The organism is Limnobacter sp. (genome assembly GCF_043511195.1).
GTDB lineage: Bacteria > Pseudomonadota > Gammaproteobacteria > Burkholderiales > Burkholderiaceae_B > Limnobacter.
Map to the genome: position 1 here is coordinate 2119328 of NZ_CP121330.1, position 230686 is coordinate 2350013.

The 230686-nt window shown below is 51.1% G+C and carries 218 protein-coding genes, 2 tRNA genes and 2 pseudogenes (2 of these 222 cut by a window edge); 121 read left to right on the forward strand and 101 right to left on the reverse strand.

The window, feature by feature from the left end:
* From P0D43_RS10090 to P0D43_RS10100, 3 genes are all read left to right on the forward strand, one after another.
* Nucleotides 1–1261, forward strand: partial view of a DUF4331 domain-containing protein gene (locus P0D43_RS10090; protein ID WP_394672342.1) — the 3' portion only. 332 nt of this gene lie to the left of the window's left edge; only the last 1261 of its 1593 coding nucleotides appear in the window; the start codon falls outside the window, past its left edge; it ends in the stop codon at nt 1259–1261.
* Between the two features lie 22 nt (nt 1262–1283).
* On the forward strand, nt 1284–1526 hold the full coding sequence (locus P0D43_RS10095; RefSeq protein WP_341237160.1) for a hypothetical protein: 243 nt from the start codon (nt 1284–1286) through the stop codon (nt 1524–1526).
* Between the two features lie 95 nt (nt 1527–1621).
* Nucleotides 1622–3703, forward strand: a complete 2082-nt coding sequence (locus tag P0D43_RS10100; RefSeq protein WP_394672343.1) for a TonB-dependent receptor — start codon at nt 1622–1624, stop codon at nt 3701–3703.
* A 21-nt stretch (nt 3704–3724) separates the two neighbouring features.
* Here P0D43_RS10100 and P0D43_RS10105 read toward each other — a convergent pair whose 3' ends face one another.
* A complete protein-coding gene (locus tag P0D43_RS10105) occupies nt 3725–4420 on the reverse strand; it encodes a hypothetical protein (protein WP_394672344.1) in 696 nt (231 codons plus the stop codon).
* Between the two features lie 57 nt (nt 4421–4477).
* Between P0D43_RS10105 and P0D43_RS10110 the strand changes: the two genes are divergently transcribed.
* Nucleotides 4478–5512, forward strand: a complete 1035-nt coding sequence (locus P0D43_RS10110) for a hypothetical protein (RefSeq protein WP_159570004.1) — start codon at nt 4478–4480, stop codon at nt 5510–5512.
* 48 nt (nt 5513–5560) lie between these two features.
* On the opposite strand, the gene P0D43_RS10115 is transcribed toward P0D43_RS10110, so the two are convergent.
* The 5 genes from P0D43_RS10115 to P0D43_RS10135 all read right to left on the reverse strand — a co-directional run bounded on the left by P0D43_RS10115 (nt 5561) and on the right by P0D43_RS10135 (nt 10242).
* Nucleotides 5561–6448 carry a DUF6279 family lipoprotein gene (locus P0D43_RS10115; RefSeq protein ID WP_394672345.1) on the reverse strand — a complete coding sequence of 296 codons (888 nt, stop codon included), beginning with the start codon at nt 6446–6448 and terminating at the stop codon, nt 5561–5563.
* 64 nt (nt 6449–6512) lie between these two features.
* Nucleotides 6513–7082 (reverse strand): AAA family ATPase, encoded by a 570-nt coding sequence (locus tag P0D43_RS10120; protein WP_159570010.1) that lies wholly within the window; start codon nt 7080–7082, stop codon nt 6513–6515.
* A complete protein-coding gene (locus P0D43_RS10125; protein ID WP_394672346.1) occupies nt 7079–7489 on the reverse strand; it encodes a hypothetical protein in 411 nt (136 codons plus the stop codon). Before P0D43_RS10125 ends, P0D43_RS10120 begins: the two co-directional genes overlap by 4 nt.
* 85 nt (nt 7490–7574) lie before the next feature.
* Nucleotides 7575–8588 (reverse strand): alpha/beta hydrolase, encoded by a 1014-nt coding sequence (locus P0D43_RS10130; RefSeq protein ID WP_341237154.1) that lies wholly within the window; start codon nt 8586–8588, stop codon nt 7575–7577.
* Between the two features lie 151 nt (nt 8589–8739).
* Nucleotides 8740–10242, reverse strand: coding sequence for an alkaline phosphatase PhoX (locus P0D43_RS10135; RefSeq protein WP_341237153.1), 1503 nt, complete (start codon nt 10240–10242; stop codon nt 8740–8742).
* A gap of 208 nt (nt 10243–10450) precedes the next feature.
* Between P0D43_RS10135 and P0D43_RS10140 the strand changes: the two genes are divergently transcribed.
* Nucleotides 10451–12448, forward strand: coding sequence for an alkaline phosphatase D family protein (locus P0D43_RS10140; protein ID WP_394672347.1), 1998 nt, complete (start codon nt 10451–10453; stop codon nt 12446–12448).
* Here the strand turns inward: P0D43_RS10140 and P0D43_RS10145 are convergent.
* Together P0D43_RS10145 and P0D43_RS10150 are read right to left on the reverse strand one after the other, a co-directional pair.
* A complete protein-coding gene (locus P0D43_RS10145) occupies nt 12445–14169 on the reverse strand; it encodes a protein kinase (RefSeq protein WP_394672348.1) in 1725 nt (574 codons plus the stop codon). The genes P0D43_RS10140 and P0D43_RS10145 overlap by 4 nt on opposite strands.
* Nucleotides 14170–14174: 5 nt before the next feature.
* A complete protein-coding gene (locus P0D43_RS10150; RefSeq protein ID WP_394672349.1) occupies nt 14175–15644 on the reverse strand; it encodes a NarK family nitrate/nitrite MFS transporter in 1470 nt (489 codons plus the stop codon).
* A 315-nt stretch (nt 15645–15959) separates the two neighbouring features.
* Here P0D43_RS10150 and P0D43_RS10155 point away from each other — a divergent pair, with 315 nt between their 5' ends.
* Nucleotides 15960–16622, forward strand: a complete 663-nt coding sequence (locus P0D43_RS10155; RefSeq protein WP_341237149.1) for a hypothetical protein — start codon at nt 15960–15962, stop codon at nt 16620–16622.
* A gap of 11 nt (nt 16623–16633) precedes the next feature.
* Here the strand turns inward: P0D43_RS10155 and P0D43_RS10160 are convergent, their stop codons facing one another.
* The 3 genes from P0D43_RS10160 to P0D43_RS10170 all read right to left on the reverse strand — a co-directional run bounded on the left by P0D43_RS10160 (nt 16634) and on the right by P0D43_RS10170 (nt 18262).
* A complete protein-coding gene (locus tag P0D43_RS10160; RefSeq protein WP_159570024.1) occupies nt 16634–16879 on the reverse strand; it encodes a hypothetical protein in 246 nt (81 codons plus the stop codon).
* A gap of 20 nt (nt 16880–16899) precedes the next feature.
* Nucleotides 16900–17160, reverse strand: a complete 261-nt coding sequence (locus P0D43_RS10165; protein ID WP_394672350.1) for a hypothetical protein — start codon at nt 17158–17160, stop codon at nt 16900–16902.
* 94 nt (nt 17161–17254) lie between these two features.
* Nucleotides 17255–18262 (reverse strand): hypothetical protein, encoded by a 1008-nt coding sequence (locus P0D43_RS10170; protein WP_394672351.1) that lies wholly within the window; start codon nt 18260–18262, stop codon nt 17255–17257.
* A gap of 92 nt (nt 18263–18354) precedes the next feature.
* On the opposite strand from P0D43_RS10170, the gene P0D43_RS10175 reads away from it, so the two are divergent.
* Complete coding sequence (locus P0D43_RS10175; RefSeq protein WP_394672352.1) at nt 18355–19404, forward strand: META domain-containing protein; 1050 nt, start codon at nt 18355–18357, stop codon at nt 19402–19404.
* 23 nt (nt 19405–19427) lie between these two features.
* Here P0D43_RS10175 and P0D43_RS10180 read toward each other — a convergent pair whose 3' ends face one another.
* Nucleotides 19428–20651 carry a saccharopine dehydrogenase family protein gene (locus P0D43_RS10180; RefSeq protein WP_394672353.1) on the reverse strand — a complete coding sequence of 408 codons (1224 nt, stop codon included), beginning with the start codon at nt 20649–20651 and terminating at the stop codon, nt 19428–19430.
* 192 nt (nt 20652–20843) lie between these two features.
* On the opposite strand from P0D43_RS10180, the gene P0D43_RS10185 reads away from it, so the two are divergent.
* Nucleotides 20844–21557, forward strand: coding sequence for a hypothetical protein (locus P0D43_RS10185; RefSeq protein WP_159570033.1), 714 nt, complete (start codon nt 20844–20846; stop codon nt 21555–21557).
* Nucleotides 21558–21562: 5 nt separating this feature from the next.
* Nucleotides 21563–24451, forward strand: a complete 2889-nt coding sequence (locus P0D43_RS10190) for an EAL domain-containing protein (RefSeq protein WP_394672354.1) — start codon at nt 21563–21565, stop codon at nt 24449–24451.
* Here P0D43_RS10190 and P0D43_RS10195 read toward each other — a convergent pair.
* The 4 genes from P0D43_RS10195 to metE all read right to left on the reverse strand — a co-directional run bounded on the left by P0D43_RS10195 (nt 24421) and on the right by metE (nt 30723).
* Nucleotides 24421–25320, reverse strand: coding sequence for a mechanosensitive ion channel domain-containing protein (locus P0D43_RS10195; RefSeq protein ID WP_394672355.1), 900 nt, complete (start codon nt 25318–25320; stop codon nt 24421–24423). The genes P0D43_RS10190 and P0D43_RS10195 overlap by 31 nt on opposite strands.
* A gap of 1 nt (nt 25321) precedes the next feature.
* Nucleotides 25322–27082, reverse strand: coding sequence for a monovalent cation:proton antiporter-2 (CPA2) family protein (locus tag P0D43_RS10200; RefSeq protein ID WP_394672356.1), 1761 nt, complete (start codon nt 27080–27082; stop codon nt 25322–25324).
* A gap of 17 nt (nt 27083–27099) precedes the next feature.
* Nucleotides 27100–28293 (reverse strand): acetyl-CoA C-acetyltransferase, encoded by a 1194-nt coding sequence (locus tag P0D43_RS10205; protein WP_394672357.1) that lies wholly within the window; start codon nt 28291–28293, stop codon nt 27100–27102.
* A gap of 81 nt (nt 28294–28374) precedes the next feature.
* Nucleotides 28375–30723: a 5-methyltetrahydropteroyltriglutamate--homocysteine S-methyltransferase gene (gene metE, locus P0D43_RS10210; RefSeq protein WP_394672358.1), complete on the reverse strand. Its 2349-nt coding sequence runs from the start codon at nt 30721–30723 to the stop codon at nt 28375–28377.
* A 96-nt stretch (nt 30724–30819) separates the two neighbouring features.
* Here metE and P0D43_RS10215 point away from each other — a divergent pair, with 96 nt between their 5' ends.
* Complete coding sequence (locus P0D43_RS10215) at nt 30820–31746, forward strand: LysR family transcriptional regulator (RefSeq protein ID WP_394672359.1); 927 nt, start codon at nt 30820–30822, stop codon at nt 31744–31746.
* Between the two features lie 518 nt (nt 31747–32264).
* On the opposite strand, the gene P0D43_RS10220 is transcribed toward P0D43_RS10215, so the two are convergent.
* From P0D43_RS10220 to P0D43_RS10230, 3 genes are all read right to left on the reverse strand, one after another.
* A complete protein-coding gene (locus P0D43_RS10220) occupies nt 32265–32585 on the reverse strand; it encodes a hypothetical protein (protein ID WP_394672360.1) in 321 nt (106 codons plus the stop codon).
* A gap of 25 nt (nt 32586–32610) precedes the next feature.
* Nucleotides 32611–33345, reverse strand: coding sequence for a hypothetical protein (locus P0D43_RS10225; protein ID WP_394672361.1), 735 nt, complete (start codon nt 33343–33345; stop codon nt 32611–32613).
* A gap of 282 nt (nt 33346–33627) precedes the next feature.
* The gene (locus tag P0D43_RS10230; RefSeq protein ID WP_394672362.1) at nt 33628–34596 is read right to left on the reverse strand and encodes a sodium-dependent bicarbonate transport family permease; all 969 of its coding nucleotides are present in this window, start codon (nt 34594–34596) and stop codon (nt 33628–33630) included.
* 101 nt (nt 34597–34697) lie between these two features.
* On the opposite strand from P0D43_RS10230, the gene P0D43_RS10235 reads away from it, so the two are divergent.
* The 4 genes from P0D43_RS10235 (at nt 34698) to P0D43_RS10250 (ending at nt 38781) form a co-directional block, all read left to right on the forward strand.
* On the forward strand, nt 34698–35594 hold the full coding sequence (locus P0D43_RS10235) for a LysR family transcriptional regulator (protein ID WP_159570049.1): 897 nt from the start codon (nt 34698–34700) through the stop codon (nt 35592–35594).
* Nucleotides 35595–35700: 106 nt separating this feature from the next.
* Nucleotides 35701–36471 (forward strand): 3-hydroxyacyl-CoA dehydrogenase, encoded by a 771-nt coding sequence (locus tag P0D43_RS10240; protein WP_394672363.1) that lies wholly within the window; start codon nt 35701–35703, stop codon nt 36469–36471.
* 27 nt (nt 36472–36498) lie between these two features.
* Entirely contained in the window at nt 36499–37686 is a 1188-nt protein-coding gene (locus P0D43_RS10245) for an acyl-CoA dehydrogenase family protein (RefSeq protein WP_341236426.1), read from the forward strand.
* A 462-nt stretch (nt 37687–38148) separates the two neighbouring features.
* Nucleotides 38149–38781 (forward strand): hypothetical protein, encoded by a 633-nt coding sequence (locus P0D43_RS10250; RefSeq protein WP_159570053.1) that lies wholly within the window; start codon nt 38149–38151, stop codon nt 38779–38781.
* Here the strand turns inward: P0D43_RS10250 and P0D43_RS10255 are convergent.
* A complete protein-coding gene (locus P0D43_RS10255; RefSeq protein ID WP_394672364.1) occupies nt 38718–40391 on the reverse strand; it encodes an aminotransferase class III-fold pyridoxal phosphate-dependent enzyme in 1674 nt (557 codons plus the stop codon). The genes P0D43_RS10250 and P0D43_RS10255 overlap by 64 nt on opposite strands.
* Nucleotides 40392–40453: 62 nt before the next feature.
* On the opposite strand from P0D43_RS10255, the gene asd reads away from it, so the two are divergent.
* From asd to P0D43_RS10295, 8 genes are all read left to right on the forward strand, one after another.
* Nucleotides 40454–41326: an archaetidylserine decarboxylase gene (asd, locus tag P0D43_RS10260; RefSeq protein ID WP_341236424.1), complete on the forward strand. Its 873-nt coding sequence runs from the start codon at nt 40454–40456 to the stop codon at nt 41324–41326.
* A gap of 20 nt (nt 41327–41346) precedes the next feature.
* Nucleotides 41347–42090 carry a hypothetical protein gene (locus P0D43_RS10265; RefSeq protein ID WP_341236423.1) on the forward strand — a complete coding sequence of 248 codons (744 nt, stop codon included), beginning with the start codon at nt 41347–41349 and terminating at the stop codon, nt 42088–42090.
* A 51-nt stretch (nt 42091–42141) separates the two neighbouring features.
* The gene (locus P0D43_RS10270; protein ID WP_394672365.1) at nt 42142–42591 is read left to right on the forward strand and encodes a hotdog fold thioesterase; all 450 of its coding nucleotides are present in this window, start codon (nt 42142–42144) and stop codon (nt 42589–42591) included.
* 3 nt (nt 42592–42594) lie between these two features.
* Nucleotides 42595–42975: a DUF2237 family protein gene (locus P0D43_RS10275; protein ID WP_394672366.1), complete on the forward strand. Its 381-nt coding sequence runs from the start codon at nt 42595–42597 to the stop codon at nt 42973–42975.
* Nucleotides 42976–42983: 8 nt separating this feature from the next.
* Nucleotides 42984–43856, forward strand: a complete 873-nt coding sequence (locus P0D43_RS10280; RefSeq protein ID WP_394672367.1) for a class I SAM-dependent methyltransferase — start codon at nt 42984–42986, stop codon at nt 43854–43856.
* Between the two features lie 38 nt (nt 43857–43894).
* Complete coding sequence (locus tag P0D43_RS10285; RefSeq protein ID WP_394672368.1) at nt 43895–45220, forward strand: DUF1329 domain-containing protein; 1326 nt, start codon at nt 43895–43897, stop codon at nt 45218–45220.
* A gap of 110 nt (nt 45221–45330) precedes the next feature.
* Nucleotides 45331–46746 carry an AarF/ABC1/UbiB kinase family protein gene (locus P0D43_RS10290; protein WP_341236418.1) on the forward strand — a complete coding sequence of 472 codons (1416 nt, stop codon included), beginning with the start codon at nt 45331–45333 and terminating at the stop codon, nt 46744–46746.
* Nucleotides 46747–46972: 226 nt separating this feature from the next.
* Complete coding sequence (locus P0D43_RS10295; protein ID WP_159570068.1) at nt 46973–47386, forward strand: hypothetical protein; 414 nt, start codon at nt 46973–46975, stop codon at nt 47384–47386.
* A gap of 42 nt (nt 47387–47428) precedes the next feature.
* Here P0D43_RS10295 and P0D43_RS10300 read toward each other — a convergent pair whose 3' ends face one another.
* Nucleotides 47429–48493: an MBL fold metallo-hydrolase gene (locus P0D43_RS10300; RefSeq protein ID WP_341236417.1), complete on the reverse strand. Its 1065-nt coding sequence runs from the start codon at nt 48491–48493 to the stop codon at nt 47429–47431.
* Between the two features lie 17 nt (nt 48494–48510).
* Nucleotides 48511–48780: a hypothetical protein gene (locus P0D43_RS10305; RefSeq protein WP_341236416.1), complete on the reverse strand. Its 270-nt coding sequence runs from the start codon at nt 48778–48780 to the stop codon at nt 48511–48513.
* A 179-nt stretch (nt 48781–48959) separates the two neighbouring features.
* On the opposite strand from P0D43_RS10305, the gene P0D43_RS10310 reads away from it, so the two are divergent.
* Together P0D43_RS10310 and P0D43_RS10315 are read left to right on the forward strand one after the other, a co-directional pair.
* Complete coding sequence (locus P0D43_RS10310) at nt 48960–49664, forward strand: dienelactone hydrolase family protein (RefSeq protein ID WP_341236415.1); 705 nt, start codon at nt 48960–48962, stop codon at nt 49662–49664.
* 23 nt (nt 49665–49687) lie between these two features.
* Nucleotides 49688–51595, forward strand: coding sequence for an ATP-binding protein (locus tag P0D43_RS10315; protein ID WP_394672369.1), 1908 nt, complete (start codon nt 49688–49690; stop codon nt 51593–51595).
* Between the two features lie 17 nt (nt 51596–51612).
* Here P0D43_RS10315 and P0D43_RS10320 read toward each other — a convergent pair whose 3' ends face one another.
* On the reverse strand, nt 51613–51912 hold the full coding sequence (locus tag P0D43_RS10320) for a hypothetical protein (protein ID WP_159570077.1): 300 nt from the start codon (nt 51910–51912) through the stop codon (nt 51613–51615).
* Between the two features lie 82 nt (nt 51913–51994).
* On the opposite strand from P0D43_RS10320, the gene P0D43_RS10325 reads away from it, so the two are divergent.
* Together P0D43_RS10325 and P0D43_RS10330 are read left to right on the forward strand one after the other, a co-directional pair.
* A complete protein-coding gene (locus tag P0D43_RS10325) occupies nt 51995–52456 on the forward strand; it encodes a hypothetical protein (RefSeq protein WP_159570078.1) in 462 nt (153 codons plus the stop codon).
* On the forward strand, nt 52446–52838 hold the full coding sequence (locus P0D43_RS10330) for a carboxymuconolactone decarboxylase family protein (RefSeq protein ID WP_159570080.1): 393 nt from the start codon (nt 52446–52448) through the stop codon (nt 52836–52838). Before P0D43_RS10325 ends, P0D43_RS10330 begins: the two co-directional genes overlap by 11 nt.
* Before the next feature lie 77 nt (nt 52839–52915).
* Here the strand turns inward: P0D43_RS10330 and P0D43_RS10335 are convergent, their stop codons facing one another.
* On the reverse strand, nt 52916–53692 hold the full coding sequence (locus tag P0D43_RS10335; protein ID WP_394672370.1) for a ferredoxin--NADP reductase: 777 nt from the start codon (nt 53690–53692) through the stop codon (nt 52916–52918).
* A 204-nt stretch (nt 53693–53896) separates the two neighbouring features.
* Here P0D43_RS10335 and P0D43_RS10340 point away from each other — a divergent pair, with 204 nt between their 5' ends.
* Nucleotides 53897–54841, forward strand: coding sequence for an alpha/beta fold hydrolase (locus P0D43_RS10340; protein ID WP_341236411.1), 945 nt, complete (start codon nt 53897–53899; stop codon nt 54839–54841).
* 66 nt (nt 54842–54907) lie between these two features.
* Here P0D43_RS10340 and P0D43_RS10345 read toward each other — a convergent pair whose 3' ends face one another.
* Nucleotides 54908–56149 carry a DUF445 domain-containing protein gene (locus tag P0D43_RS10345; protein WP_341236410.1) on the reverse strand — a complete coding sequence of 414 codons (1242 nt, stop codon included), beginning with the start codon at nt 56147–56149 and terminating at the stop codon, nt 54908–54910.
* 186 nt (nt 56150–56335) lie between these two features.
* On the opposite strand from P0D43_RS10345, the gene P0D43_RS10350 reads away from it, so the two are divergent.
* The 4 genes from P0D43_RS10350 to P0D43_RS10365 all read left to right on the forward strand — a co-directional run bounded on the left by P0D43_RS10350 (nt 56336) and on the right by P0D43_RS10365 (nt 59817).
* Nucleotides 56336–57598: a hypothetical protein gene (locus P0D43_RS10350; protein WP_341236409.1), complete on the forward strand. Its 1263-nt coding sequence runs from the start codon at nt 56336–56338 to the stop codon at nt 57596–57598.
* Between the two features lie 88 nt (nt 57599–57686).
* Entirely contained in the window at nt 57687–58013 is a 327-nt protein-coding gene (locus P0D43_RS10355) for a hypothetical protein (RefSeq protein WP_394672371.1), read from the forward strand.
* Nucleotides 58014–58043: 30 nt separating this feature from the next.
* Nucleotides 58044–58721, forward strand: a complete 678-nt coding sequence (locus P0D43_RS10360; RefSeq protein ID WP_394672372.1) for a hypothetical protein — start codon at nt 58044–58046, stop codon at nt 58719–58721.
* A gap of 85 nt (nt 58722–58806) precedes the next feature.
* Entirely contained in the window at nt 58807–59817 is a 1011-nt protein-coding gene (locus P0D43_RS10365; RefSeq protein WP_341236407.1) for a DUF2804 domain-containing protein, read from the forward strand.
* A 4-nt stretch (nt 59818–59821) separates the two neighbouring features.
* Here the strand turns inward: P0D43_RS10365 and P0D43_RS10370 are convergent, their stop codons facing one another.
* Nucleotides 59822–59986, reverse strand: a complete 165-nt coding sequence (locus P0D43_RS10370; RefSeq protein ID WP_040513190.1) for a rubredoxin — start codon at nt 59984–59986, stop codon at nt 59822–59824.
* Nucleotides 59987–60236: 250 nt separating this feature from the next.
* Here P0D43_RS10370 and apbC point away from each other — a divergent pair, with 250 nt between their 5' ends.
* The 4 genes from apbC to dcd all read left to right on the forward strand — a co-directional run bounded on the left by apbC (nt 60237) and on the right by dcd (nt 63550).
* Nucleotides 60237–61328 (forward strand): iron-sulfur cluster carrier protein ApbC, encoded by a 1092-nt coding sequence (gene apbC, locus P0D43_RS10375; protein WP_159570094.1) that lies wholly within the window; start codon nt 60237–60239, stop codon nt 61326–61328.
* Nucleotides 61329–61360: 32 nt separating this feature from the next.
* Nucleotides 61361–62365 (forward strand): alpha/beta fold hydrolase, encoded by a 1005-nt coding sequence (locus P0D43_RS10380; RefSeq protein WP_341236406.1) that lies wholly within the window; start codon nt 61361–61363, stop codon nt 62363–62365.
* Nucleotides 62366–62494: 129 nt separating this feature from the next.
* On the forward strand, nt 62495–62926 hold the full coding sequence (locus P0D43_RS10385) for a hypothetical protein (RefSeq protein WP_159570097.1): 432 nt from the start codon (nt 62495–62497) through the stop codon (nt 62924–62926).
* Between the two features lie 57 nt (nt 62927–62983).
* A complete protein-coding gene (gene dcd, locus P0D43_RS10390; protein ID WP_159570099.1) occupies nt 62984–63550 on the forward strand; it encodes a dCTP deaminase in 567 nt (188 codons plus the stop codon).
* On the opposite strand, the gene P0D43_RS10395 is transcribed toward dcd, so the two are convergent.
* Nucleotides 63520–64707 carry a hypothetical protein gene (locus P0D43_RS10395; RefSeq protein ID WP_394672373.1) on the reverse strand — a complete coding sequence of 396 codons (1188 nt, stop codon included), beginning with the start codon at nt 64705–64707 and terminating at the stop codon, nt 63520–63522. The genes dcd and P0D43_RS10395 overlap by 31 nt on opposite strands.
* A 116-nt stretch (nt 64708–64823) precedes the next feature.
* Here P0D43_RS10395 and P0D43_RS10400 point away from each other — a divergent pair, with 116 nt between their 5' ends.
* Nucleotides 64824–67079, forward strand: coding sequence for an Orn/Lys/Arg decarboxylase N-terminal domain-containing protein (locus P0D43_RS10400; RefSeq protein WP_394672374.1), 2256 nt, complete (start codon nt 64824–64826; stop codon nt 67077–67079).
* A 29-nt stretch (nt 67080–67108) separates the two neighbouring features.
* Here the strand turns inward: P0D43_RS10400 and P0D43_RS10405 are convergent, their stop codons facing one another.
* Both P0D43_RS10405 and argA read right to left on the reverse strand, forming a co-directional pair.
* Nucleotides 67109–68308 carry a PLP-dependent transferase gene (locus tag P0D43_RS10405; protein WP_341236404.1) on the reverse strand — a complete coding sequence of 400 codons (1200 nt, stop codon included), beginning with the start codon at nt 68306–68308 and terminating at the stop codon, nt 67109–67111.
* A 22-nt stretch (nt 68309–68330) separates the two neighbouring features.
* Complete coding sequence (argA, locus tag P0D43_RS10410; RefSeq protein WP_159570107.1) at nt 68331–69671, reverse strand: amino-acid N-acetyltransferase; 1341 nt, start codon at nt 69669–69671, stop codon at nt 68331–68333.
* A 151-nt stretch (nt 69672–69822) separates the two neighbouring features.
* Here argA and hrpA point away from each other — a divergent pair, with 151 nt between their 5' ends.
* The 3 genes from hrpA to P0D43_RS10425 are packed head-to-tail and all read left to right on the forward strand — an operon-like array spanning nt 69823 to nt 75281.
* Complete coding sequence (gene hrpA / locus P0D43_RS10415) at nt 69823–73692, forward strand: ATP-dependent RNA helicase HrpA (protein WP_394672375.1); 3870 nt, start codon at nt 69823–69825, stop codon at nt 73690–73692.
* Nucleotides 73693–73719: 27 nt separating this feature from the next.
* Nucleotides 73720–74484 carry an EI24 domain-containing protein gene (locus tag P0D43_RS10420; RefSeq protein ID WP_341236402.1) on the forward strand — a complete coding sequence of 255 codons (765 nt, stop codon included), beginning with the start codon at nt 73720–73722 and terminating at the stop codon, nt 74482–74484.
* A gap of 14 nt (nt 74485–74498) precedes the next feature.
* Nucleotides 74499–75281 carry a molybdopterin-binding protein gene (locus P0D43_RS10425; protein ID WP_159570113.1) on the forward strand — a complete coding sequence of 261 codons (783 nt, stop codon included), beginning with the start codon at nt 74499–74501 and terminating at the stop codon, nt 75279–75281.
* A gap of 88 nt (nt 75282–75369) precedes the next feature.
* On the opposite strand, the gene P0D43_RS10430 is transcribed toward P0D43_RS10425, so the two are convergent.
* A complete protein-coding gene (locus P0D43_RS10430) occupies nt 75370–75924 on the reverse strand; it encodes a phasin family protein (RefSeq protein ID WP_341236435.1) in 555 nt (184 codons plus the stop codon).
* A gap of 150 nt (nt 75925–76074) precedes the next feature.
* On the opposite strand from P0D43_RS10430, the gene P0D43_RS10435 reads away from it, so the two are divergent.
* Nucleotides 76075–77034, forward strand: coding sequence for a histone deacetylase (locus P0D43_RS10435; RefSeq protein ID WP_341236401.1), 960 nt, complete (start codon nt 76075–76077; stop codon nt 77032–77034).
* A gap of 135 nt (nt 77035–77169) precedes the next feature.
* A complete protein-coding gene (locus P0D43_RS10440) occupies nt 77170–78051 on the forward strand; it encodes a serine hydrolase (RefSeq protein WP_394672376.1) in 882 nt (293 codons plus the stop codon).
* 1 nt (nt 78052) lies between these two features.
* Here the strand turns inward: P0D43_RS10440 and P0D43_RS10445 are convergent, their stop codons facing one another.
* Entirely contained in the window at nt 78053–78853 is an 801-nt protein-coding gene (locus P0D43_RS10445) for an IclR family transcriptional regulator (protein WP_159570117.1), read from the reverse strand.
* 138 nt (nt 78854–78991) lie between these two features.
* On the opposite strand from P0D43_RS10445, the gene P0D43_RS10450 reads away from it, so the two are divergent.
* On the forward strand, nt 78992–79732 hold the full coding sequence (locus P0D43_RS10450) for a (Fe-S)-binding protein (RefSeq protein ID WP_159570119.1): 741 nt from the start codon (nt 78992–78994) through the stop codon (nt 79730–79732).
* Between the two features lie 17 nt (nt 79733–79749).
* Nucleotides 79750–81159 (forward strand): LutB/LldF family L-lactate oxidation iron-sulfur protein, encoded by a 1410-nt coding sequence (locus P0D43_RS10455; protein WP_394672377.1) that lies wholly within the window; start codon nt 79750–79752, stop codon nt 81157–81159.
* Nucleotides 81160–81162: 3 nt separating this feature from the next.
* On the opposite strand, the gene P0D43_RS10460 is transcribed toward P0D43_RS10455, so the two are convergent.
* The 4 genes from P0D43_RS10460 to P0D43_RS10475 form a co-directional block, all read right to left on the reverse strand.
* On the reverse strand, nt 81163–82212 hold the full coding sequence (locus P0D43_RS10460) for a quinone-dependent dihydroorotate dehydrogenase (protein WP_341236398.1): 1050 nt from the start codon (nt 82210–82212) through the stop codon (nt 81163–81165).
* Between the two features lie 63 nt (nt 82213–82275).
* Nucleotides 82276–83013 (reverse strand): arginyltransferase, encoded by a 738-nt coding sequence (locus tag P0D43_RS10465; protein ID WP_159570123.1) that lies wholly within the window; start codon nt 83011–83013, stop codon nt 82276–82278.
* Nucleotides 83000–83728: a leucyl/phenylalanyl-tRNA--protein transferase gene (gene aat, locus P0D43_RS10470; RefSeq protein ID WP_394672378.1), complete on the reverse strand. Its 729-nt coding sequence runs from the start codon at nt 83726–83728 to the stop codon at nt 83000–83002. Before aat ends, P0D43_RS10465 begins: the two co-directional genes overlap by 14 nt.
* On the reverse strand, nt 83725–84291 hold the full coding sequence (locus P0D43_RS10475; RefSeq protein WP_159570127.1) for an NUDIX hydrolase: 567 nt from the start codon (nt 84289–84291) through the stop codon (nt 83725–83727). The genes aat and P0D43_RS10475 overlap by 4 nt, the downstream gene beginning before the upstream one ends.
* A gap of 190 nt (nt 84292–84481) precedes the next feature.
* Here P0D43_RS10475 and P0D43_RS10480 point away from each other — a divergent pair.
* The 6 genes from P0D43_RS10480 (at nt 84482) to P0D43_RS10505 (ending at nt 90691) form a co-directional block, all read left to right on the forward strand.
* Nucleotides 84482–84557: transfer RNA gene (locus P0D43_RS10480), tRNA-Ala, on the forward strand.
* A gap of 16 nt (nt 84558–84573) precedes the next feature.
* Nucleotides 84574–84649: transfer RNA gene (locus tag P0D43_RS10485), tRNA-Glu, on the forward strand.
* Nucleotides 84650–84717: 68 nt separating this feature from the next.
* Nucleotides 84718–84927, forward strand: coding sequence for a hypothetical protein (locus P0D43_RS10490; protein ID WP_394672379.1), 210 nt, complete (start codon nt 84718–84720; stop codon nt 84925–84927).
* A 144-nt stretch (nt 84928–85071) separates the two neighbouring features.
* Nucleotides 85072–86151: an efflux RND transporter periplasmic adaptor subunit gene (locus tag P0D43_RS10495; RefSeq protein ID WP_341236395.1), complete on the forward strand. Its 1080-nt coding sequence runs from the start codon at nt 85072–85074 to the stop codon at nt 86149–86151.
* Complete coding sequence (locus P0D43_RS10500; protein WP_394672380.1) at nt 86148–89276, forward strand: efflux RND transporter permease subunit; 3129 nt, start codon at nt 86148–86150, stop codon at nt 89274–89276. Before P0D43_RS10495 ends, P0D43_RS10500 begins: the two co-directional genes overlap by 4 nt.
* On the forward strand, nt 89273–90691 hold the full coding sequence (locus P0D43_RS10505) for an efflux transporter outer membrane subunit (RefSeq protein WP_394672381.1): 1419 nt from the start codon (nt 89273–89275) through the stop codon (nt 90689–90691). The genes P0D43_RS10500 and P0D43_RS10505 overlap by 4 nt, the downstream gene beginning before the upstream one ends.
* On the opposite strand, the gene P0D43_RS10510 is transcribed toward P0D43_RS10505, so the two are convergent.
* The gene (locus tag P0D43_RS10510; RefSeq protein ID WP_394672382.1) at nt 90692–92182 is read right to left on the reverse strand and encodes an OmpP1/FadL family transporter; all 1491 of its coding nucleotides are present in this window, start codon (nt 92180–92182) and stop codon (nt 90692–90694) included.
* A gap of 277 nt (nt 92183–92459) precedes the next feature.
* On the opposite strand from P0D43_RS10510, the gene P0D43_RS10515 reads away from it, so the two are divergent.
* Nucleotides 92460–92999 (forward strand): hypothetical protein, encoded by a 540-nt coding sequence (locus P0D43_RS10515; RefSeq protein WP_394672383.1) that lies wholly within the window; start codon nt 92460–92462, stop codon nt 92997–92999.
* Between the two features lie 4 nt (nt 93000–93003).
* Here the strand turns inward: P0D43_RS10515 and P0D43_RS10520 are convergent, their stop codons facing one another.
* The gene (locus tag P0D43_RS10520; protein WP_159571755.1) at nt 93004–93807 is read right to left on the reverse strand and encodes a crotonase/enoyl-CoA hydratase family protein; all 804 of its coding nucleotides are present in this window, start codon (nt 93805–93807) and stop codon (nt 93004–93006) included.
* Between the two features lie 115 nt (nt 93808–93922).
* On the opposite strand from P0D43_RS10520, the gene P0D43_RS10525 reads away from it, so the two are divergent.
* Entirely contained in the window at nt 93923–95137 is a 1215-nt protein-coding gene (locus tag P0D43_RS10525) for a PcfJ domain-containing protein (RefSeq protein ID WP_394672384.1), read from the forward strand.
* Between the two features lie 17 nt (nt 95138–95154).
* Here the strand turns inward: P0D43_RS10525 and P0D43_RS10530 are convergent, their stop codons facing one another.
* The 4 genes from P0D43_RS10530 to yjgA all read right to left on the reverse strand — a co-directional run bounded on the left by P0D43_RS10530 (nt 95155) and on the right by yjgA (nt 97326).
* Complete coding sequence (locus tag P0D43_RS10530; protein WP_159570141.1) at nt 95155–95409, reverse strand: DUF3717 domain-containing protein; 255 nt, start codon at nt 95407–95409, stop codon at nt 95155–95157.
* A 71-nt stretch (nt 95410–95480) separates the two neighbouring features.
* Complete coding sequence (locus P0D43_RS10535) at nt 95481–96152, reverse strand: alpha/beta hydrolase (protein ID WP_371717245.1); 672 nt, start codon at nt 96150–96152, stop codon at nt 95481–95483.
* A gap of 26 nt (nt 96153–96178) precedes the next feature.
* Nucleotides 96179–96775 (reverse strand): molybdopterin adenylyltransferase, encoded by a 597-nt coding sequence (mog, locus tag P0D43_RS10540; RefSeq protein WP_394672385.1) that lies wholly within the window; start codon nt 96773–96775, stop codon nt 96179–96181.
* The gene (gene yjgA / locus P0D43_RS10545; protein ID WP_159570145.1) at nt 96772–97326 is read right to left on the reverse strand and encodes a ribosome biogenesis factor YjgA; all 555 of its coding nucleotides are present in this window, start codon (nt 97324–97326) and stop codon (nt 96772–96774) included. The genes mog and yjgA overlap by 4 nt, the downstream gene beginning before the upstream one ends.
* A 27-nt stretch (nt 97327–97353) precedes the next feature.
* Between yjgA and pmbA the strand changes: the two genes are divergently transcribed.
* The 4 genes from pmbA (at nt 97354) to P0D43_RS10565 (ending at nt 101854) form a co-directional block, all read left to right on the forward strand.
* Nucleotides 97354–98706, forward strand: coding sequence for a metalloprotease PmbA (gene pmbA, locus P0D43_RS10550; RefSeq protein ID WP_394672386.1), 1353 nt, complete (start codon nt 97354–97356; stop codon nt 98704–98706).
* A gap of 19 nt (nt 98707–98725) precedes the next feature.
* Nucleotides 98726–99814 (forward strand): TRAP transporter substrate-binding protein, encoded by a 1089-nt coding sequence (locus P0D43_RS10555; RefSeq protein ID WP_394672387.1) that lies wholly within the window; start codon nt 98726–98728, stop codon nt 99812–99814.
* Between the two features lie 215 nt (nt 99815–100029).
* A complete protein-coding gene (locus P0D43_RS10560; RefSeq protein WP_341236387.1) occupies nt 100030–100698 on the forward strand; it encodes a response regulator transcription factor in 669 nt (222 codons plus the stop codon).
* 10 nt (nt 100699–100708) lie between these two features.
* Nucleotides 100709–101854 carry a sensor histidine kinase gene (locus P0D43_RS10565; RefSeq protein ID WP_394672388.1) on the forward strand — a complete coding sequence of 382 codons (1146 nt, stop codon included), beginning with the start codon at nt 100709–100711 and terminating at the stop codon, nt 101852–101854.
* Nucleotides 101855–101876: 22 nt separating this feature from the next.
* On the opposite strand, the gene P0D43_RS10570 is transcribed toward P0D43_RS10565, so the two are convergent.
* The 3 genes from P0D43_RS10570 to argH are packed head-to-tail and all read right to left on the reverse strand — an operon-like array spanning nt 101877 to nt 105261.
* Nucleotides 101877–103325, reverse strand: coding sequence for a TRAP transporter large permease subunit (locus P0D43_RS10570; protein WP_159570157.1), 1449 nt, complete (start codon nt 103323–103325; stop codon nt 101877–101879).
* Nucleotides 103316–103834, reverse strand: coding sequence for a TRAP transporter small permease subunit (locus P0D43_RS10575; protein WP_159570160.1), 519 nt, complete (start codon nt 103832–103834; stop codon nt 103316–103318). The genes P0D43_RS10570 and P0D43_RS10575 overlap by 10 nt, the downstream gene beginning before the upstream one ends.
* A 2-nt stretch (nt 103835–103836) precedes the next feature.
* Nucleotides 103837–105261, reverse strand: a complete 1425-nt coding sequence (gene argH, locus P0D43_RS10580; protein ID WP_341236384.1) for an argininosuccinate lyase — start codon at nt 105259–105261, stop codon at nt 103837–103839.
* Nucleotides 105262–105410: 149 nt separating this feature from the next.
* On the opposite strand from argH, the gene hemC reads away from it, so the two are divergent.
* The 4 genes from hemC to ppa are packed head-to-tail and all read left to right on the forward strand — an operon-like array spanning nt 105411 to nt 110097.
* Nucleotides 105411–106343 carry a hydroxymethylbilane synthase gene (gene hemC / locus P0D43_RS10585; protein WP_159570166.1) on the forward strand — a complete coding sequence of 311 codons (933 nt, stop codon included), beginning with the start codon at nt 105411–105413 and terminating at the stop codon, nt 106341–106343.
* A gap of 9 nt (nt 106344–106352) precedes the next feature.
* A complete protein-coding gene (locus tag P0D43_RS10590) occupies nt 106353–108332 on the forward strand; it encodes a uroporphyrinogen-III C-methyltransferase (protein WP_394672389.1) in 1980 nt (659 codons plus the stop codon).
* Nucleotides 108329–109519 carry a heme biosynthesis HemY N-terminal domain-containing protein gene (locus P0D43_RS10595; RefSeq protein WP_394672390.1) on the forward strand — a complete coding sequence of 397 codons (1191 nt, stop codon included), beginning with the start codon at nt 108329–108331 and terminating at the stop codon, nt 109517–109519. The genes P0D43_RS10590 and P0D43_RS10595 overlap by 4 nt, the downstream gene beginning before the upstream one ends.
* A gap of 50 nt (nt 109520–109569) precedes the next feature.
* A complete protein-coding gene (ppa, locus tag P0D43_RS10600; protein WP_159570175.1) occupies nt 109570–110097 on the forward strand; it encodes an inorganic diphosphatase in 528 nt (175 codons plus the stop codon).
* A 47-nt stretch (nt 110098–110144) separates the two neighbouring features.
* Here ppa and P0D43_RS10605 read toward each other — a convergent pair whose 3' ends face one another.
* A complete protein-coding gene (locus P0D43_RS10605) occupies nt 110145–111362 on the reverse strand; it encodes a GNAT family N-acetyltransferase (protein WP_394672391.1) in 1218 nt (405 codons plus the stop codon).
* Nucleotides 111363–111391: 29 nt separating this feature from the next.
* Between P0D43_RS10605 and P0D43_RS10610 the strand changes: the two genes are divergently transcribed.
* The 3 genes from P0D43_RS10610 to fumC all read left to right on the forward strand — a co-directional run bounded on the left by P0D43_RS10610 (nt 111392) and on the right by fumC (nt 114933).
* A complete protein-coding gene (locus P0D43_RS10610) occupies nt 111392–113047 on the forward strand; it encodes an NAD+ synthase (protein ID WP_341236380.1) in 1656 nt (551 codons plus the stop codon).
* Nucleotides 113044–113382 (forward strand): P-II family nitrogen regulator, encoded by a 339-nt coding sequence (locus tag P0D43_RS10615; protein WP_008252857.1) that lies wholly within the window; start codon nt 113044–113046, stop codon nt 113380–113382. Before P0D43_RS10610 ends, P0D43_RS10615 begins: the two co-directional genes overlap by 4 nt.
* 105 nt (nt 113383–113487) lie before the next feature.
* Nucleotides 113488–114933, forward strand: a complete 1446-nt coding sequence (gene fumC, locus P0D43_RS10620) for a class II fumarate hydratase (protein ID WP_394672392.1) — start codon at nt 113488–113490, stop codon at nt 114931–114933.
* 38 nt (nt 114934–114971) lie between these two features.
* Here fumC and P0D43_RS10625 read toward each other — a convergent pair whose 3' ends face one another.
* From P0D43_RS10625 to trxB, 3 genes are read right to left on the reverse strand one after another with little or no spacing between them, the layout of a single operon-like run.
* Complete coding sequence (locus tag P0D43_RS10625; RefSeq protein WP_394672393.1) at nt 114972–115892, reverse strand: alpha/beta fold hydrolase; 921 nt, start codon at nt 115890–115892, stop codon at nt 114972–114974.
* Nucleotides 115893–115916: 24 nt separating this feature from the next.
* Nucleotides 115917–116558: a Smr/MutS family protein gene (locus P0D43_RS10630; RefSeq protein WP_159570187.1), complete on the reverse strand. Its 642-nt coding sequence runs from the start codon at nt 116556–116558 to the stop codon at nt 115917–115919.
* A 25-nt stretch (nt 116559–116583) separates the two neighbouring features.
* Nucleotides 116584–117549, reverse strand: coding sequence for a thioredoxin-disulfide reductase (trxB, locus tag P0D43_RS10635; RefSeq protein ID WP_394672394.1), 966 nt, complete (start codon nt 117547–117549; stop codon nt 116584–116586).
* Nucleotides 117550–117657: 108 nt separating this feature from the next.
* On the opposite strand from trxB, the gene P0D43_RS10640 reads away from it, so the two are divergent.
* From P0D43_RS10640 to serS, 4 genes are all read left to right on the forward strand, one after another.
* Nucleotides 117658–119970 (forward strand): DNA translocase FtsK, encoded by a 2313-nt coding sequence (locus tag P0D43_RS10640; protein WP_394672395.1) that lies wholly within the window; start codon nt 117658–117660, stop codon nt 119968–119970.
* Between the two features lie 76 nt (nt 119971–120046).
* Nucleotides 120047–120682, forward strand: a complete 636-nt coding sequence (lolA, locus tag P0D43_RS10645; protein ID WP_159570196.1) for an outer membrane lipoprotein chaperone LolA — start codon at nt 120047–120049, stop codon at nt 120680–120682.
* Entirely contained in the window at nt 120679–122043 is a 1365-nt protein-coding gene (locus P0D43_RS10650) for a replication-associated recombination protein A (protein WP_341236376.1), read from the forward strand. The genes lolA and P0D43_RS10650 overlap by 4 nt, the downstream gene beginning before the upstream one ends.
* Before the next feature lie 83 nt (nt 122044–122126).
* A complete protein-coding gene (serS, locus tag P0D43_RS10655) occupies nt 122127–123416 on the forward strand; it encodes a serine--tRNA ligase (protein ID WP_341236375.1) in 1290 nt (429 codons plus the stop codon).
* Between the two features lie 9 nt (nt 123417–123425).
* Here serS and P0D43_RS10660 read toward each other — a convergent pair whose 3' ends face one another.
* From P0D43_RS10660 to P0D43_RS10670, 3 genes are all read right to left on the reverse strand, one after another.
* Nucleotides 123426–124742, reverse strand: coding sequence for a hypothetical protein (locus P0D43_RS10660; protein WP_394672396.1), 1317 nt, complete (start codon nt 124740–124742; stop codon nt 123426–123428).
* 84 nt (nt 124743–124826) lie between these two features.
* A complete protein-coding gene (locus P0D43_RS10665) occupies nt 124827–125396 on the reverse strand; it encodes a hypothetical protein (RefSeq protein ID WP_159570208.1) in 570 nt (189 codons plus the stop codon).
* A 198-nt stretch (nt 125397–125594) separates the two neighbouring features.
* Complete coding sequence (locus P0D43_RS10670) at nt 125595–125987, reverse strand: GIY-YIG nuclease family protein (RefSeq protein ID WP_341236373.1); 393 nt, start codon at nt 125985–125987, stop codon at nt 125595–125597.
* 318 nt (nt 125988–126305) lie between these two features.
* Here P0D43_RS10670 and P0D43_RS10675 point away from each other — a divergent pair, with 318 nt between their 5' ends.
* Nucleotides 126306–126941, forward strand: a complete 636-nt coding sequence (locus P0D43_RS10675) for an NYN domain-containing protein (protein WP_394672397.1) — start codon at nt 126306–126308, stop codon at nt 126939–126941.
* Between the two features lie 53 nt (nt 126942–126994).
* On the opposite strand, the gene P0D43_RS10680 is transcribed toward P0D43_RS10675, so the two are convergent.
* Entirely contained in the window at nt 126995–128674 is a 1680-nt protein-coding gene (locus tag P0D43_RS10680) for a long-chain fatty acid--CoA ligase (protein WP_341236372.1), read from the reverse strand.
* 76 nt (nt 128675–128750) lie between these two features.
* Nucleotides 128751–129395 carry a glutathione binding-like protein gene (locus tag P0D43_RS10685; RefSeq protein WP_159570220.1) on the reverse strand — a complete coding sequence of 215 codons (645 nt, stop codon included), beginning with the start codon at nt 129393–129395 and terminating at the stop codon, nt 128751–128753.
* A gap of 272 nt (nt 129396–129667) precedes the next feature.
* On the opposite strand from P0D43_RS10685, the gene P0D43_RS10690 reads away from it, so the two are divergent.
* Nucleotides 129668–131116 (forward strand): hypothetical protein, encoded by a 1449-nt coding sequence (locus tag P0D43_RS10690; RefSeq protein WP_341236371.1) that lies wholly within the window; start codon nt 129668–129670, stop codon nt 131114–131116.
* Between the two features lie 15 nt (nt 131117–131131).
* Here the strand turns inward: P0D43_RS10690 and P0D43_RS10695 are convergent, their stop codons facing one another.
* Genes P0D43_RS10695 through queF form a run of 6 tightly spaced genes read right to left on the reverse strand, consistent with a single transcriptional unit; the run spans nt 131132 to nt 136827 of the window.
* Nucleotides 131132–133057 (reverse strand): ABC-F family ATP-binding cassette domain-containing protein, encoded by a 1926-nt coding sequence (locus tag P0D43_RS10695; protein WP_394672398.1) that lies wholly within the window; start codon nt 133055–133057, stop codon nt 131132–131134.
* Nucleotides 133058–133066: 9 nt separating this feature from the next.
* Nucleotides 133067–133981 carry a 50S ribosomal protein L3 N(5)-glutamine methyltransferase gene (prmB, locus tag P0D43_RS10700; protein ID WP_341236369.1) on the reverse strand — a complete coding sequence of 305 codons (915 nt, stop codon included), beginning with the start codon at nt 133979–133981 and terminating at the stop codon, nt 133067–133069.
* Nucleotides 133978–134322, reverse strand: a complete 345-nt coding sequence (locus tag P0D43_RS10705) for a Spx/MgsR family RNA polymerase-binding regulatory protein (protein ID WP_341236368.1) — start codon at nt 134320–134322, stop codon at nt 133978–133980. The genes prmB and P0D43_RS10705 overlap by 4 nt, the downstream gene beginning before the upstream one ends.
* A gap of 15 nt (nt 134323–134337) precedes the next feature.
* Nucleotides 134338–135168 (reverse strand): 2,3,4,5-tetrahydropyridine-2,6-dicarboxylate N-succinyltransferase, encoded by an 831-nt coding sequence (gene dapD, locus P0D43_RS10710; protein WP_159570232.1) that lies wholly within the window; start codon nt 135166–135168, stop codon nt 134338–134340.
* A gap of 14 nt (nt 135169–135182) precedes the next feature.
* The gene (dapC, locus tag P0D43_RS10715) at nt 135183–136379 is read right to left on the reverse strand and encodes a succinyldiaminopimelate transaminase (protein WP_159570234.1); all 1197 of its coding nucleotides are present in this window, start codon (nt 136377–136379) and stop codon (nt 135183–135185) included.
* Between the two features lie 28 nt (nt 136380–136407).
* Nucleotides 136408–136827, reverse strand: a complete 420-nt coding sequence (queF, locus tag P0D43_RS10720) for a preQ(1) synthase (protein WP_040513619.1) — start codon at nt 136825–136827, stop codon at nt 136408–136410.
* A gap of 184 nt (nt 136828–137011) precedes the next feature.
* Here queF and smc point away from each other — a divergent pair, with 184 nt between their 5' ends.
* From smc to P0D43_RS10745, 5 genes are read left to right on the forward strand one after another with little or no spacing between them, the layout of a single operon-like run.
* Nucleotides 137012–140536, forward strand: a complete 3525-nt coding sequence (smc, locus tag P0D43_RS10725) for a chromosome segregation protein SMC (protein ID WP_394672399.1) — start codon at nt 137012–137014, stop codon at nt 140534–140536.
* Nucleotides 140533–141615 carry a hypothetical protein gene (locus tag P0D43_RS10730; RefSeq protein ID WP_394672400.1) on the forward strand — a complete coding sequence of 361 codons (1083 nt, stop codon included), beginning with the start codon at nt 140533–140535 and terminating at the stop codon, nt 141613–141615. The genes smc and P0D43_RS10730 overlap by 4 nt, the downstream gene beginning before the upstream one ends.
* Nucleotides 141612–143675: an NAD-dependent DNA ligase LigA gene (gene ligA / locus P0D43_RS10735; RefSeq protein WP_394672401.1), complete on the forward strand. Its 2064-nt coding sequence runs from the start codon at nt 141612–141614 to the stop codon at nt 143673–143675. Before P0D43_RS10730 ends, ligA begins: the two co-directional genes overlap by 4 nt.
* A gap of 58 nt (nt 143676–143733) precedes the next feature.
* Nucleotides 143734–144609, forward strand: coding sequence for a UTP--glucose-1-phosphate uridylyltransferase GalU (galU, locus tag P0D43_RS10740; protein ID WP_159570242.1), 876 nt, complete (start codon nt 143734–143736; stop codon nt 144607–144609).
* 3 nt (nt 144610–144612) lie between these two features.
* The gene (locus P0D43_RS10745) at nt 144613–145359 is read left to right on the forward strand and encodes an S-methyl-5'-thioinosine phosphorylase (RefSeq protein WP_159570244.1); all 747 of its coding nucleotides are present in this window, start codon (nt 144613–144615) and stop codon (nt 145357–145359) included.
* A gap of 32 nt (nt 145360–145391) precedes the next feature.
* Here the strand turns inward: P0D43_RS10745 and P0D43_RS10750 are convergent, their stop codons facing one another.
* Together P0D43_RS10750 and map are read right to left on the reverse strand one after the other, a co-directional pair.
* Nucleotides 145392–147953, reverse strand: coding sequence for a [protein-PII] uridylyltransferase (locus tag P0D43_RS10750; protein WP_159571763.1), 2562 nt, complete (start codon nt 147951–147953; stop codon nt 145392–145394).
* Between the two features lie 49 nt (nt 147954–148002).
* A pseudogene (gene map, locus P0D43_RS10755) lies at nt 148003–148824 on the reverse strand (type I methionyl aminopeptidase); the annotation flags it as partial.
* 195 nt (nt 148825–149019) lie between these two features.
* On the opposite strand from map, the gene rpsB reads away from it, so the two are divergent.
* From rpsB to P0D43_RS10840, 17 genes are all read left to right on the forward strand, one after another.
* A complete protein-coding gene (rpsB, locus tag P0D43_RS10760) occupies nt 149020–149775 on the forward strand; it encodes a 30S ribosomal protein S2 (RefSeq protein WP_159570246.1) in 756 nt (251 codons plus the stop codon).
* Between the two features lie 80 nt (nt 149776–149855).
* Nucleotides 149856–150746 carry a translation elongation factor Ts gene (tsf, locus tag P0D43_RS10765; RefSeq protein ID WP_159570247.1) on the forward strand — a complete coding sequence of 297 codons (891 nt, stop codon included), beginning with the start codon at nt 149856–149858 and terminating at the stop codon, nt 150744–150746.
* Between the two features lie 115 nt (nt 150747–150861).
* Entirely contained in the window at nt 150862–151572 is a 711-nt protein-coding gene (pyrH, locus tag P0D43_RS10770; RefSeq protein WP_008252555.1) for a UMP kinase, read from the forward strand.
* A gap of 41 nt (nt 151573–151613) precedes the next feature.
* Complete coding sequence (gene frr / locus P0D43_RS10775) at nt 151614–152174, forward strand: ribosome recycling factor (protein ID WP_394672402.1); 561 nt, start codon at nt 151614–151616, stop codon at nt 152172–152174.
* Between the two features lie 8 nt (nt 152175–152182).
* Nucleotides 152183–152971 (forward strand): isoprenyl transferase, encoded by a 789-nt coding sequence (locus tag P0D43_RS10780; RefSeq protein ID WP_159570249.1) that lies wholly within the window; start codon nt 152183–152185, stop codon nt 152969–152971.
* A 24-nt stretch (nt 152972–152995) separates the two neighbouring features.
* The gene (locus P0D43_RS10785; protein WP_394672403.1) at nt 152996–153838 is read left to right on the forward strand and encodes a phosphatidate cytidylyltransferase; all 843 of its coding nucleotides are present in this window, start codon (nt 152996–152998) and stop codon (nt 153836–153838) included.
* Between the two features lie 8 nt (nt 153839–153846).
* Nucleotides 153847–155046 carry a 1-deoxy-D-xylulose-5-phosphate reductoisomerase gene (gene dxr, locus P0D43_RS10790; RefSeq protein WP_394672404.1) on the forward strand — a complete coding sequence of 400 codons (1200 nt, stop codon included), beginning with the start codon at nt 153847–153849 and terminating at the stop codon, nt 155044–155046.
* A gap of 13 nt (nt 155047–155059) precedes the next feature.
* Complete coding sequence (gene rseP, locus P0D43_RS10795) at nt 155060–156403, forward strand: RIP metalloprotease RseP (RefSeq protein WP_159570253.1); 1344 nt, start codon at nt 155060–155062, stop codon at nt 156401–156403.
* A 51-nt stretch (nt 156404–156454) separates the two neighbouring features.
* On the forward strand, nt 156455–158761 hold the full coding sequence (bamA, locus tag P0D43_RS10800) for an outer membrane protein assembly factor BamA (protein ID WP_394672405.1): 2307 nt from the start codon (nt 156455–156457) through the stop codon (nt 158759–158761).
* A gap of 35 nt (nt 158762–158796) precedes the next feature.
* Nucleotides 158797–159303: an OmpH family outer membrane protein gene (locus P0D43_RS10805; RefSeq protein WP_341236432.1), complete on the forward strand. Its 507-nt coding sequence runs from the start codon at nt 158797–158799 to the stop codon at nt 159301–159303.
* Between the two features lie 9 nt (nt 159304–159312).
* On the forward strand, nt 159313–160392 hold the full coding sequence (gene lpxD, locus P0D43_RS10810; protein WP_394672406.1) for a UDP-3-O-(3-hydroxymyristoyl)glucosamine N-acyltransferase: 1080 nt from the start codon (nt 159313–159315) through the stop codon (nt 160390–160392).
* A gap of 31 nt (nt 160393–160423) precedes the next feature.
* Complete coding sequence (fabZ, locus tag P0D43_RS10815; RefSeq protein ID WP_236550863.1) at nt 160424–160873, forward strand: 3-hydroxyacyl-ACP dehydratase FabZ; 450 nt, start codon at nt 160424–160426, stop codon at nt 160871–160873.
* A gap of 13 nt (nt 160874–160886) precedes the next feature.
* Nucleotides 160887–161675: an acyl-ACP--UDP-N-acetylglucosamine O-acyltransferase gene (lpxA, locus tag P0D43_RS10820; RefSeq protein ID WP_159570261.1), complete on the forward strand. Its 789-nt coding sequence runs from the start codon at nt 160887–160889 to the stop codon at nt 161673–161675.
* 3 nt (nt 161676–161678) lie between these two features.
* Complete coding sequence (gene lpxB, locus P0D43_RS10825; RefSeq protein ID WP_394672407.1) at nt 161679–162851, forward strand: lipid-A-disaccharide synthase; 1173 nt, start codon at nt 161679–161681, stop codon at nt 162849–162851.
* The gene (locus P0D43_RS10830; protein WP_394672408.1) at nt 162844–163500 is read left to right on the forward strand and encodes a ribonuclease HII; all 657 of its coding nucleotides are present in this window, start codon (nt 162844–162846) and stop codon (nt 163498–163500) included. Before lpxB ends, P0D43_RS10830 begins: the two co-directional genes overlap by 8 nt.
* An 8-nt stretch (nt 163501–163508) precedes the next feature.
* Nucleotides 163509–164330, forward strand: a complete 822-nt coding sequence (locus P0D43_RS10835; RefSeq protein ID WP_394672409.1) for a TrmH family RNA methyltransferase — start codon at nt 163509–163511, stop codon at nt 164328–164330.
* A 47-nt stretch (nt 164331–164377) separates the two neighbouring features.
* The gene (locus P0D43_RS10840; protein WP_394672410.1) at nt 164378–166051 is read left to right on the forward strand and encodes a deoxyribodipyrimidine photo-lyase/cryptochrome family protein; all 1674 of its coding nucleotides are present in this window, start codon (nt 164378–164380) and stop codon (nt 166049–166051) included.
* A gap of 6 nt (nt 166052–166057) precedes the next feature.
* Here the strand turns inward: P0D43_RS10840 and P0D43_RS10845 are convergent, their stop codons facing one another.
* Entirely contained in the window at nt 166058–166894 is an 837-nt protein-coding gene (locus tag P0D43_RS10845; protein WP_394672411.1) for a pyruvate, water dikinase regulatory protein, read from the reverse strand.
* A gap of 136 nt (nt 166895–167030) precedes the next feature.
* On the opposite strand from P0D43_RS10845, the gene ppsA reads away from it, so the two are divergent.
* Genes ppsA through P0D43_RS10860 form a run of 3 tightly spaced genes read left to right on the forward strand, consistent with a single transcriptional unit; the run spans nt 167031 to nt 170830 of the window.
* Entirely contained in the window at nt 167031–169439 is a 2409-nt protein-coding gene (gene ppsA / locus P0D43_RS10850; RefSeq protein WP_341236358.1) for a phosphoenolpyruvate synthase, read from the forward strand.
* A 15-nt stretch (nt 169440–169454) separates the two neighbouring features.
* Nucleotides 169455–169877, forward strand: coding sequence for an NfeD family protein (locus P0D43_RS10855; protein WP_159570277.1), 423 nt, complete (start codon nt 169455–169457; stop codon nt 169875–169877).
* 47 nt (nt 169878–169924) lie between these two features.
* A complete protein-coding gene (locus P0D43_RS10860; RefSeq protein ID WP_138517843.1) occupies nt 169925–170830 on the forward strand; it encodes an SPFH domain-containing protein in 906 nt (301 codons plus the stop codon).
* A gap of 17 nt (nt 170831–170847) precedes the next feature.
* On the opposite strand, the gene smpB is transcribed toward P0D43_RS10860, so the two are convergent.
* Nucleotides 170848–171297, reverse strand: a complete 450-nt coding sequence (gene smpB, locus P0D43_RS10865; RefSeq protein ID WP_159570280.1) for an SsrA-binding protein SmpB — start codon at nt 171295–171297, stop codon at nt 170848–170850.
* Nucleotides 171298–171398: 101 nt separating this feature from the next.
* Here smpB and P0D43_RS10870 point away from each other — a divergent pair, with 101 nt between their 5' ends.
* From P0D43_RS10870 to P0D43_RS10930, 13 genes are all read left to right on the forward strand, one after another.
* Nucleotides 171399–171842, forward strand: a complete 444-nt coding sequence (locus P0D43_RS10870) for a type II toxin-antitoxin system RatA family toxin (RefSeq protein ID WP_159570283.1) — start codon at nt 171399–171401, stop codon at nt 171840–171842.
* Nucleotides 171842–172198 (forward strand): RnfH family protein, encoded by a 357-nt coding sequence (locus P0D43_RS10875; protein WP_341236357.1) that lies wholly within the window; start codon nt 171842–171844, stop codon nt 172196–172198. Before P0D43_RS10870 ends, P0D43_RS10875 begins: the two co-directional genes overlap by 1 nt.
* Nucleotides 172199–172287: 89 nt before the next feature.
* Complete coding sequence (gene guaB / locus P0D43_RS10880) at nt 172288–173748, forward strand: IMP dehydrogenase (RefSeq protein ID WP_159570289.1); 1461 nt, start codon at nt 172288–172290, stop codon at nt 173746–173748.
* A 25-nt stretch (nt 173749–173773) separates the two neighbouring features.
* Nucleotides 173774–174766: a GAF domain-containing protein gene (locus P0D43_RS10885; RefSeq protein ID WP_394672412.1), complete on the forward strand. Its 993-nt coding sequence runs from the start codon at nt 173774–173776 to the stop codon at nt 174764–174766.
* 56 nt (nt 174767–174822) lie between these two features.
* Complete coding sequence (gene guaA / locus P0D43_RS10890; RefSeq protein WP_394672413.1) at nt 174823–176445, forward strand: glutamine-hydrolyzing GMP synthase; 1623 nt, start codon at nt 174823–174825, stop codon at nt 176443–176445.
* A 194-nt stretch (nt 176446–176639) separates the two neighbouring features.
* The gene (locus P0D43_RS10895) at nt 176640–177410 is read left to right on the forward strand and encodes an ABC transporter ATP-binding protein (RefSeq protein ID WP_394672414.1); all 771 of its coding nucleotides are present in this window, start codon (nt 176640–176642) and stop codon (nt 177408–177410) included.
* Nucleotides 177410–178117 (forward strand): ABC transporter ATP-binding protein, encoded by a 708-nt coding sequence (locus P0D43_RS10900; RefSeq protein ID WP_159570300.1) that lies wholly within the window; start codon nt 177410–177412, stop codon nt 178115–178117. Before P0D43_RS10895 ends, P0D43_RS10900 begins: the two co-directional genes overlap by 1 nt.
* 47 nt (nt 178118–178164) lie before the next feature.
* Nucleotides 178165–179370, forward strand: coding sequence for an ABC transporter substrate-binding protein (locus P0D43_RS10905; RefSeq protein ID WP_159570303.1), 1206 nt, complete (start codon nt 178165–178167; stop codon nt 179368–179370).
* Nucleotides 179371–179432: 62 nt separating this feature from the next.
* Entirely contained in the window at nt 179433–180317 is an 885-nt protein-coding gene (locus P0D43_RS10910; RefSeq protein WP_394672415.1) for a branched-chain amino acid ABC transporter permease, read from the forward strand.
* Nucleotides 180318–180330: 13 nt separating this feature from the next.
* Nucleotides 180331–181314 (forward strand): branched-chain amino acid ABC transporter permease, encoded by a 984-nt coding sequence (locus P0D43_RS10915; RefSeq protein ID WP_394672416.1) that lies wholly within the window; start codon nt 180331–180333, stop codon nt 181312–181314.
* Nucleotides 181315–181437: 123 nt separating this feature from the next.
* On the forward strand, nt 181438–182175 hold the full coding sequence (locus tag P0D43_RS10920) for a nucleoside deaminase (RefSeq protein WP_394672417.1): 738 nt from the start codon (nt 181438–181440) through the stop codon (nt 182173–182175).
* 25 nt (nt 182176–182200) lie between these two features.
* Entirely contained in the window at nt 182201–183160 is a 960-nt protein-coding gene (locus P0D43_RS10925) for an LD-carboxypeptidase (RefSeq protein ID WP_394672418.1), read from the forward strand.
* Between the two features lie 90 nt (nt 183161–183250).
* The gene (locus P0D43_RS10930; protein WP_394672419.1) at nt 183251–184849 is read left to right on the forward strand and encodes an ABC-F family ATPase; all 1599 of its coding nucleotides are present in this window, start codon (nt 183251–183253) and stop codon (nt 184847–184849) included.
* 14 nt (nt 184850–184863) lie between these two features.
* On the opposite strand, the gene purT is transcribed toward P0D43_RS10930, so the two are convergent.
* Both purT and P0D43_RS10940 read right to left on the reverse strand, forming a co-directional pair.
* Nucleotides 184864–186093, reverse strand: coding sequence for a formate-dependent phosphoribosylglycinamide formyltransferase (gene purT, locus P0D43_RS10935; RefSeq protein WP_394673721.1), 1230 nt, complete (start codon nt 186091–186093; stop codon nt 184864–184866).
* Between the two features lie 40 nt (nt 186094–186133).
* Entirely contained in the window at nt 186134–187213 is a 1080-nt protein-coding gene (locus P0D43_RS10940; RefSeq protein WP_394672420.1) for an AI-2E family transporter, read from the reverse strand.
* Nucleotides 187214–187324: 111 nt separating this feature from the next.
* Between P0D43_RS10940 and P0D43_RS10945 the strand changes: the two genes are divergently transcribed.
* Nucleotides 187325–188035 (forward strand): SIMPL domain-containing protein, encoded by a 711-nt coding sequence (locus P0D43_RS10945; protein WP_394672421.1) that lies wholly within the window; start codon nt 187325–187327, stop codon nt 188033–188035.
* On the opposite strand, the gene P0D43_RS10950 is transcribed toward P0D43_RS10945, so the two are convergent.
* Nucleotides 188007–188405: a DUF3135 domain-containing protein gene (locus tag P0D43_RS10950; RefSeq protein WP_159570327.1), complete on the reverse strand. Its 399-nt coding sequence runs from the start codon at nt 188403–188405 to the stop codon at nt 188007–188009. The two genes, P0D43_RS10945 and P0D43_RS10950, sit on opposite strands and share 29 nt — an antisense overlap.
* Nucleotides 188402–188638, reverse strand: coding sequence for a hypothetical protein (locus P0D43_RS10955; protein ID WP_159570330.1), 237 nt, complete (start codon nt 188636–188638; stop codon nt 188402–188404). Before P0D43_RS10955 ends, P0D43_RS10950 begins: the two co-directional genes overlap by 4 nt.
* Before the next feature lie 84 nt (nt 188639–188722).
* On the opposite strand from P0D43_RS10955, the gene P0D43_RS10960 reads away from it, so the two are divergent.
* A complete protein-coding gene (locus P0D43_RS10960; RefSeq protein ID WP_159570333.1) occupies nt 188723–189784 on the forward strand; it encodes a tetratricopeptide repeat protein in 1062 nt (353 codons plus the stop codon).
* Here P0D43_RS10960 and P0D43_RS10965 read toward each other — a convergent pair.
* The gene (locus P0D43_RS10965) at nt 189781–189999 is read right to left on the reverse strand and encodes a hypothetical protein (protein WP_159570336.1); all 219 of its coding nucleotides are present in this window, start codon (nt 189997–189999) and stop codon (nt 189781–189783) included. The two genes, P0D43_RS10960 and P0D43_RS10965, sit on opposite strands and share 4 nt — an antisense overlap.
* A gap of 126 nt (nt 190000–190125) precedes the next feature.
* Nucleotides 190126–192072: a S8 family peptidase gene (locus P0D43_RS10970; protein ID WP_394672422.1), complete on the reverse strand. Its 1947-nt coding sequence runs from the start codon at nt 192070–192072 to the stop codon at nt 190126–190128.
* Nucleotides 192073–192342: 270 nt separating this feature from the next.
* Between P0D43_RS10970 and P0D43_RS10975 the strand changes: the two genes are divergently transcribed.
* Complete coding sequence (locus tag P0D43_RS10975; RefSeq protein ID WP_256366116.1) at nt 192343–192477, forward strand: hypothetical protein; 135 nt, start codon at nt 192343–192345, stop codon at nt 192475–192477.
* Between the two features lie 103 nt (nt 192478–192580).
* Nucleotides 192581–194206: a methyl-accepting chemotaxis protein gene (locus P0D43_RS10980; RefSeq protein ID WP_394672423.1), complete on the forward strand. Its 1626-nt coding sequence runs from the start codon at nt 192581–192583 to the stop codon at nt 194204–194206.
* Nucleotides 194207–194236: 30 nt separating this feature from the next.
* On the opposite strand, the gene P0D43_RS10985 is transcribed toward P0D43_RS10980, so the two are convergent.
* Genes P0D43_RS10985 through mltG form a run of 6 tightly spaced genes read right to left on the reverse strand, consistent with a single transcriptional unit; the run spans nt 194237 to nt 198734 of the window.
* Nucleotides 194237–194911 (reverse strand): ankyrin repeat domain-containing protein, encoded by a 675-nt coding sequence (locus P0D43_RS10985; RefSeq protein ID WP_394672424.1) that lies wholly within the window; start codon nt 194909–194911, stop codon nt 194237–194239.
* Nucleotides 194908–195693, reverse strand: a complete 786-nt coding sequence (locus P0D43_RS10990; RefSeq protein ID WP_159570345.1) for a TatD family hydrolase — start codon at nt 195691–195693, stop codon at nt 194908–194910. Before P0D43_RS10990 ends, P0D43_RS10985 begins: the two co-directional genes overlap by 4 nt.
* Nucleotides 195693–196076, reverse strand: coding sequence for a PilZ domain-containing protein (locus P0D43_RS10995; RefSeq protein ID WP_394672425.1), 384 nt, complete (start codon nt 196074–196076; stop codon nt 195693–195695). Before P0D43_RS10995 ends, P0D43_RS10990 begins: the two co-directional genes overlap by 1 nt.
* Nucleotides 196077–196112: 36 nt before the next feature.
* Nucleotides 196113–197111 carry a hypothetical protein gene (locus tag P0D43_RS11000; protein WP_159570348.1) on the reverse strand — a complete coding sequence of 333 codons (999 nt, stop codon included), beginning with the start codon at nt 197109–197111 and terminating at the stop codon, nt 196113–196115.
* Nucleotides 197108–197809 (reverse strand): dTMP kinase, encoded by a 702-nt coding sequence (gene tmk / locus P0D43_RS11005; protein WP_394672426.1) that lies wholly within the window; start codon nt 197807–197809, stop codon nt 197108–197110. Before tmk ends, P0D43_RS11000 begins: the two co-directional genes overlap by 4 nt.
* Nucleotides 197766–198734 carry an endolytic transglycosylase MltG gene (gene mltG, locus P0D43_RS11010; protein ID WP_394672427.1) on the reverse strand — a complete coding sequence of 323 codons (969 nt, stop codon included), beginning with the start codon at nt 198732–198734 and terminating at the stop codon, nt 197766–197768. The genes tmk and mltG overlap by 44 nt, the downstream gene beginning before the upstream one ends.
* A 217-nt stretch (nt 198735–198951) precedes the next feature.
* Between mltG and P0D43_RS11015 the strand changes: the two genes are divergently transcribed.
* The 3 genes from P0D43_RS11015 to P0D43_RS11025 are packed head-to-tail and all read left to right on the forward strand — an operon-like array spanning nt 198952 to nt 200962.
* Nucleotides 198952–199851 (forward strand): YgfZ/GcvT domain-containing protein, encoded by a 900-nt coding sequence (locus P0D43_RS11015; protein WP_394672428.1) that lies wholly within the window; start codon nt 198952–198954, stop codon nt 199849–199851.
* Nucleotides 199848–200153: a DUF4936 family protein gene (locus P0D43_RS11020; RefSeq protein WP_341237532.1), complete on the forward strand. Its 306-nt coding sequence runs from the start codon at nt 199848–199850 to the stop codon at nt 200151–200153. The genes P0D43_RS11015 and P0D43_RS11020 overlap by 4 nt, the downstream gene beginning before the upstream one ends.
* A gap of 11 nt (nt 200154–200164) precedes the next feature.
* Nucleotides 200165–200962: an NRDE family protein gene (locus tag P0D43_RS11025; protein WP_394672429.1), complete on the forward strand. Its 798-nt coding sequence runs from the start codon at nt 200165–200167 to the stop codon at nt 200960–200962.
* Between the two features lie 12 nt (nt 200963–200974).
* On the opposite strand, the gene P0D43_RS11030 is transcribed toward P0D43_RS11025, so the two are convergent.
* Nucleotides 200975–201277 (reverse strand): Dabb family protein, encoded by a 303-nt coding sequence (locus P0D43_RS11030; protein WP_159570366.1) that lies wholly within the window; start codon nt 201275–201277, stop codon nt 200975–200977.
* Between the two features lie 29 nt (nt 201278–201306).
* Entirely contained in the window at nt 201307–202944 is a 1638-nt protein-coding gene (locus P0D43_RS11035) for a 3-(methylthio)propionyl-CoA ligase (protein WP_394672430.1), read from the reverse strand.
* Nucleotides 202945–203039: 95 nt separating this feature from the next.
* Here P0D43_RS11035 and P0D43_RS11040 point away from each other — a divergent pair, with 95 nt between their 5' ends.
* The 5 genes from P0D43_RS11040 to P0D43_RS11060 all read left to right on the forward strand — a co-directional run bounded on the left by P0D43_RS11040 (nt 203040) and on the right by P0D43_RS11060 (nt 206783).
* Nucleotides 203040–204566, forward strand: coding sequence for a protein adenylyltransferase SelO family protein (locus P0D43_RS11040; protein ID WP_341237529.1), 1527 nt, complete (start codon nt 203040–203042; stop codon nt 204564–204566).
* Nucleotides 204567–204595: 29 nt separating this feature from the next.
* Nucleotides 204596–205009, forward strand: coding sequence for a peptide-methionine (R)-S-oxide reductase MsrB (gene msrB / locus P0D43_RS11045; protein WP_159570375.1), 414 nt, complete (start codon nt 204596–204598; stop codon nt 205007–205009).
* A gap of 25 nt (nt 205010–205034) precedes the next feature.
* Complete coding sequence (locus P0D43_RS11050; RefSeq protein WP_341237528.1) at nt 205035–205658, forward strand: septation protein A; 624 nt, start codon at nt 205035–205037, stop codon at nt 205656–205658.
* 3 nt (nt 205659–205661) lie between these two features.
* Complete coding sequence (locus P0D43_RS11055; RefSeq protein ID WP_159570381.1) at nt 205662–205928, forward strand: BolA family transcriptional regulator; 267 nt, start codon at nt 205662–205664, stop codon at nt 205926–205928.
* Nucleotides 205929–206000: 72 nt separating this feature from the next.
* Nucleotides 206001–206783: a peptidylprolyl isomerase gene (locus P0D43_RS11060; protein ID WP_341237527.1), complete on the forward strand. Its 783-nt coding sequence runs from the start codon at nt 206001–206003 to the stop codon at nt 206781–206783.
* A 64-nt stretch (nt 206784–206847) separates the two neighbouring features.
* On the opposite strand, the gene nagZ is transcribed toward P0D43_RS11060, so the two are convergent.
* From nagZ to P0D43_RS11160, 20 genes and pseudogenes are all read right to left on the reverse strand, one after another.
* Nucleotides 206848–207870 (reverse strand): beta-N-acetylhexosaminidase, encoded by a 1023-nt coding sequence (gene nagZ / locus P0D43_RS11065; protein ID WP_394672431.1) that lies wholly within the window; start codon nt 207868–207870, stop codon nt 206848–206850.
* Nucleotides 207871–207894: 24 nt separating this feature from the next.
* Nucleotides 207895–208299, reverse strand: a complete 405-nt coding sequence (gene acpS, locus P0D43_RS11070) for a holo-ACP synthase (protein WP_341237525.1) — start codon at nt 208297–208299, stop codon at nt 207895–207897.
* A gap of 25 nt (nt 208300–208324) precedes the next feature.
* A complete protein-coding gene (locus P0D43_RS11075; RefSeq protein WP_159570393.1) occupies nt 208325–209065 on the reverse strand; it encodes a pyridoxine 5'-phosphate synthase in 741 nt (246 codons plus the stop codon).
* On the reverse strand, nt 209062–209796 hold the full coding sequence (recO, locus tag P0D43_RS11080) for a DNA repair protein RecO (protein WP_394672432.1): 735 nt from the start codon (nt 209794–209796) through the stop codon (nt 209062–209064). The genes P0D43_RS11075 and recO overlap by 4 nt, the downstream gene beginning before the upstream one ends.
* The gene (gene era / locus P0D43_RS11085; RefSeq protein ID WP_159570399.1) at nt 209789–210685 is read right to left on the reverse strand and encodes a GTPase Era; all 897 of its coding nucleotides are present in this window, start codon (nt 210683–210685) and stop codon (nt 209789–209791) included. The genes recO and era overlap by 8 nt, the downstream gene beginning before the upstream one ends.
* A gap of 1 nt (nt 210686) precedes the next feature.
* Nucleotides 210687–211403, reverse strand: a complete 717-nt coding sequence (rnc, locus tag P0D43_RS11090) for a ribonuclease III (protein ID WP_159570403.1) — start codon at nt 211401–211403, stop codon at nt 210687–210689.
* 19 nt (nt 211404–211422) lie between these two features.
* A complete protein-coding gene (gene lepB, locus P0D43_RS11095) occupies nt 211423–212289 on the reverse strand; it encodes a signal peptidase I (RefSeq protein ID WP_394672433.1) in 867 nt (288 codons plus the stop codon).
* Between the two features lie 2 nt (nt 212290–212291).
* Nucleotides 212292–214085 carry a translation elongation factor 4 gene (gene lepA, locus P0D43_RS11100; RefSeq protein ID WP_159571784.1) on the reverse strand — a complete coding sequence of 598 codons (1794 nt, stop codon included), beginning with the start codon at nt 214083–214085 and terminating at the stop codon, nt 212292–212294.
* 123 nt (nt 214086–214208) lie between these two features.
* Entirely contained in the window at nt 214209–215684 is a 1476-nt protein-coding gene (locus P0D43_RS11105) for a DegQ family serine endoprotease (RefSeq protein ID WP_341237523.1), read from the reverse strand.
* 15 nt (nt 215685–215699) lie between these two features.
* Entirely contained in the window at nt 215700–216680 is a 981-nt protein-coding gene (locus P0D43_RS11110; RefSeq protein WP_341237522.1) for a MucB/RseB C-terminal domain-containing protein, read from the reverse strand.
* 14 nt (nt 216681–216694) lie between these two features.
* Entirely contained in the window at nt 216695–217345 is a 651-nt protein-coding gene (locus tag P0D43_RS11115; protein WP_159570415.1) for a sigma-E factor negative regulatory protein, read from the reverse strand.
* 16 nt (nt 217346–217361) lie between these two features.
* Nucleotides 217362–217964 carry an RNA polymerase sigma factor RpoE gene (rpoE, locus tag P0D43_RS11120; protein WP_159570418.1) on the reverse strand — a complete coding sequence of 201 codons (603 nt, stop codon included), beginning with the start codon at nt 217962–217964 and terminating at the stop codon, nt 217362–217364.
* A gap of 396 nt (nt 217965–218360) precedes the next feature.
* Nucleotides 218361–219599, reverse strand: coding sequence for a beta-ketoacyl-ACP synthase II (gene fabF / locus P0D43_RS11125; RefSeq protein ID WP_159570421.1), 1239 nt, complete (start codon nt 219597–219599; stop codon nt 218361–218363).
* Nucleotides 219600–219684: 85 nt separating this feature from the next.
* A complete protein-coding gene (acpP, locus tag P0D43_RS11130) occupies nt 219685–219924 on the reverse strand; it encodes an acyl carrier protein (protein ID WP_008249131.1) in 240 nt (79 codons plus the stop codon).
* Nucleotides 219925–220006: 82 nt separating this feature from the next.
* Nucleotides 220007–220758 (reverse strand): annotated as a pseudogene (gene fabG / locus P0D43_RS11135) (3-oxoacyl-ACP reductase FabG).
* A gap of 14 nt (nt 220759–220772) precedes the next feature.
* Nucleotides 220773–221717 (reverse strand): ACP S-malonyltransferase, encoded by a 945-nt coding sequence (gene fabD, locus P0D43_RS11140; RefSeq protein WP_394672434.1) that lies wholly within the window; start codon nt 221715–221717, stop codon nt 220773–220775.
* 37 nt (nt 221718–221754) lie between these two features.
* Complete coding sequence (locus P0D43_RS11145; RefSeq protein WP_159570430.1) at nt 221755–222732, reverse strand: beta-ketoacyl-ACP synthase III; 978 nt, start codon at nt 222730–222732, stop codon at nt 221755–221757.
* Nucleotides 222732–223814, reverse strand: coding sequence for a phosphate acyltransferase PlsX (plsX, locus tag P0D43_RS11150; protein ID WP_159570433.1), 1083 nt, complete (start codon nt 223812–223814; stop codon nt 222732–222734). Before plsX ends, P0D43_RS11145 begins: the two co-directional genes overlap by 1 nt.
* A 65-nt stretch (nt 223815–223879) precedes the next feature.
* Entirely contained in the window at nt 223880–224062 is a 183-nt protein-coding gene (rpmF, locus tag P0D43_RS11155) for a 50S ribosomal protein L32 (RefSeq protein ID WP_008249122.1), read from the reverse strand.
* A gap of 24 nt (nt 224063–224086) precedes the next feature.
* A complete protein-coding gene (locus P0D43_RS11160; protein WP_394672435.1) occupies nt 224087–224677 on the reverse strand; it encodes a YceD family protein in 591 nt (196 codons plus the stop codon).
* A gap of 74 nt (nt 224678–224751) precedes the next feature.
* Here P0D43_RS11160 and P0D43_RS11165 point away from each other — a divergent pair, with 74 nt between their 5' ends.
* Nucleotides 224752–225333, forward strand: coding sequence for a Maf family nucleotide pyrophosphatase (locus P0D43_RS11165; protein WP_341238182.1), 582 nt, complete (start codon nt 224752–224754; stop codon nt 225331–225333).
* A 1-nt stretch (nt 225334) separates the two neighbouring features.
* Nucleotides 225335–226030 (forward strand): SAM-dependent methyltransferase, encoded by a 696-nt coding sequence (locus P0D43_RS11170; protein ID WP_159570442.1) that lies wholly within the window; start codon nt 225335–225337, stop codon nt 226028–226030.
* A 1-nt stretch (nt 226031) separates the two neighbouring features.
* On the opposite strand, the gene P0D43_RS11175 is transcribed toward P0D43_RS11170, so the two are convergent.
* Genes P0D43_RS11175 through P0D43_RS11190 form a run of 4 tightly spaced genes read right to left on the reverse strand, consistent with a single transcriptional unit; the run spans nt 226032 to nt 229038 of the window.
* A complete protein-coding gene (locus P0D43_RS11175; RefSeq protein WP_159570446.1) occupies nt 226032–226988 on the reverse strand; it encodes a S49 family peptidase in 957 nt (318 codons plus the stop codon).
* 2 nt (nt 226989–226990) lie between these two features.
* A complete protein-coding gene (locus P0D43_RS11180; protein ID WP_159570449.1) occupies nt 226991–227368 on the reverse strand; it encodes a Rieske 2Fe-2S domain-containing protein in 378 nt (125 codons plus the stop codon).
* A 6-nt stretch (nt 227369–227374) separates the two neighbouring features.
* A complete protein-coding gene (locus P0D43_RS11185) occupies nt 227375–228034 on the reverse strand; it encodes an HAD-IA family hydrolase (RefSeq protein ID WP_341238181.1) in 660 nt (219 codons plus the stop codon).
* Nucleotides 228031–229038 (reverse strand): RluA family pseudouridine synthase, encoded by a 1008-nt coding sequence (locus P0D43_RS11190; RefSeq protein ID WP_341238180.1) that lies wholly within the window; start codon nt 229036–229038, stop codon nt 228031–228033. The genes P0D43_RS11185 and P0D43_RS11190 overlap by 4 nt, the downstream gene beginning before the upstream one ends.
* Nucleotides 229039–229458: 420 nt before the next feature.
* On the opposite strand from P0D43_RS11190, the gene P0D43_RS11195 reads away from it, so the two are divergent.
* Nucleotides 229459–230686, forward strand: the 5' end (the start) of a protein-coding gene (locus tag P0D43_RS11195; protein ID WP_394672436.1) for an Rne/Rng family ribonuclease. Its footprint extends 1697 nt past the window's final position; only the first 1228 of its 2925 coding nucleotides appear in the window; it begins with the start codon at nt 229459–229461; the stop codon falls past the right edge of the window.

The window sequence follows — 230686 nt, forward strand, 5'->3', positions numbered from 1 at the left end:
TTTTCAGTTTAATTTCAAGAATACGCTGCGAGATATTCAGCTGCCAATTGGTACTACCAATCCGCCATCGGTCAGCATTCCATTGATTCAGGCCGGAACGGTGTCTGCTTTGTCAGATCCAAATCTGAATTTGACCGAGAGCTATACCATGACCGTGGTCCGCGACGGCCGCCGCAACAGCAACCGTACATTGGCTGCCAAAACCAGTGGAGGCAGCACCACACTGGAAAAGCCAGTGGATAATATTGGTGAAAAGACCATACCTGATTATGTTGCTTATGCAAATCAACACATTCACACAGTAACAATTCCGGGTTGTGCAAGCGGCACTAATCAGGCACGTGTGTTTGTAGGTCAGCGCCAAGAAGGTTTTGCGGTTAATCTGGGCACAATCTTCGACCTTGTAAACGCGCCGGCAGAGGTTATTGGCAACAGGGCTATGTTTGCAAACGCAGCAGCAGCCAATTCAATTCAAGACAAGAATGTCACCAGCATTGCTTTGGAAATCCACAAAGACTGTTTGGCACCAAGTGCAGAAAAGGTGATCGGTGGTTGGACCACAGCCAGCGTGCGTCAAGTTCAAATTGGCGACGGCGTTCCAGGGCAAGGCCACCAGAAAGCTGAAAAAGTAGGTGGCGCATGGGTTCAGGTTTCACGCTTGGGCATGCCTTTGGTCAACGAGGTGGTAATCGGTTTGAAAGACAAAGACCGGTTCAATGCATCCAAGCCCAGTGGCGACGGTCAATTCTTGACCTATGTTTCGAACCCCACCTTGCCTCAGTTGATAAGCATGGTTGTGCCTGGTCTTGAAAACACAGCCCCCATAAACTTTCCTCGTACCGATCTGCTCAATGTGTTTCTTGCTGGTATTCAAGGTGTGAACCGGCCTGCAAATGTGACGCTTTCGGAAATGTTGCGGTTGAACACCACGATTGCCCCCAAGCCATTTGCTGAACAGCAGACTCTCGGTGTACTCGCCGGTGACTTGGCAGGCTTTCCAAATGGCCGCAGACCGAAAGACGATGTGGTTGATGTGGCGCTGGTTGCGGTGATGGGCGGTTTGTGCGTAGCCAATGGTGCAAATAACGGGCTTGGGCTAAACACGGTGCCTGGAACAACCTTAAGTTCAGCTTGTAATCCAGATAGTGTGCCTTTGGGTGATAACTCGCTGCAGGTGCATGATGCTGTTGATCAAGCACAAGTGCCATTTCTCAATGTATTTCCGTACTTGAATACACCAATTCCTGGCGCGGTTAACTAATGTATGAGCCCAAGGAGGAATCATGAATCTGAAAAACAAACTTGGACTTAGTGTTGGCGGAGCATTAATTCTTGCGCTTGCTGCATGTGGTGGTGGAGACGGTTCACCGTTTAACCTGGGCAGCGCCAGTAGCGACGGTAGTATCAGCTCCACTGAAGCGGGCACACTGGTCGGTAGCAGTACTGAAACCGGGGAACCTGATGATGTCAGCAATTTGATGCTGGCAACTTCCGAGACAGCCGAGCCGTTTGATCTGCCTGACTAACCGAAAGTTAATGTACTGTATGGAAAATCCTGTGACTCACAAGGTTGCAGGATTTTTTTTAGTTAAACGTTCAATATGCTGTTACGGAAGTCCGAATGAAAACCAAATCTGTTCTTGCTGTTTGTTGTTTGCTGATTTTTGGCAGTGCGTGGAGCCATGGCATTCACTTTGATAATCAGGAGCTTGATGAGATTTCGGTGACAGAAAATATCGAAGCTGTTCATACCTTGGGCGGCATCACAAGCTCACAGGGAATTTTGGGGCAGCAACGTTTGGCCAATCAAAACCCTGCCAGGTCTTCCGATGTGCTTGAAGCGGTTCCCGGTTTGAATGTCACGCAACATTCCGGTGGGGGCAAGGCCAACCAATATTTTCTTCGCGGATTCAGCCTTGATCACGGCACTGATTTGTCCATTAATTTTCTTGGTGCGCCACTGAACTTGCCTGGGCATGCACACGGTCAAGGTTATGCAGATTCCAATATGATCATTCCTGAACTTCTGTCCAGGATTGAATATCGCAAAGGGCCTTACTTTGCGCAAGATGGTGATTTCAGTTCTGCGGGCTCATTGAATATCGATTACGTCAGCGAGTTGAAAAAAGGATTGGCCTCGTTGTCAGTTGGTGAGTTTGGCTATCGGCGTGGACTGTTGGCCAATTCAACAACATGGAACGATGAACAAACCAAGTTGCTGTATGCCCTCGAAGTGACCGAAAATGACGGTCCCTGGGAAGTGGCTGAAAACCAGTACAAATACAATATGCTGCTTAAGTTGAGTCATCAAATTGACGCCAGCAAGAAATTTGAAGTGCAATACTCCGGATACGAATCACAATGGACATCGACCGATCACATTCCGGTCGAGGCAGTGGAACGTGGCTTGGTCAATCGCTTCGGTAGTCTGGATCCAACAGCCGGTGGATTTACCCAACGGCATGCGGTTTCCGGTAACTTCACCACGGTTTGGGACCAGTCGATCACACAAGTTCGCGCATTCCTTGCGGATTACAAGCTCGATCTGTTTAGCGACTTCACTTACGGCCTTCGCGACAACTCAGTGTTTGGTCGGCCAGGTGTCAGGTCAGATCAATTCAATCAATTCGATAGTCGAACCACCTATGGTGGTGGCGTAACGCACACCATTTTCGAGAACCTCACGTTCATGCGTTCTCAGCTTGCAATGGGCCTTGATTATCGCGTTGATGATGTGAATCCGGCGGGTCTATATGAATCCATTGCACGTGAACGTTTGGCCACGCGTAACCAAGATACCTTTGAGCAGCAAAATCTTGGCTTGTTTGTTTCTCAGCAATTGCAGCCTGTACCGTGGTTGAAATTGACAGGTGGCTTGCGATACGACAGCTTTGATGTTGATTTGAATGGTGAGTTTGATGACGATGAAGACCCTGGTACGCCCAATACACAGCGTTCAGGTTCCCGCAGTGATTCTCAGGTCAGCCCGAAATTTACAGCCAGCGTGAAGCCCTTTGCGCACAACACCGAGTTGTTTTTTGCGGTAGGCCGTGGTTTTCACAGCAATGATCCCCGTGGCTTGTTCACAGCGAATCCGGTTGATTACCTGGTAAAAACCAAAGGCTCTGAGTTGGGGATTAAATCCACCAACGCCAGCAAAAACCTGAGCGCATCAGCCACTTTGTTTCAACTGGAAAGTGATTCAGAACTTGTATTTGTGGGCGACGCCGGCACCACTGAGCCGAATGGTGCAACAAAACGAAATGGACTGGAGTTGATTGCAAGTTACTTCAACAAAACGGGATTTGAAATTGATGGTTTTGTCACGCTGGTGGATGCACGGTTTGTGAATGTGACCGACAACGGAATTCCGAACGCAATTGAGGAGTCCGCCGCGGTGTCATTGAGTCAAACCTGGGGTGATCTCAAGCTTGGTTACAAGTTCAAGTATGTGGGTAGCGCCCCATTGACTGAAGACCGGAGCATTCAATCGGACTCAGTCATTAATTCAGACCTGTTCGCTAACTTCAGGCTGAACAAAGACCTGAGCCTGAACCTTTCAATCTTCAATCTTTTTGATCGGGAAAACAGCGATATTCAGTATGCTCAGGAATATTTTCTGGCTGGCAATGCTGCATTTGGAAAAACATTCCACCCCGCATTGCCAAGACATATTCGCCTGACAGCGAGTTTGCAATTCTAGAAAAATTGCCTGGCAATGCGCTTATTGGGGCTCCAGAATGACAGAGAGAAACTGGCTTTTGTAGCCTGTGTCGTTTTGTTCGGTGATCAGTGTTCTTAACAGCGCTTTTGATGTGGGTTGCAAGATCAATTTGACTTTGCCTTCAGCGTCGGTGTTGCTCCACAGGGTAATCGGAGTTTCCGGGTACTCAAGGCCCACCGGCAGGTTGGGTACAGGCTCACCATTTTTGTACACATAAATCGTTTTTGGATCGTCGGGCTTGCTCACAAACTGTGCAATGTCCTTGTTGTACAGCGGATCGCCAACCAGTACTGGTTTGATTTGTGCCAGTTTGAAATACACTTCCTCAAACTTCTGCTTGGCGCGTACCTGATCGATCAGTGTTTTGCTCACTTTGTTTTCGGAAAAGTGCTGAACCCCTTGGGCTGGCGTCAGTTCGATCAAAGTGGTTTTAAGTTGGGCAACACAATTGGCTGGTTTTTTTGGGTAAACATAGCGAATACTTTGCGCATCAAACCCAAGCTCGAACAATTCGCCCACCACGGTTGTGCAACGAATCGTTTGAACGTATTCGCCTTTCACCGTGATTTCCTTTGCGGGGAAATTGTGCCCGGTAGACAATCCAAGGCTTTGCTCGCCTGCCTCAATCCAGGTTAAGTGGGCCATGGCTGGAGCAGTGGTACTAATAAAGAACAGGGCAATTAATTTCTTCAACATAACAACTTTGGTGCCGCAGGTTAGAATCATTTAACAGTACTACACATCGGAATGACAATGGCAAAAACCTCAATCCCGGAACCTAAAGATTTGGCTTCGCAACTGCTTGAGGCCGAAGTTGCTTTCTGGCTTCAGAACCTGAAAGGTAAAAAGTTTCAGGCTTTGCTTGCCGACGAAGTGACCCATATCCTGGGAAGGTTTGAATACATTCGCCTGCGCGATGCTGTGGATGAAAACAAGGTCAAGGCCACTGCGCAACGTTATGCCGTAGAAATGGAAATTGGTGGTGCCATTCCCGAGTTGTTTGGTGAAATTGCCAATCGCATTTTTGAATTCCCAGCCAGCCAGACCACAAAGATTGGCGAGGTGGTGTCCGACTCAATCGCGACAGAATTCATCGAGAAAATATTTGAACAAGACGGTGTGCTTGATCATGCTGTCACCAACATCAGAAACAGCACGCCATTTCGGCATTTTTTGTCGGACGTCATTTTCACCGTGCTCAAAGGCTATGTATTTGAGCAAAACAACCTGATGAAATTTTCGACGGTGGCCAGCAGCACACGCAAAGTGCGGGAGTGGCTCAGCTCCAAAGCGCCCGATTTGTCAGAAGGTCTTGAAGACCGAGTGCGCAACCTGATGGAAAGTGGCGTCAAAGGTTCGCTCGAAATGGTGGATGAAACCCTGGACAACGAGCAATACCGTGAAACAGCCATGAACAGCGCTTTGGCTTTTTGGGATGTGGTGCGCGAGTGGCCGTTGACCGCGTATCGCGATTACCTGACCGAGCAAGACTTCCAGGAGTTCATGGTGCTGGGCTATGAGTTCTGGCTTGAGTTCCGCAACACCGAGTACTTGAAGTCGTGCATTGATTTGGGTGTCGACTTTTTCTTTGAGAAGTATGGCGACCAGTCGCTACAAGCTCTGTTGGACGACATCGGGATCACCCATGAAATGATCACGGGCGAACTGGACAATTACATTCCGGACCTGGCTGCCTTGATGATCAAGGAAGGGGTTGCGGAAAGTTTCCTGCGTCGCAATTTGCTGCGTTTTTACAGCAGCAAGAAGGTGCAAGACCTTCTTGCCTGATCGATGGTTTTTTAGCCGACCGATTGTCCAAGAAAGTTAACAGTTTTTTCAGGATCTGCTGGTCAGAATCTGGAAGTCTTTTGCCCAGCCCGCCGCGCGGTCGGCCGCGTTATTGCGTTGCTCGGGCGTGGCCGAGTTGAGCACATCCACAATCAGCGCAATTGTGGTCTTTTGCCGTTGTTCACTTTCCTGTTTGTCGCTTGGGCTGGACGGGGTTTGCCAAGCGTTGAGCAATCGCGCAATCTCGCGGCTTAAGGTGGCCTGGTCAATTTGACGGTTCGCTGCTGTGTTCACCAAATCCATGAATTGCTGCTGTCGCTCCAACCTGTTTTCGTAGCGCGATTCGGCCCAACGTGTTTCAGTTCGTGCCCAGGCTTCAATCTGTTTCAGTTGAACAGGGTTTAATGTGCCCAGCCAACGCTCGAATCGTTCAGTCATGCGCTCAATGGACTCGTTGACCCGTTTTTCTGCGTTTTGCATCAAACGTTCTTCGCGGTATTCCACATTGGATTTGTTAAGCGCTTGCTGAATATCCCGAATTTGATTGGGCCACAAGCCCAGCATGTTTTTTGCAATGACTGGGGCCGCCTCGTTGGCAGTGCGGCGCAGGGAGGCCCGGATTGCCTGGTTTAAGGCCTGCACTTGTGCGGCATTGACAGGTGTTACCACGCCATTGCGTGCCGCCAAAGCCTGGCGAGCTGTTTGCAATTCATTGGCCAACACCGGCAGTTCGGCATTGCGGTGCCATTCAACAATGTTGTTCAGACTTGTTTTGAGTAAAGCGGATTGTTCAGAATCGAAATCGACTTTGTTGGTCAGGTAAGTGTGCGCAAAAGTGGCCGAGTTGTTGTAACCCAGTTTGATGGCACTGCATGCTGCAAGCAAGCTCAGGCAGGCCATGAGTAAAAATGTTCGGGTTCGAATTGCCGGTTTCATCACGAATTCTGGGCACTCAAAAAGTTAAAACTGTGTGTTTATGACCCAGTGAGCCAGCATTCGTTCACTGTGCGTTGAAACGATGCGCCCATTCAGGTAGCGGATCCACAAATTGATTCAGTACTCCACCGTGGATACGCAGTATTTTTCGGAACGGTTCCTGGGCACTGGAGTTGTCGAGCACCCAGACATCGTCGCACAGGGGCAGGGCATTCAACACATTGTCAACGGTTCTCGGAATTCGTGCTTCAATTTTGTCTTCCGGCACTGCATGCCCGCCAGTTTCAATGCGTTGGTGCACTCGGGCCTTGTTCAAATTGCTTTGTTCAAGGTGAACAAACACCATCACCACCTGGTAGCCCAAGGCTTTGGCCTTGGCTACAAAATCAATTTTGGAGGGGTGAGAGAACACCGTTTCAAAGCAAAAGTTTTTGCCTTGTTCAAGCAAGCTGTTTCTCAGGTTCTCGGCGATTTTTGCAGCCTCGTAGCTGTGTTCTTCAGGTGCTTGCGAGAAGACATCGCGCGCAATATTGTCGGCATTAATGAATGGCATGCCCAGGGGTTCAAGCTGGGTTCGGTAAAAAGTGGTTTTTCCTGCGCCATTGCCGCCCACCAGCAGCCACAGTTGTTTCATGCCAATTTGAGTGGTGTGAACACGCCGTTGTCGAACTGACCCAGCCTGATTTTGCCCTTGACATCAATTTGTTCCAGCATGCCCGGGTGTGTGGTGCTGGTCTGGTAGCGCACCTTGTGCTGGCTAACCTCGCTTTTCAATTCACCGGTGCTGCGTTTCATGTCCAAATTGCCAAACACCCAGTCTGCGCTTACGGGTGGTGCATTGACCTGCTCCAGTTTAACGCGCAACAGGCCAGCCTTGATTTGCAACAGGGTTTCCGGGTCGAGCAGGCTTTCAACTTTTTGGCCAATGCTGGCCCAGTATTCAATTTGCTCGGCTGCACTGCGGTGGTGTAGTTTACCCAGCACGGCAGCGTTGCTCATCAAATCAGACTGAATTCGAATGGGTGAAGAGGCTTTGGCCATGGTGTACTTCCTTGATTCAATACCTGTGAACGCTTTAATTGTAGCAAAATGCTACAAAATTGGCAATTCACAGGGAAATATCCAATCAAAGGTTCCTGAGTACAAATTCCTTGATGGCTTGTGCACAGGGGTAGGGCGTTTCAATCATGGGCAAGTGACCCACGCCATCGAACAAACACATTTCTGAGCGTTTAATCAGGCGCTCAAACTCGTAGGCACAGCTGATGTGGAGTACATCGTCCTCTTTGCCCCACATGACCAAGGTCGGCGCTGAAATATCCTCAAATGTGGTCTTGGTGTAATCGGGGCGACGGCTGAGCATTTCTTGAAACAGAAAGCCGTTGACGTCCCTTCGATGAATCAATTCAGTGGCAGAAAAAAAGGCAGCCGATGCGGCCAGTGCCCTGTTGTGAAAGACCAGGTCGGTCAGTTTCATGACATCCATCGGCGCACGCGGTACAAGCCGGTTTTTGCCGCGCAACACTTCGCGGATGAAGTCGGTTTCCTCGGTGCCCGGCAAGCCCAAGGCATCCATTAGCACCAGGCTGGTGACCATTTCAGGAAAGCGGGCAGCCAGAAGGCCAGCCAAGGCGCCGCCCATTGAATTGCCCACCACGTTCACTTTGTTTACGCCAATTTCAGTGAGCCAGTCGTGCAAGCGTTCGGTCTGGTCTTCCAAGCCGTAGTTGCGGTCGGGATTGAAACCGCTTTCACCCCAGCCTGGAAGGTCTGGTATCAAAATGCGAAACTGTCCCGCGAAAAATGGCAGCAATGGCAGCCAGTGTTCTTTTGCGGCAGCAAAGCCATGCATCAGCAACAGGGCAGGGCTGCTTTCCTGGCCAATTTCCAGCCAAACCAGTTTGTCTCTACCCACACCAATTCGTTTGCGGTGCACGCCCACCAAACCGCCATACCAAGGGTTTAAACGTGTAAAGCTGAACAGTTTGGGCCGCCAGTCCCTCAGCTTTTCAGGGTCTATTTCCGGCGCGTGGCGCAGAAAAGCTTCACCGACGTGATCAAAGTATTGATCAACCAGTTTTGCGCCTTCGCTAATGGGTGTTAATTCTTTGCCTTTGGACTTGCGGACAGGTTTGGCCAAGTTGAACCTTCTATTTTTAGTATTGATACATGCTTACCAAAGCATACTTCGAAATAATCAGTGTATTTGTTATTGTCTTCATCATTCGGGGCTTGGCTTACACTGTCCTTGCAAGCCAGCCCGATATTTTTGAGTACTTCTTCAGCGTGTGTCAGGTGGCCGACATAGCCAAACCATTTACTGCACGGAATTCCTCCGGGATCAAAAGCTCGTAAGTGGCGCCCGTGCCGGGCAAGTTGGGCAAACCAGGCAGTGCTGGCAGGTTGGGGCCACGCTGGTTGCTGAAGTAAAGCCTTGAACCATCAGGTGAAAAAGCAGGCCCTGCCAATTCACTGCCACCGCCCGTAATTTGCAGCAAAATTTTCGCTGGCTGATTGGGAATCATCACCATCAGGCGCATGGCATCGCCATCTTCTGCCACGATCACATCGCCGGCCGGGCTAATCACTAAATTGTCCACGTCGTCAAAGCCGGCACCGTCGTCCAATTGGCTGTTGTCAAACACCACTTCAATCAAGTCGTTGTCGATATCGAGTGCATACACCCGGTTGTCGCCTTTGCAGGCGAAGAACACCACAGCGCGCATGGGCTTGGCTACACCACTCACGGAAGGCGCTTTCCCCTGCGGGAATTCTTGAATCCAGATGCCTTCTCCACCCCTGAACACGGTGCCCGGCACCGGCAGGCCAGCTGTGCTGGTTCGCGAGCGCACTTGGGCTTGCGGGTTTTCCGGTTCAAGAACATCCACCCACTTCACACGATGAACACGCTGGGCCACGGCAATGTCTTCTTGGTATGCACCAGCTTCGAAACCGACAATCTCCAGAACTTGAAGCTTGCCTTGCTCCATGTTCAAACCCATTTGTCCGTTGACTGTGGGGCGCAAATCACCCTCGGATACAAAGCGGTACAGGCGGCCATCGCCAGCGTCTTCAGTCAAAAACAAGGTTTTGGTGGTCATGTCTACAGCCACTGCTTCATGATTGAACACACCCAGCGCAGGCAATGCACGTGCGGTGGCTGTGCTGCCTAGGGGGTCACATTCCCAGGTCACGCCGGTTTGGGTTTCTTCGCAGCTAAGCCAAGTGCCCCAGGGTGTTGCACCGCCGGCGCAGTTGCGTGCGGTACCGGTGAGAATTCTGTACGAGGATTCAATGTCACCTTGTGCATTGAACCTTAGTGCACCCACACCACCTTGTGGAGCCTCGGTTTCACTGTTGGAGACATACACCCAGCCGCCATCTTCTGTCTGGAACACAGCGCCACCGTCCGGGAACATGTGCCAGTTGTAGCCAGTCAAGCCCAGCAAATCCGGGATGCCGAGCACTGGGTTGCTTAAATGACGCGCCACCGGGCGCACAGTGAAGCCAGCCGGAGCAAGAATATTGTCCACCCCTGTGGCAACAAGTTCACCAATGCCCGCCAGCGGCCCAGCTTGCAAAGGAAGCTCCATCGCCAAAGGCCCAAGACTGGGAGGATTCACCTCGGGCGGATTGACATTCTCATTAGGGCCAGTGGGGGTGACAGTGGATGTGGACTCGTTGGAATCAGAGCCGCAGGCGTTAAGCAACGGCAAAGCCGTGACACCCACACCAAGAAACATGGCTCGCAACAGGGCACGGCGTTTGAATGAGGGAATGATGTGCTGATGCATGGTGAAACCTGTCGAAGTATCGTGAGTGGCAAATTTTTATACTGCGCAACAGAACACATGGTTTGGGTAAATCACTCAGTGTGAAATGCCACGTATTTGACATATTTCATTTCCAATACAAGTCATCTAGAAACGCTGCTCTTTTCTGTTTTCAATCCTTTCTGGCGCTTTTCCAGTACAAGTTTGAATAACAGAGAAAGGTGACGGGATGAAGCGGCGTGATGTATTGAAAGCAATGGCAGCAACTGGCCTTGTAGGTTGTGGCGGGGACAATGTACTCACCAACAGCCCCGGCGGGCCAGTCGATCCCTCTGAACCGGGGCCGGGCGCGGGTTCGCCTATCGCCAGCAATGAATTCGAACAGGCTTTGCCGCAACCAGGTTTCGAGCCTGCGGGTTTTGATTTTCCCATGGTGTTGGCCATGCCTTTTGCGCACGGTGTGGCCAGTGGAGACCCCTTGGCTGACCGGGTTATTTTGTGGACCCGAATCACCTTGCCGGAATACCCGGCACAGGGTGTGCAGGTACGCTGGCTGGTTAGTACCACACCCGACATGAACAATATTGTGCGGCGCGGCACGCAACGCGTGGTGGCGGAAAATGATTACACCCTGAAAGTGGATGCACAGGGTTTGCAGCCTGCCACCACTTACTACTATCAATTTGTAACCGGGCCTCACAGCAGCATTGTGGGCCGCACGCGCACTGCGCCCGCAAGCATGGTGTCGGCAATTCGACTGGCCGTGGTGTCGTGTTCCAGTTACTGGTCAAGCACCTGGAGTGGTTATGGGGCGATTGCGCAACGTGACGATCTGGATTTGGTCATTCACTGTGGCGATTACATTTATGATTTTGTGGACGAAGACGAACAGGTTCGGGCGCGCAGAAACATTGAAGACACAGCCTATGTGGATTATCGCGACTGGTTGAATATTGACGAATGCCGCCGACGTTATGCGCTGTTTCGTTCAGACCCCAATTTGATGGCGGCGCACCAGCAACACCCGTGGTTTATTACCTGGGACAACCACGACATCGATCCGGGTTTCGGCAACGAATTGCCCACCACCTTGCCTGAAGGTGTCGAGTCCACTTGCACTTTGCAAGACACCACGCGCGCTTTTTGGGAATGGACCCCTTCTCGTCCAGTGAAGGCCGATGGCAGCGGTGAGTTTATTTTCTACCCCGATACAGAATACCCATCGCCGGTTGATCCATTGTTGGTGTACCGAAGTTTGAACTACGGCCCGCTGGCCAGTATTCGCGCCTTGGATACCCAAAGCTATTTACCCGCCTATGGACTGGAGGCAGATGCCTCACACCTGCCCGAAGGCACGCCGACCTTGTTTGGCAAACCCCAATTTGACTGGTTGCTTTCACAATTGCGAAAAGATGAAAGCGATGGTGTGCTGTGGAAAGTGTTGAACAATCAAACCTGGATTGCACCGTGGGTGGTGCCCAATGTGGTGGGGTCGCCTGTGATGCCTTTGCCTGTTCGCTGGAACGATTACAACGTCGAGCGAAATTTGCTGATTTCGCAATTGCGTGGTGGTGCAGAAGTGCCCACGGTGAACGGCACAGTGTTTGTTTCCGGTGACATGCATGGCAACTGGATCAGCGATGTGGTGGAAGATGATCAGACTGCCGTGTTGAACGAATACCAGGTTGCACCCCCAGCGCCCACCTTGCGACAGGGCACATCGCCAGAAAATATTGCGGCAGGTTTTCAGCGGGCAGCCACCGCCAATTTGCCCGGTGTGAATTTACGCGCAGCTTCAGCCGCTGTTGAGTTTGCGCCTTCTTCAATGGGGCGAGGCGGTGCCGATGAACTTGTGGCCAACGCATTGCAGGGCAGCCCGTTTGCTGTGCATGTGGCAGCCAGCCGTGCAATTGAAACGGCCACCATGCTGGGCAACAAGCATGTTCAATTCATGGAGTGGGTTGAACACGGTTATGGCATTGTGCAACTGGACCAAGACAAAGCCGTGTTTGAATGCTGGTGGCAAAACAAGCTGCAAGACAACGCGCCCGATGTATTGGGTGTGCAAATGGTGAGTTTTGCGAACGATGAGCCCACACGCTTGCCAACGCCCCGATTTAAAAACCAGGTCGATTCAGTCACCCTGCATGGCATGCCCGTTCAGCCCAGTAGCAGTTCACGCACTGCGCCATTGGCGCCCATGCCCGCACAAGTGCTGGCGCGTTAACTTGAATGCAGCAGCAACTGAAGCAGGTTGATAATTAATAAGACAACCGCGATGACCTGCCACAGCACCACCGGGTTTTTTTCGATCAGTGGTTGCCTGGCCACGCTGGCTTCCAGTTTGGTGTTGGGCACGGTCAGGTCTTGCAAAAATTCGCTAAGCGCATCGTAGCGGTAGCGGGGGTTGGGCTGTAGCGCTTTGCGCAAGCAGGCTTCAACCCACAAAGGCAAGTCTCGGCGCGGGTGGTTGGCTGCAATGTAGCGCATGTCGCTGTAGCTTTTTAGCGTGACCTGTTTCACGGTTTTTTCTGCAAAGGGCAGGCCGCCTGTCAGCATTTCATACACCACCACAGCCAGTGAAAACAAATCGGATTTGAATGTGCCCACTTCACCCATCAGGTATTCGGGGGCCACATAATTCACGCTGCCTTGCGGCACTGATTTGTCCAGCGGTGAAATCAGCTCATCTGCACCGGCAATCAGCACGGTACCGAAATCCAGAATTTTCACGCAGCCTTCGGAATTAATCATGATGTTTTCAGGCTTGATGTCCTGGTGAACCATGTCGGCTCGCTGAAATGCACGAAGCCCCGCCACCACCTGCTTTATGATCCGCCGCACCGCGTCCATGCCGGGCTTGGGGTTGTCGTACATCCATTCCCGCAGGTTAATGCCCTCAATGTATTCGCCCAAATAGTACAAAAACTGTTTGGGGCGTTTGGGCACGTGGGTTCGCATCACATTCACATGCTGGATACTTTGCCCCACCCATTCTTCGCGTACAAAACCGTTGAGGTACATCGCGTCTTCCGAGAAATTCAGCGACGGGGTTTTCAGGGTGAATTGCTCGCCACTTTCCGTGCAGCGCACGCGGTACATGTGGCTGCGTGTGCCACTGAAAATAATTTCCTGCACCTCGTAGCCATCAATTTTATTGCCCACCTGCAGCACAGGCGGTATGGGCAATTGAGTCAGCTTGCGGTGCACTTCGTCCAAGGTTTCCTGTGGCAGGGCATCGACTGCCATTAACAACACAGTCAAGTTGTCATCGCTGCCCGCTTTCAAGGCAGCTTGCGCCATGTGCCTGGCCAGCAACTCCAGATCAGTGGTTCCGTGCCGGGCAATCAGGGCCAGTAGTTCGGGGCGCTTAAGCACACCATGAACACCGTCGGTACTCAGCAACACCAGGTCACCCACCTGCAGATCATGGGTGCTGTAGTCCAGCTCCAGGTGCCGGTCTGCACCCAATGCGCGCGACAGGTATTCCTGTCCGCGTTCAGTGCGCACATGGTCTTGTGTCAACCGTTCGATCGCATCCCCACGCACGTGATACACACGGGAATCGCCCACGTGAAAACAGTGCAGGGTGTTCGATTTCAATACCACGGCAGAAAATGTGGTCAAAAGGCTGTCGTTGTGGCTGGCCCGATTGGTGTTTTGTTGATATATCCAGGCGTTCAGGCTGGAAATAATTTGCCGGGCCGACTTGTGAACACTCCAGGTGTAGGGCGTTGAAAAGTAATCATCGATGAAGCTGGTCACTGAAGTTTGACTGGCCACATGGGAGTCTGCACAACTGCTGACCCCATCGGCAATGGCTGCTGCCGCACCTTTCAGCAAATTCGATTCAGCATGCCCGCACAAGGCTGCAAACGCATCCTGATTCACAGGCTTTGCGCCTGCAATGGAGTAACCACCGAATCGAATCTGCAGTGAGGTGCTCACCTTTTTTAACCTACCTTGATCAATTCAACCGTACCGTCTTCCTTCACCTCGGCCATGTGACCTTGGGGTTCTTCCATAAATAACAGTGTAATGAAACCAAGCACAGCGGTCAGTGCAATCACGAAAAAGAAGGCCTGGTAACTGACAAACGACAGCACAGTGAGGTAAACCACCGCACCCACATTGCCATAGGCGCCTGTCATGCCGGCAATTTGACCGGTCAAGCGGCGCTTGATCAAAGGCACTGCTGCAAATACAGCACCTTCACCGGCCTGCACAAAGAAGGAACAGGCCATGGTGGTGATCACCGCAAGCCACAATGGCCAGCTGGCGTTGGTCAAGCCCATGAGGGCGTAGCCACCAGCCAACCCGGCGGTCAGAATAAGCAGTGTGCGTTTGCGGCCAAACTTGTCGCTGATCCAGCCGCCACCCGGGCGTGACATCAGGTTCATGAAGGCATACATGGAAGCCACCAGGCCCGCATACACTGGGCTTAACGAAAATGTTTCCAGATAGAACAACGGCAACATGGAGACCACAGCCAGTTCCGAACCGAATGTTGCGAAGTAAAGCACATTCAACACGGCCACTTGCTTGAATTTGTAACGGTGCAGTTCAGGTACAGGTGCCTTGAATACCTCGCTGTTTACCTTGTAGGCGCTGTAGCAGTCGTACACCAAAATCAGGATCAACGCGCCATAGATACCTGTTGCAGCAGCAGCCGAGAGCATGTTGACGCCTTCGGGCGACAGCTTCCATGTGAGCAAAGCCAGCGCACCGTACATGGGTAATTTCATCAGCAGCATAAAATAGAAATCGCTCACGCTGGTCACTTCCATGCCACCGCTTTTTTTGGGCTTGAAGTAAGTGGAACCCTTGGGGGTATCGGATACATTGAAGTACCACAACACGCTAAACGCCAGGCACAGTGCGCCTGTGATTGCGATTGCATAGCGCCAGCCATCGGGGCCACCAAACATCAGGGCTATTGTGGGCAAAAGCATGGCCGCGCCAGCGGAACCAAAGTTGCCCCAGCCACCGTAAATGCCCTCGGCAGTGCCCAATTGGTGGGCCGGAAACCATTCACTGACCATGCGAATGCCGATCACAAACCCGGCGCCAATGAAACCGAGTAAAAACCGTGAAATGGCGGCTTGCGCAAAATCAGTTGAAAAAGCAAACATGAAGCACGGAAATGCAGACACAAACAGCAAGACCGCATACACAATTCGGGGGCCAAATTTGTCGGTCAGCATGCCGATCAGTATTCGGGCTGGAATGGTCAGCGCCACGTTCAGAATCAGCAGGGTTTTAACCTGTTCCTTGCTCAGGCTCAGCGACTCGGCAATGGCACCGAGCATGGGGGCATGGTTGAACCAGACGAAAAATGTAATAAAAAATACCATCCAGCTCATGTGCAGAATTTTCATTTTTCCTGCAAAAGAAAACAGATTGAGTTTTGCGTGATCGTTCATGGCGCGTGCTCACTTTGAATTAAAAATAAAAAGCGCCCACCCTTGATACGAATCTGTCGATTCAATCAATAGGTGAGCGCCGTTGCCCGTTTTTGCTGCATTGAATTGTTGTTTCGCACTTAAAAAGTGCGGGCAATCCTCTCGAACAGTGCAAATTCCACCTTTGGAATGCATTTTGTCCGTATACATGTTGCAATGCAGAAAACGTGCCAACTCAGCAACACTGAACCAAGGCGATCTGTTGTTGTCTATGAAATATCGATAAAATAAAGTGGGTTTTACCAGCAGCAACGTCAGCAGTGAAAGGTGATTCAAATGCGAATGTTTAGCGTGTCAACAAGTGTTGTGGTCGGGTCTGCATTGCTTTTGAGTGCGTGCGTGTCCATGTACAGCGTCCGACCCGTGGTGGCCGAGAATCAGGTACCTGTTCAAAATCAGGGTTTCGAGTCGCTAAGCTCAAAGAAAAAGCACATGGTGCAAGTGGGTTCCGTTTACAACTCAATGCGGCAGTTTGACAATCCGCGCTTCAATGTCACTTTTGTCAATAACGGAAAATTTCCGGTCGAGTTTTCAACTGAAAACGTCACTGTGACCTTCAACGGTGAGCCAGCCGCTGTGGTCAGTTACGAGGCGCAAATCCAGGATGTACAGAATCGCTTGTCCTTCTATGGCATGCGAGCCCCCATTTTTTATTCGCCTTTTTATCACTCACCATTTCATCGTGGTTTTCATGGTGGCAGTGTGTTTTTGCACACCGACTTCAATGACCGTGTAGACGTTCAGCAGGCGTTTGCCGATTTTGAGCGGATTCAAAAGTACAGCTTGAAACCCAGGGTGGTTCGCCCTGGTGAACAAACACAAGGCGAGATAATTGTGTCCAGAAAATTGTCGGCCAGCAGTGCGCAAGACATTACGGTGACTGTGCGTGTTGATGACGACACGCACAAATTTGATTTTGGTTACCTTCAAACAAACTGAGTTGAACCAGCTCACTGGAGTTCAGCGATTTTCCTGAACTCCTGAAGTTTGGTACGCAAAAACAGAATCATTGCCTCTCGGTCGTGTAGTTCAGCGCTCAGGTATTCCACCACAGTAGAAAGTTGTTCCACCTCGGCAGATCGTTTTTGTATCAACTCACTGGCACGCTCTTGCAGCTTGGCCAACTGCCTGCACAGGGCGTCATTTTCAATTAACAAAGTATCCATCGATTTGTTCATGCAGGCAGCGGCTTTCATGGTGCGATTCCTTTGTTGAATCAGTGCAGGGCGCCACCCGCAACAGGCCGGTTGTGGCTTTGCAGGGTGGGGTGCTCCAAAGCTTTTTTAATTCGTTGAATTTCGGCTTGCGCAAAGCCCATCATGCCAAGTAAATCCCGAAAGGCTTTGGCTTCAAAGCGCATGGTCATGTAGTGAAGGCACAGTGAGACCACCTCTGTTTCTTGACAGTAATAGACTGAGCCATTTTCACTATCGGCTAACCACTGGCCAAGTTGGGCGGTACAGTTTTCCTGCTGCATGAAGAACTCCCGTTTTATTCAAATGAGAATTCATCGTAAATGATAACTATTATCAATACAAGTGGTTTTTTGGAATTTTTAGTGTAGATGGTGTCTAGTTGATGCTCACCTTGCGAACAACTGTCAATTTGTTGCCGACGGGACTGTTTTGTTCACCCAGAATCCCTTTCTCGGTCACCAACAAATCGGTGTTTGAAAACAGGGGCGGTCGCCCCTGCATGACTTGAGACGTACCTGTTGAGAAGGTCAGTGGATTAAAACCATCCACTTGCTCGCCCAGGAAGTTAAGTTTGATGACCTGACCGGTGAAAAAGTAACTTACCGCGAAGCCATCGGAAAGAATTGAGAAATCATCGGCCAAACTTTCCAGTGTTGCCAACACCAAGGGCATACCAGCCGAACCGTCTTTTTGAATTGGCACCACATTCAAACGGCCCAAGTTGGGTATTTCAGAATCAGTGAAGTAAAGCAGGTTGCCACGGCGTTGAACACCATTTGGAAAACGACCAGCCAGGTCTAGCCAGGTGGTTTGGTTGTCAACCTTCAGTGGATTGTTGGCAGCCATTTTAAGCTTCACGATCTTCGGTGAAGGTAATCCCCCAGTGGCGATCGGACCATCTACTGCGTACAGTGTTTGGCCATCACCGCTGCTGGTAAGCCCGTTGGCCAAAGCCATGCTGTCGTAATTGAACACAGGTGCAATCAACGTCGGTGATTGATTCAGCGCCCCGGCCCAAAGGGTGCCGTCACCGCAGTTGGCATACAGGGTGTTTCTGGCAATTGCCAATCCAGTGAAATTGCAAGTCCCGTTCGATACCGTTTTGGCCACAAATTCATTGTTGGTTTTTACGACCTCGATCACGGACTGCCCACCGGATACAAACAGTCGCCCATCATTTGAGAAAATCATGTTCTCGGCATCGGGAACGGTCAGTAATTCTTGCAAGCTTGCACACGCGTTGTTAAAGCAAGGTGAGTTCTGTTCAAGTGACGATGCGGTGGTGCGTGTTGTCGGCCCAGCCACAGGCTCTTCACCCGTGCAGGCAACCAACGTAGGCAGCAACAGGAAAAGCGGACAGGCAAGCAAGGGGCGAATGCGCATACAAGAAACTCCAGATGAGATGAAACTTGTACTTTGTCGGCAAAAGTTTGGATGTAATAATGAAGAAAAGACAACTTGGCTGGAGAAGCGTGATGTTTAAAAAACTCGATGCAGGATTGCTATTGGCGTTGGTATTTTTCTGCTCAGGCGCGGTGAAAGCCACTGAAGCCTTGCCTGTGCCGCTTGCCCAGTTGCCGGCCACGTTTAAAGGCAATTTGCCATGTGCCAACTGTGAAGGCATTCAAACAAATATTACCTTGCAAGCCGATGGCAGCTTTTTCTCTCGCCAAATCTATACGGGGCAACCGTCTCCCAACCAAGCAAATGATTTGGGACGTTGGGTGATGTCGCATCATGGCAATGTGTTGGTCATGCAGGGACAAAACTCACAAATTCGATATTTTCGGGTGAAATCCGCTGAGGCAATTGAAATGCTGGATCTGGAAGCGCGAACCATTTTTTCAGATCTCAACTACCAGTTAATGCGCACTGCATCCGTCGACTCGATGGATTTGAAACTGTTTCCGCTTAACGGACTTTATCAATATCTCGCCGATGCAGCCCTGTTTACCGAATGTGCAAGTGGACTGACTTTTCCGGTGGTGCCCACTGGCGACAATATAAAGCTCGAGCAGGCTTATCTGCAGCGCCGCGATCAACCTGCTCAAGCGCTTTTGGCCACACTGTATGCACACATCAAGCCCGCACCTTCCATGGAAGGCAATCGCTTGGTGCCCAGCGTGCATCCCTTGCGTTTTGAGTCCATCGCACAAGTAGATTGTTCCCCACGCTTGTATTCAGCCAATTTGAAAGATCAATTCTGGACACTGGTCCAACTCAGCGGAAAGCCCGTGGTGTTGCCCGAGAATGGGCGTCCACCGGGCTTGATGTTTCATGCAGAGAACAACCGTTTGAGTGGTTCGGGCGGCTGCAACCAGCTTGTGGGCACTTATTCGGTGGAAGGGAATTCGATTCAGACCAACATGATTGCCGCCACCCGCATGGCTTGTTTGCAAGCAGGCAACGTCGATGATGAATTAATCATGACGCTGACCCAGGTTAAAAGCTGGAACATTCTGGGCCAGCGTATGGAGTTGTACGACCAGCTTGGACGTTTGCTGGTCCGGTTCGAAGCGCGTTGAACGGCAGTCGCTTTGTGGCCTGATCAGTTTGGCAGCAACTCAAAGGTAAGGCCTGCGTGTTGTTGCAACCTGCCGATCAGTTGTTCGCCCATGAGCGAAGCGGGGGTCCAGAATCCGCCTGGCTGTTCCTGAATGTCCAAAGCCAGGCAGACCGCCGCCTCACCCAGCATTTTCCCGGTTGAACCATAACCAGGGTCCATGTCTCCGGTCACTTTTGCGGTCAGCTTGTTGCCTTTGCTGCCAGTGCCGTAAAAGCGAAGATCATACGAGCCACGTTTCTGAGAACTTTCGCTTGGCCCTTCGCCTGGTTTGGGTACCACAAACTTTTCAAGCGCCCAGCGTGTTGGTGGCAGTGCAGCACCGATCAAAAAGCCAGCCATACCACCGGCCAGCCCCATTGCCGTTAGTCGGCCTTTGAATCCGTTGCCAGTCATCATGGCTTCATCGTATTTGAATTCTTTGCCATACCCATAGTTTTGCAGGGCATTGCTTCGATGGACCACGCGCGTGTTGATGCCCGCCATCACAAAAGGAGCCAGCCAGCTTTTAGCAACAGGGTCAAACTCTGCAAAGCTCACATTGGGTTGGCGTGCAGCCAGGCGGGCAGGGGAGATCAAATAAGGATTGGCCAGTTTTTTCGCGAGAGAGCGGTCGGCTGCAACTTCGCGGGTCACGTTGATCATGCTGGCCACGGTGCCACCCGAAAACTCACCTTTCAGTTTTCTAACCCGCATGCGGATTTGTTGGCAAGGCTCGCCAAATTGCACGCTGGCTGCTTTCTGCAAAAACAACACCCCAAGATCCGAGGGGATTGAATCGAATCCACAGCAATGCACAATGCGTGCGCCGCTTTTTTTGGCTGTTTCTTCATGGGCCTCGATCATTCGCGCAATCCATTGCACCTCACCGGTCAGGTCGCAATAATCGGTTCCCGTTTCGGCACAAATTTTCACCAGGCTTGAGCCATAAAGGGCGTAAGGCCCAACAGTTGAAACAACCACTTTGGTTTTGGCACACAGGGTTTGCAGGTCATCTTCTTTGCTGGCATTGGCCAACACAACAGGAAGTTCACGGGCCTGTTCGCCCAAGCGATTTTTAAGCACAGCCAGCTTATCGGAGTCACGACCAGCAATGGCCCATTTGATTTCGCCATTCAGGCCATGTCGCTTCCACAAATACTGCACCAGAATCTGGCCCACAAAGCTGGTTGCTCCAAAGACAATCAAATCGAATTCTTTGTTTTTCATTGCACTGTATCTCCTGAAGTTATTGTGTTTTGCGAGATTCTCTCACACTCAATAAACCTTGTACTGATATTCCGAATACTGATTATTTATAGGCCCTAAGGGTGATAAGCAGTGACCGGAGCTTTAACCCGATCGGGGGGACGCAAATTGGATGTGGAATATTTAAGGTGAGTCCATACTTTGGAGAACTCCATGCCCAGTCTTTCAGCAGTCAATTTTCTCTCAGATTCAAGCTCGCAATTGTTGCCTTTCTGGATTGCGATTGCACAAACCGATCATGAACTGGAACTGGCTGCGAAAGCCCGTCATCTGGCCTACGGCAAACACCTTCCCTTGTTGGGCGCAAAACTGGCATTGCCTGATACAGATGATCGCCACCCTGACTCGGCTGTCTTGCTTGCTTTCTCAAAGCTCGACGGCAGTTGCATTGGTACTGTCCGGGTTCAAATTGCCAAGCAACAACAACTTCGTCTTGAAGAATCTTTTGTATTGCCCAAAGCCTTGAAAAGCGGGCGAATCGCTGAAATATCCAGGCTGGCCATACCGGCGCGTTCCAACGGGCTTGCGTTAAGGCTGATGCTGATCAAAGCGGCTTACTGGTATAGCCGTGCAAACTCGGTCGATCGCTGTTTCCTGTGCGTGCGCTTTCCGGTCGATCGGCAGTACCGCCGGTTTGAACTGGAGGATGTTCTACAGCCCGGTGAGTTTGTCGAGATGAATCATATCGGCATGATTCCTCATCGAATACTCTGGTTTGATGTATTCACAATTGAAGCCCGTTGGTTGCTGAGTACAAACCCACTGCACTCCGTTTATTTCTCAAGTTCTCATCCTGATTTGTTGCAAAACATCCAGATGCGTACTTTGCAACTGGAAACGCAAAGCAAACTGCGTTCAATTGGATGATGTTTATGCACGCTGCAGTCGCAGATTCATTTCAGAAAACACCTTGGACTCCTTTTTTGTCATTGGTCTTGCTGGGTTTTTTCTTGCTGGTGTCCTTTGTCAACTTGTCGGTACTTGATCAAAACAGACCGCATGAGTTGCCACTGGGTTTTGCAAGCCTTAATCAAAACGAGGTGCAGGGCAGCTTGTTCAATGTTGTGGAGCAACTTAAAAATGAGCCTCGGCGCAATGTGCTGCGTACCCATTTGCAAGAAACGCCCTATTGGATTTATACCGATCTGTCGCAGACTATGCCGCTGCAATATGAACAAATGGTTTTCCGGTCAAGACACCTGGTTCAATCAAGTTGCTGGCTTGGTGACTCCGACGGATCCTTGCGAGAAATCCCGCTTGAAACCAATCAAGGGCGTGTGTTGTCTGCGAGCTTTTCAGGACCGGCGAACCCACAGGGAATACTTTGTCAATTCCAGTTTGTCGGGCCAGCCAGTCTTGAAATTGGTTTGCAGAGCCGTGCAGACTTCAACAAGGCAATTTTGATTGCCGAGCGACGTCAAAGTTTTCTCGAGGGCGTTCTTTATCTCATGATTGGCATGGTGGCTGTGGCTGCATTCATGACCCGAAGCACCTTGTTTGTGTGCTACGGGTTCTGGCTGTTTGCAAGTCTTCGATTGGTGGCTTTGTCTGAGGGCTGGGACCATTCGATATTTGGATTTGAGTTGCTCGCCGAACCACTGATGCGTGCTCGCATGCTGGCCTTGACCATGTATTTCACCTCAACGGTACTGATTGTTTGGCATTTATTTGAGAATATTCGGCGCGAATCGTGGCTGGGCGTATTGAGAACGCTGCAATTCGCCAGCGCTGTGTTGATCTTGCTTGCTCTTTTTTCACCTTACCGCACTTTTCTTGAGCTGTTTTGGCCAATGAGCCTTGTGGCGGCGTCGGCAGTGGCTTGGGTAGTTACCCAGAATTTTCTGGAAAAGCGAGACAGGGTTGCCATTTATTATCTGGCGGCCATGATGATTTCGCTCACTGGCGCAGTCGCCGAGGTGTTGTCTGCCTGGTTTGACCAGCGGTTTTTGTTGCAGTATTTCAATAGTGCATCTGTCACCGTATTGGCCAGCGTCATGACTGCTGTTGCCTTGGCCGAGTTTCTGCGCAAGGCACAATGGCAACAACAATTGGCCGCCCAGGAAATCAAGCAGGCCCATGAACGTCTCGAGAATGTATTTGATATCGCGCCCTCCGCCATGTTCACCTGTACGCGTCATGGTCAACTGCTTAACTTCAACAAGCAGTTCACTGATCTTTTCCTGAATCGTGAAGGCAAGCCAACACTGGATTTTCTTCAGCCGCCGCGCCTTGCCTCTTTGTTTAATTTGCTTGAGTCGCCGGGCAAGTCATCGCGCCGCGAATTGCCTGTGGTCGTCGGGGAAGGGCAAACACGTTGGTATGAACTGGTGGTGAGCCGCGATCATCGCGAGCTTGTTGGCGTTGTTGCCTACTTCAGGGCAAGAAAAGACCGGGAGTTGGCCCTGCAGTACCAGGCCACGCACGATGAGTTAACGGGCGCAATGAACAGAAGGGGTTTGCAAAATGTAATTCACAACAAACTGAACAAGCGTGCTGCCAGTTTCACTTTCTTCTGCGTTGACATTCAGCAGTTTTCACGTTTGATCAGTGCTTATGGCCTTGCAGTTTCTGATCAGTTGTTACAAGCCTTTCACACCGAACTGTATCGCCACATGAATGCACACGGTGAAATCGCTCGACTGCACATCGACCAGTTCGCGGTGATGATTCATCACAATGATTCTGTTCAGGCCGAGGAGGCATTCAATGCCTTCTTGAAAAAACTCGAATCCGTGCCTTTTCAATTTGATGGTCGAAGCATACAAGTCGCCGTGCTGGCGACGCTGGTTTATCAGGGCCTGGTCGACAATGTACTCGATGTCATGGAGGCCGTTGAAATGTCCATGCGTGAATCCAAGTCCAAGGCCAAACGCCACAGCCAGGCTGAGCGGGTGGTTTTTGAACAGAATCAAACCCGCAGCTTGCTTGATCAATCCAGAACGATACGACGACTGGATGATCAGAAATTACCGGCAGGGCTCACTCTGGCCTGGCAGCCCATACTGGCATTGAATCAACATGATGGCCCGCTATATGCCGAGGCATTGTTAAGAATCAAAGGGGAAAACGGCAAACTGAATTCAGCCGGGTTTTTGATAGAAGCGTGTGAACGAGGCGGGCACACTGCATTTCTGGACAATTGGGTGTTAAGTCACACACTCGACTTTCTCGCGGAGCATGCCAGGCAACTGGACCGGCTCAGTGTACTGAGTATCAATGTGTCACCTGGATCGCTGAACGACGAAATTTTTCTTCAAGATACTTTGGCTTTAATTCGAGTGCACAAGCAGCATGCTTCAAAGTTGTGTCTTGAAATTACCGAAGTGGGATCGGTGATCAATTTGCAGGCAGTGCAAAGTTTTATTGAACAGGTAAGAAGTTTGGGTGTGCGCATTGCGCTTGACGATTTTGGTGCGGGATATAGCAACTTCAGGTATGCCATGGACTTGCATGCCGATGTGATCAAGATTGATGGGTCCATTGTGAAGAACATTTGCCACAGCACAGAGAGCCATGCCGTGGTCACTGCAATTGTGGGATTGGCTCACGACTTGGGTTGTAAATGTGTGGCTGAGTGGGTAGAGGACTTACACACGCTTCGCGAGGTCAAAGAACTTGGCGTCGATTATGTGCAAGGCTACCTTGTGTCGCCGGCCGTTGAATGCGAGCGTTTCTTGAATTTGAACAGCACGCTGGAACTGATGCCCGATCAGGACCGGGCACGAATGATTCAGGATGCTTTGGAGTCTGTCTCTTGCTGAGTGCTGCCCAATTCGCTGTATTCAACCCAAAAACGTTTCACGATTGATTTTTCAAGTTGCCCTCGCTTGTTTAACGGGCAGGCAAACCGCAAAGTCATGCGTAAACATTTTTCGTCCACACTGGCCCAAAATACCTCGGGCCGTGCTTTGGGCAAATCGACAAAATTATCGCGCTCAACTGCCGAAAAATGCCGTTCAGCTTCTTCAATCCAGTGTTTGCCAGCTTCATTGGCCAATTTGAGTGTCAATTGCTCAGCAGCCTGAATTTTTACCGACTTGTCGAAATGGAAATCAATCAGGTGAATGCCATAAGATCCATACACCGACAGATTTTTCATGGCCTGTGTAAACACCAGGCTGTTGGGCAAACTCAGCAGGCGGCCAGTTTGTTTTTTTGAGGGGCCAATCTCGGCAAGCTCGAAAGTTACAAAACCCGTATTCACCAACTGCCCGGTAAATTCCCCCACTTCGATGGTGCTGCCAATGCGCAGGCTTTTGTTCAACGAAATAATCAGTGCGCCCCACAGGCACAAAATGAATTCTTTGCTGACAATCAACAGCGCACCACCAATGGCTGCGAGGGAAATCAGAAAACCCGTAATTTGTCCTGACCACAATGCCAACACCAGAAGCAAGGCAGTTACCCAGACAATGTTTTTGCGACGAACCCACGTGGCGCGAACATTGCCGGTTTGAGGTGGCGAGGCATGGGTTTCACGCAACAGTCGCCAGTGCATCAAGCGATTGATGGTGGTGGCCAGCATGATGAGTGCAGCTGACAATATCAGCTTGCCAAGCCGACCTTCCAGAAAAGTGAAAACCTGTTCAACGCTGGGTTCCAGCTCTTTAAAAAATTGGAGGATTTCCATCTTAACCCCGGTTGGCTGCGCGTTGGTCTTGCTGGAAAATGGCCTCTAGTTCCTCGCGTCCCTGTCGACCTATTTCGATCACTTTTTCATTGTCACCGACCACCTTGGCTTGCTTGTTCAGCAGGTTTTCATCGTGTTGCTTGAAGGTTTCGGCTTTTTGCATCGCTTGGCCGTCGCTGTAGCCCAGTGCATGTAGCGCTTCGGTGGCAGCCTCTAGAGCGCCCGCGAAAAGTTCTCGAACCACGGAATGGGCACCTGCAGCTTTTAATGCAAGGTAATCGTTCCGGTTGTGCGCGCGCGCAATGATGGTGATCTTGGGGTAGTGGTGAACAATAAACTCTACGATGGCCTGCGACATTTGTGGATCATCGATTGCCACAATCACGGTACGAACCTTTCCAATTCCCGCCGCTTCCAGAACTTCGGCTCGGGAAGCATCGCCGTAATACACCTGATTGCCGAATTTTTTCACGAACTCGATGTGTTCGGCATTTTTGTCCAGTGCGGTGAAGTGAATCTGGTTGGCCGCCAGTATTCGCCCGGTGACCTGACCAAAACGACCGAATCCAAGAATCAGCGCTTCAGATTCACTGGAGTCGAATTTTTCAATATTTTGCGGCGCTTTGGCAATCTGTTTGTTTGTGAACTTCTCAAACCACAGCACTGCAGGTGCGGTCAGTGCCATTGAAATGCCGATCATCAAATTGACCATGCCTGCCGTACCTTCGCCCAGCAGACGCAGGTCCATGGCCTGCGCCATGATCACAAAGCCAAATTCACCACCTTGGCAAAGCATCAAACCCAACATGAGACCGCGCGGGAAGGGTACGCCGGCAAGCATCACCAGGCCGATGATGACAACGGCTTTCAAGGACATCAGCCCCAAGGTGCCCAACATGACTGTAAGTGGAGATTCAACCAGTAGGCCGAAATTCAGGGTCATGCCGATCGAAATGAAAAACAAGCCAAGGCTGAGCCCTTTGAATGGCTCCACATCGGCCTCAAGTTGATGACGGAACGAAGAGTTCGCCAACATCATGCCCGCCATGAAAGCACCCAGGCCCATGGACAGGTTGGCATGTTCCATCACCACTGCAGCACCCAGCACAATCAGCAGGGCCACCACAGTCATGATTTCCCGGCCACCATAGCGAGACATGAACTGCAAGGCGGGGTTAATCAGGTAACGCGCAAATACAATCAAGCCCAGAATGGCCGCGGGTGCCAGCCACCACTGGCCGGGGTCGGTGTCGGGTTCAACAGGTGCCAAGGCTTGTACTGCGAACAAAATGGGAACTACAGCCAGGTCTTGAAACAGCAGCATGGAAAAGCCGCGCCGACCATCTTCATTGCCCAAGATGCCTTTGTCGGCCATTAACTGAATGGCAAATGCAGTCGACGAAAGGCCCAAGGCCAATGCGATCACCAAGGCGGCGTTGCTGTTCATTTCGAACATGAAGGCAAGCACGCCGTAAATGATGCCTGCCGTGATAAACAGTTGACCCGAACCCAGCAAAAGCACTTGGGCACGCATGGCCCACAGCTTGGCCGGTTCCAGTTCAAGGCCGATTACGAACAGCAGTAAAATGACGCCAATTTCCGAGAAGTGCAGTACTTTTTCCGGGTCGTCGATCAGCCCCAATACCTGTGGACCGATCACCACCCCGGCAGCGAGATAGCCAAGAATCGCACCCAAGCCCAGTTTCTTGAACAGGGGCACGGCCAGCGCTGCTGCCAGCAAAAAGTAAACAACACTTTCCATTTTATCTCTCGTTTTATTTAGATCAGTTCAATGGCCAGGGCTGTGGCTTCACCGCCACCAATGCACAAACTGGCCACACCAATTTTTCCATTGGTTTTTTTCAGTGCACCAATTAATGTGCAAACAATTCGGGCGCCGCTCGCGCCAATGGGATGACCCAGCGCACAGGCTCCACCGTGAATATTTACTTTGTCAGCGGGCAAGTTCAAATCAACCATGGCGGCCATGGTAACCACGGCAAATGCTTCATTGATTTCGAATAAATCAACCTGTGTCGAACTCAAACCGGTTTTTTCGAACAGCCTTTGTAACGCACCAACCGGCGCAGTGGTAAACAAGCTTGGTTTTTGCGCATGGGTGCTGTGCCCCAGTATGCGCGCCAATGGCTTGATTCCCAGTTTTTCTGCGTGGCTTTGTTTCATCATGACTACAGCGGCTGCTCCATCGGAAATGGAAGAGCTGTTGGCGGCTGTGACCGTGCCACCATCGCGGCGAAAGGCGGGTTTCAGGGTGGGCACTTTGGCTGGGTCGGCTTTCAAGGGTTGTTCGTCGGTGCCGACCAGTTCAGTGCCTTTGCGGCTGGCCACTTCAATGGGGGCGATTTCCCATTGAAAGCTGCCGTCTTCCGTGGCTTCTTTGGCGCGTGCCAAGGATCGAATGGCGAATTCGTCCTGCGCTTGTCGGGTAAAGCTGTATTGGTCTGCACATTCTTCGGCAAAGGTGCCCATCAAACGGCCTTTCTCGTAGGCGTCTTCAAGGCCATCGAGAAACATGTGATCCATCACTTGCCCGTGCCCCATGCGCATACCGCCACGGGCTTTGGGTAGAAGGTAGGGGGCATTGCTCATGCTTTCCATGCCGCCCGCCACGGCAACCTGGGTACTGCCAGCCAACAGGCTGTCGTGTGCCATCATGATTGCTTTCATGCCTGAACCACACATTTTGTTGATGGTGGTGCAGGCGCTGCTCAACGGCAAGCCTGCGGTTAATGCAGCTTGACGGGCAGGGGCCTGGCCTTGGCCTGCTGGTAACACGCAACCCATGATGACTTCATCGACTTTTTCGGACAGAGTGGGGTGGCCTGCGCGTAGCACGGCCTGTTGAATGGCGTGGGCGCCCAGTTCGCTTGCGGTAAAACTGGACATGCTGCCTTGAAAACCGCCCATGGGGGTGCGGGCAGCCGATACGATCACGATTGGGTCGTGGGTCATGTGGTGTGAGTCTCCGGGAAAATAGATGTTATTAATCCTATTTTCCCGTGAGCCACGGCTTTGGCAAGCCCTTTGCAGCAATTATGCGGCAGTTTTTTCAGTCTTGTTGCTGTTCAGCCGTTCTGCGCGCAACACGGCTGTTGCCTTTACCATCACAGCCAAGGCCGCTTCAGGTTCCTCCCAGCCACGGGTTTTCAGGCCACAGTCGGGGTTGACCCACAGATTTTCAGGTGGAATAACCTGCGCTGCCTTGCGGATCAGGCGAACGATTTCATCTTGTCCCGGTACGCGGGGCGAATGAATGTCGTAAACGCCGGGGCCAATTTCGTTGGGGTAATGAAATTCGCCAAAGCCGCGCAGCAATTCCATGTCGGAACGGCTGGTTTCAATCGTGATCACATCGGCATCCATGGCGGCAATGGCAGGCAAGATGTCGTTGAATTCGGAATAGCACATGTGCGTATGAATTTGTGTGTCATCGTTCACCGGGCTTGCTGAAATGCGGAACGCTTTGCTGGCCCAGTTCAAATAATCATCCCAACGCGCTTTGCGCAAAGGCAAGCCTTCGCGATAAGCGGGCTCGTCGATTTGAATCATGCCAATGCCAGCCTGTTCCAGGTCGGCCACTTCGTCGCGAATGGCCAAGGCAATTTGCAGTGCCGTGGTGGCACGGGCTTGGTCATTTCGAACAAAGCTCCATTGCAAAATAGTGACCGGGCCTGTCAGCATGCCTTTCACGGGTTTTTCGCTCAGGCTTTGGGCAAAGCGGGCCACATCCACAGTCATGGCCTTGGGGCGTGCCACATCGCCAAACAGAATGGGCGGCTTCACGCAGCGCGAGCCGTAGCTTTGCACCCAGCCATTGGCCGAGAAAGTAAAGCCTTCAAGCTGTTCACCAAAATATTCCACCATGTCGTTGCGCTCGGCTTCGCCGTGCACCAACACATCCAAACCAATCCGCTCCTGAAACTCGATGGCCTGGCGAATTTCCTGGCTAATGTGTTGCCAGTAGGTTTTTTCATCCATTTCGTTTTTCTTGAAACGTGCGCGCAGGTTACGAATGGTTTTGGTTTGTGGAAAAGATCCAATGGTGGTGGTGGGGTAGGCGGGCAGGTTAAAACGTTCCCGTTGCTTGGTTTGCCGCACTGCGAATTCACTTAGCCGTTGGTCGGCCTTGGGGGCCAGGGCTGCAAGGCGTGCTTTCACCTCGGGGTTGTTCAGCAAAGGGCTGTTGGCGCGTTGCTTCACTACACTTTGGTGTTCATGCCACACAGTGGCCAGTACACCGCTTAAAGCTTTGCCCTGCAATTGCGTTTTGCTGGCTTGTTTCAGCAATTCCAGTTCTTCGAGTTTTTCAATGGCACCCGCCAGCCAGGGTTTCACAAGCGGGTTGACCGTGTTGTCGTTGCCAAACTGATAGGGCACATGCAGCAGTGAACAGCTCGGTGCAAGCCAAACCTCGCCTTTGCCTGCATCAAAAGCCTTGGCGATTTGGTTTAGTGCTTCTTGCAAGTCTGTTTTCCAAATGTTGCGCCCGTCAATCAAACCCAGCGACAGCACTTTGTAGTTGGGCAGCCAGTCCAGTACAAGTGGCAAGTCTTCCCCGGCGCGCACGCAATCCAGGTGCAAGCCATCCACAGGCAATTTACACACCGGGCTGGTGTGCCCTTGTGTGGTTGAAAAGTAAGTGGCCAACAGAATTTTTACACCGCTTGTTTTCAGTTGCAGGTAGCTACGCTCGAACGCTGCCAGGTAATTGGCGGGCAAGTCCAGGCCCAATATGGGTTCATCCAGCTGAAGCCATTCAATGCCATGGGTTTTGAGTTCGCTCAAAATTTGTCCGTATACGGGCAGCAGTTGGTCCAGCAAATGGAGCTGATCAAAGCCGGCCTGCTTGCTTTTGCCTTGGAATAAAAATGTAAGCGGACCAATCAAGCTGACCTTGATTGGATGGTTCAGCGTTTTGGCTTGCTCAATTTGCTCCACAAGGCTTGCGGTGTGGGCCTTGAACGCCGTGCTTGCAGTGAATTCTGGCACCATGTAGTGGTAATTCGTGTCGAACCACTTGGTCATCTCCAGTGCCCAGGTTTCGTGAACATGGCCACAGCTGTGGTTCTCGGTCGACTTTCCCCTAACCATGGTGAAGTAGCGTTGTAGTTTGCTTTGTTGTGGTTTGAACTCAAAGCGTGCAGGTTCGCAACCCAGCAATTGAATGTGATCGGCCATTTGATCGTAAAAGGCAAAGTCGCCCACAGTAATGAAATCAAGCCCGGAATCAATTTGGGCTTGCCAGTGTTTCAGGCGCAGTTCATGTGCGGCGGTACGCAATGCTTCTTCATCGGTTTCGCCACGCCAGTGGCTTTCCAATGCAAATTTCAGTTCGCGGTTTTCCCCAATTCTGGGAAAGCCCAGGGTGTGTGTCTTGATCATGGTGTTTCTTCTTGTGTGGCAATTAAAACATCATGATCGGCACAAACAGGGTATTATTCAAACGAATAATATTCGTCTAAATAGTGAATTGTATTCATGTCAAAAAGCATTCTCGAATTGCGCCATCTGCGCACCCTTCAAGCCATTGAGCAAACTGGCAGCTTAAGCCGTGCGGCCGACGTGTTGTGCATTACGCAAAGTGCCGTGTCGCATCAGGTTAAGGCGCTAGAAGACTGGTTTGGTGAAGAACTGGTGTACAAGCAGGGTGGGCAAAGCCGTTTTAGCGTGGTGGGCCAGCGTTTGTTGCAATTGGCCGGGCAGGTGTTGGGGCAGGTGGATCAAGCCGAGTTGGATATATTGCAAATGAAGCAGGGTGCGGGTGGCCCACTGCGGGTTGCAGTGGAATGCCACACTTGCTTTGACTGGTTGATGCCGTCGATGGATGTGTACCGCAACCGCTGGCCTGAAGTGGAACTGGACATTGTTTCCGGCTTTCATGCAGACCCGGTTGGCCTGCTGCACAAAGGCGATGCAGAACTGGCAATTGTGTCCGAGCTGTGCGAGGAAGAGGGCATTGTTTCATTTCCGCTATTTCGGTTTGAAATGGTGGGCCTTGTGCCTGTGGATTCAAAACTGGCCAAACGTGCGTATTTAAAGCCTTCTGATTTCGCTGGTGAAACCTTGTTGACCTACCCGGTACCCGACGACATGCTGGATGTAATCAAGCATTTTTTAACGCCTGCCGGTGTGCAGGTGAAGCGCCGCAGCAGTGAACTGACCGTGGCCCTGCTGCAACTGGTGGCCAGCAAGCGCGGGCTTTCAGCCTTGCCAGCCTGGGCCGTGAAAGGTTACGTGGATCGTGGTTATGTGGCCCAAGTGCCGCTGGGCCGCAAGGGCTTGGTGTCTACCTTGTATGCGGCTTTACCCAAAGCGATTGCGGGCAAGCATTACACCGCCGATTTTGTGGCGGTGATGCGGGAAGTGTGCGCGCGGGAACTGGACGGGATTGAGTTGTTGGGTTGATGGCCAGGCGATTTATTCGACGAACACATTGCAATAGTCCAGCACATACTTTCCGTTAGACGCTTTCTTCATATATTGCTTTGTGTCTATGTGCAAAAAGATGGGCGAAGTGTCTTGGTGATTTCCCTTTCTGATGCGTTCCAATAATTCCCATCGGGATTGCTGAATTGGGTTGATGTGATTCTCGGTTGGTTCTAGGCCTTTGAATCGAATTTTAATTGTTTGTTTGCAGTTGGGCGCTTAGATCGGGAAGTCTTGTTTGTTTACAAGTATTTCAAATTGCGACCAGTTCTCTATTAGTTGATTGATGGATGAAGGCGCTTGTCGATGCAGTGAAAGTTCTCGAATTTTTGTGATAACAAGTGTGGTTTTGTTAACGTACTGTATTCCTGCTTCAGCCACTAGATGAGTATAAAAAGTCAACAAAATGGCAAGGGAAATTTGCTTTTTCAAGGGGGAATTTTTTGCTTGTTTAATGGCAGTTTCCGAGTGTTGAAACGCTTTCAGCACGATTTTTATCAGAAATCTTGAGAAGTTGTCGTATGCATATGTAAGCAAGAATCCAGAACAAGAAACTGGTGCCCGCAATGGCTATCTTGATGATGAATGTCGATGGTAGCAACAAGCTGAATAGCGACAATGGGGCGAGTATAAAAATGGATTGAGTTGGCCATTTTTTGAGCTTTACATGGGTTTGGCGGGTGCATTCGATTGAGTAGAAGGCGCAAATCAGCAAACTGAATACGGGTGTCCATATTGAATTCGGGAAAAAAAATCCAGTAATACTCGACATGGTCAATGTGCTGGATAGCATCAGAAACATGCAGCAAATAGCCCAAGTGAATCGTGCAGACACGCTGTTTTTCATGACTCCAGCCCGACTATATAAATACTGACTTCTTTGACATTTCCGTCCAGCGAGCTGGATAAAAAAGACAAACCTGCAGCGATTGAATCTTTTAAACTTTTCATGGCGCCAGCACTGATTTGAGCAGACGTGTAGCGCTTTGGTTCAGCGCCCCCTCGGATCAGCCGTTTTATCTCTCCGTTGGATACGTTTGGTCTGCGCAACTTGATCATTTCCTTGGTTAACAGAGAGGCTTGTTGACGATTGATGTTACCAGTCAATGCGGTTGGAATTTTTACACCCGCGTTAGCGAGTACCTTGACGGCTCGTCTTGCTGCGATCGCTGAAGCACCAACGCCAACTAGTGATATGCCGTCAAGTACTTGCAGCGTAGTTTTGTAAGCGGGGAAACTGTCCATTTTTTGGTTACGTCCCGGAAAAGCCACCGCATTGAAAGTTCGTAGCGCTGAATTTCCGCATGAAAGTGCGGTGGCAGTAGTCGCGGCGTAACCAAGTGCAGACAGCGCCAGGCTACCTCCACCCGATACGGGTGCTGCAGCCGTTCCGCCCAGTGTCACGAAAGCAGCAACAACCATCGCAGTACAATTTACCGCGGTCATCGCGCCTTCTCCGACAACTTCTCGCATTGAAACATCATGTTTCCCAGTTTTTATATCGATCACAACGAAATGATTGCGTACAGGCGATCCCTGTGGCTGCTTCAGGACCTCCGCACTTTCATCAATTGCCAATACAACACCGAAGGGTCGTAGATCGGTGATTGAATTTGTAAGTTGAAGGCACTTTTGTCGAAACTGGGGATTAATCTGATGTTGCATAGATGAGTCGAATTGGTGATGTAAGACTTATTATCCGCTAGCCCTTGGTAACAACAAAAATTGAGGTTGAGCGATCACTATTGTTGATTAACTCCAGCCATCCTTAAGCTTCTGTGAGGCATGAGAATACAAATATCGATGCCCGCGTGGTGAGGGCTGGGCACAGTTAAGCAATGGCGATTACCGTGCTGTCGATTAAATCCCCACCCCCGCCAATTGCACATACACGGGTATGCCCACCAAAATATTCAGCGGAAAGGTAATGCCCAGCGAAAGCCCCACATACAGGCTGGGGTTGGCTTCAGGTATTGCATAACGAACCACCGCAGGCACGGCGATGTAGGAAGCACTGGCAGCCAATACCATTAACAGGGCGGTGTCGCCAACACTTGCACCCGTGGCCTTGGCCAGTAACCAGGCCAGGGTGGCGTGGGCAATCGGTGCAAGCACCGCATAGGCAATCATCCATTTCGATACGGCCTTCAGTTTTGGCAGGTGCTTGGCCGTGCTCAAACCCATGTCAAGCAGGAAGAAGGCCAGCATGCCCTTGAACAGGTCGCCGGTGAACGGTTGCATCGCTTCTTTGCCGGCGCTACCACTCATGAAACCAATCAGCATTGCGCCAAGTAGCAGCAACTGCGCGCCTTCTGTGAATGATTCCTGCAACAAGTGGCCGAATCCTTTTCCGGGAACGGGTGCTGAATTCACTCCCTGTGTTTGTTTGCGCGCTGCGTTGGCAAACAGCACTGCCAGAATAATGGCGGGCGATTCCATCAGTGCCATGGCGGCGGCCATGTGTCCGCCGTAGGCGATATCGGACTTTTCAAGAAACTGCACGGCTGTAATGAAGGTAACAGCGCTGACCGAACCGTAGGTGGCAGCAATTGCCGCGGCATCGAATGCCGACGTGCAACGCTTCAGTATCGGGTAGCTGATCAAAGGCACCACCACTGCCAGCAATACGGCGCTGCCCAAACCCCCCAGCACCTGCGTATTAAAACCAGATTCATGCAAGGCAAAGCCGCCTTTCAAACCCAAAGCCATGAGCAGGTACAAGGACAGAAAACGGCCAACTTGCGCGGGAATTTCAAGGTTGGATTTAACCAGGCCGCTGAAAATACCCAGTAGAAAGAAAAGAATGGCGGGATCGGTGAAGTTGTTCATGATGCATTCGGTAATGAAAGTGCGCCAATACTATGGATACGCAACAATCATGTAAAATCAAAAAAAAGAGAAAAACCATCACTAAAAGGTTATGTTTAAAAATGAACCTCACATTGCGACAATTAAACCTGTTCTCCGCATTGGCGCGCCTGAAAAGCATTACAGCGGTGGCTCGGCAATTTCATGTCACCCAGCCCACCGTGTCCATGCAAATGAAGGAACTGGCTGAATCGGTGGGCTTGCCCCTGTACGAGGTCATTGGCAAGGCGGTTTATCTCACGCCCGCCGGCCTTGAGCTGGAGGCCACAGCACGCAATATGCTGGCCGAACTGGAAGGGTTTCAGCAGCGTATTGATGACATCAAGGGTTTTCGGCGGGGTAAGTTGACCGTGGCGGTGGTGAGTACTGCGGAGTATTTCGTGCCCCGTTTGTTGGGCGATTTCTGCACAAAGTATCCGGAAGTTGAAATTTCTCTGGAGGTGTTGAACCGCAACGGGGTTATCCAGCGGCTTGAACACAATTTGGACGATCTTTACATCATGTCCAAACCGCCTGCGAACCTGGACGTCGAGGCCAGGGCCTTCATGACCAATTCCTTGCAGGTGGTTGCGCCTGCAGGGCACCCTTTAACCCAGCGCAAACGCATCAAACACACCGAGCTTGCGCGGTATCCATTTATTTTGCGTGAAAGGGGGTCGGGTACACGCCTGGCCTGCGATTCACATTTTGAAAGCCTTGGTTTTGAGCCAACTGTGCGGCTTGAATTGGGCAGCAACGAGGCGATTAAACAGGCGGTTCAGGGCGGCATGGGACTGGCCGTGTTGTCTGAACACGCCCTAAATGCGGGCTCCGCCACGGACGGCTTGCAAATTCTGAATGTGCAAAGCTTTCCAATTCATGCCAACTGGTACACCGTTCGCCCCAACGGCAAGCGACCTTCGCCGGTGGCGGCTGATTTCTGGCGTTACCTGAATGTGGATTTAAAAAAAGGGCGTTAAATTGTAAAAACGAACGTTCGTTCGAATTCATCCTCCACTACATTGCGCAATTCTGCGTTAGTCTTTGTTTCTACCCCATAAAAACAGTCAGTCAGGAGACTTTTGAATGAATTTGAATAATTTGGTGGCTGTCGTCACCGGCGGTGCGTCTGGTTTGGGTTTAGCAACCGTGGAGCAATTTGTTGCAGCGGGTGCCAAGGTTGCAGTGTTCGACATGAACGAAGATGCGGGCAAAGCCGCTGAAGCCGCGCACCCCGGCAAAGTAATTTTCCAGAAAGTGAACGTGGCCGATGCTGCCTCCGCGCGTGCCGGTATTGATGCAACTTTGGCTGCCTTCGGTGCGATCCACATTGCAGTGAACTGTGCAGGTGTGGGCACGGCTGGCAAAACACTGGATCGCGACAGCAAGGCCTTGCCGCTGGAAGCATTTGCAAAAACAATCAACATCAATTTGATCGGTAGTTTCAATATTTCAAGCCTGGCGGCTGAAGCCATGGCCAAGAATTCGCCAGATGAAGACGGCCAACGTGGTGTGATCATCAACACCGCCTCGGTTGCTGCATTTGATGGTCAAACCGGTCAGGCAGCTTACTCGGCCAGTAAAGGTGGCGTGGTCGGCATGACATTGCCCATGGCACGCGATCTGGGTCGTTATGGCATTCGTGTCATGACCATTGCCCCCGGTATTTTCGACACACCCATGATGCAAGGCGTTTCTGAAGAATACCGTCAGCCCCTGATCGCCATGGTTCAAAACCCCAAGCGTTTTGGTGCACCTGCGGAATATGGACACCTGTGTGTCAGCATTGTCGAGAACAATTACCTGAACGGTGAAACCATCCGCATCGATGGCAGTATCCGTATGCAGGCGAAGTAACAGAAGCAATTCAAGAAAGGAATCATCATGGGCTCAATGGACCAATTAATCGGGCAATCAGCGGATCAATCAAAAATTGCTGAAAATGAGGACATCACTTTGTTTCGGGACATGCTTTTGCGCTGCCTTGAAAAGGAAGTGATTCCGCATTACGACCAATGGGAAAAAGACGGCTGGATGCCCAAAGAAACCTGGCTAATGCTGGGTGCTGCCGGCATGCTTGGGCCAGACATGCCCGACGAGTTTGGTGCTGCGGGTGCTCCATTCGAAGTCGCCCTGATGATTCTTGAAGAAACATGTCGTTTGAACCTGCATTCGCTGAGCACTGCACTGAATGTGCACGCCAATATTGTGATGCCATACATCAACAACCTGGGCACGGCTGAACAAAAAGCGCAGTGGTTGCCCCGCATGGTCACTGGTGAAGTGGTGGGTTCAATCGGCATGACCGAACCCGGTGCCGGCAGCGACCTTGCTGGCATGCGCACCAACGCAGTTCGTGATGGTGACGAGTGGGTCATCAATGGCTCAAAAACTTTCATTACCAACGGCCTGCATTGTGGCTTGATCGTGTTGGCTGCAAAAACAGACACCACCAAAGGCGCAAAGGGCATCAGTCTGTTTTTGGTGGACAGCACCTTGCCGGGTTTCAAGAAAGGCAAGGGCATCAAGAAAATGGGCCAGCATTCCAACGACACGGCCGAGCTGTTTTTTGACAACCTGCGCGTGCCTGCCAACGCTTTGCTGGGTGAAGAAAACAAAGGTTTCATTTACCTGATGCAGGAATTGCCGCGCGAGCGCCTGGGCTTGGGTTCACAAGCGGTGGGTGCCTGTGAAGGTGCCATGGCGATTACGGCAGACTACGTCACTCAGCGCAAGGCCTTCGGCAGCACGGTTGCGCAGTTTCAAAACACCCGGTTCAAAATGGCCGAACTGCGCGCACAGCTTGAATTGACCAAAGCTTATTTGAAGCAGTGTGAAGCGCGGTTCAAGTTGGGTGCCATGACGACTGAAGAAGCATCAATTCTGAAACTGATGTCGACTGAGTTGCAGGTGAAGTTGACGCACGAATGCTTGCAATTGTTTGGTGGCTACGGCTACACCGAGGAATACCCGATTTCCCGATTCTTCACAGATGCGCGGGTGCAGACTATTTATGCAGGTACCTCCGAGATCATGAAAGAAGTGATTGCGAGAGGTGAGTTGGGGCGGTAAATCGGCGGCATTGCCGGTTGTTCACGCAACTCGGCGGGGTTGCCGACTTTATTACCAACTCGGCGGGGTTGCCCGATTCCTCACTGAAAACCGCTTGATCCCTTTTTGAATTCATTCTTGTTCACCGAGCTCGGCAAAAGACATGGCCGAGCCTCGGTGTTGGCTAGTCGCCAAACGAAGCGAATGAATCCAAACCGGGGCAGTTTTCTTGAAGTTCGGAACAGGCAAACCCACTGCCGAGTTGGCTGACGCATAGACAGCAGCAGGTCACCTAACACCACCAGCCACCGGGGCGTGCGTAATCATTCACCGACCGGCCAATCTGTCACTGTCTTATCGCGCAATCGGCAGCGATGAAGTACGCGCTGATTAAGCAATTGCGATGATTGGACACAAAACGGCAACATCACACTGGCATAAAGGGAAGTTAGTACTTTTTCAACACTTCCTTTTGTTGCCTACATGAAAAAAATCTTCGAGACTTTGCACGAACAGCGTTGGGACGACCACCGCTATTATCACCACAGCCGCATCAACCAAAGCCTGCACTTGCTCAGTGCACTCTCATTCCTGTTTGGTTATGTACTGCTGTTCATCGACCCCGTGTCAGCTGCCTTGGTAGCCTGGCTGGTGGCCATGACCAGTCGTCAAATTGGTCACTTCTTTTTCGAACCCAAAACTTACGATTATGTGAACGATGCCACGCACGATCACAAAGAAGACATCAAAGTGGGTTACAACCTGCGCCGCAAAATCATTTTGCTCAGCATTTGGGGGGCATTGCCAGTGCTGATCTGGTTTAGTCCATCCACTTTCGGCTTGCCACCAACAGGTGCCGACACTGCAAGCTTTGTGCGCAGCGTGGGTGAGTCGTGGTTGTGGTTGGGTCTTGGTGGTTTGGTGTTCAGAACCATTCACCTGTTTTTTATTCGGGACATTGAAACAGGTTTGGTTTGGGCCCTGAAAATTATCACTGACCCATTCCACGACGTAAAAATTTACTACAAATCACCTTTCTATTTGTTGAAGGGTCAGTTGATTGATCCCATGGACGATGTCAAGGCACGCCAAGTCTCTTTGAGTACTCGCCGCTGAATTTTCTTGTTGCTGTTGCAGGCCTCGCTGGTGTCCCACCAGCCATCGGCCTGCATGCAGCGGGCTGCCTGAATAAAGCGGTCACACAGCACGTCAAAGTCTTCATCGGTGTAGTTGTGGCTGAAAATCATCCGTTCTGATCCGACCCAGCTAAGCATTACTCCCGCTTGTAGCAGGTAGAACTGAAACATCCAGTTAAAGCGCGATGGCTTGTTGTACAGAATCGTGAAAATCGATGTCATGTTTTGTACTTCAACCGGCAATTCAAGATCAACGAGTCGTTTGTTCAGCGTCGCTCTGCGCGTATTCCAGGTGGTATCCACATTCTGATACATGCGCTCTACCTCAACCCCGTCAATGTGCTTGAGAAACAGGTTCATGGTTTGCATCACGTAGGGGTGTGAATTGAAAGTGCCGCGAGCGAAGCAAATGTCTGCAGGTTTGTTCGCGCGGTAGCGCTTCATCAGTTCAGCCTTGCCACACAGCACGCCCACGGGCAAACCACCACCGAGTGTTTTGCCATAGGTCACCATGTCGGCCCGCACGCCGAAATAGTCTTGCGCACCGCCCTTGGCCAGGCGGAACCCCAAAAACACTTCATCCAGTATCAGCACAATGCCGTTTTCCGTGCACACTTGCCGCAGCTGCTTTAACCATTGTGTGTAGGCTTCTTTGTCGTAGCCTGCCTTTCGGCCACTGCTGATCAGCGCCGAATCACCGGGCGCATTGGTGTTTGGGTGCAAGGCTTGCAGCGGGTTGACAAGCACGCAAGCGATGTCTTTTCGTGTAGCCAACACATGCAGGGTGCGCTGGCTCATTTCCTGCAAAGTCAGTGTGCGGTTCGCGCTCACCGGGTTACCAATGCCGGGCTGAACATCACCCCACCAACCGTGGTAAGCACCTGCAAAACGCACAATGCGCTGGCGGCCCGTGTGGTATTGGGCAAGGCGCACCGCCTGCATCACAGCCTCGGTACCGCTCATGTGGTATGAAATTTCATCTTGCCCGGCCAAGGCCAAAATTCGACGTGTGTTGTCCAGTACCACCGGGTGGTAGGGGCCAAGCACAGGTCCAAGCGAATCCATGTCTGTGGCGGCTTGTCGAATAAAACCTTTGTAGGTGTCATAGCCCAGCAAGTTGGTGCCGTAGGCGCCGGTTACATCGATGTACTCGTTGCCGTCAATGTCCCACACATAAACCCCTTCTGATTTGCTGAGAAAAAGCGCAGGCAACAGGTTCTCGTTCACCATGTTTCTAAACTGAAAAGGAACACGGTATTTGTGGGTAAATTGGGCATCTGAAATACTGCTGATCGCCTGTTCCAGCAAGCGTTTTCCCTGTGGGGCACGTGCAAGCAGCCGGGCTGACAAATCCTGAAAACCTTTTCGGCGTTTCTCAACAATCAAGTCGCTGGCTTCATCGCAACTGAAAAACGAATCGCCTTCCAGGGTGTAATGCGGTATCAATTTCGATACGCGCTTGGCCATGCGCACGTGGCCGCTCAATCCCGGGTGTTTTGCACGGGACAACTGAAGGCGGCGATGTGCTTTCAATACCAGGTAAGCGCCGGCGCTGGCGCCGATTAACAAAGTCAGGCTGTCAAGGTTCATACACATTTCTGTCAAATACAACAGGTAAGGTTGTACGCCATCTCGGTGACAGGCTGATTAAATTGCAAAAAAACTCACAGGCGAATTCTTCATTTCAAGCGTCCCGCATTCGCTTGCAGGAAAGTGTCAACTTCATGCTGACCAACCGAATTCCGCGTTTGTTCAGTTCTTGGCTCATGGGCAAGATCAGCAAAATCAAACACCCTTGGTTCGCCCAGCCAGCTTTGTGGTTGTGGAATCAGTTTGCAGATTTAAGCTTGCACGAAGCGCAAAGGCAGCAATTCAATTCCATTCATGATTGTTTCACGCGTGCGCTAAAACCCGGCATGCGACCGGTCGACTTGCAGGCCAAAGGCACCAGCCCCTGTGACGGTATTTTGGGGGTGCATGGTTTGGTTGAGGACGGCAGCCTGCTGCAGGTGAAAGGTTTTCCGTATGCCATGGAGGAGCTGTTGGTCGACCCTGTACTTGCCATGAAATTTCACGGGCACCGATACCTCACCATTCGCATCACTGCCAGCATGTATCACCGCATGCATTCGCCAATCGATGGCGTGGTGGAGCAGGTGGACTATATTCACGGTGACACCTGGAATGTGAACCCTGCGGCGCTGAAGCGCGTCGAGAAACTGTTCTGCAAAAACGAGCGTGCTGTGCTGAGTGGCAAAACAGCGCAAGGCGAACCCTTCGCCATTGTGCCGGTGGCGGCCATTCTGGTAGCAGGTATACGCCTGCACTGCACCGGGCGCGTATTCAATCAAAATGACCGTGGGCCACAACGGGTGCGCACGCACACACCCATTCACAAAGGTGAGGAATTGGGGTGGTTTGAGCATGGCTCAACAATTGTTCTGTTGGTGCCACCAAGCTGGAATATTGCATCTGGTTTGCAAGAAGGAAGCCGATTGTTCATGGGGCAAGCCTTGTTTGAATAATTCAGTTATTCTTGCGCCCTATGGACATATTGATCAGCGAAGAAAAGGGCGTTCGCCAACTTCATTTCGGCAGTGACTGGGTGCAGGGTGCAATGCGCATTGCAAGGCCCTATGCGCTTGAACTTGAGTACACCCGGGAAATGATGGCGCCGCTTTTGTTGAATCCAGATTCACAATGGCCTAGAAATGCTTTGTTTGTTGGCTTGGGGGTGGGTGCCTTGCCCAAGTTTTTGCACAAACACCGGCCCAATGCCAAAATTAAAGTGATTGAAATATCACACGCCGTGGTGGCCGCTGCGCAAATGCATTTCAAGCTGCCGCCGTTTTCCCCCGGTTTTCATGTTGAGGTGAGTTGTGGTGCTGACTACATGGCGAAATCGGTGGCAAGCAGCGCGCGTCAATTCGATTTGATCATGGTGGATGGCTTCGATGGAAAAGCCAAAGTAGGGCCTTTGAATTCCACAGCCTTTTATTTGAATTGCAAAGCCTTGCTGAGCGAGCAGGGTTACCTGGTGGCCAATTTATTGAGCAACCAAAAGGATTCGGCGCAAAGCAAACAGCGATTGCTGGATGCATTCGATGGAAATGCCGTGGCCTTGGCACCCTGCGCCAGCGGAAATGTGATTGCATTGGCCCATGTGGGCGCTGGTTTTTCAGCGACCGAGGCCGATTTGTATGCCAATTGCCAGCGCTTAAAAGAAGAAACTGCCCTAAATTTGTCTAATACAGTGGCCAAACTAATCGAAGCCTGTCCAAAAGTTTAAATTGCACGCCTAAAATAGGACACAAATTAAATTTATAGAGACGTCGCAGCCATGCAAAAAGATCAACATTCCATCTGGTTTTCCACGCCAAGTTTGGACAACATGAATGCCATGTGCAAGAACACCGCGTGCGAAGCACTGGGCATTGAAATTACCGAAGTAGGTCACGATTTTATTCGCGGCACCATGCCAGCCGATACCCGCACATTTCAGCCGTTTGGTTTGGTACATGGCGGCGCCAATGTGGTGTTGGCAGAAACACTGGGAAGCATCGGTGCCAATTTGCTGGTCGACAACAGCAAATTTTATTGTGTCGGGCAGGAAGTCAACGCCAACCATTTGCGTGGCGTTAGAAGTGGCAAAGTAACGGGCACCGCCAAGTTGTGGCATGCCGGTAAAAGTTCTCAGGTGTGGAATATTGAACTGCATGATGACTCAGGAAAACTGAGTTGCATTTCCCGACTCACCATGGCTGTAGTGCCTGTTCCCGGTTCAAAATAATTCATGTCGAAAGTCACTGTGAAACAAGATAAAAACGTCCTTGGCGGGCCCTTGCTCGCCTGCTCCTACGCACCCCTTACTGGTTTTATGCGAGATGGCTGTTGCAGCACCGGCCCCAATGATTTGGGCCGTCACGTGGTGTGTGCCAAAGTCACCCAAGAATTTCTGGAATTTCAGTTGCGCATGGGCAACGACCTGATCAGCCCCATGCCACAGTATCGTTTTGCAGGCCTAAAGCCGGGTGACCGCTGGTGCGTGTGTGTCCTTCGCTGGCTTGAGGCCTACGAGGCGGGTGTTGCACCACCCGTATACCTTGAGGGTACCAATCAAACAGCACTTGATGTTGTGCCCTTGGAAACCTTGCTTGAGCACTCAATTCTGTAAAGGACCTTATGGTTAAAAAGCTTGCCTCGCAGTGGCTGTCCGCAGCCCGTATCAGCCCCACTGCGCTGTACACGGGGCAGGTTTGGCAAACCACAGGTCGATCCATTCCGGAATTGAAATCCATGCCTGCCAGCGCCTTGCACATGGCATTGGCACCTTCCATGTTTGTGTCCCGCAGTTTCGGAGGCCCGACACTGGAAGATTTTCTGCTGGCCCGTCACGATTTAATTGATCACCATCTGAGCGAATTGATTGAGTCTGGCAAAGCAACCCAAATCATCGAGATCGCAGCGGGCTTGTCACCCCGTGGCAGTCGGTTTGTTGAACGTTACGGCGACAGAATCACTTACATTGAAGCTGACCTGCCCGGCATGGTGGCGCAGAAGAAAAAACTGCTGGCGACCCGGTTGCGTGCCTGCCCCAATCACCATGTCAAAGTGGTGGATGCTTTTGCTGAAGAGGGTGCACACAGCCTGGATGGTTTGGCCATACAGCTAGACACCGCCAAGGGGCTGGTGGTGATTACCGAAGGGTTACTGAACTATTTCGACAAAGACTCGGTGTTGAACCTGTGGTCGCGAATTTCTCACACCTTGGCGCAGTTTGCGCACGGTACTTACCTGTCCGATATCCACATGCAGGCTCAAAATTCAGACCCCTTGGCCCAGGCCTTTGTAAGCGGGCTTGGTATTTTTGTGCGCGGCAAAGTGCACCTGCATTTTGAGACAGCCGGGCATTTGCAATTGGCCATGGAAAATCTCGGTATGGCCTGCCAGGTGTTAACACCCAGCGATTTTGCAGAACAAGTGCCTGCTTGCACAGGCAAAGGTGCAGACTTTTGTCGTGTCTTGTTTGCGCGCCCTGCCAGTGCTGTAAAGTAGCTTGACAAGAAAAAGCAGAGCAACAAGCAGGAGACAAGATGAATTTCCACATATTGCGAGGTGTTGTAGCCTCGGCGGTGTTCGTGATCATGGGCAGCACAAGTGCCATGGCTCAAACAGGTTCAACAAATGCCTTGGGTGCCGAAATCGCCGGCAATGCGGCTGGCACGATCCCCGAGTGGACCGGTGGTTTGACAAAGCCTCCCGCCGGGTTTGATCCCAAGAGTGGCTACATCGATCCATTTGCGGGTGAAAAGCCTTTATTCGTGGTGAATCAAAGTAATTTGGCCCAGCACGAAAAGTTTTTGCCTGCCGGGCAAATTGCGTTGATTAAACGCTACCCGAACTACAGCATTCCTGTTTATAAAACACACCGCACTGCCGCTTTTTCACCAGAGATGATGACGAGCATCAAGATGGAAGCTGGCAAAGTCAAGTTGGCACATGACGGCTTGGCTGTGGAAGGTGTTCAATCCACCAGCGTGCCATTTCCGCAGCCTAAAAATGGATTGGAAGCCGTTTGGAACACCTTGCTGCGCCGCCCAGCGCAAACTTTAAGGTCGCACACCGCCGGTTTTGTTGCCGGCAACGGCAGCAGGCCAGTGACTTTTGCCAGCAGCCAAACCATTGCGTGGGCGCCTTCAATTGGCAAAGCGGGCAGCACCTTGCTGTTCGCGCTTATCGGTGAATCCACAAAGCCTTCGGCACAATCGGGTGAAGCCCTGTTGGTGCTCGACACCTTGAATTTCAAAGATGACACCCGCAATGCATGGATTGTAAATTCTGGCCAGCGGCGGGTATTGCGCGCACCTGAATTGGTGCATGCAGCCCCGGCAGGCAATACAGATGCCTTGCGCACTGTGGACGACATTTACGGTTTCAACGGTTCGCCTGAACGGTTTGACTGGAAGCTGCTGGGCAAGCGTGAAATGTACATTCCGTACAACAACTACAAGCTCAGTGACAAAAGCCTGAAGTACGACAACATGCTCAACGATGCTTTTTTGAAGTCTGAGTTGATCCGGTTTGAGTTGCATCGCGTTTGGGTGATCGAAGGCACACTGAAGCCTGGTTCTGAACACATTTACTCAAAGCGCACCATGTATGTCGATGAAGACAGCTGGTACGTGGCCTTGATGGACCAGTACGACACGAAAGGCGAGCTGTGGCGCGTCAAAATGTTGTACCTGATGCAGGCTTATGACGCGCCAGGTTTGTACACCTCTGGCGAGGTTCAGCATGATCTGAATGCGCGCAAGTCTGTGTTCGGCGCATTACAGAATGAAGAGCCCGCCACGGAATTCAATGTTTCCGTAAGGCCTGGCGATTTCACGCCTGCTGCATTGCGCAAGTTGATGCGCTGACTTTAAGGGGTATTGCACTCGGGATTTAGAGTGCTTTTTCGTCTGCTCAGGGCGGCCAGCCACTACAATGTCGCCCAACTCATTTTGTATTCGCAAGGACTTTTCGCAGTATGGCCGAGCAGGACAAACCCGACAACTCAGAAGGTAGTGCTGAAGACAGCACCATGGACCGCATCAAAACCGGTGCCTTTGAGCGCAATGTTGCCTTGACTCGCATGGGCGTTGGTGCGGGTGCCAAAATTGCCGGGCACACGGTACGAAATCTGTTCCGTCGCGGTGAATCCAAAGACGAAGCCAACCGTAATTTTTACAGAACTCAGGCCAAAGAGTTGGCCGACGAGCTGGGGCGGTTGAAAGGCAGCGTAATGAAGGCAGGGCAAATGCTTTCTCTGTATGGACAATATTTTTTGCCAGAGGAGGCGGTTGAAGTTCTCGCGACACTTCAGGACAACACGCCTGCAGTCAGTTGGTCATTTGTTGAGCCTCAGCTAATTGATGCTTTGGGCGAGAAGACCATCGCAAAGCTCGATATTCAGCGTAAACCCATTGCGGCAGCCTCTTTGGGGCAAGCTCACTTGGCGACTATCAAAGCCACGGGTGAGCAGGTCGTGGTCAAAATTCAATACCCAGGTGTGGCCAACGCCATCGACACTGACATACGCACTTTGTCCCGGCTGATCTCAGCCACACGCCTTGCGCCAAAGGCGCTTGATTTGACCGACGTGTTCAATGAATTGCGGGACATGCTGGTTCGTGAATGTGACTATGTACAAGAACGGGAATTTACTGAAATCTTTCACGACAGGCTGCAAGGTGATTCGCGCTTTATCGTGCCCAAGGTTTATCCCGAGTTTTGTGCCCAACGCGTGCTGACCACGCGTTACGAGCCCGGGTTTTCAGTGTCTTCCAAAGAAGTGCAGGCCTTGTCGCAAAGTCGCAGAAATGCACTGGCGAAAAGCTTTGCCGAATTGTTTGTTACCGAGTTTTTTGACTGGAAGCTGGTTCAAACAGACCCTCACTTTGGAAACTATCGGGTTCGCATCGATCCCAATGGCGAAAATGATCAAATTGTGACACTCGACTTTGGCGCAACCAGGCCCTTTGATACCTCGTTTGTTGCAAATTACGGGCGAATTGTGCGCGGGTCCCTTCAGGCCGACAGGCAAGAGGTGGCACGAGGTGTTCTGGACATCGGCTTGATGGACGCCAACACACCTCAATCCTTTCTGGAAGGGTTTGGCGATTTGACCGAATTGATTGTTGAACCGTTTCGCAAACCATTCGATCCCATGGTGCCCGACAGGCTATACACCCCCGGCGGTGCCTATCGTTTTGGTGACACGGATTTGCCCGCCCGCGTGGGACAAACAGCAGCATTGAAAATGATGTCCAAGCACTTCAAGATTCCACCCCAGGAAATCATATTTCTGCACCGTCGCATCGGCGGTGTCTTGGTCACCCTGAAAACCTTGCGGGCCGAACTCCGTTTGCATGAGCTTCTCAAGCCTCACCTCGCTTTGAACTAGGTCAAAACTTAGGCGACTTTCCTTTGTCCGGAATTGTCAATCAAAAAGCCGTTTTCACATCAAACGGCAGGAACCTTTGCGTCTTTACACGCTCTAAATGTGCGTTAATGGTTACTGCACTGCATATTAATTATCTTTATTGAGCATATAGAGTAATTTGCATTGCCCTGCCTATCGGCTTGTGGTCAAATGATCAAAGTTGTCCTAGACAAAAAAGGCGAACAAGATGTCAACAGCGCAAGATTCAATCGGAGTGGTGGTACTGGAGCCCAACAAACAGTTGTTGGACAAAATTTGTGCGTTCGCCCAGAAAGTATGGGGTCAACATGAAGTACTGCCGCGTCAAACCGGCAAGGAGCTGGCCTTGGCAGCATACAATCTCAGCGCAGGTCTGGTGGTGGTTCGCGCCAGCTTTCAGCGTTCAAGTGCCTTGATTCAAAGTACTTTGCTGGACATGTACGCAGCAGGAACACAAATCCTGATCATTCAGGACACGCCATTCAGGGTGTCCGAATCTACCTGGGCCTCGTTTGCTGGATTGCATTTTTTATCTGACAAAGCCACGGACGATCAACTGAACGATTTGCTCACCATGACCTTGGTGCGCCACTGCATGCCTCAATTCAATAAACTGATTTGACCTAGACAGACAATCTAAGTCATTTTGTATTTGCACCCAAAACTACCTCAAATTAATGGTGTCGCCATGCCCCAGCAACTGAAAGTCGCTGGGTTCAACGGCCTGTTTTTCAAGTGCAAGCTTCAAGTCGCCGATGGGTTGATCCAGCGGTTCATCGGTCAACTCGAACGTACCCCAATGTATGCCCATGGATTTTGCTGAACGTACATCTTTGTGAATTTGTACTGCTTCGTCGGGGTTGATGTGTTGAGCTTTCATAAACCAGCGTGGTTCATAGGCGCCCACGGCAATCGCGCTGAAATCAAACGGCCCCAGGCGTTTGCCGATTTCTTCGAAGTCTTTGCTGTAACCCGTGTCGCCCGAGAAGTAGAAGTTCAAGTCTGGGCTTTTCAATGTCCAGCCGCCCCAAAGGGATTTGTTGCGATCTGTTAGCGTGCGTGCAGACCAGTGGTAGGCAGGTACGAACGTAATTTTGTTTTGTCCCATGGTGTGCGTTTCCCACCAATCCATTTCCTTGACCTTTGCAACCCCCCAACTTGTGAGGAGTGGCTCAAGTCCCAATGGCACAAGGAATAGGGTGTCTGGCTGTTGTTTGGCCAATTTCACCACGGTGTTGTGGTCCAAATGATCGTAATGGCTGTGACTAATCACGACCACATCAATTTTTGGCAGGTTTTCAACACGGCTTGGTGACTGAACCTTGCGGGACGGACCCGCCCATTGCACCGGAAATGCGCGAACCGAAAAGTGGGGGTCGGTCAGCATGGTAAAACCATTGGCACGCACCATTACAGTTGCGTGTCCAAGCCAGGTGGCTGTGGTTTCCGAGTATTGGGCAAGTTGGCTTTTGTCGAATTTTTTTTGGGGAAAGTCGGCGTAGCTCGCGATGAACTCGCCAGGAGGCGGGGGTAAGTCTTTTCCGAATCGTTCACGATACCAGCGCAGTAAATCTGACATGGGTTTCGAGACAATGGTGCCATCCGAGTTCACAAAGCCATCTGGCCTGTGGTGCGGTTTGTTGAAGTCAAAATAAGGATTGGAAGCAGCACAACCCTGAATCAAGAAACCTGCAATCAAACTAAAAGCGCCAGCTACAACATACTTCATGGTTCAACACGGATGAATTAGAGTTCCTTCCACTGTGTTGCAAGGTACACCGCAACAGGCAAGCCGAAGTAGAGCAAACAAAGTACTCTGAAATGGTCCAGTGATTCTACCGCAGTGCTGCTGTTTGTGTTCAATTCAAGCCCGCCCAATTGAGCAGGGTTTCCGGCGAAGGCAAGTTCAAGGGTGCTGCTGGTTTCAAACAGGGGCGCAATGAATGCAGGTTCGAGTACAAATGCGCAACTGAGCACCCACACAATAAAAAACAAGGCAAATCGCTTGATACTCATCTTGATTACTCCTATCGCTATTTAGGTGTCGCTCTGAAAACAACTGTACAATAAACACTGTAACTGTGTACAGTATTTTTTAACTTCTGTGGTTTTTTGTTGTCTCGTCACACTCACGCGGACAAATGCAGGCGCTACAATTCGAATTCGCTTGTTTCATCCATACAGAGAGGAGCTTTATGCCGTCCCAACGAATCTCGATCAATGCCAAAGATGGCGGCCAGTTTGGCGCTTACCTGTCACTTCCCCCTACGGGCAAAGGCCCTGGTATATTGTTGATACAAGAAATATTTGGTGTGAATCAACACATTCGTGAGGTGGCCGACCAATACGCAAGCGATGGTTTTGTGGTTCTAGCCCCCGATGTTTTTTGGCGCCAGGAACCCGGTGTAGATATTGGTTATGACGATGCCGGTTTCAAGAAAGGGTTCGGGCTGATGCAGGGCATGGACTTTCCCAAAGCGGTTGAAGATTTATGTGCCGCTGCCGAAGCCTTGAAGGCTCGGGATGAGGTTGAAGGTAAAGTGGCCAGTCTTGGTTATTGCATGGGTGGCATGTTGTCTTACCTGGTGGGCACTACACCTGGAGCCGTAGATGCAAGTGTTTGCTACTACGGAGGCGGTATCCATACCGCGCTTGATCGCGCGCCGCAAGCCAAGGTCCCGATGCTGATGCACTTTGCCGAAAAGGACGGATTTATTCCAATGGATGCAGTCGCTCAAATCAAGGCTGCGTTTGCGTCCAATCGTGGCGTGGAAATTCACACTTACCCGAATGTTGATCATGGTTTTAATTGTTGGGGGCGCCCCATGTACCAACAAAAAGCAGCCGCATTGGCCAGAGGCCGTTCGCTTGAATTTTTGTCCCGAACCATTTCGGCCTAAGCTATTTTCCAAAGGCAACATTCTTGAAAGCATCCCCGGCCAGTGCCTCCCTGAGCAAGATTGTCTCAGAAGCGATTGACGACTCATGGAGCAAGCACCCTTTGTTGTGTTTGCTCTTTGCTGTTGGTGTCATTGGTTCAATTGTGTTTTGGACACAGTTGGGCGATTTGGCCTGGTTTGTGCAGCTTTTGTTGTTGCTTGTTGGCGTATTGGTTTCTTATGTGGCGGGCAGCGTGCTGACCCGTGCATGGTTGAGCTTTCAGGCCAAAGAAAGCCTGTTAAACCTTGTTGGTCAGGATCCAGCACCCGACTATCTGGCCGGAAAAGATTTTTTCGAAACACTGGTGAATACGGTGCACAGGTTAGGTCAGCAACAAAGCATGCTGCTGGCCGGGTTTGAAGAAGAAAAGCGCCGTTTATTGAGTGTCGAAAACTGCTTGAACGGATTTGTGGTGGAGTTCAGCGTAAGCGATCAAGGGCGTGTGCGGGTGGAAAATGTCGACAGTTCCATTGAGCGTTTTTTTTCCCTCAGCCGAGCTGAGTTCATTGCTGACTGGACTACAGTGCTTAAGCACATTGATTCAAAATACCATTCAGCATTCAAAACCGTATTATCTCGCCCGGAAGCCTTTCCAAACCGTGAATCGCTTGTGTTCGCAACCGTTCGCAGAAGCGGGGTAGATCCACAATATTTCCAACTGACATTGCAGCGCGAAGCAAAAGCACCGGGTGTCAGTATGTATGCAGTTTGCCTTGATGTAAGCGATTTGGTGTTGGCCAAAGAGCAAGCTGAAAGTGCTGACCACGCCAAATCCGAGTTTTTGGCAACAATCAGCCATGAATTGCGCACGCCACTGAATGCAATCATCGGCTTTTCCAAATTGCTCGAGGAGCAACTGGATGACCCCGAGTTAAGGGGTGATGTACGTAATATTTCCAGCTCGGCAACTAACCTGCACTTGATTTTAAGCGATGTGCTGGAATACTCCCGCATCCAAGCCAATGGATTGAAGCTTGATCAATCTCCATTCGACCTGGAAGCCATGGTCAGGCAGGTGTATTCGCTGAATCGAAACCTTGCCCTGAAAAAGAATCTTGAATTCTCTCTGGTGAACGAGTCTGAGGGGCCATGTTTTCTTCACGGCGATGCGAACAGGTTAAGACAGGTAGTACAAAACCTGGTGTCCAATGCCTTGAAATTTACAGACACCGGCTATGTGACGATACGTTTATTGACCTCACCGCCCAGCCAAGGTCGGGTTGAAGTATTTATTGAGGTGGCTGACAGCGGTATTGGCATGAGCCAGTCCAGCTTGCAAAAACTGTTTCAGCGTTTTAGCCAAGCCAGTCGGGAAATTAATCGCCAGTATGGTGGCACCGGTTTGGGTCTTGCCATTTGTAAAGGGCTTGTGGAGTTGATGGGGGGACGTATTGATGTCAGCTCTGAACCTGGGGTGGGCTCTGTGTTCACAGTGAGCTTGAATTTGCCACTGGCCTCGGCATTGACTCAGACCAAGTCTGACAAGGCAGTGCAATTGCCTTCACGGGCATTGAATATTTTGGTGGTAGACGATCACCCCATGAACATCAAACTTCTTGATCGTTACCTTGGAAAAAGGGGGCACCAAGTGGTGCAGGCCACGGGCGGTTTGCCTGCAGTGGAGTTGTGCGAGAAACAATGTTTCGACTTGGTGTTGATGGACATTGACATGCCCGATCTGGACGGTCACCAGGCAACCAAAGTTATTCGCGGTTCCGAGAATGCAGCCTCAAAGCACAGCTATATTTGCGCTCTCTCGGGTTTGTCGGACGACAAAAGCATTGCCATGTCGACACAAGCCGGAATGAATTTGCACATGACCAAGCCAGTTTCTTTTGAGAAACTGGACAAGTTGATTGAAGAGATTGCCGCCAAGAAGAAGACAGCCTGAAAAGCACCAAACCTTGCTTAAACAATGCCCAGTTGTTTTTCGAGATAAGACTTTGCTTTTTCCAGCCAAATAGTGAGTGCCGCCAGCAGATCACTTTGACTGAACGAGCAACTTTCTCCGCCAAACATGGCGGTGCTCTCCAGGCGCTCCAGAATGCTTTCAAGTGCACCTTCAAACACTGCAGGTAAATCGCGTAACAGGTCTTTCTCTTGTCGAAACGCAAAAATAAGTGCGGTGGTGTTTTCAAATTCATTATTTTCTAGTGAATCTGATAGCTTTTTGATCCGCAGCAAGGGATCTGCTGGTATGTTACTCATGAGTATTATTTAACCTGATTATTATTTCGGCCAGTGTACTCCAGCACAGGGGGCAGGGCCTAAAACCTGAGGAGAATTTGACATGGACAGCAAGCTTTCACTGGATAAAACCGCCACAGTGGCCTTGAATTACGATGCAGTGTTGGTCGATCTTGAGTCCATTGAACCTTTGATTTCAATTTTTCCGAAATTGGAAAGTCTGACCAAGCTTGGACCCAACACCTTTGAGTGGAAGCTCAAGCCAATTGGCGCCATGGGTGTGTCTCATGCTGTTCATTATGCAGCCACCTACGAAGTGGACAAGGCCAACGGGCGCCTGAGTTTCAAAGCCAAAGAAGGCATTGGCAATGCCAGTCTTTCCGGCGCTTTCCAGTTCAAACCGAATGGCAAGCAAGTGGACATCGAAATCGAGATTAATGGGCAATTGCGCGACATTAAAGTGCCTATGCTGCTGAAGGCTGCTACGCCAGGTTTTATCAAAACCATGTTCGATGGTTTGCTCGATCGTTTCATTGAAAAACTGGGGGAGAAGTATGGCAAGTAACAAGCCAGCCAATTACGACACCGGCAAAGCGATGCGAGCCAAAGTACTTGGCGCAGATTATGTGGCCAAGGCCGTGTCAAATCCAGATGATTTTGCGGCGCCCTTGCAGGACATTGTGACTGCTCATGCCTGGGGCACGGTGTGGCCTCGGGAAGGGCTTGAACCCAAAATTCGCAGTATCGCGACAGTGTCCATGTTGATCGCCCTGAATCGCCCCAATGAATTAAAGCTTCACATGCGCGGGGCAATCAACAATGGTGTGACTCCCAATGAGTTACGCGAATTGATAATTCACGCCAGTGTGTATTGCGGTTTCCCGGCGGCCATGGACAGCATGCGCCATGCAAAGGCCTTGCTCGAAGAGCTTGAAGCCGAGAAGTGATTTTTGTGCTTCTTAATAAAAAAACCGGCTGTGGGTGTGTGCCCAAGCCGGTTTTTTTTACATGTACAAGTTGCAAATTACTTTTCGACGAATGCGCGTTCGAACACGTAGTCACCAGGTTCGCCCACACCGGGTGAAACCACAAAACCTTTCGCATCCAGAATACCGCGAATGTCAGCCAGCATGCTGGGGCTTCCGCAGATCATGGCTCGATCAGTTTCGGGGTTCAGGGGCGGCAAGCCAACATCATTACACAGCTGACCATTTTCCATCAATGTTGTAATACGCCCCACATTCCGGAACTCTTCACGGGTAACCGTGGGGTAGTAAATCAATTTATCGCGCACCATGTCGCCGAAAAACTCGTTGTTGGGCAACTCTTCGGTAATGAATTCGCCGTAGGCCAGCTCATTCACATACCGCACGCCATGAACCAGAATGACTTTCTCAAAGCGCTCATACACGTCGGGATCTTTGATCAGGCTCATGAACGGAGCCAGGCCAGTACCTGTGCCAAACATGAACAGGTTTTTGCCAGGCTTCAAATCGTCGAGAATCAGTGTGCCTGTGGGCTTTTTCCCAACCAGAACCGAGTCGCCCACTTTCAAATGCTGTAGTCGCGAAGTCAGCTTGCCATCGGGCACCTTGATGCTGAAAAACTCCAGTTCATCCTCGTAGTTGGCACTGGCCATGCTGTAGGCGCGCAGCAGTGGCTTGCCTTCGACTTCCAGGCCGATCATCACAAAGTGGCCGTTGTGAAAGCGCAGCCCCGGGCTTCGAGTTGTTTTGAAGCTGAAAAGGGTATCGTTCCAGTGATGGACTTCTGTGACGTGTTCTTGAATCAGGTTTGACATGGTTGCGACTTTAATTCTCGTAAATTTTTCGAACGGCCCAATAATAACGCACTGCATCAAAAAACGCTGTAAGTCATTCTATTTTTTAGTTATTTGCTTATTTGGAGTTGCACCTCTAACCCATGCGAAAGAATACGGCTTCAATGGGGGTTATAAAGTGGAGTCGAAAGTACACCACAACAACATCCAATAAGGGCAACACCCATGACAGAGACAAACGAAAAGCAGCGGCAGACAAGTCAAATGGTTGTGCATTCAAGCGACGTGGCACTGGCTGTGACCAGCCATGGCGAGCCCCACAACCCCACCATTATTCTGGTGCATGGCTACCCCGATTCCAGCACCGTTTGGGATCCTGTTGTGGATATTCTGAAGCACCATTTTCATGTGGTGACCTACGATGTGCGTGGTTGTGGCAAATCAACTGAACCGGGCTGGATGTGGGATTATTCACTGAACAAGTTGTCTGAAGATTTGCAGGCTGTTATGCGGGCAGTGTGCCCGACGCAGCCCGTGCACCTGGTTGCTCACGACTGGGGCTCCATTCAAACCTGGGAAAGTGTGACTGACCATCGATTGAAGTCCCGAATCGCGAGCTACACCAGTATTTCCGGTCCGTGTCTTGACCACATCGGGATGTGGATGCGCAATAGCTTTACTGCCAACAATCGCAAAGCTTTGGGCAATGTCATGGGGCAGTTGATGCATTCCTGGTATGTGTATGCCTTTCAGTTGCCATTCCTGGCACCTACCGCCTGGAAACTGGGTTTGGACAAGGCCTGGCCGGGTATTGTGAAAAAAATGGAAGGCGTTGAACACGAAGCCAACCCGACACAGCGTAAAGATGGTGTGAATGGTATTAACCTGTACCGCGCCAACATGCTGCCACGCATCAGCAATCCACGTTTGCGCCAAACTGAGGTACCTGTGCAATTGTTGGTGCCCACCAATGACAAATTTGTAACCACAGCCTTGGTAGAGTCTTGTTATCCCTATGCCCACAATGTCTGGCGCAGGGATATCGATGCACAGCACTGGGTTGTGCAAAGTCATTCCGAGTGGGTGGCCAATTGTGTGTCTGAGTTTGTGGAATTTGCGGAAACCGGCCGAGAAAATCCGGGCTTGGCCAAAGCCCGGGTGCAGGTCTGATTCAGGCCTGTGAGCCCATAAAAAAACCCGGCATTGCCGGGTTTTTTGTTTCAACATGCGCAGGGTTTAAATAATACCCATCTTGATCATCGCCATCAGTTGGCCTTCACCCACAAGGCCACCCAAAATGGCACCTGTCATGATCAAAATCCATTCCTCCTGCTTGAACACAGGGCGCAGCAACCCTTCAAATTCAAGTGGTGTCATGGCCTGCATCTTTTTGCCCACCACGTTTTCAATGTCCAGTGAGGTTTGTACATAGGATTCAGCGTGCATGATCACATCGGCCAAGCGCGCCATCAACATTTCAGAGGTGTCTTGTTTCATGCGCTGGAAAGACTCTGCGCCCACGGCCATCACCACAAAAGGCTTCACGATACTGGCCTTGCTGTCCACCATCTCGCGCACACGTTCATCAACCATTTTCTGGACACGCTCCGAGAGTGGGCCCGCAACCATTTCACCAATGATTGTTTGAGGGGTCAAAATATCGCGTGCGATGATTTTCGCGTAATCAGCCGCTACTTTTTGCTGGCGTTTCAGGAACAGGCCTTGAATGGTGTACGAACCAAACGGAATCGGCTTTTTGGGTTCAAACAGAATATTCAGCGCGATCCAGTCGGAAATAAAGCCAACCAGGAAACCGAACACGGGCAAAATCCATGGCTCTTTCAGCAGTACCCAAAGCACCATTTGAACCACACCAATCATGAAGCCGAAGTACAAGCCGGATACACCGAAGAACTTGAATTCTTCACGACCCACTTCCTGGAAGATTCGGTTCAGAAGGTGTTTGTCTTTCATCAGGATACGAATGACCAAAGCCTTCAAGTCAATGATTTGATCAATATTGCCCTTGATGTCTTCCATCACACTGCTAATGACGCCGGGAACATCCTTCTTGACACGGTCAATCAGTTTTTTCTGCGCAAAGTTCGGCAGACTTTCCCAAAGTCGAGGCTGATGTTTGGACATTACCTCGCGAATGATGGTCTCGATGACCTCCATTGCAGGGCCTTCCAGCTCTTTGCCCAAACGCTCGGAATCCAGTTTGGAAACCACTTCATGGACTGATACCAATTTGGTGGTGATGGTGTCGACTGCAATGGATGCCATGCGCAGCGCATTGCGCGGCACAATGCCTTGCCACCCGAAGAATGGCGGGATGCCCACAAACTTCATGGGGTAGAACATCATTTTGACCGCGGCGATTTTGGTGACGTAACCAAGAATGGCGGCAACTACAGGGATTGAAAGGTAAAAGAGGTAGTTCTGCTGAATGTCAGCGTAAATAGTTGCCCAATCCATGAAAGGCGTCCCCTTAGAATCTTATTTTTTGTTGGTAAAGTATAAAGATATATAGTCGTCGATATATTTTTTGGACGGCTTTCTCTAATCTGTCTTGTCTCGTTCGCCAGTATAACGACCTATGGATGTCCTTCAGTGGATTGAAATTAGATCAATTATTTTAATAATTACTTCAGGATGATCGTTTTGGATTTTCCCTTCCTCGATTTGGGCCTGCCGGTCTGGGCGATTTTTTTGGCCATGGCAGCCACCGGGCTCTTTTTGGCCTGGTTTTTTCAGGCAGCCGCACTTTGGTTGATGTTCAATCCCAAAGAATTCAAAGGTTGGCGCATTCCGCTGTTCAGAACGCTTGGACTCCACCAGTTGGGTCTTGAAGGTTTGGGCTGGCAGGGGCTTGTGCCGCACCAGAAGTCGGTCATGGCTGAAATTGCTGTGCGCCTGATGACGCACAAACTGTTGCCTTTGGACGAAATGATCAAACGTATTCCCGCGCAGGGCATGTCTGATCGCCTGACTCCACCCATGCAAGAGACGGCCGACCTGGCTTGTCGCGAGGTGATGCTAAAGCACAAACCCACGTTGTGGGAAAGCCTGCCCAGCTTTTTGCAGAATTCCATTATTTTCAGAATTCGCGGCATCGTGCCTGAAGTGGCCAAGCAAATCATTCTGGATTTACAAAAGAAACCTGCCTATTACCTCAGCCTGAAAACACTGGTGCTGGACGTGGTCACCAGCAGGCCCTATTTGGTGGTTGATCTGTTTAAAAGCGCGGGCAAAGACCCCATGGCTTACCTGATCCGCTTCTCGCTGGTGGCCGGTTTGGTGGTTGGCCTTTTGCTGGCAGGAATTTCGCTGTTCAATATTCAATGGTATTGGCTGATCGTGGTGGGTATTGTGCTCGGTGCGCTGGCCAATGAGCTTGCGCTGGAAAGTCTTTTTTTTCATCCGGATCACGGCACCATTCGTTTGGGCAAGTTCACTGGTTTCTTTTTTCGCGACCAAAAACACATCTCTGAATTGTTTGCGCAAACTGCAGCACGCGAGGTGTTGACCACAGAAAACATTGTGTTGTCACTTTGCCGGGGGCCCAATGCAAAAAATTTGTCATCGCTGATTGATTACCATGTGCAGCGTGTCATGGATCTGGAATCCAGTGGGATAAAACCTTTGCTGGTAACCATTCTGGGGGCAGAGCAGTGGGTTGCCATCAAGCGGGATGCCGCAAAAATATTTGCAAGCAAACTGGAAGCCCATTTGATGGCTGCCCGGGTTTACTTAAACGATGTCTTGAGAATTGAAGAAGTGATTGTTGAGAGGCTCTCGGGTTTACCTGCCATGGAATTCGAGAAAGCCTTGCGACCGGTATTTTCCAGATACGAGTGGATGATGCCTTTGATCGGTGGGTTTTGGGGCGCCTTGTTGGCGGCAGTATTGGTGGTTCTGCTGTAAATAAACCTGGTTTTGAATCCGCCTCGACGTTGTCAGAGTATTACTTACAAATTCGACAACACTCACACTTAAAAATTTTGGAGGCGACATGTCCACACAGGTAATTGGTTCGGTCAATGAGTTGGAAGGCCCTGTCAGCATTATGCGTGATGGCGAGACCCGTTCATTGGCAGCTGGTGATTCGATCAAGGCTGGCGATGTGATCACGGCCAGCGATTCCGGGCGTGCATCCATCATGTTGTCCAACAGCTATGGCGAGCCAATTGGCAATTTGCTGGTGGCTCCCACCGGTAGCGTGATTGCCGACACCACATTAAAGAATGGACAAACTGCCCTTGTTTTTGAGGCGCTGTCTGACGATGGCGTAACCATTGCAAATCTGGATCCTGATTTTGCTGAACTTGTCGAATTGTAAGGTGTAAACCAAGCGGGTGCTGAAGGCGGCATGTTTGGTTTGTTCGGAGGCGGTTTGTTGGCCGGAGGCTCTTTGGGTGGCACCGCCGCGGCAGTGGGCGCTGGCGCTGTAGGTCTTGGTTTGTTGGCTTCGTCCAGCGATGACGAAGGTTCAGGCCCGACCAATTCCACTGGTGGTGGAACTGTTGGTGATAGCGATGGCGACAACGGTGATGGTGGTACAGACGGCGGCACAGACGGTGGCGACGACACCGGTGGCACAACCGGCACGCCTTTGGATGCTGTAGTGGATCCGGTACTTGATGCATTGGCAGCCACGCCCCTGGCCGCTGTATCCGAGCCTTTGGCAGACGGCCTGGGAATGCTTGGCGATGCACTGGGTGGCTCAGGCGACGGTGAAACAGACGGCCCCACTGGCACACCGTTGGATGCAGTACTTGGCCCATTGGCCGATGCAGCAGGTGGTTCAGGCGGCAGTGAAACAGACGGCCCCACAGGCACACCTTTGGATGCGGTACTTGGCCCATTGGCCGATGCAGCAGGTGGTGCAGGCGGCGGTGACAGTGGTGGTGGTACAACCGGCACGCCTTTGGATGCCGCGCTCGACCCCTTGCTTGGCATGGCAGCAGATTCGCCCTTGGCACCGATTACCAGCATGCTGGACCCAGCCATCATTACCGATGCAATTGGTGGTGGTTTGCCAGTTTAATTAAAAGCTTTGCAGTGAATTCGCCTTTCTAGCGGGAGGCAAAACGTGACAGAATCGGGCAAGTCTAACTTGCCCGATTTTGTTTATGGATCTGATTGATGCCAAAGGCGTGCCAACTTGGGGGCGCTTGTCTAATTTGCCGGGTTGTATCAACTGGCAGCACTACGATGCACGCAATGCCATGGGCGCAAAACGAATGGCCTGGCAACGCCGTTTCCTGTTCAAGCACTTTGATTTCCATGGCGCGCTGGGTGATGGTTTCACCTTCGGGTGTGGCATGGTTCGCTTGGGTATGTTGAATTCAACTTTTGCATACCTGCACACTGCAACAGGCTTGCATCGGATCCAGTTCGATCTGCCTTTGGACTTTGGTTTTCAAAGTGATTACAAGCCGATTGGGCAAAGCAGCTGGACTCATCCGTTCAAGAAAAATCATCAAGTATTGGCTGTGCGCACGGAAACTTCTCGCGAACTGAATTTCAGGTTTGGCGATACCTTTCACGGCCATTTGTCGATTGATTGCAAGGAATCAGAAACTCTTGCCCTGAATACGCCCATTGCCAACACAGGCTTTGCCTATGCCCAGAAAAACAGTGGTGGGGCGATAACAGGCCATGTCCATTTGAATGGTGTTGACTACACACTCGATCCAGAAAAAGCCGGTTGTTACCACGATTGGACAGCGGGCTTTCTTCGGCGCGAAACGTTCTGGAACTGGGCCTGTGCCAGCGGGCGTGCGGCGCCTGGGCAGCCATTGCTTTCGCTGAATGTGGCGCGTGGTGTGAACGAAACCAGCGCGCACGAGAATGTGCTTTGGGTGAATGGGCAATTGAATAATTTGCCTTTGGTGCTTTTTGAGTATGACAGGGACGATGTTCACGCGCCTTGGCGTGTGTATTCACAGTGTGGCGCAGTCGATTTGCAATTTACGCCCAAAGGTAGCATTGACGACCATCGAAACCTGTTGGTGCTGGCCAGTCGGTTCAATCAGTGCTTTGGAGAATTCAATGGCACCGTTAGATTGAAAGAAACAGGTGCCACGTATTCATTGAATGGCTTGAGTGGATGGTGCGAGGACCATTACGCCAAATGGTAATTGCTTATACCTCGACCATTTCAAAATCGCTTTTTGCAACGCCGCAGTCTGGGCAAAGCCAGTCTGCTGGAACATCTGCCCACAGCGTGCCAGCAGGAATACCCTCCGAGGGCATGCCGGCGGCTTCGTCATAAATCAAGCCACACACGATACAAACATAAGTTTTCATTTCAGGATCTCCAGCAACATTTGAATTTTTTGTGTCGCAATGCTATCAAGATGTGCACAAAAAAAGTTGGTGTGACGCTCAAGTCATAGAAATTGACGATAGTGCCCAGAAAATTAATAGCTTTAGGGTAAACGACAATCATTAGAACGCTGGGCTTTCCATTGGGTGTAAGCCTGCTGTGTGAAAAACAGGCTAGACTCACGCCTATATATAGAAAGACCATACCAGACAAGATTCGAGGAGAGTGTGTATGTCAGTGAGTACCGACACCGTACGCGATGCATTGCGTAGTGTCATTGACCCCAATTTGAACAAAGACTTCATCAGCGCCAAACTGATCAAGAACATTCAAGTAGACGGTGGCGATGTCAGTTTTGAGTTGGAGTTGAGCTATCCCGGTAAAAGCCAGCTAGATGGTTTGCGCAAAGCGGCCATTGCTGCTGTGCGTGCCCAGGTTCCCGGCGTGGAAAACGTGAGCGTGAATGCGACCATTAAAATTCAAACCCACGCGGTACAGCGTGGCTTGAAGCCCATGCCCAATGTAAAAAACATCATTGCGGTGGCCTCGGGCAAGGGTGGCGTGGGCAAAAGCACCACGGCAGTCAACCTGGCCCTGGCACTGGTGGCCGAGGGTGCACGTGTTGGTATGCTGGACGCCGATATTTATGGCCCCTCACAACCAACCATGCTGGGTATTACCGGTCGCCCGCAGTCTGACGATGGTCAAATTATCGACCCCATGGAAGGTCATGGCGTTCAAGCCATGTCAATTGGTTTTCTGATTGATGAAGACACGCCAATGGTTTGGCGTGGGCCCATGGTAACAAGCGCGCTGGAGCAACTGCTCAAGCAAACCAACTGGAAAGACCTGGATTACCTCATCGTCGACATGCCCCCAGGTACCGGTGACATTCAATTGACCCTGTCGCAGAAAGTACCCGTGACCGGTGCAGTCATTGTGACCACTCCGCAAGACATTGCTTTGTTGGATGCCCGCAAAGGCCTGAAAATGTTCGAGAAAGTGGGTGTGCCCATTCTCGGATTGGTCGAAAACATGGCCATTCACGTGTGCACAAACTGCGGTCACCAAGAGCATATTTTTGGTGAAGGTGGCGGTCAGAAAATGGCCAAGGATTACAACATCCATTACCTGGGTGGTTTGCCGTTGGATATGCGAATTCGCATGCAAGCTGATTCGGGCAAACCCACGGTGGTGGCCGATCCCGATGGCGATTTGGCGAAAACTTACAAGGAAATTGCACGCAAAGTGGCTATTCGCATTGCAGAGCAATCCAAAGACATGTCCTTGAAGTTCCCGTCGATTGTGGTGCAAAACACTTAAGTTGTAATTGCCAAGGCGCCTTGGGGGCTGATGTGCCTAAAGACGAACTGACCTTTCAGAAAGTGGCCGGCCCCGCGCCAAAGGCGGGGTTGGCTGGTGTATGGTCGACCCCGCAAGTGGTTCTTGATGCGGGGGGCAATCTTGCTGTGTGGGCAGAGCAGGGCATTGCCCGGCAGCTTGCCGATAGCGCCCGGCAAATTCCCTGGCTTGTACTCCATGGTGGCCCCGGCGGAAGCCTTGGGGCTTCCCATGTGGCACCAATTCGATTTGCTGGTTTACCGTGGTTCGGTTTTGATCAGCGCAACAGCGGTTTAAGTGAAGATTTAGACCTCAGCGTGATTGATTTGCAGCGTTTTGTAGACGACGCGCTCGAAGTTGCTGATCGATTAAATATCCCGAAGTTTCATATTCTAGGTGGGTCTTGGGGTGGCACCCTGGCTTTGGCGATTGCTGCCTATCGCCCCGATCAAGTGGCCAGCGTGGTATTGCGCGCTCCGTTTTTACCCATGCGCCCGCGTGTCGATGCTTTTTTCGAGTCACTCGAGAGAATTGCACCAGACTATTTTGCTGAATATTTTGGCCCCGGTGCCCGAACCGACTTTGTTTGCGAGTGCTTTGAGGTGGCTACCCCTGAGCACCTTTTAGAGCTTTCGGTGGCCTGGAATAAACTTGAAACGGCTTTGCTTCTTGGCAGGTCTGGCGATTTTGACAACAAAAGGCCTTTTTTAAGCGATGTTCAAGAGCTTGCATTGGTGCGCAAATATCGCTTGCAAGCACACTTTTTGAGGCATAACTGCTTTTTGTCTCCCTCGGATCTCGATTCACTGTTGTCAAGTGTTGCGCAGGCCACATGGCCCTTGTCGATCATTCAAGGCATGAATGATCGGGTCTGTCCGCCGGGCGGTTCAAGACTTCTTTCGGAAATTGTTTTGCGCGCTACCTTGATAGAACTGCCCGATACAGGGCATCTCGCAGAATCCGGGAACATGGTTACGGCAATTTCGCAGGAAGTTTCGCGGCATCATTTGCTGGTCTGACGCAAGCCCTGCAAGGAACCTTCCGCGATTCAAGTCTACTCAATACATGTCCACCTAATTGAGTCGCTTCACTTCATGAATAAAAATCAAGCCCCTCGCTCCCCATCAGAGCGATCTGTTGCCCCTCGCATGGAATCCGGTTTTTCCGCCGAAGAGGCGAGTCTGCTGCACGAGGCAATTGGTCTGGCCGGTATGCGCTGGTTTGATGGCCTGGGCGTAATCATGGCCAAAAAGGAACAGTTTGAGTTGTCGTTTCGCCCAGGTGAGTCGCAAAACGCACGTTGGGTGGTTATGGCATTCCCCTTGTACAACATGAACGAGCCGAGTTCAGCCGAAATCTGTTTGCATTTTTTGGCAGAAGCACATGCCATGGTCCATGTGCTCGATTTTCAGTACCAAGTGGGTATTAACATGGACACCGAAAACCTCGAGTTTCTGATGCAATTGCCACTTCAAGGGGTAACTGGTGCTCAAATGGCCAATTTGATCCAGGTCTTTTTTGATGCATTGGCCAATTCTGTCATGCAGGAATTAACCGAGATTCTCGATGGAATGAATTAGTAATGTCTTGTCTCATGTAACATTTCGGCTATTGAACTTCATTAAAGCAAAGTGAGCATGAGCATTAAATCGGACAAGTGGATTCGCAGAATGGCTGAGAGCACAGGGATGATCGAACCCTTTGAGCCTGGCCAGGTTCGTTACGAGGATGACAAAAGAATCGTGTCTTATGGCACATCCAGCTACGGCTACGATATTCGCTGCGCAGACGAGTTCAAGATTTTTACCAATATCAACAGCACCATTGTCGATCCCAAAAACTTCGACGAGAAAAGCTTTGTGGATTTCAAAGGTGATGTCTGTATTATCCCGCCCAATTCCTTTGCATTGGCACGCACGGTTGAATACTTCCGCATTCCCCGCAATGTACTCACCATTTGTCTCGGAAAAAGTACCTACGCGCGTTGCGGCATTATCGTCAACGTCACCCCGTTCGAGCCTGAATGGGAGGGGTACGTCACACTCGAGTTTTCAAACACCACGCCATTGCCCGCCAAAATTTATGCGGGTGAAGGTTGTGCCCAGGTGCTGTTCTTTGAAAGTGACGAGGTGTGCGAAACGTCTTACCGGGACCGGGGTGGCAAGTATCAAGGTCAAGTCGGTGTGACCCTGCCAAAAACCTGATTGCCTAGCGGCCGTTGAATGTTCCCTCTCCAGTCATGGGTAAGCCGAACATTCAACTTGGCCAAAGTAAGCGCAAGCAAAGCCACTCCACAGGCAATTGCACCCACAGTGGAAATACCAATGATGAACGGCGACAAAGGCACCGACACAGCGGCGGCGCTACCCACTGACACGGTCATCCCCAGGCGGCATCCCAGTACCCCGCCAACTTTCTTGCTCAACAAATAATTGCCAATCGCTACTCCGATGTGTTTGTCATAGGAGACGAGCAATTTGTTGATGCCCTGAAACGTGCCGTAGGCCACATGCATCAGCGAACGGGTGACCGGACCGTATTGATGAAGATTTTGCCAAATATAGTTGCAGTTGCCTTTGCGTCTGGAGTGCATGTGTGGCGGAATTGAGCTTTTGTGTCTTGACATGTATTTAACCCAGCCATGAATCGCGCAACGATGCCGGTTTGTCGGTTCGCCGGCTCTTTCAAGTATTTTGTCGAGCAACAACTCTTTGGCGGCAATCAATTTTCTGGCAACGATCAGGTAAGCGCTTGAATCAAAATTGGATTTCATTCTGGCTTGCTCTAATTCAGAATCCGTTCTGCGTGCCCCCAACCCGGCTTTAATCATGCCCAGTGCGGCAATGCTGAAGATTGATGACATGGCATACAAGGATGCTCCGGCCACTTTGTGAACAGCCATGCCCCCTAAATTGAGCTGACCCGAGATCACTCGACCGACTGCAGAGGCAATGACCAATGCCATGTCAGACTTCTCGCCGGAAGAAATCAGGTTCCGGGTCAGCCGCTCGGCCAGGCCTGAAATATCTGCAAACCCCTCCGCCATTTCCTCGGTGTGCTTGGCCAGGTGGATCAATGCGCGAATACTTCGGCTTTTGTATTGCTCGGGGTATACCAAAGCCCTGTCAAACGAATGAATACGATTTGTTCCACCCAGAACTTCGGCGCGTACCTTGGCAATGCGTTCAAAGCCCATGTCGAAACTGTTGAGGTATTGGTCAAGACGTTTAGTGATGTTGCGCGCCGGTCGAAACGGTGCCTGTGGCTGCGTAAACTGGCTGGGCGAAGCCGTCAATGAACTGATCTGCATGAAGGGCAAGTAAGCAGGAAAGTTGTCTATTGAACCCGTGCCAGATGACATTTCCGTGAAGTCACTACATGGAGGGATAAATGCGCGACAATAGGGCTTGGAACAGGGGGCTGCGTAGTGGATAATGCAGCCTTGTTTTGTGTTGAACCCCGATCACAGGAAGATTAATGAAATTTCGTTTTCCAATTGTCATTATTGACGAAGATTTCCGCTCCGAGAACGCATCTGGTCTCGGCATTCGCGCCCTGGCAGACGCCATCGAAAAAGAGGGCGTTGAAGTATTGGGAGTTACGAGTTATCACGATCTTTCCCAATTTGCCCAGCAACAAAGCAGGGCCAGCGCGTTCATCTTGTCGATTGACGATGAAGAGTTCGGCTTGGGTAGCAAAAAAGAGCTCGAGGACGCACTGCAAAATCTGAATAATTTTGTGCAGGAAATTCGCTTCAAAAATGCAGATATCCCAATTTATCTGTACGGCGAAACGCGTACATCGCGGCATATTCCGAATGCAATCCTGAAAGAATTGCATGGTTTCATTCACATGTTTGAGGACACTCCGGAATTTGTGGCTCGTCACATTATCCGTGAAGCCAAAAGTTATCTGGATTCATTGGCGCCTCCGTTTTTCCGCGCCTTGGTGCACTACGCGCAAGATGGCTCCTACTCTTGGCACTGCCCTGGACACTCGGGCGGCGTTGCGTTTCTGAAAAGCCCGGTCGGGCAAATGTTCCACCAGTTCTTTGGTGAGAACATGCTGCGTGCCGACGTGTGTAACGCCGTGGATGAATTGGGTCAATTGCTTGATCACACTGGCCCGGTAGCTGCCTCTGAGCGCAATGCCGCTAGAATTTTTAATGCCGATCACTGTTTCTTCGTGACTAACGGCACATCGACTTCCAACAAAATGGTGTGGCATGCCAACGTGGCACCTGGCGACATCGTCGTTGTAGACCGCACCTGCCACAAATCGATTCTGCATTCGATCACCATGACCGGTGCCATTCCCGTGTTTTTGACGCCCACGCGCAATCACTTGGGCATCATCGGGCCCATCCCGCTGGACGAGTTTAAGCCTGAAAGCATTGCCAAGAAAATTGCAAACCATCCGTTTGCCAGCAAAGCCAAAAACAAAAAGCCCCGTATTTTGACGATTACACAAAGTACCTACGACGGTGTTTTGTACAACGTGGAAATGATCAAGGAAGTGCTGGGCTCTGAAATTGATACTTTGCATTTTGACGAAGCCCGGTTGCCGCACGCCAGTTTCCACCCCATGTACAAAGACATGCATGCGATTGGTCGCGACCGCCCGCGCACCAAAGATTCACTCGTGTTTGCAACGCAATCAACTCACAAAATGTTGGCTGGTTTGTCGCAGGCTTCGCAAATTCTGGTGCAGGAAAGTGAAAACCGTAAACTGGACAGGCACATTTTTAACGAAGCGTATTTGATGCACACCTCCACCAGCCCGCAGTACGCGATTATCGCGAGCTGCGATGTGGCGGCCGCCATGATGGAGCCGCCAGGCGGCACCGCTTTGGTCGAAGAAAGTATTATGGAAGCGCTGGATTTCCGCCGTGCCATGCGCAAGGTGGCCGAGGAGTTTGGCGACGACTGGTGGTTCAAAGTGTGGGGCCCGGATGTGTTGAGCGAGGAGGGCATGAGCCCGCGCGACGACTGGCTGATCCACACCACCGACACCTGGCACGGCTTTGGCAAAATGGCCAATGGTTTCAACATGCTCGATCCGATCAAGGCGACTATTGTGAACCCGGGGCTGGATGTGAATGGTCAGTTCTCCGACGCTGGCATTCCCGCGTCTATCGTCACCAAGTACCTCGCCGAGCACGGCGTGATTGTTGAAAAAACGGGTCTGTATTCATTCTTCATCATGTTCACCATCGGCATTACGAAAGGCCGCTGGAACACGCTGGTGACTGCCTTGCAGCAGTTCAAAGACGATTACGACAAGAATCAGCCACTGTGGCGTGTGATTCCTGAGTTTTGTCAGGCGAATCCGCGCTACGAGCGAGTGGGCTTGCGGGACTTGTGCAACACCATTCACGACATGTACCGCAAGAAAGATGTGGCGCGTTTGACGACTGAAATGTATTTGAGCGACATGCAGCCCGCCATGGTACCTGCCGATGCGTATGCAAAAGTGGCGCACCGTGAAATTGAACGTGTCGCAATTGATGATCTGGAAGGGCGTATTACTTCAGCCTTGTTGACACCGTATCCGCCAGGTATTCCGCTGTTGATTCCTGGCGAGATTTTCAATGCCACGATTGTGGACTACTTGCGTTTTGCACGTGACTTCAACAAACAATTCCCCGGTTTTGAAACTGATATTCATGGTTTGGTCGGAATTGAAGACGATCAGGGCAACGTCAGTTACTTCGTGGATTGTGTGAAAGAGTAAGCGGTTCAGGTTCTCGGATGCTGCGAATCTTACGCAGCATCCAGAGCCAGCATTAAATCAGCAATTAAATCGTTCGGATCCTCCAACCCAATCGCCAGTCGCAAGATTGGTCCACATTGGCCATTTGCATCGAGCAGGTAGCGCTTGCGACTGTCCGCCACGTTCACGACCAATCCCAAGCTTTCAGGTCCCCCCCACGAGTAGGCAATCTTGAACAGTTTCAGGCTATCGATGATTTTGCAGGCTTGCTCGTCGGTGTAATGCGATTGAAGTACCACGGAAAAAATGCTGGCAAAACCCGTGAAGTCGCGTTTGTAAAATTCATGGCCGGGGCATTCAGGAAATTCTGGGTGCAGTACCCGTGCAATTGCCTTGTGCTGTTTTAACTCGGTGGCCACCAGCAAGCCATTTTCGGCTTGTTGCCGATAACGCAAAGGCAGGGTGAGCAGGCCACGCAGTACCAGGTCGCAATCGGCCGGCGACACACCCAGGCCCAGTATTCGGTTTCTTCGTTCCAAATCGGTAAACGCCCTGGAGTTGTTGCTTAACACCGCACCCATTAATACATCGGCATGACCACACTGGTATTTGGTCAGGGCCTGTACGCTGAAGTCGAAACCATGCTCGAAAGGCTTGTAGGCAATTCCTGCGGCCCAGGTGTTGTCAATGCCAGTGCGCGCGCCGTGGGCCTTTGTCAAAGCCACAATGGTTTGTAGATCGGGTACTTCAAAGGTAAGCGAACCCGGTGCTTCGGTCCACACTAGCTTGGTATTGGTTTGCAGGGCAGCGGCCACACTTGCGGCATTGCAGGGGTCATATTCAGTGAATTCAATGCCGTAGTCTGCATGCAGGCTTCGCGCAAGGGCTTGCACGGGGCCGTACACATTCTCGGGAATCAGCCAATGGTCGCCAGTTTTCAGGCAGGCCTGCGCCACCAGCGCAATACCTGTCAGCCCGGACGGGCACACCAGCGCATGCATGGCACCCTCAATTTCAGCCAGTTTCTTGGCCAGGGTGTATTGCGTGGGGTTGCCGTGCAGGCCATAGCTGTAGTCCAGCCCAATCGGGTTCACGGGTGCGCGTTGTGCTGCCGTGCTTTCAAAAAAGGTACTGGAGCCACGGTAAAGCGGCACAGGCAACGCCGAGAACCCTTCGGTACTGACCGGTTTGGAATGAACAATTTCTGTGCTGAGGCCGTGCGTCGGCTTGTCGTGCTTGAAGGTGCTCATGGCTTGGGCTTCATTTTTTGAATCACAGTGTTTTGATCATTACTTGAGATTTTCTGTTCCAGTCGTACAAGCGTTTTCGTTCAATCGGCAGCTTGTCCACATCGCCGACCACAAAGCCGCGTTTCAAAAAGAAATGCGAAGTTTGTGTGGTCAGTACAAATAGCTGCTTCAAGCCCTGCTTGCGCGCATCGTGTTCAAGTTTCTTCAAGAGCCGTTCGCCATCGCCGGTGCCCTGCCAGGAAGGATGCACCACCAGGCAAGCCAGTTCGGCCACACCTTCGGCGTGGTAGGGATACATGGCCGCACAGCCCCACAAAATGCCATCGTGTTCCAGCACGGTGAAGTGGTCAATGTCGCGTTCAATGCGATCGCGCCCACGGCGCACCAGCACGCCCGCCATTTCAAGCGGTTCAATCAGGGTTTTGATACCACCGGAATCATCGAGCGTTGCCTGACGCAGGCTTTCCAGGTTTTCTTCAGACACCATGGTGCCTACGCCATCGTGCGAAAACAATTCCAGCATCACACCGCCGTCCAGATTCAAGGGCACAATGTGTGCCCGGCCCACGCCGCCTTGCACCGCCAAAATGCAGCACTCCAGGTAATCCTTGGTCAGCTCGGGAAGATCCTCTTGCTGCATGATTTCGCGAGCCCTGTCCAGCTCCAGTTCCTCAAGCAACTTGCCGCTTTTGTCGAAAACTCCCTCAATCTGTGTGACGAAAATCAGCTTGTCGGCCTTCATGGCCCGCGCAGTGCTGGTTGCAACGTCTTCCATGGTCAGGTTGAACGCCTCGCCCGTGGGCGAAAAGCCAATGGTGGACAACAACACAATTGCGTTGCTGTTCAGGCTCATCTGAATGGCGGTTACATCGATTTTTCGAACCAGGCCGGTGTGTTGCAAATCCACGCCTTCCAGAATACCCATGGGCCGTGCAGTAATGAAATTGCCGGAAATGACGCGCATGGACGAATGTGCCATGGGTGTGTTGGGCAGGCCTTGTGAGAAAGCCGCTTCAATGTCCAGGCGAAGTTCACCCGCCGCTTCTTTGGCACATTCCAGCGCGCCTTTGTCGGTGATCCGCCAGCCCTTGTGAAACGCCGGTTGAATGTTGCGCAAAGCCAGTTGTTCTTCAACCTGCGGGCGGGAACCACACACCAGCACAATGCGCATGCCCATGGCGTGCAACAACGACAAATCCTGAGCCAATGAATTCAGATAGCCTTGGTAGGCCAGCTCGCCATCGACAGCCACCACAAACGTTTTGCCACGAAAGGCGTGAATGTAGGGCGCAACAGTTCGTAGCCATTGAACAAAAGTTTGGCTGTTCATGGAAAGGTCGTCGTGGCTGGGGGTGTTGCTCATTGGCTTGGGGGCTGTCCTGAAAAAAGGGAATACACTGTGGGGCAGCCGTGGCCGCTCGTTCGATTGATTATAATTTCCGATTGCGTGCAGTCCAGTCTTCTCGCTGTTTTTGCCCGATTTGATCGGAATTTGAACCCAATATTGGTTATTTGTGTTGTCAAAAGAACAAACCCTCCTGTCGCCACTCGAAATTCGTTACCCCGAAGAGTTACCGGTTTCCCAACGCCGCACTGAGATCAAGCAACTGATTGCAGAGAATCAGGTTGTGATTGTGTGCGGTGAAACAGGCTCAGGCAAAACCACACAATTGCCAAAAATGTGCGTGGAATTGGGGCGCGGCCTGAATGGGCAAAGCATTGTGCACACCCAGCCACGCCGCCTGGCCGCCACAGCCACGGCCAAGCGAATTGCACAGGAACTGAATTCCGAGATTGGCCAGTGGGTGGGTTTTAAAATTCGCTTTCAAGACCAATCCAATGCCAGTACGGCGGTGAAATTGGTGACCGATGGTATTTTGCTGGCTGAAAGCCAAACGGATCCACTGTTCAAGAAGTACGACACCATCATTATCGATGAGGCGCATGAGCGCAGCCTGAATATCGATTTTCTGCTGGGCTATTTGAAGGATGTGCTGGGCAAACGCCCGGATTTGAAGTTGATCGTCACCTCGGCCACCATTGACGCCGAACGTTTTTCAAAACACTTCGAGAATTTGCAGGGCAAACCAGCCCCGGTTATTGAAGTGTCTGGCCGCTTGTACCCGGTTGAGCTACGCTACAAAGACCCCAACGACTTTGACACCAGTCGCAGAAAAAATGCCCCTGTGAATCCCGCTGATGAGGTGGACGAAGACGCCTTTCAAGCCGCCACGCTCGACGCTGTGGAAGAACTTTGCCGCGAGGGTCAGGGCGACATTCTGATGTTTTTACCCGGCGAGCGTGAAATTCGCGACATGGCAAATTTCCTGGGCAAGAACATGCGTCAAACGCTGGAAATTTTGCCATTGTTTGCGAGGCTTACTGCGCAGGAGCAAGAACGTATTTTCAAACCCAGCGGGCGCAGGCGCATTGTACTGTCCACCAACGTGGCAGAAACCTCGCTCACTGTGCCGGGCATCCGTTATGTGATTGATTCTGGTGTGGCCCGTGTGAAGCGCTACAGTTACCGCAACAAGGTTGAAATGTTGCAGATCGAGCGAATTTCCAAGGCATCGGCCAACCAGCGGGCAGGGCGTTGCGGCAGGGTTGCAAACGGTGTGTGCATTCGTTTGTACGCTGAGTCTGATTTTGCCGGTCGTACTGACTACACCGATCCGGAAATTCTTCGCTCATCATTGGCCTCCGTTATTTTGCGAATGAAAAGCCTGCACCTGACCGAGGTGGAGGACTTTCCATTTTTGCAGCGACCAATGGGCCGCGCAATTGCCGATGGTTATCAGTTGCTCAGCGAGCTGAATGCGCTGGACGATGCCGGCCACTTAACCAAAATTGGTCGGGCCTTGGCCAAACTGCCTTTGGATCCACGCATTGCCCGAATGTTGTTCGAAGCCAGCCAACGAGGCTGTTTGAATGAACTGCTGGTGCTGGCCGCCGCCTTGTCAATTCAAGACCCGCGCGACCGTCCAATTGACGCACAAGAAGCCGCGGACAATGCTCAGCAGCAATTCGACGATGCTGAGTCTGATTTCATGTCGTTTCTTAAGTTATGGAATTTTTATATTGATTTAAAAGAAAAAGGATCAACAAATCGTGAGATGAAAAACACGCTTCAGCGCAAGTTTTTATCTGCGAACCGGCTGCGGGAATGGGGTGAGGTTCACCAACAGCTCACCGCCATGGTGAAAGACCAAAAATGGACATTGAACGCCACACCGGCCACATACGACCAAATCCATTTGGCATTAATGGCCGGTTTGCTGGGCAATATTGGCTTGAAACACGAGACTGATCCGGTCTATCTGGGCGCACGCAGCATCAAGTTTTCAATCCATCCCGGTTCCAACTTGTTCAAGAAAGGCGGCAAGTGGATTATGGCAGCCGAGCTGGTTGAAACCACCCGGCTGTATGCCCGCAGTGTGGCCAAAATTCAGCCTGACTGGATTGAGAAAGTGGGCGCGCATCTTGTGAAACGCAACCACAACAATCCGCACTGGGAGAAGGGTTCTGGCCAGGCGGTTGCCCTGGAAACCGGCACTATTTATGGCTTGCCGATTTATTCCCAACGCCGCGTTAGCCTGGCCCGTTTCAATCAGGCAGAGGCACGCCGCTTGATGATTCATGAAGGTTTGGTGCCCGGGCAGGTCAAAACGAACGTGCCGTTTTATGTACACAACCGCAAGCTGATCGAAGACCTGGAAAAACTGGAGCACAAAGCCCGCCGACAAGACATTTTGGTCGACGAGGCCCTGATTGCCCAGTTTTACGACGACAAGCTGCCCGCAGGCGTCTACAACCAGCAAACCCTTGAAAACTGGGCGAAACAAGCCAGTAAGGAAAACTTGGCCGCGCTTTGTCTGAACAAGCAAGATTTGCTAAGCAAGAAAGCAGGGGACATTACCACCGAGTTTTATCCCAAGAAGCTGGAAATGGGTGGCTTGGCATTTGACTTGAGCTATCACTTTGAGCCGGGCAGCCCGCGAGATGGTGTCACCTTGACCATACCGTTAATGCTGCTGAACCAAGTGAATGCAGGGCGCACCGAATGGCTGGTGCCCGGTATGCTGAAAGAAAAAGCCTTGCTGTTGCTGAAAAGCTTGCCGCAAAAACTTCGCCGTCATTGCGTACCGGTGCCGCAGTTCGCTGAAAAATTTGCTGAAGCACACTTCGATTCCAAGCTGTATGACAAACCCTTGCTCGAGCGCCTGCGCGATTTCGTGGCCAGCGAAACGCCAGCCAGGCCTTTGTTAAGCGATTTTCGTATTGAAACACTGCCGCCGCACCACTTCATGAACTTCAAGTTGGTGGACGAGCATGGGCGTCAGCTGGACATGCAACGTAGCCTGTCCGCCTTGAAGGCTGAGTGGGGCCGCAAGGCGCAAGAAAGTTTTAAAAGCTCGGACGTGGTGGAGCAGGTACGGGCGCAAGTTGGATCGGGTCAGGTGCAGCCCGGCAACACCAAAACCGAATCGGCCAAGACGCCTGTGTTGAGCAACAATGCCTTCAACGACAAACCCATCACCGACTGGAGTTTTGGCAGCCTGCCCGACATGCTTGAAATCAAGCGAGGCGGCCAAACCTTTTTCGGATACCCCGCCCTGAAAGACATGGGCGACCATTGCATTGTGGAAGTATTTGATGAGGAAGACATTGCCCGCAAAGTTCATCTGGATGGCGTGCTTCGGTTGTTCAATATTGCCCTGAAAGAACCCTTGAAGTACCTGACCAAAAATCTGCTGGATTTTCAGAAGGTGGCCATGCTGTACATGCCCTTGGGGTCATCGGATGAGCTTCAGCAGCAGTGGATCAAGCTGACCTTGATGCGCAGTGCATTGGCTGCGGGCCTGCCTGCTACGCAGGATGAATTCAATGCCAAAGTGCTGGAAGCACGCAGCCGAATGAATTTGATTGCGCAGGAAATTGGAAAAATTCTCCTGATAATACTTAATGAATACAGTGCATTGAGCAAGAAACTTCAGTCGTTGTCTAAATCGTTTCCAGAATGTGTGGCCGACATTCAAAATCAACTTAACTGGCTGTTGCCCAAAGGATTTTTGCTGAAAAAACCTTGGGAGCAGCTAACACACTACCCACGTTATTTGAAGGCTGCTCAAATTCGCCTGGAGCGGGTACGCAATTCAATCGACCGCGACAAGCAACTGATGAAAGATGTCATGGATCTTCAATTACACTGGGTCCGTGCTTCCTCTCAACTCAAGGGCCAAGAGGACGAAAGTCTCAGCCAGTTTGCCTGGCAATTGCAGGAACTTCGCGTATCCCTGTTTGCCCAAGAGTTACGTACACCGATGCCGGTGTCTGTAAAACGGTTGCAAAAGGCCTGGGAAACCATGGCCAAGCGTCAGTAACAGTCCTCCACGATAAAAGGAACATGTATGAACAATGCAATGTCGATACTTTTTAATGCACTGGTGGATTCTTTCAGACCCAAAATGTTGATGCTGACCTTGGTATCGGTGGCAATCGCATCCGTGTTCTGGTTGGTGATCATTTGGTTGTCGATTGATCCTTTGGTCAGCGCTGCAACCTGGGCATTGGGTTATCTGGGTTTTGATTTTTCCGCCGATGCATTGGCAACCGATGCTGCATTCATGGGCTGGCTCAAGTTTATTTTGGTGCCATTGGCGGTGTTTGGCTTGTTGTGGCCCATCGTTGCAACCTCTGCTGTGTTGCTTGCTGGTTTGTACGTCACGCCACCCGTGGTTAGTTACCTTACCGACAAAGAATTTCAGGGAATTGAAAAGAAAGGCGATTCCGGCATGGTGATGAGTCTTTGGGTCACTTTGAAAGCAGTCATTATTTTTCTGATTGCGTGGATCGTGACTTTGCCCCTGTGGCTTATCCCTGGCATGGCGTTTGTATTGCCTATTTTGTTGACAGCCTACTTGCTTATGGCCGTGATGCGTTTTGATTCGCTGGCTGGCCACGCCACCAAACTGGAAATCAAAGAAATCAGAAGGCGCGACAGCACATCGGCCTGGTTAATTGGTTTGGTTTGCGCATTCTTAAGTTTCATTCCTCCAATTTTGTTGATCATGCCCGTGATGTCGGCTTTGGCTTTTACACGTCATTACATGGGCGCACTGGCTCACGTGCGGCAAGACAAAGTGATCGACATGCCCGTGATTCAATCTAACTAAAAAAAGAGCACAACATGGCAGTACCTAAAATTGGTTTGATTGTGGTGGGCGACGAAATTCTGTCAGGTTTGCGACAAGACAAACACATACCCGCCGTGATTGAACGGCTTGCAGCGCGTGGACTTCACTTGTCATGGGTGCAAATGGTGGGGGACGATCGTGAATTCCTGGCCGACACCCTGACGCGCTCATTTGCAAGCAAGCACATTGTTTTAAGTTGCGGCGGCATTGGCGGAACCCCCGATGACCACACACGGCAAGCAGCAGCCCAAGCCTTGGGGCTGCCAATTGTTCGCCACGAGGGCGCGGTGGAATTGATTCGCCAGCGTTGCGAGGAAAGTGGACAGCCTCTGGACGAGTTTCGCTTGCGCATGGCCGATTTTCCTGCCGGTGCCAGCCTGATTCCAAACCCGTACAACCGCATTGCAGGTTTTACTGTGGGGCAACATCACTTTGTGCCAGGCTTTCCCGTTATGGCTTGGCCCATGATTGATTGGGTGCTGGATACGCTTTACCCGCAATTTCACCACCTGGAACTTGAATACAAAAAAGCGTTGTTGTTGTTCAACACGCCAGAGGCCCGAATTACGCCGGTAATGGAACAGCTTGAAGCGGCTTACCCTGATTGCAGGTTATATAGCCTGCCCAGCGTTGGGAACAACAAACTGGCACGTCACATTGAGTTGGGTGTGAAGGCTCGGGGCAATCTTGGCAAGAAGGAAGTTGTCTCGAATGCATTTACCGAACTGGTGAAGATTCTGGAAAACATGTGTTGTGAATTTGAGTTGATCAAATAAAAAAAAGCCTGCCACAAAAGAGGGCAGGCTTTGAGAATTCGTTCCAGGAGGAACGAGGAGACATCTTTACAGGCAAATTAGCTTGCGATCAAGCTGCTTTGCGGGCCTTTGTAGTGGCTGTGTTGGTGGCCTTGATGGTTGCCTTGGTTGCGGCTTCCACGTTGGCTTCTGCCATTTCAACAGCTTGTTTGGTGGCCTTGCTTACGCTGTCGTAAGCAGTGTTTGCTGCGGTAATTGCTGATTTCATCAGTGCTACAGCACTTTCTGAGCCGGCAGGCGCATTTTTGCTGGCTGATTCAAACAGCTCAACGAATTTTTTGTTGTTCTCAGACACTTGCTCTTCAACCAGCTTGGCCGCTTCAGAAGCGATGCCAGAAGACAGGGAGTACAGGTCTTTGCTGTAGGAAACAGCTTTTTCTGACAAGGGTTGTGTAACTGATGTTGATACCGCAACGAAGTCTTGAATGTCTTTTGCAGAAGACAAGGCTTTAACGGCCTCAACACTATCTTCCATGTAGGCTTTAACAGCGTTAAGATTCAGTTCAACTACTTTTTCAACGTTGCTGAACGATTGCTGGCTAAGACCCAGGATCTTTTCAAGGTTGGCTTTTTGAACGTCAAGAAATTGTTCGGGGGTCATCATCATAGTTTGCTCCGTCAGGTTTCGTACCACTAGGGTTGTTTGTCGAACACCGATTGATGCGGTGCACAAATTGAATTCTACCGAAAAAAAATCTCATGTCAATAAAAATGTTGCATTGCAATAATTCGATTTGCTTCTGTTGTATTAATCATGATTGACGCGTTCTACACCGATGAGTTTGTGCTGCCTTTGCCCCCGGGCCATCGGTTTCCAATGGAGAAATATCGAATTCTCCGGGACAAAGTGTCTTTAAGTGCCTGTTTTGCAAGGCTATCTATTCCAGACGCAGCCACGCCCGGTCAATTGGCCTTGGCGCATTGCCCAAACTATATAGAGCGTATAGAAACGGGCAATGTTTCGAAAGATGAGCAACGAGGCATCGGTTTTCCCTGGTCAGATCGAATGGTGGAGCGTTCCCGAAGGTCTGTGGGAGCCACCGTGGCTGCTGTTCGAAGTGCGCTGCAGCACGGTGCTTCTGTTAATTTGGCAGGGGGTACTCACCATGCCAAGCGCAGCAAGGGCGGTGGGTTTTGTGTATTCAACGATTTGGCAGTGGCTGCGCGTGTTTATCAAACCGATGCGATTGCATGGTTAAACTCAGCCCAAAACGGGGCAATCTCATCCCGTGGTGGTCACCACGTGCTGGTGATTGACCTGGATGTGCATCAGGGCGATGGCACAGCCGAAATTTTGAGAAACGACCCCAGTGTGTTTACTTTTTCGATGCACGGCGAGAAAAACTATCCTTTCCAGAAAGAAAAAAGTGACCTGGACATCGAATTGCCCGACGGAACTGGCGATGCTGAATATCTCACACTGCTGGATAAGTCTTTATCCCGGATTGAGCAGGGTTTTACGCCCGATCTTGTTTTGTATGTCGCTGGGCTTGATGTTCATCAAGCGGACCGTTTGGGCAAACTGGCCCTGAGTGACGATGGTATCGAGCAACGCGATCGAATGGTTTTGCAGTGGGCTCAAAAACGTAAATTACCCGTGGCGGCGGTCATGGCCGGTGGATACTTTCCCGATCTTGATCATTTAACAGACTTGCAACTCGGGGTCATTGAACGTTTGGCCGAATACAGTCAACAACATCAAAAACTACGCTAGGCAGGTAGATTTAAGAAATCGCTCGAATTAGATGACTTAAAACCCTGTTATCACTCGATCTGGACCCTTGGCGGTTCAGCTAAATCTGCGTAGAATTCAACGAAACATTTGTTCAAATAATAAAGACAAAGCACCATGATCTATCAAGCATTACTTGGCTCAACACTTCTTGCTTTTTCCATGGTGTTCAGCTATTCAGTTCAGGCAGCGCCCGGCCAGGCCGAGAGAGTCAATTTGAAAGAAGCGCACGACCCGCTTTCTCTCAACAGTTCGGTCGCCTTGGTGGCAGATGCTGATTCTCTTGAAGTGCTTTATGCCAAAAACCCATCCGCAGTGGTTCCCATCGCATCGATCACGAAAATCATGACCGTGGTGGTGACGCTAGAGGCAGGGCTTGATCTGGATGACGTCATCACCATAACAACAGACGACATCGACTACTACAAAAACACCCGCTCACGCTTGAAGCCCGGTAGTGAGTTCACCCGCCGCGAGCTTATTCATTTGGCGCTCATGGCTTCCGAGAATCGTGCGGCTTCCGCACTTGGACGTAGCTATCCCGGTGGTTTGGCAGCCTGTGTATCTCAAATGAATCGTCGTGCGTCTTCACTGCAAATGCTCAATACCAATTTTGCGGAAACCACAGGTTTGTCGGTTGAGAACAAATCAAGCGCCAACGATTTGGCGCGCATGGTGCTCCATGCTCAGCGTTTCCCTTTGATTCGCCAATTTTCGACTGATCCGCAATTTTCTGTGCAGTCGGGTAAAGGGCAGTTGAACTTTCGAAATACCAATCGCCTGATCAAAAACAAGGAATGGGATATTCAGGTTCAGAAAACTGGCTTTATCAATGAAGCTGGGCGCTGTCTGGTCATGAAAGCGCGCGTTGGGGATCGTAACTTGGTGATCGTACTGCTTGATGCTTTGGGCTCTCAGGCCCGATTCGCTGATGCGGAACGTATTCGAGAGTACGTCATGGCCGTGGCGCCCAGTGCCGCCACGTACGTCACAAAATAGGTTAAAGCCTGAATCGCCCGCTAGGTGGGGTCACGCGACCCTGCCAGCCTAGCGATGCGCTAATTCTTTGCGCTGTGTGAATTAACTCCTGAAGCCAGTCTTCCTGAATTCGGTCCGCAGGCGCAGAAATGGACAAACCCGCAATCAGTTTGGATGAATCATCATAAATGCCCGCCGCCATGCAGCGAACGCCCATTTCCAGTTCTTCATTGTCCCGTGCAAATCCTTCCGTTCTTACCAGCAGCAGTTCTTTTTCCAGCTTGTCGAGTGTAGTCAGGCTATTTAACGTGGTGCCGCGCAAAGTCGTACGGTCCGAATACAGCTTTAAATTCTCTGGCGATTCACTGGCAAGAAATAGTTTCCCGGTGGAAGTAAGGTGCAAAGGGGCACGACCGCCAATGGCTCGCACCACCTGCATGCCCGAGCGCTCGCTGTAAGCGCGATCCACATAAACAATTTCGTCACCCTGTCGAACCGATAAATTCACGGTTTGCCCGGTCAGGCGGTGCAGTTTGCGCATTAACTCCAGGGCAGCATCACGCACGTTCAAGCGGGCTTTCACCAAATTGCCCAATTCGAGCAAACGCATGCCAAGTCGGTACAAGCCAGGGTCGGTGCGGTCAACCAGTCGGCAAGCCACCAGATCATTCAAAATCCGGTGTGCTGTGGAAGGGTGCAGCTTGGTATCGCGGGCCAAGTCTTTCAATGCAACAGGGTCCTGGTGTTCAGCCAATGCGTCCAGCAATTGCATCATTCGTTCAATCACCTGAATACTGGTGCGTCCAATCGACTCTTCGCTCATACGGGGTAGTTCCTTTTCATGCAGTGGGAAGTTTAAACCATATTGTGAAATACGTCACTCGTTATGGTTATCACTACTGGCTTGAAAGCGGCTTGCTGCATACACTTGAGTGGCTTTTAGATTTTTTGGGGAAATGCCTTGCGCGTCGGTTTGTTTGTTACCTGCCTCGTGGATTCCATGCGGCCTTCAATCGGTTTCTCAACCATCGAATTGCTGGAGTCGGCAGGTTGCGAGGTCGTGGTGCCTCAAGCTCAAACCTGTTGTGGACAGCCAGCCTGGAATTCTGGTGACAAAGAAAGTACGCACAAACTTGCCCAGAAGTGGCTTGCGGAGTTTGAGCAGTTTGACTATGTGGTTGCCCCATCGGGTTCTTGTGCCGGCATGACCAAAACCCACTACACCGAGGTGTTTAAAAACGATCCCGATCTGAAAATTCGAGCCGCAAGGCTTGCTGCACGGACCTATGAGCTCACGGATTTTTTGGTCAACGTGTTGGGGGTGGACAAAATCAAATTGGGTGTGTCGGAACTTAAGCAGGTTACTTATCACGATTCTTGTAGTGGGCTGCGCGAGTTGGGTGTGCAAAAGCAACCCCGTACCTTAATTGGAAAAATGGGCGGCGTAGAAATTCTGGAAATGAAAGACAGTCGGCAATGTTGCGGTTTCGGCGGTACCTTTGCCTTGAAATACGGTGAGGTGTCCAGCGCAATTTGTACAGACAAATGTGAACAGGTTAAAGCCACCGGCGCACAGGCTGTGGTGCTTGGCGACTTGGGTTGTATGTTGAACATTGAGGGACGATTGCGCCGCATGGGTGACAACACACAAGTGTTGCACGTGGCCGAGTTGCTCACGGGCCGAAAGCCCGGTCAAATTTAAAGCGGGGCAGTAACACCATGCAAGTACAAAGCATGTTTTTTGAGCGCAAGGCAAGCGAGAAGTTGAATGACCCACGCTTGCAGGAAAACCTCAAGCGACTTTCATCCAAGTTTGTAAATGCGCGTGCCACCAGCATTCTTGAGCTTGAGGATTTTGAAGGCACACGTTCAGCGGCTGTGGAGATTCGCAACCGCAGCATCAAAAATCTGGATGTGTGGCTCGAACTGTTTGAGCAAAAAGCAGCCGAGACTGGCGCCAAAGTTTTGTTTGCACGCACGCCACAAGAAGCGGCCCAATTAGTCGTAAAGATCGCCAAAAAGCACAACGTGAAATCGGTGATTAAATCGAAGTCAATGGTGACCGAGGAAATGGCGCTAAACAAGGCGCTTGAAGCTGCCGATGTGAATGTCCGCGAAACTGATCTGGGCGAGTACATTCTTCAGATCAATGACAATGAGCGGCCCAGCCATATCATTGCGCCAGTGGTGCACAAAGACAAGGAGCAGGTGGCAGATCTGTTTGAGAAGCACCACCATTTGCCACGAAAGACCGACATTGCTGAAATGACTCGTGAGGCCCGTGAAATTCTGCGCCCCCAGTTCTTGGCGGCCGATATGGGTGTCACTGGCGGCAATTTCGTGATTGCTGAAACAGGTTCTGTGGCCTTGGTAACCAACGAAGGCAACGAGGGCATGTGCACCATCAACCCCCGCGTACATGTCGCCATTACCGGTGTAGAGAAAGTGGTGCCCACGCTTGAGGACTTTGCCACCTTGATTCGCCTTTTGCCGCGCTCGGCAACCGGACAAAGTATTTCAAATTATGTGTCGTTGTTGACTGGCCCGAAGCGCGAGGGCGACCTGGACGGTCCCGAGCACATGTACTTCGTGATTCTGGATGGGGGTCGCACCGGCTTGCTGGGTGGTGAGTTTGAAGAAATGCTTCGTTGCATCAAATGTGGTGCCTGCATGAACCATTGCCCCGTGTACCAGAAAATTGGCGGGCACGCCTATGGGTGGGTGTACCCGGGCCCCATGGGTTCAGTGCTTACACCGAGCTACACAGGCATAGAAAAGGCGCTTGATTTGCCGCAAGCGGCTACTTTGTGTGGCGAATGCCATGTGGTCTGCCCAGTAAAAATTCCGCTACCCGATTTGCTTCGCAAGCTGCGCGAGCAGCAGTTTTCGCGTGGTTTGCGGCCGTGGCAGGAAAAAGCGGCATTCAAGGTTTGGGCGTTTGTGGCGCAACGACCAAGCTTGTATCGCTTGCTGTCACGTATCGGTATCAAGGCCATGGCGTGGTGGGGTAAACGCAAAGGCGGAATTCACAGTTTGCCTGGCGCCAGTGGTTGGACCGATCAACGTGATTTTCCGGTGCCCACCGGAGAAACTTTCTCGAATCTGTATCAGCAACGCAAGAAAAAATAAGTATTATTTTTTCAGCAGGTGCGGTTTACAGTTCATGCGTATGGTGGCTGCGCACTCGGTCACCAGCTCAGGACCTTTGTAAATCAGCCCGGTGTAAATTTGAACCAACTTTGCGCCGGCGCGAACTTTTTCTACTGCATGCTCGCCGCTGGAAATTCCGCCCACGCCGATAATTGGAATGTCATCGCCCAGTTCGGCGTACAAACGTTTGATCACGTGGGTTGATTTCTCCAGTACGGGCGCACCGCTCAAGCCACCTTGCTCGTCGCCATGTGCAAGGTTTGCCACCCTGGTTTTGTCGATCGTGGTGTTGGTCGCAATCACACCGTCAAAGCCGAAATGGATGAGTCGCTTCGCAATGGCGTCGATTTGATCGTCGTCCAGATCGGGCGCAATTTTCAATGCCATGGGTTTGTACAAGCCGTGTTCATCAGACAGTGCTTTTTGTTTTTCTTTCAGAGCGCCCAGCAAAATGTCAAGGCTGTCACCACCTTGCAAATCGCGAAGATTTTTGGTGTTGGGTGAGGAAATATTGACTGTAATGTATGTGGCGTAGGGGTAGATCGCTTCCAGTGCCTTCAAATAATCGTCGGCAGCATTTTCCACTGGGGTAATCGCATTTTTTCCAATGTTGATTCCCAACACGCCTGGGTAGTTACTGGCTTTTACATTTTGTATCAGCGTGTCAACACCTTCATTGTTAAAGCCCATCCGGTTAATCAGCGCATCGGCTTGTGGCAGGCGAAACAGGCGGGGTTGCGGGTTACCAGCTTGTGGCTTGGGGGTCACTGTACCGACTTCGAGAAAACCAAATCCCATTAAACCCAGTTCGCTGATGTAGGCCGCGTCTTTGTCCAGCCCGGCCGCCAGACCCACGCGGTTCGGGAAATCGATCCCCATGACTTTCACAGGGTCGGCCACGGCTTTGGGCGAAAAAAGTTTCAGCAAACCCAGCTTGCGCAACATTTGCAAATTACTGAATGTGACGTGGTGAGCTTTCTCGGGATCGAGCGCAAACAGGGCAGGGCGAACAAGCGAATAGGGCAGCAGCATGGCGGTTCTTAAACACCGGTAAATTGGATGAACAGCCCGCATTGTAACGGGGAATTCAGGACCTTATGGGGCGCTTGGCTCAGGCAGGGGCTGCCACAAATTGTCTTGAAGAATTTCTGCGGAGGAAAAGCGGGCCTTGTAGGCCATTTTCTCGCTTTCTTTGATCCAATAGCCCAAATACAGGTAGGGAAGTTCCAGGTCTCGGCATTGTTCAATTTGCCAAAGCACGCCGTAGACGCCCAGGCCGCTGCGCTCGTCGGGGTCGAAGAAGGTATACACCGAGGACAGGCCATCAGTAAGAATGTCGATGATCGACACCATCATCAATTTACCTTCTGGGTTTCTGAATTCCACCAGGCGTGAATTCACGCGGGTTTGCAACAGAAATTGAGAATACTGCTCGCGACTGTCTTCATCCATTCCGCCGCCATGGTGCCTTGCAGATTGGTATTTCAGGTAAAGCGCGTAATGTTCGGAATTGAAGTGAAGGCGCTGCACGCTTGGTTTCAGGCTGGAAAATGATTTTGACGTGCGGCGTTGACTGCGGTTACTTTGAAATTGTGACACCTTCAGGCGCAGCGGTTTGCACGAGTTACAGCCATCGCAATGGGGTTTGTAGGTAAACAGCCCGCTGCGACGAAAGCCCATGCGCACCAGTTCACTGTACACATCGGCGTTGATCAAATGGCTGGGGGTAGCCACCTGCGATCTGGCCAATCTATTGTCCAGATAGCTGCAGGGATAAGGTGCAGTCGAGTAAAACTGCAATGTGGAGAAGGGCAGTTCCTTAGGTCTGGTCATACGTCCATTTAAGTTCGCGAGGTTCCCAATTCAAGGTGGGCTGAACAATGGAATTCACCATTTCAGTCTCAAACACCTTTCTGCTTACCGTACGGGCCCCCATCGATATCAAGTGTCCGGTGGCTTGCTGGCAATCAATTATGTGCACATTCTGTGATTTTAGCCAATACACAAAATGAGCGAAGGCTACTTTGGAGGCATCGGTTTTCGTGGCAAACATGCTTTCACCGTACACCATCTTGCCCAAGGCTACACAATACAGGCCGCCCACCAATTGATCGCCTTCCCAATATTCCACCGAGTGGGCCAGGCCTCGCTGGTGAAGCACGGTGTATGCGGCAATGACTTCATCTGTGATCCAGGTGCCGTCTTGTCCTGGGCGGGGCGCTGCACAGGCCTGCATGACTGCTGTAAAGGCTGTGTTTAAACGAATTGCGCTACCTGGGGTGCCTTGCATCTTCCGTATGGCTTTTGCCAGTGACCGATGCAGTTTGAATTCAGCGGTGTAAAGCACCGCTCTGGGCGATGTGCTCCACCAAAGTACCGGTTCGCCTTGGGAGTACCAGGGAAATATGCCACGGGCATAACTTGCTTCAAGCCAGTCTGCATTGATCTCCATGCTGGCTGCAAGCAGCCCTGGAGGGTAGTCCAATGCCTGGCTTGTGCCGGGGAATTCGCTTGGTGAGTCTAGCCAGGGAATAGTGGTTTTTGTCATCCGGCCTTGAATTGCGAATCAGTCCAGTCTGTGTGGTCGAATACATCACCTGTATGCAGGGAATAGCGCCCGGCTTTTCTGTCTGCAAAAAACAGGGTGAGTGTTTTAGATACGGTTTTGAAAGCCAGCTCATCCCATGGAATTTCATTTTCTGAAAACAATTTCACATCCAGGCTTTCTTCACCTGCGCAAAAGGTAGAGGTAGGCATCTCGGCGCGGAAAAAGATGTGAACCTGTTCGGCCCGGATTACATCAAACATGGTGAACAGGGGGCCCAGTTCAATTTTGGCGCCAGCTTCTTCCCAGGTTTCTCGTGCTGCGCCCTGGTGCGTGGTTTCGTTCAATTCCATGAAGCCTGCTGGTAGTGTCCAGAAGCCATAACGGGGTTCGATAGCCCGCTTGCAAAGCAGCACCTTGCCCTGATAAGTCGGAATGGTGCCAACTACAATTTTCGGGTTCACGTAGTGAATGGCCCCGCACCCAGGGCAACAGCTGCGTTCGCGGTTATCGCCGTCTGGAATTCGGAGTTCAAGCTGGGTGCCACATGTGCTGCAGTATTTCATTTGTTGTTTGCTTCTTTTTTTTGAAAAAATCACTTGCAGTGTACCCGACAAATATGTGTATAATTCGGGCTGCTCAAATTGCTGAGGCAATGCAGGCAGAAGGCAAAAAGAATTAAAAGTTTTGTTTAAAAAGTATCAGCTGTTTGTTGACAAGTTAAACGAAATAATTAATAATCTCGGTCTTCGCTTCGGGGGTATAGCTCAGCTGGGAGAGCGCTTGCATGGCATGCAAGAGGTCAGCGGTTCGATCCCGCTTACCTCCACCAAAGCACACAGTTTTAGGTCCCCATCGTCTAGAGGCCTAGGACACCGCCCTTTCACGGCGGTAACACCGGTTCGAATCCGGTTGGGGATGCCAAATTTGGCACAAAACGCCTCTAACCCACAGGGTCAGAGGCGTTTTTCATTTACGGCTTCGAGGCGACTATGCGTCCAATCTTGAACAAAGCAGTACTCTTCTCTCTGGTTGTCAGTACCTTGCCTTTCATTCAAGGTTGCGCGGTGGTCAGTGCCACAGCTGGCGCTGCCATTTCAATCACTGGTGCGGTTGTCTCTACGGGTATTAAAGTGACCGGTGCCGTTGTTGAGGCTGGCATTGATGCTGTCAGCGATGACGATGACGATCTCGACGATTAAAATCCCGAATCAAGCTTCAAGTTTTCCTATCGTTTACCCCCGCAACTAGGGGAAATCCGAACTTATTTGCTGCGTCTTGGTCTCGATGTAGGTACTTTCATACGTGATAACCTTTCTCGTCGCATCTGCAGTGGAGCCTGGGGCTTGATCAAACGTCTGTTTTATTTTCTTGTTCTCGTACTTGCACTGGGAGCGGCCTACTCGGTTTCTCAAACCTTGCTGGGCGATCGATCTCAAAATGCGCCGAAGCAGGGCAGCAAAGGCGCTGCGCCCAAAGTATTGGTTGAAGCTGTAAAGCTTGAGTCCACTGGAAGTTCATTTGGTGCTATTGCAACCGGTTGGGCCGACAAGTCTGCCGAGGTGTTTGCAATTGTGGATGAAAAAGTCACGAAAGTGATGTTCAAGCCGCAGCAGAAAGTCAAACAAGGCGATCTGCTTGTTCAGCAGGATGACCGCGAGGAGCAACTTGCGCTACGGCTCGCGGAAGTGCAGCTCAAAAACACCAAAAGTTTGTTGGACCGATACAAGCAGGCTGTAGGCAAGGGAGCTGTGCCCCAAACCCAGGTTGATTCAGCACAAGCTGATTACGAGGCTGCTCAAGTTGCCGTTGATCAGGCCAAGCTGGCCATTTCCAATCATCAAATTCGAGCGCCATTTGCTGGCGTTGTCGGAATTACCGATATTGATCCAGGCCAGCGGATTGGACCTGGTGTCTTAATTACCGGTGTAGATTCCCGTGAAATTATTTACATTGATTTCGAAGTTCCAGAGGCATTGGTGGGCCAGCTAAGTGCCCTTGCTATGGAACAAATCGAGGTTGTGGCAACCACCCCCTCGGTGCCTGGCCAGAAATTCAAAACGCGTGTTGTTGCCTTGGACAGCCGTCTGAATGCCGAAAAACGTTCGCTGAGGGTTCGGGCAAATATCAGCAACCCCGACGATTTACTGCGCCCCGGAATGTCCTTTGCTGTGCAAATGGCAGTCAAGGGACAAATGCTGGCGTCGGTGCCTGAAATTGCTCTGCAGTGGGATCGGGAAGGATCCTATGTCTGGATGATCCGCGATGGTAAGGCGGACCGTGAGAATGTGCGTGTGGCTGATCGCCGACAGGGTCGGGTGTTTCTCGAAGGCAATATCACGGAAGGTGAAATTGTTGTCGTAGAAGGTGGCTTGCGGCTTGCAGAAGGTGTCGGAGTCGAGCAGGTTGAGGACCCATTGCGATGAGTCGCGCAACGGACGGTTTAACCGCACTGGGGCTGAAAAGGCCAGTGCTGGTCGTGGTGCTGAATCTGTTGATCATGCTCGCCGGCATTGTCAGCATTTTCGGCGTCGAGGTGAGGGAGTTGCCTGACATCGACCGACCCGTAGTTGTTGTTCGTGCAGTTTACCAGGGCGCATCGCCCACCACGATGGATGCCGAGGTGACGTCCAAGGTGGAAGGGGCTGTTGCACGTGTCTCCGGGGTGCTGCGTATTCAAAGCTCGAGCGAGGAAAACAATATGCGGGTGCGCATGGAGTTTTCACCGGATATCGATGTCAACGTAGCCGCCAACGACGTGCGTGAGGCTGTTAGTCGAATTACCAACCAATTGCCGGAAAACCTCGATCAACTTTTGGTGATCAAGGCTGACGACGATGCTCGGCCCGTGGTTCAGCTTGCCGTGTACAGCAACACCTTGGCCATACAGGATCTTGCTGAACGCGTTGAGCGTGATTTGGTGCCTGCCTTTGTGTCAATTGATGGCGTTGCAGATGTTCCGTTGAATGGCAGTCAACCCCGTGTGCTGCGGGTGCTTCTGGACCCTGCAAAGCTGGCCCGCTATGGCATGGTGGCCACCGACGTGCTCAGTAGTCTGGAGACCATGAACCTGGATGTCCCGGCAGGCAGTTATTTGTCAGGCAAACAAGAGCTGTTGGTGCGTGCAAATGCCTCCACCATTGACACTGAAGCCATTAATTCCATATTGATCAAAAATGGCGTACGGGTTCGCGATGTGGCCGAGGTTTATTACGGCCCCATGTCGGCTGAATCGTACTCACTGTTGAACGGGCGTGCCGTGATCGGTATGGGTGTTTTGCGGCAGGCTGGCGGCAACACCATTGCGATCGCCAGCGATGTGAAAAAACGGATGGCGCAGATCAATGCGCAGTCCAAGGACCTGCAAGTCATCGTGATTTCCGACGATTCAGTATTCATTAAAGGTGCATTGCAAGAAGTACTGATGTCGCTGATGTTTGCCGTTGTGGTGGTGTTGATTGTTATTGCTGTGTTTTTAGGGCAGTGGAAGGCGGTGCTCATTCCTGCAGTCACCATGCCTGTCTCGCTGGTGGGCACTTTGGCGGCGATCTGGTTGGCAGGTTTTTCGGTCAATATGCTGACTCTTCTTGCCTTGGTGCTGGCCACCGGACTGATTGTCGATGATGCCATTGTGGTGCTCGAGAATATTCAACGCCGCAAGAAACTGGGTGAAAGCATCACGGTGGCTTCTTTGCTGGGAACGAAACAGGTTTTCTTTGCTGTCATTGCAACCACTGCCTCTTTGGTGGCGGTATTTTTGCCAATTGCTTTTTTGCCCGGCGAAACAGGTCGTCTGTTTCGGGAGTTCGGCATGGTGTTGTCGATGGCGGTCATCATCAGTACTTTTGTTGCATTGAGCCTGTGCCCCATGCTGGCTTCAAAACTCCTGAAAGAAGACGCGCCTTCTACCGGTCAAGTCGCTCGTTTGATGGGTCATCTTCAAGCGTTCGGAGATCGAATTGCAAATGCATATTTCCGTACCCTTGATGGTTTCTTGCATCACAGACTGGTTTTTTTGTTGGTATTTCTCGGCGTCGCACTTGCTGGTGGATTAACGTTTACTCTGCTGAATCAAGAACTGGTACCCCCAGAGGACAGGGGGCGATTGATCGTTGATTTTACCGGGCCCGATGGTGCCTCACTCGAATACAGCGGAAGACAAGGGCAAATTGCCGAGAACATCATGAGACCCTATCAAGAGCAGGGACTCATCACTGATATGTTCACGATTGTTGGCCGATACGACAAGAATCGCGTGGCCATTCAGGCCAATTTGGCTGACTGGAGCGAGCGCGACACAAGCCAACAAGAACTTGCAGCCAAATTGAGCAAAGAGCTTTCGAGTATCCCGGGTGCACAGGTGCGTTTCCGGAATGAAAGCAGCTTGAACATTCGTGGTGGCGGTGGCGGCTTGCAAATCGCCTTGTTGGGCGATGATTACGATGTGCTGGCCAACAATGCAGACTTGTTGGCAGAAGCCTTGCTCAAGCAGATTGATGCGGTTCAGGACGTTCGCGTTCAGTACGATACTTCGCAGCCCGAGCTGGGCTTTGAAATTAATCGCGAGAAAGCCAGCGACTTACAGGTGCCTGTAAGCCGGGTTACCCAAACTTTGCAAATTATGGCTGACGAATACCAGTTGCTTGATTTAAGTGTGGGGGATCAGGCTGTGCCCGTAATGCTGGATTCCAGCAATGGCAGCTTGAATTCTCCCTTTGATTTGCTGAACATTTATACCAGCAGTGAAACAGGCCAGCTTGTGCCACTGGCCTCGATGATTAACGTACAAGAACGCGGAGTGGCCGCTGAATTGGACCGCCATGCCCAGCGCAGGGCGGTGGAATTGAATATCGGCATTCCACCGGGTACCGATTTGGGCACCACGATGCAACAAATCCGCGCGGTCGCGGATGCTACGCTGCCATCGACATCGACTTTAATTTTTCTTGGCGAAGCAGCCACGCTGGAGGAATCCTCCAATGAAATGCTGATCACTTTCGCTGTTGCACTCATTGTGGTGTTCCTCGTGTTGGCAGCTCAATTTGAAAGTGTGGGCAGTGCTTTGGTGGTGATGTTCACTGTGCCATTCGGGCTTGCCGCAGCGGTGTTTGCCTTGCTGATTACCAATCAATCGCTGAATCTGTTTAGTCAAATTGGCTTGGTGCTGCTCATTGGTTTGATGACTAAAAATGCGATTTTGCTGGTTGAACTGATGGACCAGCTTCGCGATGAAGGACACAGCATTGACTCGGCCATTCGGGAGGGTGCACGCATGCGGCTTCGCCCGATTGCGATGACCGTGCTATCCACTTTATTGGGCGTACTTCCTTTGGTTTTAATGTCAGGTCCCGGGGCCGAAGCGCGTGAAGCCATTGCCTGGGTGGTGTTGGGTGGTTTGGGGCTTTCCACTTTATTTACGCTTTATCTTGCTCCGATGGGCTACAGCTTTATCGCGCCTTTCATGAAACCAAGGGCACACGCCGCAGAATTGCTCGACAAAGAAATTGAAGCTTATGAAACCAGTTTGAAAAAAGGCGAGGTGGACGTATGAAGCGCACCGCCTGGATACTCAAGCTGACATCGACCCTTGCGTTGTTATCGGCTTGTGCAAGCGCACCGCCTGATTTACCCAAGTCTGAAACCAGGCCACCGGAAAAATTTGTAGCACAGGATATTCTGCAAAATTTGAGCAGCGTTCAAGACGTTGGAATTGCTGGTGTTCGGTGGTGGGAAGGATTCAACGATCCTGTATTAAATCAGCTCGTCAACACCAGCATTGACAACAATTTTCAAATCGCAGCTGCGGCAGCGCGCGTTAAAGAGGCCCGTGCCTTGCTGGAATTTAGCGAAGCAGGGGATTCCCTCTTGGTCGAGCTGGATGCAGAGGTCAGCGGCCAGAAATCAGATCGAAACAACAGCACTTCCAGTAACAATGCTCGCGATGAACGCCGTAACTTGTTGGGTCTCGGTTTTACTTTGCCACTTGATCTGGCAGGTCGGGTTGAGCAAGAAGTACGTGCGGCAGCTGCAAACCTTTTGGCTGAACAGGCAGGTTTGCGAGCCCAGATCATCGCAACCAGTACTGCTGTTGCCCAAGAGTACTTGAGCTTGCGTGGCAATCAGAAACAATTGGCGATGTTGAAGGAATCGGTCGAGCTACAGGAAAAAACATTGGCAATTGTTCAAGCCAGATTTGAAAGTGGTTTGTCACCCGAGCTCGATGTAAGGCGCGCAGAAACATCGGTGGAGAATTTAAGAGCAAGCATTGCTCCTCTGCAACGGGCTTTGCAAGATTCTCGTCACCGCTTGGCAACCTTGAGCGGTCAATTTCCCGGTGCTTATGAACAATTGTTAAGGCCAGAGGGCAATTTGCCTGAATATCGATTGGGTATTCCCGTCAGCGTGCCGTTCCAAGTCATTCAAGCCAGACCCGATGTTCAATTGGCGCAAGCGAGATTTTCCCAGGCCGCCGCTGAGGTTGGCGTGGCGCAAGCGGATTTTTATCCCAGCATTGAATTGATGGCCAATATTCAGATTGGAAGCACCGCCATCAATTCAAACCCTGCGACCAGCCTGCTGATCGGCTCTTTGGCTGCCGCATTGAACCAGGTGGTGTATGACGGTGGTGCCAGAAATGCCAGGCTGAATGCAGCGTTGGCCCGCGCCGAAGGCGCTTTGGCCGAGTATGAGCAGGTACTTCGGGTGGTTACACAAGAGGTTGAGAACGCATTAACTGCCATCGACGCCTCAACGTCCCGGCAAACAGCGCTAGGCAAGGCCGTGGTATCAAGTAAACGGAGTTTTGAGCAAGCCGATGCCCTTTACCAATTGGGCTTGATCAGCTTTCTGGACGTGGTGGACGCACAGCGCGTTTATGCCAACGCCGAACAGGCATTGGCTACGGAACAAACCAATTACGCAACATTGATTGCTGGTTTATTCCGAGCACTGGGTGTGCAATCCTGATTAAAACCGCTCGGTAATGCCGACACCAAAAAAGTGAGTATCCAGTTGCACATTGCCTCGAAAGTCGCCACCGCGAACTTCAGGTGGTGTAATGCTTTTGTTGTTTCCAACCGGTGCCGGGTCAGTGTCCAGTTTTTGGTAAGCAAAGTGAATGCTGGTGTCGCGGCTTAAATCGAACTGCCCGCCAAACGCAAAATATTGTCGATCACTGTCAGGCAAAATCGTGATTCTGGTTTCATCGTCAATGACGCTGTTTTCAATCGCGTAACCCGCACGCAGTGTTAGCCTTTTGTAAAGCTTGTAATTCAAACCAACCCGGTACGATTCTGCAGCCACAAAATTTTGCGGAATATTTTCCAGTGTTCGTCCATTGCTTTCGCGCACAAAATTCAAAGTGGTCACCGAGAAATCCTGGCGCGTATACGTGGCCATTAAATCCAGTTTGGGCGTGGCATGGTGAAACACAGAAAGCCGCAATTCATCGGGTAAGGTAATTTCCTGTTTGATGATTTGTTCGGGTGCCAAGTCACCGGCTGCCTGAGGACCGTTTACACCCAGTGCCCCAAATGCAAGATTGTTGATCAGGCTGTCGCTGTTAAGGAATGCGCGAAAGGCTGCCTGTTCAGGCGAGTCGTCCAGTTTAAATTTACCGCGATTGCCCGTAAATTCAGTTTTTGGCCGATAGGAAATGCCCACACGGGTGTTTTCAGTGGGCTCCCACAAACCACCCAACTGCGCGTTAAATGCCCAGCCAAACATGCGCAGGCCCGCGTTACTCTCGCCGGGAATGGGTGGTGCCCCAATCAATGCACCGGCAGGCCCCTCAATCAGCGCGGCGGAGCCAGGTGCCAAGGCCTCAACAGCTTCGCGATAATTCAGTTTTAACTTGATGGACTGAAAGTAGCGCTCATATGAGCCATTCAAACCCCAGGAAAGAGTGGGGCTTAATTTGTAACCAAATCCAAGATTCAGTCGTGTTACTTTGAAGTCAATGTCGCGACCCTGGTTGCGTCCCGGGAAATTTTCATCGTAATGAATCACCAAACCATGTGAAGCTGAAGCACCAAAGCCCATGACCAGTTTTTCATTGATCGGAATGGCAATAAACAGGTTGGGGGCCAAAGCAGCGGCATCGTAGCCGTCTTTGCGGCTGAATACCTGGCCGTTTTGACCTTGCGGCGCTCCGGAGTCGGCGCCGTCATTATTCTGGGTCGAGGTGTAATCAGTCCCAATCGCGATCACTGCCGCACCTTGGGTTAATTCAGCGCGTTTAAACCTTGTCAGTGCTGCCGGGTTGGCAAACAACACCGATGCATCACCGGCCTCTGCGGCTTGACCGGCAGAGGCATTTCCCATCGCACTGATACTGGTGGCGTCAAAAGCAGTACCACCCGCTTGGGCGGAAGTCCCGTAGGCCAAGCCGAACAAAGTGGCAGCGGCCACACGGGTCAATGGAAAAAGGAAATCCGTCCTTCGTGAAGAAGAATGCATTGCTGTTGTCTCCGGTATTTTGGTCAGTTCACTTGCAAGAGGTGGTAGCTCGAAGTAGTGACTTTTATGTAGTCATTTCAGTGTATCACCAAAGCTGAAAAATGTTACTTTCAGGTATTGAAGTAGATTGGATACTCTAAAGGATGGCCTTGGCCTTGATTCTAGGGCGAAAACGTGTAGTTCACCCACAGTGGGGTTAGTCCAATCTTGCAATTCAGTAAAACTCAAGATGACCGTTAATTGAAGTAAGTAAATTTCTGTATTGAAGGGGTGTGTCATGGCACTTATTGGCTCAAAACAGCTGGCTTTGATGGCCCTTGCCCTGATGACAGGTTGCTTCTACCTGGGGGTGCTTGGTGCCGCTGAGCCGCTTGCCTTGAAGGTGAGCGAAAAACTTGGCAATCGAATGCTGGCTCCCGCCAATACGGTTGATCGAGAAAAACCCATGCCGGGATTGTTGGGCAAAGTCAGTTTATTCAGGGGAGTTGCGGTGGATGAAGGGGTAGTTATCCCCTCGAACCTGAACACAAGCAAAACAGGTTTGGCTGTGTCAGCAGCAAAGCCAGAGTCCTTAATCAAGGCAATTTACGGTGGTCTGCAAGTGTCACTTCAAGAGAACCTGAGCCTTGTTTACACACCGGGCCGATTGTCCAGCACCACATTGAACAGCGAAAGTCAGGGTTTGTATTTGCTCACCAATCGCGGTGGTTTGGCGAACTGGTTTTTCGGTGTTGAATCCAGTTCTTATTCCACCACGGCGGATTCACGCCAAGTTTCGAATTCAGCGAAATTCGGCGTCATTGTCAGTCTGAATTAGTTTCTTACTGAACGGTTTCGCCGTGGCGACCCAGGCCTTCCTTGAAGGCAGTTGCGCCTTCAACTGTTTCGCCCGATGTCAGGGTATTCAAACCGAATTCAAACTCTTCCTCCAGCGCTTCACGTTCACCGAATCCCCATTGAGTCAGCACGCTTTGCCTGTCGTTGCGCATGCAGGTTTGTGGATGTTTGCTCAACAGGCTGGCCAATTCAATGGCGCCTTCCAGTGCGGTTCTTTCTTTTTCAAAGCGGTTGGCCAAGCCCCACGAGAAGGCCTCGGCTGCATCGACCGGGCGACCAGTCAAAATCATGTCCATGGCACGGCTTTGGCCGATTAACCGAGGCAAACGCACGGTGCCGCCATCAATCAACGGCACACCGAAACGTCGACAAAACACACCAAATACTGCAGTGCTGTCGGCAACCCGCATATCACACCACGCAGCCAATTCAAGTCCACCTGCCACACAGTAGCCAGACACTGCGGCGATAACGGGTTTGCTCAATTCCATGCGGCTTATTCCCATGGGGCCAGCACCATGTCTTTCCATGCGGTTTACGCGGCTTGGATCACCCGATGCAACTGCTTTTAAGTCTGCACCTGCGCAAAAATTGCCACCCTCGCCAGTCAGAATAGCCACGCGTGCTACCGCATTGGTTTCAAATGATTGAAACGCTTTTTCAAGTTGATCAGCGGTGTATCGATCGACGCAGTTACGAGCCTCTGCTCGATTGATGGAAATTTTCCAGATCTCGCCTTGCTGTAAGATCTCTATGTTGACGGGTTCTTCTGACTTGTTGTCCATCATGCGCCCTTTGTTAGATTTTGAATTGAACACAGCCATCAGCATACCGCGAGTTAAGTCGCCGCGGCTGCCTGCGCGTTTGGTGAGCACCAGAACAGGACTTTATTTTGAATGGGGCATGAGAGCACGTGCCAAACTGGCTGAATCCTGTCGGGTTGTTTTGACGGACGAGGCGGCATGGAACTTGAAATCGGATTTGATGCGATCGGTTTGGCAAGCCCCACCGAGTATTCAGATTCCAGGTGATTTGCAGGACTCTGAATTGTGTTTTCCGCTTGCTGCTGCCAGCCTGAACGACATTCAACGAGCCTGGACAAGTGCAATTCGAAGACGCTATGGCAGCCATGTTCTTAAACTCGTCTTGCGCATCGTACCCAAACACACCACCTTGCTGGATTTAAGCCAGGTGGCTGCATTTAAAACCGTGCTTCAGAACAGGTTAAGTGAAAATCTGGCATTGGCACCCTTGCTTGCTCAAGACCGCGGCATGTGGAGCAATTTACCGAACTGGCAACTGGTTAAGAACCGAATGTTGGCACAAGGCATGAGCCAGCAAACCTGGCGTTGGTTGACGCATCAAAAAACCGCCTACATTGCGCGAGTTAATTGGGGGCAGCTAAGTCACTTGAGCTGGGTGAATTTTCATGCCGCTTTAGACCGCTCAATTCCGATTTCCTGGGTGGACAAGCAAACTGCCGCGTTGATGGGTTTTGGTGGGCTAAGTACCTGGCTTAGGCGCAATCACGAAAATTTGGGTTCTGTTGCCGCTTTGAATGTTTTGCGCGGAGTCAGGTTGGCCTTGGAGCGACGCGAGAGTAATTTCAAGCTTGAGCACCGAAGGGAACTTGAGCAGGAAGAATTTCCCTTGATTGCGGATTGGTTGCTCGGAAGCGCTGCCAGCGCTACCAAACGCCCAGTCATCATTTCAAGAAACTGGACGTATGACACTTTAATGGCTCGTCAGGCGCATTGGCATTTGGTCGAACTGGATTTGGATTTTGGGCGACAAAATGTATTTTGGCCCGAAATTCTGGGTATGGGCAGCTTGGGTGAAAACATTGAGTTTATTGAATTGAACTCGTTGAATGCACTGCTGAATGAAGCCAAAAAAATGCACCATTGCGTGCCGTCCTACATTGATCGCTGCATGGCTGGCGATATTTGTATTTTTCATCTTCAAATTAAAGGCCACAGCCCACAACGTGGCACGCTGGAGTTAAGGCGGATTGGCGCCAATGGATGGCAAATCAGTCAATTAAAAGGACCTTGCAATGCACCTGTTTCAAGTCAGTTGTGGAGCGCAGCGTACCTATTGATAAGCCGTGCAAATTAGCATTGCTACACGGCAATTCAAGCGGCCTGATTTTGTCGACCTGCATAGGCCTGTTCGGCTTCACGAAGCGCTTTTTTGGCTTTTGCTGAAAATTCGGCGATCGAAATATCGTGCGCTTGAAAAATGATCATGCGAGCATACAGCTCAGCCAAACAGGCTGCTTGTGGACACAGTGTCATGGTGTCTCTTGAGGACGGGTATTTTGAGCGCCAATAGTTGATTGCGCGTTCCAGTTCAATAATCGAAATCAGTTGTTGCGCTTGCGCTGGCATAGGTACACCTGCTTGGTTATTACTGGGGTCAAGTATAAACCAAAAAAGCTGTTTATATATACAGTAAAAGATTAAAGCACGCGCTTTAAGAAATTGGCTATTTCAACCACCTCTTCACCGCAAACAGAATGGGCCATGGGGTAGGTGTGCCATTGAATGTCCATGTTTTTGCTTTGCAGCAGTTTCACGGCTTTTTCCCCGCGCTCGATCAACACAATGTTGTCTTGTTCACCATGAGCGGCCAACACAGGAATACTCAAACTGTCTGGGTTCAATTCAGAATCCAGTGTGTTTTCGCAAGGCAGGTAAGTTGACAAGGCGATCAATCCTGCCAATTTGTGTGTCGTGCGCAAACCCACCTGGTAAGCAATTGCACCACCTTGAGAAAAACCAGCCAGTACAATTTTTTCAGGCGTAAAACCCAGGGCGATTTGATCGTTGATCAATCGTTCTACTGTGGCCTGGCTTTGCCGTATGCCACCTTCATCTTCCTGGCGTTGCAGGTCAACGTTTTTAATGTCGTACCATGCACGCATTACGTAACCACCGTTGATGCTCACCGGAATTTTCGGCGCGTGTGGAAATACAAATCGTGTGCTCGGCAAACCCATTTGCTCAAGTTCTTTGACAATGGGTACGAAGTCGTAACCATCTGCACCCAAGCCATGCAGCCAAATCACGCAAGCAGTGGGTTTCGGGCCAGTTTCAACAACAACACATTCAATATTCGGGTTTGAATCCAGGTTCACGGTGTACTTCCTTCTGCGGATTAGCCTTCGGCAGGCTTTCGTAGGGCCGACTTGGGCCGAAATGCTTTGATTACCGCTTCATTGGTTTCCATGTACGGACCACCAATCAAATCGATGCAATAGGGAACAGCCGCGAAAATGCCTTTCACCAGGCTATTGCCTTCCTTGTCTTTTAAACCTTCCAGGGTTTCAGCAATGGCCTTGGGTTGGCCCGGTAAATTCAAAATAAGACTTTCACCACGAATTACGGCTACTTGCCTCGACAAAATCGCTGTGGGTACAAAGTGCAGGCTGATCTGGCGCATTTGCTCGCCAAAGCCAGGCATTTCCTTGTGCGCCACTGCCAGGGTCGCTTCCGGAGTAACGTCGCGTTTGGCAGGGCCTGTGCCACCCGTGGTGCAAATCAAATTGCAGCGGTGCTCATCAGCCAGATTTTTCAAGGCATTTTCAATGTCGGCTTGTTCGTCGGGAATAAGTACCTCAACAAACTCAATTGGATTGAGCAGGGCATTTTGCAACCAGGTTTTCAGGCTGGGGATGCCTTGGTCTTGGTAAACCCCTGCCGAGGCACGGTCACTCACCGACACCAACCCAATTTTTACCGCGTCAACACTCATGCTTCGTCTTCCTCGGCTTTTTCTTCGATCAAACGGTAAATGATCTGAAACAACTGGCGGAAATTTCTCGGCGCTTTTTTCGCAGCGCGTTCTTGCACCGCTTGCCGAATGATCGGGTTCAGGTTTTCACGGGCTGCGGCGGGGTAGCTTTCGATGAACGTGGCCAGCAGGCTGGGGTCTTCAATCAAGCGATCGCGCCATTGCTCTGCAGCGTGCAGGTGCAACACCTTGAGTTTTTGTTCCACGGTTTCGCCATTGACCCACGCTTGAATGTCTTCATGCTCTTCATCGCGCATCAACTTACCGATGAATTGCATTTGACGTTTTTTGGCGCCAAATGACTTGCACTTGTGAAATTCTGCGATCTCGAGAAGCAGGCGTTCGCCGATCGGTGCCCGTTTGACTTTGTCGTAGGGCATTTCGCACAGGGTTTTGCCCAAATCCTGCAGGGCCAGCATGTCTCGCTTCACCGATGACTTGCTGGGGCGATCATATTCTTCAAACTCGCCCTGTTTTTCGTTTTCTGGTTCCATGGGCTGTATATTAGCCATTTTTAGCAGCATTTTTCGCAGGGCAATATGGGCTTTAGCTTTAAATCCGAGACATTTCAGGAATTAACCGAATACGCATTGAAAAAAGCCAAATCGCTGGGGGCCACCGATTGTGCGGTGGATATCAGCGAAGCAGTGGGTCAATCGGTCAGCGTGCGCATGGGTGAAATCGAAACCATTGAGCACACGCGCGACAAAAGCTTTGGTGTCAGTGTATTTAAGGGGAAGAAACGGGGCAATGCCTCCTCGTCCGATTTTTCTCTGGAAGCGATTGATTCTGCCATTCGCGCGGCCTTGGACATTGCCAAGTACACGGCAGCGGATAAATTCGCGGGCCTGCCTGATGAAGAGAATATTTCCAAGCGTCATCGCGACCTTGATTTGTACTATCCGTGGAGCTTAAGCACCGCCAAAGCGGTTGAAAAGGCTTTAACGATGGAGCAGGCGGCGTTTGATGTCAGCAAGCAGATTCGAAATTCCGACGGCGCCAATGTTTCCAGTGAATCAGGTCATTTTTTTGCGGCCAACAGCAAGGGCTTCAAGGGCGGTTATCCCTATTCACGCCATTCACTGTCGGTGTCGCCAATTGCACAAGCGAAGAAGTCCAAACACAGTCCCATGCAGCGCGACTTCTGGTATTCCTCCGAGCGCAAAGCCAAAGACCTGGCCAAACCTGCCAAAATTGGCGCCTATGCAGCACAGCGCGCCTTGGCGCGTCTGGGCTCAAAGCCCATTACCACGCGCAACTGTCCGGTTATTTTTGAGGCACCCATTGCGGCAAGTTTGGTGAGCCATTATGTGGGCGCTGTATCGGGCTCATCGCTTTATCGCAAAACCAGCTTTTTGCTGAATTCACTGGGCAAGCAGGTTTGGGCGCCGCATATCACGATCAAGGAAGACCCGTTCATTGAAGGTGCACATGGCAGCTCGCCTTTCGATGAAGAAGGTGTGAAAGTGAAGGCGCGCACCGTGGTCAAAAAAGGTGCGTGTAATGGTTATTTCCTTTCAAGTTATTCGGCCCGCAAATTGGGCATGGAAACCACGGGCAATGCCGGCGGCACTCACAACCTTATTCTCAGCTCCACCAAAACAGTCTCGGGTGGCCTTGATGCATTGCTTAAAACCATGGGCACCGGTTTGTTGGTCACCGAAATGATGGGGCAGGGTGTGAATGGTGTCACTGGCGATTATTCTCGCGGTGCATTTGGTTATTGGGTGGAGAACGGCATTATTGTTCACCCGGTTGAAGAAATTACGATTGCCGGCAATTTGAAAGACATGTTGGCCAATATTGTGGCTGTGGGTGACGATGCCTATTGGCGCGGCAGCAAACATGTTGGCAGCATCTTGATTGAATCCATGACCGTTGCAGGGAATTAAGAAAAAAGGAGACAAAGCAATGGAACGTCGTTCCTTTCTCAAAAAGGCAGGTTTGGGGGCTGCTGCCGCCACCGCAGCCGCTTCAGGAACAGCGGCATTGGCTGCAGATGGCCCAAGCGTGCGCTGGAGACTAACATCCAGCTTCCCCAAAAGCCTTGATGCCTTGTGGGGTGCCTCCCCACAGTTGGCCAAACGCGTGTCTGAATTGACTGGTGGCAAATTTGACATTCGCCCATTCGCGGCGGGTGAAATTGTGCCGGGTTTGCAGGTGCTTGATGCGGTACAGCGTGGCACCGTAGAGTGCGGCCACACAGCGGGTTACTACTACGTTGGCAAAGACGCGACATTCGCATTTGAGGCTGGCTTGCCCTTCGGCTTGACCGCACGCCAACAAAACGCCTGGCTTTATCATGGTGGTGGCTTGCAAATGACCCGAGACTTTCTGAAGGGTTACAACATCGTTAATTTTCCTGGGGGTAACACCGGCACGCAAATGGGCGGCTGGTGGCGCAAGGAAGTAAAAAGCCTGAACGACCTGAAAGGTTTGAAAGTTCGAATTCCCGGGTTTGGCGGCAAGATCATGGCGGCGCTGGGTGCCGTACCACAGACCATTGCAGGCGGTGACATTTATCCCGCTCTGGAGAAGGGCACCATTGATGCAGCGGAGTGGGTGGGGCCTTATGACGATGAAAAGTTGGGCTTCCAGAAAGTGGCCAAGTTTTACTACTACCCCGGCTTTTGGGAGCCAGGCCCTTCCTTGAGCTTTTACATTAATCTGGATGCTTGGAACAATTTGCCGAAAGCTTATCAGGCGGCATTCGAAGTAGCGGCCGCTGAAGTCAACGTGATGATGACAGCCGAATACGACGCCAAAAACCCAGCCGCACTGAATCGTTTGATTCAAGGTGGTGCCCAGCTTCGGATTTATCCGCGCGACATTCTGGATGCGGCCTACAAAGAAGCTGAAAAGCTTTATGCCGACGAATCAAGCAACAATCCGAAATTCAAGAAAATTTTTGCCTCCTGGAATCGTTTCCGAAATGACCAGAACAACTGGTTTCGGGTTGCAGAGAATTCCATGGCGTCGTACATACCCAGATCGAAGTAAGTTTTTGACCTACGCAAGTGGGGTCAGATATAAAGAGCGGCTGACTGGCCGCTCTTTTTCGTTTAATGGAACCAAAAGCCTGGCGCAAGTCACCCAACGCAGTGTCGCCCCTATCGGGGTTGTTCGCACTTCTTTTGGCTGTCGTAATGAATGGCAAGGGCACTATTCACTTCTGAACGACAGTTTCTGACACTTGACTTGTATGGGACAAATTTATGTCGACTCCTAATCAGCTACGCGTATTTATTATTGACGATCATCCAATCATTGCAATGGCCTTGCGCGACATCATGAATTCGCGCTACACCGACCTGGAAGTCAAGCTTTTCAGCCGGATTGGGCCCGCGCTGGAACACAGCCGGTTCGAGCAACCTGACCTTGTGCTTCTCGACTTGGGTTTGCCCGACATGACTCCCGAGAAGGTGCTGGAAACAGCCCTTGAAACTTTTGATTACAGCCGCACGCTGGTGATCTCCGGGAACGAGGAAATTCTCGGCGATATGGCTGATGAATATCCAGAAACCGAATTCGTATCGAAGGGCATTACCCAAGACCGTGTGCTGAGCGTGCTCGACAGCATGGTATTGCGTTTGCGTCGAAACAACTGGACTGATCAAATCAGTCAAAAAACGCAGCATGCCAGCGGATTTACGATTGGACAAAGAATGGCTCGAATTACCGAGCGACAAGTGTCTGTGCTGTACCGAATCGCCAAGGGCGAATCCAATCATGAAATTGCCCAGAATTTGGGACTGTCGCCTGAAACGGTGAAAACGCATGTCCGCAGTATTTTGGCGCGCTTGAATGCCAGAAACCGACTGGAAGCGGCCATGCTGTATCGCGCTTGGCAGGAACAGAAAACCGATGAGGTTTATTCCGATTAAGCCGCGCCCAATGAGACAAATCAATCGGCTTAGCGCATGGGTACAACAACACTACGATGCTTGTTTGTTGGCTTCATTGTGCTTGTTGCCCTTGTCTTTTCAGTTGTTGGGCCTGGACACAGGCGCTCAATCCCAACTGGCGTATATCGCTTTTATTAGCGGCTGTTTGCTCAATGCCAAGGTGTCTTGCAGGCGTGCGTTTCGGGTACCGCCCACCGAGAAACTTTGGTTTTTGGTGTTTGCGTCCGCTTTCGGTGGTTGGGTATTGTCATTGAATTGGCACCATCTTAGTTTTGCGGTGTTGTGTTGGGTTACGCCATTTACTTTGCTGGCAGTTTTACTCGAAAGGCAGCACAGGTACAGCATTGCAAAACAACGCATTCAAAACAGGCGAACGCAGCAAGCCCGTTGGCGCAATGCCAAGCATGGTGTACTCAGTGAGTGGAAAGACCGCTTGCGCTGGCTTGCGGGTGTGCAGCACGACATGCGTCAGCCATTGCACGCATTGGGTTTGCTGGTTGGGCACCCTTCGCTGGACACTTATCATCAACATACGGCTTCCAATCAGGTTATTCGTCAAATGACCAGTTGTCAGCGTTGGCTTCACGACCTGGCCGAAAACATGTTGGAGGCCACCAGGCTTGAGCTCGGTGAGCAACGTGAAAAGCGGATTGAAAGTATTTCGAGCACCGAGCTTTGCAAGTCGCTCGAGGGCTGGATGGGGCAGTTGGCTGAAACCAAAGGATTGACCTTCGAGGTGGATGTTGAGGAGTTCCTGATTCACACTGATGCGCGGCGATTGAAACGTGTCATGGGGAATCTGGTATTTAACGCCGTAGAACATACACTTGAGGGTGGCGTGGCTTTTTCGTATCGACGCCATGGTGGCATTCACCGTTTTACCGTGACAGATTCAGGCCCAGGTCTTCAAGAAGACATATTGCAGCATCAGGCTGCCAGGTACTCTACCTTCGGTAGCGATCTTCCGAAAACTGGCATAGGTTTGTACGTGGTTAAACGCCTTTGTCAGGAAATGGAATGGAATTTGTCGATGTGCAATGTCAAAGAGGGCGGCACGGTGTTTGTGCTTGAACTCGCCGATCGAATTTCAAGCAAGGCTGAGGTTGTGGGGTTGGGCTCTAAAAGAGCCGGCTAATTTGATACAAGTCAGCCTGAGTCTATTCGCTGAAGCTTGGAACAAAAGGTTGTTGATCTGCCGGATCGTTTCCACCCCCGTAGTTTTGTGCAGGCAACTTAAGCTGCAACGGGGTGTCTTGGTACTTCACTTTTTCTTCTTGGCTTACCAGTTGGGGATACGCAAAAATAAGGACGACCATCACCAACTGCAAGGCGATGAAGGGCAATGACCCCTTGTAAATTTCAACTGTTTTGATGATTTTTGGTGTTACTGATTTCAAGTAAAACAGGGAGAAGCCGAAAGGTGGTGTCAGGAAAGAGGTTTGCATATTCATTGCGATCATGACTCCGAACCACACCAGGTCGATGCCAAGTTTGTCAGCCACAGGCACCAGCAATGGAATCACGATAAAAGCGATTTCAAAAAAATCAAGAAAGAAACCCAACACAAAAATCAGGATTTGAACGGCAATCAGAAAGCCCAGCTCGCCACCAGGCAAATCTCCCATTAAATGCTCCACCCAAATGTCGCCTTCAATGGCCCTGAATGTCAGGCCAAATACGGTCGAGCCGATCAAGATAAACAAGACAAAGCAAGATAATTTGGTTGTAGAGTCGATGGCTTGTTTTAGCAATGCCAAGTTCAGGCGTTTTTTTGAGGCTGCAATCAACAGCGCGCCGACAGCACCCATGGCGCCGCCTTCAGTAGGGGTGGCAATGCCAAGGAAAATGGTACCCAACACCAGAAAAATCAAAGCCAATGGAGGGAACAGAACAAATACCACGGCTTTGAGTATGCGCAATCCCGAGTTGTCTTGGCTCAGGTAGCAGGCCTCTGGCGGCAAAGCGGGCAGTGCGTTTTTTTGAAGACGGGTAATTACAAACACATAGCCAAGGTAAAGCATTACAAGCAGCAGGGCGGGAACCAAGGCCCCTTGGTACATTGCCCCTACGGAAACCCCCAGTTGATCGGCCATGACGATGAGTACCAAAGAGGGCGGAAGAATTTGCGCCAAAGTACCGGATGCCGCGATGACCCCGGTGGACACGGATTGGCTGTAGCCATACTTCAGCATGACAGGCAAGGAAATTAGCCCCATGGATATCACAGAGGCGGCCACCACGCCGGTGGTGGCTGCCAGCAAGGCACCCACCAACACCACTGCATAGGCCAGGCCGCCGCGCACCCGACCAAACAGCTGACCGATGGTTTCCAGAAGATCTTCTGCCATACCGCTGCGTTCAAGCACCAAACCCATGAAAGTAAAAAACGGAATGGCAAGCAATGTATCGTTGCTCATGATTCCGAATATTCGATCAGGCAGGGCTTGCAACAGGGCTACATTCATTAGCCCCTGTTCTATGGCAATGTAGCCAAACAAAAGCCCGTTTGCTGCCAAGGCGAATGCAACGGGAAAGCCGCTGATCATGAATAGCAATAAAACTGCAAACATGAGCGGGGCCAACCAATCAACAGGGATCATGGGCATTGTTTGCTTTGTCCCTTGATCACGGCGATTTTTTTAATGATTTCTGAACAAACCTGCAAACCAAGCAGTGTGAAACCCAGAACGATTAATGCCTTGGCAGGCCAGCGAATCAAACCGCCTGGATCGGCAGAATATTCATTGATTCGAAACGACTCATAGGCAAAGTCCCAGCCAGAAACGACGACGAATCCGATTAGCGGGAGTGTGAAAAACAAATGCCCGATGATGTCAATCCAGGCACGCGTCGATTCTGAGAAACGATTCGACAATACATCGATACGTACATGGGCATTCTGTTGAAGGGTGTAGGCTGCTCCTAAAAGGAAAACCGCTCCAAACAAATACCACTGAATTTCAAGCAGACCATTGCTGCTGGTGTCGAAGACTTTGCGCACCACTGCGTTGTAGGCAGACACCACAGTGGTGATCAATATCAACCAGCCCACAGCAAGCCCCAACCGGGTATTCAACCGGTCGATACCGCGTGAAATGACCAGTAAACCATTCAACGTTACAAACCCAGGCGTTTTCTGGTTTCCGCAGCCGCCGCTTTAACCTGCTCTGGATTGGTTCCACCAATGTGGTTGCGAGCCTGAAGCGAACCTTCCAAAGTAAGCACCGCACACAGTTCGGTGTTCACCAAATCGTCGCTATAGCCCAATTCATTGAGCTTCAGTGCTTCTTGCAGCTGAACCACTGTCAAGGCCTCCAGACCGCATTGCTGGGTGTCGCAATAGCGCACGGCACGCGCCACTGCCTCATGTGCATCTCGAAATGGCATGCCCCGCTTTACCAATGCGTCGGCCAGGTCAGTTGCTGTGGCATACCCTTCCAGTGTTGCTGCGCGCATGTTGTCGGCTTTCACCTGAATACCTTCAACCATTTCAGCAAAAATTGTCAGGGTGTCGACCACGGTGTCCACTGTGTCAAACAAGGGTTCTTTGTCTTCCTGGTTGTCTTTGTTGTAGGCCAGTGGCTGGCCTTTCATCAAGGTCAGCAGCCCCATCAAGTGACCGTAGACACGGCCTGTTTTTCCGCGTGCAAGCTCGGGCACATCCGGGTTTTTCTTTTGCGGCATGATGGACGAGCCGGTGCAGAAACGATCGGGCAGATCGATGAACGCATAACGTTGGCTCATCCAGATAATCAATTCTTCAGACAGGCGCGACACATGCATCATCAAAATACTGCTGGCTGAGCAGAACTCGATGGCAAAGTCGCGATCCGATACTGAGTCGAGACTGTTCCGGGTCGGGGCGTCAAACTCCAGCAGCTCAGCCGTGCGGTTGCGATTGATGGGGAATGTGGTGCCAGCCAGTGCAGCTGCGCCCAAGGGCAGCCGGTTCATTCTTTTGCGACAGTCTTGCATGCGCTCCAGATCACGTTCAAACATTTCCGCATAGGCCAGCAAGTGGTGTCCAAACGTAACGGGCTGAGCAACTTGCAGGTGGGTAAAGCCAGGCATGACGGTGTTGTGATTGCGTTCAGCCACCGTGAGCAGTGCTTGAATGAGCGCCTTCAATAAACCCTGAATGCGATCGACTTCATGGCGCAGAAACAGGCGAATGTCGGTGGCCACTTGGTCGTTACGCGAACGGCCCGTGTGTAGTCGCTTGCCCGCATCTCCAACCAGTTCAGTCAGTCGGCGTTCAATATTCAAGTGCACGTCTTCAAGGTCAAGTTGCCAATTAAATTGGCCAGCCTTGATTTCATCCAGAATTTGAGACATGCCGCTTTGAATGGACTTTAGATCGGACTCAGCAATAACCCCGCATTCAGCCAGCATGGTTGCATGGGCCAGTGAGCCTTGTATGTCGAATTCAGCCAGTCGTTTGTCAAAAAACACAGATGCGGTGTAGCGTTTGACCAGCTCAGACATGGGCTCATTGAATCGGGCTGACCATGCTTCCTGTTTTTTGGACCATTGGTTCGACATGGGGAATCCTTTATGCACTTTGGAACAGGGCCTAATTATAAAGGGTTGCCGTGCTAGACTTTCGGCATGAACGCCTTCTCACGGCCTTGCCGTAGGGAATTGACCGAAATTTATCAACTGAATCGCGGCAAATCGTGTCGCTACACTGAATGAAAATAAGAATTGCATCAAGGGAAAGTCGCTTGGCCATGTGGCAGGCTGAACATGTTCGAGACCTTTTGTTGGCCTTGCCCGGGGTTTCCGGGGTCGAAATTGTTGGCATGACCACCAAGGGCGATCAAATACTGGACCGCTCACTGGCAAAAATTGGCGGGAAAGGACTGTTTATCAAAGAGCTCGAGCATGCCTTGCTTGAGGGGCGAGCCGATTTGGCAGTGCATTCGGGCAAAGACATTCCCATGGATGTAGATCCCGAGTTCCAGTTGTTGGGATTCATGACCCGCGAAGACCCACACGACGCCTTTGTCTCAAACGATTACGCAAGCTTGGCTGATTTGCCGGCGGGTGCCGTAGTGGGCAGTTCTAGCTTGCGCAGGCAGGCTCAGGTGTTGGCGCGATACCCACATTTAAAGGTCGAACCGTTGCGTGGCAATCTCGATACTCGCTTGGGCAAGCTGGATTCCGGTCAATATCAGGCGATTGTTCTGGCTGCGGCGGGTCTCAAGCGTTTGGGGTTGCATTCACGAATCCGCAATGTAATCGACTCATCCGACATGCTGCCTGCGGTGGGTCAGGGTGCCTTGGGTTTGGAAATTCGGGCCGATGATTCGAAACTGGCTGAGTTGGTCAAACCCTTGATTGATCCGGTGTGTACCGCATTGGTAAGTGCAGAGCGTTCTGTGTCAAAGGCCTTGGGTGGAAGTTGCCAGGTGCCAATTGCCGGATATGCCACACTGAATGATGCCCAAACCTTTACCTTGCGTGGACTTGTGGCCAGCCCGGATGGCAAGGAAGTGATCGAAAAAAGCGCACAGGCAAGTTTGCAAGACTGGGAAACGGCTGCAAACCGGGTTATTGAAGGATTATTGCAAGAAGGTGCGCAGGCCTTGATTGAATCGGCTGTACAACAATTTAAAGGATAATTCGCGGACATGACTCACACTTTGGTCGTATGCAAACCCAAGTTGCCCGATCAGTACCTGACCCAGCGCGTTGATCTGAAGCGTCAGCTCGATCAAATGCATTCGGGCGAGGTGATGTATTTTCCCGTATTTGAATTGGTACCCGATTTAAATGCCATGGCGCGTATCAGACCCTGGATCGACAACGCCACTGAAAAAGCAAATCGCTTGATTGTGTTTGTAAGTCCCTCGGTGCTTGAAATTGCTGTGACCAATCTGGGGCAATGGCCGGCCAATGTGTATTGCGCAGTCATGGGACGCCAAAGCGCAAAATTAGCCTCGGATTTGGGTATTCCCGAAGACAAAATAATTGCACCCACTGGCGAACATGATCTTGAAACCGAAGATTCCGATGGCTTGGCACACTTGCTTGCGGCTAAGTTTGGGGCGGGCAGTTGCAGTGTGATGGTGTGCAAGGGGCCGCGCGGTCGAGTCGAGTTTCCGAAAAAACTGGAGGAAATGAATCACGATGTGACGGTGCTTGAATGTTACGACCGCAAAGTGATTGACCAAAGCGATAGTCAATGTGAAGCCCTTTTTTCGTGCATGAACAGAGCTGTTCTGTGGATTACCAGCAGTGAGACCGTTGAGGCACTTGATTCTCAGCTAAAACAAAAATCCGATTCGCAACTCAACGCTTTAAAGCAGACCGCCACCGTACTGACCACCCACCCCCGTATCACGGCCAAATGCAGGGAATTGGGATATGTTCACGTTGTCCAGATAGCAACAGGGATACAATCGGTGAATTCATGGCTGAAATCAAACAAGAAAAGCATGGAAAACAACAATCAAACCAACACCGCCACGCCCACCAGCAAATCTCAACCGGCTGCCGCTGCGTTATCAACGCCGAGCGCAGCAAGTTCAGCCCAACCTACCGGTCAATGGCTCGGTAAAGCGGCATTTTTTATTTCGGTGGTCAGCTTTGTGCTGATTCTGTTGATTGCATTTGCGGGTAAAAACCAGATCGAAAAAACGCGCATGGCCTTCGGTGAGCGGATTCAAAAAGAGTCCACCACACTTGATTTGGTGAAGGAGGAAATCAACAAATCAAGCGATCTTGCCAAAGACTTGAAAACCCGTTTCGACTTGTTGGAACTGGCCCAGAAAGAGGAAGCCAGTCAACGTGCAAGCCTGGAAGAGGTCTACAATAGCTTGTTGGCAAGTCGAACTGAAGTGTCACTGAGCGAGGTGGAGCAGTTGATATCGATTGCCAAGCGCCAGCTGTATTTGTTGGGCAACGTGAAGGGTGCCTCCATTGCCCTGTCTCAGGCCATTGATTTGCTGGAGGGCACGGAAAAACCATCGTTGCTGAACCTGCGCACCGCCCTGGAGAAAGATCTTTCCGAAATCAAGGCCTTGCCCAGTGATGATTTGCTCAGGTTGGCCATTTCTCTGGATTCGGTCGTGAATTCCGTTGAAAGTTTGCCCATGCTTTCAAGCGTGCAAGCCACGACCGACCAAACACTGGCCGAATTGACCGAGGAGCCTGCACCTGCGACTAACCCCGATACCCAAGACACTTCCACCGTCGAGACAGCTTCTTCTCGGGGATTTGATCAGGCTTGGCTCACAATCAAGCAAGTGGCTCAAACGGTTTGGTACGACATCAAGTCGTTAATCGAAGTCACCAAAGTAGATAGTCCTGAAGTTTTGATGCTCTCTAGCCGGCAGGAAACTGATTTGCGCAACACCTTGCGCTTGTCTTTACTGAACGCGCGTATTTCATTGTTGTCCCGCCAAGCGACCCTGTTGAAGTCTGACCTGGAGCGTTCAAGCAATTTGCTGAACACTTACTTTGATGACAAATCCATTCAGGTGCAGCGCGCAAAAACAGTGCTTGAGGAAATCGGGACGGTTCAACTTGATTTGATATTGCCCGAATTGCAGGCGACCTCGGCTGCGCTTAGATTGGCAGTGGCCGGTCAGCAGGGGGAACGCCAATGAAGCAATTGCTAGGTTTGTTGCTGGTTATTGTTGTTGCGGTGGCTGTCACTTTGATGGCCCAGGGCAACGGTGGCAAGGTGTTGATCTTTTTTGGTCAGTACCGGATCGACATGTCGCTTAATTTTGCAGTAATCGCTGTATTCCTCGTGTTTTTGGCGTTTTATATTGTGATGCGCGCCTGGCGAGCCTCCAGCCAACTTCCTGGCAAATTCAAGGAATATTGGTCGAACCGGAAACAAAATGCTTTGTTGAAAGCCAACACGCAAGGTTTGATCGCACTGATTACTGGCGATGAACAAGGCGCTCAGAAAGCATTGAACCAAGCCAGCAAAACAGGCATCGAAACAGATCTGAGTTACCTGATCCGTGCCATGTCGGCCATTCAGGCGGATCGATTCGACGTTGCAGAAGAAATTCTGAATCAGGAAAAGGCCAAGGTTGGCGAACATTCGCATGCGCTTGTTGTGTTGCGCGGCAAAGTTGCTTTGTCCAAACAGGATTTTTCTGGTGCCCTGAGTTTGCTGGAAGCCATGGATCCATTGGTAACAAAACTGCCACAGGTGCAGCGTTTGCGCTTGCTGGCTCTTATTGGGCTTGCACGCTGGCAGGATGCCCTGGTGCAGTACCGTGCTTGTGTGGCCGTTTCCGCGCTTACCAATGGCGAGCGAAATGAGGCATTGCAACGTATTTATGCCGGTTTGGCAGACAGTGCAGGCCAAGATGCTTCAAAAATGCAGAACGTGTTGTCCAATGCCAAGCCAGTCGAGCTTGAGAATGTAGGCGTCTTGCGCATGCTTGCAATTGGTTTGATGAGAAGCGGATTGATTACAGCAGCGCGCACGCTACTGGAAACCGCCTTGAATCAGCATTACAACAAAGAATTGTTGCCGGCTTACCACCAGGTTGCAGTTCTTGAGCCACGCCAGGCATTGCCAAACGTGGAACGTTTGCTGGATCAGCAGCCCGCTGATTTGCGTTTACTGGAATTGGCGGCAGACGTTTGTGAGCGGGAGCAACTGTGGGGCAAGGCCATTTCACGGTTTGAGGCTGTGTATGCCAAGCAGCCCTCGGCCCATTTGGCAGGCAAACTTGAACGCCTGTACCAGTCAGCCAATCAGGGTGAACGCGCCAAGTTGTGGCGAGAAAAGTTGAATGCCCACCTTCAGAACGATCGTCAGCTTGCTTAAAGCAATATTCGATACAATACGAGCAAATTTTTATTTAAGGATTAATCAGCATGGGCTACGAAAGCATTTCCCCCGGTAAGGATCTTCCAAACGATGTGAACGTGATCATTGAGATCGCTGCAAATTCAGACCCTGTGAAGTACGAAATTGACAAGGAAAGCGGTGCTTTGTTTGTTGATCGTTTTGTGGGCACTTCCATGCAATACCCATGTAACTATGGCTACATTCCACAAACCCTGGCTGCCGACGGCGACCCTGTAGACGTTTTGGTAATGACCCCATACCCGCTACAACCCGGTTGTGTGGTGCGCGTGCGCCCGATCGGCATGTTGAAGATGACCGATGAGTCGGGTGGAGATGCAAAATTGCTGGGTGTACCCGTTGAAAAACTGTTGCCACAGTACAAGCACTACCAAAGCATTTCCGATGTACCCCAAGAATTCCTGGCTCGCATTCAGCATTTCTTTGAGCACTACAAAGACCTTGAAAAAGGCAAGTGGGTGAAAATTGAAGGCTGGGGCGATATGGCTGACGTGGAAAAAGAAATCAGCGATGGCGTGGCCAACTACAAAGGCTAAGCCTGCTGCTTAACGGTATAAAAAGACCAACCTGCGGGTTGGTTTTTTTATAACTGCCCGGAACTGCTTTCCCGAAAAGCAGTGTGTTCACTTAACTCAACTGCATAGGCGTCCAAGTGCGCTTTTTCCCGACGCAGAAAGTTTTCAATCGGTAGCTTAAATCCGTTGTCGTGCACATAGTGCGCACTGATCATGGTTTGCGGGTTCAGGCCACGCGCCATTTTGTGTTCGCCTTGCGCACCGCCTTCAAACCATTCAATGCCTTTTTCAATGGCAAATTCAATGGCCTGGTAATAGCACAATTCAAAATGCAGACAGGGAAGGTTTTCAATGCTGCCCCAATATCGACCATACAAACGTTCTTCGCTGTGCAGAAAAAACGAACTTGCCACAGGCTGACCCTGCAGGCTTGCTTGCACCATTAGAACCTGCTCACCCATTGAGGTACAAATCTGCTTGAAAAACTCAAGGTTCAGGTAAGGGCTGGAGAAATGCTCCATGTAGGTGCGGGAATAGCATTGATAGAAAAACTCCAACTCGGCTTCGGTGGCTTCAGCACCCTGAATACGTCGAATTTCCAAACCTTCAATGTTTGCTTTGCGGCGTTCGGCACGAATGTTTTTTCGCTTTTTCTGGTTCAGGCTTTCCAGAAACTCATCGAAATCATTGAACGGCTTGCCGCTTACAGGGCTTTGGTTGTGCCAGTGAAACTGCACCACATGCCGGCTGCTGTTGTTCAGGCTGGTGGCGTCACCTAACAACAGCAGCTGATCTTGCCGGGTTAAAAACAGGGCGTGCAGGGTAGAAATCTGGGTGCCTAACAGTTCGGTATTCTCCGCAGCCTGCCAGGTCAGTTGTGCCAGGCCTTGCGCCATTGCTTTTCCCGCTTCGGGTGTTGAATAAAGCACCTTGGGTGCCTGCACTGGCGTGAACGGAATCGCACACAGCAGTTTGGGGTAGTAGAGTTGGCCGCTGCGTTCATAGGCCTGCGCCCAAGCCCAGTCAAATACATACTCTCCGTATGAATGTGATTTCAAATACAGTGGCATGGCTGCCAAGAGTTCGCCGGCATCCCCATGAATGGCCAGGTGCAAGGGCCCCCAGCCAGTTTCGGCCGTGGCACTGCCGCTGGCCTCTAAGGCCAGCAGGTATTCATGACGAAGGGCAGGGTGAAGCACACCACCATTGCATTTGCACACAAGTGAATTCCATTCAGCTTGTGCGATCTCGCCAATGGTTTGGCAAATCTGCATGCGATAATTCATAAAGGCGACAACTACTACGCAGGTACCCCGTGAGTTTATCCCGAGTCCGATTGGCCATTGCACAGTTGAACCTGACAGTGGGCGATTTAAAAGGCAATTGCGCAAAAATTCTTGAGTATGCGCAGCAGGCCGCAGCACAGGGTGTGCGAATTCTTCTTACCCCCGAACTTTCCATCACAGGTTATCCCCCTGAAGACCTGTTGTTACGCCCTTCATTTCAACGTCAAACCGATTCTGCGTTTAACCAGCTTCTTCATAACTTGGCTGAACTCGATTTGTATGTCGTGGTTGGGCATCCGGCAAGTCGGGAAGGCGAGTTGTTTAATGCCGCCTCCGTGTTGTACCGCGGCCAGGTGGTAGGCATGTATCACAAGCATGATTTGCCCAATCGTGAGGTGTTTGATGAGCAACGTTACTTCACGCCCGACAATCGCCCTTTGGTGTTTGACGTGGATGGCATTCGCTTTGGCGTGAACATTTGTGAAGACACCTGGAATCGTTATGCGCCTGAAGCCGCTGCGGCGGCCGGTGCCGAGGTGTTATTGGTACCCAATGCATCGCCATACCACATGGGCAAGCAAACCATTCGGCAATCGATGGTGGCCAAACGTGTTCAAGAAACGGGCATGGCCATTGTGTACGCCAACATGCTGGGCGGGCAAGACGAACTGGTATTTGACGGCGCTTCATTTGCCATGGACGGCAAGCAGCATGTCGCCATGCGCCTGCCGCAGTTTCAAGAGGCCTTGGCCATTCTTGATGCGGTGGCTTGCCCCGGTGAACCTATTGTTTTGGAAGCACATCAGCCCTGTGTTCCCGAACTAGAGTTGACTGCGCAAGTGTATGAAGCCCTGAAAATGGGTGTTCACGATTACGTCACCAAGAATCGTTTTCCTGGTGCCATTATTGGATTGTCTGGCGGAGTAGATTCTGCATTGACGCTTGCAATCGCTGTGGATGCATTGGGCGCAGACAAGGTACGAGCGGTGATGATGCCCTCGCCATACACCGCTGATATTTCGCTGGACGATTCCCGTGACATGGTGAGGCGCCTGGGTATCCAGTACGACGAGATTTCTATCCAGGACTGCATGCAGTCCTTCGATTCCAGCCTCGCACCGTTGTTCAAGGGCTTGGCTGCAGACACCACTGAGGAAAATCTGCAGGCGCGAATTCGCGGCACCATGCTCATGGCCATTTCCAATAAAACAGGTCGCATTGTTTTAACCACGGGCAACAAAAGCGAAATGGCCACTGGCTATTGCACATTGTACGGGGACATGGCGGGTGGCTTTGCTGTGATCAAGGATATTTTTAAAACATTGGTTTATCAGCTTTGCGAATACCGAAACAGTGTGTCTGAGGTGATTCCAACCCGAATCATTACCCGCCCGCCATCCGCAGAGTTGCGCCCTGATCAGGTAGACCAAGACAGTTTGCCTGCTTACGATGTACTCGATGCCATTTTGGCCCGTTACATGGAAAAAGATGAATCGGTTGAAAACATCATTGCAAGCGGCTTTCAGAAAGAAGACGTGTTCAAGGCTGTTAAACTGCTTCGTATCAACGAATACAAAAGAAGACAGGCGCCCGTGGGTATTCGGGTCACGCACCGAGCATTTGGTCGCGACTGGCGCTATCCAATTACATCCAAGTTCAACGATCTAGAAGGATTCCAAGAATGAAACTGGTCAGCGCAATCATCAAGCCTTTCAAACTGGACGAAGTACGTGAAGCATTGTCGGAAGTTGGCGTCACCGGTCTTACCGTCACTGAGGTAAAAGGCTTTGGCCGTCAGCGTGGGCACACTGAGTTGTACCGGGGTGCCGAGTATGTGGTTGATTTTCTGCCCAAGGTAAAAATTGAATTGGTGATTGAAGACAAGTTGGTTGATCAGGCGATTGATGCCATTCAAAATGCCGCACGCACCAACAAGATTGGCGATGGTAAAATTTTCGTCACTGATGTAGAGCGTGTCATTCGTATTCGCACCGGTGAACAAGGCGAAGCAGCCATTTAAGAATGTGACTGGAAAAGTGGGTGAGCCAACGCACAGACAGGTTGGCTCGTGGGCATTAAAATTCAGCGACAGATTCATTCTTCCTGCAATTGGAGACCAAGCGCCATGCACCCTCCCCATCAAAAATTATCCAATGCCGCCATCAGCGCGGACCAGCCTCGCACCGTGTCAGACAGCTTTGGCTCGATTAGCCTGCCTGCCGGTGTGTTGTGGGGGGCACAAACCGCTCGCAGCCTGCAGTTTTTTGCCATTGGTGAACAGCGTATGCCCATGGATGTCGTGCATGCTCTGGCCTTGATCAAGTGGGCAGCGGCTTGCGTCAATTGTGATTTGACAGTGCAAGCTCCTGAAATTGCACGCGCCATTGCCAATGCTTCCAACAGGGTAGCGGCCGGGGAGTTCGATGATCAGTTTCCTTTGTCTGTTTGGCAGACTGGTTCGGGCACGCAAAGCAATATGAATGTCAATGAAGTGATTGCAAACCTGGCCACTCAAGATTCGGCGCTGGGGGCAGAATCCAATCAAAAAGTTCATCCCAACGATGATGTCAATTTGGGCCAATCCTCAAACGATGTGTTCCCCACAGCCATGCACATTGCTGTTGCCCTGAAGGTGAAGTCGACGCTGACGCCTGCGCTCGAAGAGTTGATCAGTTCGCTGTCTGCGAAAGCCCTTGAATTTGAGTCGATCGTCAAGATTGGTCGCACACACCTGCAAGATGCAACACCAATTACCTTGGGTCAGGAATTTGGTGGCTATGGGGCACAGTTGCGGCTTTGCCAGCAAAACCTGCTGTCCACCATGAATGCCGTGCACAAGCTGGCCATAGGTGGTACGGCAGTGGGCACCGGTCTTAACACCCACCCCGATTTCGGCAAGCAGGTCACCAAGACATTGGCGTCAAGATTGGGAATACCTTTTACCCAGGCCGATAACCTGTTTGCAGCAATGGCAGGTCACGAGGCATTGGTGGCGTTTCACAGTGCGCTGAGAATGCTGGCCATTGCTTTGACCAAAATAGCCAACGACATTCGTTTGATGGGCAGTGGCCCGCGCGCTGGGTTAGGTGAATTGATTCTGCCTCAAAACGAACCCGGCAGTTCCATCATGCCGGGCAAGGTCAATCCGACACAAGTGGAGGCGATGACCATGGTTTGCGCCCAAGTAATGGGGCACGATGCGGCCATCGGTTTTGCAGCGAGTCAAGGCCAGTTTGAGCTTAACGTGTACAAACCCTTGATCGCCTTGAACACGCTTGACAGCATCCGCCTTCTGGCGGACGCCATGCGCAGCTTTACCCAGCATTGTGTGGCTGGGCTGAAGGTGAATCACGTACGGGTGAACGAGTCTATGCAAAGTTCTTTGATGTTGGTTACCGCACTTGTACCGCACATTGGGTACGACCGCGCTGCCCAGATCGCCAAACAGGCACAAGCTGATAACTGCACATTAAAACAGGCAGCCCTGGCATCCAAGGCTGTGACTGCTGAACAGTTTGATAGTTGGGTCGACCCCATGAAGATGTTGAGCGCTTCGATTCAAAAAAAGTGAAGAAATCAACCACCAACACGGCCTTTTCACCGCATTTCTCAGCTCAGGCGGCTGTGAATGATTTCCGTAAAGGTGGGTGCCAGGGGCTCAGGTAGGTCGTGTCCGAGCCCCTTGATTAAATGAAGTTGTGAATTCGGCACCAGCTTGGCAATGCGCTCTGAGCAGGCTTTCTTCAACAAAGGGTCATCCAGCCCGTGAATCACGCAAGTGGGCACCTTGATTTCCCTTGTGTAATCTTCAATTGAACCTGTCGCGACCACGCAATGGGTTTGACGCAAAACGCCAGCAGGTTTGTAGGCACGGTTATAAGACTTGCGGGCCCGCTCACGCAACTTTAGCGGGTCGAGTGGATAGCCGGGGCTTCCAATCGCAGTGAATACGCGTTCCACATGCGCTACAACATCATCTATCTTCTGGCTTTTCGGTTTTTTCAGGAACATGTTGTGCAACACGTTCGGTGTGGGCATGGGCAATTTTGGATTGTTCGTGCTCGACATCAAAGTGACCAGTTTGCCAATTTTCTCGGGTGCTTTGGCGGCCACAATTTGAGAGATCATGCCACCCATGGAAATGCCAAGCAGGTGAGGGCGTTTCAGGTCAAGCGCATCAATCAGGCCAATTGCATCATTGGCCATGATGTCGAGCTTGTAATTCGTTGGGGTGTGCAAACCCAGTTTGTTCCGAATGAATGTGGCAGGCACATTCACCTTCATGCTGGTGGGGTGCTGATCAGTTAGACCGATATCTCGGTTGTCGAAGCGAACCAAGCGATAGCCTCGCTGCAGCAAGGGTGCACAAAATTCATCATTCCACATGGTCAGCTGGCAACCAAGGCCAGCCACCATAAAAATGGTTTCCCCATCGTCGGGGCCAGCAGATTCCCACGCCATGTTCAGGCCGGTTGTATTCGATTTTGCAAAGCCTTGCTGCCATTCGATCGGCTTGCCTGCTGCTTTCATGGATGTTGTCTCCGGTAAGTATTGTTATTGTCGGGCTTTCAATATCACCAGCAGGGCACCAGCACCGCCATCGCGTGGCGGAGCCTGGCAAAAGGCAAGCACCTCGTCCTTTTGCACCAGCCAGCGTTTAACTTTTTCTTTCAGCACGGGTTCTTTGCCAATTGACCCCAAACCTTTGCCGTGAATGATTCTGACACAACGAATGTCATGTTTTACACTGGATCGCAAGAATTCACCTACAGCGGTGCGTGCCTCATCGGAGCGCAGCCCGTGCAAATCAATTTGGGCTTGAATAACCCATTGGCCCTTGCGAAGCTTTTTCAAGGCCTCGACACCCACGCCATTTCGACGATAAGAAAGCTTGTCATCGGTTTCCAGAAACCGCTCAACGTCCATTTCGTCGGAAATGCTTTCCCACAGCACCGCCTCATCATCCATTTCTCGCTGGCGAGCAATTGGAGCCGGCTTTTCAAGTTCGTGAAGTTTCAGGTTGATGTCGGGTAGCGGGGTGACGTCGCGAACCAGTTTCTTGAACAGGTTTGCTTCATCTTGCAGTTTTTTTGCTTCTGCGGCCTTGATTTTTTCCTGGCGTTCGGCCTCCAGGCGCTGCTCTTTGAGCGAGCGCCTGACCCCTTCAAGGTCGGCCATGGAAGTCAGCTTTTTCAAACCATTCTTACCGCAGTGAAAGAAATCAGCCTTCCTGAGATTCTAGCCAGCGTTGCGCATCGAGCGCGGCCATACAACCCGTGCCTGCACTGGTAATGGCTTGGCGGTACACGTGATCTTGTACGTCGCCAGCAGCGAACACACCCTCAACGCTGGTCATGGTGGCCAAACCGTTCAAACCGCTGCGGGTTGTAATGTACCCGTTTTTCATATCGATCTGACCTTCGAAAATATCGGTGTTGGGTTTGTGGCCAATTGCGATAAATACGCCCTGCAAGGCCAAATCCTGGGTTTCGCCGCTTTTTGTTGATTTAATGCGCGCGCCATTCACACCCATTTCATTGCCCAGTACTTCATCCAGTGTGTAATCGATTTTCAGCTCGATTTTCCCTTCTTTCACCTTGTCCATCATCTTGTCGATCAGAATGGCTTCGGCTTTGAACTTGTCACGGCGGTGAATTACGGTCACTTTCTTGGCAATATTGCTCAGGTACAGCGCTTCTTCAACAGCGGTGTTGCCACCACCGACCACACATACCTCTTGACCGCGGTAGAAAAAACCATCGCATGTGGCGCAGGCCGAAACGCCTTTTCCGGCAAATTCTTCTTCAGAGGGCAAGCCCAGGTACATGGCGCTGGCGCCGGTTGCAAGAATAAGTGCATCGCAGGTGTACACGCCCGAGTCACCTTTTAACGTAAATGGACGTTGTTGCAGTTCCACTGTGTGAATATGGTCAAAAATGATCTCTGTGTTAAAACGTTCTGCGTGGGCAAGAAAACGGTTCATCAGATCTGGGCCTTGCACGCCTTCGGCATCGGCGGGCCAGTTGTCCACGTCAGTGGTGGTCATTAATTGGCCACCTTGGGCCATGCCGGTAATCAAAACGGGGTTTAAATTGGCGCGGGCAGCGTACACTGCAGCAGTGTATCCGGCAGGGCCTGAACCCAAAATCAGTACTTTGGCGTGGCGTGGCGTGTTAGAACTGGTCATTGCTACCTCTTTTGTGCTTCAAATGGTGTCTGTTCAAGATATTTCCCTCGAACTTTGTCAGAATACAGACTTCAATTATATGCTGCATTGCGGGCTACTCTTATTACAGTGAATTCCAGGACCACACAAAATACAAGCACTCTTCGAATCAGCAAACTGTTGCTGGAAATTCGTTGGCTGTGCCTGCTTGTTTTCTCTATTTATCTGTTTCTGATTCTGGTGTCGCACAGCAGCAGCGATGACAGCTTCTCTCATGAATCAGGCAGCGGCGTTGTCAGCAACTTTGGCGGGGCAGTGGGCGCCCATTTGTCTGACCTGCTGTTCTTTATCGCGGGTTATTCAGCCTACGCATTGCTCGGCTTGTCTTTCTTCATGTTGTGGCGTGCCCGAAAAATGGTCGACTCAATCGAGCTTCCCGGGTTCAGTGAACCTTTGCCCAAGTGGATCGCCTGGGTCAGGCCCATTGGTTTTGTTGTGTTGTGGGTTGGGCTTATGGGCCTTGAATCCCTGTCAATTTTCAAGGGTGCAAACCTGCCAGCAGGGGCGGGCGGTGTTGTGGGCCAAACAGTGGCCAGTATTTTTCAACAGCTTCTGGGCCTCTCCGGCGCGGTTATGCTGCTGCTGCTGTGTACGGCAGCCGGTCTAAGCGGTTTGTTGGGCCTGAGCTGGGCTGTGATGGCTGAGCGCGTGGGTAGTTTTCTGGAAGGTTTGGTCTTTAAAACCAAAGAACTGGTTACCGCTTATTTCGATCGCAAGGAAGGCAAAAAAGTTGCCCTGGCCCGTGTTGAAAAAGTAGAACAAAAACGCGAAAAGTTTGAAGAACACAAACCCATTCGAATTGAACCAGTGGCCGTGGCTGCCGAACCCTCTGTGCAAGCCATCAAGGAAAAGCAGCAACCTTTGTTTGCTGAACTGACCGAAACCGAGTTACCGCCCTTGGGTCTGCTCGACGAGGCACCTGCCACCATTGAAACTGTGTCGGCGGACACACTTGAATACACCTCCCGCCTGATCGAGAAAAAGCTCAGCGATTTCGGCGTGCAGGTACAAGTAATGGCGGCCCAGCCTGGCCCCGTAATTACCCGTTTTGAAGTAGAGCCCGCCGCCGGGGTAAAAGGTTCGCAGGTGGTGAACTTGGCCAAAGACCTGGCCCGCGCGCTCAGCTTGGTGTCTATTCGGGTGGTAGAAACCATTTACGGCAAAAACCTGATGGGTCTGGAGCTGCCCAACCCACGCCGGCAGGTCGTTAAGCTGACAGAAATTCTGGGTTCGCAGGTGTACAGCACCAACAAATCACCAGTCACCATGGCCTTGGGCAAAGACATTGCTGGCAAGCCGGTGGTGGCCGATCTGGCCAAAATGCCGCACCTGCTGGTTGCAGGTACCACGGGTTCGGGTAAGTCAGTGGGTATCAACGCCATGATTTTGTCGCTGCTGTACAAAAGCGGTGCAGAAGAAGTGCGTTTGATCCTGATCGACCCAAAAATGCTTGAAATGAGCGTGTACGAGGGCATTCCACACTTGCTTTGCCCGGTGGTGACCGACATGCGCCAAGCCGCCAACGCCTTGAACTGGGCTGTGGGCGAAATGGAAAAGCGATACAGGCTGATGAGCAAAATGGGCGTGCGTAACCTGGCTGGCTACAACGTTAAAATTGCGGAAGCCAAGAAAAACGTCACCAGCATTCCCAACCCGTTCAGCCTGACCCCCGATGCCCCTGAACCGCTCGACACCTTGCCGATGCTGGTCATTGTAATTGACGAGTTGGCCGACTTGATGATGGTGGTGGGCAAGAAAATTGAAGAATTGATTGCGCGCCTGGCGCAAAAAGCCCGTGCCGCAGGTATTCACCTGATTTTGGCCACTCAGCGGCCATCGGTCGATGTCATCACAGGCTTGATCAAGGCCAACATTCCAACCCGAATTGCTTTTCAGGTTTCATCCAAAATTGATTCCCGCACCATTCTTGACCAAATGGGCGCTGAGGCGCTGTTGGGACAGGGCGACATGTTGTACCTGCCACCTGGTTCTGGCGTGCCACAGCGTGTACATGGCGCGTTTGTGTCGGATGAAGAAGTACACCGCGTGGTCGAGTACCTGAAAGAGAAGGGCGGTGAGCCCAACTACATTGAAGGCATACTGGAAGGCGGTACTGCTGAAGAAGGTGGCAACGCCAGCATGGATGCCACAGCCGGCAGTTTTGATGGCGAGAAAGACGCTTTGTATGACCAAGCCGTGGGCATCGTGCTGAAGCACCGCCGTGCCTCCATTTCATTTGTGCAGCGCCATTTGCGCATTGGTTATAACCGTGCCGCGCGTTTGCTGGAAAGCATGGAGCAGGCCGGTTTGGTCTCAGCCATGCAGTCCAACGGCAACCGTGAAATTTTGGCGCGTGCCGAGGCTGGGCAAGACGACGATTAAGTTAGGTTAAGTGTGTATACCCTCAGTACCCGCATGCGTTATTTGAGGTGTAACACCCAACAGGAAGTAGAAATTCATGCGCATTCACCAGTTTTTTAGTCGTACTCTCTTGGCTGTAGCCGTTTTTGCGGGTACAAGCTCTGCTGCTTGGGCCTCTGCCCAAGAGGCTTTGAGCAACTTTGTAAAAAACCGCGGTTTCGCAGAAGGGCAGTTTTCCCAGGTGGTCATATCGCCCAGCGGTGCAGTGAAGCAGCGCGGAACGGGTGAATTCACCTTCTCGCGTCCCGGTAAGTTTCGCTGGGAAATCAAAAAGCCTTATCCCTTGCTTTTGTTGTCCAACGGGAACACAGTGGTTTCTTACGATGAAGACATGGGCCACGCCACCCAAAAGCCGATTGGTAATGCCATGGATTCCACGCCAGTTGCCCTGTTGTTTGGCAGCAAAGACGTCGACAAGCTGTTTAATCTGAAAGACGAAGGCATGAAGGACGGCAAGGAGTGGTTGGTGATCCGACCCAAAGACAAAGACAACCTGTTCGACTACGCCCGCATTGGCTGGAAAGACGGATTGCCCGTGAACCTGGAAATTCACGATGCCTTGGGGCAAGTCACCCAACTGGAATTGACCAATTGGGACTTTGCCAAGCAACGCCCCGCCAGTTATTTTGATTTCAAAGCCCCTGCGGGTGTCGACCTTATCAAAACGCAATGACCTCGGACTTGTTTGGCGATGAACCAAACCAAACGCCCCAGTTGCCTACAGGCAAACCGACAGCCCAGCCTGTTCGGGGGGCAATACCCTTGGCGGAGCGAATCCGCCCAAACCTGCTCTCCGAAGTTGTTGGCCAAGCCCACCTGTTAGGTCCGGGCAAACCGCTTACCTTGCTGTTCGAGCAGCAGCATGTGCATTCACTAATTTTGTGGGGCCCGCCAGGTGTGGGCAAAACCACCTTGGCTCGCCTTCTGGCGGGAGCAGCGAACTCGCAGTTTATTGCCTTGTCGGCGGTGCTTTCCGGCGTCAAAGAAATTCGTGCGGCCATTGAACAAGCCAGTGAATACGCCCGCACCGGCAAATCCACCATTTTGTTCATCGATGAAATTCACCGTTTCAACAAATCGCAACAAGATGCATTGCTGCCCTTCGTGGAATCGGGATTGGTCACCTTCATTGGCGCCACCACTGAAAACCCCTCGTTCGAAGTCAATTCAGCCTTGTTGTCGCGCTCACAGGTGTACGTACTCAAAAGCCTGGATGCCAACGATTTCACACGCCTTCTGGTCCGCGCGCAGGCAGAGTTAGGCACTGAAATTACGGTGGAAAGCGATGCGTTTGATGCCCTGTGCAGTTACGCCGATGGCGATGCACGCCGCTTTCTGAATTTGCTTGAAATTACGTTGCTGCAAATCAAGGCACAAGGCCTGAGCAGCTTGAGTTTGCCAGCATTAAAACAAATTGCACCCTCGCAAATTCGTCGCTTTGACAAGGGCGGCGATGCCTTTTACGATCAAATCTCGGCACTGCACAAATCGGTACGCGGCTCCGACCCCGATGCAGCTTTGTACTGGTTTTGCCGCATGCTGGATGGTGGGGCTGATCCCCGCTACATGGCGCGCCGCATTGTGCGCATGGCCTGGGAAGACATAGGGCTGGCTGACCCGCGCGCTTTTACCATTGCCAACGAGGCTGCACAAACCTATGAACGCTTGGGCAGCCCCGAAGGCGAGCTTGCATTGGCCCAGTGTGTGCTGTACCTGGCGATTGCTGCAAAAAGCAATGCGGGTTACAACGCCTACAAGCAAGCCATGGCCCATGTGAAGCAAAGCAGTTCCATGCCTGTGCCCATGCATTTGCGCAATGCACCCACCAATTTAATGAATGAACTGGGGCACGGCAGTGGCTATCGTTATGCCCACGATGAAGAAGCAGGTCATGCTGCTGGCGAGAGTTATTGGCCTGATGGCATGCAAGCACCCCAGTTTTATCAGCCCACAGACCGTGGGCTGGAGGGTAAAATTGCAGAAAAGATGAACTGGCTTGCCCAGCGCAACGCCGAAGCACGCCAAAAAAAGTAAGAAGCACCCACGTTCAGCCTTATCGGGCTTGAAGATTTAGTACCATCACCGCTATTCACATCAACGCATTTCGAGAAATTTTCATGCTAGACATTCAATTGCTTCGCAAAGACCTGAACCATGTGGCCGAACGCCTTGCCCAACGCGGCTACAGCCTCGACATGGTGCAGTTCAATGTGCTTGAAGGCAAACGCAAGCAACTACAAACCAGCACCGAGGAATTACAGGCCAAGCGCAACAGCATGTCCAAGCAAATTGGCCAATTAAAGGCCAAGGGTGAAGATGTGTCGGCTGTGATGGCGGAAGTGGCTGGCTTGGGCGATGAGTTGAAGCGCAATGAGACCGATTTGACCGCCTTGCAAGAAGAGGTGAATTCGTTTTTGCTGAACATTCCCAATTTGCCCCATGAAACAGTGCCTGCAGGCAAGTCGGAAGAAGACAATGTGGAACTGCGCCGTTGGGGAACACCCTCCCAGTTTGATTTCGACGCAAAAGACCATGTCGACTTGGGCGAGAAGCTTGGACTTGATTTCGAGACTGCTGCCAATTTGTCAGGTTCACGTTTTGCCGTGCTGAAGGGGCAAATTGCCAAGCTGCATCGTGCTTTGGCGCAGTTCATGCTCGACACCCACACCGAGCAGCACGGGTACACCGAGCACTACACGCCCTATATTGTGCGTGGCGAAACCTTGAAAGGCACTGGTCAGCTGCCCAAATTTGCAGATGATCTTTTTTCGGTGAAAAAGGGTGGAGAAGAGGGCACATCGGAACCTTTGTACTTGATCCCAACCGCCGAGGTCACCTTGACCAACTTGGTGGCTGATCAAATTCTGAAAGCCGCTGACTTGCCCATCAAAATGACCGCGCACTCACCCTGTTTCCGTTCCGAGGCGGGCAGCTATGGCCGTGACACGCGTGGTTTGATTCGCCAACACCAATTCGACAAAGTGGAAATGGTGCGCATTGAAAACCCGGAAAATTCTTATGCGGCACTGGACGAAATGACCCAACACGCAGAGAACATTCTGCAAAAACTGGGTTTGCCTTACCGCGTAATTGTTTTGTGCACCGGCGACATGGGCTTTGGCTCCACCCGCACCCACGACATTGAAGTGTGGCTACCCGCCCAAAATACCTATCGCGAAATTTCTTCATGCTCGAACTGCGAGAGCTTTCAGGCACGCCGTATGAAAGCCCGATTCAAGAACGACGCAGGCAAAACCGAATTTGTTCACACCTTGAACGGATCCGGCTTGGCAGTGGGGCGCACTTTGGTGGCTGTACTTGAGAATTATCAGCAGGCCGATGGCTCTGTAAAAGTGCCCGAAGTTCTTCAGCCCTACATGGGCGGAAAAACTGTGTTGAAAGCCTGATTTGATGGCTTAAGCCTGCTGCGCAGGCAACAAAACAGGGCTAAGCACGCATGCCAATGCCGAAAGGCCACTAAAGGCCCACAACATGGCGTGTGTGTTTTGCCCGGCCAACAGGCTAACCAGCGCACCTATGATCAAAATCAGAAACCCGATTGCTGTATTGCTAACCGCAACATAGGCTGAGCGGGTTTCTGCAGTGGCCATGTCCACAAGCAGTGTTTTTCGACCCAAACGCACACCAGCCAGGCACACCGAAGCCATGAAGTAAGCGCTGACGAACAATGTCAACGCGTTGATATTTGCCTCAAGCTGCAGAACCAACAGCACAGCAATGCCGACCAAGGCATTGATTCCACTGGCAATTGCCATCAGGCTTCGGCTTGAGTAATCGGCCAAACGCCCCCAAACGTATCCCGATACTGTATTTGCCAATCCGGAAACTATTAAAAACAGACCGATCAAGGCGGCATTGCCCAAGGCATTCTGGGCCAGAATGATCAACATGGGTGCACCCAGTGACACGCTGAGCAACAAAGTACGAACAATCACGAAATTGCGAAAGGGCTTGTCATCTTTCAGCAAACGAAGCGATTTCAGAGCCTCGATACCTGCGTTGCAGCCCCCCTCGGTTGCTCCTGGTTCTTCCCGAATCGCCCAAATGGCAATTGATGCGACTATCCAGCACAGCCCAGCAATACCAAACAGGCTTGCCAGTATTACTTCGTTGTTTTTAATTTGATTGTAGAAACCCAGGTTGAGCCCGAGAAGCAGGGTAAAGATGCCAGAAACGCTGGTGGCCAAACCCATCAGTGTGCCGCGCCGCGACTTCGACACAGTTTTTCCCAGTACGTCTTTGGCTGCAACAGAGCATATCCCGCGCGCGAAACTGAACACCAGCAATGCAGCAAAAATCAGCCAACTCGCCTTTTCCGCTTGCAAATCAAGCATTAATGCAAATCCGCATGCCCACAGGGCAAAGCCACTGAGTAAACCCCCAAGCATCCACACGTATTTTCGCAGCGCTTTTGCCCTTATTTTTGCGGCAATGAAAAGCTGGGGAAGCAATACACCAGATTCTCGAATGGGCACGGCCAGCGACACCAGCAACATGGGTGCACCCAGCAGACCAAGTACCCAAGGGAATACCAATCGGGCGCTGGCCACTTCATCAGCCAATTTAGTGAAAAAATTGCTCAGCAGGTGCAAGAAAAAATTGACGGGTTGGTGTTTACAGGACTCGTCGGGAATGTCCTTGCACACGCGCGCGTCTTCGTCGCCCGTGATCAAATCGTACAGGGCAGTGGCTTTGGAATTGGTTTGTTGCATGGCGATACTTTAGCAATTAAAAAGGCACCCGAAGGTGCCTTTTAGAGCAAATGCTTAAGCCGTGTAAGCAAAGTGACAAGCCATTTACTGCGCGCCGACAGTGGCCTTGATGGCTGCGATGAATTTCTCGCTTTGCGCAATATTGCTCACAGTGGCTTCCAGGCCATGACGGGCTGAGGCCAAGCGAATAAAACGCTCCATGCGGCGGGTTTCATGCTTGTTCCAGCGCACTGTGAATGAAACAACCCGATTGTTGTCGATCCATACATTGCTGGGTTTAAGGAACATGAAGTCGCCCAAGGCCACTTTGGGCAAGCCTACTTGCCCGCTTGCATCCACGCCTGTGAATTGAACCAGCAATGGTGTTCCGTTTTGAAGCCAGCTGTTGTTTTCGATGGCGTCACAGAAAATTGAGCAGGTAGACCAAGTGAGTCCACTGTAGCGAACCATGAACGCAAGTCTGGATTCTTCGAAATTATCTGTTACATCTGAACCCACTGCAGCCAAATCTTCAGGTTTTACCTTAAGTGCCAAGAGTTCTTGTTCAAGCGTACTGTAAGCAATACTCGAACGAATTTGATCCGGAATAGGCTTGACCTGTAACCAGTGGAACAGGCAATAAGACCGAGTCAAACGCTCTGCAATCGAACTCATGGTGAACTCCCGATAAACATGCTGCAACGTTATTGGTACTAGGCTCGGAGTTTTTCAGATTCACACCGAGACTCTAACCAAACCCCTTGACTCAACAATCAAAAGTAATACCGATTTGTGGGTAAGAATCAAGAAAAGGTTCAATTATTGTTAACGCTGAACTTGAAAATTGGAATACCAGTTTCTTAAAAAAGTTGCTTAAGCTGCCTTTTCCTGCTTCTTTTGCTGTTCTCCTACTCGTTTTACAGAATATTCGCTGAGAAATTGTGACAATAAGTTGTCCCAATCAGGGTTCAGTGACTCAATTAACAAAAGACGCATATCCCGAGGCCAGTTTCTGACCCGGCGCAGTCGGGCTACAAATTTGTCGTGATCAGTCCAAACTTCGAAATAAACAAGGCGATCGAGCCTGTGATAGTGCGCATAGTCACGGCGCACGCCCTGAATATGTTCATCCATACGGGTAGCGAGACAGTTTGTATCACCAAGATACAGGGGGCCATTGGGTTTGCTGTTCGACAAAATATACAGCCAGTATTTGTCTTGTTTTCTGGCGGTGTCTTGCAAGCTACTGTCCGGGTTTCTGCTCAATTCATCCTCCGCGCCATTCGGTTGTATGGGTATTAAAAATATGTAAGTACAATACTTATTGATTGTATGTGTATTGCCTATTTTGCAGTGCGGCTTTCTCCCTCTTAATGGGTGGCACCATCGCTATTTTTGACGGATATTAGGTGGTAATATACGAATGGAGAATTATTTACTACAGTCGGAATGAAACCGACAAATTAATTATTATTATATTTATCAAAGGCTTATATGCTCACAGCTATCCTTGTGGATGGTCCGTTTTTCATTCGCAGAATTCGTCAAATTTTCCCAAGTTCGGTTCACCATGATGCAAAAGTCATGGCCGATCTGGTGTGGCGCTTGTCAGCGGCACATTTGTTTGAGCGAAATCAGCCAAAACGCCATCTATTTCGCATTTTCTTCTATGACACGCCAGTCTTCACCCAACGGGTGACGTTGCCAATTTCCCGCCAGCAAATCGATTTGTCCAAATCCAAAGAGGGACAATTTCGGGTCGCTTTTCAGCGTCAACTACAAAGAAAAAGAAAGTTGGCAGTGAAGTTGGGGGAGGCTCGTGAGGCGGATACCTGGAAACTCAATGAAGACGCTTTAGCCGATCTGCTCGGCAAGCGCATTACGGTTGATGATCTGGCCGACGATGACTTCACGCCTGGCTCGCACCCGAAAGGCATTGAATTACGCATGGGCGTTGACTTAGCCACCTTGGCTTACAAGCGGCAGGTTCAACAGGTGGTGCTGCTGACCGGCGACGGCGCATTTTCAAGCGCTGCTGAATTATTGCGCCACGAAGGGGTCGACGTGGTGTTAGACCCAATGTGGCAGAATATTTCCGAAGATTTGTTCTCTTATATCGACGGACTCCGGTCGACATGTCCACCACCTGAGCGAGCCGCAGACTTTCTGGCCCGGATCGGATCCGACAACTACGATCATGACGATTTGCCTGCTGAATAAAAAAAGCCCACTGGAAAGTGGGCTTTTTTCTGCAGGGTTCGAAGCGGAAGGGTTTAGTCTCCCATCCCTTCGGCATAAAGGTCGTTGATTCTGTCCTTGAATGCTTCAGTCACTTTGACGCGTTTTACCTTCAACGTTGGTGTCAGCAGACCATTGTCCACCGTCCAGGGTTCTTTGGTAGTAATGATTCGCCGCACGCGAATGTAGCGGGGCAAATGCTGCAAACGTTCATTGGCGCGCTTGATCAGCTCTTTTTCATTGGAGTTGGCCGTTACGGCAATCATGCCAATAAAAGAGCGACCTTCGCCGATCAAAACGATCTGTTCAAATACGTCGTCACCAATAATGGCCATTTCAGCGTCTTGAGGGGAAAACTTTTCACCGTTGGACAGCACCATGATATCTTTGATCCGGCCACGAATATAAATCCGTTTGTCCTTGATCTCGGCAACGTCACCTGTGTGCAGCCAGCCATCCTCATCAATCGCAGTTTTCGTGGCTTCCTCGTTTTGCCAGTAACCCAGCATGATGTTGGGCCCACGCGCGAGTAGTTCATCATTTTCGCCCAACATGACTTCGACATTGGGCAAGGCTGGGCCAACAGATTCAGGAACATTGCCTTCTGGACGGTTCACCGAGATAACCGGACACGCCTCAGTCATGCCGTAGCCATGAAGAATGGGAAGTCCCATCGCAATAAAGGCTTTGGCAATTGTGCTGTCCAAGGCAGCCCCACCCACCACGGCCAATCGCAAGCGACCGCCTAGTCGTTCCAGAATGGGTTGAGCCACTTTTGCACGCAGAAGCGGAAGCTGAAAATGATCCAGAATTCCGCCTTTGCCTTGTTCCATGCGCCAACCCACATCGACCAGCTTCTCAAATGCTTTTCGCTTGAAACGGGAATCTTTCACAGAGGCCTGAATACGGCCGTAAAACTTTTCGAAAATGCGCGGAACCGCAAACAGCACCGTTGGTGCCTGTGTGGCCAGGTCTTCGGGCAATTGGTTAATACCACGTGCATAGGTAACCTTTGCACCCACACGCAAGGGCAGGTAATAGCCGCCGGTGCGCTCGAACATGTGCGACATCGGGAGGAATGACAAAAACACGTCTTCCGGCTTTGCGATGTCCAACTGAAAGCAACTGTCTACGTTGGCGATCACGTTTTTGTGCGACAGCATGACGCCCTTCGGACGTCCTGATGTGCCGGATGTGTAACAAATTGTAGCCAGCGTATTTTGTTCGAGATCAAGAAGCTCAAAAGCCTCTAATTTCTTTTCGACACTTTTCAGGGCATATGTCGCGTTCTCGACGCCATCTGCTTCTTTTTCAATGTCCGATCTGATCGACAAAACCCGCACATCTTTCAGGTTTTCTTTTAGCAGGTTACGGGCAATACGGTCATTTTCAACCACGACCACCCTAGAACCGGAATCTTGTATGCAATAAGCAATGTTGCTTGGATTGTCGTCCACATACAGTGGCACTGAAACAAGTCCCATGGCCACTGCCGCTTGGTCAAATGCCACCCAGTGCACGCTGTTTTTCAGGCAAATTGCAACCCTGTCGCCCGCCTGCAAACCCATGGACCGGAAAAAAGCTTGCCAGGTGCGAGCCAAGTCAATCATTTCCCGTGCTTTGAAATCTACCCATTCGTTATCAATGAACTGACGGTACAACATACGATTGGGGGTGTCGTCATGTTGGAACAAGAATGTGGCGATGTTCGCCATAAGGAGGTCTCCCGAATTTCTGTTTTTATAAAATTGACCGTAGTGTACTGAACAGTTTAAGAATTGATAAGAACACTCATTCTAGATTTACATTCAAGCCTTGAATGACAGCGGGGCGGGCACTTAATTCTTCGTACCATTTGTGCACTGCAGGATAGTCACTTAATTCAATTCCCTGGCGTTGCCAGCGATAAACCCAGGGATACAGCGCCATGTCAGCGATGGAATAAGTTTCCCCCGCAATGTAGGAAAAACGACTCAACTGTTTGTTGATGACTTCATAAAGCCTTTTGGCTTCATTGGTGTATCGGTTAACAGCATATTCAATTGGTTCGGGTGCGTAAATCCGGAAATGGTGCGCTTGCCCCAGCATGGGGCCCACACCGCCCATTTGAAACATCAGCCATTGGATGATCGACAGGCGTTCGCGGTAGTTTTGCCCGAAAAACTGACCGGTTTTTTCGGCCAGATACATCAGAATGGCGCCACTTTCAAACATCTCGATTGGCTCGCCATCGGGGCCATTGTGATCAATGATTGCCGGTATTTTATTGTTGGGGCTGAATTTGAGGAATTCAGGTTTGAATTGATCGCCCTTGCCGATATCGACCGGAATCGCTTTCCAGTTGAGCCCCATTTCTTCACAGGCAATATGAATTTTGTAGCCATTGGGGGTCGCCCAGGTGTACACCTCAATCGGTTTATCTTGCGCTGTATTCAATCAATACGCTCCAGTGCTGCGAGTGGGTTAACACGTTCGTGTTAGGTCATTTCAAGGATACCTTACTCACAGTTGTCGTGGGTATGCTAAGGCCTGCTGGAACAATTGAACCGAGAGTAAACATGCCGATTTTCTGGACACCAAAACCACACGCGATGCATTGTTTATTGCCATCTGCTCTTGGTCTTTTGATTGCGCTTGTTCCAGTTTCAGCTTTAAGTCTGGAGATTTCTACACCGGTCGGTGTTCAGCAGATCGGAAGGCATCTTGACTTGAAAAGTACGCTGAGCAATGTACCCGAAGGTGTCGAATCACAACTAAGGTCAACGTGTCTTAGAGCAACAATACATTCGCTGGAGAGCAGCTCGGTAAGCCATGGTTCGGCCCTGTCAAACGAGGTGCTGGTTAACTTTGATCCAACAATTCGCCAAGGCGGTTTGCTTGAATTCAAATCGGTGGTCCCTGTACATGACACCTTGATTGAGATGAAGCTGGTCTCTGAATGTCCTTTGATTGTATTTAGTACAAAGTGGACATTCATCATGAAACAAGCCGAAGTACAGGCCAAGGATTCTCTTCAATCCAAAGCCACAAAGTCCTCTCTGGTTTTTGATCCGGAGGGCTCTGAGTTGTTGGCCAGTTCACGCAAACCGCCCACGCCGCAACTTGATGAGCACCCGGCATGGTTTAAACAAGAGAAAGAAGGCAATACCACAAGTTCGAAAGAGGAGCCTGAGCATACGAATACTGAATTGAGTGAGCAAGGCACTGGCGCTGGAAGTTCAGGCGATGCATTGAAGGTGGCTTCGCTGGATACGAATTTGTTTGGTGCAGGATTGATTGAAAGCCGCAGAGATGCGGCCAATGCCTGGTCAGGCCTTGGATTGGATGAATACCCGGTTGAAACGAGCCCCGCTGCAATGACGCCTGATTTGATGTTGCCGGTGTCTTTGGCTGGCCTCTTTTCATTGATCCTTGCTTGGTTTGCCTATCGCCGTTACTCGATCAAGAAGAAAGTCACCGCGTCGAATCAGATCGAGCCAAACGATGCGGGTTTCGTACATTCGGACGCTGGGCGACACGACATTGGTTCAATAAGCCGTGAACATGCCATGGCATTCGCAGCCGAGCCTGCTGCTTCCTCGCTCGGAAGTCATCTGGTTCTCGAGTCTTTAATTGGAAATGATGAGCAAGATTTTGATGGGGAAATGAATGCATTGGGGAATCCGGTCAATTCAGACCTCATGGATTCCAGCAACCGATCTTCCTTGAAAATAAGCCTTGAACTGATCAACCGCGCAGACATACCCGGCTGGAAGCTGCCTGCGTCTTACTCTGGTTTGGTGGAGGCACGCAATCGATCACTGGAATTGCACCGGACACTGGATGCCCTGTTGCTTCGTAGTCAAATTGGTTTGATAGAACTAGCATTTCAGGATGCCAAGCAAGGACAGTTAACGGCCGAACAAACGACCCTGGAATTGCTGGAACAAGTGATGGGCGATCAGTTGCATGAAATCGACTCGAAACCTACGCTGTGTGTTCCCGACGTTGTTAAAAGTCATGTTCGCGCCAAGATGTGCGAAGTGGTCGGCGCCGAAAAGCGCCAACTGCTTCGAGAGAATTTGTTGAACCTGAACCGCCAAGTTGTCAGCCCGGCAGTTTGTTTTAGTTCGAATGCCTGGCGCGAATTCTTGAGCGAGGAGGGCATTCTGGATTAGTGGTTTGAGTGATGATCAGGAAACGCCCAAAGACTCTTCCAGCTGTTCGATTTCAAGCATCAGTTCCAGCAGCTCGGTTTCTGATCTCTCCAGGCGGGTGGCTATCCCATCACGATCTTTGTGAAGTTCTGCGGCTTTTCTGGAGTCCTCTGGTTTGCTGTAGTCGACCTTCAACAGGGCCTCATCAATTTTGATCAGTTTGGGCTGGTCAGCTTCAATTTGCTTCTCAAGCTTTTTGGCCTGATTGCCCAACTGTTTAATTCTTTGGCTGACCACCTGCCGGTCTACCGGTGGACGCGCCTGTGCAGAATTTGTACTTTTGGGTGCTGTTGCACCGCCCGTTTGTTTGTTGCGCTGATTTTCCGCGTTTGTTTCCTTGCGCAATAGTTCAGCATAGTCATCGAGGTCACCATCAAACTCAGTGACTGCGCCTTGGTGCACGCGCCAAAAGCGATCCGTGATTGATTCCAGCAAATGTCTGTCGTGAGAAACCATGACCAAGGCACCTTCAAATTCCAACAGGCTGCTGGCCAAAGCCTGACGGGTTGCAATGTCCAGGTGGTTGGTGGGTTCATCAAGCAACAGCAGGTTGGGGCGTTTATAAGCCAACAAGGCCAAGGCCAGGCGCGATTTTTCTCCACCGGAAAAACTGCCCACCAGCTGACGCACTTTGTCATCGCGAAAATGAAAACGCGCTAAAAATTCACGAGATTTTTGTTCTGAAATTTGCCGCTCCAGTCGCGACATGTGTTGCAAGGGGGTGGCATTCATGTCGAGCGATTCAATTTGGTCTTGCGCGAAATAGCCATACACCAGCCCTTTGCCCTCAACCCTTTCGCCACCCAACATAGCTAGTTCACCCACCAAGGTTTTAACCAAGGTGGTTTTGCCGTTGCCGTTTGCACCCAACAAACCGATGCGATCGCCAGGACGAAGTTCAAGGCTGATGTTTTTCAGAACAGGCGCTACGCCAGCGTAGCCACAATCGCTGCGGTTCAGCACGACCAAGGGATCTGGGCTTTTATGGGGTTCCATGAAGGGAATGGCCACATGGGGTTCCACTTGCAATGTTTCAATCAATTTGATTTTTTCAAGGCGTTTGACCCGGCTTTGTGCCTGTTTTGCCTTGGAGGCCTTGGCCTTGAAGCGGTCAACAAACTTTTGCAGCTTTTCCATTTCGCCTGCTGCTTTTTTGTTCGCTTGGCTGACTTGTTCTGAGCGCTCGGCAAAAGCGCGCTCAAAGGCAGAATATCCTCCGGTGTACTTGGTCAGCTTTTCGCTGCTCAGGTGAACAGTGTGTGTACAGACTTCGTCCAGAAAGTCACGGTCGTGAGAAACCAGAATGACTGTGCTGTTGACCTGCTTGATCCATTGTTCGAGCCAAACCACTGCTTCAATGTCCAGGTGGTTGGTGGGTTCGTCCAGCAAAATAAGATCAGCTCTGGAGCCCAATACCTTGGCCAGGTTCAAACGCATTTTCCAGCCACCGGAAAACTCGCCCACTTTGCGTTGCAAGTCTTCGGTTTTAAAACCCAAACCATTCAGAATTGTGGCCACGCGTGCTTCGGCGGTGTACCCATCCAGATTTTCAAGTTCTTCGTACAAGTGACCCAATTGTTCCATGTCACCGCTTTCTTCCACCGCATGAATTTTCTGCCGAACTTCATGCAAGGCACGGTCGCCTTCCAGCGCGAAATCGATCACGCTGAGGTGGTTCGCTGTCACTTCCTGATCGATCCAGGACAAGCGCCAAACCTTGGGCAAATCGATGCTGCCCTGGTCAACGTGCAATTCGCCAAGCAGTGCGCTGAGGAAACTGGATTTGCCTGCACCATTGTGGCCAATCAGGCCGACTTTTTCGCCGGGGAACAGGGTAAGTTCAGCGTTGGTTAAAATGGGCTTGCTGCCCCGTGCAATGCTGAGGTTATTGATTTGAATCATTGAATGGGTTTAGACCAAGTCTTCTTTGTTAAGCAAAAACACTTGTTCGTCACCTGCCGAGGTTTCAAGCCAAATGGGATTTAAATGCGGAAAGGCCGCCTCGAAATGCAGTTTTTCATTGCCAAGCTCAACCACCAGGAAGCCACCGTCTTTCAAGTGCTTGGGTGCCTGCTCAAGAATGTCCTGAATCAAGTCCATGCCGCTGTCACCACCGGCCAAGGCCATGCGTGGTTCGTGCAGGTACTCAGGCGGCAACTTCGTCATGGATGCCTCATTCACATAAGGCGGGTTGGTCAAAATAAAGTCGTATTGTTTGCCATTCAGGTTTGAGAACAAATTGGACTCAATGGCGCGTACACGCTGCTTCATGTCATGCAGCTGGATATTTTCACGTGCAACACTCAAGGCCTCGGTGGACAGATCAACTGCGTCCACCTGTGCGTTTTCAAACACGTATGCAGCCAAAATCGCCAGGCAGCCAGAACCCGTGCACATGTCAAGAATCTCGAATGGCATTTCGGGGGCATTCACCCATGGGGTGAGTTGGTCGGCCAATAGCTCTGCAATGAATGAGCGTGGAATAATCACGCGTTCATCAACCTTGAATGAATGTCCTTGCAGCCAGGCTTCGCCGGTGATGTAACTGGCAGGCTTGCGATCTACAACCCGCTGGGTGATAAACCGTACCAAACGATTGGTTTCATGGGCGGTGAGCCTGGCATCCCAAAAGGGACCAATATCCCCAATTGGCAAGCTGAGCGCTGACTGCACCATGTAAACCGCTTCATCAAACGCATTGCTCGACCCATGGCCGAAAAACACCTTGCCGCGGCGCATTTCACTGACATAAAAACGCACCCAGTCACGAACGGTGTGAAGTTCTTTGGGGTCGACCGCAATGTGTGCGGCGTGATCCTGATTCATGAATTGCCTTTGCTGAAGTCGGTCTGTCCAATGCTTAGTTCGCCATTTAATTCAACCACAGGGCGTTTGATGATGCTGGGGTACTCCAACAGAAGTGCTTTGGCTCCCTCTGGTGACCGGGCCTTGTCTTGAAGACTTTCGTCCAGACCACGCCAGGTGGTACCCCTGCGGTTAATGATTTTTTCCAAACCCAGCACATCAATCCATTCGTCCAGTAACTGCGCGGGCACGCCATGCTTTTTGAAGTCGTGAAAAACCACTTCGATGTCGTTACTCTTTAATGACGCGATGGCCTTCTTGACACTATCGCAATTTGGAATTCCATAAACCTTGGCAGTCATCCTGTTGTGGTCTCCTTATTCTGCGTTACGCAGCAATTCATTAATGCCGGTTTTGGCACGTGTTTTTGCATCCACACGCTTCACGATAACTGCGCAGTAAAGGCTGTACTTGCCGCAAGCGCTGGGCAACGAGCCGCTAACGACCACGGAGCCAGCAGGAATACGGCCGTAAGTTACTTCGCCCGTTTCGCGGTTGTAAATTTTCGTGCTTTGACCAAGATAAACACCCATGGAAATCACGGAGTTTTCTTCAACAATCACGCCTTCAACGACTTCAGAACGTGCACCAATGAAGCAGTTGTCTTCAATAATGGTGGGGTTGGCCTGCAGGGGTTCCAACACGCCGCCGATTCCCACGCCACCGCTTAGGTGTACGTTTTTACCAATTTGTGCGCACGAGCCAACAGTGGCCCAGGTGTCTACCATGGTGCCTTCGTCTACATAGGCGCCAATGTTCACATAACTGGGCATCAGCACCACGTTTCTGGCAATAAAGCTGCCGCGTCGCGCAACGGCGGGTGGTACAACACGAAAGCCGCCTTTCTTGAAGTCCTCTTCGGTGTAATCCACAAATTTGGTGGGTACTTTGTCGTAAAACTGGGTAAAGCCACCAGCCGCCATGGGCTTGTTGTCCTCAAGGCGGAAAGAAAGCAGCACGGCTTTCTTGATCCACTGGTGGGTAACCCATTCGCCACTTTCTTTGGAGCAAACGCGCAATTCACCGGTGTTCAGTTTTTCTAATACGTCACCTACGGCAGACCGTACTTCTGCTGGAGCAGAAGAAGGGGAAATGTCTGCACGATTTTCCCAAGCGGCTTCAATGATGGATTGGTGATTTGTTGTCATGGTGATTTCCTGTGTCAGAGTATGTTTCTAATTCGTTGTGCAGCTTCACTGCATTCAGCCAGGCTGGCTACCAATGCTATGCGCACGTGGTTGGCGCCGGGGTTAAATCCGTTCACTTCGCGGCCCAGAAAGCTTCCGGGCAACAGGGTAACATGCGCTTGCTCAAACAACCTTTTTGCAAAGGCGGTATCGCTTTGGCCCAAGTCTGCCCAGAAATAAAAACCTGCGGGTGGAATATGCAAATTGAGCGTGCCCTCAAGAATGGCGCTGAAAGCCTTGAATTTCTCGGTGTACAAGCGGCGGTTCTCTGCCACATGTTCTTCGTCATTCCAGGCGGCCACGCTGGCCATTTGTACGGTGGTCGACATGGCTGAGCCATGGTAGGTGCGATAACGCAGAAATGCCTTGATCAGGTCTGCATCGCCAGCCACATAGCCTGAACGTAGTCCCGGAGCGTTTGATCGCTTGGAAAGACTGGAGAACACGATCAGGTTGTTGTAATCAGAGCGGCCCAAACGGCTTGCCGCCTCAAGCCCACCAATGGGTGCAGCAGTTCCATCCAGGTAGATCTCTGAATAACATTCGTCCGACGCAATCACAATATCGTGCTCATCGGCCAAATCAAACAGTTTTTGCCAATCCTCCAGGGTATACACGGCGCCAGTGGGGTTGTTGGGTGAGCACACATACATCAGCTTGGTTTTCGACAGCACATCAGCGCCAAGCGAATGAAAGTCAGACAAACCGGTTTCCGGATCAATATTTACAAAGACCGGGCTGGCCCCACCCAAAAATGTTGCGCCTTCATAGATTTGATAAAAAGGATTCGGAAAGGCAACGTGGCAATCTACATCATTGCCCACCCCGCAGCCATCCAGAACAACCTGGGCAAAGGAAAACAAGGCTTCTCGAGAGCCTAATATTGGCAGTACCTGGGTTTCTGGATCGACCAAGGCATCAAATCGGCGCAATATCCAGTCAGAAATCGCTTGTCTCAAGACCGGCAACCCTTGTGTACCTGGATAAACCGCCAAACCACCCAGGTTGTCGATCAGGGCTTGCTTGATCAGGTCCGGAGTGGGGTGTTTGGGTTCACCTATGGACAAGTTGACGTGTGCCAGGCCACCAGTGTGCTGGCTGCCGGCGAACAAGGCCCGCAGGCGTTCAAACGGATAAGGCTGAAGTTTGTCTAGGTTTTTCAATGGGTTCACCGAAATTTCTGTTTTAGCCGCGCCTTGTTTAACCGCGAGTGGGGTTCATCGTTGAAATAGAGTCAAGTTCAACCTTCGGCAATGGCTGAAAACTGGCATGGCGGTGTTCAGCCACCACCGTGGTGTAAACGCCACCGCGGACATACCACTTCGCGGTCAGTTTCATGTACCGGGGGTCGGTTGCGGCTACCAAATCGTCCAGAATCTTGTTGGTTACAGCTTCATGGAAGGCACCTTCTTCGCGGTAGCTCCACATGTACATTTTCAGGCTTTTCAGTTCCACATTCTTTTGATTGGGCAGGTAGTCAATCACCAATGTGGCGAAATCTGGCTGACCAGTCAAAGGACAAAGGCATGTAAATTCAGGCACTTCGATGTGGACGTGGTAAGGCCGATCCGGGTTTGGGTTCGGGAATGTTTGTAAATCGCGGCTGGGTTTGTTACTCATGCTTCTCTCGTAAGCCAATGGGGCCGTGGGCCACTGTGGCGTTAAACAACTCAATCATCCTGCCAACTAGGGGCAAGTGCCCGGCGTAAAGCTCAAAGGCTTTGCTATTATAAGGTCAGCGGGTTTTCAAGTTCCCGTGGGTTGAAGTTTTTATTCGTTCTATTGGTCTCATTTCCACCTCATCGTGCGATTAACTCACATTCGTTTAGCTGGCTTTAAGTCATTTGTTGAACCGACATCCTTTGCTGTCCCCAGTAACCTGGTGGGCGTGGTGGGTCCGAACGGCTGCGGCAAATCCAACATCATCGATGCAGTGCGCTGGGTGCTGGGCGAGTCCAAAGCATCCGAATTGCGCGGTGAGTCAATGCAAGACGTGATTTTCAATGGCTCGACCAACCGCAAGGCGGCTTCTCGCGCCAGTGTCGAACTGGTGTTCGACAACGCTGAGGGCAGGGCTGGCGGCAGTTGGAACCAATATTCTGAAATTTCAGTAAAACGCGTGCTTACACGCGATGGCGCTTCAACCTACTACATCAACCAGCAGGCGGTTCGCCGCCGCGATGTTCAGGATATTTTCCTGGGTACTGGTCTTGGGCCGCGCGCTTACGCCATTATAGGGCAGGGCATGATTGCCCGAATTATTGAAGCCCGTCCGGGAGAATTGCGAATTTTTCTTGAAGAAGCTGCGGGCGTGTCGAAATACAAGGAGCGTCGTCGGGAAACCGGCAATCGTCTGGCCGATACGCGCGACAACCTGACCCGAATTGAAGACATTCTGCGTGAGTTGACCAGCCAAATTGAACGGCTGGAACAGCAGGCCACTGTGGCTCGACAGTTTAAAGAACTGGAAGAGGCGAAAAATACAAAACAGCGCTTGCTTTGGTACATCCGCTACTCAGAAGCACTTGAACAAAAAAACACCGGTCAGGCCAAACTAGAGCGAGCCAAAGCGGATCTTGAGGCTATTCAAGCCAAATCGATCAGCACTCAAACGGAATTGTTTGCAGTGCGCGAAAGGCAAGTGGATGCGCAGCAGCAACTTGAAAATGATCAAACCCAATGGATTGAGGCCAATCGGCAGGTAAGCCGCCTCGAGGCGGATTTACGCGTGATGGCTGAATCGCGCGCCCGTTTGGGTGCCCGAGTGGCCGAACTTGAGCTGGAAATACAAAACTGGACAGCACGCCAGGAAGACGCCAATGCTCGCCTGGAGGAAATCAGCGGTTCCACAGAAGAGCTACAAGCGGAACTCAAAGAGCGAATTATTGCCCTTGAAGAGGCGGAGTTGGCTGTTGAGCCCGTTGAACAGGCTTTGCAGGTTGCGCGCTCTGCTGTGGATCAGCAACGAGCAGGCGTCATGCAAATACAGCAAGCGCTCAGTCAGGTGTCTTCGCAACAAGAATCAGCCAGTCGTGCTGAAAATACCATTCAGGTAAAGCTGGATCGCCTTGAATCAGAAAAGCAGCAAATTGCGGCTCCCTCTGTACATGAAATGGATGAGGTTCAGGCCCGAGTTCAGTCACTTGAAGGCGAGCTTTCCCAAGCCACAAACAATCTTGGCGAACTGGAAAACAAACTGGCCGCGGGCGGCGCTGAGCTGGACCACGTACAAGGGGCGTTTAATGCCGAACGTGACAAGTACGCCAATGCCCAGGCGCAATTGCAAGCACTTGAAAAATTAAATGATCAACTTGCAGAAAGTGCCGAATTAAAGCCGTGGGTTGAAAGTAGCGGATTGGGCGAAACTCCGCGCTTGTTGGGCAAACTGCAAGTTGAACGTGGCTGGGAAAGGGCGCTTGAATCTGCTTTGAGGGAGTCTTTGGACAGCTTTCAAGTCAGAACACTGGACTTGGTTGAGGGCTTTGCAAAACAGCCTCCGCCCGCCCGCGTGGCTTTCATGGAATCGTCACCGACTTTAAATTCAAACTTGCCCGTGGGTCCCGAAGACCTGGCAAGCTTGGTCCGCAGTTCGGATTCGTCTGTACAACAATCGTTGGTTCAGTTGTTGGCGGGCTATTTGCTGGCACCCGATTTGCCATCCGCGCTGCTCAAACGCAAAACACTCAAGCCTGGTCAGCGAGTTTTCACGCCACAGGGACATTGCGTAAGCGTCACCGGGGTGTCTTTCTATGCTGCCGATAACGCTCAAAGTGGTCGGCTTGAGCGCCAGCAGCAAATTGAAGCCTTGCGCACTGAAGTGCGAGCACTCGACATGTTGAAAAACGAGTCCATGGCCAAGCGCGATCAATTGCAATTGCGCACCGGTGAAATGAAAGCCAATGTGGTGCAGGCCCGAAACCTCGTCGAAAGCCTTACAAAACGCCTGCATGAAGCCCAAGTGCAATTGATTCGCCTGCAAGAACAACAAAGCAGGGCGGACAGTCGTCGCGAACAGATCGGTTTGGATTTGGCTTTGTTGCAAAGTGAGCTTGAAGAACAGCGCGCCATTCTTCTCGAATCAGAAGACAAATACGCCGAGCTGGATGAACAACTGGCAGTGGCCAGCGATGCCCTTGAAAGCCGCAAAGACAAGGTAACGGAAGCTGAACAGGCACTGCGCGACAAACAGGCACAAGTACAAAACACACTGCGTAGGAAACAGGACGCAGAGTTCAATATTCGCAATCAGGAATCGCGGCAGCGGGAATGCGAGCGCGACACTGCATTTGCAAGCAGTCAAATTCAACAAATTCAACAGCGCAAGCAACTGGCTTTGGCCGAACTTGAGGGGCTCTCTGAAATTGAGGGACAAGAGGCGCTTCAAGGTGCGCTGGAAGAACGCGTGATCGCCGAAGAAAAAGTGGCAGTGTCTCGCGATGCCCTTGAACAAATCATGGCGAAGGTTTCTGAGCTCGAGCGCAGCGAGAAAGAGAGCGACAAACAGGCTGACCCCTTACGGGATGCGGTTCAAGACTTGGCATTAAAAATTCAGGCGGCTGAATTAACCATCGAACAATATAAAAATTTGATGGACGAAGTTCACGCCGATGTAAACGAATTAAGCCAGCAGTTCGTTGCCATGGAGGTGCCGCCTAAAGCGTCGGTGCTCCAGGCTGAAGTAACGCGCCTTACCAACGGTATGCAAGAGTTGGGGGCAGTCAACCTGGCCGCGCTTGACGAATTGGCCGCTGCGACAGAGAGAAAATCTTTCTTGGACCAACAGGCTGGTGATCTGATAGAAGCCATGGAAACCCTTGAGGATGCAATTAGTAAAATTGACAAAGAGACCCGAGACCTTCTCTCTGAAACCTTTGGTGTGGTCAATGGCCACTTCTCGCGATTGTTCCCCAAACTATTTGGTGGCGGCGAGGCTCGCTTGGTCATGACTGGCGATGAAATCCTGGACGCTGGTGTTCAGGTATTTGCGCAACCGCCCGGCAAGAAAAACGGCACTATTCACCTGCTGTCAGGTGGAGAAAAAGCGCTTACTGCCACGGCACTGGTGTTTGCAATATTCGAATTGAATCCTGCGCCATTTTGCTTGCTCGACGAGGTGGATGCGCCGCTGGACGACGCAAATACCGAGCGCTTCACGCGCTTGGTCAAACAAATGTCTGAACAAACCCAGTTTTTGTTCATTTCCCACAATAAAATCGCCATGGAAATGGCGCAGCAGCTGATCGGAGTCACGATGCAGGAAAAAGGTGTTTCCCGTATTGTTGCCGTTGATTTGGCTGCAGCAGAAAAAATGGCCACGGAAACCGTATGAACGATTTACAACTCACCCTTCTGATTGTTGGCGGCGGCGGCATTGCTGCCATGATCGCTTACAACTGGTGGCAAGATTACAGGCTGCGAAATCAGGCCAGCGAACGCTTCGGTCAAACAGACGAAGATCCGCTCTTGAATACAGGTGTGGCCAAATCAGGATTTGAGCGCTTCGAACCAGGTTTTTCAGGTTCGAGTCGTCCGGATTCTGACCTTTCATTTGATGAGGCCGCAGATGATTCAAGCTCTGAAATGCCCCTCAACGACAATAATCTGCAAAATGAACTGCAAATTACAATCGACAAGCGTCTGTTCGCAGATTTTATTGTTCGATTTGATGAGGAAAAAGACGCAAATTCGTGGAAAGCGCTGGTCGATGGCTTAGAGCAGATCAATCGGAAGCGCATTATTTATTCTGCCAGTCCTGATTCTGCTGAAAGCACTGAAACGCTGTGGTTTAAGGCCAGTCCCTATGCGGGCACGGCACGATCATTAAGAGCCAGTGTTCAGATCGCCAACCGCAAAGGACCACTGAGCTCTATTGAGTTTTCAGAAGTTCTTGGAAAGCTGAAACGGTTTGCCGAGGATCAAAATGCGGACATCGAATTCCCGGAAATGAAAGAAGTGGTTGCCAAAGCAGAAACGCTGGATCAAGCAGCAGCTGCGCTGGATACCTTGTTGGGATTGCATTGTTTGCTACCCGACACCGTGCAAGAAAGCACGGCTGTTGACATGCTGGCGGTGGCCGGTTGGGGACAGAAAGGACATCAGTGGGTTCTCAGTGACGAATCGGGCTCCCTGGCCAGCATGGTGATTCACAATGCGCCTGGTAAGCGTTTGTTGAGCTTCAGCATTGATGTGCCCAATTCTGCTGAACCAGTCAAGGCCTTGGGTGACATTGTCACCGTATGCCATGGCATGAATGAAAAATTTGGCGCCCCCCTGATGGACGACTCGGGTAGAACCTTGAGTACGCAGGCAATTGAAGGTATTTACAATCAGCTCATTGAGCGGGTTCGCAATTTGACTGATTCCGGCTTCAAACCTGGCACAACCGTGGCTCGCATTTTGTTTTCATGAGCAATCTGGATTTGTTCGATAGTGCAAACAGCGGCAATTCTCCGGAAGAGTCGCCCATGCTGGCCATGCGCAGGCTGATCGATTTGTTGAACCGCTGGGAGCATGCTTATTATGTTCTCGACGAACCCGAGGTGCCCGATTCGGAGTACGACAAAAATTACCAGTTGTTGCAGCAACTCGAGAGCAAACACCCTGAACTAATTCAAAGCAATTCGCCAACGCAACGTGTCGGCGGCAAGCCCGCCGAGGGATTCGAACAAGTTCGACATCGCGTACCCATGCTTTCGCTGGGCAATGCATTTGATGACAGCGACGTGATTGCGTTTGATCGGCGAGTCAAAGAATTGGCCGATCTGCCCCCTGAAGCCATCATCGATTACTCGGTGGATCCGAAATTTGACGGTTTGGCAATATCGATCCACTACAACAATGGCAATTTTGACAAAGCGATTACCCGTGGCGATGGTACTGTGGGTGAAGACGTGTCAGCCAATGTAAAAACCATTCGAAGCTTGCCGCTTCGATTAAAAGGAAGCGACGTACCAGCACAGCTTGAAATTCGCGGCGAAATCTTTATGACAAAAAAAGATTTTATGCAGATGAATGAACGGCAGGCAGAGCTTGGTCTGAAAGTTTTTGCCAATCCACGCAATGCAGCCGCTGGCACCATTCGACAACTTGAGACCAAAATAGCCGCGGGGCGTCCCCTGCGGTTTTACTGCTACGGTGCAGCATTGGAACGCGAGCAACTTCGTGAACTAAAAAGCCAATCTGCCATGATGAAATGGCTGGCAGACATGGGATTGCCAGTGTCGGAATTGAGCCAGACCGCGCATGGTGCAGATGGTCTGCTTTCGTTTTATCGCAATGTAGGCGAACGTCGAAGTTCCTTGCCTTTTGAGATCGATGGTGTGGTTTACAAAGTTGACTCCTTTGATCTTCAGGATCAACTGGGGTACGTAGCCAAAGCACCGCGCTTTGCAGTTGCACATAAATATCCACCCGATGAAGTACTCAGCCGGCTGCTTAACATTGAAGTGCAGGTGGGCCGAACTGGTTCAATTACTCCAGTGGCAAAACTGGAGCCAGTGAAGGTAGGCGGGGTGGTTGTTTCGTCTGCCACTTTGCATAACCTGGATGAAATTCAACGCAAAGACTTGCGCGTGGGGGATCAGGTATTGGTTCGCCGGGCAGGCGATGTCATTCCCGAGGTTATTCCGTTTTCCGGCAATGTTCGCAGCGCGGCAAGCAATGCATTTGTTATGCCCACGCATTGCCCAATTTGTAACTCCCTTGTTCGCAAGGAAGAGGGCGAGGCTGCATTCAGGTGTACTGGTGGCTTGGTGTGCAAGGCACAGCTTACGCAGTCTATTATTCATTTCGCACATCGGCGAGCCATTGACATTGAGGGACTGGGTAACAAGCTGGTTGAAGTCTTGGTCGACAAAGAGTGGGTGAAAACGCCGGCAGATCTTTTTCGCCTGGAATATGAGGCGTTGGTGCAGCTTGAGCGAATGGGTGAAAAATCGGCGCGAAACCTGCTGGACAGCATCAACAAAGCAAAGCAAACCACCTTTGGACGCTTTCTCTTTGGCTTGGGCATAAGGCATGTGGGTGAGGCGACAGCACGAGACCTGGCAACGCATTTTAAAAATGTCGACCGCCTGATGGGCGCGAGCATCGATGCGCTGCTTGAGGTGAACGACGTTGGCCCAGTGGTGGCTGAATCAATTCGTCAATTTTTCGATGAACCTGGCAATCAGCAGGTCGTGCATGAACTTATTGCGCTTGGCCTGAGTTGGCCTGCCGAAGAGACCCAAGTCACTGATGAGTCGCATCCATTTTATGGCAAGACATTTGTGCTGACAGGCACTTTGAGCCAATACAGTCGAGACGACGCGGCGGCATTGATCGCAACACGAGGCGGAAAAGTAACCGGTTCAGTGTCCAAGAAAACGGATTACCTTTTGGCTGGAGAAGCGGCGGGTAGCAAATTGGACAAGGCTGCTGCCTTGAGCGTTACAGTGCTGGACGAGGGTACATTTCAAGGTATGCTTTAATCAGAATTGTTTATTACGATTACTTTCTTATTCATTGACTACTACTGAGTGAGCGATCATGACCCGAGTTAGAAAAGCTGTATTCCCCGTCGCGGGTATGGGCACCCGCTTTTTACCTGCCACCAAAGCAAGCCCCAAAGAAATGATGCCGGTTGTGGACAAGCCATTGATTCAATACGCCGTTGAAGAAGCGCTTGAAGCCGGGATGACCGAACTTGTTTTTATTACAGGGCGCAGCAAACGATCCATCGAAGACCATTTTGACAAGGCCTACGAGCTGGAAGCTGAGCTACAAGCGCGTGGTAAAACCGCACTGCTTGAAATAGTGAAAAACATTGTACCCAGTCACGTGAATTGTATTTATATCCGTCAGATGGAGCCGCTGGGCCTGGGACATGCAGTGTTGTGCGCCGAGCCTGTGGTGGGTACGGAACCCTTTGCTGTGCTGCTGGCCGACGACCTGATGGATGTTGACAAAGGCACGCCTTCGGTGACCCATCAAATGGTCAAAGTGTTCGAGCGTGAACACGCCAGCGTATTGGCAGTGCAAGAGGTTGATCCTTCTGAAACAAAGTCCTACGGTATTGTCTCAAGCACGCCTTGGAACAATCGTTCCGAGCGGGTCAATGCAATTGTTGAGAAGCCCGACCCCAAAGACGCCCCCACCAACCTGGCGGTAGTAGGGCGTTATGTGTTGAATTCACAAATTTTTGATCACATTCGCAAAACCGGCAAAGGCGCTGGCGGAGAAATCCAGCTGACTGATGGCATTGCCTCCTTGTTGGAAGACCAGCCCGTATTGGCTTATCGATTCACAGGTACGCGCTTCGATTGTGGCTCTAAAATTGGTTATCTAAAGGCCACGGTGGAACTCGGTTTGAAACACCACGAAGTGGCTGCAGAGTTTGCAGATTATTTAAAGAACAGGAAGTAAACAATGTACGCAGTGTTGGGCGGTAGTGGTTTGAGTCAGTTGCCAGGGTTTGAAATTACCATGCGCAAGGTGCAACGCACCCCGTATGGCGAGCCCTCCGGTGCCCTCACCATCGGCATGCTGGCCGGTCATGAAATTGTTTTTCTGGCGCGCCACGGCTACGGACATACCATTGCTCCCCATCAAATTAACTACAGGGCCAATATTTGGGCCCTGTCGCAGCTCAACATTGAAGGGATTCTCTCCGTGGCCTCGGTGGGTGGCATTCGCCCTGATTTAAAGCCCGGGCAGTTGGTCGTACCCGATCAAATACTGGACTACACCCACGGGCGCCACGCTACTTTTTTTGAAGGCGACAACCAGGCAGTGCAACACATCGACTTCACCTGGCCTTATGACCAAGCACTTCGCACGTCGTTGTGTCTTGCCGCTGACTCAGTTGGCGAGCAAGTGGCGCAGGGCGGCTGTTACGCCTGCACACAGGGTCCACGATTGGAAACTGCGGCCGAGGTTAAGCGGCTGGCGCGCGATGGTGCCGACATTGTTGGCATGACTGGCATGCCCGAGGCCTGCCTTGCGCGTGAGCTGGAAATACCGTACGCGCACCTGGCCTTGGTAGTCAACCAGGCTGCCGGAGTGGGCGAGAGTGCTCAGGAAATTTCACACGCCCAAATCAGCAAAACAGTTCATGAAGGAATGGGCCGTGTAATGGGGATCATCAAATCGATGGTCCAGCTTCACGACGAATAAAAAGGGTTGTGTAAAAAACCCGATATTCGAATTCAAATGGACAACAGCTCCAGAAGCTCGGCTTCAAGTTGAATTTGAAGTTTGCCGGAATTCAGTGATTGACCATACAGCAAGAAAGAATCTTCCGCGCGCTCGCCCAGTGTCATAATCTTGGCTGTTTGCACGTTGACTTTGTATTGCGCCAGCAAACGAGTAATGGAGTAGAGCAAACCCGTGCGGTCAGTGGCCGACACGGTGAGCAAATATTGATTGCCTTTCTCGTCGGGCTTCAAATCAACCGAAGGGCGCACCGGAAAGTGTCGTGATTGTCGGGACATTCTTCCAAACACCGGTGCTTCAAGGGGCTGACGCTTGATCAGTCGGTCCTGAAGTTCTGCCTCGAGTAAGGACAATGTTTCCCGGTAAAACTCATGGTGACTGTCGTGCTGGATCAGGAAAGAATCAAGCGCATAACCGTGCGAGGTGGTGTGAATTTTCGCATCCAGAATACTCAGGTTCTTGGAATCGAAATAACCACAAATTCTCGCAAACAAATCCATTTCATCCCGCGTGTAAACCAGCAATTCCAGGCCTTCACCAATGGGAGAAAGGCGAGCCTTGACGATCGGTTGATCTGTGTCCACGCGCCAGTAAAGGTGCCGCGTGTGCCAGGCAATGTCGCTGGGGCCTTGTCTTAAGAAATAAGACACGTCGAGCTGAGCCCAAAGCTTGTCTTGCACATCATCGGAAAGTGCATACAGCCGCAAAATTCTCCGCGCCTCAGCCTGCTGCTCGGCAAGCATTTGACGGCGGTTCGGAGCCTCACCGCCCAAGTGTTTAAGCGTCAGTCGATACAAATCTTCCAGCAATTTGCCTTTCCAGGCATTCCAAACTTTCGGGCTTGTACCCCGAATATCAGCCACTGTGAGCAGGTAGAGTGCTGTCAGGTTGCGTGGAGTTTTTACCAACGCGGCAAACTCCTTGAGCACTTCAACATCTGACAAATCTTTCTTCTGAGCCGTGTTCGACATGGTCAGGTGATGTTTCACCAGAAAAGCCACCAAGTCGGTGCTTTCCTGATTCAATCCGTGGTCTTTGCAAAACTTGCGGGCGTCAACTTCACCTAATACGCTGTGGTCGCCACCACGACCCTTAGCCACATCATGAAACAGGGCAGCAATATACAACAACCAGTGATCGTCAAAATTGGCCATTAATTGGCTGCAGTAGGGGTACTCATGTGCATGCTCTGCCATCGTAAACCGGCGCAAATTGCGAACCACGGTCAAAATGTGCTGGTCTACTGTGTACACATGAAACAGGTCATGCTGCATTTGACCCACAATTTTCCGAAAAACAGGCAAATACCTTCCGAGCACACTGGTCTCGTTCATGCGCCGTAGTTCGTGGACTATTCCTTGGGGCTGTTTGAAAAAATCAATGAACAACGCCTTGTTGACGGGGTCATTTCTGAAATCACTATTGATCTTGACCCGACTGTGCCAAAGTCGGCGCAACATTCGGGCGCTCATACCCTTTAAGCGCGGGTTTTGCTGCATCACGATGAAAGCACGAAGCATGGCTGAAGGATTTCGGGCAAATACCTCGTCGTCTCGAATGTCGAGCAAAGAATCAGTGACCTGAAACTCATCGTCGATCACCACAGGTTCAGCATTAACGCCGAATATCGACAATTCAATATTTTGAAGCAATATCGTGTTCAATTGCATGACCGCCTTGGCGGCCAAATAATACCGTTGCATCAGTTGTTCGCTTGACCGCTTCGCAGCGGTGGGGCGATAGCCCAAGGACTCAGCCAGTTGGGTTTGCACATCGTAAACAAGTCGGTCTTCCCGGCGGCCAGTTGTCACATGCAATTGGTATCTGAATTTTTTGAGGGTGCGCTCGTTGTTTCTCAACTTTGCGGCCTCAAATGGCGTGATCAGCCCTTTTTTGGCCATTTCAGCCCAGCTATTGCCCAGATTGGCAGCTCGGCATACCCAAAGAATGACGTGTAAATCTCGAAGTCCGCCGGGGCTCTCTTTGCAGTTGGGCTCAAGGCTGTAGGGTGTTTCTTGATACTTGGCGTGACGTTGCCGAAGCTCAAGGGTTTTCTTACGAAAAAAGGCTTTAACTTCAAGTAATTTGTGAAGAGTATCGTTCAGCTTTTTGAAATTATTGGAATTGCCGGCAAGAAGTCTCGATTCAACAAGTGCTGTTTGTACTGTGATGTCTTTGCCAGCTTCTTCAACACATTGGTCAGGGGTTCTGACGCTGTGCCCGATTTCAAGGCCAATGTCCCAACCCGATCCACAAAAGGTTTCCAGCTTCTCTGTGTTGATTTCATCCGGTTCCTGGTCAATGAGGATCAGCACGTCCACATCAGAGAAGGGAAACAATTCACCACGCCCATAACCACCAACCGCGACCAAGCTGTATTGTTTGGGCATTCCGATGGCATCCCAAAGGGAGACCAGGGCTTCATCCACGCAAACACTGCGTTTTCTCAGCACCGATTCAACCATGGACGCTGGGGTGTGTTGGTCAAATGGGGTCAGCCAAAGGTGTGCCTGGCTTTTCAACTGGTTCTTAATTGCTACCCGCACAGCGTTCAAATCTTGTGCAGAACTGGATTCAGCCGTAATTACCGGTTTGTTGCTCAAGTCAGGCTGCCTGTGTTTTCAAGCGAGGATTCGCTGGTGTTCCTGTTGACTGAGTCAAGATTTCGTAACCATCGGCGGTGACCAAAACCGTGTGCTCCCACTGAGCCGACAGACTGTGGTCTTTGGTCACAATTGTCCAGCCATCCGGCATTTCCTTGATTTCCCTGCGACCCGCATTCAGCATGGGTTCGATGGTGAAAATCATGCCTTCCAGCAATTTCACACCAGTTCCAGGTTTGCCATAGTGCAACACTTGCGGTTCTTCATGAAACTTGGTGCCAATTCCGTGACCACAAAACTCACGAACCACCGAGTAGCCAAAGCCTTCAGCGAATTTCTGAATCGCAGCACCCACATCGCCCAGTGTGGCCCCGGGTTTTACCTGCTCAATGCCAATCCACATGGCTTCAAACGTAATTTCACAGAGTCTTCGCGCGGCCAGCGAGCCCTCACCCACAATGAACATGCGGCTTGTGTCGCCGTGATAACCCTCTTTGATGACCGTAATATCAATATTGATAATGTCACCGTTCTTCAATTTCTTGGGGCCGGGCACACCATGACAAATTTGGTGGTTGACCGAAGTACAAATTGACTTGGGGTAGGGCGTGTAACCCGGTGGGGCATAATTCAAAGGGGCTGGAATGGTGCCCTGCACATTCACCATGTAGTCGTGGCAAAGCTTATCGAGTTCATCGGTGGTAATGCCTGCAACCACGTGCGGGCCGATAAAATCCAGAACTTCCGAGGCCAAACGGCCGGCAACACGCATTTTTTCAATGTCGTGCTCATTTTTAATCACAATATCCATGGTTTTGTTTAATTCCTGCTTGAGCTAACGTATTTTAACCGAGTATAATCTTTGGCTGCTCTGGCGCTACGGCTAACTGGCTTAGTTAGTTGGCGCTTAAGAGTAAATTTAATGGTTTGTGCGACAGGGTGCTAGTTTTTGTTGGTTTATTAACCCGATGCTAGCCCAGTACAAACCCATTCAACCCTGTCTATACTGGAGAAATTCATGGCAGCATCAATGCGCGAAATGCTGGAAGCTGGTTGCCACTTTGGCCACCAAACACGCTTCTGGAACCCAAAAATGGCCCCTTTCATCTACGGCCATCGTAACAAAATCCACATTATCAATCTGGAAAAAACCGTCGTAATGCTCGACGACGCGCTGAAATTCGTGAAGCGACTGTCAGCAAACCGCGGCAATATCCTGTTTGTTTGCACAAAGCGCCAAGCCAAAGAAATTATCGCTGAAGAAGCAGCACGCTGCGGCATGCCCTTCGTTGACCAGCGCTGGTTGGGCGGCATGCTGACCAACTTCAAAACGGTAAAAACATCCATCAAGCGTCTGAAAGACATGGAAGCAATCATCGCCGACGGCGGTACTGAGCGCATGTCCAAGAAAGAAGCCTTGATGTTCGCCCGTGAACTCGAAAAACTGAACCAGTCAATTGGTGGCATCAAAGACATGCCAACATTGCCTGATGCAATTTTCGTGTGCGACGTGGGTTACCACAAAATTGCCATCACCGAAGCCGAAAAGCTGGGCATTCCAGTTGTTGGTATCGTGGATACGAACCACTCGCCCGCAGGTGTTAGCTACATTGTTCCTGGTAACGATGACTCCGCCCGCGCCATTCGTTTGTACGCCCGTTCCGTAGCCGATGCCGTATTGGCTGGCCGCGACCAGGCTGTAAACGATGTGGTTGAAGCCATCAAAGGCGGCGACGACTTCGTTGAAGTGTCTGAAGAGGGAGCTGAAGGCTAATCAAGCCTTTGTCTTCCGATGGGGCGACCAGTCGCCCCTTTTTTTTATCTAATTCAGAATCCGACTTTAGGAGAAAATCAATGGCTGAAATTACAGCAGCAATGGTTAAAGTACTGCGCGAGAAAACAGACGCGCCCATGATGGAATGCAAGAAAGCCCTGACCGAAGCCGCTGGCGACATGGACAAGGCTGAGGAAATTTTGCGTGTGAAATTGGGCAGCAAGGCCAGCAAAGCCGCTGCTCGCGCAACCACTGAAGGTCTTGTTGGTATTTATATCAATGATTCCAGCAAGTTGGGAACAATTGTAGAAGTAAACTGTGAAACCGACTTTGTTGCCAAAAACGACGATTTCCTTGCCTTTGTAGCCAATGTGGCCAAGCTGATTGCCGACCACAACCCTGCAAATGTTGAAGCGTTGTCAGCATTGCCACTGGGCGAAGGCACAGTTGAAACCGTGCGTGCAGCCCTGATCGGCAAGATCGGTGAAAACATGTCTGTTCGTCGCTTCAATCGTGTAGAAGCCAAAGGCAACCTGAGCTCTTACATTCACGGTGGCAAAATTGGCGTACTGGTGGACTACACTGGGTCTGACGAGAACGTGGGTAAAGACGTTGCATTGCACATTGCGGCGACCAAACCCAAGGCTTTGCACGAAAGCGGTGTTCCACAAGAAGACATTGATCGTGAACGCTCAGTAGCAAAAGCCAAGGCGGAAGAGTCTGGAAAGCCAGCCGACATCGCCGAAAAAATGGTTGAGGGTTCGATCAAGAAGTTCTTGAAGGAAGTCGCTCTGTTGTCTCAGCCTTTCGTGAAAGACGACAAACTTACCGTTGAAGCCATGCTCAAGAGCAAGGGCAGCGAAGTTAACGGCTTCGACCTGTTCATCGTTGGTGAAGGCTTTGAAAAGAAGGTGAACGATTTCGCCGCTGAAGTTGCCGCTCAAGCAGCAGCCGCCGCCGCAGGACGTTAATTCCTTTATTTGAAGAGGGGTTTCTCGACACGGGAAGCCCCTTTTTATTTGTACGTCTACGAAGTTCTGTGCTTTACGTTATAGAATCCTGACAATGATCCAACAAGAGGCTTGAATGTCAGCATACAAACGTGTGTTACTCAAATTATCAGGCGAAGCCCTGATGGGTGAAGACTCCTACGGCATCAATCGTCAAACCATAGAAAGAATGGTTGCTGAGGTTGCGGAGGTCTCCGCATCTGGTGTGGAGTTGGCAGTTGTTATCGGTGGTGGCAACATTTTCCGGGGTATCGCGCCTGGCGCGGCCGGCATGGACAGAGCCACTGCAGACTACATGGGCATGATGGCCACAGTGATGAACGCACTGGCCCTGCAAGACGCATTTCGTCGTGCCGGGGTTGAAGCACGGGTTCAATCCGCCTTGAACATTGAGCAAGTGGTTGAGCCTTACATTCGCCCCAAGGCCATTCGTTACCTTGAAGAAGGCAAAGTTGTCATCTTTGCTGCGGGTACAGGCAACCCTTTCTTTACAACCGACACCGCTGCGGCATTGCGCGGTTCTGAAATTGGTGCGGAAGTGGTGCTAAAAGCCACGAAAGTGGACGGCATCTATACTGCTGATCCCAACAAAGACCCAACCGCAACCCGGTACGAAAGAATTTCATTCAACGAAGCAATTTCCAAAAACCTCGAGGTCATGGATGCGACGGCGTTTGCCCTGTGTCGCGATCAAAAGCTTCCAATTCGGGTGTTTTCCATCAACAAGCCGGGTGCGCTGCACCGAGCCGTTGCTGGTGAAAACGAGGGCACCTTGGTGCACATGTAATAATTGACGAATCAATCGACTGAGGCAGTGAGAATCCAATCATGAGCGTTGCAAACATTCGAAGCACAACCGAAGAAAAGATGGTTAAATCCATCGAATCCCTGAAGACAGACTTGCAGAAAGTCCGCACTGGCCGCGCACACACCGGCATTTTGGACCATGTGCAAGTTGATTACTATGGTTCCATGGTACCAATTTCACAAGTGGCAAACATGAGTCTTGCCGACGCGCGCACCATTGTGGTTCAGCCGTGGGAAAAAAACATGGCCAACGCCGTGGAAAAAGCCATTCGTGAATCAGACCTCGGCTTGAACCCAGCGTCGATGGGTGAAACCATTCGTGTTCCAATGCCAGCGCTGACCGAGGAGCGCCGCAAGGAACTGACCAAGTTCATCAAGGGTGAGGGCGAGCAAACCAAGGTGGCCATTCGCAACCTGCGTCGCGATGCCAACGAAGCGCTAAAGCGCTTGGTCAACGACAAAGAAATTTCCGAGGACGATGAGCGCAGCGCACAGGCTGATGTTCAAAAATTGACCGACAAGTTTGTGTCTGAAGTCGATCAGGTTTTGCAGTCCAAAGAAGCCGAAATCATGACGGTTTAAAGTCATCCATGACCGTCTACACCAGCTCAACCCTGGATGTACCTTCCACATCCAACATTCCAAAGCACGTTGCAATCGTGATGGATGGAAACGGCCGTTGGGCTAAACAGCGAATGATGCCCCGGTTCGCCGGGCACAAACGTGGTGTAGATGCAGTCAAGCGCACTGTTCAAGCCTGCTGTGAGTTGGGCGTTGAGCATCTCACCCTGTTTGCTTTTTCCTCCGAGAACTGGCGTCGCCCCCCCGAGGAAGTCAGTTTATTGATGCGTCTGTTCATTCGGGTGCTTCGCAAAGACGTTGAGTCCATGCATCGGGAAAACATTTGCCTGAGGGTTATTGGCGACACCACAGCGTTTGAACCTGAGCTTCAAGCTGCGATTGCATCAGCCCAAGAGCTCACCAAAGACAACACTCGGCTGTTCTTGAATATTGCTGCCAATTACGGTGGGCGTTGGGATATTCTCCAGGCCACCAAAAAAATGTTGAAAAACAATCCTGAGTTGGCCAGCAATCCCGAGCAAATATCTGAAACGGATCTGTCGAAGCATTTGTGCCTTCAAGGCAGCCCTGAGCCAGACCTTTTCATTCGCACCGGCGGCGAGCAAAGGGTGTCCAATTTCCTGTTGTGGCAGTTGGCGTACACTGAGTTCTATTTCACAGACAAGTTTTGGCCTGATTTCGGCAAGCCCATGATGCTTGAGGCCATTGATTCCTATAACAACAGAGAAAGACGCTTTGGTCGAACCTCCGAGCAGATTCAACCCCCAGTGGTCAATGTTCGGCAATCTGCCCAGTGATTCGGTTCTCAATCGAGACATATCATGCTTAGAACGCGTGTGATCACAGCTGTGATCCTGCTGATCGTGTTGCTAGTTGTTCTGTTGTATGGCGGCGTGGTCGGCTGGAATTTATTTGTATTGGCAGTGCTTGTGGGTGCCTTCTGGGAGTGGGCAAGGCTGGGTCTGTTCAAGCCCCGACAGGCAATTGCATATGCAGTGTTGGGCGGTGCCCTTTGCGTTGCTGCTGAACGTGTAATTAATCTCCAAACTCAAGCTCTTCCGTTGCTTGCCTTGGCCAGCGTTTTTTGGGTGGCTTTCGCCCCATGGTGCCTTCGAAATGTGTCCGTCGGCGTGTTGGTCAACAAAAGCCTGTACGGCTTCGCTGGCTTTGTTCTTATCGCCGCTGCGGGTTTGGCCTTGATTATTACCAAAACCTACGGCATTGTCTTTTTATTAAGCACTATTGCAATTTGCTTTGCGGCGGATATTTTTGCGTATTTCTTTGGCAAAGCCCTGGGCAAACGCAAGCTGGCTCCCCGTATTTCTCCCGGTAAAAGCTGGGAGGGTGCAATTGGTGGTGCATTCAGTGTGGTCTTGCTGAGTTGGCTGGTGGTTGTACTCTCTGGTACCTATCCCGAGCTGAAAAACACTTGGCAAGTAATGGCCTTTGAACGTTGGCACCCCTTTGTATTCACATTCTGGCTAGTGGTGCTCAGTGCCTACAGTGTGGTGGGCGATCTGTTTGAATCCATGCTGAAGCGCAGGGCAGGGCTGAAGGACAGCAGTCAGCTGCTGCCAGGCCACGGTGGCGTTCTGGACAGAATTGATGCGCAGCTGCCTGTGCTGCCTCTTGCAATTTTGCTGGTTAGTGCAATCGTGGTTTGAATTTGACAATGAACGTGCAAAAACTACTTATCTTGGGTGCAACGGGAACCATTGGTGTCAACACACTGGATGTGGTTGCCAGGCACCCGAACCGTTTCCAGGTGCACGGCCTGGCGGCAGGTAAAAACATTGAACTGCTGTATGCCCAGGCGTGTGTGCACAAGCCCAAGGCATTGATCATTTCTGATCCTGAAGCATTGAACAGTTGGCATGCCCTGGGCTTCAGTAACAAACTTCGCGATCAACTGGGCTACGTTCCCGAAATTGGCGGGCACGGCGATCTTGAGTCTTTGTGCCAAAGCGATCAAGTTGACATTGTTGTGGCTGCCATCGTGGGCTCTGCAGGCCTTAAGCCCACACTCAGCGCTTTGCAGGCCGCGAAAAGGGTGCTGTTGGCGAACAAGGAATCCCTTGTTCTTGCCGGGCAGTTCATGATTCAGGCCTGTTTGCGATCGGGCGCCACAATTTTACCTGTCGACTCAGAGCACAATGCGATTTATCAGTGCCTTCCATCGAACTACGATATAAGTAAAGCAAGCGAGTTTGGTATTGAACGGCTGGTTTTGACGGCCTCGGGCGGACCATTCCGAAACAAAAGCCTCGCGGAACTTTCCGAGGTCACGCCTGCCCAAGCGATTGCGCATCCGAATTGGGTGATGGGTCGGAAAATCTCAGTGGACAGCGCCACAATGGCCAACAAGGGTTTGGAGCTGATCGAAGCATTGTGGCTGTTCGGTTTGCCTGCCAGTCAGCTGTCCGTGGTGGTTCACCCGCAATCGATTGTCCATTCTTTGGTGGAATACAAAGATGGCAGTATGTTGGCGCAACTGGGTTGCCCAGACATGCGAACACCGATCGCCCACGTATTGGGCTTGCCCGACCGAATTGAATCCGGATCGCCACGTTTGAATTTGGCCGCCTTGGGCAGACTGGATTTCGAAGAACCCGATTTAAGTCGCTTTCCGATGCTGAAATTGGCTTTCGAGGTACTGGAGAAACCCGACACCATGGCGCCCGTTTTCAATGCCGCCAACGAGATGGCTGTGGACTTGTTTTTGAATGAAAAGATTGCTTATATGGACATTGTGAAGCTGACGCAAATGTGTATTGCCCGTTTCGCATCTGCCTCGGTTGGCAATCTGGACGATGCCTTTGCATTGGACAGCGAAGTGCGAGCTTTCGCAACCGAATGCGCTGGAAAGTTTTAAACACAGGATTTAAATGCTGAATTCAATTGTTTCGTTCCTGCTTGCCTTGGGCATTCTGGTTTTTATTCACGAGTACGGCCACTACGCAGTGGCCCGCTACTATGGCGTGCGCGTGATTCGCTTTTCCGTGGGTTTTGGCAAGCCCATTTTTCGGTGGATCAACCAGAAAACCAAGGTGGAATGGACAATTTCGTGGATTCCCTTGGGCGGATATGTTCGTATGCTCGATGAGCGTGACCCGGACAGCCTGAAAGGTCACGATATTGAGCTCTCAGAGGCTTTTAACCGCAAACCCGTGGGTCAGCGCATCGCGGTTGTGTTGGCGGGCCCCTTGGCCAACCTGATTCTTGCCGCGTTGATTTATGGCTTTTTGGCTTACATGCAGCCAATGGGCCTGGCCACTCAGGTTTCCGAGCCCACACCGAACTCGATCGCGGCCAGTACTGGCTTGATGGGCGGCGATGAAATCACGGAAGTCAACGGCGATAGAACCAAAAACTGGAACGAAGTCTCCTGGGCCTTGATCAAAGCGCGCCTTTTCCGCGACGATCTGTCAATCAAGGTTGATCGTGGAGGAAATGAAGTATTTCTGGAGCCGGTCAAGTCATCGGCAATCAATGCGGAGTTGGGTCCTTCTTTAACACGCGAACTGGGTTTTTCCCCCATCGAAAAAAGCGTGCTGGTCAGGGCTGTGGGCGAGGGCAGTGCTGCAGCAAAGGCTGGCTTTCTGCCGAACGATCAATTGTTAAGCGTAGATGGCATCCCGGTTGAAACCTCGGCCCAATTTACCACCCTGATCAAAGAGCGCCCCGCATCAAAATCCACGGTGCTTGTTCGTCGCAACGAGCAAGACATCAGTTTATTGGCCGTACCTGAAAAAACACAATTGGAAAACGGGGAAACGATTGGACGTCTGGGCTTGTCCATAGGCGGCGAATCAATCATTGTCAGCAATCCCTTGAATCCGTTTGAATCGATTGTTGAAGGCACTGGTCGTATGATCGAAGTCAGCGTATTTTCGCTGGCCGCGTTGGGTAAAATGGTCACGGGCGATTTGTCCTGGAACCACCTTAGTGGACCAGTGTCCATTGCTTCGGCCGCAGGCGAATCATCGAGCCTCGGGATTCTTCCTTTTTTCGGTTTTCTGGCCATGGTTTCTGTTAGCCTAGGCATTTTGAATCTTTTGCCGATCCCTCTCTTGGATGGTGGGCACTTGATGTATTATTTGGCCGAAATCGTCAGAGGCAAGCCGGTTGATGAAGTGTGGCAAATTCGAGGCCAAAAACTGGGTATTTTGCTGATTGGCATATTGACCAGTGTTGCTTTTTTTAATGATATTCAAAGGCTAATTTTCTAAAGGCCTTCATATATTGGTTCCAGCCTGACGGGGCTGGTAGGAACGATCTGAATGACAATAAGAAGTACTCTGTTTCCAGCGCGCTTGGTTTACCCAGTCGTGGCCACCTGTGCATTGTCGGTGGGCGTTGTACACGCCCAGGCAACCCAATTTGTGGTGAAAGACATCGAGGTGGAAGGATTGCGTCGCACTGAAGCGGGCACGGTGTTTAGCTACCTGCCGATTCGCGTGGGCGACACATTTACCGATGAGAAGGCCTTGCAGGCCATCCGCTCACTTTTTGCGACCGGTTTTTTTGAAGACGTCAAAATTTCTGCAAAAGGCGATGTGCTGGTTGTTACCGTGGTTGAGCGCCCAGCGATCGCCTCTGTAGAAATCAATGGCACCAAGGAATTCGACAAGGAAACGCTGAAGGAAGCACTGAAAGGTGTGGGTATCGGCGAATCGCTGATTTTCGATAAGTCTCTACTTGACAAAGCTGAGCAGGAATTGAAGCGCCAGTACCTTTCACGCAGCAAATATGGCGCGCAGGTTCAAACCCGAGTGGATCAGTTGGCACGTAACCGTGTAGGCATCACCTTCAATGTTGACGAAGGCGAGTCTGCATCGATCAAACAACTGAAAATTCTGGGTGCAAAGGATTTTGAAGAGGAAGACCTGCTTGAGGAATTTCAGCTGAGCACTGGTGGCTGGATGTCCTGGTACAGCAAAAACGATCAGTATTCACGGCAAAAGCTCAGTGGTGACATTGAAAAGCTGCGTTCTTTTTACCTGAATCGCGGTTATGCCGATTTCAATATCGAGAATACCCAGGTTCAAATCGCACCCAACAAACAAGACATTTTCATCACGATCACCATCAAGGAAGGCGAGAAATTCACCTTTGGTGATATCGAACTGACCGGTCAGTTAACGGGTCGCGATGACGAACTGCGATCGCTGATCAAGATGAAGAAAGGCGAAACCTTTAATGGCGAATTGTTGACCGATACCTCCAAAGCCATTCAAGACCGTTTAGGTAATTATGGTTATGCATTTGCCAATGCCAACGTCATTCCCGACCTTGATCGCGAAAATCGTGTGGTCAACATCAATATGGCAGTGGACACGGGTAAGCGGGTTTATGTCCGCCGCATGAATGTGGGTGGAAACACCCGCACCAAAGATGAAGTAATTCGCCGTGAATTCCGTCAGTTTGAGTCTTCTTGGTACGATTCCAGAAAGATCCAGTTGTCCAAAGAGCGTGTTGACCGTTTGGGCTATTTCTCCAATGTCGAGATTGAAACTCAACCAGTACCAGGCACATCAGATCAAATCGATGTAAACATGCAGGTTGAAGAAAAGCCGACCGGCAACCTGTTGCTCGGTGCCGGTATTTCCAGTACGGACAGTGTGGTGCTCTCTGCTGCAATTCAGCAGCAAAACCTGTTTGGTACCGGTAAAACAGTGGGCCTTGAGTTGAATACGAGCAAGGTGAACCGCACAATTTCGTTTTCACAAACCGACCCCTATTTCACCATTGATGGCGTCTCCCGCAGTTTCGAGGTGTACAACCGCCGCACAGACCCCAGCGAACTGAATTTGGGTGACTACATTATTGAAACCACTGGTGCTGGTCTGCGTTTTGGTTACCCAATCAGTGAGTTCGAGCGTATTTCATTTGGTGCTGGTTACGAGGGCACCGATCTTGAAGTGGGTCCGTTCAGCCCGGATCGTTTCCAGCGTTACGTGAATGATTTTGGCAATTCCAGCTACGCAATTTTGCTCAATGCAGGCTATTCGTTTGATTCTCGCGATTCGGCCATTGCGCCAACGCGTGGACGTGTAACCCGCTTGACCGCTGAATATGCAACGCCGCTGGGCGATCAAGAGTTTATCCGTACCACTTACCAGGAACAGTTCTACTTCCCGATCAGCAAGCTTTATACCTTGGCACTGAATGGCGAGATTACTGGTGGTTTCGGCTTGGGCGGTTCGCCTTACCCGATTTTCCGCAATGTGTACGCAGGTGGTATTGGTACGGTTCGTGGCTATCGCTCCTCCACTCTGGGGCCGCGTGATGCTGACAATGTACCCATTGGCGGCGCCAAGCGCGTTATTGCCAATGCCGAGTTTTTCTTCCCGATACCGGGTATGTCGAGAGACCGGACATTCCGGGCCTTCACATTCCTGGACGCAGGCAATGTTTTCCAAACCAATGAGAAAATCAAGTTTGGCGAACTGCGCTACTCCACCGGTGTAGGTATTTCCTGGTTGTCCCCAGTTGGGCCTTTGAAATTCAGCTTGGGTGTGCCGCTGAACAAAGAGCCTCAGGACGAAACCCAACGTGTTCAATTCACGATTGGTACAGGCTTCTAAATTCGAATATATATTGGAGAACGGTTTTGAATAGTGTGAAAAAATTGTTGATTGGTGGTGCTTTGTCCCTGGCAGTTGTATTGCCAACCATGTCCCACGCTCAAGCAGCGACAAAGATCGGATTTGTGAACACAGAACGCATTTTGCGTGACTCCAAGTTCGCAGTCGAGTCTCAGAAAAAACTGGAACGGGATTTTTCCAAGCGTCAGAAAGAACTGGAAGATCTGGCAACCAAGGTCAAGGCCGAGGCCACCAAGCTGGACAAAGATGCCATTACTTTGCCTGAAGCAGAGAAGGTTCGTCGTCAGCGTGACCTGGCCGAAATGGACCGTGATTTCCAGCGCAAGCGTCGTGAATTTGAAGAAGACCTGGCTCAGCGCAAAAATCAGGTGGTGGGCGAGCTGGTGGAGCGGGCGAACCGAGTCATTCGTCAAATTGCTGAAAAGGAAAACTACGATATTATTTTCCAGGAAGCAGTGTACGCCCACAAGCGCATCGACATCACAGACCAGGTGCTCGGCAGCTTGGACAACGCGAAGTAAACCACATCAATGAATTTCATTGAGACGAAGCTCAGCACACTGCTTGAGCAGTTCGGTGGCCGACTGGCTTCGTTTGGTGGTGATCAGGCGGTGGCTGGCGACATTGTGCTTACTGGAATTCAGACACTTGAAAAAGCCGGGGGAAACCACCTCGGCTTTCTTGCCAACCCCAAGTTTCGCGATCAACTGCTTTCGACGAAAGCCGGTGTAGTGCTTGTTCGCGAATCCCAATTCGAATCAATCTGCCAATACCTGGAAGAAAGCGCTGCTCATGCACCTTCCAGCGTGGCCTGGTTGGTGAACGACCCATACCTGTACTACGCCAAATTGCAACAATGGTGGGTAGCCTGCAGTGAGTTCAAGCCTCAGGCGGGTATTCATCCGCGTGCTGTTGTAGATCCCACCGCCACAATTGCACCCAGCGCGATGGTTGCTGCCAATTGTGTGATTGGAGCCCATGTCAAAGTGGGAGAAGGCAGCCGAATTGAGGCTGGCGTAGTTTTGGGCAACCATGTTGAAGTGGGTGATGCCACCCGAATTTATCCGAATGTGACCGTGTATGACGAATGCGTAATTGGCTCGCACTGCGTGATTCATGCAGGTGTGGTGATCGGTGCAGACGGCTTTGGCTTTGCCAATGAAAAAGGCGCTTGGGTAAAAATTCCGCAAGTTGGTCGGGTTGTTATTGCTGATCAGGTTGAAATTGGGGCAAACACCACCATTGACCGGGGTGCGCTCGACGACACATTGATCGGTTTCGGCGTAAAACTGGATAATCAAATCCAGATCGCTCACAATGTCACGGTGGGAGAACACTCCGCCATGGCGGGCTGCGTTGGAATTGCAGGCAGCACGGCCATTGGCGCACGCTGCACCGTGGGTGGCGCGGCCATGGTGTTCGGTCACTTGAATATTCCGGATGGTACTCATGTCTCCGGGGCTTCTGTGGTCATGAGCAGTATTAAGGAGCCCGGTGCCTACACCGGAATTTTCCCCTTGCAAGAACACAAGGATTGGGAGAAAACTGCAGTAACTCTCAAGCAATTACTCAAGTTGCGTAATGAAGTGCGCGAGTTGAAAAAACAATAAACCCAAATTTTAAAGTGTGAACTCAGAAGCTATGAATACGCCAGTTATGGACATCAAAGGCATTTTGGAAAATTTGCCGCACCGTTACCCTTTTGTACTCGTAGATCGGGTGCTTGAACTTGAACCGAATGTACGAATTCTGGCCCAGAAAAACGTCAGTTACAACGAGCCATTTTTTCCGGGACACTTTCCGGTCCACCCGGTCATGCCCGGCGTGTTGATCATGGAAGCGTTGGCACAGGCCGCAGGCTTGTTGTCGTTTAAATCCATGGAAGCCGCGCCCGACAAGAACCTGGTGTATTACTTCGTGGGTATCGACAACTGTCGTTTCAAGCGACCTGTTGTGCCCGGTGATGTACTGATGCTGGATGTTCAAGTGGAACGTGTATCGCGCGGTATCTGGAAATACGCTGCGAAAGCGCTTGTGGATGGCAATGTGGTCGCGCTGGCTGATTTAATGTGCACGGCCCGCGAGGTTTAAGGAACACTTTCAAATGCCCATACATGCATCTGCAATAGTCGATCCCAAGGCAGAACTGGACAGCACGGTAGAAGTTGGGCCGTTTTCAGTGATCGGACCCAATGTGAAAATTGGTGCCCGTACCAAAATTGGCCCGCACATGGTAATTAGCGGCCACACCACCATTGGTGAAGACAATGTATTTCATGGGGCGGCCACCATTGGCGGCGACCCCCAAGATAAAAAATACAAAGGTGAACCCACCGAGTTGATCATTGGTGACAGAAACACCGTTCGGGAGTACTGCACCTTCAACACCGGTACCGTGCAAGACGGTGGCAAAACCACCCTGGCCAATGACAATTGGATTATGGCTTATGTGCACATTGCGCACGACTGCCACATTGGCAGCAACACCATTATTGCCAATAGCGTGCAATTGGCGGGTCACGTCATTATTGGTGACTGGGTTATCCTGGGGGGAATGAGCGGTATCCACCAGTTCATCCGTGTGGGCGACCATGCCATGACGGCTTTCCAGACCAAGTTGATGCAAGACGTACCTCCATTTGTCATGGCAGCGGGCTACCCGGCTGCGCCGGCAGGCATAAACTCTGAAGGCTTGAAACGCAGGGGATTTTCACCCGATGCGGTTCTGAACATTAAAAGGGCTTACAAGGCAATTTATCGCCAGGGTCTAAGCATTGCCGAAGCAAAGGAGTCAATCGACTCCTTGAGCAATGCCGCACCCGACGATGCGAAGCCGCACCTTGTCTACATGAAGGCATTTCTCGACGAAGCCACCCGCGGCATTATTCGCTAAGTCATGGCGAACGCTGCGGTAACGCCTTATTCCACCGTCCCGGTTGACCTGGCCATTGCTGTTGGCGAGGCTTCTGGTGACTGGATAGGTGCCCTGGCGATTGAACACCTGATACAAACCCAATCACTGGCAATGGAAGGTATTGCTGGTCCCAAGCTTAGGGACCTTGGTGTCAAGCCTTTGCACGGATCGGAAGAACTTTCTGTGCGCGGCTATGTTGAGGTGTTGCGTCATTTGCCCCGTTTGCTGAAAATGCGCAAAAACCTGATTCAGCATTGGTCAGTACACAATCGCCCCAAAGTATTTGTGGGTGTTGACGCGCCCGACTTCAATTTGAATCTTGAGTTGGCCCTGCGTGAAAGCGGAGTGCCCACAGTGCATGTGGTTTGCCCATCCATTTGGGCCTGGCGCATGGAGCGTATTCATAAAATAAAAGCGGCATGCAGCCATGTGTTGTGCATATTTCCTTTTGAGCCTGAAATTTTGGCGAAAGAGGGCATATCGGCAACTTACATTGGTCATCCCATGGCTGCATTGGTGCCACAACAAATTGATCCTTTGGCGTATCGCGCTGCGTTGGGCTTACAAAGCGAAGGGCAGCTTCTTGCTGTGTTACCGGGCAGCAGGGGGGCCGAAGTCAAACACATTGGTCCGGCGTTTGTGCAAGCGGGCCTTGAGCTACTGAAACACAAACCCGATTTGCGCTTTGTTACTCCGATGCCACCAGCAAGCAAATTGCTGGATATGTTCAGGAGCATGGTTCCGCCGCAATTGCTTGATCGCTGGGCTTTGGTCGAGGGCAAATCCCATGAATGCATGGCCGCAGCTGATGCAGTCATGCTGGCCAGCGGCACCGCCACCCTAGAGGCGATGATGTACCGCAAGCCCATGGTCATTGCCTACAAAATGCCTTGGTTAAGCTACCAAATGATGAAAGGCAAGGGCTACCAACCCTTCGTGGGTTTGCCCAACATTTTATTGAACGAGTTTGCGGTGCCTGAATTGCTGCAAGACGATGCGACACCGATCGCTTTGGCTGAAAAAGCACTTTTTCAGCTGGACAACGACGCAAATCGCGACAAACTTCAAACGCTGTTTGCAGAACAGCACCAGCGCCTGTTGAAGTCGTCAGGAGAAATTGCAAGCCGCGTGATTCAGCAGGTCATGCATGGTTAGGCTTCATGAATGGCCTGATATTCAGGCATACGCTGCACAGCACGGCCTTCTGGTCATTGGTGTGGATGAAGCCGGTCGTGGCCCCCTTTGCGGCCCTGTGGTGGCGGGCGCTGCCTTGTTACATGAACCCAACATCATTGACGGATTGGCTTGTTCAAAGACACTAAGCGCTAAAAAACGAGAGCACCTGGCCGCAGCGATCAAGCACCAAGCACAAGCCAGTGCAGTGGCCCAGGCAACTGTGGAAGAAATTGATCACCTGAACATACTGCAAGCCAGTTTACTGGCCATGTGGCGGGCCGTTGATTCGGTGCTTGAACAAGCAAAACTGAAACCTGAGCAATGCCTGGTGGTCGTGGATGGCAACAAATTGCCCAAGTGGCCTTACAGGGCCATTGCAGTGGTGAAGGGCGATACAAAAATTCCAGCGATCTCAGCGGGATCCATTTTGGCAAAAGTTGCTCGAGACGAATGGTGCAAAACACACGCGCTTCAGTATCCCCAGTATGAACTGGATGTTCACATGGGCTATCCCACTGCCCGTCATATGGCATTGTTGGTGGAACATGGCGCAACACAGGTTCACAGAAAATCATTCAGACCTGTGCGCGAAGCATTGGAACGTGCTCAACAAGACTTGGCACTTTAAAGGCAGGCATGAGTTACGAACGCAATTTTACGCAGATTGAGTCTGCCCAAAACGAACGCTTGAAAGCAGCCATCAAACTGCTGTCGTCGAACCATGCCTTGCGCAATAGTGGCTTGGCTGCGGCTGAAGGCTTGCACCTTGCGCAAACCCTGTTGCACCTGCCCGGCGTCAGCATTGAATCGGTGTGGATTCCTCAAAGCCTGTTGAACAAGCCAGAGTGGCTCACCATGTCCGCATTAAGTGATGTGCTGGAAGAAGGGCAAGTGCGCTGCCTGGTTCTAAGCGACGCGCTGTATGCCAAGCTTAGCAAGCTGGCAACACCAACGGGCCCCATGATATTTTTTGAGCCCGTGAATGCCAGTAGCACCATTGATTTAAACCACGACATCGCATTGCTGGATGGTATTCAGGACCCGGGCAATGTGGGCACCTTGTTGCGAAATTGTGCGGCCGCCGGAATAAATCAAGTGGCCTTGAGCGACCACAGCGCCTGGGTATGGAGCGACAAAGTGCTGCGTGCAGGCATGGGCGCACAGTTCAGCTTGCAACTTTATTCCGAAGCGGAGTTGCTGAAAGCGCTTTCTTTGGGGCCGCTAAAAACGCCAGTCAGGGTTACCAGTCTTCATCCGAAAAGTATCGACCTGTTTGACGCCAATTTAAAGCCTGCAGGTGTTTGGGTGTTTGGCAGCGAAGGGCAGGGCGTGAGCCAAGCCTGGCTTGATCGTGCAAGTGAGCACATTCGAATTCCACAAAGCAAATACATTGAGAGCCTGAACGTGGGCAGCAGCAGTGCCGTGTGTTTGTTTGAACAATTCAGGCAAAGACGGTAAAATCAAATACACTGTACACTTAAACAGTGGTATTTGGATATTGCCGCATGCACCTGCACCTTGTTTGGCTAAAAAAAGACCTGCGCCTTAGCGACCATGCCCCCTGGCATGCTGCAGTTGCAGCAGCACACGAGACCAAGGGTTGTGTGGTGGCATTGTATTGCCTTGAGCCCAAACTGATCCGGCAAGCCGACAGCGCTCCCCAACATTTTGAGTTTGCACGCGAATGCCTTCAGGAAATCGCTGAGGATTTACCAGAGCATGTGCCCTTGTTGCTGGCCAAAGCCAATGCGCCGGTTTCCTTGCAAACACTGGCTTTGTGCTGTGAGCAAATCACCATTTACAGCCACGAAGAGACGGGCAACTGGGCCAGCTTTGAGCGAGACAAAGAAATCAAATCCTGGTGCAAAAAACACACCACAACCTGGGTTGAGTTTCCGACTAATGCAGTAGTGCGGCGGCTTGGAAACCGCGACGACTGGGGCAAGCTTTGGCTCGAAACCATGCGCAAACCAGTATTAGCCAAACCCGTTTTCTCGGGGCTTTCGCAAGCCACCTGGTTTGAGTTTCCGCAAAGCCTGCAACAAAAGCTTGAAGAAAATGGACTGCCCTGTGCGCAATTGAACCGATCACTTTGGCCCCAATGGGCTCACGTTGCACACTTTTATCCAAAACAATTAAGCGACAAAGCCTTGCGCCAACGCGGAGGTCGGCGACATGCGCATGCGTGTCTGAATGAATTTTTAAATGAACGAGGAATGAATTACCGCTTCGAGATGTCCAGCCCCTTAAGCGCTGAATCAGCCTGCTCGCGCATCTCTCCCTACCTGGCTTTTGGTGTAATTTCCATTCGGGAAGTGCTGGAGGAATTGGGTCAGGCTCGCCAACAACTGGCTGAAAGCGCACTGCCACCCAAGGTTCAAACGCAGTGGCGACAGTCCCTGAAATCATTTGAAAGTCGATTGCACTGGCATTGTCATTTTATTCAAAAACTGGAAAGCGAACCCGAACTTGAATATCGATCTGCTCACCGCGGCTTGAACGGCATGCGTAATTTTGCAGCGTTAACGCCAGAAGAAAGCAACAAGGCCATGGCGTGGATCGAAGGACGCACCGGCTTTCCCATGGTTGATGCATGCATGCGAATGCTACGCGCCACGGGTTGGGTCAACTTTCGCATGCGTGCCATGCTGGTGGCTTTTGCTTCATACCAGTTGTGGCTAGATTGGCGGCATACTGCGCCCATGTTGGCGCGTGAATTCCTGGATTACGAACCCGGGATTCACTACCCGCAATTTCAAATGCAGTCTGGCGTCACGGGTATTAATACCTTGCGTATTTATAACCCGGTCAAGCAAGCCAAAGACCATGATCCAAAGGGTGTGTTTATTCGGCGCTGGATACCTGAGCTGAAAAATATCCCTGACCCCTGGATAGCAGAACCCTGGAATACGCCGCTTTTGATTCAACAAGAATGTGGCTGCAGGGTGGGTGAACATTACCCTTGGCCGATAGTTGATCCGGATACGGCAATTGCCAAAGCGCGAGCGAACATTACCGAATTCAGGCATCGCAAAGGTTTTGCGGAGGAATCAAAACGTGTTTACGAGAAACACGGCTCGAGAAATCCAAACCGCAATGGCACGCCTGCGCCACGCGGCAAGAAAAAAGAAATTGGCGAGTCTGTTGCACAAACTGACCCACAACAAAGCTTGTTTTAAGCGTGCTTAATAAATCGGCGAACCCAAATTCAACTGCTGCAAAATTGTCGTTGAAATTTCTTCGATCGATTTGCTGGTCGAACTCAACCAGCTGATGCCCTCGCGGCGCATCATGAATTCAGCCGCTTTAATTTCCTGCCTGCAATTTTCCAGTGATGCGTATTTCCTCCCCGGTCGACGCTCGTTGCGAATTTCGCTTAAACGTTCGGGTGAAATCGAGAGTCCAAAAATTTTGTCTTTGAAAGGGGGTAGGGCAGTTGGCAATTCACCCCGTTCAAAGTCCTCAGGTATCAAAGGGTAGTTCGCGGCCTTAATACCGTATTGCATGGCCAAATACAGGCTCGTGGGTGTTTTACCTGAACGTGATACCCCAACCAATATCACATCGGCGGCTTGCAGGTCTTTGTGGGTTTGACCGTCGTCATGCGCAAGGGTGTAGTTGATTGCTTCAATTCGATTCTTGTATTGCTCGTTGTCTGCAATTGTGTGTGAACGGCCAATGCGGTGAGTGCTTTTGATGTCCAGCTCTTTTTCCAAAGGCTCTACGAAGGTGAGGAACAAATCCATGAACACGCCATCGGCCTGTTTCACCACGTCGTTAATGACCGAGTTCACCAAGGTGCTAAAAACAATCGGCTTTTGACCATCGTATTTTGCAATGTCATTGATCTTTTGCCGCGCCGAAATTGCCTTCACTTCTGAATCAATAAAGGGGATCCGAATTTGCTTGAACCGGATGCCTTCAAATTGTGACAACACCGAGTGGCCAAGGGTTTCTGCGGTAATGCCTGTGCCGTCTGACACAAAAACTACCGTACGTTCCTGGCTTACATTTTCTGACATGAATCAATCCTGTATGTATCGGTGGCAAAAGGTCGGGTTACAGTTACAATCATAAAAAGAAATCAGGGGAAATAGTCGATGCGTGTGCACCCAATTCGCCGCATTCACTATTTCTTTTGAACTACAAGGTGAATCAATGTCAACAAATCAAGGAGTTAGCCCAACAGCTCTTGTTGCACCATTCGAAAAACTTCGAATGGAAGATGTAGAAACTGTCGGCGGTAAAAACTCGTCTCTGGGGGAAATGATCTCCCAATTGGCAGAAACCGGTGTGCGTGTGCCTGGTGGCTTTGCCACAACAGCCCATGCCTTCCGCGAGTTTCTGAAAGCCAATAATCTGGTTGAACGAATCAACGCCAAGCTCGATGCCCTGAACGTGGAAGATGTTCGGGCGTTGACTCAAGCCGGTGCAGAAATCCGCAATTGGGTCATTGAGGCACCGTTGCCTGCCGATCTCGAAAAAGAGATTCGCGACTCCTACGCCACCATGATGGCGCAAAGCAGTGGTGAAATTTCAGTCGCTGTGCGTTCTTCAGCAACTGCTGAAGACTTGCCCGACGCGTCCTTTGCAGGCCAACAAGAATCTTTCCTGAACGTCACTGGCATTGACGATGTATTGGAAAAAATCAAGGAAGTGTTTGCATCGCTTTACAACGACCGTGCCATTTCCTATCGTGTTCACAAGGGCTTTGCCCACGCAGATGTGGCTCTGAGTGCGGGCGTGCAGCGCATGGTCCGCTCTGACAAAGCTGCTTCTGGCGTCATGTTTACCATGGACACCGAAAGCGGCTTCGATCAGGTTGTCTTCATTACCTCAAGCTATGGCTTGGGCGAAACAGTGGTGCAGGGCGCAGTTAACCCCGATGAGTTTTATGTGTTCAAGCCGACTTTGGCTGCGGGCAGCTACCCCATTATTCGTCGCCAAATTGGCTCCAAGCTGATCAAGATGGAATTTGACGCGCTGAAGGAAAGTGGTAAAAGTGTGCGCACCGTGGATGTACCTGCTGAGCAGCGCAACCGCTATTCACTGAACGACGACGATGTAATCGAGTTGGCCAAGTACGCCATGATCATCGAAAAGCATTACGGTCGCCCCATGGACATTGAATGGGGCAAAGACGGCATCGACGGCAAGCTGTACATTTTGCAAGCACGTCCGGAAACCGTGAATTCCCAGAAAGACAACGATGTACAGTTGCGTTACAAGCTCAAGGGCAATTCAGCAATTTTGAGTTCGGGTCGGGCAATTGGTCAGAAAATTGGTGCGGGCTCTGTGCGCGTCATCAATGATTCATCTGAGATGGACCGTGTTCAGGCTGGCGATATTTTGGTTACCGACATGACCGATCCCAACTGGGAACCGGTCATGAAACGCGCCGCAGCCATTGTGACCAACCGGGGTGGCCGCACTTGCCACGCCGCGATTATTGCGCGTGAACTGGGTATTCCAGCGGTGGTGGGTTGTGGTGATGCCACCGAGAAACTGACCGAAGGCATGCTGGTGACAGTGAGTTGTTCGGAAGGCGACACCGGTTATATTTATGAGGGTTTGCTGGAAACCGAAGTCAGCGAAGTGAAACGCGGTGCGCTGCCTGAAATTCCCGTAAAAATCATGATGAACGTGGGCAACCCACAATTGGCTTTTGAGTTTTGCCAACTGCCCAACAAAGGTGTTGGCTTGGCCCGCCTTGAATTCATCATCAACAACGCGATTGGCATTCACCCCAAGGCCATTCTTGACTACCCCAATGTAGATGCTGACCTGAAAAAAGCAGTTGAAAGCGTGGCACGCGGCCATGCCAGCCCGGTTGCATTTTTCGTCGACAAACTGGCTGAAGGCGTTGCAACCATTGCGGCCGCTTTTTATCCAAAGCCAGTGATTGTGCGGATGTCCGATTTCAAGTCAAACGAATACCGCAAATTGATCGGCGGCAGCCGGTACGAACCCGAGGAAGAAAACCCAATGTTGGGCTTCCGGGGTGCGGCGCGCTACATTTCTGAAGAGTTTGCCGAATGTTTTGAAATGGAATGCCTGGCTTTGAAGCGTGTTCGCGAACAAATGGGCCTGGACAACGTTCAAATCATGATTCCGTTTGTGCGTACTTTGAACCAGGCCGCCCGCGTGGTGGACTTGTTGGGTCGCAACGGACTAAAGCGCGGCGAGAACGGCCTGAAAGTGGTCATGATGTGTGAAGTGCCGTCCAACGCGGTGTTGGCCGATCAGTTCCTGGAGTACTTTGATGGATTCTCCATTGGCTCCAACGACCTGACTCAACTCACCTTGGGGCTTGACCGAGATTCTGGGCTGGATATTTTGGCAGCTGATTTCGACGAACGTGACCCGGCAGTGCGTGCCTTGTTAAGCAAAGCCATTGACGCTTGCAAATCCAAGGGCAAATATGTGGGTATTTGCGGGCAAGGGCCCTCGGATCACCCCGACTTTGCTTTGTGGCTGGCCGGCGAGGGCATTGAATCCATTTCATTGAACCCAGATACGGTTATAGATACCTGGCAGAAACTGGCGGACAAGTTCAACAAAAAGTAAAAAGGAGTCACACCATTGAGCAATTTCTCACTGTGGTTGGTATTGGCGGGTATTTTGTTGATTGCCGAGATCACCACAGGTACGTTTTACTTGCTCATGGTGTCTTTGGGTGCGGCCATCGGTGCACTGATGGCCTATCTGGGCTACGGACTTGAAATTCAAATTGGCACAGCCGCCGTGTTTGCGGTGGCTGGCAGCCTTCTACTTCGCAACCGCTCAGTCAAGCGGAGCAAAACAGACAAACAACATGATTTACTCGACATCGGCAACAAGCTTGAAATTTCCAGCTGGAATGCGGGTGGGCGGACCAATGTGCAATATCGTGGTGCCTCCTGGGCTGCAGAGAGCACTGACGCAACGCCTGTAAGCGGCCTGCATCAAATTGTCGATGTTCAGGGCAATGTCCTGAAAGTCAAAAGCATATCGACACACGCATAATCGGCCTGGTCTGGTCCCACGGACCTGCCAATCAAAGGAGAGTTTTCATGGAAGTTTCAATTGTCATATTGATTCTGGCGATTGTGTTCGTCAGTCAGGCCCTGCGTATTGTGCCGCAGCAAAGTGCATGGGTTGTAGAGCGTTTGGGCAAGTACGACCGCACCTTGCAGGCGGGTTTGAATTTCCTGGTGCCTTTCATTGAACGCGTCTCTTACAAGCATTCCCTGAAAGAAATTCCCCTCGATGTGCCCAGCCAGGTGTGTATTACCAAAGACAACACACAACTTCAGGTCGATGGCATTTTGTATTTTCAAGTCACAGATGCCATGCGGGCGAGCTATGGCTCCAGCGACTACATCAGTGCGATTACCCAATTGGCGCAAACCACTTTGCGTTCGATTATTGGTCGCATGGAACTGGACAAAACCTTTGAAGAACGGGACATGATCAACGCTGCGATTGTTCAGGCACTCGATGAAGCCGCCATGAACTGGGGTGTCAAGGTACTTCGCTATGAAATCAAAGACTTGACGCCGCCACGTGAGATTTTACTTTCAATGCAGGCGCAAATCACGGCCGAGCGTGAAAAACGCGCCCTGATCGCCGCTTCCGAAGGCCGCAAGCAAGAGCAAATCAACATTGCCAATGGCGAGCGTGAATCTGCTATCGCCCGCTCGGAGGGTGATCGAATTGCTGCCATCAACCGCGCTCAAGGTGAGGCCGGTGCGATCAAGGAAATAGCCGAAGCCACTGCAGAGGCACTGCGCAAAGTGGCAGCAGCTGTGGCCGAGCCTGGCGGCATGGAAGCGGTGAATTTGAAAGTGGCCGAACAGTACATTGAGGCGTTCTCGGGCGTCGCGAAGGTAGGCAACACGCTGATTCTACCCGGCGACTTGTCGAACATGGGTTCAATGGTGGCAGCGGCCATGCAGGTGGTGAAGCAGGGCAAATAATTGCCCGGCTTGTTGAATCAGGTGCGGTGAATCTTCATTAACCGCTCCTGCTCGCGCTTCCAGTCTTTGTCTTTCAATGTATCGCGCTTGTCGTGTTGCTTTTTGCCCTTGGCCAAGGCCATGTCCACCTTCACCCGACCATTCTTGAAGTGAAGGTTCAGTGGCACCAGTGAATAACCTTTTTGCTCCACCTTGCCAATCAAGCGATTAATTTCTTTCTTGTGCATCAACAACTTGCGTGTTCTTGTGTTCACGGGGTTCACGTGGGTCGAAGCACTGGTCAACGGTGAAATGTGGCAATTCAGCAGCCACAGTTCGCCGTTACGAACCACAATGTGGCTTTCCTTGATTTGAACCCGGCCATCGCGAATGGATTTGACTTCCCAGCCTTCCAACGCAATGCCCGCCTCGTACTTCTCTTCAATGAAGTAATCAAAACCTGCTTTTTTGTTATCAATAATGCTCATGAATTCGGCGAAAACGTCCTTTGGATGCGGCGCAGCGTGAAAAACGCTAAAATAGAGAGTTTAATCCTTTCTCCGAGCGGGAAACAAACCCTTCAGCATTCATGGCCATTGTAGAAAAGTCCGTGTTGGTTCATTTTTCCACGCAACAAATGTTCGATTTGGTGCGGGCGGTGGCCGATTATCCCCAATTCTTGCCGTGGTGCGGCGCTGGAAGCGTTGAGCCTTTGGGCGACAACACTGAAAAAGCAACCGTGGAAATTGCCTTCAAAGGTGTTAAACAAAGTTTTTGCACCATGAACAAACTCACACCACACCAGGAAATCCACATGACATTGGTGGAGGGGCCATTCACCCACCTTGAGGGCACGTGGCACTTCATCGAGCTTACGCCCGAGGCCTGCAAGGTGCATTTCAAGCTGGCCTACGAATTCTCCAGCAAAATGCTGGAGCAACTGGTTGGGCCAGTATTCACTAGCCTGGCCAATAGTTTTGTTGATTCATTTATTAAACGGGCCGAGTCGCTTCACAGCACAGGGGCAGGGTAATGCAGGTTCACTGGCTTGAGCTTGGCCCCAACGACACAGGCGTGCTTACTGCATCACCCAAATTACTTGAGTTGCCCGAGAAGGCCACAGTAGAACAGGCTCTCCATGCCATCGGTTTCAGCGCTGAGCGTATATCTTCTCTGTTAAATGAGCGAGCCGTGGCCGTTTACGGTTTGTATGCCACCCCGGGGATGCTTCTACATCCAGGCGATCGCATTGAAATTCTTGACAGTCTGTGCTTCGATCCCATGGAAAGTCGTCGCAGGCGAGCCCGACACAAAGTACTCACAAAACGACAGAAAGAATTGGCCAGGTACGAGCGCCGAAGCCGCAAGCAGTCAAAAACGACCACCTAAATCTTAAATTCCCCGGTTTTTCTGTTTGCAAACCAAAACAGGTGGGCTGGGTATCCTTTATAATTCGCTTTTGCGCAAGGAGAAATTGCATGCGTGTCACGCAGAAAGCGTTAACGTTTGATGATGTATTGCTGGTTCCTGCGTTCTCAGACGTTCTTCCCAAAGACACATCCCTGTCTACCCAACTGACTCGAAACATCAGCCTGAACATTCCTCTGGTGTCCGCCGCCATGGACACTGTGACTGAAGCCAGGCTGGCCATTGCCATGGCACAGGAAGGTGGGATCGGTATTGTTCACAAGAACCTGACAGCAACGCAGCAAGCAGCCGAGGTAGCGAAAGTAAAACGCCACGAGTCTGGCGTACTTCGCGATCCGATTACGATCGAGCCCGAACTCACAGTTCGTCAGGTCATAGCACTTACACAACAACACAAAATCTCAGGCCTGCCTGTTGTCAAGAACGGCAAGGTGGTGGGCATTGTCACGAACCGCGACTTGCGTTTCGAAACCAAACTGGATCAGCCCGTTTCCAACGTGATGACCCCGCGTGAGCGCTTGGTCACGGTGTCAGAAGACGACAGCCTGGAACAAGCCAAAGCACTCATGCACAAGCACCGCCTGGAGCGCGTGTTGGTGATGGATGCGGACAACACGCTGAAAGGCTTGATCACTGTTAAAGATATTCAGAAAGCCACTGAACACCCTTGGGCCAGCAAAGACATTCACGGCAAATTGCGCGTAGGCGCAGCTGTGGGCGTTGGTGACGGTACCGAAGAGCGCGTTGAAAAACTGGTTGCGGCTGGTGTCGATGTGCTCGTTGTTGATACAGCCCATGGCCACAGCAAAGGCGTACTGGAGCGGGTGCGCTGGGTCAAACAGAACTTCCCGCAGGTGGATGTGATCGGTGGCAATATTGCCACTGCCAGTGCGGCGCTGGCGCTGATGGAACACGGCGCAGATGGCGTGAAGGTTGGCATTGGCCCAGGTTCAATTTGTACAACACGCATTGTTGCTGGTGTGGGCGTGCCCCAGATTAGCGCAATTGCCAATGTGGCCAAAGCATTGAAAGGCACTGGCGTACCGGTCATTGCCGATGGTGGCATTCGCTATTCTGGCGATATTTCCAAGGCGTTGGCGGCGGGTGCGAGTGCTGCCATGATGGGTGGCATGTTCGCCGGTACCGAAGAAGCGCCCGGTGAGGTGGTGCTATTTCAAGGTAGAAGCTACAAGGCCTACCGCGGCATGGGTTCTTTGGGGGCCATGACGCAGGGCTCTGCGGACCGTTATTTCCAGGATCCAGCAAACAACGCCGACAAATTAGTACCCGAGGGCATTGAGGGTCGCGTGCCTTACAAAGGCTCTGTGTTGTCCATCATTTACCAGTTGGTGGGTGGAGTTCGCTCATCCATGGGTTACGTGGGCTGCAGGTCAATCGCAGAAATGCACGACAGGGCTGAATTTGTTGAAATTTCATCGGCTGGCATTCGAGAGTCGCATGTACATGATGTTCAAATCACCAAAGAAGCGCCGAACTACCATGTCGATTAACAAGGGCTGACACAGCGAAGTAGACATGCAAAAACCTGACATTCCACACAACGAAGAAGAAAGAACACGAGCGATCCAGAATTTGGGGATGATTTATTCCCCCTCGGAAGCAAGGTTTGATCGAATCACGCGGTTGGTGTGTCGGCACTTCGACATCGACACCGCGTTGGTCACCATTGTGTATAAAGAAATACAGTGGTTCAAATCGCTGCAAGGCCTGAACGCATGCTCCACAGATCGAGAAGTTTCATTCTGTGGACATGCCATTCTCAGTGACGAGCCTTTGGTGGTTGAAAACGCCTTGATGGATCCGCGATTCACGGACAACCCCTTGGTAGTGGACGGGCCGCGAATCCGGTTTTATGCGGGCCAACCCCTTCGGGATTCCTTCGGGCTCACTATTGGTACGCTTTGCGTGATTGACAGCGTGCCACGCGTATTTTCCGTGGAAGACAAGCAGGATCTACGTGATTTCGCACGTTTGGTCGAAGTGGAAATTGCCAAACCCGTCGATGACAATGTGGTGACTCGTTTTGTACGCTCGCTCAACGAAAATCAACGTTCACTGCTAATTGATCCTGTTGTGGGCTCATGGAACCGGCGTGGCTTTGAAGCATTGTTAAACAAAGAGCTTGAGCATGCCTGCCGCCTGGAAGAAGACCTTTCTTTGATACACGTTAAGCTAAGTTCGTTCGATTTGATACTCAACCGGTTTGGTCGTGACCGAATTGTCGACTTCAGCAAATTCACTGCATCAATTGTGCGGGACGTATTGCCCAACGGTTCAAGTGTTGGCTCCCTTGGCGCTGATGCATTTGTGGCCGTTTGTTCTGGCATGACCAATTCCGAAGTGACGCGTTTGCTGGAACAACTAAAAACCCGCTTCGGTGAAACCACACTCGAAACTCATGGCGTGAAGGCCTTGGTAGATGTGGACATCAATTTTCTCACCTTGTCTGGCGACGAACTCAGGTGCACCTCGGTGCAGGCAGTCGACCGCTTGTTGAGCCTTAGTTAAGCCCATACCGAATTTGTATTGGGCCCATTACCTTTAAGACATTCAAAGAACTCTTCATGAATCATCAAAAAATTTTGGTACTCGACTTCGGGTCACAGGTCACTCAACTTATTGCCCGTCGAGTTCGTGAAAGCGGCGTTTTCTGCGAAATTCTGCCTTGCGATGTAGACGCTGAGCGCATTCAGAATTACGGCGCATCAGGCATTATTTTGTCGGGTAGCCACCAGTCTGCTTATGAAGAGAGCACCGACCGTGCACCCGAAATTGTGTTCAATCTTGGTGTACCGGTACTCGGTATTTGCTACGGCATGCAAACCATGGCCATGCAATTGGGCGGCAAGGTAGAAGCCGGTACTGTTCGAGAATTCGGTCATGCTCAAATTCGGGCACGCGGCCACACCAAATTGTTTGATGGCATTCAAGACGAAACCAATGAACAGGGACATGGCCTGTTGAATGTCTGGATGAGCCATGGCGACAAGGTCACCGAGTTGCCGCCAAACTTTAAACTCATGGCATCCACACCATCTTGTCCAATTGCAGGCATGGCCGATGAGGACCGTGGCTTCTATGCGGTTCAATTTCACCCGGAAGTAACGCATACCCAAAAAGGCAAAGAAATATTGGCTCGTTTTGTACGCGACATTTGCGGCTGTAAGGGCGATTGGTCCATGCCAAGTTTTGTAGACGAAGCGGTTGAAAAGATTCGTGCCCAGGTGGGCTCCGATGAGGTCATTCTGGGCCTTTCGGGTGGAGTGGATTCATCCGTGGCTGCTGCGTTTATTCACAAGGCCATTGGTGATCAGCTCACGTGTGTATTTGTAGACCACGGCTTACTCCGCCTCAAAGAGGGTGAGCAGGTTATGGAAACATTCGCGAAACACCTGGGTGTGCGCGTGGTGCATGTGAACGCAACCGAAGAATTCATGGGTCAGCTGAAAGGCGTTACCGACCCTGAGGCAAAACGCAAAATTATCGGAAAAGCGTTTGTAGACGTATTCCAGCGAGAGGCCGGCCTGCGCGCCAACGCAAAATGGCTTGCACAGGGCACCATTTATCCCGATGTAATTGAGTCTGCCGGTGCCAAAACAGGCAAGGCCACCAGCATCAAAAGCCACCACAATGTGGGCGGTTTGCCCGACACATTGAACCTTAGCTTGCTCGAACCCTTGCGCGATTTGTTCAAGGATGAAGTGCGCAAACTTGGCGTGGAATTGGGATTGGATCCCGAAATGGTATACCGCCATCCATTTCCCGGGCCCGGCCTGGGTGTTCGTATTCTGGGCGAAGTGAAAGCCGAATATGCTGAAATTTTGCAGCGTGCCGATGCCGTATTCATTGAAGAATTGCGCAACACCAAGGCCACCGCAAAAGATGCGGCTGCCGAATTGTGTACGGCAGAGCAAATAGGCAAGTCGTGGTATGACCTCACCAGCCAGGCCTTTGCGGTATTCTTGCCAGTTAAGTCGGTGGGTGTGATGGGTGATGGCCGCACCTACGAGTACGTGGTTGCCATTCGCGCGGTGCAAACTCAAGATTTCATGACTGCCCATTGGGCACACCTTCCATATTCGCTGCTCGGGCGTGTTTCAAACCGCATTATCAACGAGGTGAAAGGCGTCAATCGTGTGGTCTACGATGTCTCTGGAAAGCCGCCCGCCACCATTGAGTGGGAATAAACATCGTTCTGTTGGGCTGATCACTTACCCTAACCTTACAAAAGGCCCGCACATGCGGGCTTTTTTACGCCTTGGGGGTGAGGTTTGCCCTAATTCCCGAATGAAAACACACATGCCACCATCGTTGACGATATTTAACAAATGGCGCAGCCCAGCGCCATTTGGTACAACGACAATGACAACATGGAGAACCCATGGCAGAAGTAGTGTTGGAGACAAGGGCGTTGACCAAGGAATTCAAAGGATTCACTGCGGTCAGCGATGTGAATTTGAAAGTACAGCGTGGTCATATCCACGCGCTGATCGGCCCCAATGGCGCGGGCAAAACAACCTGTTTTAACTTGTTGACGAAATTTTTAACGCCCACGTCGGGTCAAATTTTATTCAACGGCAAAGACATCACCAAGGCCAAGCCCGCTCAAATTGCTCGGCAAGGCATCATCCGTTCCTTCCAGATCTCGGCCGTGTTTCCGCACCTCACGGTGCTTGAAAACGTGCGTATTGGCTTGCAACGCCCCCTGGGTAATTCCTTTCATTTTTGGAAAAGCGAAAAGAAGCTCTCTGTGCTGAATGACAAAGCCATGGAGTTACTTTCACTTGTTGATCTTGACGATTTTGCAGACACCATGACAGTGGACTTGCCTTATGGTCGCAAACGGGCACTGGAAATTGCGACCACCTTGGGGATGGAGCCCGCACTGATGCTGCTTGACGAGCCCACGCAAGGCATGGGCCACGAGGATGTAGACCGCGTTACCCAATTGATCAAGAAAGTTTCTGCCGGTAGAACCATTCTCATGGTGGAACACAACATGAATGTGGTCGCGGGAATTTGCGACCGCATTTCAGTGCTTCAGCGTGGCGCTGTGCTGGCAGAAGGAAGCTATGAAGAGGTTTCCCGCAATCCAGAAGTCATGGAGGCCTATATGGGTTCCAGCGCAGGCGTGTTGGAAGGGGCGCATTGATGAGCACTGCACTTGAAATTTCTGGCTTGAACGCCTGGTATGGCGAATCACACATTCTGCACAATTTGAATCTCACCGTAAAAACCGGGGAAGTGGTTACGCTTCTGGGTCGAAACGGAGCAGGGCGGACCAGCACTTTGCGCGCCATCATGGGTTTGACAGGTGCACGCAAAGGGTCAATCAAAATCAATGGCACAGAAGCCATCAACATGGCCACTCACAAAATTGCGCACTTGGGTGTGGGTTATTGCCCGGAAGAACGCGGAATATTTTCTTCGCTGTCCGCTGAAGAAAACCTGATGTTGCCGCCTTTTGTTTCAAAGACAGACAAAGGCATGAGCGTGGCAGAAATTTATGACATGTTTCCCAATCTGGCTGAACGCAAGAAAAGCCAGGGCACGCGGCTGTCGGGCGGCGAACAGCAAATGTTGGCCGTGGCCCGTATTCTGAGAACAGGTGCCAAATTGCTGTTGCTCGATGAAATTTCGGAAGGGCTTGCACCCGTAATTGTTCAGGCCTTGGCCAAGATGATTGTTACCCTGAAATCCAAGGGATACACCATTGTGATGGTGGAACAGAATTTCCGTTTTGCTGCCCCCTTGGCAGACCGTTTTTACGTGGTAGAACACGGCCAAATTGTTGAAGCTTTTGCTTCCTCTGAACTCGATGAAAAAATGCCTGTGCTGCATTCGCTGCTGGGCGTATAAAAACCAACCTTTCAAGGATTGGACTTCAACCAAAGGAGATGATGATGATGAAATTAAAACCAATCGCAACCGGACTGGCAGTACTTTTTGCTTTTGCTGCAGGCTCTGCCCAGGCGCAAATTTCCAACGACACGATCAAGATTGGTGTGATCACTGACATGTCTGGTTTGTATGCCGACATTGATGGCCCCGGCGGTGTAGAAGCAGTGAAAATGGCGATTGCTGATTTCGGTGGCACCCTGAACGGCAAGAAAATTGAAATCGTTTTTGCAGACCACCAGAACAAGGCTGACATTGCAGCAAGCAAGGCACGCGAGTGGTTCGATACCGAAGGTGTTGACATGCTGATTTCCGGCACCAACTCGGGTACAGCACTGGCCATGGCCAAAGTGGCCGAGGAAAAACAAAAACCGAATTTCGTAATTGGTGCGGGCACAGCCCGAATTACCAATGAGGAATGCAACCCATACAGCATTCACTATGCCTATGACACGGTGGCGCTTGCCAAGGGTACGGGTTCAGCGGTAACAAAGCAGGGCGGCAAAACATGGTACTTCCTGACGGCTGACTATGCGTTTGGTACTTCCCTTGAAACAGACACCACTGCGGTGGTGAAAGCCAACGGTGGTTCAGTGAAAGGCGCAATTCGTCATCCGCTGTCTGCATCCGATTTCTCCAGCTTCATGCTGCAAGCACAAGCTTCAGGTGCGCAAATTCTGGGCTTGGCCAATGCTGGTGGCGACACAGTTAACTCCATCAAGGCAGCCAATGAATTTGGTGTCACTGGCACAATGAAGCTGGCGGGTCTGTTGATGTTCATTAACGACGTACACGCCTTGGGTCTTGGACAAACCAAGGGCATGTACCTGACGGACAGCTGGTATTGGGACCAAAGCGATGAAACCCGCAAGTGGTCCAAGCGATTCTTCGACAAAATGAAGAAAATGCCCAGCAGCCTGCAAGCGGCGGATTACTCAGCAACCCTGCAATACCTGAACGCTGTGAAAATAGCTGGCACCGACGATGGCGCCAAGGTCATGGACACATTGCGCAAGCAAAAGGTCAACGACATGTACGCCAAAAACGGTTACTACCGTGCCGACGGCAGCATGATTCACGACATGTTCCTGATGCAAGTGAAAGACCCCAAGGAATCCAAAAAGCCTTGGGATTATCTGAAGGTAGTTCAATCCATTCCTGGCGAACAGGCATTCACCACCAAAGCAGAAACCAAGTGCGCTTCGTGGAAGTAATTCAATAAGACCAAAGCCCCCGGGGTGTACAAACGTCGGGGGCTTTTGCTGGATTCGTATTTATGGAAATTTTTGGAATTCCCTTGCAGGCTTTTCTGGGGCAACTGCTTCTAGGCCTTGTAAATGGCTCTTTTTACGCCATGCTGTCACTGGGGTTGGCTGTTATTTTCGGCCTGCTTAACGTGATCAATTTTGCCCACGGCGCCCTGTACATGATGGGGGCATTTTTTGCCTGGATGGGCATGGCCTATTTCAACCTGAATTACTGGGTGATGTTGTTGCTTGCTCCCTTGCTGGTGGGTGCATTCGGAATACTGATAGAAAAAACAATGCTGCGGTGGCTGTATAAACTCGACCACCTGTACGGCCTGCTGCTCACCTTTGGCATCACCTTGATGATGGAAGGCGTGTTTCGCTCAATCTATGGTGTATCAGGTCAACGCTACTCAGTACCTGAAGCCTTGCAGGGCGCGACCAATTTAGGATTCATGATTCTGCCCAATTACCGGGCATGGGTGGTTGTGGCCTCACTTGTTGTTTGTTTTGCAACGTGGATCATGATCGAAAAAACCAAACTGGGTGCATTGCTGCGTGCCGGCACCGAAAACCCGCGCCTGGTTGAGGCATTTGGTATTAATGTGCCATTGATGGTGACTTTAACTTACGGCTTTGGCGTGGCTTTGGCTGCGTTTGCCGGTGTATTGGCTGCTCCAGTCATTCAAATTTCACCGCTAATGGGTTCGAATCTCATTATTACTGTGTTCGCAGTGGTGGTGTTCGGCGGCATGGGTTCTATTCTTGGCGCGATTGTTACTGGCCTGACCTTGGGAATCGTAGAGGGGCTCACCCGGGTGTTTTATCCCGAATTGTCAGCCACTGTGGTGTTCATCATCATGGCCATTGTGCTCATGATTCGCCCGGCCGGTTTGTTCGGTCGCGAGAAATAAAGGGTTTCAAAGAATGAACAAAAATACAATCATCGCCATTGCGGCAATCATTCTTGCATTGGCAGCACCGTTTTTCATGTATCCGGTGCTACTCATGAAGCGGTTGTGTTTTGCACTGTTTGCCTGTGCGTTTAATCTATTGATTGGGTACACCGGATTGCTTTCGTTTGGGCACGCTGCATTTTTAGGCGGCGCTGGCTACATGGCTGGATATGTGATTCGAGACCTTGGAATGCCCTTTGAATTGGGCTTGCTTGCCGGTGTTGCATTTGCAGCCCTGATTGGTTTGGTCATGGGGGCACTGGCCATTCGTCGACAAGGCATTTATTTCACCATGATTACCCTGGCCTTGGCGCAAATGCTGTACTTCATCTTTCTACAAGCACCTTTTACCGGCGGCGAGGATGGCCTTCAAGGCATACCGCGCGGTACATTGTTTGGCGTGGTTGATTTAAGCGACGACCTCACGCTGTACTTCGTGGTACTGGCCATTTGTATGTTGGGCTATGCATTGATTGTTCGTACCGTGCATTCTCCCTTTGGACAAGTTCTGAAAGCCATCAAGGAAAATGAACCGCGCGCCATTTCACTTGGTTATGACGTCGACAAATACAAGCTCCTTGTGTTTGTTCTGTCAGCAGCCTTGTCAGGGCTTGCTGGTGCCACGAAGGCTACCGTGCTTGGGTTTGAGACACTGACCGACGTGCATTGGAGCATGTCTGGCCTGGTGGTGTTAATGACACTCGTGGGTGGTTTGGGCACCCTGGCTGGCCCCGTTGTGGGTGGAATTGTGATCATTGCCCTGGAAAACCGCATCGGCGAGTTTGGCACCTGGATGGCAGTGACCACTGACATTGCCTGGTTCCGTTCGCTGGGTGAGCAAGTCACGATTGTGACAGGCTTCATTTTCATTGTGGTGGTGCTGGCATTCCGGCGTGGCATTGTGGGTGAAATCATTGCCTGGAATCAACGTCGTTTGTTGAAATCGGAGCAGTAATCTGAACGAGTCAACAGAACATGAACCCGGCCAAGTGCCGGGTTTTTTTATGTCAAACTGACAGCACCGTTTTGGCTTACTTTCGAAAACATGCAAACCAGCAATTTTCCCAGAAAATTTTCGGTGCTGCCCCACCAAGGTCAGGCTGAAGACTTGCCCTGGATGGAACTTGCACTTAAACAAGCCGAGCTTGCCGCACAACACGGTGAAGTGCCGATTGGCGCAGCCTTGGTCATCAACAGCAAAGCAGTGGCCCAAGCGCACAACGCGCCGGTTTCATTGAATGACGCTTGCGCGCACGCTGAAATCCAGGTTATTCGACAAGCCTGCCAAAGCCTGGGTAACTACCGTTTGGGTGCACAGGCTACTTTGTACGTAACGCTTCAACCTTGCCTGATGTGCATTGGTGCCATATTGCACGCACGCATAGGGCGGGTGGTAGTGGGCTGTTCACAATCGAGATTCAACGGTGATCTGAATCAATCGCTTGCGGTATTTGAACAGGCCGAAGCCTGGCACCCGTGCGCCTTTGAAACGGGCTGCATGGCACAAGCCAGCGAAAAACTGCTGGGTAATTTCTTTAAAACACGCCGCAAGCAACGCGAACAGGCGGTTGCCGATTTGGCCAGTCTTTTGCACCTGCCCAATGCCAACAAGCAAACGATTGACGAACTTGCATTGCTTGGATTTCACACGCCGCAAGATTTTTTGCTATTGGGCCTGGAACAGGCTAGCCAAAGGTTGGCAGAACGAAGTGCCGAGTTGAAAACAGGCCCGCATGAACAACAGGCCGCCATACTGGCCAGTTTGTGCGATTATTTGAATGGTGAGCCTGTTCGCTCATGGAAACAGTATTTGTGAAATTACACTGGCAACCGGAATTGAATTGAACACAAAACCACACAACGCACCGAATCAAATTGTCATGTTTTCTCCCAGTGGCGCACTGGTCGATGAGGCCCTGCTGGATCGCGCTTGTTTTAACCTGCGCGATCAACACGGCTTTCAGGTGACTGAAATGCCTGAAACTCGACTGCGTGTGCAACGCTTTGCGGGCGACGAAACCACTCGTGTGCTCAGTCTGGAACATGCACTTTGCTTGAACACCCCAAGCGTGCTCATGGCCACTCGGGGAGGGTACGGACTTAGTCGTTTGTTGCCGTTGCTGAACTTTCCTGAACTCGTATCACGATTGAATTCAAATGCACATCTCTTGTGCGGTCACAGCGACATTACCAGCTTGCAACTGGCGCTGATGAAAGCAGGGGCCGAGCCATCTACTTTGTTGCATGGACCCATGGCCTGTTTCGATTTTGGGGCAGAGCAGGGCGCAAACCCACTCACTGCTGAACACTTTTTGCGTGCCGTCAACAAATACGCCGTGGACATTGAATGGCCTGCAGCGCATTTCGGGATCGACAATCACAACCCTGTAACCACATTTGAAGGCCCTGTGTGGGGTGGCAACCTGACCTTGTTGTGCAGCCTGCTCGGAACGCCTTGGCTACCCAGCATGCCAGGCGGAATTCTGGTGCTTGAAGATGTGAATGAGCCCGCCTACAAAATTGAGCGCATGTTGCTTCAATTGCTGCATGCCGGTGTACTGGCCCAACAACAGGCTGTTGTTCTGGGTAACTTTTGCGAGCCGAAGCCCGGTACACACGACAACGGCTACACTTTAAGCAGCGCAGCGGAATTTGTGCAACGTCAGTTGAACCATGTGCCCGTGCTGCTGAACTTTCCTTTTGGCCACTGCACCCCCAAGGCTTGTTGGTTTCAGGGTGGAATGGGCACCTTGATGCTTGGCAGCGGGCACTCTGCGCGCCTGACCCAAACCCCACGCTAGGGCGCCACTCAGAGCACCCACTTGGCGCACCTGAAGCTTGGGCATGTATAATGCCCCCTTCGTTAAAAATCACTGAATTTTCCAATACTTATGCTCACCGCAGCCAATATCACCATGCAGTTCGGCGCCAAGCCGCTTTTTGAAAACATCAATGCGAAATTCGGCGATGGCAACCGCTATGGCTTGATCGGCGCAAACGGCTGTGGCAAATCCACCTTCATGAAAATTCTGGGTGGTGACCTGGAACCCAGCAGCGGCAATGTGGACATTGACCCCCATGTGCGCTTGGGCAAGTTGAGCCAAGACCAGTTTGCATTTGAAGAATTCAGGGTGCTCGACGTGGTGATGATGGGTCACAAAGAAATGTGGGCCGCCATGACAGAACGCGATGCCCTGTACGCAAACCCGGAAGCCACCGATGAAGACTACATGCGTGCGGCCGACCTGGAAGCGGTTTACGCTGAATTTGGTGGTTATGAAGCGGAATCAAGAGCAGGCGAACTGCTGTTGGGCGCAGGCATACCCACTGACCAACACAATGGCCCAATGAGCGAAATTGCGCCAGGCTGGAAATTGCGCGTGTTGCTCGCACAAGCCCTGTTTTCAAAACCCGATGTGCTGTTGCTGGACGAACCCACGAACAACCTGGACATCAACACGATTGCCTGGCTTGAGAACGTGCTGAATCAGTATGAAAGCACGATGATTATTATTAGCCACGACCGTCACTTTTTGAACGAAGTATGCACCCACATGGCCGACCTGGATTACGGCACACTGCAGGTGGTTCCGGGTAACTACGACGATTATATGCTGGCTGCGTCACAGGCCCGCGAACGGGCACAGGCTTCGAACGCCCGCGCCAAAGAACGTATTTCTGATTTGCAAGACTTTGTACGCCGTTTTGCGGCCAACAAGTCCAAGGCACGTCAGGCCACATCGCGCCAAAAGCAGATTGAAAAAATCAAACAAGACACTGTGATTTTGAAGCCCTCTTCACGCCAGAACCCGTTTATCCGTTTTGAACAGAAAAAGAAGATGCACCGATTGGCAGTGGAACTGGACAATGTCAGCCTGGCCTATGGCGACAACAAAGTGATTCGCGACTTTTCAATCATGGTTGAAGCCGGTGACAAGGTGGGTATTGTGGGTGCCAACGGTGTGGGAAAAACCACCTTGCTGAAACTGCTGGCCAAAGCAATGGAGCCCACTTACGGTGATGTGAAGTGGTCTGAAAACGCAGACCTTGGCTACATGGCCCAAGACGTTAGCGACGAATTTGATACCAAACTAAGCCTGCGCGAGTGGACAGAGCGTTTCGCACAAGAAGGAGACGACGATCAGGTCATTCGCGGTATTTTGGGTCGCCTGCTGTTTTCCAATGATGAAATTGGCAAGCAAGTGAAAGTGTGTTCCGGTGGCGAGAAAAACCGCCTGGTGTTTGGACGTTTAATGCTGGGCAGGCACAACGTGTTGCTGCTTGATGAACCAACGAACCACCTTGACATGGAATCGATTGAATCTTTGCAGTACGCCATTGAGAAATACGAAGGCACTGTGTTTGTGGTGTCGCATGACCGCCAATTTGTTTCTGGCATTGCCACGCGCATTTTCGAGATGCGCGAAGACGGTATTACAGACTACCGCGGTACCTACGAAGAATACCGCGATAGTTTGGGTTTGGCTTAAAAGCGGATTAACAATTAGCCAACAGGCTTCACTTTTGCAGCAACCCGTTTGGCCTTTGCACGCGCTTCATCCACATTTGGATCGCGTGCAAGCGCCACACCCATGCGGCGCTTTACAAACGACTCTGGTTTGCCAAACAAACGCACATCCGTACCAGGCTCTGCCAAGGCATCGGCAACGCCCTCAAAAGCAATACCCACCTTTTCAACGCCACCGTAAATCACCGCGCTGGCACCTGGTGTTTTCAAGCTGGTGTCTACAGGCAATCCAAGAATGGCGCGTGCGTGCAGTTCGAATTCGTTTTGCCACTGGGTAATCATGGTGACCATGCCCGTGTCGTGGGGGCGGGGGCTGACTTCGGAAAACCACACCTCATCACCTTTCACAAACATTTCAACACCAAACAAGCCGGTGCCACCCAAGGCAGTGGTTACGCGGTCAGACATGTGTTTGGCGTCTTCAAGCGCTTTCGTGCTCATGGGTTGCGGCTGCCAACTTTCAACATAATCACCGCCTACCTGAATGTGGCCCACAGGCTCGCAATACGACGTTTCAATCGCACCGTTTTTTGGGTTGCGAGAACGCACGGTCAGCAAGGTAATTTCGTAATCGAATTCCACAACCGATTCAACAATAACTCGACCGGAATTCACGCGACCCGCACTGCCTGCATAATCCCAGGCCGCCTCTAGTTCACCGGCGTGGTCTACCTTTGATTGCCCTTTGCCAGAAGACGACATCACGGGTTTGATAATGCAAGGGTAGCCAACAGGCTTTTGCCCATCGATGCCTTTTTCCACGGCACGCTTCAGGGTGTCGAAATCGTCTGCAAATGCGTAGTGCGAACAGCTTAACTTCAACTCTTCCGCTGCCAAACGTCGAATGCCTTCTCGATTCATGGTCAACCAAGCGGCATTGGCTGTTGGCACAACACGCACTGCGCCTGCAGCCTCAAGCTCCTTCAATGCAGGCGTGGCAATCGCTTCAATTTCAGGCACAACAATGTGGGGCTTCTCTTGTGCAATCAGGGCTTTCAAGGCATTTGCATTCGTCATGTCGATCACATGAAAACGATGCGCAACCTGATGGCCGGGCGCGTTGGGGTAGCGATCTACCGCAATAACCTCAACCCCCAAACGCTGAAAGGCAATGATCACTTCTTTACCCAGTTCACCACTGCCCAGCAGCATCACTTTCAATGCGTTGGAAGCCAGTGGGGTGCCGATTTGTGTTGGAAATTGAATGGCTGTTGTCATGGTGAAACTCACTTGTTTAAATCATTATTTAATTGATGGACTCGGGGGTATCTTGATGATGCGCATGCGAGGCCTCATCAAAAAACACAACCAATAAAACCAGCAGCACCGGACCAATAATCAAGCCAACAATGCCCATGGTGATTACCCCGCCAAATACGCCAAACAACACGGCCAGGAATGGCAAATGCGTGCCACCCTGTATGAGCAAGGGCCGCACCAGATAATCGGCAATCAGCACCACCAGCATGCCCACTGTGATCAGCACAATGGCCTCGGCCCCGTTACCGCTTAAAAACAGAATCATGCCCAATATCGCGAGCAGCCCAGGCGCAGCCATCGGGATAAACGCAATCAATGCCGTGATCGTGCCCAACAGCACGGGTGCATACACGCCAGACGCTGCAAATAAAAGGGACAAAATAACGGCCTCTGCGAAACTTACAATGACCAAACCGTTGACGGCCGCGCGCAGGGCAGGGGGCATGTGCGACACATATGGCTTCCAGCGTTGCCCAAGCCAATCCGTGCCAATTCGGTTCATTCGAATGCTGATGCCGGAACCATCGCGGTAAAAAAAGAACAGCACCCACAAAGCAAAAAACAACGTTGCAACCCGCCCAAGCAATTCCAGCAAAATAGCTGAAGCTGTACCTTGTACGTCACCCAAACGTTGGGTCAGGGTTTCTCGCAGCAATCCGGAAATTTGTTTGGGCACACTCAAATACTCTTTCCAGCTGGCCACGAGCATGTCGCCGAGCACTGGAATTTGAGGCAACCAGTCCGGCACTGCAACGCCCGCATCGTCGGCCTGTCGCAGAAAATTAGTGATCTGAAGAATGTCTTGAACCATGAACACGATCAAGCCGATCATGGGACCTACCAACAGGAATGCAACCACCAGCGTGGTTAGAAATGCTGCGCCATTGGGCTTTCCGGGAAAACGTCCGCGGATGCGGCAGTGCAGTGGCCAGAAAGCTGTGGCAATAATGCCAGCCCATAGAATAGCAAGCAGGAATGGCGACAATACTATTGCTGCCCCTACCAAAATCAACACAGTAAACAGGGTGCTGATCAGGGACTTCGGTTGTCTCAGGTGTTCTGCCATGTCAGCCAGTCATGCGGATTACGCGTTATTTGAATGCTTGTTTGTGGTTCAATCATTGTAGCAATGCCTGAATTGCAAATTGACTGTTATTTCACTTTCACGAGAAGACACATGAAATTATCCAACACCTTGCGAATCGCTTTACTTGGCACCTCAGTGGGTTTGCTAGCCCCATCGGCTGCGTACGCTGACCTGTGCGAGAAAACTCCCGCGGTCAACCTCAACGCGATTAGCAGTGAAGATGTGGACAACGACATGGTGCGATTGAACTGGCAAGTTCAAATTCAGGCGGGCACTGCGAACGAGGCCATGACTGCCGTCAATACGGTTCTGGAGAAATCGATCAATAATTTGTCGAAAAACAAAGACATCACAAAACTGAAAAACAACATTCAAACCTATCCGCAATACGGAAAAAACAATGTGATACAGGGCTGGCAGGGCGTGGGTTCACTCACCTTTGAAATGCCTGTGCAGGCATTGAAAACACAGAAGAACTTGAATGTTGCCGATGGTCTTACGCTAAGTAATCTGGACTATTTCCCAAGCGAAGCCCGCATTGAACAAAGCCGTGAAAAATTATTGCAAAGTGCAATGAAGGAATTTCAAAACAAGGCAAGCGTTGCGGCAAAGGGATTTGGTAAAACCGGCTACACCTTGGGCGAAGTATCCATCAATGATGAAAACCAGGGCGCGCCGACTTACCCAAGAATGTACGCTGCATCAGCAGACATGATGAGCAAGGGCATGGAAGTTGCCCCCGCAGCGGGCTCAAGCAAACTGAGTGTGTCAGTTAATGGGCGCGTTTGCCTGAAGCCGTAAAAGGAATCACGCGAGCCACATTGGCCACGGGTTCGGCTCGATCTGTAAGGCGATCAACCTGATCAACCAAGCGCAAGCCGTTTTGTTTCAAGGGGGCAGGGCTCAACTCCTGCTCCAGTTTTTGAACTTGTTCGCGCAACTTGCCAAAAGATTCCCACATTAATTTGGAAGACTCCATGGCCGATTGCAGCGGACTTTTAGAGCGCTGGCGAATCATGCGGATTTTAAACAGAGTTTGCTCTAGCGCCAAACGGTGCTCAGGATCGACACTGGCCACGTAACCTTCCAGTACGGCCTCACGGCGCTGCTCGAAAGCGACAGGGTCTACCTGATACAGGTCGGCCCATTCCTTGAAATCAAAATGTGTCATGGCTGCTCCTTGCTTTGCTCAATGAGCTTGGCTTTGTTGCTGTCTTGATCGTCTGTTCCCATCAAAAACGCATGCACTGCTTTTTGCAGAGTCCTTAAACGGGCAGTTTTTAGGTTAAGCTCATGTCTAAGAGCTTCGTTCTCTTCCATGAGTCTGTCAACCAGTGCGAGAGTTTCAAATTTCTTTCCCAAACTTTCTACCCGGTTTACTTCAACGCTTGAATGATGGCCCATGATGACTAGTAATGTTGCTATTAACCTTTGTACTGCCAAACACAGCAATTGGTTTTAGTAATACTCTTCAGTTACAACAATCGAATGACAACAACAATGGTGTTTATGAAAAGCGCTTGGACTTTTTCTTTTTTCTTGGGTGTATTCGCATGGGCGCTTGCGCCAGCCGCTTTGGCTCAAGAAGTGAGTTCAAATTTCACCCGCTGTGAAAACAGCTTTGGCAAAGAGCCCGTTGGCATCACTGTAGAGACTTGCAGACTTGAATTGACCGGGCCAGTTACACAAGAAAAACGGGTAAAAATTCTCGAAACCCTGGGAAAAGCTTACCTTGCACAAAACGAGGCAGATTTGGCGATATCCACATGGAATGAAGCCAGCCAATACAGCCCGTTGAGTCGTGAAAATCAGTCGGCAGCCGAGTCATGGACACGCCTGCAGGTCTTGATTGGCCAAACCTATGCGCAGTCCAACCGGGCGGAGCGCGCTGAAGAACATCTTCTGAAAACCTTGACCACGGTTGAACAGTCAATTGGACGATATTCGTTGCCAGCGGGTATGGTTCAAGACGCACTGGGCACTTACTATGCGTTACAAAGCAAGAAGGCACAATCTGAAGCGGCCTTCAAGCGCTCGCGCATTGTCTATGAAATACGACTGGGGAAAACAAATGCCAGAACCCTTGAAACACGCATGAATCACGCAGTGGGCCTGCTGGACATGGAGAAAGAACGGGATGCACTGGAGAGCTTTCAGGTGCTTGCTGAAATTATCAATTCTTCACCTGAATACAAAGTTGAACCCATTCGCGCTGAAATTCTGACATTTCTCGGCACACTTCAAATGCGCAGCGATCAATTACAAGAAGCAGCAAGAAACTACCAAACAGCCTTTGAAGTACGACAAGCGGCATTTGGTCCCAACGACATTAGAACAAGCCAATCTTTGAATAACCTTGGCGTGGTGCTGTACAGGGCAGGGGATTTAAAGCGGGCGGAGATCGCCTTGAGCCGGGCTTATATTATTCGGTCCGATGCCTTGGGGGGCGACGACCCTTTGACACAAAGCACACAAAAGAACTTACAGGCCGTCATCGCCGCGCAGAATGCGGCGAAAACTGGCCCTTCAGAAAGTGTCAAACGCAATTAAGCTTTGTTGTTACGCGCCAGCTTACGGTTGACCTTGAATGATTTGAACTCATACACGGCCACCAAGAGCAACGCGGAGAACACACAGCCCAAAGCTGCCAAAATACTCGGACTTGCTACTTCATAGTTGATGTAATCCACAAAACCATGAACCAGCATGGCCGACGCGATCAACAACAACACCAATACACCTGGATAAGAACGAAGAGCTTTCATACAACACCTCTCAAAATTTACTGCATCAATTGCTGACCAATGAGTCAACAACTGAACTTTACCATTGAGCGATGTCACAGATTGGAGCGCCACTTCTAACGTTGTATTTATCCAAACAAGTTCAAATCAATCTTCATTTTTCCTTTTAAAACAATGAAGTAAAGAAATACAGGCCAATAAACCCAACAAATTCAAGGCACCACCGCCACCGCCACCGCCGCCGCCACTGCCGCCACTGGAACCAGTACCGTTGCCTGAATCACCAACAACGGCATCGCCAACGGCCGAGGAGGGTGCACCTGCACCCGCGGAAGCACCGTTAATCAATGGCGAAAGAAGACTGGCCAGTAAAGTAGGGGAGGTCGCCCCAGGATTGGCCACAATGACAGACGCTATGGCGGTTCTGCCACTGGCGGTTTGTGCACGCAAATCAAAACCACTGACACCCGCAGGCGCTGTTACATCCACAGTCAGACCACTGGCCGACAACACAGGATTGGACGCATCTGGAGACGATTTCAACACATTGATGACGTCAAAGCTGACAGAAGCGACTTCCTGTCCCGACGTATTCAGAGAACCGGTGGACGAAAAAGTCCGGGTTTGCCCGGGTGGAATCACATTGCCAGAGTTGGAAAACAAATTCGTCAGTCCACCGGAGGCTTGCGTATTAATCAGATTCGCAACGTCCAACATACCTGCGCCACACAAGGCTCGCGTGCAATTGCACTCAACCCCAAGGGTATCGCCAGTGCAGGTGGGGCTGCCACCCAAGGACAAAAATGGACGGGCCGTGGTTTTCAACAGGTTTTCAACTGTCGCCACCGACGCGGAAGGATTCAAGGACCAATAAAGTGAAGCCGCGCCTGCCACCAAGGGCGAAGAAAAGCTGGTACCGATTTTGGTGTTGTATGTATTGGTCAACGGCCCCGCGAAACCAGTATTGGACGCACTCCAAATGGGAAATGCGCCATCTCCACCCGGTGCAGAAAGCTGAATACTCGAACCAAAATTGCTGTAATTGGCTTTCAAACCTTCTTGATCAATCGCGGCAACGCCAAAGGCCCCTGGGCAATTCGCAGGTGAATCCACTGTGCTGCCATCATTGCCTGCGGCAACCACCACCAATGAACCTGCCTGGCGAGCAGCCGCAATTGCCGCGCCCTCAATAGAAGGTACGCAAGCGCCTTCTGCACCCAGGCTTAAGTTGATCACTTTGGCAGGGAAGGGGTTGTTGGGCACACCTAACACACCAAGCCCTGCCGCCCAACGAATGCCATCGGCCAAATCACTCGAAAACCCACCGCACTTGCCAAGTACGCGAATTGGCACCACCACCGCATTCCAGTTAACCGAAAACACACCTTCGGCAGGAACCGGGTTACCGGCGAGCAATGCAGACACAAAAGTGCCATGCCAGCTGGATTGACTCAAACTGGAACAAACTGGATCGGCCAGAAGATCGGCTGGGCCAACACCGTCACCTGGATCGGTCGGGTCTGCATCGCGGTCAGAACCCGAGCTGCTTTGACCATCAGCGGCAATCACTGGGTCGGCCACAAAATCGTAACCGGGAAGCAAATGACCTTGCAACATGGGATGCGAGGGCAAAACCCCGGTGTCCAGAACTGCGACAACTGTGGGCGCTGTGCCATGAAAATTAGCCCACATGGCCCCGGTATTTATCGACGCTGGCTGCGTGCCAATGTCTTGGTGAAACCAGGAGCGGCTGCGGCGGGCCGGATCAAGCGCATTCAGCAATCCAATCAAGGGGGACTGCGCACGCAATTGGATACGGCGATCTGGCTGAACGGATTCAACAAGCGGGTCTGACAACAAACGCAAACGGAACTGTTCAGAATCCGCATGGCTCGGCGTCACAACCACCGCGCCAGATTCGCCAAAAGGGCGAACAAGCTGAAACGTCCGTTTGTGGGCTTTTGTAAGTATCGCCAAGGTCGAGGAAATTGCAGCGCGACGTGCTTCAAGCGAAGTCTGGTTCGTGGCGCGATCGGTGTTTTCCTTAAATTGAATAACCCAGCGATCCGCAGACCATGATGCGGAGGAAAACAAGACTAGCAAAACGAACAAACCGCTATGAACAGACGAGCGCGACAGCATGGGAAGACCCTGAGTGTGATTATTATTAATGGTACTGGGAAGAAGGGCTTGAGGATTCAGAAACAACAAACAATAGTTAACATAATACAAGTTATACGACAATTATAACGGCAGTTAAAAAGGGTTACCTAGAGTGACCCCCACCAATACTGGCGATGATCTTCAGCCGGGATTGGCCGAAAAAGTACATAGGTTCTTCAAACTTTATTCGAGGGTATTACCATGTACAAATTCATGTTCTTTGCATTGGTTGCATGTGCTGTGTATCCCGATTGGCCAATTGAAGCAGTTGCTGCTGGCCAAGACATCATCGAGGGATTCCAATCCCGTACCATTGTGGTTGGTCTGCGTTCGTAAATCTTTAAATTGAGGTCGATTTGGGCCTCTGTTGAAAGCCTGGCAACAGGCACTTGTTTCGTATGATGTGCAGGTAAATCGACCCCTATGGTATGGAACCTTCATGTCACAAACTGCCCAAAACGAACTCAAAGGCCGCAATGCCAGAATGGCCGCTCCCACTACAGCTGTGGAGCGTCTTCTAGATCCAAAAATTCCAATCGTGACCAAAACCGATTTGAAAGGTCGCATTACCTACGCAAACCCTGCCTTTGTAGAAATTTCCGGCTTTAGACTTGACGAGCTTTTGGGCCAGCCGCACAACGTTGTGCGCCATCCCGACATGCCCCGCGACGCCTTCAAAGACCTGTGGGACACTGGGCGTCGCGATGAACCCTGGAAAGGCCTGGTTAAAAACCGTTGCAAAGACGGCGGCTACTATTGGGTCGATGCGTACGTTACGCCACTGACTCAAAATGGCGAGAAAATTGGTTACATGTCGGTTCGCTCCAAGCCCAGCGACTCACAAAAATCAGAGGCTGAGGCCTTGTACAAGGCAATAAACGCCGGCAGCGCTACATTCCCATTCACAAAACCTGCAAAGGGACGCCCTTTTATTGTGGACCTGGCTGTGGTTGCATTCTTGCCAGTCATCATCGCCCTACTCTCTTTGATCGGCATTCCTGCGGTGGTCTACGGCAGCACAGCCTTATCGTTTGTAGCGGCCGCCCTGGGTTTGCTCTGGCTTAAAAGTCGGGTTGAACACACAAACAAGGCCATGCTGGATGCGATGCGCAACCTGGCAGAGGGCAATTTCAAGCATGAAATTCCAGAAACGGGCACACGGGAATTCAACAAGGTACATACCGCTTTCAAAAGCATGCAGGTGAATTTGCGTGCGATTATTGCCGACGTGATTTCAAGCTCATCAGAAGTAAAAAACAACGCCGAGGCATTAAGCCAGTTGGCCATTAATTTGATGACCCGCTCGCAGCAACAGTCTGACGGCATCAACGGTGTTGCTGCCGCACTTGAGGAATTGTCTGTGTCAGTTTCAGAGATTTCTGAGGCCACTGGAAAAAGTTCAGCGCACGCCAAAAACGCCATGGATGTTGTGGATACCGGCGCACAAAGCATGGACAAGTCCACGCAAGCGACCCAAAAAGTTGCTCAGGTGGTTCAGGACGCCAAGCAAAATATTGAAGAGTTGAACCGCGCTGTGGTGAAAATCAGCAATGTCACGCGGACCATTACCGAAATTGCCGAGAAGACCAACTTGTTGGCCTTGAATGCAGCCATTGAAGCTGCACGTGCTGGAGAGTCTGGCCGAGGATTTGCGGTTGTTGCAGACGAAGTGCGCAAACTGGCTGAAATGACACGCCAGTCCACCACCGAGATTTCGGCAACGGTACAAGAGGTTCAAAGCGGCACGAACAAGGGCCTTGAAACCATGAGCCGTGCCGTGGATGAAGTCAATATTGGAACAACCCTGATTCTGGAAGCAAGCGAAAGCCTTCAAGCCATTAAGGTGGCCAGTCGCGGTGTTGCCCAATCGGCCAAAGACATTTCTGCGATGCTGGAACAGCAATCACAAGCCTCTCTTGAGGTGGCCAACAGCATGGAACGGATGAGTTCCTTGACAGAAAGCAACGTAGCCGCGATCAATGATCTGGACAATTCAGCCAAGCAACTGGCATCGACATCGGGCGAATTGCGCACGCTTGTGAAACATTTTGAGGCCAGTTTGTAATTACTTTCACCCGTCAATCAGGCGAATGTTTTAATTCGCCTTGTTAGGCTTTAAGGGCGCTGTCCTCAGCGCCCTTTCTTTTTTCATGATCTCGAAAGTCAATTCCTGGCGATCGGCTTTCATGGCATAGCCTGCCGCATTGTAGCCAGCCTGGTTTTTTAATGCCGGGTTCGCGCCCAATCTTAATAAGGTGCGGGCAGCCATCTCCCTGCCCTCACGCGCTGCCATCATCAAGGGCGTGGTGTCATTCGGCGAAAGCAGGTCAACAGAAACGCCTGATTTCACCAACAACTCTATCGATGCGGTCGAGCCTGAAGCTGCTGCATTGTGCAAAGCAGTCCACTGGCCATGCTCACCTGCTGTGGCCCCCTTGGCCAGCAAAGCAGCAACCCACTCGGTTTTATTCAGCGTACAGGCCACCATCAAGGGCGTTTCGCCACGGCGATCGGGTTGATTGGGATTTAATCTGCCAGAAGACAACAGCACCTGCACCGCATTGGGGGAATCTTGCATCATGCCGTAGGTAATGGCCGGAAACCCCTGTTCATTCACTGTGTTTGGGTCCATGCCTTTGAGCAACAAAGACTTCAAGCGGGATTCATCATCAAACTGAATGGCCAGAAAAAAGTCTTCAAAGGCACCGGCCAGCGAAACACCAGGCAACACCAGTAACAGCAAGCTGCTGACAAAAGCACGCCGCCTCAAACCGAGGCCGTTCCACTTTGCGCAAAACCAAACAAACGGTCGAAATTGGCCGATGTTTGCATGCCGATCTCCTCCACGGCAACGCCCTTCTCTTGCGCAATAACCTTGGCCACGTGGGGCACAAAGCTGGGTTCATTCGTTTTGCCACGGTGAGGAACCGGCGCCAGGTAAGGCGAATCGGTTTCGATCAGGATTCGATCCATGGGCGCAAACCTGGCCACCTCGCGAAGGTCAGCCGCATTCTTGAAGCTGACAATGCCCGAGAACGACAGATACATGCCCAGATCAAGCGCCTTGCGCGCGAAATCAAGTGACTCAGTGAAACAGTGAATAATGCCGCCACAACCCTGAACATTTTCTTCAGCAAGAATTTTCAACGTGTCGTCACCCGCAGCACGGGTGTGAACAATCACGGGTTTTTTACACACATTGGCTGCGCGCAGGTGCACCCGGAAGCGCTCACGCTGCCATTCAAGGTCACCCTTCAAGCGAAAATAATCCAGACCAGTTTCGCCGATACCGATTACTTTGGGATGGTCGGCCAGCTCCAGCAGTTTTTCAACAGTGGGCTCTGTAATGTCTTCGTAGTCGGGGTGAACGCCCGCTGTGGCCCACAATTGCGCGTGGTTTTCAGCAAGTGCAAGTACGTTGGGGAAATCCTCAAGCTGAACGGAAATACACAAAGCGCGGCTGACCTGAGCTTCGTGCATTCGACTCAAGATATCTGGGAGCTGCTCAACCAGACCGGGAAAATCAAGATGACAATGTGAATCAGTAAACACTACAAGGTTGCTGTTTTTTTCATGGAATTTTGCATTTTACCAATCATTTGCTCAATTGCCACCCGCACACCTTCTCCGCTGTCGTCTTTCGGAAATTGCACACCAATACCTTGGGCCTTGTCGCCACGCGCATTGGCCCCGCAAATCCAGACCACCTTGCCATTGATTGGAAATTTTTTAGCCTCTTCTCCGACGGTCAGCAATACAAACACGGGATCTCCCAGGTTGTATTCCTTGTCACTTTCAACAAACACCCCACCACCCTTGATAAAAGGCATGTAAAGGCTGGGCGCCGTATTCTTGTCGCCCAACGTCAGGGACAACATCCAGGGGCGACTGGCTTCTTTGTTGTTGCGTGGGTTGTTCATCAAATTACTGGTCATGGCGTGCGCTGTCCGAAAATGGAGTTCTTCGATGAATTACTTCGTTAAATTTTGCCACTGCTGCCCCACATACTCTAGCGCCAAACGGGGGTTAATTGGGTGATTGGCCAATCGAAATTCTTTTTGCAGGCTTTGATACAGTTGACTGAATCGATCCATACCGATCGACTTTACCCACATCAATTTGGGTGCCAGCCAGGGAAAATTGCTCCCTTTCAGGCCGTGGGCCTGCGCCACGCAGTCGCTGCACAAGCGCATGGCCAATTCAAGTACCACGGGCAGTCCCACTTTCTCGAGCCCTGCCGGTGCGTTGGCATGTTGATCCGGGTTGGAAAGCCATTCCAGAAACTTTTTGCGTAAATCAATTTGATCAGCTGCAGTTTGAGCCAGGCTCAAGGCCTCAAACGGATCATTCATGGCCACACCCAAGGCCACATCGGGCTGGTTCACGCCCTGCACTTCCAGCCAAGCCAGGCATTCTGAAATTGTCGGCATCGGCATGGTCAATTCCTGGCAGCGAGACCGAATTGTGGGCAATAGTTTGTCGACCCGGCTACCCACCAATACAAACCGCAGCCCATTGGCTGGCTCTTCAAGCGTTTTCAGCAATGCATTGGCTGTGTTGGTGTTCATATTGTCAAAGGGATACACCACCACATACCGCGAGGCGCCACGGCTAGAAGCCGTATTGAAGTAGTTTTGGAGATCCCTGACATCATCGATGCGAATATCCTGGCTGGGTTTCACACCACTTTTTACTTCTGGATTAAAGCCAAGCTCCAGGGACACGGCCTGCGGCATCAGGTATCTCAAATCCGGGTGATTGCCCGCCATGCGCATGTGGCACCCTGGGCATTGCATACACGGCTTGCTGGTAGCGGAAGTGGACTCGCACAGCACAGCGGCCAGGTAGTCGTTCACCAACTCGTAAAGCCCTTTTGGCTGGTGCCCGTGAACCAGAATTGGCGCCGTGGTCGCCTGCATTAAATGCGCCAACTGTTCTTGAGCGCGCCGCAGCCAGTTTGCTGTGCTCATGCCAGGCCCAGGTTCAAATGTGTTCGCATGAATTTATCCAGTTCAGCCAACACGGTTTCACCGACTTCGGACTCTGGTGGTTGCGCATCAATCAAGCGGATCCGGCGTGGATTAAGCTGAGCGCGTTTGATGAAACCTGCCCGCACCGCCTCAAAATAGCTGCTTGGCATTTCTTCAAATTTGTCACTGACCCCCGCCCTGCCCTGTATGCGGCTTTGAGAAACCGCAATAGGCAAATCAAACAGAAAAGTCAATGTGGGCTCAAACCCCTTCAAGGCCCATTTGCTCAACTGTTGGCAATCTTCCCAACTGGCACCGCCCGCACCCGCCTGGTAAGCAAAGCTGCTGTCCTCAAACCGGTCGGTAATTACCCAAACACCACGATCAAGTGCAGGCTGAATTGTTTCAACCATGTGCTGCCTGCGCGCCGCGTACATCAACAACAATTCGGTGTTCACATCCATGTCATGGTGCAACACCAGTCCACGAATGGCCTCGCCCACGGGTGTTCCGCCTGGCTCACGGGTTTGCAGGCATTCAAAGCCCAATTCCTCCAGGCGTGCCTTGACCCGGGCAATGTGCGAGGACTTTCCCGCGCCATCCACACCCTCGAAGCTGATCAGGTAACCCTGTTTGTGCTTTTTCATGAAGCAGTCACCGCCCAAGTTGGTATTTGCGCACAGCGTTGTTGTGCTCATTCAGATTCTTGCTGAAATAACTGCCGCCGTCACCCTTGGCTACAAAATAAAAGTAAGGCGTTTTGTCAGGGTTCACCGCCGCATACAGTGCGGCTTTTCCTGGGTTCGCAATTGGAGTTGGTGGCAAACCTGCCCGGGTGTAGCTGTTATAAGGCGTATCGGTTTGTAGGTGCCTGCGGGTCAGGTTGCCATCAAAGGACTCACCGACACCGTAAATGACCGTTGGATCCGTTTGCAGCATCATGCCCACACGCAACCGGTTCACGAACACACTGGCCACTTTGCCTCGGTCACTGGCCAAACCGGTTTCTTTTTCAACGATCGAGGCCATTTTCAGGGCGTCATACGGCGTTTTCAACGGGGTTTTCGGATCACGTTGTGCCCAGGCCTTTTCAAGCTCAACCTGTTGCAAACGAGCGGCCCGGCTCAACAACTCAGACAACTTCGAGCCCGGCGAATATTTGTAGGTATCCGGGTAAATCCAGCCTTCAAGGCTTGAACCCTCCAGTCCCATTTTTTCTGCAATGGCGTGGTGGTCCATTCCAGGCAAATCATCAATCAAATCCGTTTGATTGCGCAGTTTGGCCAGCAAGGCCCGGGCCGTTTGCCCTTCGACCAAGGAAACGCTGCTCAAAACCCCCTGCCCTTTGCTCAGGTAATCAAGCAATCCCAGCGTGCTGATGCCATCCGGCAGGTCATATCGGCCCGCTTTTAACTGACCCGCGCTACCAGTTAGGCGCGCCACCAGCACAAACAAATCGGGATTGACCGCCAAACCTTGCTGAATCAACTCATTGGCAATGGCGCGCGCACCAAGGCCGCTGCTGACGTGTGCATCCACACGGGGCTGACTACGCTCTATGGCCATATTCAGCACAAAGTAAATTCCCACCACAATCGCCGACACCAAAAGAGCAGCCGCCATGGCAATCCGCTTTAACGATTGCCATATCGACACTGCTTTTTTTGATGTCTTCTTCGTTTTTTTGCCTTTGCGCACGACTTTGCTTCACCTTGGGTTATTGGAAGGCGAGACCTTACCAGAAGCCACTACAATGTGGAGATTGCCGTTCATGATAGCGGGAAAGTTTTTCCATGACTTCCCCGCATGGTTTGTTTTGTTTGTTACTGAGGATTTGAGCATGTCTGCACAGTTTTTATCGCGTTGGAGCGTCATTGGCGTGGAAGGAGACGACGCAGTGACTTTTCTTCAATCACAACTCAGCAACGACATTGCTGGCATGGCCGAAAGCCAATTGCGCATGGCGGGCCTGTGCACTGCAAAAGGTCGCTTGCTGGGCAGTTTTTTTATGCTGCGCCAAGGCAAACAGGTATTTTTGGTTTGCCGCAAAGAAACAGTGGCCGCATTGGTAAAACGCCTGAGCATGTTCGTGCTGAGAAGCAAATGCAAGGTTCGCGATTGCGCCGCAGAATATCAAGTCACATTCAAGGCCGACACAACCCCCGCCCTGCCCATGCGGGTTCAATGGGATGAACACGGCCACGCCACCGCAAGCCTGCGCGCTATTGGGGCTGTCACACCTGGTTTTCAACTTGTTGCCACCAGTGAGCAAGCTGACCAAGCCCATGCCGACGATGAGTTTGAATATGCCCTTCAACAACTGGGGATCGCTTATGTGTCGCAGCCCACGGTTGAAATGTTCGTTCCGCAAGGCATCAACTTTGATTTGGTAGGCGGTGTGAGTTTCAGCAAGGGATGCTACCCAGGCCAGGAAATCGTGGCTCGCAGTCATTATTTGGGCAAAGTGAAGCGACGTGTGTTTCAAGCCAGCACTGGCGCGTTGCCCACAGTAACGGCGGGACAGGACGTTTGGCTGGAAGGAAAAGAAAATGACCCCGCCGGCACGGTGGCCACTGCCGTACAGTTCAATGGACAGCAGCATTTGCTGATTGAACTGCCTGTGGACGACGCTGAACGGGCGGATGCTGCCTTTGCAATAAAAACCGACACGGGTGTGGTGGCACTGAAGGTTCAGGCACCCCCCTACGATGTGCATCAAAAAGGCAATGTGTTTGAATGAGCAGCCAGCTATTCATTTACTACCGTATTCCAAAAACTGAAATCAGTGCGGCAATACAGTGTGCCCAACGCTTAATGCACGCCTTACACGAGCAGGGGTTAGGGCATGGGCAATTGTTTCAACGCGAAGAAGCCGACAAACCCTACTTTACCTTGATGGAAGTGATTTACCCGAACCCAGGTCATTCTGATTCCTTGGGCACTTTCACCACGCAAGTTGAACTCCTGGCTGCCAATTGCTTTGCTGACCTGCCCAGTAATCCCGGCCGTCACATCGAGCTATTCAGCGAGGTAAACGGATAGTGTGCCTGGCCGTGCTTGCAATTGATGCGCACCCAGACTACCCCTTCATCTGTCTGGCCAATCGGGACGAGTTTCACAACCGCCCTACCGCGCCCTTACAGGCCTGGCCCACAGCCTATGGCTGCCTGTGGTCAGGGAAAGACTTGCAGTCTGGCGGCACCTGGCTGGGTGTAGGCAGCAACAGCGAATTTGCGCTGCTGACCAACGTCAGAAACAGCACTCTCAACATGCCCGACACAGCGCCTTCACGCGGGCAGTTGGTGCTTGATTCAATTGATTCTGGCGCAGCCCCCAGCAGGGAAACTTCGCTGGCATTTGCAGGGTTCAATCTGATTCACGGCAATCTTGCAACGCGGAAGTTTCAGTGCACCACCAACCAAGGCCTGAAGCTCGACAACGGCCTTGAATTCACCACCGCCCTTGAAGACGGGTACCACAGTATTTCAAACGGTCATTTGAATGCGCCTTGGCCAAAATCACGCGCATTGAAATTCGGCGTGCGAAAGTTGATTCAAGACAAGCACAGCACTTCTCTATCGATCTCAGCTTTTGAGGACTCTCTGTTGGGCTTGCTGGGCTGCACTGCACTTGCTGAAGACACTGAACTGCCATCCACGGGCGTGCCTTATGAATGGGAAAAAATGCTGTCTTCCGTGAAAATTGTGTCGCCCTTGTACGGCACACGATCAAGTGCGGTGATCTTGCTCGACAACACCAACACGGTTCACTTCACTGAAGTGACCTTTAACCCGACCGGAAATGAAATTGGGCGGCAAAGGTTTGAAATACCCCTGCCGCCCAAGTCTTGAAACAAAGTTGTTTTAAACCTCGTAGTCCATGCACTGGCGTGCACTGCGCACTTCACCAATAAAGCTCTTGATGGCCTCATGTTGAGGATGCACAGCATAGGCATCCAATGCAGCCTTGTTCTCGAAAGTTGAGTACAACACCACGTCATAGGTGCATTCCAGGCCCTTGCCGCCCAAAGCCACTTCAAAGTCCAGAATACCCGGCACGATGTTGGCGCAAGCCATCAGCTTTTCCTTCACCAGTGCCATGTTTTGGGCCTTGGTGTTGCCAAGGGCTTCTTCTTTCAACTGCCAAAATACGATGTGCTTGATCATTAAACTTCTCTGGGTTTGGTTGAGTAATCTCAGTTGGGTAACTTGTAGTCTTTGAACTGCTCGCGCAATTTCAATTTCTGTATTTTACCAGTCGCGGTGTGCGGCAACTCATCCACAAAAGCCACATCGTTGGGCAAACAGTATTTTGCAACCTTGCCCTCGTAAAAATCCAGCATCTCTTCACGGCTAACCTCAACATCAGGCTTGCGCACAACCACCAGCAAGGGGCGTTCATCCCACTTGGGGTGATAAACCGAAATTACTGCGGCCTCATGCACGGCAGGGTGAGCCATCGCAACGTTTTCCAGGTCGATCGAGCTGATCCATTCACCACCGGACTTGATCACGTCTTTGCTGCGGTCGGTAATCTGCATAAAACCTTCGCGATTGATCTTCGACACGTCGCCTGTGGCAAACCACTTCTTACCTTCTTTGTCCGTGGTGAAGGCTTTGGCCCCTTCGCCCCCGTAGTAGCTGTCGATCACCCAATGGCCACGCACCAGCAAATCGCCGAAGGCCTCGCCATCCCATGGCAATTCTTCGCCATCGTCGCTGACAATTTTCATGTCCACACCAAAAATTGCGGTGCCCTGCTTTTGCATGATGCTCTGCTTTTCTTCCAGCGACAAATCCAGGTGCCGTGCCTTCAAACGACACACTGTACCCAATGGCGAGAGCTCGGTCATGCCCCAAGCGTGAATCACTTCAACACCCATGCTGTTCAGTGTTTTGATCATGGCCGCTGGCGCAGCAGAACCACCAATTACAGTTCGGTTGAAATGATTAAACTTCAACCCGTTTTGTTGAACATGATTCAACAAACCCAACCAAACAGTGGGCACACCCGCCGAGAAATTCACCTTCTCGCCTTCCAGCAATTCGTAAATAGACGCACCATCCAGCGCACCACCGGGCATCACCATTTTTGCGCCACACATCAGCGCAATATATGGAATGCCCCAAGCGTTGACGTGGAACATGGGCACCACAGGCAGAATGGTGTCGCGACTGCTCAAGCCCAAGGCATCAGGCGTACAAGCAGCCATGGCGTGCAATACAGTTGAACGGTGCGAGTACAAGGCACCCTTTGGATTGCCAGTGGTGCCCGATGTGTAACACAGACCCGAGGCTGCATTCTCATCGAGCAGTGGCCACGCGAATTGCTCAGACGCCTCTTTAATCAGCGCCTCGTAGTTCAGGCAACCCGCCACTGCAGGCTCAGCAGGCATGGCGGCTTCATCGCACATCTGAACCCAGCGCTTCACCGTGGGGCAAGCAGGCGCAATGGCTTTCACCAATGGGGCAAATGTACTGTCAAAAAACACCATGGTGTCTTTCGCGTGGTTAATGATGTACACCAATTGCTCAGGAAACAGGCGGGGGTTCAGGGTGTGAACCACCGCACCCATGCCAGACACTGCATAGTAAATTTCAACGTGGCGATAACCGTTCCAGGCCAGCGTCGCAACGTTTTCGCCCTGCTGAACACCCAAACTGGTCAAGGTATTGGCCAGCTTTTTGGTTCGCTTGGCCACTTCCCCGTAAGTAGTTCGATGAATGTCGCCTTCCGTACGGCGTGACACAACTTCAACATGCGGGTGGTGCCGCTCTGCGTGTTCCATCACCGATGAAATCAACAGGGGCATATTCATCATCAAACCTTGCATTTGCGCTCTCTCCTCCAGGTATTACGTTTGTTCTGCGACCTTCCCCGACTACAATGGTAGGGTTGTTTAACGAAACTATACTTCAGGACCGACCTTTGTTTCATAATCACGATTCTATTTTGGTTCAAGAATACGCAAGTTTGGGCGCACCCTACCTGGCTGAGGTGCCAGCGACCCCGCTGCGCACAGAAGCAAGCCTGTTGCACCTGAACACCACCTTGGCCCAGGAAATCGGTGTAGACGCCCAGCATTTGGCAAGTGCCGAGGGAATCAACACCCTGTCTGGCAACACGCCGTTTCCGGGTTATCAAAGCCGGGCCAGTGTGTATTGTGGTCACCAGTTCGGCCAGTTTGTACCGCAGCTGGGAGATGGCCGTGCCTTGCTGATCGCCGAAATTCGCAAGGGCAAGCAATATCGCCAGTTACAACTCAAGGGAGCGGGCCCAACGCCTTATTCTCGCCACGCCGATGGCCGTGCGGTATTGCGATCGTCCATCCGGGAATACCTGGCCTCGGAAGCCATGCAGGCTTTGGGTATTCCAACAACGCGTGCCCTCAGCCTGACTGCCAGCGCCGACCCCGTGTTTCGCGAAACCACCGAGACCGCCGCTGTGGTGTGCCGCGTAAGTGAAAGTTTCATGCGCTTTGGGCATGTGGAATTTTTCTGTTACACCAATCAGCTCGATGCATTGCGTAATCTGTTGACCTGGCACATTGAGCAACACCACCCTGAAATCGATCTTGGCGATTCCGAGACGAGTTTTCACACTGGCCTGTTGCAATGGTTGGCCACGGTGATTGAACGAACCGCGAGCACTGTAGCGCGCTGGCAAGCCGTGGGTTTTTGCCATGGCGTGATGAACACCGACAACATGAGCTTGCTGGGCTTGACCATCGATTACGGCCCCTACGGTTTCATCGACGGTTTTGATATTGACCACATCTGCAACCATTCCGACCACCAGGGCCGCTACAGCTACCGCAATCAACCCCGTATTGCCCATTGGAACCTGTATGCCTTGGCGCAGGCCTTAAGCCCGTTGATACCCGACAGCAAGGAAACCCTGCAAAATCTGCTGGATGGTTTTGCTGATGCATTTCACGCTGAACACAGCGCCTTGTTTGCGGCCAAGTTAGGCCTGCCAGCCACGAAAGGCGATCCAATCGACATACTCATCGAGAACACCTTGAAATTCATGCATGAACACAAGCTTGATTTCACAAGGTTTTTTAGATCAATGTCGGCATTGGACCCTCACGCCGGCGCTGCCGATAATTTCGCCCTGTGGCAGAACAGTCCTTTTTTCCCCCTGGCTTTGGGTGATGAACAGCAAGTCAACAATGCCCACGCATGGCTTGCGCAGTGGCTAGAGATGGCCAACAGCACACAGGCAAGCACCGCAGATTGGCGCGCCACGCTTGACCAAACCAACCCTGCTTTCGTGTTAAGAAATCACTTGCTGCAACACGCCATAGAACAGGCACAGAAAGGTGAGTTTTCCGAGGTGAACCGATTATTCGCCGCGTTGTCTGACCCGTATGATTCAACACAATTGCCCAGTGAATACATTGCACAGCCCCCAGAGTGGGCTCAATCATTGGTGCTGAGTTGCTCGTCCTAGCGCGCGGCAACAATCACGGAGACTTGAATATGGTTGAAAAAGTAGTAAAAACCGATGCACAGTGGCGCGAAGAACTGACGCCCACCAGCTTCGAAGTGACCCGCAAAAAAGGCACTGAACGGGCCTTTACAGGCCAATATTGGGATCACCATGAGCCGGGAATTTACCGTTGTATCTGCTGCGGCACGCCTTTGTTTGCTTCAGACACCAAATTCGATTCAGGCTGTGGGTGGCCCAGTTACTTCGCGCCCCTTAATCCAGACAATGTCGAAGAACACGTAGACCGCAGCTATGGCATGACTCGCACCGAAGTGACCTGTAAAATATGCGATTCGCATTTGGGTCATGTATTCGAAGACGGTCCTGCGCCCACGGGTTTGCGCTATTGCATCAATTCCGTCAGCTTGGCATTCGAGCCCTTTGCATCCGATTCATCCGCATAAATAACTACAACAGCACCACTACAACATGAAACTGTTACTCGACTTCCTACCAATTGTTCTGTTCTTCGTCAGCTTTAAATGGGCTGGCAGCAATCCTGAACAAACCCAGTCTTTGCTGGAGCCCCTACTTGGCAGCATTTCCAATGCTGAAATACAAACGGCGCAACTTCCCATTTTGCTGGCCACAGTGGTCGCTATCCTTGCGACTGTTCTGCAAATCATTTATCAGAAATCCACCGGAAAAAAGGTGGAAAACATGCAATGGATAGGCCTGATCCTGATCGCGGTTTTCGGTGGGGCCACCCTTATTTTGCAAAATGAAACATTCATCAAGTGGAAACCCACCGTGCTTTACCTTGCCATGGCCGCTGGATTCCTGATTGCCTATGCATTCAAGCGCAACCCGATTGAACTCATGATGAAAGGTCAGGTGGAGTTGCCTGCGCATGTTTGGGTCAATTTGTTGTGGGCCTGGGTAGGCTTTTTCGTGGTGATGGCCGTTCTAAACATTGTGGTGGCCTACTCGTTCTCAACCGATGTATGGGTCGACTTCAAATTGTTCGGCTCTTTGGGGGCAACCCTGGTATTTGTATTTGGACAAGGGTTTTACATGTCCAAGCACATGAAGCAAAGCAGCGAGGCCAAGTAAGCCATGGTAACCAGTGAAGACATCAAGCAACGTCTTGAAACTGCACTCGATGCTGAAGTGGAAGTCATCGACGAGTCGCACCTGCATGCGGGCCATGAAGGCGCCAAGTCAGGTGGCAGGCATTACAGGGTCAAGCTGAAGTCTGCACGCTTCAATGGGCTAAGAACATTAGCGCGCCATCGTCTCGTGTATGATGCTTTGGCAGAATGGATGAAAAAAGAAATCCATGCTTTGGCCATAGATTCCACTGAGGAATCCACCACGGATTAACCAGAAGACGCGCCACCGGGATCCGAGCCAAGCCCATCGTTTTAACTTTTTGAGACACAAGGTTATTTAGTTATGTTGAAAACCACCCTGAAAGCAACTTGTCTGGCCGCCGTTCTGGTTCTGGGCAACCCCGTTTATGCCCAAAATGCCGCCGTGGTCAATGGCCAGTCCATCCCCAGCGCGTTGGTCGACTTCATCATGACCGAGCAAGAAAAGCGCGGTCAAGCCGCTTCACCCGAAATGCGCGCCACCATTCGTCAAGAACTGATCAATCAGGAAGTGATGAAGCAGGAAGCAGTTAAAAAAGGGTTGGGAAGCAGTCCCGAAGTGAAGTACCAGGTTCAAATGATGAACCAGGCCATTTTGGCCAATGCCCTGCGTGAAGACTTCTACAAAAACACCAAACTGACCGACAAAGAAGTTGAAACCGCGTATGCGGAAATCGCCAAAATGATGGGTGGCAGCGAATTCCGTGCAAGCCACATTCTGGTTGAGCAAGAAGCCGAAGCCAAAGCGATTATCGACCAGTTGGGCAAAGGTGGAAAGTTTGAAGAAATCGCCAAGACCAAGTCCAAAGACCCTGGTTCAGCCCCCAATGGCGGCGACCTGGATTGGGCGAACCCCAACAGCTTTGTGCCTGAGTTTTCTCAAGCCATGGTGGGTCTGAAGAAAGGTGAATACACCAAAACGCCAGTGAAAAGCCAATTTGGTTACCATGTCATTTTGTTGGCAGACACACGCCAGGCCACGCCGCCAAAACTGGATGAAATTCGCCCTCAACTTGAGCAGAAAATGATCAATGACAAGTGGGAAGAATATCAGGGCAAACTGTTGTCCAGCGCAAAAGTAAAGTAAGCGCTTGCCTGTGAAAAAGCCGCCAGCATGAAATGCTCGGCGGCTTTTTTTACGACATTTTTATTCAGGCATTGGTAATACGGTCAATCGCGGCCTGGTACATATAGCTTTGGCGCAAACTTTCCCAATTCAGTGACTGCCCGGAAAGAAGTCGACTTAGACGGCGGTTTCGCACTTCCATGTTTTTATGCACTTCGGGTACCGGGTTGTTGACCAACGCGTCAATGTCCTCGAAGTTATTGCAAACCAGCACTGCATCGCAACCTGCCCGCAAAGCCGCGCTGGCGCGGGTCCGAATGCCACCGATTCCATGCGCGCCCACCATGTCCAAATCATCACTAATCACAGCGCCATCGAAACTGAACTTAACCCGCAGCACTTCTTGAATCCAGAAGCTTGAAAAACAGGCGGACATCGGATCCACATCGGAATACACCACATGGGCCGGCATAATACTGGCCATATTCAAGGTTGAATTCAACTGGTAAGGCAGTGCATCCACCTTCAAAATTTCATTCAATGGCCGCGTATCGTGAGGCAAAGCCAAATGGCTGTCCAAACTCACCCAACCGTGCCCGGGAAAATGTTTTCCGCAGGCCTGCATACCCGCCAGCGCCATGCCGTTCATCAAGGCCGAAGACAAACGCGAGACCATTCTTGCGTCTTTGCCGAAGGAACGGTTACCGATAATCTCGCTATTGCCCCAATCAAGATCCAGCACGGGTGCAAAACTCATGTCGATACCGCAGGCACGCAACTCGGCCGCCATCACGGAGCCGGCTTCTCTGGCCAAAAGTACAGCATCATCGAAATCTGTTTCGGCCCTTTGACCAATTTGCCGCATTGACGGAATGGCAGTAAAGCCATCTCTGAATCGCTGTACGCGCCCACCTTCGTGATCCACGAAAACTGGTTTGTTCAAACCGCCATTCAACCTAATTGATTCCACTAAATCAATAAGTTGCGCCTTACTTTCAAAGTTTCTTGTAAATAAAATAAGTCCGCCAACAGCCGGGTTCTGAATTCGAGCAATGTCTTCTCTGGACAAAGTTAAACCCGTTAAACCAATGATGAATGGACCTAACATATTGTATGAATTCCTTAATATAAATTATTGTTTTGAAAACAGAATTACCGTGGACATCACGTAATTTTTTTCATCACTGATTGAGATTTTTGCATGAGCCCTGCGAGACGTTAACCAATTTTGCAGGCGTTCGGAGTAAATCAAAAAAGGCGCGCCAGACTCACCATTCAAAACCGACAAATCCTGAAATGAAAAATCTGCGCCAACACCCGTGCCCATGGCTTTGGAAAAAGCTTCCTTTGCACAATAACGGGTCGCCACAAACAGCGTGCCCCGAATTGCTGATTTGTCAGATCTGCGCTCGTACTCATCAATTTCAGCAACAGTAAGCACACGCTTGATAAAAACGTCCCTGCCCTTGCGCAATAAACCCTCAAGTCGATCGACCTCGAGAATGTCGCAGCCCAAACCTAAAATATCGTCGATCATGAAGGCATCTAAACCTGTTTATACCCTATCGAGGGCGAATCGCTTCTAACTTCGCAGCAACCATCAATTCTTTCATTTTCTTGATTGCACCTTCCCAACCCATGAATACCGCGTTGGCCACTATGCTGTGACCAATATTCAACTCCGAGATGGTTTCTATGGCAGCGACTGGCCCCACATTGTCATAATTCAAGCCATGTCCGGCATTGACCCTTAAACCTTCCGCCACACCAAAATTGGCAGATTTCCTGATTCTGGACAATTCAAGGTCAACCGCCGAACCCACGGCATGAGCATATCGACCAGTGTGCAATTCAATCGCATCGGCGCCGCATTTCAAGGCCGCTTCTATTTGATCCATATCCGGGTCAATGAACAGTGAAATTCGCATGCCCTGGTCTTTCAACCGGGCAACTGCTGGCGCGATCAAATGAAAGCCACCAATCACATCCAGCCCGCCTTCAGTAGTTACTTCTTCCCGGCGCTCTGGCACAAAACACACATCCTGAGGCTTCACTTCCTCGACCAGGCGAATCATTTCCTCGACCACAGCACACTCAAAGTTCATACGCGTACTGATCAAAGGTCGAATGCGGCGCACATCGTCATCTTGCATATGGCGGCGGTCCTCGCGCACATGCACCGTAATTGCGTCGGCTCCGTATTCCTCCGCAAGCAAGGCAGCCCTCAATGGATCGGGTTCATGTCCCCTGCGGGCTTGGCGAATCGTAGCAACGTGATCAATGTTTACACCAAGTTCAATCATGTTCTTAACAAATGCTCCATCCAGACTCTAGACATCAAACCGTTGGGCGCGATGTGCGTCCCCAACAGCTTCCGGGTAATCGGTTTTAAGGCACTCGCAGCAGACTTTGACCAAAGACCGCTTTGAATTTCAGCAATCCATGAGCCTTGGACAAGCTGCTCAACGCTGCTGTTCACTGAATTGTTTACAGCTCCCCCGTCCGAGGGAGCCCAGCCTTCCTGATCCAGCCACACATAGTGACGATCGGGATCAATCCCATTGCCAAACCTGTCGTGCTGCCAATCAAGGGCATAGCCAAGTGATTGGAGCAGGCCCACCTCGAACTGGCGAATACACACATTCATGTCGTCGCCGCCGGCAAGACCAACAAGCGTATTTTGGTAAAGATCAAACAGATCAGGGTGTGTGTCTTCCCGACTCAGTCCGCGCATCAACAACTCATTGAGGTAATAAGCTGCAAACAAGGCTTTGCCATCAGGCGACATCAAACCGCCCAGCCATTCTGCCTGCGTCAAGGTTTTTACGTCAGACTTCCCGGCAAAACGCACTGAAAGTGGCTGAAAACTGACCAACACAGCACGCAAGCCCGAGTGCGGTCTTTTCGCCCCCTTGGCAACAACGGGCAAACGCCCATGCTCTTTGCAAAACAGCTCTACAATCAAGCTGGTCTCTTTGTACGGCACGCTGTGCAGTACATAAGCAAAATCAGTGCTGGATCGCGTGTTATTCATACCCCAGGCTTTGAAGCAGGGTTGCATTGTCGGCCCAACCGCTGCGTACTTTGACCCAGGTTTCAAGGTGTACGCTGCCACCAAACAGGCGCTCCATGTCCTGGCGCGCCTCCGAGCCGATTCGTTTGAGTTTTTCCCCACCCTTGCCAATAATCATGGCTTTGTGAGAAGAGCGATCCACCAGAATGGATGCATAAATAACCCGACGACCTTCCTCAATCTCGAATTTGTCGATCACCACCGTGCAGGTGTAAGGCAACTCGTCGCCCACCAAACGGAACAGCTTTTCCCGAATGCGCTCAGCCGCGAGAAACTTCTCGGGGCGATCCGTCAAGGTGTCCTCGTCATAAAAGAAGGGCTGCTCTGGCAACAGAGCAGAAACAGCTTCCTTCAATGCATCCAGATTTTTAATGGTTTGCGCGCTCAGGGGCACAATCGCATCAAAATTTCGTTGCCCACTCACCTTCTGAAGAAAAGGCAACATTTCCGCTTTCTTTTCCAGCAAGTCGACCTTGTTCACCACGGCCACAAGTGGCACACCTTTGGGGCACAACTCCAGCACTTTCATGTCTGCCGGGGTCAACTTGCCCTGCTCGATTACCCACAAGATGACATTGACATCGGCCAAGGCAGTGAGCACGGCACGGTTCATGGTCTTGTTCAGAGCATTTGAATGTTTGGTTTGAAAGCCCGGCGTGTCTACGAAAATGAACTGGGTCGGCACGTCCTTGATGGTCTCAGTCATAACCCCAAGCACCCGATGACGAGTGGTTTGTGGCTTGCTGGACGTAATCGACAAATGTTCGCCAATCATTCCGTTCATAAGGGTGGACTTGCCCACGTTTGGGCGCCCCACCACGGCAATCACGCCGCATTTTGATTCGGCCATGTTATTGCCTCCTGCTGGCTTGATTGGGATCAGAATACTCCCGTTCAAGCAATTCGATAAGCACCGCTTGTGCGGCGTGCTGTTCAGCCACCCGGCGGGAGTGCCCTTGTCCAACCTTGGTAATTTCAAGATCGTCCACTGAACACTCAACACTGAACTCAGGGCTAGCCGATGTACCACCCTCTACCAACACGCGGTAAATGGGCAGCTTCAAACGTTTACCCTGAAGCAATTCCTGCAAGCGGGTTTTGGGGTCTTTGCCCATGGACTCAATCGGTGTTTCAAGCATCACGGGCTTGAGCAGGCGAATGACACAATCGCGAGCCGCTTCAAAACCGGAGTCCAGAAGAATGGCCCCAAACAGAGCCTCCAGTCCATCGGCAATAATGCTGTCCTTAATGGCCTTGGCGCTACGCAGCTCGCCCGCACCCAAGAAAAGATACTGGTCTAACAACAGGTTACGGCCCACCATGGCCAGGCAATCCTGTTTCACAAGGTGCGAACGCACCCGCGACATTTTCCCTTCGTCCATGTCTGGATGAGTTTCAAATAAAAGAATAGAGGCTGCACAATTTAAAACACTGTCGCCCAGAAACTCCAGGCGCTCATTGTGGAGGCTGCTGTAGCTTCGGTGAGTCAAAGCGAGCCGCAGCAGCGCCTGATCTTTGAACGAATACCCCAATGCAGCCTGAAGATTTGAATACTTTGAACTGTCCACTCAATACCTCCAGCTGGCTTTAATGGAACAAGCCAATTCGGGAAAAGTCATTGAAGTTCATCCACACCAAAAATGCCTTGCCAACCACTTGCTCATCAGAAACAAACCCCCAAATACGGCTGTCGCTGGAATTGTCCCGATTGTCTCCCATCATGAAGTAATGTCCTTGCGGCACCACACAACGAAAACCGGTCACATCGTATTTGCAGTTGTCACGATTCTTGAAGGTCTGTGCACCAATCACATACGGTGGCGCATCCTCATCGTTGAGCATCCGGTGCGTCTTGCCACCCAAGGTTTCCTGAAACTGAAGAGAATACGAAAAACTATTTGGATCGTAATATTTGTCCAGTTCTTTTACAGGCACGGCCTGGCCGTTGATGGACAGCTTTTTGTTACGGTACTCGACCACATCGCCACCCACACCCACCACACGCTTGATGTAATCAAGCGATGGATCAAGTGGATAACGAAAGACCATGACATCTCCACGCTGTGGATCATTCAATGGAATGATCTTCTTGTCGACAATGGGCAAACGAATACCGTAGGTAAATTTGTTCACCAGAATAAGGTCGCCGATCAGCAAAGTGGGAATCATTGAGCCTGACGGAATCTTGAACGGCTCGACAACAAAAGAGCGCAACACAAACACGAACAAAATAACCGGGAAAAAGCTTGCGCTGTATTCCAGCCACAATGGCTGCTTCATGTATTGCTGGCGAATTCGCTTCTCGGCGTCACCATTCAGATTAGTGTTCCCGCCTGCGCCGACAAGCGCTTGCTCTGCCGCCATTTTTCGTTTTGGCTTGAACACAAACACGTCAAGCACATAGAAAAAGCCGGTGAACAACACCAGCAAAAACAGAATCAGAGAAAAATTCATTGTTATTTGTCTTCCACTTGGAGAATGGCCAAAAACGCTTCTTGTGGAATTTCCACATTACCAACCTGCTTCATGCGCTTCTTGCCTGCTTTCTGCTTTTCCAACAGTTTTTTCTTGCGGGAAATATCGCCACCGTAACACTTGGCCAATACGTTTTTACGCAAAGCCTTTACTGTTTCACGGGCAATAATATTGGCGCCAATGGCTGCTTGAATTGCCACATCAAACATTTGGCGAGAAATGATTTCCCGCATCTTGCCTGCCACTGCACGGCCTCGATACACAGCATTGCCGCGGTGAACCATGATCGACAACGCATCCACCTTTTCACCATTGATCAGCATGTCAACTTTCACAATGTCCGCAGGCCTGTATTCCTTAAAGGAATAATCCATTGAGGCATAGCCACGCGAGGTTGATTTCAATTTGTCGAAAAAGTCGAGCACGATTTCAGCCATCGGCATCTCGAACGTAATGCGCACCTGGCGCCCGTGGTAAACCATATTGGTTTGCGTACCGCGACGGCCTGTACACAGGGTCATTACTGAGCCCACATATTCTTGAGGCATCAACAAATTCACAATCACAATCGGTTCGCGAATTTCGTCGACCTTGCTCAGGTCAGGCATCTTGGAGGGATTGTCCACCCGCAGAATGGTGCCATCACGCTGTTTGATTTCATAAACCACTGTTGGAGCAGTGGTAATCAAATCCATGTCGAACTCACGCTCAAGGCGTTCTTGCACAATGTCCATGTGCAACATGCCCAAGAAACCGCAGCGGAAACCGAACCCCAGGGCCTGCGATACTTCAGGCTCGTAATTCAAAGCGGCATCGTTCAAGCGCAATTTGTCCAACGCCTCGCGCAAGGCCTCATATTGGTTGGATTCAACAGGGAACAAGCCTGCAAACACTTGCGACTGCACCTCTTTGAAACCAGGCAAGGGTTTGTCAGCGGGCTTACCCGCCAAAGTAACCGTGTCACCAACCTTGGCACTTTCAAGTAGCTTGATGCCGGCATTGATGTAGCCTACTTCACCAGCTGAAAGCGATTCACGCGCAACCGACTTGGGGGTAAACACACCCACATCGTCGGCAATGTAGGTATCACCCGTGGCCATCAACTTGATCTTGTCTTTGCGGTTAAGCACGCCATTGATCACGCGAACCAGCATTACCACGCCCACATAATTGTCGAACCAGCTGTCGATAATCAAAGCCTGCAAAGGTGCATCGCGACTACCGCGAGCGGGTGGCACCTTGTTGACAATCAACTCAAGAACCTCATCTACACCCAAACCGGTTTTGGCTGAAATCGCAATGGCCTCTGAGGCATCAATGCCAATCACATCTTCAATTTCAGACTTCGCGTTTTCTGGATCGGCTTGTGGCAAATCAATTTTGTTCAACACGGGCAACACTTCCACGCCCAGGTCCAAGGCCGTGTAGCAGTTGGCCACAGTTTGTGCTTCCACACCCTGAGAAGCATCCACAACCAGCAATGCGCCCTCGCATGCGGACAGTGAGCGACTCACTTCGTAAGAAAAATCAACGTGCCCCGGCGTGTCAATCAAATTGAGCAAATAGGTATTGCCGTCTTTGGCTTTGTAAGTCAGTGCGGCAGTTTGCGCCTTGATGGTGATGCCACGCTCCCGCTCAATGTCCATGGAATCAAGCACTTGAGAATCCATTTCCCGATCGCTCAAGCCACCGCATTTGTGTATCAGGCGATCGGCTAGCGTAGATTTCCCGTGATCAATGTGGGCGATGATCGAAAAATTGCGTATGTGCTGCATTTGCATCATTAAAAAGGGGGCTTCTTGGCCCCCTGGAAATTTCGGTAACGTGTCATTTTACCCGATCAGGCCTTGCTTTACAGCATATTTCGCAAGGCCTGCCGAGTTGTTCGGAAGTAATGGTCAGGGTGTCAGCACCACAAAGAAAGAGTTTTCACCGCGACGCACCAACATGGGCGCCGCTTGCCCTTTTGGAATCGCCTTCACCAAATCAGCAAACTGCTTGGCAGAAGTGATATCAGTTCGGCCTATACGCAAAATTACATCCCCAGCAACGATGCCGGCAGACGCGGCCATGCCAACAGCATTGCGAACCACCACACCACCTGTCAGGTTCAGTGCAGACTTTTCCTGAGCTGTGGGATCGGTCACAGTCAAACCCAACTTGTCAGATTCGACTGGCTTGGGTTTCTCGACTGGCGCAGCTGCTGGTGACGCGGCTTCGTTCTCGAATTCTCCGACAGTAATCGACACTGATTTCTCAGCGCCCTTACGCCACAAAACCATATTAACCTTGCTGCCTGGTTTCGTTTCACCCACGATACGTGGCAAGTCCGAAGCTTTCTCGACCTTCTTGCCGTCAAATCGCAAGATAATGTCACCCGCAATCACACCTGCTTTGTCAGCCGGGCTGTCTTTGCCCACAGACCCAACCAAGGCGCCCATTGCAGAATCAAGACCCAAGGCCTTGGCCACATCTTTATCAACTTCGCCAATACCCACACCAATTCGACCACGGCTTACCTTGCCCGTGTCGCGCAGCTGCTTGGCCACACGCATGGCTTCATCAATTGGAATCGCGAAAGAAATGCCCATGAAACCGCCAGTACGGCTGTAAATCTGGGAGTTGATACCAATGACCTCACCATCCAGGTTCAGCAAGGGGCCACCGGAATTGCCCGGGTTCACCGCCACATCGGTTTGAATAAAGGGCAAATATTCGCCAGTGTCACGCCCCTTGGCGCTAACAATACCTGCCGTCACCGAGTTTTCAAGACCAAAAGGCGAACCAATTGCCACGACCCATTGACCCACCTTGGTGTTGGCGACATTTCCGATTTTCAGGAATGGAAGATTTTTACCCTCGATTTTCACCAACGCCACGTCGGTACGCTGGTCCGATCCGATCACTTTGCCCTTGAATTCACGCTTGTCCGGAAAAGTCACAATAATCGATTCAGCGCCGTCTACGACATGGTGATTCGTCAGCAGATAACCGTCTGAATCAATTACAAAGCCTGAACCGACGCCACTGGGTACTTCACGCTCAGGGGCCTGTTGCCCACCACGTGGAGCCTGGCCAGGTTGCCCGGGCATTGGCGTGCCGGGAGGCATGAATCTGCGGAAAAACTCAAAAAATGGATCATTGGGATCCATACCTGGAAAACCAGGAAACCCCTGAGGGTTTTGACTAACCTTTTGCGTGGTTCGAATATTCACCACTGCAGGACCCACTCGGTCTACCAAATCGGAAAAGTCAGGCAAGCCGCGTGAGGTGGTTTGCGCGTGGGCTGGCACTGACCAGGCAAAAAACACCGTGGCCAGCAAAAAAAAGGCCATCACTACAATATTTCGGGAATTCAACACTTCAGATCTCATTTAAAAATTTCCTTGTTATTGAGATTTCCAACGAATGGACTTCAGAAAAAGTCCCAAGGTTTTCTCGGGAACCTCACCCAGTACGGTGACCAGGTGCTCTCCCTGAGTCTCAGACTTGGACATGACGGCCCCGTGGCTCATGGGCACTTGGGGCATCGAATGACCAGCCTGAACTTTCTGAACAAATACCGACAAAGTCGACAGACCATCGGAGTAAACCGTTTGATGAATTTGATCGTCTTTGGATTTCACACGACAAACAGTGTCCGCCTTTTTAAATCCAAACGCCAGATCGGGTAAATCATAGATCAATTCAGCAGAGCTTAAGGTGCGCACCTCGGTACTACTGATTCGCCAACCAGGCCCTGCTTTGACCAAAGCCGGATTTTCAACGAGCGAAGGTTCAAAGGAAATTTCCTTGAAACCGACATTTTCAAGAATTTCTCCCTGCGGAGAATACAATTCAGATCGCATTAAAAGTTTATTCTCACGATCAACGTACAGGCGGTACTCGTAACGCAAATCGTCTTTGGGCACCAGCTTTAACACCCGAACAGCCCTGCCCGCAACGCGACGCCCCGGCAACTCACTGATCGTGTAAAACTTCTCGAGGGAATTTGAACCGTCTGCGCCTGCAAATACCCGAGGGAACGCAATCGAAGTGTGACGCCTTTCGGTAAGAATCATTTTGCGATCGGGAATGACACATTGAATTTGATCATTGTGCCGAATCCATTTGGCAGGCTGGCCATCCAGACGCTCAAGTACTTCAAATTCCCCGCCAGCTGTGGCTTGATGCAGCAATTTGCTGGTTTGAGAATGTTTACCTGATTCTGTGATCAACAAACCAGAGTAACTGAGCGACTTGGCTTGATCGTGGCTGGCCCATACCAAGTTCCAAAGGCTTTGTTCAGCCTGCGCGGAAAAAGCCACCGAGGCCAAAAATACGCCGGTTGCAACATGTTTGGCAAAGTGAAACGGGCGGTACATCTTCATGGGTTCAATGTCACTTAGCGGCTGGAAGAAACATAGTTAAATCGCACAGTGGGGTCTGTGCTGTGGGGAGAAGGCTCCCACACATTCATCCACTCACCTGCACCCGAATTATTAACGATAACCCGCTCGGTGTTGTCCAGCATTGGGCGTTCTGCGTCAACCCGGGCCATCGGAGACACAGCAGACAATCCGCCTCGAATGCTGTTTTGTTGATGGGCCATAAAATATTCTTGCCACAGCGCGAGTTCTGCGTCAGTGAAAGTATTCTCGATGGCTTGTGTTCGTACCATTTGCACCTGACTGTCCACAGGCGGAATAGCCTGATTAAGCGCAAAGCTGAAAAAACCCACAGCGGCCATCGATGCCAGCAAGCGACGCGAGCGGCTGGCTGTGAACACGCGTTGCAATGCGGTTTGGCGCTCAAGCTGAGCGGCCAGTACTGGCGCGATCACGGTCGGTTCATTTTGAATACTGGATTCGATCCGTGCAAGCAAATCCGGAGAGTGAAACGCAATCATCTCGCTCGAACGAATCAAGTCGCTCACAGCGCAATAGCCCTGCCAGGTTTGGGCCTCTTCGGCACCAATGGCATTGAGAAGGAATTTAAGCTCGACTTCATCAAGCTCGCCATCCAACATCGCGGAAATTTGTTCGTTTCTGTTCATTTGCACACTCACCGATTTACCAACGCTTGCTGCCTTTGGGTTCCAACAAAGGTTTGATTTTTGCTGCAATGGATTCTCGGGCACGGAAGATTCGTGATCGAACCGTACCAATTGGGCAATCCATTGCCGCGGCAATCTCTTCATAACTCAGGCCATCGATCTCGCGCATGACAATTGCGGACCGCAACTCTTCAGGCAACGCAGCCATGGCCTCATTGACCGCCTCTCCGATTTGCTTGGTCTGATAAAGCGATTCCGGCGTATCAATGTTACTAAGAGCAGCATTGTCTTCAAAAGTTTCACTGTCCCCGTCATTTGATTCTCTCAGGGTAGAAGGACGCCGCCCCTGCGTGACCAACAAATTCTTTGCTGTATTGATCGCGATCCGGTAGATCCAGGTATAAAAGGCACTGTCACCCCGAAAATTACCAATGGCCCTGTAGGCCTTGATAAAGGTTTCCTGAACCACATCTTCGATGTCTTCCTGATTGCGAACCATGCGGGTGAGCAAGCGCGCCACGCGCCTGTGGTACTTGTTCACCAACAAGTTGAATGCAAGCTTGTCACCGGCCTGAACCCGTTGAACGATCAATAGATCATCGTCTTTATCGGAGGACATTCATCCTCCAAAAGTAGCTGGAAAGTGACGGTTTTTCTGCGATTTCATGAGATTGAAGTCGACATGCCACAACACACAATGGCCGAAATGCAAGCGAAGACGCAGACACAAACACCACCTTGGCTTTCAGCAAGGCGGATTGTTCCATAAACAGGAATATGCCGAACGGTAAAACCCAAGCCCGGTAAAAGGAGACCATGTGGTGCTCACTGCCCGTGGATGTTGAGGCACATAGAAAAAAGCGAGGGTCGAATTTGACATGCGCATTGCAATCACTTTCGGAAGTGAATGTGAACACAAGCCGCTGAGGTTTGAGCGAAGCAGATACAACTCGGGCAGCGAATGTGAATTCATTCAACATGCTGCCCGACCGTGTGTTTGACAAGGAGCGCCCCGTTACACCCGTGCAATGGCCAAAGTACCGTTGGTACCGCCAAAGCCAAAGGAGTTAGACAAAGCCAGCTTAATATTCATTTCGCGGGCCGTGTTCGCACAGTAGTCAAGGTCACAGCCCTCACCAGCTTCAATCAGGTTGATCGTAGGCGGAGAAATCTGGTTGTGAACTGCCAGCGCCGTAAACACAGCCTCGATGCCGCCAGCAGCACCCAAAAGGTGTCCCGTCATGCTTTTCGTTGAGTTCACGACTGTTTTGTAAGCATGATCACCCAAGGCACGCTTCACTGCCATGGTTTCAGCCACATCGCCCAATGGGGTCGATGTACCGTGCGCATTCACGTAGTCCACATCGTCGGGATTCATGCCAGCGTTGCGCAAAGCGGCTTTCATACAGCGCGCTGCGCCGTCGCCGTCTGTACAGGGGGCAGTCATGTGGCTTGCGTCGGCACTCATGCCGTAACCCACAACTTCACCATAAATTTTTGCGCCACGTTTTTTGGCATGCTCGTATTCTTCAAGCACCAGTACACCAGCGCCCTCGCCCAGCACAAAACCATCCCGGTCCTTGTCCCAGGGGCGACTCGCCGCTGTGGGGTCATCGTTTCGGGTTGACAAGGCGCGCATGGCCGCAAAACCACCAATACCCAGCGGAGACACAGTTGACTCGGCCCCGCCAGCAATCATGACATCGGCATCACCGTATTCAATAATGCGTGCAGCCTCACCAATGGAGTGGGTTCCCGTGGTGCAGGCAGTCACCATGGCAATGTTCGGACCCTTCAAGCCATACATAATGGACATGTGGCCGGAAATCATGTTGATGATGCTACCCGGAACGAAGAACGGAGAAATGCGGCGATAGCCTTTGTTGATCAAATCGGAATGGGTGTCTTCAATCATTGGCAAACCGCCAATGCCTGAGCCAATGCTCACGCCAATTCGTTCAGAATTTTGTTCGGTCACTTCAAGACCGGAATCTTTGAATGCCTGAATACCAGCGGCCAAACCGTAATGGATAAACGTGTCCATGCGGGCGGCTTCCTTGCCTGGAATGTATTCGGCCACGTCGAAGCCTTTGACTTCGCCGGCGATTTTTGCAGTCAGCGCTTCTGTTTCGAACCTGCTAATGGTCGAAATGCCAGATTTGCCTTGGGTCAGGCTTGTCCAAGCCTCGCTAACAGAATTACCCACAGGGCTGATGATGCCCAAACCGGTAATAACAACACGTCTACGGCTCACAAGCCCTCCCTTGATCCAGTTTTTGCGTGAACAGGCAGGGGCCGAGGAAGACAGAGTCTCCTCTACGCCCCTTCAAATCCAGCCATTAAGACTTAGAGTTTGTCTTAACGTAATCAATCGCTTGTTGAACTGTGGTGATCTTTTCAGCTTCTTCGTCAGGAATTTCTGTTTCAAATTCTTCTTCCAAAGCCATGACCAGTTCCACTGTGTCCAAGGAATCAGCGCCCAGATCATCTACGAAAGAAGATTCGTTCTTGATTTCCTCTTCTTTTACGCCGAGTTGCTCGGCCACAATCTTTTTAACGCGCTGTTCAATGTTTTCCATTACGGAGCCTCCGTGGGTTTTTAATAAAATCGAGTGAGAATAGCAAAGCGATATGACAGATCATATTCTAAACGCTTTGCCATTAGCCCATCCACATTCCACCATTCACGTGTAATGTGGTTCCAGTTACATACCCCGCCTGATCGCTGGCCAGGTACAACACCGCCGCAGCAATGTCGCCTACCTGCCCCATACGACCCAACGGATTTGTTGTTTCAACTGATCCACCTGTGTTTCATTCAGTGCATCAGTCATGTCTGTTTGGATGAATCCGGGCGCCACACAGTTTACCGTGATATTGCGACTTCCCAGTTCACGTGCGAGCGCTTTTGTCATTCCGGCCACGCCCGCTTTGGCTGCAGCATAATTGGCCTGCCCTGCGTTTCCACTTGTACCTACCACCGAAGTGATATTAATCATGCGGCCAGTTCGTGCCTTCATCATGGGTTTCATGGCCAGCTTGGACAGCTTGAAGACCGCCGACAGATTGGTTGCGATGACTGCATCCCAATCCTCGTCCTTCATGCGCATGGAAAGCTGGTCACGCGTAATTCCGGCATTATTCACCAAAATCGACAGCTGGCCCAGTTCTTCTGCAATTCTTGCAAACAGGGGCTCAAGACTTTCAGAATCAGTCACGTTGAGCACCGCTCCAAAACCCTTCACGCCAGCGGCTTTCAAGCCTTCTGATATGTCAGCAGCGCCAGCTTCGGATGTAGCCGTACCCACCACGGTAGCACCTGCCTTGCCCAAAGTAACGGCAATTTCCCTGCCGATCCCACGGCTTGCACCTGTTACCAAAGCCACTTTTCCGGTCAAATCAAACATGGTCATTTGGTGAGTCCCTTTTATACGGCGCCAAGCGCCGCTTGAATGCTTTCCGGATCAAAAACATTGACCACGGGCACATCACTGATACGTTTAACCAAACCAGCCAACACCTTGCCTGGGCCACACTCAACAAAAAGCGTGGTGCCGGCAGCAGACATGGCTTGAATTGTTTCAACCCAACGAACCGGGCCATAAGCCTGACGAACCAGTGCGTCACGAATTCTCGCGGGATCGGATTCTACAGCCACATCAATGTTGTTGTACACAGGCAGCGCTGGGATATTGAAATTTGTATTGACCAGGGCAGCTGCCAATTTAACCGAGGCTGGCTTCATCAGGCTGGAATGAAATGGCGCAGAAACAGGCAACTCGAGCGCACGCTTGGCACCCAGAGCCTTGGCTGCCTCGCAAGCCGCCTTGACACCCTGTGCACTGCCCGCAATGACAACCTGGCTTGGCGCATTGAAGTTCACAGCCTCAGCGATTTCGCCGTTCACACTGGCTTGCTGGCAAGCCTGCTTTACCTGGTCGTCCGCCAGGCCGAGTATGGCAGCCATTCCGCCTTGCCCAACAGGAACGGCCTCTTGCATGGCCTGGGCACGAATACGAACAAGCCCCAAACCTTCGGAAAGACTGAATACACCTGCTGCAACCAGTGCAGCATATTCACCCAAAGAGTGCCCGGCAACCAGGTGGGGGGCTGCACCACCGGCTGAAAGCCAAGCGCGCAACACCAGCACATCGGCCATCAGCATGGCAGGCTGGGTATTGGTGGTTAAATTCAGCGACTCGGCGGGGCCTTGTTCAATTAACCCGGCAAGGTCTTGACCCAAGGCCTGCTCAGCCTCGAGCGCTGCATTGGCATAAAGGCTGGCTGTGGCGCTGTTGCCTTTGAATGCATTCAGCATGCCGACAGATTGCGAACCCTGCCCTGGGAACAGGAAGGCGATTTTTTTTGTCATTTTCGAGGAATTCATCTAATTTGCAATTTGCGCTATTTTACATGCGAACGAGCACACTGCCCCATGTAAAACCGCCCCCAACACCTTGTAAGAGCACGTTATCGCCTTTTTTAATCTGTTTTTGCTCAATTGCGTGGTTCAAAGCCAAGGGAACAGAGGCAGCAGAGGTGTTGCCATGCATTCCAACCGTAATCACGACCCGGTCTTCGGGTAGTTTCAGTTTTTTCGCAATGGAATGCAAAATTCGAACATTGGCCTGGTGCGGGACCAGAAAATCCAGGTCTTCCAGCTTGAAATTCAGGCTTTCAAACAATTCCAGCGCGTTGTTCCCGAGTACAGACACAGCCTGCCGGAAAACCGCCTGACCATCCATGCGCAAAAAAGGGTCTCCCACAATTTTTCCGCCATCAATGCGACCTGTGGTGTTCAAAATACAACCCAGGGTGCCATCTGAATGCAACTTGCAACCCAAAATGCCTGGCTCTTTGCTGGCTTGAACGAATACAGCACCCGCTCCGTCTCCGAACAACACACAGGTGGTGCGGTCGTGCCAGTCCATCAAGCGGCTGAACACTTCAGAGCCGATCACCAAAGCATTGCTCACCTGACCTGAACGAATCATTGAATCAGCAACAGTCAGCGCGTAAACAAAGCCACTACAAACGGCCTGAATATCAAAGGCCATGGCTTTTTTGGCGCCAATTTCAGCTTGAACCGCACAGGCGGTCGAGGGGAAAACCTGATCGGGTGTTGAAGTGGCCAACACAATCAGGTCAACTTGATCAGGCAAGACGCCAGCCGCCTTCAGGGCTTGCAAAGCGGCCTTACTGGCCATTTGACAATTGGTTTCGTCGGACTCACAAAGATACCTTTGCTTGATTCCGGTGCGCGTTTCAATCCATTCAGCACTGGTTTCAACACCTTTTTCGGCAAGAAACTCAGTTAACTCCTGGTTTGAAACCGCACGCCTTGGCAGGCTTGCGCCAGTGCCAAGGATTGCACTGTAATGAGACATTAAATTACTTGGTCTGGTTTCGCCTCGACCGGAGAAGCTGCTGCCTCTTGAGTGCTGTTGGGAGCTGGTGCGGCCAATGGCACATAATGCGACATGGTGAGCCTGATGCTATCCAGCAAATTGCCGTTGGCAGCATCGTAAGCCCGTTTGATCGCATAGAAGAAGGCATAGGCGTCTGCCGAGCCGTGGCTTTTGATCACAATCCCTTTAAGCCCAAGCAATGCTGCTCCGTTGTAGCGGCGGTGGTCCACCCTTTTTTTGAATCGAAGCAACACTGGCGCTGCGAATACTGCAGCAACTTTGGGCCACAGGCCTCTCTTGAACTCTGTCTTTATTATGTCACCCAGCATTTGCGCCAGGCCCTCAGAGGTTTTTAAGGCCACATTGCCCACAAAACCATCGCACACCACTACGTCGGTGGTGCCTTTGTAAATGTCATTGCCCTCTACGTTACCGTAAAAGTTCAGTTCGCTTGCGCGCAGCAATTCAGAGGCCTTTTTGACCACATCATTGCCCTTGATCACCTCTTCGCCAATGTTCAGCAATCCCACAGTCGGCTTTTCAATGCCTTCCGTGCCTTTTACGAAGGCTGACCCCATTACCGCGAACTGAAACAGGTGAGCAGGTTCGCAATCCACGTTGGCACCCAGATCGAGCATGAGCGTGCCTTTGCCTTTCATATTCGGCAAAGCAGATGCAATTGCAGGGCGGTCAATGCTGTCGAGGGTTTTGAGAACGAAACGAGAAATCGCCATCAGGGCGCCGGTGTTGCCAGCACTGACGAACGCAGACGCCAACCCGTCTTTTACCAGGTTGGCACACACTCGAATCGAGGAGTCTTTCTTGTTACGCAAAGCCTGCGCTGGAGGCTCGTCCATTTCCACCACTTCACTTGCGTGACGAATGGTAATTTGGGGATGCTCCAACGCCTTTTTCTTGGCCAGTGCCGCTTCAATCTCGGCTTGTTTTCCAACAAGCACAAGCTGAACATCGGGATGCTGCTTGAGAAAGCGCAAACAGGCCGGGATGGTGACCGACAAACCGTGGTCTCCACCCATGCAATCAATCGCTATGCGAACCATCCGTTCTTAGACCTTTTGGTTTTCATGGCAACATGACTGCAGTTGCCTTGTTGATTTGTAAATAATTACTCGTCAGCTTTGGTTTTTACAACTTTTTTGCCACGATACATGCCGTTGGGGCTGATGTGGTGGCGCAAGTGTGTTTCACCAGAGGAAGAATCAGCGGACAAGGTGGGCGCTGTCAGGTTCTGGTGTGAGCGGTGCATGCCACGCTTCGAAGGTGATTTTTTGTTCTGTTGAACAGCCATTTTAAAGCTCCATGTATAAAAGTGTTACTTCTTGCTACCCTTGAGCAAATCGCTCAGGTTGGCAAAAGGACGCTGTACTTCCTGTATTGGACCATCAGCAGTGTCATCCTGATGGTCGTCAGTATCTTCAAGGTCGGCACCCTCTTCTCTCCAGCTTCGCCCGGCTTCTTCAGCGCAGGCCTCGTGCTTGGGGAACATTGGGCAAGCCAACAAAATTTCATCTTCCAGCCAATCCCGCAAGTTTATCGCACCTGGGCAGGCAACAACGTCAGTTTCATCGTTCAGCGTGTCTTCGTCGTAATTGTCTGCCTGACTCTCGGAGGTCATTAGAATCAAATGACGATCAAAGTCGATGGCGTACGGCACACCTGAACCACACACTACACAAGAAAGTTCGGCATTAAACCGGCCTTTAAACCGGAGAACGCTTTCAGACTTGGCGTTGATACGCCCGGATATTTCCCAGTGCTCTACTGCGCTGACCAGAATGTTTTCATCGTCAGCCAGCCTTGGGAATTCAAACGTCACATCTTCACTGCGGATGCTTTCACCCAAACGAGAAAACGACCAAGCGTCGAATTCATCAAACTGTTTTAATGGGCCTTTGTGGCGCATGCCGATAAGAAAAGCAGGAAACGCGCGATAATACTCTGCCTAACGTAATCTGTCAAAGCCAGCACGCCATTCAAATGACCCGTTCACTCTATTTAGCCTCCAGTTCAAAGTACCGCCGCGAGCTACTGACCCGACTTCAAATCAATTTCAGATGCGAATCGCCCCAAATTGATGAATCGCCCGAATCGGGGGAGACTCCGCTGGACACCTGCAAGCGCCTTGCCAGAGAAAAGGCCATGGCTGTGGCCGCAGAGCACCCATCAGCCATTGTCATTGGCTCGGACCAGGTTGCTGACGTTGATGGCGCCGCCATTAGCAAGCCTGGCACCCACGACAGGGCGCGCGCGCAGCTACGCAGCATGAGCGGAAAAACAATTGTGTTTCACACAGCGGTGTGTGTTTACTGCCTGGAAACTTCAAAAACCGTTGAATTCACTGTACCTACCTCGGTTGAATTTCGGGATCTGAATTCCGCTGAAATTGAACGCTACCTGATTGCAGAAGAACCCTATGATTGTGCGGGTTCGGCGAAAAGCGAAGGCTTGGGCATTTCCCTGCTTAAGCGAATTGAGTCAAGTGACCCGACCGCCCTGATCGGACTTCCCTTAATTGAGGTGGCCAATGCACTTCGACAGTTTGAACTGACCCTGCCCTGACATGCTTTACTTAGTCCCAAGCCCCTTAAGCCAGAAAACCCCGAAACTTCCCCTACTGGCAGCCGACCTGCCCTTGGTGCAGCAATGCAACACCTGGCTGGTTGAAAACGCAAAACCCGCCAGGGCTGCGCTTGGGCAATTCAACATGCCTGTGGCCATTCGCGAACTTCAAATACTTGAAATTGCGCAATTGAACCCCCAGCAGCGTCAGGAAATAATTCAGCGCTGCAAGACTGGGGAGCCAATCGCGGTCATGAGTGATGCCGGTTGCCCTGGCATAGCCGACCCGGGCGCAGAAATTGTTGCTCTTGCACACCGCCTTGAATGCCCAGTGCACCCATTGGTTGGCCCCAGTTCTATTCTGTTGGCCTTAATGGGAAGTGGCTTGAATGGTCAGAATTTTCGCTTTCATGGCTACCCACCGCTAGAACCGGGACCGCGCGATGCCTGGATCAAGCAAACAGAACGGGAGTCGAAAGCGCAACAGTGCACTCAAATCGTGATTGAAACGCCATTCAGAAACGACAAGCTAATAGAAGCGCTACTCAAACAGCTTTCAGACTCGACATTGCTGTGTATTGGCTGGGACTTGACTGGCGATGATCAGCACATTCAAACCAGCACTGTGGGGCAGTGGAAAAAGCGGATACCCACTCCAGGCAAGATGCCCTGCCTGTTTTTGTGGTTATCTGCCTGAATTATTGAAAACCGAGGCTTTGGCGAGCGCCAAATTCCGGAAACACGCTGCGAACACCCTGACCAAACACCACGCCTACGCGCTGGGCAAAACGTTCGGCAAAAGAATCCTGTTCGGTGTAGTCCAGAATATCTTCGGCTTTCAACACGTCGCGGGCAACCGTGTCAATTGACCCCAGCTCATCAGCCAAGCCCAATTCGACACTTTTGGCGCCGGTCCACACCAAGCCACTGAACAGCTCCGGGTTTTGAGCCAGTTTTTCTCCACGCCCTTCTTTCACCACCCGAATGAACTGCTGATGAATTTCCTCGGCCATTTGCTTGGCGAATTCCGTTTCATATGGATCGGCTTCACTAAACGGGTCCAGAAACCCTTTGTTTTCTCCAGCGGTAATTAATCTGCGTTCAACGCCCAACTTTTCCATGGTGCCAGTGAAGCCAAAACCATTCATGACCACACCAATTGAACCGACCAGACTGGCCTTGTCCACATAAATTTTGTCTGCAGCTGCGGCCACATAATAACCACCCGAGGCGCATACCTCCTCAACCACTGCATAAAAAGGTTTTTGGGGATATTTGGCCCTCAGGCGCTTGATTTCGTCATTGATCAGGCCAGCCTGAACAGGGCTCCCCCCTGGACTGTTGATGCGAAGAATGACACCGACGGAGCCTTCGCTTTCGAAAGCGGTTCGCAGGCTGGAGTTGATTCTGTCCGCACTGGCCAGGCTATCGCTGGCGATTACGCCGTCAAGATCGACCAAAGCGGTGTGACGACTCACTTCCAGACTTGGCGTGGCAGTAAACCCCAACACGGAGGCAATCAAGATGCCTACATATGCCAAGCCGATCAACTTGAAAAAGATACCCCAACGCCTTTTTCTACGTTGTTCGACCAGCGCCTCTGAGGCAAGCTTTTCAAGAAGCTTGCGCTCCCATTGATTATTTTCTTCACTCATTTTTAGTCCTCAATGCCGTCGGCTGGCACCGTAATTAACTCGGTCGGGGTCCAGTACACTGCACCGTCTTTTTCTTCGACATTCAATCGCACCAATGGGTTACCGTCGCAAGGGCCACCCAGGCAACTTCCGTCTGTGGCGTCATAGCTGGCGCCGTGCGTGGCACAAATTACAATTCGCCCGGAATCGTCGAGAAACTCACCATAGTTCCAGTCGAGTTCAACCGGCACATGTGAGCAACGATTTAAAAAACACCGAACGGCATCATCGACCCGCACCGCAAACGCTGTGGTTTCTTCGCCGTTGTACAAAACCCTGAAGCGATAGCCATTGCCACCCTCTTCAAGATCACTGGATTGACATACTTGAATTTGCTGCATGATGAATTAGCGAGCTAAGATGGTTTGAACCAGCCATGGGGCCAGCTCGTTGATTGAGCGAAAGGATTTCAAATGAGGCACCTGGTTCAACAGTTTGGGCGGATGCGCACCAGTTTGAACAGACAATGCGTGTACACCAGCCGCCACGGCCATATTCAAGTCGTGTGTGGTGTCACCGATCATCACAACGTGGGCTGGATCAGTATTGAATTCTTCCATCAACTCCAGAATCATTTGTGGGTGCGGCTTGCTGTGGCATTCATCGGCACAGCGCGAACTCATGAAGTAACGGGCTGTGTCGGAATTCGCCATGGCCCTGTTCAAACCCTGCCTGCTTTTGCCGGTGGCCACTGTGCAGATCACACCCATGTCATTCAGTTCTTTTAACAGGGGCACGGCGCCAGTGAACAACTCCAGCTCATGATCTTTGCTCAGATAATGCTTGCGATAACTTTCAACCAACATGCCAATTTGAGACTCACTGGCGCCTGGGGCCGCATGACGCAAGGCATCGCTCAAACCCAAACCGATGACATAAGAAGCGATTTCTTCACCAGGATCGGGCAAACCTGCATCCAGACAGGCACGTTGAATGGACCGGGTAATTGCTCCGGTTGAGTCGAGTATGGTGCCATCCCAATCAAACACCACCATTTTGTAGGTCATCTGCTTTGTACTGCCTGTAACGATTTTAAAAAACTGTCCAATTCGGGGGCCAGAGGCGCTTCCAGTACTATAGTTTCATTTGTAGCTGGATGAACCAGCTGCAGGCGAGCTGCGTGCAAAAACATGCGCTTCAAGCCGTGCCTGGCCAATTGTTTGTTCATTTCAAAATTGCCGTACCGATCATCGCCAGCAATTGGAAACTTGTTGGCACTGGTGTGAACCCTTATTTGATGGGTACGGCCAGTCAAAATTTGAGCTTGAATTAATGTAAAGTTTGAATAAGGTGACTTATAGCATTGAATTACTTTGAATTTAGTGCAGGCTTTGTCGCCACTTTCATCCACAAAAACTCGTGCCTCTTTCTCGCCTGCCTGAGTTTTCAACAAAGGCAAATCCACTTGCTTTAACGCGTTGGGCCAGTGCCCCAAGACAAGCGTTTTGTAATATTTTTTCCAAGATCTGGCTCTAAGTTGTTCTTGTAACTTTCTAAGAGCACTTCGTTTTTTAGAAATAATCAAGATTCCAGAGGTTTCACGATCAATTCGATGAACCAGCTCTAAATCTTGATGCGTTTCGGCCCTAAGTGCCCGAATACATTCAATTAAACCAAACGCAGAGCCCGAGCCGCCATGAACGGCCATGCCTGATGGCTTGTTCACCACAAGCAGGTGCTCGTCTTCAAACAGCACGGGAATATCTGCTGCTGCCTTTAGTAGTTGCGTTTTATTTAAAGTGTTACTTGAGGAAATGGACTCAAGGCTTTGTTTTTCTATCACCTGAATGGGTGGAACTCGAACTATATCACCCACACATAGTTTTGTTTTTGCTTCGGCCCGTTTTCGATTGATTCGAACCTCGCCAGAGCGGATGATACGAAACAAGTGGCTTTTGGGCACGCCTTTGCAGACACTGCACAAAAAGTTGTCCAAACGCTGATCTTGATGTTTTTCGTCAATTTCGAGCAAAACAGCCCTGTCGGGATTGGGTTTTTCCTGTGTTTTCAATTCTTTGTTTTACCAATTGAGCGGGTTCAGCATATAATCGGATTATCGCTTGGGAAGCGTCCGAATTCAGTTCTGGATACGCCCCACCGTGATTTTATTTAGTGGGTGTGCCGCCTACCCTGGATGGTGGCAATGATGGCTGAAAAAGAGGCGCGCGGCTGAATGCCCGCCTTAAGCTGGAAACAAAGAATTTTACGCACCAGCGCACACAAGAAGCGCTGGGTACTAACAAAAACGACGCAGGCCCACCTTACGCAGGTGAAATTTGAACCAATATTTATTATTAAATATCAATGCCTTAGTATAATCGCCGCTCTTGGTTAAAGCCGAGCGGCGCTTTGTTGTATTCGTTTTTGAATCTCTTTGTTCCTTCCGCTTTTTCAGCATCTCTTTTCGCACTGCGGTGCCATTGGAGTGTGCATGAAGCGCATGTTATTTAACGCAACTCATTCAGAAGAGTTGCGGGTCGCAATTGTCGACGGCCAAAAACTTATCGACATTGACATTGAAACAGCCGGCCGTGAACAACGGAAGAGCAATATCTACAAAGGTGTAATTACCCGCGTAGAACCCAGTCTTGAAGCCTGTTTTGTCAATTACGGCGAAGATCGTCACGGTTTTCTGCCATTCAAGGAAATTTCCCGACAGTATTTCAAAGAAGGCGTTGAAGCTGGCAAAGCCCGGATCCAAGACGTCGTCAAAGAAGGCCAGGAACTGTTCGTTCAGGTCGAGAAGGAAGAACGTGGCAACAAGGGCGCAGCCCTGACCACCTTTATTTCTCTGGCTGGCCGCTATTTGGTGTTAATGCCCAACAATCCCCGTGGTGGTGGTGTTTCACGCCGTATCGAGGGTGAAGAGCGCCAGGAATTACGCGAGGCACTCGACAAGCTTGAATACCCCAAAGGCATGAGCATCATTGCGCGTACCGCGGGTATTGGTCGCTCGGTTGAGGAGTTGCAGTGGGACCTTAACTACCTGTTGCAACTGTGGACAGCGATCGACGGCGCGGGTAAATCAGCCAATGGCGCATTCCTGATTTACCAGGAAAGCAGCTTGGTGATTCGCGCCATTCGCGATTACTTCAGCCCCGATATTGGCGAAGTGCTCATCGATACCGATGAAATCTACGACCAGGCCAAGCAATTCATGCAGCATGTCATGCCTGACATGATGAATTTGGTGAAACGCTACCGCGACGACATTCCGCTGTTCAGCCGGTTCCAGATTGAACACCAGATTGAAACGGCCTACAGCCGCATGGTTCCCCTGCCCTCTGGCGGCGCGATTGTCATTGACCACACCGAAGCTTTGGTGTCGATCGATGTGAACTCAGCCCGCTCGACTCGCGGCACGGACATTGAAGACACCGCCTTGCGCACCAACCTGGAGGCTGCTGAAGAAGTGGCTCGCCAGCTGCGCCTTCGCGATCTGGGTGGCTTGATCGTGATCGATTTTATCGACATGGAAAAAACCGGCAACCAGAAAGAAGTTGAAAACAGGGTAAAAGACAGCCTGCATTTTGACCGTGCACGCGTGCAAATGGGCAAAATCAGCCGTTTTGGCCTGATGGAATTGAGCCGCCAGCGCATTCGCCCTGCCCTGAACGAAGGTTCCCACACCACTTGCCCGCGTTGTAACGGCACTGGCG

Coding starts and splice junctions, on each gene's coding strand:
- P0D43_RS10195 (WP_394672355.1), bottom strand. CDS start 25,320: ATGGAAATCCTCCAATTTTTTAAAGAGCTGGAACCCAGCGTTGAACAG.
- argA (WP_159570107.1), bottom strand. CDS start 69,671: ATGAGCAACACCCCCAGCCACGACGACCTTTCCATGAACAGCCAAACT.
- P0D43_RS10275 (WP_394672366.1), top strand. CDS start 42,595: ATGTCGAAAGTCACTGTGAAACAAGATAAAAACGTCCTTGGCGGGCCC.
- P0D43_RS10940 (WP_394672420.1), bottom strand. CDS start 187,213: ATGGCAGAACACCTGAGACAACCGAAGTCCCTGATCAGCACCCTGTTT.
- pmbA (WP_394672386.1), top strand. CDS start 97,354: ATGGGCTTTAGCTTTAAATCCGAGACATTTCAGGAATTAACCGAATAC.
- P0D43_RS10190 (WP_394672354.1), top strand. CDS start 21,563: ATGCACGCTGCAGTCGCAGATTCATTTCAGAAAACACCTTGGACTCCT.
- P0D43_RS10695 (WP_394672398.1), bottom strand. CDS start 133,057: ATGATTCAAATCAATAACCTCAGCATTGCACGGGGCAGCAAGCCCATT.
- P0D43_RS10250 (WP_159570053.1), top strand. CDS start 38,149: ATGAAAAAAATCTTCGAGACTTTGCACGAACAGCGTTGGGACGACCAC.
- P0D43_RS10475 (WP_159570127.1), bottom strand. CDS start 84,291: ATGAAATACTGCAGCACATGTGGCACCCAGCTTGAACTCCGAATTCCA.
- P0D43_RS10355 (WP_394672371.1), top strand. CDS start 57,687: ATGTCCACACAGGTAATTGGTTCGGTCAATGAGTTGGAAGGCCCTGTC.
- P0D43_RS11165 (WP_341238182.1), top strand. CDS start 224,752: ATGACCCGTTCACTCTATTTAGCCTCCAGTTCAAAGTACCGCCGCGAG.
- P0D43_RS11020 (WP_341237532.1), top strand. CDS start 199,848: ATGAGCAGCCAGCTATTCATTTACTACCGTATTCCAAAAACTGAAATC.
- P0D43_RS10460 (WP_341236398.1), bottom strand. CDS start 82,212: ATGCTGCTGCCCTATTCGCTTGTTCGCCCTGCCCTGTTTGCGCTCGAT.
- plsX (WP_159570433.1), bottom strand. CDS start 223,814: ATGGTTCGCATAGCGATTGATTGCATGGGTGGAGACCACGGTTTGTCG.
- P0D43_RS10240 (WP_394672363.1), top strand. CDS start 35,701: ATGAATTTGAATAATTTGGTGGCTGTCGTCACCGGCGGTGCGTCTGGT.
- lepB (WP_394672433.1), bottom strand. CDS start 212,289: ATGAATTTTTCTCTGATTCTGTTTTTGCTGGTGTTGTTCACCGGCTTT.
- P0D43_RS11000 (WP_159570348.1), bottom strand. CDS start 197,111: ATGAGCACAGCAAACTGGCTGCGGCGCGCTCAAGAACAGTTGGCGCAT.
- prmB (WP_341236369.1), bottom strand. CDS start 133,981: ATGAATCAGGATCACGCCGCACACATTGCGGTCGACCCCAAAGAACTT.
- P0D43_RS10565 (WP_394672388.1), top strand. CDS start 100,709: ATGAGACAAATCAATCGGCTTAGCGCATGGGTACAACAACACTACGAT.
- P0D43_RS10520 (WP_159571755.1), bottom strand. CDS start 93,807: ATGATGGACAACAAGTCAGAAGAACCCGTCAACATAGAGATCTTACAG.
- P0D43_RS10280 (WP_394672367.1), top strand. CDS start 42,984: ATGGTTAAAAAGCTTGCCTCGCAGTGGCTGTCCGCAGCCCGTATCAGC.
- P0D43_RS10360 (WP_394672372.1), top strand. CDS start 58,044: ATGTTTGGTTTGTTCGGAGGCGGTTTGTTGGCCGGAGGCTCTTTGGGT.
- P0D43_RS10285 (WP_394672368.1), top strand. CDS start 43,895: ATGAATTTCCACATATTGCGAGGTGTTGTAGCCTCGGCGGTGTTCGTG.
- P0D43_RS10945 (WP_394672421.1), top strand. CDS start 187,325: ATGAAATTATCCAACACCTTGCGAATCGCTTTACTTGGCACCTCAGTG.
- P0D43_RS10510 (WP_394672382.1), bottom strand. CDS start 92,182: ATGCATTCTTCTTCACGAAGGACGGATTTCCTTTTTCCATTGACCCGT.
- nagZ (WP_394672431.1), bottom strand. CDS start 207,870: ATGTTAGGTCCATTCATCATTGGTTTAACGGGTTTAACTTTGTCCAGA.
- P0D43_RS10680 (WP_341236372.1), bottom strand. CDS start 128,674: ATGGCGAACATCGCCACATTCTTGTTCCAACATGACGACACCCCCAAT.
- P0D43_RS10345 (WP_341236410.1), bottom strand. CDS start 56,149: ATGGATTGGGCAACTATTTACGCTGACATTCAGCAGAACTACCTCTTT.
- P0D43_RS10405 (WP_341236404.1), bottom strand. CDS start 68,308: ATGAGCACCTTCAAGCACGACAAGCCGACGCACGGCCTCAGCACAGAA.
- rseP (WP_159570253.1), top strand. CDS start 155,060: ATGCTGAATTCAATTGTTTCGTTCCTGCTTGCCTTGGGCATTCTGGTT.
- rpsB (WP_159570246.1), top strand. CDS start 149,020: ATGGCAGCATCAATGCGCGAAATGCTGGAAGCTGGTTGCCACTTTGGC.
- P0D43_RS10835 (WP_394672409.1), top strand. CDS start 163,509: ATGAGTTACGAACGCAATTTTACGCAGATTGAGTCTGCCCAAAACGAA.
- lolA (WP_159570196.1), top strand. CDS start 120,047: ATGCGCATTCACCAGTTTTTTAGTCGTACTCTCTTGGCTGTAGCCGTT.
- P0D43_RS10370 (WP_040513190.1), bottom strand. CDS start 59,986: ATGAAAACTTATGTTTGTATCGTGTGTGGCTTGATTTATGACGAAGCC.
- rpmF (WP_008249122.1), bottom strand. CDS start 224,062: ATGGCTGTTCAACAGAACAAAAAATCACCTTCGAAGCGTGGCATGCAC.
- aat (WP_394672378.1), bottom strand. CDS start 83,728: ATGACAAAAACCACTATTCCCTGGCTAGACTCACCAAGCGAATTCCCC.
- P0D43_RS10560 (WP_341236387.1), top strand. CDS start 100,030: ATGTCGACTCCTAATCAGCTACGCGTATTTATTATTGACGATCATCCA.
- msrB (WP_159570375.1), top strand. CDS start 204,596: ATGGTTGAAAAAGTAGTAAAAACCGATGCACAGTGGCGCGAAGAACTG.
- P0D43_RS10980 (WP_394672423.1), top strand. CDS start 192,581: ATGTCACAAACTGCCCAAAACGAACTCAAAGGCCGCAATGCCAGAATG.
- P0D43_RS10290 (WP_341236418.1), top strand. CDS start 45,331: ATGGCCGAGCAGGACAAACCCGACAACTCAGAAGGTAGTGCTGAAGAC.
- P0D43_RS10150 (WP_394672349.1), bottom strand. CDS start 15,644: ATGAACGATCACGCAAAACTCAATCTGTTTTCTTTTGCAGGAAAAATG.
- dxr (WP_394672404.1), top strand. CDS start 153,847: ATGAACGTGCAAAAACTACTTATCTTGGGTGCAACGGGAACCATTGGT.
- P0D43_RS10975 (WP_256366116.1), top strand. CDS start 192,343: ATGTACAAATTCATGTTCTTTGCATTGGTTGCATGTGCTGTGTATCCC.
- serS (WP_341236375.1), top strand. CDS start 122,127: ATGCTAGACATTCAATTGCTTCGCAAAGACCTGAACCATGTGGCCGAA.
- P0D43_RS11115 (WP_159570415.1), bottom strand. CDS start 217,345: ATGAACAGAAACGAACAAATTTCCGCGATGTTGGATGGCGAGCTTGAT.
- P0D43_RS10420 (WP_341236402.1), top strand. CDS start 73,720: ATGAACAATGCAATGTCGATACTTTTTAATGCACTGGTGGATTCTTTC.
- P0D43_RS10995 (WP_394672425.1), bottom strand. CDS start 196,076: ATGACCAGTAATTTGATGAACAACCCACGCAACAACAAAGAAGCCAGT.
- P0D43_RS10830 (WP_394672408.1), top strand. CDS start 162,844: ATGGTTAGGCTTCATGAATGGCCTGATATTCAGGCATACGCTGCACAG.
- P0D43_RS10120 (WP_159570010.1), bottom strand. CDS start 7,082: ATGAAACAACTGTGGCTGCTGGTGGGCGGCAATGGCGCAGGAAAAACC.
- P0D43_RS10930 (WP_394672419.1), top strand. CDS start 183,251: ATGCTCACCGCAGCCAATATCACCATGCAGTTCGGCGCCAAGCCGCTT.
- P0D43_RS10910 (WP_394672415.1), top strand. CDS start 179,433: ATGGAAATTTTTGGAATTCCCTTGCAGGCTTTTCTGGGGCAACTGCTT.
- P0D43_RS11185 (WP_341238181.1), bottom strand. CDS start 228,034: ATGACCTACAAAATGGTGGTGTTTGATTGGGATGGCACCATACTCGAC.
- P0D43_RS11105 (WP_341237523.1), bottom strand. CDS start 215,684: ATGAGATCTGAAGTGTTGAATTCCCGAAATATTGTAGTGATGGCCTTT.
- queF (WP_040513619.1), bottom strand. CDS start 136,827: ATGAGTAACAAACCCAGCCGCGATTTACAAACATTCCCGAACCCAAAC.
- P0D43_RS10435 (WP_341236401.1), top strand. CDS start 76,075: ATGATTGACGCGTTCTACACCGATGAGTTTGTGCTGCCTTTGCCCCCG.
- P0D43_RS10530 (WP_159570141.1), bottom strand. CDS start 95,409: ATGCCAGCGCAAGCGCAACAACTGATTTCGATTATTGAACTGGAACGC.
- P0D43_RS10845 (WP_394672411.1), bottom strand. CDS start 166,894: ATGTCAGAAAATGTAAGCCAGGAACGTACGGTAGTTTTTGTGTCAGAC.
- P0D43_RS10180 (WP_394672353.1), bottom strand. CDS start 20,651: ATGAAAAACAAAGAATTCGATTTGATTGTCTTTGGAGCAACCAGCTTT.
- frr (WP_394672402.1), top strand. CDS start 151,614: ATGAGCGTTGCAAACATTCGAAGCACAACCGAAGAAAAGATGGTTAAA.
- P0D43_RS10385 (WP_159570097.1), top strand. CDS start 62,495: ATGGAATCCGGTTTTTCCGCCGAAGAGGCGAGTCTGCTGCACGAGGCA.
- ppa (WP_159570175.1), top strand. CDS start 109,570: ATGGGCTACGAAAGCATTTCCCCCGGTAAGGATCTTCCAAACGATGTG.
- P0D43_RS10100 (WP_394672343.1), top strand. CDS start 1,622: ATGAAAACCAAATCTGTTCTTGCTGTTTGTTGTTTGCTGATTTTTGGC.
- P0D43_RS10155 (WP_341237149.1), top strand. CDS start 15,960: ATGCGAATGTTTAGCGTGTCAACAAGTGTTGTGGTCGGGTCTGCATTG.
- P0D43_RS10650 (WP_341236376.1), top strand. CDS start 120,679: ATGACCTCGGACTTGTTTGGCGATGAACCAAACCAAACGCCCCAGTTG.
- galU (WP_159570242.1), top strand. CDS start 143,734: ATGACCCGAGTTAGAAAAGCTGTATTCCCCGTCGCGGGTATGGGCACC.
- P0D43_RS10950 (WP_159570327.1), bottom strand. CDS start 188,405: ATGACACATTTTGATTTCAAGGAATGGGCCGACCTGTATCAGGTAGAC.
- P0D43_RS11170 (WP_159570442.1), top strand. CDS start 225,335: ATGCTTTACTTAGTCCCAAGCCCCTTAAGCCAGAAAACCCCGAAACTT.
- fumC (WP_394672392.1), top strand. CDS start 113,488: ATGCACCCTCCCCATCAAAAATTATCCAATGCCGCCATCAGCGCGGAC.
- mog (WP_394672385.1), bottom strand. CDS start 96,775: ATGAGTGTTGACGCGGTAAAAATTGGGTTGGTGTCGGTGAGTGACCGT.
- P0D43_RS10235 (WP_159570049.1), top strand. CDS start 34,698: ATGAACCTCACATTGCGACAATTAAACCTGTTCTCCGCATTGGCGCGC.
- P0D43_RS10570 (WP_159570157.1), bottom strand. CDS start 103,325: ATGCCCATGATCCCTGTTGATTGGTTGGCCCCGCTCATGTTTGCAGTT.
- P0D43_RS10500 (WP_394672380.1), top strand. CDS start 86,148: ATGAGTCGCGCAACGGACGGTTTAACCGCACTGGGGCTGAAAAGGCCA.
- P0D43_RS10125 (WP_394672346.1), bottom strand. CDS start 7,489: ATGGCCAAAGCCTCTTCACCCATTCGAATTCAGTCTGATTTGATGAGC.
- P0D43_RS10870 (WP_159570283.1), top strand. CDS start 171,399: ATGGCCATTGTAGAAAAGTCCGTGTTGGTTCATTTTTCCACGCAACAA.
- fabZ (WP_236550863.1), top strand. CDS start 160,424: ATGAATACGCCAGTTATGGACATCAAAGGCATTTTGGAAAATTTGCCG.
- P0D43_RS11075 (WP_159570393.1), bottom strand. CDS start 209,065: ATGATTGAACTTGGTGTAAACATTGATCACGTTGCTACGATTCGCCAA.
- P0D43_RS10780 (WP_159570249.1), top strand. CDS start 152,183: ATGACCGTCTACACCAGCTCAACCCTGGATGTACCTTCCACATCCAAC.
- P0D43_RS10115 (WP_394672345.1), bottom strand. CDS start 6,448: ATGAAACCGGCAATTCGAACCCGAACATTTTTACTCATGGCCTGCCTG.
- P0D43_RS10265 (WP_341236423.1), top strand. CDS start 41,347: ATGGACATATTGATCAGCGAAGAAAAGGGCGTTCGCCAACTTCATTTC.
- P0D43_RS10170 (WP_394672351.1), bottom strand. CDS start 18,262: ATGCGCATTCGCCCCTTGCTTGCCTGTCCGCTTTTCCTGTTGCTGCCT.
- P0D43_RS10320 (WP_159570077.1), bottom strand. CDS start 51,912: ATGAGTAACATACCAGCAGATCCCTTGCTGCGGATCAAAAAGCTATCA.
- P0D43_RS10590 (WP_394672389.1), top strand. CDS start 106,353: ATGACTCACACTTTGGTCGTATGCAAACCCAAGTTGCCCGATCAGTAC.
- guaB (WP_159570289.1), top strand. CDS start 172,288: ATGCGTGTCACGCAGAAAGCGTTAACGTTTGATGATGTATTGCTGGTT.
- P0D43_RS10140 (WP_394672347.1), top strand. CDS start 10,451: ATGAAGCGGCGTGATGTATTGAAAGCAATGGCAGCAACTGGCCTTGTA.
- lepA (WP_159571784.1), bottom strand. CDS start 214,085: ATGCAGCACATACGCAATTTTTCGATCATCGCCCACATTGATCACGGG.
- P0D43_RS10885 (WP_394672412.1), top strand. CDS start 173,774: ATGCAAAAACCTGACATTCCACACAACGAAGAAGAAAGAACACGAGCG.
- metE (WP_394672358.1), bottom strand. CDS start 30,723: ATGATCAAGACACACACCCTGGGCTTTCCCAGAATTGGGGAAAACCGC.
- P0D43_RS10245 (WP_341236426.1), top strand. CDS start 36,499: ATGGGCTCAATGGACCAATTAATCGGGCAATCAGCGGATCAATCAAAA.
- P0D43_RS10960 (WP_159570333.1), top strand. CDS start 188,723: ATGACAACAACAATGGTGTTTATGAAAAGCGCTTGGACTTTTTCTTTT.
- P0D43_RS10625 (WP_394672393.1), bottom strand. CDS start 115,892: ATGAAAGCAGCAGGCAAGCCGATCGAATGGCAGCAAGGCTTTGCAAAA.
- P0D43_RS10205 (WP_394672357.1), bottom strand. CDS start 28,293: ATGACCCACGACCCAATCGTGATCGTATCGGCTGCCCGCACCCCCATG.
- tmk (WP_394672426.1), bottom strand. CDS start 197,809: ATGAGCACAACAACGCTGTGCGCAAATACCAACTTGGGCGGTGACTGC.
- P0D43_RS10840 (WP_394672410.1), top strand. CDS start 164,378: ATGCACCTGCACCTTGTTTGGCTAAAAAAAGACCTGCGCCTTAGCGAC.
- lpxB (WP_394672407.1), top strand. CDS start 161,679: ATGGCGAACGCTGCGGTAACGCCTTATTCCACCGTCCCGGTTGACCTG.
- P0D43_RS10465 (WP_159570123.1), bottom strand. CDS start 83,013: ATGACCAGACCTAAGGAACTGCCCTTCTCCACATTGCAGTTTTACTCG.
- P0D43_RS10895 (WP_394672414.1), top strand. CDS start 176,640: ATGGCAGAAGTAGTGTTGGAGACAAGGGCGTTGACCAAGGAATTCAAA.
- P0D43_RS10105 (WP_394672344.1), bottom strand. CDS start 4,420: ATGTTGAAGAAATTAATTGCCCTGTTCTTTATTAGTACCACTGCTCCA.
- P0D43_RS10110 (WP_159570004.1), top strand. CDS start 4,478: ATGGCAAAAACCTCAATCCCGGAACCTAAAGATTTGGCTTCGCAACTG.
- recO (WP_394672432.1), bottom strand. CDS start 209,796: ATGAATAACACGCGATCCAGCACTGATTTTGCTTATGTACTGCACAGC.
- P0D43_RS11055 (WP_159570381.1), top strand. CDS start 205,662: ATGGTAACCAGTGAAGACATCAAGCAACGTCTTGAAACTGCACTCGAT.
- P0D43_RS11060 (WP_341237527.1), top strand. CDS start 206,001: ATGTTGAAAACCACCCTGAAAGCAACTTGTCTGGCCGCCGTTCTGGTT.
- P0D43_RS10660 (WP_394672396.1), bottom strand. CDS start 124,742: ATGCAACAAACCAATTCCAAAGCCACTGCCCTGTACGATTTGATCACG.
- P0D43_RS10490 (WP_394672379.1), top strand. CDS start 84,718: ATGCGTCCAATCTTGAACAAAGCAGTACTCTTCTCTCTGGTTGTCAGT.
- P0D43_RS10785 (WP_394672403.1), top strand. CDS start 152,996: ATGCTTAGAACGCGTGTGATCACAGCTGTGATCCTGCTGATCGTGTTG.
- P0D43_RS10425 (WP_159570113.1), top strand. CDS start 74,499: ATGGCAGTACCTAAAATTGGTTTGATTGTGGTGGGCGACGAAATTCTG.
- trxB (WP_394672394.1), bottom strand. CDS start 117,549: ATGACCAGTTCTAACACGCCACGCCACGCCAAAGTACTGATTTTGGGT.
- P0D43_RS11015 (WP_394672428.1), top strand. CDS start 198,952: ATGTCTGCACAGTTTTTATCGCGTTGGAGCGTCATTGGCGTGGAAGGA.
- P0D43_RS10330 (WP_159570080.1), top strand. CDS start 52,446: ATGGCAAGTAACAAGCCAGCCAATTACGACACCGGCAAAGCGATGCGA.
- hemC (WP_159570166.1), top strand. CDS start 105,411: ATGAAAATAAGAATTGCATCAAGGGAAAGTCGCTTGGCCATGTGGCAG.
- P0D43_RS10875 (WP_341236357.1), top strand. CDS start 171,842: ATGCAGGTTCACTGGCTTGAGCTTGGCCCCAACGACACAGGCGTGCTT.
- P0D43_RS10430 (WP_341236435.1), bottom strand. CDS start 75,924: ATGATGACCCCCGAACAATTTCTTGACGTTCAAAAAGCCAACCTTGAA.
- ppsA (WP_341236358.1), top strand. CDS start 167,031: ATGTCAACAAATCAAGGAGTTAGCCCAACAGCTCTTGTTGCACCATTC.
- P0D43_RS10605 (WP_394672391.1), bottom strand. CDS start 111,362: ATGAATTATCGCATGCAGATTTGCCAAACCATTGGCGAGATCGCACAA.
- P0D43_RS10270 (WP_394672365.1), top strand. CDS start 42,142: ATGCAAAAAGATCAACATTCCATCTGGTTTTCCACGCCAAGTTTGGAC.
- fabD (WP_394672434.1), bottom strand. CDS start 221,717: ATGACAAAAAAAATCGCCTTCCTGTTCCCAGGGCAGGGTTCGCAATCT.
- era (WP_159570399.1), bottom strand. CDS start 210,685: ATGGCCGAATCAAAATGCGGCGTGATTGCCGTGGTGGGGCGCCCAAAC.
- P0D43_RS10860 (WP_138517843.1), top strand. CDS start 169,925: ATGGAAGTTTCAATTGTCATATTGATTCTGGCGATTGTGTTCGTCAGT.
- P0D43_RS10730 (WP_394672400.1), top strand. CDS start 140,533: ATGAACGATTTACAACTCACCCTTCTGATTGTTGGCGGCGGCGGCATT.
- lpxA (WP_159570261.1), top strand. CDS start 160,887: ATGCCCATACATGCATCTGCAATAGTCGATCCCAAGGCAGAACTGGAC.
- acpP (WP_008249131.1), bottom strand. CDS start 219,924: ATGGAAAACATTGAACAGCGCGTTAAAAAGATTGTGGCCGAGCAACTC.
- yjgA (WP_159570145.1), bottom strand. CDS start 97,326: ATGGCTAATATACAGCCCATGGAACCAGAAAACGAAAAACAGGGCGAG.
- P0D43_RS10965 (WP_159570336.1), bottom strand. CDS start 189,999: ATGAAAGCTCTTCGTTCTTATCCAGGTGTATTGGTGTTGTTGTTGATC.
- P0D43_RS10135 (WP_341237153.1), bottom strand. CDS start 10,242: ATGCATCAGCACATCATTCCCTCATTCAAACGCCGTGCCCTGTTGCGA.
- dcd (WP_159570099.1), top strand. CDS start 62,984: ATGAGCATTAAATCGGACAAGTGGATTCGCAGAATGGCTGAGAGCACA.
- P0D43_RS10335 (WP_394672370.1), bottom strand. CDS start 53,692: ATGTCAAACCTGATTCAAGAACACGTCACAGAAGTCCATCACTGGAAC.
- apbC (WP_159570094.1), top strand. CDS start 60,237: ATGTCAGTGAGTACCGACACCGTACGCGATGCATTGCGTAGTGTCATT.
- P0D43_RS11180 (WP_159570449.1), bottom strand. CDS start 227,368: ATGCAGCAAATTCAAGTATGTCAATCCAGTGATCTTGAAGAGGGTGGC.
- P0D43_RS10300 (WP_341236417.1), bottom strand. CDS start 48,493: ATGAAGTATGTTGTAGCTGGCGCTTTTAGTTTGATTGCAGGTTTCTTG.
- ligA (WP_394672401.1), top strand. CDS start 141,612: ATGAGCAATCTGGATTTGTTCGATAGTGCAAACAGCGGCAATTCTCCG.
- tsf (WP_159570247.1), top strand. CDS start 149,856: ATGGCTGAAATTACAGCAGCAATGGTTAAAGTACTGCGCGAGAAAACA.
- bamA (WP_394672405.1), top strand. CDS start 156,455: ATGACAATAAGAAGTACTCTGTTTCCAGCGCGCTTGGTTTACCCAGTC.
- P0D43_RS10185 (WP_159570033.1), top strand. CDS start 20,844: ATGCCCAGTCTTTCAGCAGTCAATTTTCTCTCAGATTCAAGCTCGCAA.
- P0D43_RS11030 (WP_159570366.1), bottom strand. CDS start 201,277: ATGATCAAGCACATCGTATTTTGGCAGTTGAAAGAAGAAGCCCTTGGC.
- P0D43_RS10230 (WP_394672362.1), bottom strand. CDS start 34,596: ATGAACAACTTCACCGATCCCGCCATTCTTTTCTTTCTACTGGGTATT.
- P0D43_RS10705 (WP_341236368.1), bottom strand. CDS start 134,322: ATGACTGCCAAGGTTTATGGAATTCCAAATTGCGATAGTGTCAAGAAG.
- dapD (WP_159570232.1), bottom strand. CDS start 135,168: ATGACAACAAATCACCAATCCATCATTGAAGCCGCTTGGGAAAATCGT.
- P0D43_RS10200 (WP_394672356.1), bottom strand. CDS start 27,082: ATGGAAAGTGTTGTTTACTTTTTGCTGGCAGCAGCGCTGGCCGTGCCC.
- P0D43_RS10340 (WP_341236411.1), top strand. CDS start 53,897: ATGACAGAGACAAACGAAAAGCAGCGGCAGACAAGTCAAATGGTTGTG.
- P0D43_RS10515 (WP_394672383.1), top strand. CDS start 92,460: ATGGCACTTATTGGCTCAAAACAGCTGGCTTTGATGGCCCTTGCCCTG.
- P0D43_RS10160 (WP_159570024.1), bottom strand. CDS start 16,879: ATGAAAGCCGCTGCCTGCATGAACAAATCGATGGATACTTTGTTAATT.
- lpxD (WP_394672406.1), top strand. CDS start 159,313: ATGAATTTCATTGAGACGAAGCTCAGCACACTGCTTGAGCAGTTCGGT.
- acpS (WP_341237525.1), bottom strand. CDS start 208,299: ATGATCGACGATATTTTAGGTTTGGGCTGCGACATTCTCGAGGTCGAT.
- pyrH (WP_008252555.1), top strand. CDS start 150,862: ATGTCAGCATACAAACGTGTGTTACTCAAATTATCAGGCGAAGCCCTG.
- P0D43_RS10400 (WP_394672374.1), top strand. CDS start 64,824: ATGAAATTTCGTTTTCCAATTGTCATTATTGACGAAGATTTCCGCTCC.
- P0D43_RS10325 (WP_159570078.1), top strand. CDS start 51,995: ATGGACAGCAAGCTTTCACTGGATAAAACCGCCACAGTGGCCTTGAAT.
- P0D43_RS10295 (WP_159570068.1), top strand. CDS start 46,973: ATGTCAACAGCGCAAGATTCAATCGGAGTGGTGGTACTGGAGCCCAAC.
- mltG (WP_394672427.1), bottom strand. CDS start 198,734: ATGGCGGCTGCTCTTTTGGTGTCGGCGATTGTGGTGGGAATTTACTTT.
- rpoE (WP_159570418.1), bottom strand. CDS start 217,964: ATGTCCTCCGATAAAGACGATGATCTATTGATCGTTCAACGGGTTCAG.
- P0D43_RS10165 (WP_394672350.1), bottom strand. CDS start 17,160: ATGCAGCAGGAAAACTGTACCGCCCAACTTGGCCAGTGGTTAGCCGAT.
- P0D43_RS10455 (WP_394672377.1), top strand. CDS start 79,750: ATGCAAGTACAAAGCATGTTTTTTGAGCGCAAGGCAAGCGAGAAGTTG.
- P0D43_RS10505 (WP_394672381.1), top strand. CDS start 89,273: ATGAAGCGCACCGCCTGGATACTCAAGCTGACATCGACCCTTGCGTTG.
- P0D43_RS11035 (WP_394672430.1), bottom strand. CDS start 202,944: ATGCAAGGTTTGATGATGAATATGCCCCTGTTGATTTCATCGGTGATG.
- P0D43_RS10900 (WP_159570300.1), top strand. CDS start 177,410: ATGAGCACTGCACTTGAAATTTCTGGCTTGAACGCCTGGTATGGCGAA.
- P0D43_RS10955 (WP_159570330.1), bottom strand. CDS start 188,638: ATGGGCCATCATTCAAGCGTTGAAGTAAACCGGGTAGAAAGTTTGGGA.
- guaA (WP_394672413.1), top strand. CDS start 174,823: ATGAATCATCAAAAAATTTTGGTACTCGACTTCGGGTCACAGGTCACT.
- P0D43_RS10675 (WP_394672397.1), top strand. CDS start 126,306: ATGGCCGATCTGGTGTGGCGCTTGTCAGCGGCACATTTGTTTGAGCGA.
- P0D43_RS10905 (WP_159570303.1), top strand. CDS start 178,165: ATGAAATTAAAACCAATCGCAACCGGACTGGCAGTACTTTTTGCTTTT.
- P0D43_RS10365 (WP_341236407.1), top strand. CDS start 58,807: ATGGATCTGATTGATGCCAAAGGCGTGCCAACTTGGGGGCGCTTGTCT.
- P0D43_RS10665 (WP_159570208.1), bottom strand. CDS start 125,396: ATGAGTTCGATTGCAGAGCGTTTGACTCGGTCTTATTGCCTGTTCCAC.
- P0D43_RS11110 (WP_341237522.1), bottom strand. CDS start 216,680: ATGAAGATGTACCGCCCGTTTCACTTTGCCAAACATGTTGCAACCGGC.
- P0D43_RS10595 (WP_394672390.1), top strand. CDS start 108,329: ATGAAGCAATTGCTAGGTTTGTTGCTGGTTATTGTTGTTGCGGTGGCT.
- P0D43_RS10255 (WP_394672364.1), bottom strand. CDS start 40,391: ATGAACCTTGACAGCCTGACTTTGTTAATCGGCGCCAGCGCCGGCGCT.
- P0D43_RS10915 (WP_394672416.1), top strand. CDS start 180,331: ATGAACAAAAATACAATCATCGCCATTGCGGCAATCATTCTTGCATTG.
- smpB (WP_159570280.1), bottom strand. CDS start 171,297: ATGAGCATTATTGATAACAAAAAAGCAGGTTTTGATTACTTCATTGAA.
- P0D43_RS10445 (WP_159570117.1), bottom strand. CDS start 78,853: ATGAGCGAAGAGTCGATTGGACGCACCAGTATTCAGGTGATTGAACGA.
- P0D43_RS11175 (WP_159570446.1), bottom strand. CDS start 226,988: ATGAGTGAAGAAAATAATCAATGGGAGCGCAAGCTTCTTGAAAAGCTT.
- P0D43_RS10745 (WP_159570244.1), top strand. CDS start 144,613: ATGTACGCAGTGTTGGGCGGTAGTGGTTTGAGTCAGTTGCCAGGGTTT.
- P0D43_RS11160 (WP_394672435.1), bottom strand. CDS start 224,677: ATGCGCCACAAAGGCCCATTAAAACAGTTTGATGAATTCGACGCTTGG.
- P0D43_RS10395 (WP_394672373.1), bottom strand. CDS start 64,707: ATGTCATCTGGCACGGGTTCAATAGACAACTTTCCTGCTTACTTGCCC.
- argH (WP_341236384.1), bottom strand. CDS start 105,261: ATGTCGAACCAATGGTCCAAAAAACAGGAAGCATGGTCAGCCCGATTC.
- P0D43_RS10215 (WP_394672359.1), top strand. CDS start 30,820: ATGTCAAAAAGCATTCTCGAATTGCGCCATCTGCGCACCCTTCAAGCC.
- P0D43_RS11145 (WP_159570430.1), bottom strand. CDS start 222,732: ATGTCTCATTACAGTGCAATCCTTGGCACTGGCGCAAGCCTGCCAAGG.
- P0D43_RS10305 (WP_341236416.1), bottom strand. CDS start 48,780: ATGAGTATCAAGCGATTTGCCTTGTTTTTTATTGTGTGGGTGCTCAGT.
- P0D43_RS10440 (WP_394672376.1), top strand. CDS start 77,170: ATGATCTATCAAGCATTACTTGGCTCAACACTTCTTGCTTTTTCCATG.
- P0D43_RS10555 (WP_394672387.1), top strand. CDS start 98,726: ATGGAACGTCGTTCCTTTCTCAAAAAGGCAGGTTTGGGGGCTGCTGCC.
- P0D43_RS10175 (WP_394672352.1), top strand. CDS start 18,355: ATGTTTAAAAAACTCGATGCAGGATTGCTATTGGCGTTGGTATTTTTC.
- P0D43_RS10525 (WP_394672384.1), top strand. CDS start 93,923: ATGAGAGCACGTGCCAAACTGGCTGAATCCTGTCGGGTTGTTTTGACG.
- P0D43_RS10095 (WP_341237160.1), top strand. CDS start 1,284: ATGAATCTGAAAAACAAACTTGGACTTAGTGTTGGCGGAGCATTAATT.
- P0D43_RS10310 (WP_341236415.1), top strand. CDS start 48,960: ATGCCGTCCCAACGAATCTCGATCAATGCCAAAGATGGCGGCCAGTTT.
- P0D43_RS10615 (WP_008252857.1), top strand. CDS start 113,044: ATGAAACTGGTCAGCGCAATCATCAAGCCTTTCAAACTGGACGAAGTA.
- P0D43_RS11050 (WP_341237528.1), top strand. CDS start 205,035: ATGAAACTGTTACTCGACTTCCTACCAATTGTTCTGTTCTTCGTCAGC.